Origin of the sequence: Burkholderia sp. Bp9099 (assembly GCF_003857805.1) — a bacterium.
GTDB lineage: Bacteria > Pseudomonadota > Gammaproteobacteria > Burkholderiales > Burkholderiaceae > Burkholderia.
This window is the reverse complement of the sequence record NZ_QTPU01000004.1, coordinates 1-225,135: the sequence shown is the minus strand read 5'-3', so window position 1 is coordinate 225,135 and position 225,135 is coordinate 1. Positions and strand designations below refer to the sequence as shown.

Annotated in this window: 203 protein-coding genes, 1 tRNA gene, 3 pseudogenes and 1 riboswitch (1 of these 208 only partly in view); of the genes and pseudogenes, 95 read left to right on the top strand and 112 right to left on the bottom strand. The window is 68.5% G+C overall.

Going from position 1 to position 225,135, the window contains the following annotated elements; all coding sequences use genetic code 11:
- A protein-coding gene (gene tcdA, locus DIE17_RS06135) for a tRNA cyclic N6-threonylcarbamoyladenosine(37) synthase TcdA (protein WP_044848556.1) crosses the window boundary here: on the bottom strand, nt 1-634 show its 5' portion. Its footprint begins 224 nt before the window's first position; 634 of the gene's 858 nt are visible here — the first part of the coding sequence; the start codon lies at nt 632-634; its stop codon lies off the left edge, out of view.
- Nucleotides 635-762: 128 nt separating this feature from the next.
- Between tcdA and pdxH the strand changes: the two genes are divergently transcribed.
- From pdxH to DIE17_RS06120, 3 genes are all read left to right on the top strand, one after another.
- Nucleotides 763-1,407 carry a pyridoxamine 5'-phosphate oxidase gene (pdxH, locus tag DIE17_RS06130; protein WP_124522989.1) on the top strand — a complete coding sequence of 215 codons (645 nt, stop codon included), beginning with the start codon at nt 763-765 and terminating at the stop codon, nt 1,405-1,407.
- A 130-nt stretch (nt 1,408-1,537) separates the two neighbouring features.
- The gene (locus DIE17_RS06125) at nt 1,538-2,758 is read left to right on the top strand and encodes a cyclopropane-fatty-acyl-phospholipid synthase family protein (protein WP_124522988.1); all 1,221 of its coding nucleotides are present in this window, start codon (nt 1,538-1,540) and stop codon (nt 2,756-2,758) included.
- Nucleotides 2,759-2,781: 23 nt separating this feature from the next.
- Nucleotides 2,782-4,107, top strand: a complete 1,326-nt coding sequence (locus tag DIE17_RS06120) for a DUF72 domain-containing protein (RefSeq protein WP_124522987.1) — start codon at nt 2,782-2,784, stop codon at nt 4,105-4,107.
- A gap of 45 nt (nt 4,108-4,152) precedes the next feature.
- On the opposite strand, the gene msrA is transcribed toward DIE17_RS06120, so the two are convergent.
- On the bottom strand, nt 4,153-4,713 hold the full coding sequence (gene msrA / locus DIE17_RS06115) for a peptide-methionine (S)-S-oxide reductase MsrA (RefSeq protein WP_044844456.1): 561 nt from the start codon (nt 4,711-4,713) through the stop codon (nt 4,153-4,155).
- 563 nt (nt 4,714-5,276) lie between these two features.
- On the opposite strand from msrA, the gene DIE17_RS06110 reads away from it, so the two are divergent.
- The 3 genes from DIE17_RS06110 to DIE17_RS06100 all read left to right on the top strand — a co-directional run bounded on the left by DIE17_RS06110 (nt 5,277) and on the right by DIE17_RS06100 (nt 8,183).
- Nucleotides 5,277-6,683, top strand: a complete 1,407-nt coding sequence (locus DIE17_RS06110) for a selenium-binding protein SBP56-related protein (protein ID WP_124486957.1) — start codon at nt 5,277-5,279, stop codon at nt 6,681-6,683.
- Complete coding sequence (locus tag DIE17_RS06105; protein WP_124522986.1) at nt 6,680-7,345, top strand: hypothetical protein; 666 nt, start codon at nt 6,680-6,682, stop codon at nt 7,343-7,345. Before DIE17_RS06110 ends, DIE17_RS06105 begins: the two co-directional genes overlap by 4 nt.
- A 328-nt stretch (nt 7,346-7,673) precedes the next feature.
- Nucleotides 7,674-8,183 carry a flavin reductase family protein gene (locus DIE17_RS06100; protein ID WP_044844459.1) on the top strand — a complete coding sequence of 170 codons (510 nt, stop codon included), beginning with the start codon at nt 7,674-7,676 and terminating at the stop codon, nt 8,181-8,183.
- Here DIE17_RS06100 and DIE17_RS06095 read toward each other — a convergent pair.
- Nucleotides 8,170-8,670, bottom strand: a complete 501-nt coding sequence (locus DIE17_RS06095) for an Lrp/AsnC family transcriptional regulator (protein ID WP_044844460.1) — start codon at nt 8,668-8,670, stop codon at nt 8,170-8,172. The genes DIE17_RS06100 and DIE17_RS06095 overlap by 14 nt on opposite strands.
- Nucleotides 8,671-8,800: 130 nt before the next feature.
- Between DIE17_RS06095 and kynB the strand changes: the two genes are divergently transcribed.
- The 6 genes from kynB (at nt 8,801) to DIE17_RS06065 (ending at nt 16,455) form a co-directional block, all read left to right on the top strand.
- Nucleotides 8,801-9,442, top strand: a complete 642-nt coding sequence (kynB, locus tag DIE17_RS06090; RefSeq protein WP_124522983.1) for an arylformamidase — start codon at nt 8,801-8,803, stop codon at nt 9,440-9,442.
- Between the two features lie 55 nt (nt 9,443-9,497).
- The gene (gene kynU / locus DIE17_RS06085) at nt 9,498-10,754 is read left to right on the top strand and encodes a kynureninase (RefSeq protein ID WP_409333442.1); all 1,257 of its coding nucleotides are present in this window, start codon (nt 9,498-9,500) and stop codon (nt 10,752-10,754) included.
- Nucleotides 10,755-10,846: 92 nt separating this feature from the next.
- Nucleotides 10,847-11,773, top strand: coding sequence for a tryptophan 2,3-dioxygenase (kynA, locus tag DIE17_RS06080; RefSeq protein WP_044844544.1), 927 nt, complete (start codon nt 10,847-10,849; stop codon nt 11,771-11,773).
- Between the two features lie 604 nt (nt 11,774-12,377).
- Nucleotides 12,378-13,772 carry a D-arabinitol 4-dehydrogenase gene (gene dalD / locus DIE17_RS06075; RefSeq protein ID WP_124522981.1) on the top strand — a complete coding sequence of 465 codons (1,395 nt, stop codon included), beginning with the start codon at nt 12,378-12,380 and terminating at the stop codon, nt 13,770-13,772.
- Between the two features lie 127 nt (nt 13,773-13,899).
- Nucleotides 13,900-15,381 (top strand): xylulokinase, encoded by a 1,482-nt coding sequence (gene xylB / locus DIE17_RS06070; RefSeq protein WP_124522979.1) that lies wholly within the window; start codon nt 13,900-13,902, stop codon nt 15,379-15,381.
- A gap of 117 nt (nt 15,382-15,498) precedes the next feature.
- On the top strand, nt 15,499-16,455 hold the full coding sequence (locus tag DIE17_RS06065) for a sugar-binding transcriptional regulator (protein WP_044844466.1): 957 nt from the start codon (nt 15,499-15,501) through the stop codon (nt 16,453-16,455).
- 13 nt (nt 16,456-16,468) lie between these two features.
- On the opposite strand, the gene DIE17_RS06060 is transcribed toward DIE17_RS06065, so the two are convergent.
- Nucleotides 16,469-17,707: an MFS transporter gene (locus DIE17_RS06060; RefSeq protein ID WP_124522977.1), complete on the bottom strand. Its 1,239-nt coding sequence runs from the start codon at nt 17,705-17,707 to the stop codon at nt 16,469-16,471.
- Nucleotides 17,704-18,906, bottom strand: coding sequence for a serine hydrolase (locus tag DIE17_RS06055; RefSeq protein ID WP_124522975.1), 1,203 nt, complete (start codon nt 18,904-18,906; stop codon nt 17,704-17,706). The genes DIE17_RS06060 and DIE17_RS06055 overlap by 4 nt, the downstream gene beginning before the upstream one ends.
- Nucleotides 18,907-19,019: 113 nt before the next feature.
- Between DIE17_RS06055 and DIE17_RS06050 the strand changes: the two genes are divergently transcribed.
- The gene (locus tag DIE17_RS06050) at nt 19,020-19,904 is read left to right on the top strand and encodes a LysR family transcriptional regulator (protein ID WP_124522973.1); all 885 of its coding nucleotides are present in this window, start codon (nt 19,020-19,022) and stop codon (nt 19,902-19,904) included.
- Between the two features lie 13 nt (nt 19,905-19,917).
- Here DIE17_RS06050 and DIE17_RS06045 read toward each other — a convergent pair whose 3' ends face one another.
- The 8 genes from DIE17_RS06045 to DIE17_RS06010 all read right to left on the bottom strand — a co-directional run bounded on the left by DIE17_RS06045 (nt 19,918) and on the right by DIE17_RS06010 (nt 28,273).
- Nucleotides 19,918-21,027 (bottom strand): ABC transporter ATP-binding protein, encoded by a 1,110-nt coding sequence (locus DIE17_RS06045; protein ID WP_124522971.1) that lies wholly within the window; start codon nt 21,025-21,027, stop codon nt 19,918-19,920.
- Nucleotides 21,028-21,089: 62 nt separating this feature from the next.
- Nucleotides 21,090-21,818, bottom strand: a complete 729-nt coding sequence (locus DIE17_RS06040; RefSeq protein WP_124522969.1) for an HAD family hydrolase — start codon at nt 21,816-21,818, stop codon at nt 21,090-21,092.
- Nucleotides 21,815-22,666: a carbohydrate ABC transporter permease gene (locus tag DIE17_RS06035; RefSeq protein WP_124486945.1), complete on the bottom strand. Its 852-nt coding sequence runs from the start codon at nt 22,664-22,666 to the stop codon at nt 21,815-21,817. Before DIE17_RS06035 ends, DIE17_RS06040 begins: the two co-directional genes overlap by 4 nt.
- Nucleotides 22,663-23,610 carry a carbohydrate ABC transporter permease gene (locus DIE17_RS06030; RefSeq protein ID WP_044844473.1) on the bottom strand — a complete coding sequence of 316 codons (948 nt, stop codon included), beginning with the start codon at nt 23,608-23,610 and terminating at the stop codon, nt 22,663-22,665. Before DIE17_RS06030 ends, DIE17_RS06035 begins: the two co-directional genes overlap by 4 nt.
- A 102-nt stretch (nt 23,611-23,712) precedes the next feature.
- The gene (locus DIE17_RS06025; protein ID WP_044844474.1) at nt 23,713-25,038 is read right to left on the bottom strand and encodes a sugar ABC transporter substrate-binding protein; all 1,326 of its coding nucleotides are present in this window, start codon (nt 25,036-25,038) and stop codon (nt 23,713-23,715) included.
- Nucleotides 25,039-25,127: 89 nt separating this feature from the next.
- Entirely contained in the window at nt 25,128-26,480 is a 1,353-nt protein-coding gene (locus tag DIE17_RS06020) for a D-tagatose-bisphosphate aldolase, class II, non-catalytic subunit (protein ID WP_124522967.1), read from the bottom strand.
- Nucleotides 26,468-27,424: a sugar kinase gene (locus DIE17_RS06015; protein ID WP_185500338.1), complete on the bottom strand. Its 957-nt coding sequence runs from the start codon at nt 27,422-27,424 to the stop codon at nt 26,468-26,470. The genes DIE17_RS06020 and DIE17_RS06015 overlap by 13 nt, the downstream gene beginning before the upstream one ends.
- A 72-nt stretch (nt 27,425-27,496) precedes the next feature.
- Nucleotides 27,497-28,273 (bottom strand): L-iditol 2-dehydrogenase, encoded by a 777-nt coding sequence (locus DIE17_RS06010; protein ID WP_124486942.1) that lies wholly within the window; start codon nt 28,271-28,273, stop codon nt 27,497-27,499.
- Between the two features lie 328 nt (nt 28,274-28,601).
- On the opposite strand from DIE17_RS06010, the gene DIE17_RS06005 reads away from it, so the two are divergent.
- The 5 genes from DIE17_RS06005 (at nt 28,602) to DIE17_RS05985 (ending at nt 32,185) form a co-directional block, all read left to right on the top strand.
- Nucleotides 28,602-29,063 carry a Fur family transcriptional regulator gene (locus DIE17_RS06005; protein ID WP_014896195.1) on the top strand — a complete coding sequence of 154 codons (462 nt, stop codon included), beginning with the start codon at nt 28,602-28,604 and terminating at the stop codon, nt 29,061-29,063.
- Between the two features lie 48 nt (nt 29,064-29,111).
- Nucleotides 29,112-30,026: a metal ABC transporter solute-binding protein, Zn/Mn family gene (locus DIE17_RS06000; protein WP_044844477.1), complete on the top strand. Its 915-nt coding sequence runs from the start codon at nt 29,112-29,114 to the stop codon at nt 30,024-30,026.
- Nucleotides 30,027-30,039: 13 nt separating this feature from the next.
- On the top strand, nt 30,040-30,933 hold the full coding sequence (locus DIE17_RS05995; RefSeq protein WP_124522963.1) for an ABC transporter ATP-binding protein: 894 nt from the start codon (nt 30,040-30,042) through the stop codon (nt 30,931-30,933).
- On the top strand, nt 30,926-31,711 hold the full coding sequence (locus DIE17_RS05990) for a metal ABC transporter permease (RefSeq protein WP_044844479.1): 786 nt from the start codon (nt 30,926-30,928) through the stop codon (nt 31,709-31,711). The genes DIE17_RS05995 and DIE17_RS05990 overlap by 8 nt, the downstream gene beginning before the upstream one ends.
- Before the next feature lie 195 nt (nt 31,712-31,906).
- Nucleotides 31,907-32,185 carry a hypothetical protein gene (locus DIE17_RS05985; protein ID WP_124523138.1) on the top strand — a complete coding sequence of 93 codons (279 nt, stop codon included), beginning with the start codon at nt 31,907-31,909 and terminating at the stop codon, nt 32,183-32,185.
- A 28-nt stretch (nt 32,186-32,213) separates the two neighbouring features.
- Here the strand turns inward: DIE17_RS05985 and fghA are convergent, their stop codons facing one another.
- From fghA to DIE17_RS05970, 3 genes are read right to left on the bottom strand one after another with little or no spacing between them, the layout of a single operon-like run.
- Nucleotides 32,214-33,062, bottom strand: coding sequence for an S-formylglutathione hydrolase (gene fghA, locus DIE17_RS05980; protein WP_124522959.1), 849 nt, complete (start codon nt 33,060-33,062; stop codon nt 32,214-32,216).
- Between the two features lie 15 nt (nt 33,063-33,077).
- Nucleotides 33,078-33,299 carry a hypothetical protein gene (locus tag DIE17_RS38395; RefSeq protein WP_185500333.1) on the bottom strand — a complete coding sequence of 74 codons (222 nt, stop codon included), beginning with the start codon at nt 33,297-33,299 and terminating at the stop codon, nt 33,078-33,080.
- 20 nt (nt 33,300-33,319) lie between these two features.
- Nucleotides 33,320-34,771: a xylulokinase gene (locus tag DIE17_RS05970; RefSeq protein ID WP_124522957.1), complete on the bottom strand. Its 1,452-nt coding sequence runs from the start codon at nt 34,769-34,771 to the stop codon at nt 33,320-33,322.
- Between the two features lie 449 nt (nt 34,772-35,220).
- On the opposite strand from DIE17_RS05970, the gene DIE17_RS05965 reads away from it, so the two are divergent.
- On the top strand, nt 35,221-36,597 hold the full coding sequence (locus DIE17_RS05965) for a nucleobase:cation symporter-2 family protein (RefSeq protein WP_185500334.1): 1,377 nt from the start codon (nt 35,221-35,223) through the stop codon (nt 36,595-36,597).
- A 258-nt stretch (nt 36,598-36,855) separates the two neighbouring features.
- Here the strand turns inward: DIE17_RS05965 and DIE17_RS05960 are convergent, their stop codons facing one another.
- From DIE17_RS05960 to DIE17_RS05950, 3 genes are read right to left on the bottom strand one after another with little or no spacing between them, the layout of a single operon-like run.
- Nucleotides 36,856-38,379, bottom strand: coding sequence for an efflux transporter outer membrane subunit (locus DIE17_RS05960; protein WP_044844485.1), 1,524 nt, complete (start codon nt 38,377-38,379; stop codon nt 36,856-36,858).
- Nucleotides 38,379-41,579 (bottom strand): efflux RND transporter permease BpeB, encoded by a 3,201-nt coding sequence (gene bpeB / locus DIE17_RS05955; protein WP_044844486.1) that lies wholly within the window; start codon nt 41,577-41,579, stop codon nt 38,379-38,381. Before bpeB ends, DIE17_RS05960 begins: the two co-directional genes overlap by 1 nt.
- Nucleotides 41,580-41,594: 15 nt before the next feature.
- Nucleotides 41,595-42,872 (bottom strand): efflux RND transporter periplasmic adaptor subunit, encoded by a 1,278-nt coding sequence (locus DIE17_RS05950; RefSeq protein WP_124486935.1) that lies wholly within the window; start codon nt 42,870-42,872, stop codon nt 41,595-41,597.
- A gap of 398 nt (nt 42,873-43,270) precedes the next feature.
- Here DIE17_RS05950 and DIE17_RS05945 point away from each other — a divergent pair, with 398 nt between their 5' ends.
- A complete protein-coding gene (locus DIE17_RS05945; RefSeq protein WP_124486934.1) occupies nt 43,271-43,912 on the top strand; it encodes a TetR family transcriptional regulator in 642 nt (213 codons plus the stop codon).
- A 5-nt stretch (nt 43,913-43,917) separates the two neighbouring features.
- Here DIE17_RS05945 and DIE17_RS05940 read toward each other — a convergent pair whose 3' ends face one another.
- Entirely contained in the window at nt 43,918-44,571 is a 654-nt protein-coding gene (locus DIE17_RS05940) for a cysteine hydrolase family protein (protein WP_124920755.1), read from the bottom strand.
- A 152-nt stretch (nt 44,572-44,723) separates the two neighbouring features.
- On the opposite strand from DIE17_RS05940, the gene DIE17_RS05935 reads away from it, so the two are divergent.
- Nucleotides 44,724-45,725, top strand: a complete 1,002-nt coding sequence (locus tag DIE17_RS05935) for a helix-turn-helix domain-containing protein (protein WP_124521101.1) — start codon at nt 44,724-44,726, stop codon at nt 45,723-45,725.
- A 73-nt stretch (nt 45,726-45,798) separates the two neighbouring features.
- On the opposite strand, the gene DIE17_RS05930 is transcribed toward DIE17_RS05935, so the two are convergent.
- The 6 genes from DIE17_RS05930 to DIE17_RS05905 all read right to left on the bottom strand — a co-directional run bounded on the left by DIE17_RS05930 (nt 45,799) and on the right by DIE17_RS05905 (nt 51,184).
- Nucleotides 45,799-46,509: a CoxG family protein gene (locus DIE17_RS05930; protein ID WP_124521099.1), complete on the bottom strand. Its 711-nt coding sequence runs from the start codon at nt 46,507-46,509 to the stop codon at nt 45,799-45,801.
- 28 nt (nt 46,510-46,537) lie between these two features.
- Entirely contained in the window at nt 46,538-46,897 is a 360-nt protein-coding gene (locus tag DIE17_RS05925; protein ID WP_044844491.1) for a DUF427 domain-containing protein, read from the bottom strand.
- Nucleotides 46,898-47,035: 138 nt separating this feature from the next.
- Nucleotides 47,036-47,473, bottom strand: coding sequence for a carboxypeptidase-like regulatory domain-containing protein (locus tag DIE17_RS05920; protein ID WP_124521097.1), 438 nt, complete (start codon nt 47,471-47,473; stop codon nt 47,036-47,038).
- Between the two features lie 93 nt (nt 47,474-47,566).
- On the bottom strand, nt 47,567-49,051 hold the full coding sequence (locus DIE17_RS05915; protein WP_044844493.1) for a DegQ family serine endoprotease: 1,485 nt from the start codon (nt 49,049-49,051) through the stop codon (nt 47,567-47,569).
- Between the two features lie 120 nt (nt 49,052-49,171).
- Nucleotides 49,172-50,518 carry an ATP-binding protein gene (locus tag DIE17_RS05910; RefSeq protein ID WP_124486929.1) on the bottom strand — a complete coding sequence of 449 codons (1,347 nt, stop codon included), beginning with the start codon at nt 50,516-50,518 and terminating at the stop codon, nt 49,172-49,174.
- 3 nt (nt 50,519-50,521) lie between these two features.
- Entirely contained in the window at nt 50,522-51,184 is a 663-nt protein-coding gene (locus DIE17_RS05905; protein ID WP_044844495.1) for a response regulator, read from the bottom strand.
- Nucleotides 51,185-51,367: 183 nt separating this feature from the next.
- Here DIE17_RS05905 and dacB point away from each other — a divergent pair, with 183 nt between their 5' ends.
- From dacB to DIE17_RS05890, 3 genes are all read left to right on the top strand, one after another.
- A complete protein-coding gene (gene dacB / locus DIE17_RS05900) occupies nt 51,368-52,903 on the top strand; it encodes a D-alanyl-D-alanine carboxypeptidase/D-alanyl-D-alanine-endopeptidase (protein ID WP_124486928.1) in 1,536 nt (511 codons plus the stop codon).
- Between the two features lie 441 nt (nt 52,904-53,344).
- Entirely contained in the window at nt 53,345-54,259 is a 915-nt protein-coding gene (locus DIE17_RS05895; RefSeq protein WP_124521095.1) for a sterol desaturase family protein, read from the top strand.
- 95 nt (nt 54,260-54,354) lie between these two features.
- Nucleotides 54,355-55,500 carry an SGNH/GDSL hydrolase family protein gene (locus tag DIE17_RS05890; protein WP_124486926.1) on the top strand — a complete coding sequence of 382 codons (1,146 nt, stop codon included), beginning with the start codon at nt 54,355-54,357 and terminating at the stop codon, nt 55,498-55,500.
- Nucleotides 55,501-55,591: 91 nt separating this feature from the next.
- Here the strand turns inward: DIE17_RS05890 and DIE17_RS05885 are convergent, their stop codons facing one another.
- The 6 genes from DIE17_RS05885 to pyk all read right to left on the bottom strand — a co-directional run bounded on the left by DIE17_RS05885 (nt 55,592) and on the right by pyk (nt 62,388).
- Entirely contained in the window at nt 55,592-56,620 is a 1,029-nt protein-coding gene (locus DIE17_RS05885) for an L-threonylcarbamoyladenylate synthase (RefSeq protein ID WP_044844499.1), read from the bottom strand.
- Between the two features lie 11 nt (nt 56,621-56,631).
- A complete protein-coding gene (locus DIE17_RS05880; protein WP_044844500.1) occupies nt 56,632-57,825 on the bottom strand; it encodes a 5-(carboxyamino)imidazole ribonucleotide synthase in 1,194 nt (397 codons plus the stop codon).
- 88 nt (nt 57,826-57,913) lie between these two features.
- Nucleotides 57,914-58,435, bottom strand: a complete 522-nt coding sequence (gene purE / locus DIE17_RS05875) for a 5-(carboxyamino)imidazole ribonucleotide mutase (protein ID WP_044844501.1) — start codon at nt 58,433-58,435, stop codon at nt 57,914-57,916.
- A gap of 17 nt (nt 58,436-58,452) precedes the next feature.
- Nucleotides 58,453-59,343, bottom strand: a complete 891-nt coding sequence (locus tag DIE17_RS05870; protein ID WP_124521093.1) for a phosphoribosylaminoimidazolesuccinocarboxamide synthase — start codon at nt 59,341-59,343, stop codon at nt 58,453-58,455.
- Nucleotides 59,344-59,574: 231 nt separating this feature from the next.
- Nucleotides 59,575-60,639, bottom strand: a complete 1,065-nt coding sequence (gene fba / locus DIE17_RS05865; protein WP_044844503.1) for a class II fructose-bisphosphate aldolase — start codon at nt 60,637-60,639, stop codon at nt 59,575-59,577.
- A gap of 312 nt (nt 60,640-60,951) precedes the next feature.
- A complete protein-coding gene (gene pyk, locus DIE17_RS05860; RefSeq protein WP_044844504.1) occupies nt 60,952-62,388 on the bottom strand; it encodes a pyruvate kinase in 1,437 nt (478 codons plus the stop codon).
- Here pyk and DIE17_RS37855 point away from each other — a divergent pair.
- Complete coding sequence (locus DIE17_RS37855) at nt 62,387-62,515, top strand: hypothetical protein (protein ID WP_257773798.1); 129 nt, start codon at nt 62,387-62,389, stop codon at nt 62,513-62,515. The genes pyk and DIE17_RS37855 overlap by 2 nt on opposite strands.
- A gap of 157 nt (nt 62,516-62,672) precedes the next feature.
- Here the strand turns inward: DIE17_RS37855 and DIE17_RS05855 are convergent, their stop codons facing one another.
- The 3 genes from DIE17_RS05855 to DIE17_RS05845 form a co-directional block, all read right to left on the bottom strand.
- On the bottom strand, nt 62,673-63,869 hold the full coding sequence (locus DIE17_RS05855; RefSeq protein WP_124521091.1) for a phosphoglycerate kinase: 1,197 nt from the start codon (nt 63,867-63,869) through the stop codon (nt 62,673-62,675).
- Nucleotides 63,870-64,148: 279 nt separating this feature from the next.
- The gene (locus DIE17_RS05850) at nt 64,149-64,472 is read right to left on the bottom strand and encodes an AzlD domain-containing protein (RefSeq protein WP_124486924.1); all 324 of its coding nucleotides are present in this window, start codon (nt 64,470-64,472) and stop codon (nt 64,149-64,151) included.
- Entirely contained in the window at nt 64,469-65,224 is a 756-nt protein-coding gene (locus DIE17_RS05845; protein WP_124486923.1) for an AzlC family ABC transporter permease, read from the bottom strand. The genes DIE17_RS05850 and DIE17_RS05845 overlap by 4 nt, the downstream gene beginning before the upstream one ends.
- Nucleotides 65,225-65,431: 207 nt before the next feature.
- On the opposite strand from DIE17_RS05845, the gene DIE17_RS05840 reads away from it, so the two are divergent.
- From DIE17_RS05840 to DIE17_RS05815, 6 genes are all read left to right on the top strand, one after another.
- On the top strand, nt 65,432-66,355 hold the full coding sequence (locus DIE17_RS05840; RefSeq protein ID WP_047898927.1) for a branched-chain amino acid transaminase: 924 nt from the start codon (nt 65,432-65,434) through the stop codon (nt 66,353-66,355).
- 50 nt (nt 66,356-66,405) lie between these two features.
- Nucleotides 66,406-66,600 (top strand): zinc-finger domain-containing protein, encoded by a 195-nt coding sequence (locus DIE17_RS05835; protein WP_006749970.1) that lies wholly within the window; start codon nt 66,406-66,408, stop codon nt 66,598-66,600.
- Nucleotides 66,601-66,741: 141 nt separating this feature from the next.
- Nucleotides 66,742-67,779, top strand: coding sequence for a lipopolysaccharide heptosyltransferase II (waaF, locus tag DIE17_RS05830; RefSeq protein WP_044844509.1), 1,038 nt, complete (start codon nt 66,742-66,744; stop codon nt 67,777-67,779).
- Between the two features lie 115 nt (nt 67,780-67,894).
- Entirely contained in the window at nt 67,895-68,341 is a 447-nt protein-coding gene (locus DIE17_RS05825) for a nuclear transport factor 2 family protein (protein WP_006749968.1), read from the top strand.
- 33 nt (nt 68,342-68,374) lie between these two features.
- Nucleotides 68,375-69,412, top strand: coding sequence for a hydrolase (locus DIE17_RS05820; protein WP_044844510.1), 1,038 nt, complete (start codon nt 68,375-68,377; stop codon nt 69,410-69,412).
- Nucleotides 69,405-70,010: a DUF2946 family protein gene (locus DIE17_RS05815; RefSeq protein WP_044844511.1), complete on the top strand. Its 606-nt coding sequence runs from the start codon at nt 69,405-69,407 to the stop codon at nt 70,008-70,010. The genes DIE17_RS05820 and DIE17_RS05815 overlap by 8 nt, the downstream gene beginning before the upstream one ends.
- Before the next feature lie 30 nt (nt 70,011-70,040).
- Here the strand turns inward: DIE17_RS05815 and DIE17_RS05810 are convergent, their stop codons facing one another.
- On the bottom strand, nt 70,041-71,735 hold the full coding sequence (locus DIE17_RS05810; protein WP_124521089.1) for a M48 family metalloprotease: 1,695 nt from the start codon (nt 71,733-71,735) through the stop codon (nt 70,041-70,043).
- 275 nt (nt 71,736-72,010) lie between these two features.
- Between DIE17_RS05810 and moaC the strand changes: the two genes are divergently transcribed.
- The 4 genes from moaC (at nt 72,011) to DIE17_RS05790 (ending at nt 77,492) form a co-directional block, all read left to right on the top strand.
- A complete protein-coding gene (gene moaC / locus DIE17_RS05805) occupies nt 72,011-72,499 on the top strand; it encodes a cyclic pyranopterin monophosphate synthase MoaC (RefSeq protein WP_044844513.1) in 489 nt (162 codons plus the stop codon).
- 215 nt (nt 72,500-72,714) lie between these two features.
- Complete coding sequence (locus tag DIE17_RS05800; RefSeq protein ID WP_124521087.1) at nt 72,715-75,402, top strand: type VI secretion system Vgr family protein; 2,688 nt, start codon at nt 72,715-72,717, stop codon at nt 75,400-75,402.
- On the top strand, nt 75,395-76,264 hold the full coding sequence (locus DIE17_RS05795) for a hypothetical protein (RefSeq protein WP_124521085.1): 870 nt from the start codon (nt 75,395-75,397) through the stop codon (nt 76,262-76,264). Before DIE17_RS05800 ends, DIE17_RS05795 begins: the two co-directional genes overlap by 8 nt.
- Before the next feature lie 79 nt (nt 76,265-76,343).
- On the top strand, nt 76,344-77,492 hold the full coding sequence (locus DIE17_RS05790; RefSeq protein WP_124521107.1) for a glycosyl hydrolase: 1,149 nt from the start codon (nt 76,344-76,346) through the stop codon (nt 77,490-77,492).
- Between the two features lie 82 nt (nt 77,493-77,574).
- On the opposite strand, the gene DIE17_RS05785 is transcribed toward DIE17_RS05790, so the two are convergent.
- The 9 genes from DIE17_RS05785 to recA form a co-directional block, all read right to left on the bottom strand.
- Nucleotides 77,575-77,925: a TonB family protein gene (locus DIE17_RS05785; RefSeq protein ID WP_124487000.1), complete on the bottom strand. Its 351-nt coding sequence runs from the start codon at nt 77,923-77,925 to the stop codon at nt 77,575-77,577.
- A gap of 416 nt (nt 77,926-78,341) precedes the next feature.
- Complete coding sequence (locus DIE17_RS05780; protein WP_124521083.1) at nt 78,342-80,120, bottom strand: PglL family O-oligosaccharyltransferase; 1,779 nt, start codon at nt 80,118-80,120, stop codon at nt 78,342-78,344.
- A 171-nt stretch (nt 80,121-80,291) separates the two neighbouring features.
- Nucleotides 80,292-80,888 (bottom strand): pilin, encoded by a 597-nt coding sequence (locus DIE17_RS05775; protein ID WP_124521081.1) that lies wholly within the window; start codon nt 80,886-80,888, stop codon nt 80,292-80,294.
- A 97-nt stretch (nt 80,889-80,985) separates the two neighbouring features.
- Nucleotides 80,986-81,690, bottom strand: coding sequence for a TerC family protein (locus DIE17_RS05770; protein WP_044844520.1), 705 nt, complete (start codon nt 81,688-81,690; stop codon nt 80,986-80,988).
- Nucleotides 81,691-81,856: 166 nt separating this feature from the next.
- Complete coding sequence (sucD, locus tag DIE17_RS05765; RefSeq protein ID WP_006477916.1) at nt 81,857-82,738, bottom strand: succinate--CoA ligase subunit alpha; 882 nt, start codon at nt 82,736-82,738, stop codon at nt 81,857-81,859.
- 68 nt (nt 82,739-82,806) lie between these two features.
- The gene (gene sucC, locus DIE17_RS05760) at nt 82,807-83,973 is read right to left on the bottom strand and encodes an ADP-forming succinate--CoA ligase subunit beta (RefSeq protein ID WP_006755512.1); all 1,167 of its coding nucleotides are present in this window, start codon (nt 83,971-83,973) and stop codon (nt 82,807-82,809) included.
- A 68-nt stretch (nt 83,974-84,041) separates the two neighbouring features.
- Nucleotides 84,042-84,650 (bottom strand): DUF2889 domain-containing protein, encoded by a 609-nt coding sequence (locus tag DIE17_RS05755; protein ID WP_044844521.1) that lies wholly within the window; start codon nt 84,648-84,650, stop codon nt 84,042-84,044.
- Between the two features lie 146 nt (nt 84,651-84,796).
- The gene (gene recX, locus DIE17_RS05750; protein WP_124521079.1) at nt 84,797-85,666 is read right to left on the bottom strand and encodes a recombination regulator RecX; all 870 of its coding nucleotides are present in this window, start codon (nt 85,664-85,666) and stop codon (nt 84,797-84,799) included.
- Nucleotides 85,666-86,736: a recombinase RecA gene (recA, locus tag DIE17_RS05745; RefSeq protein ID WP_044844523.1), complete on the bottom strand. Its 1,071-nt coding sequence runs from the start codon at nt 86,734-86,736 to the stop codon at nt 85,666-85,668. Before recA ends, recX begins: the two co-directional genes overlap by 1 nt.
- A 190-nt stretch (nt 86,737-86,926) precedes the next feature.
- Here recA and DIE17_RS05740 point away from each other — a divergent pair, with 190 nt between their 5' ends.
- The 5 genes from DIE17_RS05740 (at nt 86,927) to DIE17_RS05720 (ending at nt 92,452) form a co-directional block, all read left to right on the top strand.
- Nucleotides 86,927-87,655 carry a response regulator transcription factor gene (locus DIE17_RS05740; protein ID WP_124486916.1) on the top strand — a complete coding sequence of 243 codons (729 nt, stop codon included), beginning with the start codon at nt 86,927-86,929 and terminating at the stop codon, nt 87,653-87,655.
- Between the two features lie 17 nt (nt 87,656-87,672).
- The gene (locus DIE17_RS05735; protein WP_124486915.1) at nt 87,673-89,226 is read left to right on the top strand and encodes a sensor histidine kinase; all 1,554 of its coding nucleotides are present in this window, start codon (nt 87,673-87,675) and stop codon (nt 89,224-89,226) included.
- Between the two features lie 238 nt (nt 89,227-89,464).
- Nucleotides 89,465-91,123: an MFS transporter gene (locus tag DIE17_RS05730; RefSeq protein WP_124486914.1), complete on the top strand. Its 1,659-nt coding sequence runs from the start codon at nt 89,465-89,467 to the stop codon at nt 91,121-91,123.
- 124 nt (nt 91,124-91,247) lie between these two features.
- Nucleotides 91,248-91,324: transfer RNA gene (locus tag DIE17_RS05725), tRNA-Met, on the top strand.
- Between the two features lie 417 nt (nt 91,325-91,741).
- Entirely contained in the window at nt 91,742-92,452 is a 711-nt protein-coding gene (locus tag DIE17_RS05720) for a hypothetical protein (RefSeq protein WP_124522792.1), read from the top strand.
- Between the two features lie 110 nt (nt 92,453-92,562).
- Here DIE17_RS05720 and DIE17_RS05715 read toward each other — a convergent pair whose 3' ends face one another.
- Together DIE17_RS05715 and DIE17_RS05710 are read right to left on the bottom strand one after the other, a co-directional pair.
- Nucleotides 92,563-93,537, bottom strand: a complete 975-nt coding sequence (locus DIE17_RS05715; RefSeq protein ID WP_044844527.1) for a LysR family transcriptional regulator — start codon at nt 93,535-93,537, stop codon at nt 92,563-92,565.
- 197 nt (nt 93,538-93,734) lie between these two features.
- Complete coding sequence (locus tag DIE17_RS05710) at nt 93,735-94,703, bottom strand: GlxA family transcriptional regulator (RefSeq protein ID WP_124521075.1); 969 nt, start codon at nt 94,701-94,703, stop codon at nt 93,735-93,737.
- 116 nt (nt 94,704-94,819) lie between these two features.
- Between DIE17_RS05710 and DIE17_RS05705 the strand changes: the two genes are divergently transcribed.
- Both DIE17_RS05705 and DIE17_RS05700 read left to right on the top strand, forming a co-directional pair.
- Nucleotides 94,820-95,503: a DJ-1/PfpI family protein gene (locus tag DIE17_RS05705; protein ID WP_124521073.1), complete on the top strand. Its 684-nt coding sequence runs from the start codon at nt 94,820-94,822 to the stop codon at nt 95,501-95,503.
- A gap of 82 nt (nt 95,504-95,585) precedes the next feature.
- Nucleotides 95,586-95,897: a cupin gene (locus tag DIE17_RS05700; protein WP_124486910.1), complete on the top strand. Its 312-nt coding sequence runs from the start codon at nt 95,586-95,588 to the stop codon at nt 95,895-95,897.
- 43 nt (nt 95,898-95,940) lie between these two features.
- Here DIE17_RS05700 and DIE17_RS05695 read toward each other — a convergent pair whose 3' ends face one another.
- The 4 genes from DIE17_RS05695 to DIE17_RS05680 form a co-directional block, all read right to left on the bottom strand.
- Nucleotides 95,941-96,225, bottom strand: coding sequence for a PAAR domain-containing protein (locus tag DIE17_RS05695; protein WP_044844531.1), 285 nt, complete (start codon nt 96,223-96,225; stop codon nt 95,941-95,943).
- A gap of 127 nt (nt 96,226-96,352) precedes the next feature.
- The gene (locus tag DIE17_RS05690) at nt 96,353-97,555 is read right to left on the bottom strand and encodes a porin (RefSeq protein ID WP_124521071.1); all 1,203 of its coding nucleotides are present in this window, start codon (nt 97,553-97,555) and stop codon (nt 96,353-96,355) included.
- A 114-nt stretch (nt 97,556-97,669) separates the two neighbouring features.
- Nucleotides 97,670-99,142, bottom strand: coding sequence for an amidase (locus DIE17_RS05685; protein ID WP_124920754.1), 1,473 nt, complete (start codon nt 99,140-99,142; stop codon nt 97,670-97,672).
- Between the two features lie 28 nt (nt 99,143-99,170).
- On the bottom strand, nt 99,171-100,487 hold the full coding sequence (locus tag DIE17_RS05680; RefSeq protein WP_124486907.1) for an MFS transporter: 1,317 nt from the start codon (nt 100,485-100,487) through the stop codon (nt 99,171-99,173).
- A gap of 199 nt (nt 100,488-100,686) precedes the next feature.
- Between DIE17_RS05680 and DIE17_RS05675 the strand changes: the two genes are divergently transcribed.
- Together DIE17_RS05675 and DIE17_RS05670 are read left to right on the top strand one after the other, a co-directional pair.
- Nucleotides 100,687-101,604 carry a LysR substrate-binding domain-containing protein gene (locus DIE17_RS05675; RefSeq protein ID WP_044844534.1) on the top strand — a complete coding sequence of 306 codons (918 nt, stop codon included), beginning with the start codon at nt 100,687-100,689 and terminating at the stop codon, nt 101,602-101,604.
- A pseudogene (locus tag DIE17_RS05670) lies at nt 101,603-101,923 on the top strand (LysR substrate-binding domain-containing protein); the annotation flags it as partial. The gene DIE17_RS05675 and the pseudogene DIE17_RS05670, both read left to right, overlap by 2 nt.
- A gap of 225 nt (nt 101,924-102,148) precedes the next feature.
- On the opposite strand, the gene DIE17_RS05665 reads toward DIE17_RS05670, so the two are convergent.
- Nucleotides 102,149-102,541 (bottom strand): MAPEG family protein, encoded by a 393-nt coding sequence (locus tag DIE17_RS05665; RefSeq protein WP_124521067.1) that lies wholly within the window; start codon nt 102,539-102,541, stop codon nt 102,149-102,151.
- A gap of 420 nt (nt 102,542-102,961) precedes the next feature.
- Here DIE17_RS05665 and DIE17_RS05660 point away from each other — a divergent pair, with 420 nt between their 5' ends.
- Complete coding sequence (locus DIE17_RS05660; protein WP_124521066.1) at nt 102,962-106,060, top strand: transglycosylase domain-containing protein; 3,099 nt, start codon at nt 102,962-102,964, stop codon at nt 106,058-106,060.
- 34 nt (nt 106,061-106,094) lie between these two features.
- Here the strand turns inward: DIE17_RS05660 and DIE17_RS05655 are convergent, their stop codons facing one another.
- A complete protein-coding gene (locus DIE17_RS05655; RefSeq protein ID WP_124486903.1) occupies nt 106,095-106,442 on the bottom strand; it encodes a GFA family protein in 348 nt (115 codons plus the stop codon).
- A 152-nt stretch (nt 106,443-106,594) separates the two neighbouring features.
- Here DIE17_RS05655 and DIE17_RS05650 point away from each other — a divergent pair, with 152 nt between their 5' ends.
- Nucleotides 106,595-106,840, top strand: coding sequence for a DUF1272 domain-containing protein (locus tag DIE17_RS05650; RefSeq protein WP_124486902.1), 246 nt, complete (start codon nt 106,595-106,597; stop codon nt 106,838-106,840).
- Between the two features lie 27 nt (nt 106,841-106,867).
- Here DIE17_RS05650 and DIE17_RS05645 read toward each other — a convergent pair whose 3' ends face one another.
- Complete coding sequence (locus DIE17_RS05645) at nt 106,868-107,587, bottom strand: FadR/GntR family transcriptional regulator (protein WP_260426203.1); 720 nt, start codon at nt 107,585-107,587, stop codon at nt 106,868-106,870.
- 119 nt (nt 107,588-107,706) lie between these two features.
- Here DIE17_RS05645 and dgoD point away from each other — a divergent pair, with 119 nt between their 5' ends.
- Nucleotides 107,707-108,855, top strand: a complete 1,149-nt coding sequence (gene dgoD / locus DIE17_RS05640; protein WP_044844540.1) for a galactonate dehydratase — start codon at nt 107,707-107,709, stop codon at nt 108,853-108,855.
- A 139-nt stretch (nt 108,856-108,994) separates the two neighbouring features.
- Here dgoD and DIE17_RS05635 read toward each other — a convergent pair whose 3' ends face one another.
- Nucleotides 108,995-109,927 carry a CopD family protein gene (locus DIE17_RS05635; RefSeq protein ID WP_124486900.1) on the bottom strand — a complete coding sequence of 311 codons (933 nt, stop codon included), beginning with the start codon at nt 109,925-109,927 and terminating at the stop codon, nt 108,995-108,997.
- A 377-nt stretch (nt 109,928-110,304) separates the two neighbouring features.
- Here DIE17_RS05635 and DIE17_RS05630 point away from each other — a divergent pair, with 377 nt between their 5' ends.
- The 3 genes and pseudogenes from DIE17_RS05630 (at nt 110,305) to DIE17_RS05620 (ending at nt 113,910) form a co-directional block, all read left to right on the top strand.
- Nucleotides 110,305-111,069 (top strand): c-type cytochrome, encoded by a 765-nt coding sequence (locus DIE17_RS05630; RefSeq protein ID WP_044844542.1) that lies wholly within the window; start codon nt 110,305-110,307, stop codon nt 111,067-111,069.
- Between the two features lie 19 nt (nt 111,070-111,088).
- Nucleotides 111,089-112,381: pseudogene (locus DIE17_RS05625) on the top strand (c-type cytochrome); the annotation flags it as partial.
- A gap of 74 nt (nt 112,382-112,455) precedes the next feature.
- Nucleotides 112,456-113,910, top strand: a complete 1,455-nt coding sequence (locus DIE17_RS05620) for a DEAD/DEAH box helicase (protein ID WP_124521065.1) — start codon at nt 112,456-112,458, stop codon at nt 113,908-113,910.
- Here the strand turns inward: DIE17_RS05620 and DIE17_RS05615 are convergent.
- From DIE17_RS05615 to DIE17_RS05605, 3 genes are all read right to left on the bottom strand, one after another.
- A complete protein-coding gene (locus DIE17_RS05615; RefSeq protein WP_044846780.1) occupies nt 113,904-114,413 on the bottom strand; it encodes a hypothetical protein in 510 nt (169 codons plus the stop codon). The two genes, DIE17_RS05620 and DIE17_RS05615, sit on opposite strands and share 7 nt — an antisense overlap.
- 68 nt (nt 114,414-114,481) lie before the next feature.
- Nucleotides 114,482-115,309: a ferritin-like domain-containing protein gene (locus DIE17_RS05610; RefSeq protein WP_044846781.1), complete on the bottom strand. Its 828-nt coding sequence runs from the start codon at nt 115,307-115,309 to the stop codon at nt 114,482-114,484.
- A 314-nt stretch (nt 115,310-115,623) separates the two neighbouring features.
- A complete protein-coding gene (locus DIE17_RS05605) occupies nt 115,624-117,264 on the bottom strand; it encodes a gamma-glutamyltransferase family protein (RefSeq protein ID WP_124521063.1) in 1,641 nt (546 codons plus the stop codon).
- Between the two features lie 223 nt (nt 117,265-117,487).
- Here DIE17_RS05605 and DIE17_RS05600 point away from each other — a divergent pair, with 223 nt between their 5' ends.
- Together DIE17_RS05600 and DIE17_RS05595 are read left to right on the top strand one after the other, a co-directional pair.
- The gene (locus DIE17_RS05600; protein WP_044846783.1) at nt 117,488-118,267 is read left to right on the top strand and encodes a DeoR/GlpR family DNA-binding transcription regulator; all 780 of its coding nucleotides are present in this window, start codon (nt 117,488-117,490) and stop codon (nt 118,265-118,267) included.
- A gap of 315 nt (nt 118,268-118,582) precedes the next feature.
- Nucleotides 118,583-118,780: a hypothetical protein gene (locus DIE17_RS05595; RefSeq protein ID WP_044846784.1), complete on the top strand. Its 198-nt coding sequence runs from the start codon at nt 118,583-118,585 to the stop codon at nt 118,778-118,780.
- Between the two features lie 91 nt (nt 118,781-118,871).
- On the opposite strand, the gene DIE17_RS05590 is transcribed toward DIE17_RS05595, so the two are convergent.
- Complete coding sequence (locus DIE17_RS05590) at nt 118,872-119,240, bottom strand: hypothetical protein (protein ID WP_185500335.1); 369 nt, start codon at nt 119,238-119,240, stop codon at nt 118,872-118,874.
- A gap of 162 nt (nt 119,241-119,402) precedes the next feature.
- On the opposite strand from DIE17_RS05590, the gene glpD reads away from it, so the two are divergent.
- The 4 genes from glpD to DIE17_RS05570 all read left to right on the top strand — a co-directional run bounded on the left by glpD (nt 119,403) and on the right by DIE17_RS05570 (nt 124,378).
- Complete coding sequence (gene glpD, locus DIE17_RS05585) at nt 119,403-120,926, top strand: glycerol-3-phosphate dehydrogenase (RefSeq protein ID WP_124486896.1); 1,524 nt, start codon at nt 119,403-119,405, stop codon at nt 120,924-120,926.
- A 105-nt stretch (nt 120,927-121,031) separates the two neighbouring features.
- Complete coding sequence (gene glpK / locus DIE17_RS05580) at nt 121,032-122,534, top strand: glycerol kinase GlpK (RefSeq protein WP_124486895.1); 1,503 nt, start codon at nt 121,032-121,034, stop codon at nt 122,532-122,534.
- 96 nt (nt 122,535-122,630) lie between these two features.
- Nucleotides 122,631-123,347 (top strand): MIP/aquaporin family protein, encoded by a 717-nt coding sequence (locus DIE17_RS05575; RefSeq protein WP_044846788.1) that lies wholly within the window; start codon nt 122,631-122,633, stop codon nt 123,345-123,347.
- 344 nt (nt 123,348-123,691) lie between these two features.
- Entirely contained in the window at nt 123,692-124,378 is a 687-nt protein-coding gene (locus DIE17_RS05570; RefSeq protein WP_124488633.1) for an HAD family phosphatase, read from the top strand.
- Between the two features lie 91 nt (nt 124,379-124,469).
- On the opposite strand, the gene ribB is transcribed toward DIE17_RS05570, so the two are convergent.
- The 3 genes from ribB to DIE17_RS05555 form a co-directional block, all read right to left on the bottom strand.
- Complete coding sequence (ribB, locus tag DIE17_RS05565; RefSeq protein ID WP_124488632.1) at nt 124,470-125,180, bottom strand: 3,4-dihydroxy-2-butanone-4-phosphate synthase; 711 nt, start codon at nt 125,178-125,180, stop codon at nt 124,470-124,472.
- 118 nt (nt 125,181-125,298) lie between these two features.
- A riboswitch (FMN riboswitch) is annotated at nt 125,299-125,447 on the bottom strand.
- A gap of 189 nt (nt 125,448-125,636) precedes the next feature.
- Nucleotides 125,637-126,320 (bottom strand): helix-turn-helix domain-containing protein, encoded by a 684-nt coding sequence (locus DIE17_RS05560; RefSeq protein ID WP_044846799.1) that lies wholly within the window; start codon nt 126,318-126,320, stop codon nt 125,637-125,639.
- 217 nt (nt 126,321-126,537) lie between these two features.
- The gene (locus DIE17_RS05555) at nt 126,538-127,713 is read right to left on the bottom strand and encodes an MFS transporter (RefSeq protein WP_124488631.1); all 1,176 of its coding nucleotides are present in this window, start codon (nt 127,711-127,713) and stop codon (nt 126,538-126,540) included.
- A gap of 147 nt (nt 127,714-127,860) precedes the next feature.
- Here DIE17_RS05555 and DIE17_RS05550 point away from each other — a divergent pair, with 147 nt between their 5' ends.
- The 8 genes from DIE17_RS05550 to lnt all read left to right on the top strand — a co-directional run bounded on the left by DIE17_RS05550 (nt 127,861) and on the right by lnt (nt 136,241).
- A complete protein-coding gene (locus tag DIE17_RS05550; RefSeq protein WP_044846801.1) occupies nt 127,861-128,793 on the top strand; it encodes a LysR family transcriptional regulator in 933 nt (310 codons plus the stop codon).
- 273 nt (nt 128,794-129,066) lie between these two features.
- A complete protein-coding gene (gene miaB / locus DIE17_RS05545) occupies nt 129,067-130,440 on the top strand; it encodes a tRNA (N6-isopentenyl adenosine(37)-C2)-methylthiotransferase MiaB (RefSeq protein WP_124521061.1) in 1,374 nt (457 codons plus the stop codon).
- A gap of 33 nt (nt 130,441-130,473) precedes the next feature.
- A complete protein-coding gene (locus DIE17_RS05540; protein WP_124488629.1) occupies nt 130,474-131,520 on the top strand; it encodes a PhoH family protein in 1,047 nt (348 codons plus the stop codon).
- 152 nt (nt 131,521-131,672) lie between these two features.
- Complete coding sequence (ybeY, locus tag DIE17_RS05535; RefSeq protein WP_124521059.1) at nt 131,673-132,458, top strand: rRNA maturation RNase YbeY; 786 nt, start codon at nt 131,673-131,675, stop codon at nt 132,456-132,458.
- Between the two features lie 14 nt (nt 132,459-132,472).
- Complete coding sequence (locus DIE17_RS05530; RefSeq protein WP_124488627.1) at nt 132,473-133,105, top strand: gamma-glutamylcyclotransferase; 633 nt, start codon at nt 132,473-132,475, stop codon at nt 133,103-133,105.
- 67 nt (nt 133,106-133,172) lie between these two features.
- The gene (locus tag DIE17_RS37285) at nt 133,173-133,322 is read left to right on the top strand and encodes a hypothetical protein (protein ID WP_185500336.1); all 150 of its coding nucleotides are present in this window, start codon (nt 133,173-133,175) and stop codon (nt 133,320-133,322) included.
- Nucleotides 133,323-133,609: 287 nt separating this feature from the next.
- Entirely contained in the window at nt 133,610-134,497 is an 888-nt protein-coding gene (locus DIE17_RS05525) for an HlyC/CorC family transporter (protein ID WP_044846806.1), read from the top strand.
- A 52-nt stretch (nt 134,498-134,549) separates the two neighbouring features.
- A complete protein-coding gene (lnt, locus tag DIE17_RS05520) occupies nt 134,550-136,241 on the top strand; it encodes an apolipoprotein N-acyltransferase (protein ID WP_124521058.1) in 1,692 nt (563 codons plus the stop codon).
- A 165-nt stretch (nt 136,242-136,406) separates the two neighbouring features.
- Here lnt and DIE17_RS05515 read toward each other — a convergent pair whose 3' ends face one another.
- Nucleotides 136,407-138,044, bottom strand: a complete 1,638-nt coding sequence (locus tag DIE17_RS05515; protein WP_124521057.1) for a tetratricopeptide repeat protein — start codon at nt 138,042-138,044, stop codon at nt 136,407-136,409.
- A gap of 344 nt (nt 138,045-138,388) precedes the next feature.
- On the opposite strand from DIE17_RS05515, the gene glyQ reads away from it, so the two are divergent.
- The 5 genes from glyQ to DIE17_RS05490 are packed head-to-tail and all read left to right on the top strand — an operon-like array spanning nt 138,389 to nt 143,852.
- Complete coding sequence (gene glyQ, locus DIE17_RS05510) at nt 138,389-139,393, top strand: glycine--tRNA ligase subunit alpha (protein WP_080294533.1); 1,005 nt, start codon at nt 138,389-138,391, stop codon at nt 139,391-139,393.
- A gap of 22 nt (nt 139,394-139,415) precedes the next feature.
- Nucleotides 139,416-141,515: a glycine--tRNA ligase subunit beta gene (gene glyS / locus DIE17_RS05505; protein ID WP_124521056.1), complete on the top strand. Its 2,100-nt coding sequence runs from the start codon at nt 139,416-139,418 to the stop codon at nt 141,513-141,515.
- Between the two features lie 10 nt (nt 141,516-141,525).
- Nucleotides 141,526-142,089 (top strand): D-glycero-beta-D-manno-heptose 1,7-bisphosphate 7-phosphatase, encoded by a 564-nt coding sequence (gene gmhB, locus DIE17_RS05500; protein WP_124488623.1) that lies wholly within the window; start codon nt 141,526-141,528, stop codon nt 142,087-142,089.
- Between the two features lie 43 nt (nt 142,090-142,132).
- The gene (locus DIE17_RS05495; RefSeq protein ID WP_044846811.1) at nt 142,133-142,897 is read left to right on the top strand and encodes a lysophospholipid acyltransferase family protein; all 765 of its coding nucleotides are present in this window, start codon (nt 142,133-142,135) and stop codon (nt 142,895-142,897) included.
- 46 nt (nt 142,898-142,943) lie between these two features.
- Entirely contained in the window at nt 142,944-143,852 is a 909-nt protein-coding gene (locus DIE17_RS05490) for a M48 family metallopeptidase (RefSeq protein WP_124488622.1), read from the top strand.
- A gap of 100 nt (nt 143,853-143,952) precedes the next feature.
- Here DIE17_RS05490 and gloA read toward each other — a convergent pair whose 3' ends face one another.
- The gene (gene gloA / locus DIE17_RS05485; RefSeq protein WP_044846812.1) at nt 143,953-144,342 is read right to left on the bottom strand and encodes a lactoylglutathione lyase; all 390 of its coding nucleotides are present in this window, start codon (nt 144,340-144,342) and stop codon (nt 143,953-143,955) included.
- Between the two features lie 384 nt (nt 144,343-144,726).
- Between gloA and DIE17_RS05480 the strand changes: the two genes are divergently transcribed.
- On the top strand, nt 144,727-145,662 hold the full coding sequence (locus DIE17_RS05480) for a DMT family transporter (RefSeq protein ID WP_124521055.1): 936 nt from the start codon (nt 144,727-144,729) through the stop codon (nt 145,660-145,662).
- 116 nt (nt 145,663-145,778) lie between these two features.
- On the opposite strand, the gene rsmA is transcribed toward DIE17_RS05480, so the two are convergent.
- The 4 genes from rsmA to DIE17_RS05460 are packed head-to-tail and all read right to left on the bottom strand — an operon-like array spanning nt 145,779 to nt 151,430.
- A complete protein-coding gene (rsmA, locus tag DIE17_RS05475; RefSeq protein WP_124521054.1) occupies nt 145,779-146,609 on the bottom strand; it encodes a 16S rRNA (adenine(1518)-N(6)/adenine(1519)-N(6))-dimethyltransferase RsmA in 831 nt (276 codons plus the stop codon).
- A 49-nt stretch (nt 146,610-146,658) separates the two neighbouring features.
- The gene (pdxA, locus tag DIE17_RS05470; protein ID WP_124521053.1) at nt 146,659-147,648 is read right to left on the bottom strand and encodes a 4-hydroxythreonine-4-phosphate dehydrogenase PdxA; all 990 of its coding nucleotides are present in this window, start codon (nt 147,646-147,648) and stop codon (nt 146,659-146,661) included.
- An 11-nt stretch (nt 147,649-147,659) separates the two neighbouring features.
- Nucleotides 147,660-149,018: a peptidylprolyl isomerase gene (locus DIE17_RS05465; protein WP_124488618.1), complete on the bottom strand. Its 1,359-nt coding sequence runs from the start codon at nt 149,016-149,018 to the stop codon at nt 147,660-147,662.
- Nucleotides 149,019-149,069: 51 nt separating this feature from the next.
- The gene (locus DIE17_RS05460; RefSeq protein WP_124521052.1) at nt 149,070-151,430 is read right to left on the bottom strand and encodes an LPS-assembly protein LptD; all 2,361 of its coding nucleotides are present in this window, start codon (nt 151,428-151,430) and stop codon (nt 149,070-149,072) included.
- Nucleotides 151,431-151,653: 223 nt separating this feature from the next.
- On the opposite strand from DIE17_RS05460, the gene DIE17_RS05455 reads away from it, so the two are divergent.
- Nucleotides 151,654-152,703, top strand: coding sequence for an aminoglycoside phosphotransferase family protein (locus DIE17_RS05455; protein ID WP_124521051.1), 1,050 nt, complete (start codon nt 151,654-151,656; stop codon nt 152,701-152,703).
- Between the two features lie 31 nt (nt 152,704-152,734).
- Nucleotides 152,735-153,457, top strand: coding sequence for an N-acetylmuramate alpha-1-phosphate uridylyltransferase MurU (gene murU, locus DIE17_RS05450; RefSeq protein ID WP_124488615.1), 723 nt, complete (start codon nt 152,735-152,737; stop codon nt 153,455-153,457).
- A 48-nt stretch (nt 153,458-153,505) separates the two neighbouring features.
- On the opposite strand, the gene DIE17_RS05445 is transcribed toward murU, so the two are convergent.
- A complete protein-coding gene (locus DIE17_RS05445) occupies nt 153,506-155,377 on the bottom strand; it encodes an ABC transporter ATP-binding protein/permease (protein ID WP_124521050.1) in 1,872 nt (623 codons plus the stop codon).
- A gap of 175 nt (nt 155,378-155,552) precedes the next feature.
- On the opposite strand from DIE17_RS05445, the gene DIE17_RS05435 reads away from it, so the two are divergent.
- Nucleotides 155,553-155,948, top strand: coding sequence for an acyl-CoA thioesterase (locus DIE17_RS05435; RefSeq protein ID WP_027789162.1), 396 nt, complete (start codon nt 155,553-155,555; stop codon nt 155,946-155,948).
- A 40-nt stretch (nt 155,949-155,988) separates the two neighbouring features.
- Here DIE17_RS05435 and DIE17_RS05430 read toward each other — a convergent pair whose 3' ends face one another.
- Complete coding sequence (locus DIE17_RS05430) at nt 155,989-156,471, bottom strand: nitrate reductase associated protein (protein ID WP_044846821.1); 483 nt, start codon at nt 156,469-156,471, stop codon at nt 155,989-155,991.
- Nucleotides 156,472-156,585: 114 nt separating this feature from the next.
- Here DIE17_RS05430 and fdhD point away from each other — a divergent pair, with 114 nt between their 5' ends.
- On the top strand, nt 156,586-157,416 hold the full coding sequence (gene fdhD / locus DIE17_RS05425; protein ID WP_124521049.1) for a formate dehydrogenase accessory sulfurtransferase FdhD: 831 nt from the start codon (nt 156,586-156,588) through the stop codon (nt 157,414-157,416).
- On the opposite strand, the gene DIE17_RS05420 is transcribed toward fdhD, so the two are convergent.
- From DIE17_RS05420 to DIE17_RS05310, 23 genes are all read right to left on the bottom strand, one after another.
- On the bottom strand, nt 157,401-158,576 hold the full coding sequence (locus tag DIE17_RS05420) for a fatty acid desaturase (RefSeq protein ID WP_124521103.1): 1,176 nt from the start codon (nt 158,574-158,576) through the stop codon (nt 157,401-157,403). The genes fdhD and DIE17_RS05420 overlap by 16 nt on opposite strands.
- Before the next feature lie 96 nt (nt 158,577-158,672).
- Complete coding sequence (cyoD, locus tag DIE17_RS05415; RefSeq protein ID WP_124521048.1) at nt 158,673-159,005, bottom strand: cytochrome o ubiquinol oxidase subunit IV; 333 nt, start codon at nt 159,003-159,005, stop codon at nt 158,673-158,675.
- Nucleotides 159,006-159,617, bottom strand: coding sequence for a cytochrome o ubiquinol oxidase subunit III (gene cyoC, locus DIE17_RS05410; RefSeq protein ID WP_124521047.1), 612 nt, complete (start codon nt 159,615-159,617; stop codon nt 159,006-159,008).
- Entirely contained in the window at nt 159,617-161,629 is a 2,013-nt protein-coding gene (gene cyoB / locus DIE17_RS05405) for a cytochrome o ubiquinol oxidase subunit I (RefSeq protein ID WP_124488610.1), read from the bottom strand. Before cyoB ends, cyoC begins: the two co-directional genes overlap by 1 nt.
- A gap of 3 nt (nt 161,630-161,632) precedes the next feature.
- Nucleotides 161,633-162,523 (bottom strand): ubiquinol oxidase subunit II, encoded by an 891-nt coding sequence (gene cyoA, locus DIE17_RS05400; protein ID WP_044846826.1) that lies wholly within the window; start codon nt 162,521-162,523, stop codon nt 161,633-161,635.
- A gap of 621 nt (nt 162,524-163,144) precedes the next feature.
- On the bottom strand, nt 163,145-163,912 hold the full coding sequence (locus tag DIE17_RS05395) for an enoyl-CoA hydratase (RefSeq protein WP_044846827.1): 768 nt from the start codon (nt 163,910-163,912) through the stop codon (nt 163,145-163,147).
- A 90-nt stretch (nt 163,913-164,002) separates the two neighbouring features.
- Nucleotides 164,003-165,202 (bottom strand): acetyl-CoA C-acyltransferase, encoded by a 1,200-nt coding sequence (locus tag DIE17_RS05390; RefSeq protein WP_044846828.1) that lies wholly within the window; start codon nt 165,200-165,202, stop codon nt 164,003-164,005.
- Between the two features lie 25 nt (nt 165,203-165,227).
- Complete coding sequence (locus tag DIE17_RS05385; RefSeq protein WP_124521044.1) at nt 165,228-167,663, bottom strand: 3-hydroxyacyl-CoA dehydrogenase/enoyl-CoA hydratase family protein; 2,436 nt, start codon at nt 167,661-167,663, stop codon at nt 165,228-165,230.
- A gap of 113 nt (nt 167,664-167,776) precedes the next feature.
- Complete coding sequence (locus DIE17_RS05380) at nt 167,777-169,564, bottom strand: acyl-CoA dehydrogenase C-terminal domain-containing protein (protein WP_044846830.1); 1,788 nt, start codon at nt 169,562-169,564, stop codon at nt 167,777-167,779.
- Between the two features lie 57 nt (nt 169,565-169,621).
- Nucleotides 169,622-170,221: a TetR/AcrR family transcriptional regulator gene (locus DIE17_RS05375; RefSeq protein ID WP_006751498.1), complete on the bottom strand. Its 600-nt coding sequence runs from the start codon at nt 170,219-170,221 to the stop codon at nt 169,622-169,624.
- A gap of 200 nt (nt 170,222-170,421) precedes the next feature.
- Nucleotides 170,422-171,696: a cardiolipin synthase ClsB gene (gene clsB, locus DIE17_RS05370; protein ID WP_044846831.1), complete on the bottom strand. Its 1,275-nt coding sequence runs from the start codon at nt 171,694-171,696 to the stop codon at nt 170,422-170,424.
- Nucleotides 171,693-172,187, bottom strand: a complete 495-nt coding sequence (gene nudB / locus DIE17_RS05365; protein ID WP_044846843.1) for a dihydroneopterin triphosphate diphosphatase — start codon at nt 172,185-172,187, stop codon at nt 171,693-171,695. Before nudB ends, clsB begins: the two co-directional genes overlap by 4 nt.
- Nucleotides 172,188-172,342: 155 nt before the next feature.
- The gene (gene aspS, locus DIE17_RS05360; protein ID WP_044846832.1) at nt 172,343-174,145 is read right to left on the bottom strand and encodes an aspartate--tRNA ligase; all 1,803 of its coding nucleotides are present in this window, start codon (nt 174,143-174,145) and stop codon (nt 172,343-172,345) included.
- A gap of 67 nt (nt 174,146-174,212) precedes the next feature.
- Nucleotides 174,213-174,863 (bottom strand): DUF502 domain-containing protein, encoded by a 651-nt coding sequence (locus DIE17_RS05355; protein ID WP_027785397.1) that lies wholly within the window; start codon nt 174,861-174,863, stop codon nt 174,213-174,215.
- Nucleotides 174,864-174,924: 61 nt separating this feature from the next.
- The gene (locus tag DIE17_RS05350) at nt 174,925-175,269 is read right to left on the bottom strand and encodes an FmdB family zinc ribbon protein (protein WP_124488605.1); all 345 of its coding nucleotides are present in this window, start codon (nt 175,267-175,269) and stop codon (nt 174,925-174,927) included.
- Nucleotides 175,270-175,364: 95 nt separating this feature from the next.
- Nucleotides 175,365-175,991: an SAM-dependent methyltransferase gene (locus DIE17_RS05345; RefSeq protein ID WP_124521042.1), complete on the bottom strand. Its 627-nt coding sequence runs from the start codon at nt 175,989-175,991 to the stop codon at nt 175,365-175,367.
- Between the two features lie 17 nt (nt 175,992-176,008).
- Nucleotides 176,009-177,586 (bottom strand): ubiquinone biosynthesis regulatory protein kinase UbiB, encoded by a 1,578-nt coding sequence (gene ubiB / locus DIE17_RS05340; protein WP_044846835.1) that lies wholly within the window; start codon nt 177,584-177,586, stop codon nt 176,009-176,011.
- A gap of 12 nt (nt 177,587-177,598) precedes the next feature.
- Nucleotides 177,599-178,225, bottom strand: coding sequence for an SCP2 domain-containing protein (locus tag DIE17_RS05335; RefSeq protein WP_044846836.1), 627 nt, complete (start codon nt 178,223-178,225; stop codon nt 177,599-177,601).
- Nucleotides 178,226-178,388: 163 nt separating this feature from the next.
- Nucleotides 178,389-179,423, bottom strand: coding sequence for a Tim44 domain-containing protein (locus DIE17_RS05330; protein ID WP_124521040.1), 1,035 nt, complete (start codon nt 179,421-179,423; stop codon nt 178,389-178,391).
- A gap of 41 nt (nt 179,424-179,464) precedes the next feature.
- Nucleotides 179,465-180,196 (bottom strand): bifunctional demethylmenaquinone methyltransferase/2-methoxy-6-polyprenyl-1,4-benzoquinol methylase UbiE, encoded by a 732-nt coding sequence (gene ubiE, locus DIE17_RS05325; RefSeq protein WP_044846838.1) that lies wholly within the window; start codon nt 180,194-180,196, stop codon nt 179,465-179,467.
- A 52-nt stretch (nt 180,197-180,248) separates the two neighbouring features.
- The gene (locus DIE17_RS05320; protein WP_124488601.1) at nt 180,249-180,662 is read right to left on the bottom strand and encodes a gamma-butyrobetaine hydroxylase-like domain-containing protein; all 414 of its coding nucleotides are present in this window, start codon (nt 180,660-180,662) and stop codon (nt 180,249-180,251) included.
- Nucleotides 180,659-181,102 carry an HIT family protein gene (locus DIE17_RS05315; protein WP_044846840.1) on the bottom strand — a complete coding sequence of 148 codons (444 nt, stop codon included), beginning with the start codon at nt 181,100-181,102 and terminating at the stop codon, nt 180,659-180,661. The genes DIE17_RS05320 and DIE17_RS05315 overlap by 4 nt, the downstream gene beginning before the upstream one ends.
- Before the next feature lie 85 nt (nt 181,103-181,187).
- Nucleotides 181,188-185,213 carry a DUF3683 domain-containing protein gene (locus DIE17_RS05310; RefSeq protein ID WP_124521038.1) on the bottom strand — a complete coding sequence of 1,342 codons (4,026 nt, stop codon included), beginning with the start codon at nt 185,211-185,213 and terminating at the stop codon, nt 181,188-181,190.
- Here DIE17_RS05310 and DIE17_RS38390 point away from each other — a divergent pair.
- From DIE17_RS38390 to queF, 3 genes and pseudogenes are all read left to right on the top strand, one after another.
- Nucleotides 185,199-185,648: pseudogene (locus tag DIE17_RS38390) on the top strand (hypothetical protein). The gene DIE17_RS05310 and the pseudogene DIE17_RS38390 sit on opposite strands and share 15 nt — an antisense overlap.
- Before the next feature lie 140 nt (nt 185,649-185,788).
- Nucleotides 185,789-187,312, top strand: a complete 1,524-nt coding sequence (gene ilvA / locus DIE17_RS05300) for a threonine ammonia-lyase, biosynthetic (protein ID WP_044848605.1) — start codon at nt 185,789-185,791, stop codon at nt 187,310-187,312.
- A 12-nt stretch (nt 187,313-187,324) separates the two neighbouring features.
- The gene (queF, locus tag DIE17_RS05295) at nt 187,325-188,155 is read left to right on the top strand and encodes an NADPH-dependent 7-cyano-7-deazaguanine reductase QueF (RefSeq protein ID WP_044848604.1); all 831 of its coding nucleotides are present in this window, start codon (nt 187,325-187,327) and stop codon (nt 188,153-188,155) included.
- Between the two features lie 331 nt (nt 188,156-188,486).
- On the opposite strand, the gene DIE17_RS05290 is transcribed toward queF, so the two are convergent.
- The 5 genes from DIE17_RS05290 to DIE17_RS05270 form a co-directional block, all read right to left on the bottom strand.
- A complete protein-coding gene (locus DIE17_RS05290) occupies nt 188,487-188,840 on the bottom strand; it encodes a DUF1493 family protein (RefSeq protein ID WP_124488599.1) in 354 nt (117 codons plus the stop codon).
- On the bottom strand, nt 188,840-189,274 hold the full coding sequence (locus DIE17_RS05285; protein WP_124521037.1) for an STM2901 family protein: 435 nt from the start codon (nt 189,272-189,274) through the stop codon (nt 188,840-188,842). The genes DIE17_RS05290 and DIE17_RS05285 overlap by 1 nt, the downstream gene beginning before the upstream one ends.
- A gap of 353 nt (nt 189,275-189,627) precedes the next feature.
- The gene (locus DIE17_RS05280) at nt 189,628-190,014 is read right to left on the bottom strand and encodes a RidA family protein (protein ID WP_006477830.1); all 387 of its coding nucleotides are present in this window, start codon (nt 190,012-190,014) and stop codon (nt 189,628-189,630) included.
- 123 nt (nt 190,015-190,137) lie between these two features.
- Nucleotides 190,138-191,619: an amidohydrolase family protein gene (locus tag DIE17_RS05275; protein WP_124521035.1), complete on the bottom strand. Its 1,482-nt coding sequence runs from the start codon at nt 191,617-191,619 to the stop codon at nt 190,138-190,140.
- 2 nt (nt 191,620-191,621) lie between these two features.
- Nucleotides 191,622-192,551: a MurR/RpiR family transcriptional regulator gene (locus DIE17_RS05270; protein WP_124521034.1), complete on the bottom strand. Its 930-nt coding sequence runs from the start codon at nt 192,549-192,551 to the stop codon at nt 191,622-191,624.
- Between the two features lie 119 nt (nt 192,552-192,670).
- Between DIE17_RS05270 and DIE17_RS05265 the strand changes: the two genes are divergently transcribed.
- Together DIE17_RS05265 and DIE17_RS05260 are read left to right on the top strand one after the other, a co-directional pair.
- Nucleotides 192,671-193,951, top strand: a complete 1,281-nt coding sequence (locus tag DIE17_RS05265; protein WP_124521032.1) for an amino acid deaminase — start codon at nt 192,671-192,673, stop codon at nt 193,949-193,951.
- A gap of 178 nt (nt 193,952-194,129) precedes the next feature.
- Nucleotides 194,130-194,711 carry a DJ-1/PfpI family protein gene (locus DIE17_RS05260; protein WP_044848600.1) on the top strand — a complete coding sequence of 194 codons (582 nt, stop codon included), beginning with the start codon at nt 194,130-194,132 and terminating at the stop codon, nt 194,709-194,711.
- Nucleotides 194,712-194,831: 120 nt separating this feature from the next.
- On the opposite strand, the gene DIE17_RS05255 is transcribed toward DIE17_RS05260, so the two are convergent.
- Together DIE17_RS05255 and DIE17_RS05250 are read right to left on the bottom strand one after the other, a co-directional pair.
- Nucleotides 194,832-195,278, bottom strand: coding sequence for a MarR family winged helix-turn-helix transcriptional regulator (locus tag DIE17_RS05255; protein ID WP_124521030.1), 447 nt, complete (start codon nt 195,276-195,278; stop codon nt 194,832-194,834).
- Nucleotides 195,279-195,312: 34 nt separating this feature from the next.
- A complete protein-coding gene (locus DIE17_RS05250; RefSeq protein ID WP_124521029.1) occupies nt 195,313-196,908 on the bottom strand; it encodes an MDR family MFS transporter in 1,596 nt (531 codons plus the stop codon).
- A 110-nt stretch (nt 196,909-197,018) separates the two neighbouring features.
- Here DIE17_RS05250 and DIE17_RS05245 point away from each other — a divergent pair, with 110 nt between their 5' ends.
- Nucleotides 197,019-197,861, top strand: a complete 843-nt coding sequence (locus DIE17_RS05245) for an EcsC family protein (RefSeq protein ID WP_044848597.1) — start codon at nt 197,019-197,021, stop codon at nt 197,859-197,861.
- On the opposite strand, the gene DIE17_RS05240 is transcribed toward DIE17_RS05245, so the two are convergent.
- The 5 genes from DIE17_RS05240 to DIE17_RS05220 all read right to left on the bottom strand — a co-directional run bounded on the left by DIE17_RS05240 (nt 197,831) and on the right by DIE17_RS05220 (nt 203,317).
- Complete coding sequence (locus tag DIE17_RS05240; protein WP_124521028.1) at nt 197,831-198,793, bottom strand: alpha/beta hydrolase; 963 nt, start codon at nt 198,791-198,793, stop codon at nt 197,831-197,833. The genes DIE17_RS05245 and DIE17_RS05240 overlap by 31 nt on opposite strands.
- 130 nt (nt 198,794-198,923) lie before the next feature.
- Nucleotides 198,924-199,358, bottom strand: coding sequence for a CHRD domain-containing protein (locus tag DIE17_RS05235; RefSeq protein ID WP_124521027.1), 435 nt, complete (start codon nt 199,356-199,358; stop codon nt 198,924-198,926).
- 361 nt (nt 199,359-199,719) lie between these two features.
- Entirely contained in the window at nt 199,720-200,493 is a 774-nt protein-coding gene (locus DIE17_RS05230; RefSeq protein ID WP_124521025.1) for a class II aldolase/adducin family protein, read from the bottom strand.
- Between the two features lie 247 nt (nt 200,494-200,740).
- Nucleotides 200,741-202,366, bottom strand: a complete 1,626-nt coding sequence (locus DIE17_RS05225) for a phospholipase D family protein (RefSeq protein ID WP_124488591.1) — start codon at nt 202,364-202,366, stop codon at nt 200,741-200,743.
- Between the two features lie 234 nt (nt 202,367-202,600).
- Entirely contained in the window at nt 202,601-203,317 is a 717-nt protein-coding gene (locus DIE17_RS05220; protein ID WP_124488590.1) for a FadR/GntR family transcriptional regulator, read from the bottom strand.
- 134 nt (nt 203,318-203,451) lie between these two features.
- On the opposite strand from DIE17_RS05220, the gene DIE17_RS05215 reads away from it, so the two are divergent.
- From DIE17_RS05215 to DIE17_RS05200, 4 genes are read left to right on the top strand one after another with little or no spacing between them, the layout of a single operon-like run.
- A complete protein-coding gene (locus DIE17_RS05215) occupies nt 203,452-204,252 on the top strand; it encodes a (Fe-S)-binding protein (RefSeq protein ID WP_124521024.1) in 801 nt (266 codons plus the stop codon).
- The gene (locus DIE17_RS05210; RefSeq protein WP_124521023.1) at nt 204,249-204,962 is read left to right on the top strand and encodes an LUD domain-containing protein; all 714 of its coding nucleotides are present in this window, start codon (nt 204,249-204,251) and stop codon (nt 204,960-204,962) included. Before DIE17_RS05215 ends, DIE17_RS05210 begins: the two co-directional genes overlap by 4 nt.
- Entirely contained in the window at nt 204,959-206,404 is a 1,446-nt protein-coding gene (locus DIE17_RS05205; RefSeq protein ID WP_124522775.1) for a LutB/LldF family L-lactate oxidation iron-sulfur protein, read from the top strand. Before DIE17_RS05210 ends, DIE17_RS05205 begins: the two co-directional genes overlap by 4 nt.
- Before the next feature lie 51 nt (nt 206,405-206,455).
- A complete protein-coding gene (locus tag DIE17_RS05200) occupies nt 206,456-208,156 on the top strand; it encodes a lactate permease LctP family transporter (RefSeq protein ID WP_124522774.1) in 1,701 nt (566 codons plus the stop codon).
- Between the two features lie 125 nt (nt 208,157-208,281).
- On the opposite strand, the gene DIE17_RS05195 is transcribed toward DIE17_RS05200, so the two are convergent.
- The 5 genes from DIE17_RS05195 to DIE17_RS05175 all read right to left on the bottom strand — a co-directional run bounded on the left by DIE17_RS05195 (nt 208,282) and on the right by DIE17_RS05175 (nt 212,620).
- Nucleotides 208,282-209,043: a M48 family metalloprotease gene (locus DIE17_RS05195; protein ID WP_124521017.1), complete on the bottom strand. Its 762-nt coding sequence runs from the start codon at nt 209,041-209,043 to the stop codon at nt 208,282-208,284.
- Nucleotides 209,044-209,193: 150 nt separating this feature from the next.
- Nucleotides 209,194-210,000: a glycosyltransferase family 2 protein gene (locus DIE17_RS05190; protein ID WP_124488585.1), complete on the bottom strand. Its 807-nt coding sequence runs from the start codon at nt 209,998-210,000 to the stop codon at nt 209,194-209,196.
- Nucleotides 210,001-210,125: 125 nt separating this feature from the next.
- Entirely contained in the window at nt 210,126-211,406 is a 1,281-nt protein-coding gene (locus tag DIE17_RS05185; protein WP_124521016.1) for an endoribonuclease L-PSP, read from the bottom strand.
- Nucleotides 211,407-211,503: 97 nt separating this feature from the next.
- Entirely contained in the window at nt 211,504-212,220 is a 717-nt protein-coding gene (gene fabG / locus DIE17_RS05180; RefSeq protein ID WP_124488583.1) for a 3-oxoacyl-ACP reductase FabG, read from the bottom strand.
- 115 nt (nt 212,221-212,335) lie between these two features.
- Complete coding sequence (locus tag DIE17_RS05175) at nt 212,336-212,620, bottom strand: phosphopantetheine-binding protein (RefSeq protein WP_014896047.1); 285 nt, start codon at nt 212,618-212,620, stop codon at nt 212,336-212,338.
- A gap of 565 nt (nt 212,621-213,185) precedes the next feature.
- On the opposite strand from DIE17_RS05175, the gene DIE17_RS05170 reads away from it, so the two are divergent.
- From DIE17_RS05170 to DIE17_RS05125, 10 genes are all read left to right on the top strand, one after another.
- Nucleotides 213,186-213,830 carry a hypothetical protein gene (locus tag DIE17_RS05170; protein WP_124521015.1) on the top strand — a complete coding sequence of 215 codons (645 nt, stop codon included), beginning with the start codon at nt 213,186-213,188 and terminating at the stop codon, nt 213,828-213,830.
- Nucleotides 213,831-213,895: 65 nt separating this feature from the next.
- Nucleotides 213,896-215,665 (top strand): AMP-binding protein, encoded by a 1,770-nt coding sequence (locus tag DIE17_RS05165; RefSeq protein WP_124521014.1) that lies wholly within the window; start codon nt 213,896-213,898, stop codon nt 215,663-215,665.
- Nucleotides 215,662-216,636 (top strand): acyl-CoA synthetase, encoded by a 975-nt coding sequence (locus DIE17_RS05160; RefSeq protein ID WP_124488580.1) that lies wholly within the window; start codon nt 215,662-215,664, stop codon nt 216,634-216,636. The genes DIE17_RS05165 and DIE17_RS05160 overlap by 4 nt, the downstream gene beginning before the upstream one ends.
- Complete coding sequence (locus DIE17_RS05155; RefSeq protein ID WP_124488579.1) at nt 216,633-217,289, top strand: outer membrane lipoprotein carrier protein LolA; 657 nt, start codon at nt 216,633-216,635, stop codon at nt 217,287-217,289. Before DIE17_RS05160 ends, DIE17_RS05155 begins: the two co-directional genes overlap by 4 nt.
- Nucleotides 217,289-219,772, top strand: a complete 2,484-nt coding sequence (locus tag DIE17_RS05150; protein WP_124521013.1) for an MMPL family transporter — start codon at nt 217,289-217,291, stop codon at nt 219,770-219,772. The genes DIE17_RS05155 and DIE17_RS05150 overlap by 1 nt, the downstream gene beginning before the upstream one ends.
- Entirely contained in the window at nt 219,769-220,662 is an 894-nt protein-coding gene (locus tag DIE17_RS05145; protein WP_124488577.1) for a polysaccharide deacetylase family protein, read from the top strand. Before DIE17_RS05150 ends, DIE17_RS05145 begins: the two co-directional genes overlap by 4 nt.
- A gap of 63 nt (nt 220,663-220,725) precedes the next feature.
- The gene (locus tag DIE17_RS05140) at nt 220,726-221,949 is read left to right on the top strand and encodes a beta-ketoacyl-[acyl-carrier-protein] synthase family protein (protein WP_124488576.1); all 1,224 of its coding nucleotides are present in this window, start codon (nt 220,726-220,728) and stop codon (nt 221,947-221,949) included.
- Complete coding sequence (locus DIE17_RS05135; RefSeq protein ID WP_124521012.1) at nt 221,946-222,764, top strand: beta-ketoacyl synthase chain length factor; 819 nt, start codon at nt 221,946-221,948, stop codon at nt 222,762-222,764. Before DIE17_RS05140 ends, DIE17_RS05135 begins: the two co-directional genes overlap by 4 nt.
- Nucleotides 222,761-223,297: a hotdog family protein gene (locus DIE17_RS05130; protein WP_124521011.1), complete on the top strand. Its 537-nt coding sequence runs from the start codon at nt 222,761-222,763 to the stop codon at nt 223,295-223,297. The genes DIE17_RS05135 and DIE17_RS05130 overlap by 4 nt, the downstream gene beginning before the upstream one ends.
- Nucleotides 223,294-223,611, top strand: coding sequence for a hypothetical protein (locus DIE17_RS05125; protein ID WP_124488573.1), 318 nt, complete (start codon nt 223,294-223,296; stop codon nt 223,609-223,611). Before DIE17_RS05130 ends, DIE17_RS05125 begins: the two co-directional genes overlap by 4 nt.
- 80 nt (nt 223,612-223,691) lie before the next feature.
- Here DIE17_RS05125 and DIE17_RS05120 read toward each other — a convergent pair whose 3' ends face one another.
- Together DIE17_RS05120 and phbB are read right to left on the bottom strand one after the other, a co-directional pair.
- Nucleotides 223,692-223,892, bottom strand: coding sequence for a hypothetical protein (locus DIE17_RS05120; RefSeq protein WP_044847444.1), 201 nt, complete (start codon nt 223,890-223,892; stop codon nt 223,692-223,694).
- 198 nt (nt 223,893-224,090) lie between these two features.
- Complete coding sequence (phbB, locus tag DIE17_RS05115; RefSeq protein WP_124488572.1) at nt 224,091-224,834, bottom strand: acetoacetyl-CoA reductase; 744 nt, start codon at nt 224,832-224,834, stop codon at nt 224,091-224,093.
- 55 nt (nt 224,835-224,889) lie between these two features.
- On the opposite strand from phbB, the gene DIE17_RS38300 reads away from it, so the two are divergent.
- Nucleotides 224,890-225,135: hypothetical protein (locus DIE17_RS38300; RefSeq protein WP_260426898.1), on the top strand; the 246-nt coding region annotated here is incomplete at its 3' end.

Below are 225,135 nucleotides of genomic sequence, written 5' to 3'. Positions count from 1 at the left end.
GCCCGCGCGGAAAGCCGTGCTGCTTGCGCAGCTGCGCACGCACCTTCGAGAGCAGCGGATCCTGGATCGTCAGCGCGAGATCGTCGATGCGGATGCGCGTCGGGTCGAGCTGCCCGCCTGCGCCGCCGACCGTGACGAGCGGCTGCCCTTTCGCGACGCACCACGCGATCAGCGCGACCTTCGTGCGCACGCTGTCGATCGCGTCGATCACGTAGTCGAAGCCGCCGCCGAGCAGCGCGTCGAAGTTGTCGGGTTCCGCGAAATCCTCGATCCGGTTCACGCGGCACGCGGGATCGATCAGCGCGATCCGCTCGGCCATCGCGTCGACCTTCGGCTTGCCGTAATTGCCGTCGAGCGCGTGGATCTGCCGGTTCGTATTGCTTTCGGCGACGTTGTCGAGATCGATCAGCGTCAGCGTGCCGATCGCGCTGCGCGCGAGCGCCTCGGCCGTCCACGACCCGACGCCGCCGATGCCGATCACGGCCACGTGCGCGCCCTCGAACGCGGCGAGCGCCGGGGCGCCGTACAGCCGCGCGATGCCGCCGAAGCGGCGCTCGCGATCCACGTCAAGCTGGATTGTCGGGGTCGGGGTAAGATCAGAGGAACTGAGCGGGGCGGTGTCGGCAGCGGACATGGCAGCAAGGAAAACGTAAGTCGAGCAGCCCTCTATTTTGCCTGAACTCCCCGCCGGCACGCGCCACTGTGCACGCACGATTCTCGCGCGTTAGCTATACTGGCCCCAGATTGAAGCGTTCGCATAACATGACGACTCTCGCCGATCTCCGCATCAACTATTCGCGTGCTTCGCTCGACGAAGCCGATGCCGCCCCCGACCCCTTCGCCCAGTTCGATCGCTGGTTCAAGGAGGCGCTCGCCGCCAAGCTCCCCGAGCCCAACACGATGACGCTCGCCACCGTCGGCGACGACGGCCGGCCGTCGGCACGCATCGTGCTCATCAAGGCTGTCGACGAACGCGGGTTCGTCTTCTTTACCAATTACGGAAGCCGCAAGGGGCGCGACCTCGCCGCCCATCCGTACGCGGCACTGCTGTTCTACTGGATCGAACTCGAGCGCCAGGTGCGCATCGAGGGCCGGATCGAAAAGACCAGCGCCGACGAAAGCGACCGCTATTTCGCGTCGCGCCCGCTCGGCTCGCGCATCGGTGCGTGGGCGTCCGAGCAGAGCGCCGTGATCGACAGCCGCGCGACGCTCGAAGCGCGCGAGAAGGACGTGGCCGAACGCTACGGCGAGAACCCGCCGCGCCCGCCGCACTGGGGCGGCTATCGCGTCGTGCCCGACGCGATCGAGTTCTGGCAGGGCCGCCCGTCGCGGCTGCACGACCGCCTGCTCTATACGCGCGACGCCGCTGCGGCGTCGGGCTGGACGATCTCGCGCCTGTCGCCGTAAGCCGAACCGCGGCCGCGGTGCCGCTTGCCGGTCGTGTCTCGTGTTGCATCCGGGCGCCCGCCTCGCAGGAGGCGGGCGCCGGTCAAGATACTTGGCTGTATTCGATCCAACGAACAAACGGAGAATCCAAATGTTCTGGGAAAAGAAGCTGGCACAGTGGGCGGACGAAGTACGGGCGAAAGCGAACATACCGGCGCGCCTCGTGCTGTGGAACGGCGATCAACTCGATTTCGGCACCTTCAGCGCACCGCAGGTCACGCTGAAGGTCAACAGCGCGTCGGCGCTGCCGCTCTTGCTCGAACCGAGCCTCGACAATCTCGGCGAGGCGTACGTGAAGGGCAAGATCGACATCGAAGGCCGGCTGTCGGACATCATCAACATCAGCTATTCGCTCGCGCGCAGCACGGTCACCAGCGCGAGCAAGCTCGCGCGCGTGAAGCGCTACTTCAATCACACGAAGAACACCGACCGGAAGGCGATCCAGTATCACTACGACGTCTCGAACGAGTTCTACCAGCTGTGGCTCGACGAGAACATGGTGTACTCGTGCGCGTACTTCGAGAACGGCGACGAGGATCTCGCGACCGCGCAGATCAAGAAGATCGACCACATCCTGACCAAGATCCAGCTGGAGCCCGGCCAGCGCCTGCTCGACATCGGCTGCGGCTGGGGCGCGCTCGTGCTGCGCGCCGCGCAGAAGTTCGGCGCGACGTGCCTGGGCGTGACGCTGTCGCAGAACCAGTTCGATCTCGCGACCGCGCGCGTGAAGGCCGCCGGGCTCGAGGACAAGATCGAGATCCGCCTGCAGGACTACCGCGAGATCGACGGGCAGTTCGACCGCATCACGAGCGTCGGGATGTTCGAGCACGTCGGCCGCAAGAACCTGCCGCTCTATTTCTCACGCGTGCACGACCTGCTGACCGACGACGGCATCGCGATGAACCACGGGATCACGTCGACCGACGCGGAAAGCGGCGAAACGGCGCTCGGCGGCGGCGAATTCATCGACCGCTACGTGTTCCCGGACGGCGAGCTGCCGCACATCAGCCTCGCGCTCGAAGCGGCGCAGCGCGGCGGGCTCGAGGCGATTGACGTCGAAAGCCTGCGGCGGCACTATGCGCGCACGCTCGACATCTGGACCGAGAACTTCGAGGCGAAGGCGGACCAGGCGCGCGCGCTCGTCGACGACGAGAAATTCCGCATCTGGCGCGTGTACCTCGCCGGTTGCGCGTATGCGTTCGAACACGACGACGTGTCGATCTTCCAGATCGTGTGCCGCAAGGCCGGACGCAGCGCGAAAACGCTGCCGTGGTCGCGGCGCTACATGTACGAACACTCGCTGCCGCGCTAGGCGGCACTTCACGCTGGGCATGCATGGGTGACGGCAGGACGCGGCGCAACACGCCGCCGCAACGACAGCAGCGCGACGAACCGGACGGATCGCACGCCGACGGGCAGTTCGACCTGTTCGGCGGCGCGGCGCCCGACGACGCGCGCGCGGCCGCGCCCGCGGATGGCGACAGCGCTGCAGGTGCCGGCGCACGCGTGACGCCGGACGAACACGACACTGCGCGGCCGGCAAAGTCGCCTGCGCGCGCCGGCCGTGCATCGCCCCGTCCTTCCGCCGACCAGGAACCGGCGGAACCGCCCCCTGCCTCCGGCCTGCTGTGGGACGAACCGTCTCCACCGGCCGCGCCGCCGAAGAAAAGCCGGCGCCGGCGCGGCGTGCCGCCCGCCCCGGTTTCCGCGGAAGTCGCCGCCGCCGCGGCCGCGCTGCCGCCCAATGTGCGGCTCGGCACGTCGTCGTGGTATTTCCCCGGCTGGGACGGCATCGTCTACGACGGCGATTTCGCGCAGACGAAGCTGTCGCGCGAAGGGCTCGAGGCGTACGGCGCGCATCCGCTGCTGAAGAGCGTGAGCCTCGACCGCTCGTTCTACGGGCCGCTGTCGGTGGCCGATTATCTGCGCTACGCGCAACAGGTGCCGGACGACTTCCGCTTCGTCGTGAAGGCGCCGGCGTCCGTCACCGATGCGGTCGTGCGCGGCAGGCGCGGCGAGCCGTCGGGCCCGAACCCGACCTTCCTCGACGCGCAGCTCGCGACCCGGGAATTCGTGCAGCCGTGCCTCGAAGGGCTCGGCCGGAAGGCCGGCGTGCTGGTGTTCCAGTTCTCGCCGATGCCCGATCAACTGCTCGCCGAGCCGGCCGCGCTGATCGACCGGCTGTCGGCATTCTTCGCGGCATTGCCGCCGCTGCCGCCGGACGCCGACGGCACGCGCTACGCGATCGAGATCCGCGACGCGAGCCTGCTCACGCCGCGCTTCATCCGCGCGCTCGCGGCGCTCGGCGTGCGCTACTGCGTCGGCCTGCACGCGCGGATGCCCGACCCGCTGCGCCAGGCGGCCGCGCTCGCGCTGCTCGACGGCGATGCGCCGGGCCCGCTGATCGTGCGCTGGAGCCTGCACGGCGGCTTCAAGTACGAACAGGCGAAAGCGAAGTACGAGCCGTTCGACAAGCTCGTCGACGAGGACCCGGCCACGCGCGCGGCGCTCGCCGAGCTGGCCGCGCGCTACGCGCTGGCCGGACAGCCGGTGATCATCACGATCAACAACAAGGCGGAAGGCTCCGCGCCGCTGTCGTGCCTCGCGCTCGCGCGCGAGATCGCCGCCGCGTGCGCGCACTGGCGCAGCGAGGCGGCGTAGGGGTCGCGGCGCGGGTGCCCGCGCCGCTTGCGGCTGACGCGCCGATTACGCGCCGCGCTGCGACTTCAGCCGGTGCGAGAACTTCTGGCGGAATTTCGCGAGCTTCGGCCCGATCACGACCGAGCAGTAGCCCTGCCCCGGATTGCGTGCGTAATAGTTCTGATGATAGTCCTCGGCCGGCCAGTAGTTGCCGTCGAGCGGCACGACCTGCGTGACGATCGGCTGCCCGAACACCTGCTCGCGCTCCAGTTCGCGGATCACGTCGAGCGCGACGTCGCGCTGCGCGTCGGAATGCGTGAACACGACCGACCGGTATTGCGTGCCGACGTCGTTGCCCTGCCGGTTCAGCTGGGTCGGATCGTGCGTCGCGAAGAAGATCTCGAGGATCTCGCGATAACCGATGCGCGCCGGATCGAACGTCACGTTCACGACCTCGGCGTGACCGGTGTCGCCGTCGCAGACGTCGCGATAGCCGGGATTGCGCGTATGGCCGCCCGCATAGCCCGACTGGACGGCCGTCACGCCGTCGACGTCGAGAAACACGGCCTCCGTGCACCAGAAGCACCCGCCGCCCACAGTCGCGGTTTCAAGCATCTCGTTCACCATGAAATCAGTACCTCGTTGAAGACGGCGGCCGGCACGCAGGCACGCGCCGGCGCCGCCGGTCCTTATCGTCGCTGCCCGGTTGCCCGGCGCGCAGCGGCAGCGTTCAAGTATCTCACTCGCGCGCGAATCCGGCAGAACCGCATGCGCGCCGCGCGCCACCGGCTGCGCGTTTCTCGACTACACTTAGGCACGCTTCGCCGCGACGGCACACCGTCCGGCTGCACGCAGCGTCCGATGCATGCCCGCCCTGATGCCAACAACATCTGCCGGAACATCGATATGCACGCCTCAGCAGAAATCGCCCGCATGACGGGCCCGGCCGCCGGTGCCCCGCGCGCCGTCGCCTTCACCGCACCCTCGCGTCACCGTACGCCCGTTGCGCCGCCTGCGCGACGATCCGGCGCGCCGCGTTTCCCCGCTTTCCCGACCTGATGCACCGCACCGCGCGTCCTGCAATCGCGCGCCACCGCCTGTGCATTCCCGTCACGCAACCTGTTCGACCCGCACGCCCGCAGTGAACGGCCGTGCGCCCGTGATCCGATACAACCGAGAGAGGCACCACGATGAGCATGCGGCCTGACCCGACCTTTCACGCTTCGCCGGAACTTGCGATGCAGGCGCCGGCGGAGGAATTTGCCTATACGTTGTTGCTGAGCCCCGATTTTTCCAGGCCCGACGCGCTCGCCGTGATCGACGTGAAACCCGGCTCGGCGACCTACGGCAAGATCGTGCACACGGTGACGATGCCGAACACCGGCGACGAATTCCACCACTTCGGCTGGAATGCGTGCTCGTCGTCGCTGTCGCCGCTGACCGGTCACGCGTTTCTCGAGCGCCGCTTCCTGATCATCCCGGGCCTGCGCTCGTCGCGGATCTACGTGATCGACACGAAGCCGCACCCGACGCAGGCGCGTATCCACAAGATCATCGAGCCCGGCGAGGTGTTCGCGAAGACCGGCTATTCGCGGCCGCATACGGTTCATTGCGGCCCCGAGGGCATCTACGTGAGCACGCTCGGCGGCGCGGGCCCGGACGGCACCGACGGCGCGCCCGGCATCTTCATCATGGACTGCGAGACCTTCGACGTGCTCGGCCGCTGGGAAATCGACCGCGGCCCGCAGGACAAGCATTACGACTTCTGGTGGAACCTGCCGCGCGACTACATGGTGTCGAGCGAATGGGCGCTGCCGCCGCAATTCGAGAACGGCATCGTGCCGGAAGACCTGCTCGCGAACCGCTACGGCCACCGGCTGCATTTCTGGGACCTGCGCGCGCGGCGCAACGTGCAGACGATCGATCTCGGCGCGCAGCACCAGATGGCGCTCGAAGTGCGGCCCGCGCACGATCCGGTGCGCGAATACGGGTTCGTCGGCGTCGTGGTCGACACGACCAATCTCGAAGGATCGATCTGGACCTGGTGGCGCGAGGACGGCCAGTTCCATGTGGAGAAGACCGCGACGATTCCGCCCGAGCCGGCCGCCGCCGACGAACTGCCGCCGCTGCTCCAGGGATTCGGCGCGGTGCCGCCGCTCGTGACCGACATCGACCTGTCGCTCGACGACCGTTTCCTGTACGTATCGTGCTGGGGCACGGGCGAGATGCGTCAGTACGACGTGTCGGATCCGCGTCACCCGGTGCTCGCCGGGTCGGTGCGCATCGGCGGGATCGTGCGCCGCGCGCCGCACTCGAACGGCCGCGCGTTCGCCGGCGGCCCGCAGATGGTGGAAATCAGCCGCGACGGCCGGCGCGTGTACTGGACCAACTCGCTCTACTCGACGTGGGACGACCAGTTCTATCCGGACGGCGTGCCGGCCGCGCAGGTGCTCGCGCATGCGGGGCCGGACGGCGGGCTGACGCTCGCCGACGACTACTGGGTCGAGTTCCCCGACGGCTATCGCGCGCACCAGATCCGGCTGGAAGGCGGCGACTGCTCGACCGACTCGTTCTGCTATCCGTCGGTCAAGCGTTGAGCGCCGGCCTCTCCGCGCCGCTCGCGCTGTGGGCGGCCGTGCTCGCGAGCGGCGTCTATCACGGGCTCAATCCGGCGATGGGCTGGCCGCTCGCGGTGTCGAACGCGTTGATGACGCGCCGCGACGGCGCGCTCGTCGCGGCGCTCGGCTATCTCGCGCTCGGCCATGCGCTCGCGGTATTCATGGTGATGCTGCCGTTCGGGCTGCTCGCCGCGCTGCTTGCATGGCAGTCGGCGATCCGGATCGGCGCGAGCGCGCTCGTGATCGGCTTCGGCGCGGTGCTGCTGATCCGGCGGCGTCACCCGCGTGCGCTCGCGCGGATTCCGCCCGCGCGGCTCGGGCTGTGGTCGTTCGCGGTCGCGCTCGCGCACGGCGCCGGGCTGATGCTGGTGCCGATCTATCTGGGGCTTTGCGGGCTCGACACGGACGCCGGCGATCGCGCGGCGGCCACGCTCGTCGACGCGCATCTCGGGATGGCGCTCGTCGTCGCGGCCGTGCACGCGGCCGCGATGATCGGCACGGGCGGCGTGCTCGCGTGGCTCGTGTACCGCTATCTCGGGCTGAAGTTCGTCGCGCGGAGCTGGTTCAACCTCGATGCGGTGTGGGCGTCGAGCCTGATCCTGACGGGTGCGCTGTCGCTCGGGCTGGCGGCGGCGCGGTAGCGCACGCGCGATGGCTGCCGCGGCGGTCGCGCGTGATGCAGGGCGTGGCGGATGGCCTGCCGCATGGGCGGGCCACCGACCGCGCGCGATAAAACACGCCAGAAACGCCTCGGCGGGCCCGATCGCGGCGCCGCGCGACTGTGTTCGCTACCTCACGCTGGCCCCGCAATGCACCGTCCGCACGGGCCCGGCGGTCGCGATTCCGCTAAAATCGCGCCATGCGCACCACTTCCCGACCGACCGCCCTGGCCTTGCCGCCTTTCGTCCGCCGCGCCTCCCGCACCCGCCGCGCGCCGCGCCTGTCCGTTTCGATCCGGATGGCCGCCCGATGAAGCATGCCACCCCGCCCGATTTCGACTCGGCCGCCTTTCGCCAGGCGCTCGGCCAGTTCGCGACCGGCGTCACGGTCATCACGACGCGTGCGCCGTCCGGGCAGTTGATCGGCATCACCGCGAGTTCGTTCAACTCGGTGTCGCTCGATCCGCCGCTCGTGCTGTGGAGCCTCGCGCACAAATCGGCGTCGACGCCGGTGTTCCGCAGCAACAGCCATTACGTGGTGAACGTGCTCGCGGCGTCGCAGCTCGACCTGTGCAAGCGCTTCTCGACCTACAAGGGCGACCGCTTCGAAGGGATCGCGCACGCGGCCGGCAACTCGGGCATGCCGGTGCTCGACGGTGCGCTCGCGTGGTTCGAATGCCACAACCGCAGCCGCTACGACGAAGGCGACCATGTGATCTTCGTCGGCGAAGTGGAACGCTGCGGCGTGCGTGCCGTGTCGGATGCCGCTCCGCCGCTCGTGTTCCACGGCGGCGGCTTCCACGGCCTCACACCGCTTTGATCGCCCCCATGCGCGCCAGCCCGACCGGCGCGCCCGCTTCGTCCTTCAGCGTCTGCAGCACGATGTTCGAACGGATGTCCATCACGCCCGGCGCCTTGTAGAGCCGGTTCAGCACGAAATCCGAATAGTGCTTGAGGTTGTGCGCGAGCACGCGCAGCAGGTAGTGGCTCTCGCCCGTCACGACGAACGCGCCGACCACCTCCGGCCATTCGCGCAGCGCCTCCGCGAAGCGCTCGTGCCATTGATTCTCTTCGTTGCGCATCGACACCTGCACGAACGCCTCGAGCTCGAAGCCGAGCTTCTCGCGGCTCAGGCACGCGCGATAGTGCTCGATCACGCCCTGCTCCTCGAGCAGGCGCATCCGGCGCAGACAGGCGGATGGCGAAAGCGAGATGCGTTCCGCCAGATCGAGATTGCTGATTCTGCCCTCTTCCTGCAGGACCGCCAGAATCCGGCAGTCGGTGGCATCGAGCGTGATCGCGTGCATTTTTGGTCCCCGTTTTCCCTCTGAGTCGAATTATCTGCCAATCGGGCGGATTGTCCATGTTTATTTCGCAAGCACTTTCTGCGAGTGTCCACCTATCATTCGAAGCATCGATTCACCGACTCGTCATGCCATGGACACACTCTGGGACATCTCGCCGCCCGTCAGCCCCGCCACCCCCGTGTGGCCGGGCGACACGCCGGTTTCCGTCGAACGCGTATGGCGGATGGAGGCCGGCTCGCCGGTCAACGTCGCGCGCCTGACGCTGTCGCCGCATACCGGCGCGCACTGCGACGCGCCGCTTCACTACGACGCCGACGGCGCGCCGATCGGCGCGGTGCCGCTCGACACCTATCTCGGCCCGTGCCGCGTGATCCACTGCATCGGCGCATCGCCGGTCGTGCGTCCGGCCGACCTCGAGGCCGCGCTCGCCGGCGTGCCGCCGCGCGTGCTGCTGCGCACCTATGCGCGCGCCAGCGTCGCGCAATGGGACAGCAGCTTCTGCGCGGTCGCGCCCGAGACCGTCGACCTGCTCGCCGCGCACGGCGTCAAGCTGATCGGCATCGATACGCCGTCGCTCGACCCGCAGGACTCGAAGACCATGGATGCGCATCACCGCGTGCGCGCGCACCGGATGGCGATCCTCGAAGGGATCGTGCTCGACGACGTGCCGCCCGGCGACTACGAGCTGATCGCGCTGCCGCTGAAATTCGCGACGCTCGACGCGAGCCCCGTGCGTGCGGTGCTGCGCGCGCTGCCCGGCCGGTCCTCCTGATTCATCCAACCATCGACCCGCGAACCACTCGTCCGCGAACTACTGACCCGACATCATGATCATCAAGACCCGTGAAGACGCGCTCGCCCTCGACCGCGACGACCCGCTCGCCGCGCTGCGCGACCAGTTCGCGCTGCCCGACGGCGTGATCTATCTCGACGGCAACTCGCTCGGCGCGCAGCCGCGCGCATCGGCCGCCCGCGCGCAACAGGTGATCGGCGCCGAATGGGGCGAAGGCCTGATCCGCAGCTGGAACACCGCCGGCTGGTTCGCGCTGCCGCGCCGCCTCGGCGACAAGCTCGCGACGCTGATCGGCGGCGCGCCCGGCGAAACCGTCGTGACCGACACCATCTCGATCAACCTGTTCAAGCTGCTGTCGGCGATGCTGCGCCACCAGGCCGAACGCGCGCCGGAGCGCCGCGTGATCGTGTCGGAGCGCTCGAACTTCCCGACCGACCTGTACATCGCGCAAGGGCTGATCGAACAGCTCGGCGGCGACTACGAGCTGCGCCTGATCGACGATCCGGCGGACCTGCCCGACGCGCTCGGCGCGGACACGGCCGTCGCGATGATCACGCACGTGAACTACCGCACCGGCTACATGCACGACATGCCGGCCGTCACGCAGCTCGTGCACGATGCGGGCGCGCTGATGCTGTGGGATCTCGCGCATTCGGCCGGCGCGGTGCCGGTCGACCTGAACGGCGCGCACGCGGACGGCGCGGTCGGCTGCACGTACAAGTACCTGAACGGCGGCCCCGGTTCGCCGGCCTTCGTGTGGGTGCCGCGGCGTCATCTCGCTCACTTCTCGCAGCCGCTGTCGGGCTGGTGGGGCCACCGCGCACCGTTCGCGATGCAGCCGGGCTTCGCGCCCGATCCGGGCATCGCGCGCTTCCTGTGCGGCACGCAGCCGATCGTGTCGATGTCGATGGTCGAATGCGGGCTCGACGTGTTCCTGCAGACCGACATGCACGCGATCCGCCGCAAGTCGCTCGCGCTGACCGACGCGTTCATCGCGCTCGTCGAAACGCGCTGCGCGGGCCTGTCGCTGAAGCTCGTCACGCCGCGCGCGCATCACCAGCGCGGCTCGCAGGCGAGCTTCGAGCATCCGCACGGCTACGAGGTGATGCAGGCGCTGATCGCGCGCGGCGTGATCGGCGACTACCGCGAGCCTTACGTGCTGCGCTTCGGTTTCACGCCGCTCTATACGCGCTTCGTCGACGTGTGGGATGCCGTCGAGACGCTGCGCGACATCCTCGCCACCGACGCGTGGAAGGCGCCCGAGTTCGCCGAGCGCGGCGCGGTGACCTGACCGCTTCCAGCCCGGCGCGCGCCGCCGCGACGTGCGGATTGCGCGCCGCGCCCCGTCATTCAAATCTGGAGAAAGTCGTGAATTCTGGTCATATTCAGCCACCCGGCGACGACGCGCCGGCGGGCTGCCCGTTCTCGGGCGCACGCGCGGCCCAACCGGCTCATGAAGCGCCGCACGTGCCTGGCGAAGCCACCGCTCAAGCCGGCTGGCACGATGCGCAGCTCGATTTCTCGAAGTCGATGAGCTACGGCGACTACCTGTCGCTGAACGCGATCCTCGACGCGCAGCATCCGCTGTCGCCCGATCACAACGAGATGCTGTTCATCATCCAGCATCAGACGAGCGAGCTGTGGATGAAGCTCGCGCTGTTCGAGCTGCGCGGCGCGCTCGACGCGGTGCGCGGCGACGCGCTGCCGCCCGCGTTCAAGATGCTCGCGCGCGTGTCGCGGATCCTCGAGCAACTCGTGCAGGCGTGGAACGTGCTGTCGACGATGACGCCGTCCGAGTATTCGGCGATGCGGCCGTATCTCGGCCAGTCGTCGGGCTTCCAGTCGTACCAGTACCGGCAGCTCGAATTCCTGCTCGGCAACAAGAACGTGCAGATGCTGCAGCCGCATGCGCACCGGCCCGACATCCTCGAACAGGTGCGCGCGACGCTCGAGGCGCCGTCGTTCTACGACGAAGTCGTGCGCCTGCTCGCGCGGCGCGGTTTCCCGATCGCGCCCGAACGGCTCGAGCGCGACTGGACGCAGCCGATGCGTCACGACGAAACGGTCGAGGCCGCGTGGCTCGAGGTCTATCGTCACCCGCAGCAGCACTGGGAGCTCTACGAGATGGCCGAGGAACTCGTCGATCTCGAGGATGCGTTCCGCCAGTGGCGCTTCCGTCACGTGACGACCGTCGAGCGCATCATCGGCTTCAAGCAGGGCACCGGCGGCACGAGCGGCGCGCCGTATCTGCGCAAGATGCTCGACGTCGTGCTGTTCCCCGAGCTCTGGCACGTGCGCACCACGCTGTAACGCACGCCTCGCGCCCGCGCGTCACGACGACGTGCGGGCCGGCGCCTCCCCTTCGCGCGGCAACGCGCGTTCGTGTGCACGCCGCGGAATGTGCCGCCGCAGCCGGCGCCGCCGGCTCGCGCAAGGGCCGGGCACGCACGGGATCGGCCTCGCGCCGTCCGCGTGCGGGATCCGATGCCGACGCGGTCGCCGCGTTTCCGACGGGCCGACGGGCCGACATATCGACGTGCCGACGAGCCGACGAGCCGACGAGCCACCGGGACGATCGCCGGCATATCGCCATATCGTTGCGGCGCCGCACCATCCGCTACTCACGCTCACCGTGTTCCGACGCGTCACGGCACCCTGCCGGGGCGGCCAGCACGCTCGCTGCCCGACGAACTCGTCGCATCGATGCGCGACGGACGCTGACGCCTTCCGCCTTCCGCCTTCCGCCTTCCGCCTTCCGCCCCCGCTTCCGCCCCGCCCACGCGCCGCCGCAGCGCACCATCGAAATGCCGCGCCCGCGCCTTGACTTTCGCTCGCCCGAATACGATCATTCGCTCACATAAAGAGCAAATGATCGTATTCGACAGGAAAGACTGGCACGAACAGGAGACACCGGATGAGCGAATCGCCCTCCGCCCACGCGCCCGTGCTGCTGCACATCGGCGCAGGCTCGTTCCACCGCGCGCACCAGGCGTGGTATCTGCACCGCGTGAACGCGGCCGTGCCGGCCGACGAACGCTGGTCGCTGACCGTCGGCAACATCCGCGACGACATGCGCGCGACGATGGACGCGCTCGCCGCGCAGCACGGCGCCTACACGCTCGAAACCGTCACGCCGCAGGGCGAGCGCGCGTACGAGACGGTCCGCGCGATCTCGCGCGTGCTGCCGTGGTCGATCGATCTCGCCGCGCTGATCGACGCCGGCGCCGACCCGGCGTGCCGGATCGTGTCGTTCACCGTCACCGAAGGCGGCTACTACCTCAACGAACACAACCGGCTCGACCTCGCGAACGCCGATCTCGCGGCCGACCTGCAGGGCGCGCGCACGACGCTGTACGGCGCGCTCGCGGCGCTGCTCGCCGAACGCGCGAAACGCGGCGCGGGCCCGCTCACACTGCAGAGCTGCGACAACCTGCGCAACAACGGCGCGCGCTTTCGCGCGGGCATGCGTGAATTCCTCGAGCGGCGCGGCGAGACCGATCTGCTCGCGTGGTTCGATGCGAACGTCGCGACACCGAGCGCGATGGTCGACCGCATCACGCCGCGCCCGACCGCCGACGTGCGCGAACGGGTGCGCGCGGCAACCGGCGTCGACGACGCGTGTCCGGTGATGGGCGAGTCGTTCATCCAGTGGGTGATCGAGGACCGCTTCGCGGCGGGCCGGCCGCGCTGGGAGCTGGCCGGCGCGGAACTGGTCGACGACGTGCATCCGTACGAGGAAGCGAAGATCCGCATCCTCAACGCGACGCACAGCTGCATCGCGTGGGCCGGCACGCTCGCGGGCCACACGTACATCCACGAAGGCACGCACGACGCGGCGATCCGCCGCTTCGCGCACGACTACGTGACGCAGGACGTGATCCCGTGTCTCAGCCCGAGCCCGCTCGACCTCGAACGCTACCGCGACGTCGTGCTCGAACGGTTCGGCAATCCGTACGTGCTGGACACGAACCAGCGCGTCGCGGCCGACGGCTTCTCGAAGATTCCCGGCTTCATCGCGCCGACGCTCGCCGAATCGCTCGCTCGCGGCGCGGCGCCGGTCGCCACCGCGGTGCTGCCGGCGCTGTTCCTGCGCTTTCTCGAACGCTGGGCGCGCGGCTTGCTGCCGTATGCGTACCAGGACGGCGTGATGGACGACGGCGCCGCGCGGGCGATCGTCGAGGCCGACGACCCGGTCGTCGCGTTGTGCGCGAGCCGCGCGCTGTGGGGCTCGCTCGCCGGCAACGCGGCGTTGTTCGACGCGCTGCGCGCCGGGCTCGCACGCGTCGACGCATGGCTCGCGCAGCGCTGACGCATGGCGGCCCGCGGCCTCGCAGCCGGCCGCCCGCGAGCGGCCGCGCATCCGGGCGAACCTGCGTTGGCAGGCGCGCGCGCGTGCGGCTAAAGTAGCGGCTCCTCACTGACGGAACGGATCGCTCATGTATCTCGGCATCGACCTCGGCACCTCGGAAGTGAAGGTGCTGCTGCTTGCTCCGGACGGCACCGTGGTCGGCACCGCCGGCACGCCGTTCAGCGTGTCGCGGCCGCACCCGCGCTGGGCGGAACAGCATCCGGACGACTGGTGGCAAGGCACGCTCGCCGCGCTCGCGGCGCTGCGCGAACGGCATCCGCAGGCCTTCGCGCAGGTGCGCGGGATCGGCCTGTCGGGCCAGATGCACGGCGCGGTGCTGCTCGGCCGCGACGACCGCGTGCTGCGCCCCGCGATCCTGTGGAACGACATGCGCAGCGCCGACGAATGCGCGCTGCTCACCGAACGCGCGCCCGATCTCCACGCGCTGGCCGGCAACCTCGCGATGCCCGGCTTCACCGCGCCGAAACTGCTGTGGGTCGCGAAGCACGAACCCGACGTGTTTGCCGCAACGGCCTGCGTGCTGATGCCGAAGGACTACCTGCGCTTCCGGCTCACCGGCGCGAAGGTGTCCGATCCGTCCGACGCGGCCGGCACGTTGTGGCTCGACGTCGCGCGCCGCGACTGGTCCGACGCGCTGCTCGCCGCGTGCGACATGACGCGCGACCAGATGCCGCGCATCGTCGAAGGCAACGCGCCGTCCGGCACGCTGCGCGCCGACGTCGCGCGCGAACTCGGGCTGTCGGAGGCCGTCGTGGTGGCGGGCGGCGGCGGCGACAACGCGACGAGCGCGCTCGGCATCGGCGCGATCCACGCGGGCGACGGCTTCGTGTCGCTCGGCACGTCGGGCGTGCTGAGCGTGGTCGGCGACCGCTTCATGCCGAATCCGGCGTCGGCCGTGCATGCGTTCTGCCACGCGATTCCCGATCGCTGGCAACTGATGAGCGTCGTGCTGTCGGCCGCGAGTTGCCTGCGCTGGGTCTGCAAGCTGACGGGCACCGACGAGCCGGCGCTGCTCGCCGAAATCGCGGCGCTCGACGCGGACGCACTCGCGACGGCGCCGCTGTTCCTGCCCTACCTGTCCGGCGAACGCACGCCGCACAACGATCCGTATGCGCAGGGCGTGTTCTTCGGGATGACGCATGCGACCGAGCGCGCGCATCTCGGCTACGCGGTGCTCGAAGGCGTGACGCTCGGCCTCGCGGACGGCCTCGACGCGCTGCACGCGGCCGGCGTCGAAACCGACCGGCTGTCGCTGATCGGCGGCGGCGCGCGCAGCGCGTTCTGGGCGCAGCTGATCGCCGACGCGCTGGACGTGCGCACCTGCCAGCACGGCGGCGGCGAAACGGGTGCGGCACTCGGCGCCGCGCGGCTGGGCTGGCTCGCCGTCGGCGGCGATCCGCAAGTCGTGCTGACCAAGCCGCCGGTGCGCGCCGAATACGTGCCCGACGCCGCGCGTCATGCGCTGCTGCGCGAGCGCCTCGACGCGTTCCGCGCGCTGTATCGCCACGTGCGCCCGCTTTACGAACCGTCGCGCGCGCGGCTCGCGTAGGCGGCGACGCAGGGCGGCCGTCGGCCGCACGCCGCGCATGCGTTACAGTGGATGCCATTGCGCCGCCCGACGGCCGGTCCGCGGGCGGCCCCCCCAGATCCGAACCGAACCGCTATCTTGTCCAAGTCCTCAGAAAAACTCGATCTCGCCACGCGTGCCGCGTGGCTCTACTACGTCGCGGGCGACACGCAGAACGAAATCGCCGAGAAGCTGCAGGTGTCGCGCCCGGTCGCGCAGCGCCTCGTCGCGTTCGCGGTCGAGAAGAACCTGATCCGCGTGCGCGTCGATCACCAGCTCGCCGACTGCCTCGAGCTCGGCGCGCAGCTGTCGAAACGCTACGGGCTCACGATGTGCGAAGTCGTGCCCGTCGATGCCGATGCGGCCGAAGCGATCGACCGCAAGCTCGCGGTCGCCGGCGCGCAGGTGATGGAGCGCTACCTGAACGAGACGCGCCCGATGGTGATCGCCGTCAGCAGCGGCCGGACGCTGAAGGCGGCGGTCGCGCAGATCGCGCAGATCGAGCGGCCGCAGCACCGGCTCGTGTCGATGGTCGGCGCGATCGCGGCCGACGGCTCGTCGAACCGCTACGACGTCGCGCAGTACATCTCCGAGAAGACCGGCGGCAAGCACTTCCTGCTGCCCGCGCCGCTGTTCGCCGACAGCGACGCCGAGCGCGCGCAATGGTGCAATCACCGGCTGTACCGGATCGTCGACGCGCTGTCGGCGCAGGCCGACGTCGCGTTCGTCGGGATCGGCAACATCGGCCCGCACTGCCCGCTCTACGAGGACGGCTTCATCACCGAACAGGAACGCGACGAGATGACCGCGCTCGGCGCGGTGGCCGAACTGCTCGGCGTGCCGATCGATGCGCAGGGCCGGCTCGTCGACGTGTCGACGAGCGCGCGCGTGACGAGCGTCGCGCTCGACGCGCCGCCGAAGCGCCCGACGATCGCGTTCGCGGGCGGCCCGAAGAAGCGCGACGCGGTGATCGCCGCGCTGCGCGGCGGCTGGCTGTCGGGGCTCGTCACCGACGAAACCTGCGCACGCGCGGCGCTCGACGCGAAGGCGGCCTGACGCCGCCGCACGCTCACGCGGCCGCGCGCGGCGCCGGAAACGCATGCCGGCGCGCGCACCATGCGCCGAGCCACGCCGCCGCCAGCAGCGCGACCAGCACCCACGGAATCGCGCCCGCGCCCGTCGCGCCGAGCAGCATCCCGCCCGCGATGCCGCCGCCCGCGATCGCGAGGTTCCACACCGTCACGAGCATCGACTGCGCGACGTCGGCCGCATCGCCCGCCGCGTTCGCGGTGGCCGTCTGGAACAGCGTCGGCGCGCCGCCGAACGCGAGCCCCCACAGCGCGACACCCGCATAAACGATCGTCATCCCGGACCCGGCACCGAGCATCGCCGCCGCAAGCGCGAACAGCGCGATGCTCGCGAGCGTCAGCCGCCGCTGCGCGGCGCCGATCCATGCGCCCGTCAGCGCGATGCCGACCAGCGACGCGATACCGAACACGAACAGCACCGCATCGACCTGCGCGCCCATCCGCACGCCGGCAAGGAACGGCGCGACGTACGTGTACAGCATGTTGTGCGCGAGCACATAGGCGAACATCACGACCAGCACCGGCCGCACGCCGGGCAGTGCGATCACGCCGAGCACCGGCTCGCGGGCGCCGGCGGGCTGCCCCGGATAGTCGGGCACGCGCAGCCGGATCCAGCCGATCAGCGCGAGCGCCGCGACCGTGATGCCCGCGAACGCGATGCGCCAGCCGAACATCGCGCCGAGCGCGGTGCCGGCCGGGATGCCGATCGACATCGCGACCGGCGCGCCGAGCATCGCGACCGCGATCGCCCGGCCGCGCAGCGATGCGTCGACCATCCGGCTCGCATAGCCGGCCAGGAGCGCCCACAACAGCCCGGCCGACATGCCCGCGACGAAGCGCGCGGCGAGCGTGAGCGCGTAATACGGCGACGCTGCCGTCAACGCATTCGACACGACGAACCCCGCAAGCGCCGCGAGCAGCAGCCGGCGCCTGCGCATCGCGCGCGTCGCGGCGACGAGCGGGATCGCCGCGACGATCGAGCCGAGCGCGTAGACGGTCACGAGCTGGCCGATCAACGCCTCGGTCACGCGCAGGTCGATGCTCATCAACGGGAGCAAGCCGGCCGGCAACGCTTCGGTGAGGATCGTGATGAACCCGGCGGTGGCGAGCGCCAGCAGGTTCGCGACCGGCAGGCGTTCGCGCACCGGTGCGGACAGACCGGACGCCGGGTCGGCGACGCGGTCGGAAGCGCGGTCGGGAACGGATACGCACCCGCTCATGCCGCGCTCCGGTCGTCGACGCCATACACCGCGTCGCGCACGTCGGTGACGACACGCCCGTGCATCCCTTCGTACAACGTATTGGTCAGCGCGACGACCGTCAGCCCGGCCGCGCGGTCGACGAACCACGCATGCCCGTACGCACCGCCCCAGCGCCACGTGCCGACCGACTCCGGCGACTGCGCGGCCGCCGGATCGCGCAGCACCGAAAAACCGAGCCCGAAACCGAATCCCGGCGCGTCCGGCAGGTCGTGCGCGCCCGGCTGCACGCGCGCCATCTCGTCGATCCAGCGGCGCGCGAGCCAGCCGTCGCGGCCGGTGCGCAACGCATCGAGCAGCGTCATGCAGTCCAGCGCGGTGCCCACCATTCCCGCGCCGCCCGACGGCCACGCGGCCGCGTCGAACGCGCGCGCCGGCGCGAAGCGGATGCCGACCGTGCCGTCGTACACCGGCGCGAGATCGTCGTCGGCCATCCGGCGCGGCGCGCCCGGCGTGCTGACGTACGGCGTCGCGAAGCGCGCGGCGTCATTCGAGTAGAACGCGGTGTCGGTCATCCCGAGCGGCGTCGTGACGAGCGCGGCCACGGCTTCGGCGAGCGGCCGGCCGTCGACCGCCTCGATCAGCGCGCCGACCACGTCGGTCGCGAGCGAGTAGTCCCACGACGTGCCGGGCGCGAACCGCAGCGGCACGCCGGCGATGCGCCGCACGTTCTCCGCGAGCGACAGGTCCGCGCGGTCCATCCCGTCGGACACGCCGGCACGCGCATACGGGCCGTCGGCGTCGGCTTCGAGGAAGCGGTAGCCGAGCCCGGCCGTATGCGACAGCAGATGACGCAACGTGATGTCGGCCGGCGTGCCGTCGGGCAGCGTCGGCCGGAACGCGGGCAACCAGCGCGCGACCGGCTCGTCGAGCCCGATGCGCCCCGCCGCGACCAGCCGCATCGCGGCGGCCGTCACGATCGGCTTCGACACCGATGCGAGCCGGAACAGCGTGTCCTCCCGCATCGGCGAGCCGGCCTCGCGATCGGCCAGACCGGCCGCGCGCGCATAGCGAAGTTGGCCGTGGCGGGCGACCAGCACGACCGCGCCGACCACGCGCGCATCGGCCAGCGCGCGATCGAGCGCGGCGTCGAGGCGCTCGGGCAGCGCGGCGTCGGCATCCGGTTCGGCGCGGTGGGCGGTGACAGGCAGGGATGACATGGCGTGACCTCGAACAGTGAAGGAACGCCCATCGTAGGGAGCCGGCGCGAGAAGAAAAACCGGGTTAGAGTTCCGGACACTCCGGACATCGATGTCCGCAATCGAGAACCAGCATGGAAAATCTTGGCGGCTTCGTCGTGTTCGTCCAGGTCGCGGAAACGCGCAGTTTCGTCGCGGCCGGCCGCGCGCTCGGGCTGTCGGCGTCGGCGATCGGCAAGCGCATCGCGCGGCTCGAGGCGCGGCTGAACGTAAGGCTCTTTCACCGCAGCACGCGCAGCATCACGCTGACCGCGGAAGGCACGCGCTTCCTGGAACGGTGCCGACGCGTGATCGCCGAGATCGACGCGGCCGAGCAGGAACTGACGCACAGCGCCGAAGCGCCGCGCGGGCGCCTGCGCGTGAGCCTGCCGACGATCGGCACGCTGCTGCTGCCGCTGCTCGCCGATTTCATGGCCGCATATCCGGAGATCGAACTCGACATCGATTTCAGCGACCGCCTCGTCGACGTCGTCGAGGAAGGCTTCGACGCGGTGCTGCGCACCGGCCAGCCGACGGATTCGCGGCTGTCGTCGCGGCTGCTCCGCCATTTCCGCCAGCACCTCGTCGCGTCGCCCGACTACCTCGCGCGGCACGGCACGCCGCGCACGCCGGCCGATCTCGCGCAGCATCGCTGCCTGCACTACCGCTTTCCGAGCAGCGGCAAGCTCGAGACTTGGCCGCTGCGCGTGCCGCATGCGAGTACGCCGCCCGAGGTGCCGGTCGCGATGGTCAGCAACAGCGCGGAAGCGCGCCTGTGCTTCACGCTGCGCGGGCTCGGCATCGCGTGCCTGCCCGAGTTCTTCGTGCGCGACGCGCTCGACGACGGCACGTTGTGCGCGGTGCTCGACGAACACGTCGCGAGCTGCACGCCGATCTACGTCCTGTGGCCGTCAGGCCGCCATCCGACGCCGAAACTGCGTGCCTTCGTCGATTACATGGCCGACCACCTGCGGCTCTGACCGGCGCGCGCCCTCACGCCGCCTTCGCGTGCGCGCTCAAGCGCCGGAACGCCTGGCCTTGCTCGTCGAACAGGTGGCAGTGCTCGGCCTGCGCATGCACGTGCAGCGCCTCGCCGGTGCGGTACATGTCGAGCGGCGGAATCCGCGCGATCAGCCCGTCCGGCGCGACCGCCGACTCCGCATACAGGTACGCGGCATCGCCGAGCGATTCGACGGCCATCGTCCGCGCGGCCACGCCGGTCTCCGCCTGCCCCACCATCAGATGCTCGGGCCGCACGCCGACGGTCACCGCCGCGCCGCGCAGCAGCCCGGCCGCCTCGACCGCGACGCGCTGCGTCTCGCCGCTGCCGAAGCGCACCAGCACGCCGGCCGCGTCGACCGACTCGACGGTGCCTTTCAGGAAGTTCATCTTCGGCGAGCCGATGAAGCCCGCGACGAACTGGTTGGCCGGCGCGTGGTACAGCGCGTTCGGCGTGCCGACCTGCTGCACCGCGCCGCCCGACAGCACGACGATCTTGTCGGCGAGCGTCATCGCCTCGACCTGGTCGTGCGTCACGTAGATCATCGTGGTCTTCAGCTCGTCGTGCAGCCGCGCGAATTCCAGCCGCATCTTCACGCGCAGCGCCGCGTCGAGGTTCGACAACGGCTCGTCGAACAGGAACACCTTCGGCTTGCGCGTGATCGCGCGGCCGATCGCGACGCGCTGCCGCTGGCCGCCCGACAGCTGCTTCGGCTTGCGGTCGAGCAGGTGGTCGATGTGCAGGATCTTCGCGGCCTGCTTCACCGCCTGGTCGATCTCGGGCTTCTTCGCGCCGGCGAGCTTCAGGCCGAACGCCATGTTGTCGTACAGCGTCATGTGCGGGTACAGCGCATACGACTGGAACACCATCGCGATGCCGCGCTTGGCGCTCGGCACGTCGTTGACCTTCGCGCCGTCGATCAGCAGCTCGCCGCTCGAGATGTCCTCGAGCCCGGCGATCATCCGCATCAGCGTGGATTTGCCGCAGCCGCTCGGCCCGACGAACACGACGAATTCGCCGTCGGCGATGTCGAGGTTCACGTTGCGCAGCACTTCGGTGTCGTCGTAGCGCTTCGCGATGTTGCGCAGGAGCACGCTTGCCATGGTCTGTCTCCGTTCGTTCGTGATGCGCCGCGTTGAAGGCGGCGCGCATTCGTTCCTGGTTGCTAGCCCGGCAGCACCGCGCCAGTCGCCTGCCAGCGCGCGACGTAGCCGGGCAGCTCGTGCATGTCGTCGAATACGTGACGCGCGCCGATCCCGCGCAACGCGTCGATCTGCGCGGCCGACGCATGCCCGCCGCCGACGAAGCCGAGCACGGTCATGCCGGCCGCGGCGGCCGCGGTGATGCCGGTCACGCTGTCCTCGACGACGAGGCACTGCGCGGGCACCGCGCCGAGCGCACGCGCGGCCGCGAGATACACGTCGGGCGCCGGCTTCGGCCTCGCCACGGCGTCCGCGCAGAACAGCCGGTCGCCGAAGAAGCGCGCGAGGCCGGTGCGCGCGAGCGCCGCCTCGACGTACGCGCGGTAGCTGTTGCTCGCGCACGCGGTCGTCAGGTTGAGCGCCGCGAGGGCCTTGTCGATGCCGTCGACCATCGGCGCGTTGACGGCCGCCGCCTCGACCGCGCGGCGGATCGCGTCGACGTCGCCGGCCGACAGCGTGCGGCCGACGGCCTCGCCCGCGCCGGCCAGCACGCGCTCGATGCGCAGCCCGAGCAGCGGCATCACCGCCGGCCGCGCGTCGACACCCGGCCAGCGCGCATCGAGCTCGCGCACGATCACGTCGGCGGCGACGGCCTCGCTGTCGATCAGCACGCCGTCGCAGTCGCAGATCAGCACGTTCATCCCGTGACCGAACGCGCGTTCGCCGGCCGCACCTTCGCCGGTAGCGCTCATTTGACCGCCCCGAACGTGAGCCCGCGCACGAGCTGCTTCTGCGACAGCCAGCCGACGATCAGGATCGGCGCGACCGCGAGCAGGGAAGCCGCGGACAGCTTCGCCCAGAACAGCCCCTCGGGGCTCGAGTACGACGCGATGAACACGGTCAGCGGCGCGGCGTTCGAGCTCGACAGGTTGATGCTCCAGAACGCCTCGTTCCACGACAGGATCACGAGCAGCAGCGCGGTGGACGCGAGCCCCGGCAGCGCCATCGGCATCAGCAGGTAGACGATCTCCTGCCACGTCGACGCGCCGTCGATGCGCCCCGCTTCGAGGATGTCCTTCGGGATCTCGTTGAAGTACGTGAAGGTCATCCACACCGCGATCGGCAGGTTGATCAGCGTGTACACGATCACGAGGCCCGACACGGTATCGAGCAGCCCCGCGTTCTTCCACAGCAGGTAGATCGGCACGAGCACGCCGACCGACGGCATCATCTTGGTCGACAGCATCCACAGCAGCACCTTCTGCGTGCGGTGGTTCGGGAAGAACGCCATCGCGTAGGCCGCCGGCACCGCGAGCAGCAGCGAGATCACCGTGACGCCGGCCGAGATCAGCACCGAGTTCCACGCGAACGAGAAGTAGTTGCTGCGCGCGAACACCTCGCGGAAGCTGTCGAGCGTCGGCATGAAGAACAGCGTCGACGCATACGCCTGCTGCTCGGTCTTGAACGCGGTGATCGCCATCCAGAAGATCGGGAAGAACAGCAGCAGCGCGAGCAGCCACGCGAGCGCACCGGGCAGCGCGCGCCGCACGAGGTCGAATGCAGCCGGCGCGCGCCGGCCTTCCAAAGTCAGGTCGCTCATTTCTCGTACTCCCCCTTCAGGTTGCGCGCGAGCATCCGCACCAGGAAGAACGACACGACGTTCGCGACCACGACGGCGATGATCCCCCCCGCGGATGCGAGGCCGACGTCGAACTGCTGCAGGCCGAGCGCATAGATCAGGTACGACAGGTTGGTCGTCGCATCGCCCGGGCCGCCGCCCGTCGTCGTGTAGATCTCCGCGAAGATCGACAGCAGGAAGATCGTCTCCATCATCACGACCACGGCGATCGCGCGCTTCAGGTGCGGCAGCGTGATGTAGAAAAACATCGCGATCGGGCCCGCGCCGTCGATGCGCGCGGCTTCCTTCTGCTCCTGGTCGAGCGACTGGATCGCGGTGAACAGGATCAGGAACGCGAACGGCAGCCACTGCCACGCGACGATGATGATCACGGCGGTGAGCGGGTAATCGGCGAACCAGTCGATCGGCGTCATCCCGAGCGCGCGCATCGCGTTCGCGACGAGCCCGTACACCGGATGCAGGATCATGTTCTTCCAGATCAGCGCGGCGACCGTCGGCATCACGAAGAACGGCGCGATCGCGAGCAGGCGGGCCACGCCCTGCCCGTAGAACTTGCGGTCGAACAGCACGGCCATCAGCACGCCGCCGACCACGGTGATCGCGAGCACCGCGCCGATCAGCACGAGCGTGTGCCAGATCGCGGGCAGGAACGACGGATCGGTCGCGAGGAAGCGGTAGTTGTCGATCCCGGCGAAGCCCTTCACGTCCGGGTTCAGCAGGTTGTAGCGCGAGAACGAATACCAGATCGTCATCGCGAGCGGGATCGACATCCACAGCAGCAGCACCGCGACGGACGGCGACACGAGCCAGCTGGCGCCGCCGCGCGCGCGGCGCGGCGCGCCCGGCGGCGACGATGCATCGCCGACCGGCGACGCGTGGCTCAGGGGAAGACGCAAATGACGCATGATCGGAGTCCCTCCGGTTGAGACGCGGGCACGAACGGGCGGCCCGCCTTTCTGCATCGGCGACGCGCACCGTGCGCGGCGGCGCGCACGGTGCCAGCCGCGTTACTTCTTGTAGCCGGCCTGCCGGACCGCGCGGTCGGCCGCCGCCTGCCCGGCGGCGAGCGCCTGGTCGACCGTCATCTGGCCGGCCACCGCACCCGCGATCGCCTGCCCGACCACCGTGCCGAACGACTGGAATTCAGGAATCCCGACGTACTGCACGCCCGTGTACGGCACCTTCTTCAGCGACGGATCGTTCGGGTCGGCCGTCTCGATCGCCTTCAGCACGAAGTCCGAGAACGGCGCGGCGGCCTTGTACTCGGCGCGCTGGTAGGTCGACGTGCGGGTGCCCGGCGGCACCGACGCCCAGCCTTCGTCCTTGCCGACCATCTCGATGTACTGCTTCGACGTCGCCCACGCGATGAACTTGCGCGCGGCGTCCTGCTGCTTCGACGTCTTCGGCACGGCCAGCGCCCACGCCCACAGCCAGTGCGAGCCCTTCGGCGTGGCGGCGACCGGCGCGGCGGCGAAGCCGATCCGGTCGGCGACCTGCGACTGCTGTTTGTTATAGAGCATCCCGGCCGCGACCGTCGCGTCGATCCACATCGCGCACTTGCCCGACGCGGTCAGGGTCAGGTTCTCGTTGAAGCCGTTCGAGCTCGCTCCCGGCGGGCCGTCCTTCTTCAGCAGGTTCACGTAGAAGCCGATCGCCTTCTTCCATTCCGGCGACGTGAGCTGCGCGTTCCAGTTCTCGTCGAACCAGCGCCCGCCGAACGTGTTCACGACCGTCGACACGTACGCCATGTTCTCGCCCCAGCCGGCCTTGCCGCGCAGGCAGATCCCGTAGGTGCCCTTCGCCTTGTCGGTGAGCTTGTCCGCGAACTCGGCGATCTGGTCGTAGGTCGGCTGGTCGGGCATCTTGAGCCCCTTCGCAGCGAACAGGTCCTTGCGGTAGAACGTCATCGAGCTCTCGACGTAGAACGGCAGCGCATACAGCTGGCCGTTGTACGACAGGCTGTCGCGTGCGGTCTTCACGATGTCGTTCAGGTCGTAGTCGGCGGGCAGCCCCGTGATCGGCGCGAGCCAGCCGCGCTTGCCCCACTGCGGCGTCTCGTAGGTGCCGATCGCCATCACGTCGAACTGGCCGCTGCCGGTCGTGATGTCGGTGGTCGCGCGCTGGCGCAGCACGTTCTCCTCGAGGATCACCCAGTTCAGCTTGATATCCGGGTTCGCCTTCTCGAACGCCGGCGACAGCTTCTTCAACTCGATCATGTCCGGGTTGTTCAGCGTCGCGATCGTCAGCGTGCCGGCGGACGCCGCGCACGCGGCCGTCGCGAGCGCGGCCCCGGCGAAGCAGCGTACGGCGGCATCGAGCATCTTTCGTTGCATGGCATGTCTCCTGTGATTGTTCGAACTGTCGTCGGTGTTGCGTATTGCGTATTGCGTGTGTCGCGTTGCTGCACTTCCTTCGCGGCCCGTCACGCCGGCCGCTGCATCCCGCACGCGCGCGCATAGTGCGCGATCACGTCGCGTATCCGGTGGCGCACCCAGGCGCGCGGCTCCTTCGCGAGGCCACCCGCGCGGCACGCCGCGTACACGTCCGGCAGCCACTGCGCGACGAGCGTTTCGGGCACCGGTTGCCGCGCGAGGTTGTCGAACAACTGCTCGACCGCCGCCGCGACGGCCGGCTGCAGCCAGTAGTAGCGGATCCGGTCGCTGTAGCTGAACTGGCGCGCGAGCCGCTGCTCGGTCTCGTCGCCGCGGTAGTACGGCGCCCAGTGCTCGGGCTGCGCGCGCATCGCGGCATCGACCACGTCGCGCAACCGCGAGCGCTGCGCGCCGTCGCCGATCAGCGCGTCCTCGATGAAGGTGAGCGCGAACAGCGCCTCGCGCAGCGCGAAGGTCAGCGCGGGGCCAACCTTCAGCACCGCGAAGTGGTCGCGCACGAGCGCGGCGAGCGCGCCTTCGGTCTGGTAGTCGGTCGAATGCGCTTCGAACACGAGGCGCGGCGTGCGCAGGATGCTTGCACCGAGCGATGCGGCCTTCGCGCTGTCGTAGTCGAGCACGTGGCGATCGTCGAAATCGACGCCCGGCTGCGCGACGATCGCGACCACGCGCGTCCATGCGTCGTCGAGCCCGGCCGCCGCGAATGCGCTGCGATGCGCGTCGAGCGTCGCCGCGATGCTGTCGCTGCGCGTGACCGCGATCCGCGCGATCGCATCGCCGGCTGCGTCGCCGGCCACTTCGCCGCCCGGCGTCGGCACCTCGGTGCCGATCACGTAGACGGGCGCGACGCCGGCGCGCGCCGCCGCGTCTTCGGCCGCGCGGCACAGCCCGGCCGCGCGCGCGGCGATCGTCCGGTCGTCGAGCCGCGCCGGATCGTCCGCACACGCCATGCTCGCATCGAGATGGATCTTCTCGAACCCGGCTTCGACATACGCGGCGACCATCGCGGCCGCTTCGCGCATCGCGTCGGCCGCGCGGCGGTGCCGCCACGGGTTCGGTCCCAGATGATCGCCGCCGAGCACCAGCGCCGACGGCGCGAGCCCGCAGCGCTGCGCGATCGCATCGACGTCGCGCCGGAAATCGGCGGGCGTCATGCCCGTATAGCCGCCGAGATGGTTCACCTGGTTGCAGGTCGCCTCGATCAGGAGCGGCGAGCCGTCCGCGCGCGCGGCCTCGCACGCGGCCTCCAGCACGAGCCGGTGCGCGCTGCAGACCGAATAGATGCCGCGCTGCGCCTGCGCGCGGTTCGCGTCGAAGATCATTCGCAGCACGGCGCCGGCGTGCGCGCTGCGCGGGCGTTCGGCAGTGGAAGTCAGGCCGGGCATGCGACACCTCGTTCGGTCAGGAAGCGGTCGATCTCGGCCGCGCTGCTGTTGCCCTCCATCGGGCCGCGCCGCGTGACCGCGATCGCGCCGGCCGCGTTCGCGCGGCGCAGTGCGACGTCGATCGGCAGGCCGGTGACGAGACTCGCGACCAGCGTGCCGCCGAAGCAGTCGCCGGCGCCGGTCGGGTCGCGTTCGTCGACGGGATAAGCCGGCGCGTCAACGCGGCTCGCGCGGTCGAACGCCACGCTGCCGGCCGCGCCGCGCTTGAGCACGACGCGTTCGAGCAGCGGATGCGTCGCGAGCAGCCCGGCGATCGCGCGCTCGGCCGGCTGCGGCCCGCAGAAGAACGGCAGGTCGGCCTCGCTCGGCAGGAACAGGTGGCACGCGGCGAGCAGCGTGTCGAGCGCCGCGCGCATCGGGCGGAAGCTCAGCATCTCGGGCCGCACGTTCGGGTCGAACGACACCTTCGCGCCGGCGCGCGCCGCCTCGATCACGCCGCGCTGGACCGCCGCGATCGCCGATTCGCTCGTCAGCGACGAGCCCATCACGTGGAAGTAGCGGCAGCCGTCGAACATCGCGGTGTCGACGTCGGATGCGTCGACGCACGCGGCCGCGCTGGTCGACAGGCTGAACACGAAGCTGCGCGAACCGTCGTCGCGATACGCGACGAACGCGGTGCCGGTCGGACGTGCGACGCGGCGGATGCGCGCGACGTCGACGCCATCGCGCTCGAGCCGCGCGACGATCGCGTCGCCGAACGCGTCGCGGCCGACGCAGCCCGCATACGCGACGCGCACGCCGAGCCGCGCGGCCTGGTCGGCGAAGATCGCCGGCGCGCCGCTCGGGAACGGGCCCGCGAACAGGCCCGGCACGTCGAAGCCCTGGCCGCGCTCGGCGGCGACGAATTCGGCCAGCAGTTCGCCGGCAACCACGATCTCCGCCATCATGCGTGTCCTCGTGCGGCGGCGGCCGCGCGCGGCACGAACGCCAGGGGTAAGCGTGCGAGCGGCGCCACTTCAGCTCATCCAGTTGCCGCCGTCGACGTTCAGCGTCTGGGCGGTGATGTAGTCGGCGTCGGCCGACGCGAGGAACAGCGCGGCGCCCGTCAGGTCGCCCGGCACGCCCATCCGCCCGAGCGGCACGGCAACGCCGACGAGCCGCTTCTTCTCGCCGAGCGGCCGGTTCTCGTAGCGCGCGAACAACGCATCGACCTGCTCCCACATCGGCGTGTCGACCACGCCCGGCGCGATGCCGTTCACGTTGATCCGGTGCGGTGCGAGCGCGAGCGCGGCCGACTGCGTATAGCTGATTACCGCGGCCTTGGTCGCGCAGTAGTGCGAAACGAGTGCCTCGCCGCGACGCCCCGCCTGCGACGACATGTTGACGATCTTGCCGCCGCGGCCCTGCTCGACCATCCGCTGCGCGACCGCCTGCATCAGGAAGAACAGCCCTTTCACGTTGACCGCGAACAGCCGGTCGAACACGTCCCAGGATTCGTCGAGGAGCGGGCGCATGTCGAACAGCGCCGCGTTGTTGAACAGGATGTCGACGCCGCCGAAGCGCTCGACCGCGGTCGCGACGATGCGCGCGATGTCGTCGCGGCGCGTGACGTCCGCGGTAACGGCCACCGCCCGGCCGGGATTTTGCTCGATCAGCCGCGCGAGCGAGCCGCTCGGCGGCTTCACGTCGACCAGCACGCAGCGCGCGCCCTCGTCCAGATAGCGTTGCGCGACCGCTTCGCCGATGCCGCTTGCCGCGCCCGTCAGGATCGCGACCTTGTCTGCCAGTCTCACTGGTTGTCTCCGGTTCGTTCTGCTGCACGAAGGCCGCGAGGTGAGCGAACGCTCGCCGGCCGATCAATTGCTCTGTTGTTGATCGAATGATCGGATACGCGATTCATGCTGTCAAGGCGACACGGCGGCTTTCGATGATGCGCTGCGGCACGGCCGCGCCGTGCGCCGGCCGGCGACCCGCGCCCGGCAAGGCGCGGCGGGCTGGGTGCGGCGCGGCTGAAACGGCGCTGAAGGGGACAGAGCGCGTGCATCGGCAGGAATTCGGGCTGCACGGCATGGAGATACGTTATATCATCGCGATACTTCGTTTCATTGCCTGCTTCACGCCATGGCCACCTCATCGCCCATCGACGCCCGGCTGTCCCGGGCCGACGCATTCGCCGCCGAGCACGGGCTCGCGTGGACGCCGCTGCGCCGCCAGGTCTACGAACGCGTGCTGGCCGCGCAGCGCCCGATCGGCGCGTACGACCTGCTCGCCGAGCTCGAGCCCCAACGCGGCCGCGTGCCGCCCACGACCGTCTATCGCGCGCTGGATTTCCTCGTCGAGCACGGCTTCATCCACCGGATCGAATCGAAGAACGCGTTCTTCGCGTGCTGCGAGATCGGCGTGCCGCACGAAGGCCAGTTCCTGATCTGCGATTCGTGCGGCGAGACCGTCGAGATCCCGGGCAGCGACCTCGCGAAACAGTTGTCCGCGAGCGAGCCCGCGCACGGGTTCGAAGTCCACCACCAGGTCGTCGAGCTGAACGGCCTGTGCGGGCACTGCAAGGGCAAGCCCGCGCAACGCTGACACCGCACCGCGCGGCGCACGGCGCCGCCCCTTCCAACGAGGAGTTCCATGTCCATTGCCCTGAAGCGCGCGCCGCGGCGCGCCCTGCCGCTTGCCCGCCTGCTGGCCGCTGCTGCTGCCGCGCTGTCGATCGCGGCGCCCGCGTTCGCGCAGGCCGCGACCGTCAACGTGGTCGCCGCCGAGAATTTCTATGGCGACGTCGCGTCGCAGATCGGCGGCCGCCATGTCGCGGTAACCAGCATCCTCAGCAGTCCCGACCAGGATCCGCACCTGTTCGAAGCGAGCCCGAAGACCGCGCGCGCGCTGCAGCACGCGCAGGTCGTGATCTACAACGGCGCGAACTACGACCCGTGGATGGCCAAGCTGCTGTCCGCATCGAAGCAGGCGAAGCGCGCGACGATCGTCGTCGCGGATCTCGTCGGCAAGAAGGCCGGCGACAACCCGCACCTGTGGTACGACCCGGCGACCATGCCGGCCGCGGCGCGCGCGATCGCGGCCGAGCTCGGCCGGGCCGACCCGGCGAACAAGGCCGACTACGACGCGAACCTGCAGAAGTTCGTCGCGTCGCTGAAGCCGATCGACGACAAGGTCGCCGCGCTGCGCGCGCAGTACAAGGGCGTGCCGGTGACGGCCACCGAGCCGGTGTTCGGCTACATGTCGGATGCGATCGGCCTCGACATGCGCAACCAGCGCTTCCAGCTCGCGACGATGAACGACACCGAAGCCAGCGCGCAGGACGTCGCCGCGTTCGAGAACGACCTGCGCAAGAAGCAGGTGCGCGTGCTGATCTACAACAGCCAGGCCGAAGCGCCGATGACCAAGCGCCTGCTGAAGGTCGCGCGCGACGGCGGCGTGCCGAGCGTCAGCGTCACCGAGACGCAACCGGCCGGCAAGACCTTCCAGCAATGGATGGCCGGCCAGCTCGACGCGCTCGCGGCCGCGCTTTCCGCCAGCAAGAAATGATTCACGCTACGACATGACCGCCACTCCCCACGCACTCGCACTCGATCGCGTCACGCTCGAACTGGGCGGACGCACGATCCTGCGCAACGTGAGCTTCTCGATCGAACCCGGCGAATTCGTCGGCGTGCTCGGGCCGAACGGCGCGGGCAAGACGACGCTGATGCGCGCGGTGCTCGGCCTCGTGCCCGTCACGGGTGGCACGCTGTCGGTCGGCGGCGTGCCGGTCGTGCGCGGCAACGCGTCGATCGGCTACATGCCGCAGATCAGAAGCGGCCTCGCGAATCGCCGGATGCGCGGCTACGACTTCGTCGCGATGGCCGCCGACGGCCACCGCTGGGGGCTGCCGCACACGAACGCCGCGACGCGGCGCGACGTCGACCGCGTGCTCGACCTCGTCGGCGGCCCGACGCTCGCGCGCCGGCCGCTGTCGGAACTGTCGGGCGGCGAGCGGCAGCGCCTGCTGCTCGCGCAGTGCCTGCTCGGCAGCCCGAAGCTGCTGCTGCTCGACGAGCCGCTGATCAGCCTCGACCCGAACCACCAGCGCGGCGTCGTCGAACTCGTGCGCAACGTCCAGCGCGAGCTCGGCATCACCGTGCTGTTTTCCGCGCACGAACTGAATCCGCTGCTGAACGCGCTCGACCGCGTGCTGTATCTCGGCAACGGCGTCGCGGCGCTCGGCACCGTCGACGAGGTGATCACGAAACCCGTGCTGTCGCGCCTGTACGGCTCGCCGATCGACGTGATGCGCGTGAACGGCAGGATCTTCGTGATGTCGGGCGACGTCGAAATCGAGAAGCACGATCACGAACACGAGGACGACGACGGCCACTCGCACGGCGGCGGCGGTCACGATCACGGTCACCACCACCACGGACACGCTCATCCCGGGCATTCGCACGATGTTTGAATACGACTTCATGATCAACGCGTTCGCCGCGTCGGGGATCGTCGCGGTGCTCGCGGGCATCGTCGGCTACTTCCTGGTGCTGCGCGGACAAACCTTCGCCGGCCACGCGCTGTCGCACGTCGGCTTCACCGGCGCGACCGGCGCGGTGCTGCTCGGCATCTCGCCGATCTGGGGGATGGTCGGCTTCACGCTCGCGGCCGGGATCGGGATGGGCGCGCTCGGCGAACGGCTCGCCGGCCGCGACGTCGCGATCGGCGTGATCCTGTCGGGCGCGCTCGGCTTCGGGCTGCTGTTCCTGCATTTCTACACGTCGTTCGCGACGCAGGTCACCGCGCTGCTGTTCGGCAACGTGCTCGCGGTCAGCCACGATACGCTCGCGGTGCTGGCAGGCATCGGCGCGGTGAGCCTCGTCGCGCTCGCGCTGATCGCGCGGCCGCTGCTGTTCGCGTCGCTGCAGCCCGAACTGGCCGAAGCCAAGGGCGTGTCGCTGCGCACGGTGTCGATGCTGTTCCTCGCGGTGTGCGCGCTCGCGGTGGCCGCGGCGACGCAGATCGTCGGCGTGCTGCTCGTGTTCACGCTGCTGGTCGGGCCGGCCGCGGCCGCGCAGAACGTGTCGACGCGGCTGTCGACCGGCGTGCTGCTCGCCGCGCTGTTCGCGCTGTTCGAAGCGTGGGCCGGGATCGCGCTCGCGTATCACACCGACTGGCCGACGAGTTTCTGGATCACCGCGCTGTCCGCGCTCGTGTATGGGGCGAGCCTGTTGCGGCGACGCACATGACGTTCAGCGGGCGCTCGACAGGGTGCGCAATCGCGCATGTCGGCACGCCCCCAAAGGCGTGCAGGGAATCAGCAGGGTATGCGTGACCATCGAATCGACGATCGATTACGCGCGACTGAGAAACTTGCTGATCGCGCAGAAGCCGGTTCCGATCCCCGGCTCCTCCGTGCGTGCGTACGGCACGATTACAGTCAAATGAAGCGAGTCGCGTACCGAGCCGCGGTGACCGCTTGGGTACTCGTGGCATCCGTGTCGCTTGCACGGCTGTGCCTCACTCACGAGTCGTTCGCACTGCCGATACCCGAGCGCGCGTGGGCTTGGCTCGTCACGCATGTTCCCGGATTCTGGGACGGCGAGTCGGGCGATGATCTCGTCATCGTCGTGCATTTGCTGATAGCGCTTGCGGTCGTGATACCGGTGACCTGGCTCGCCTTGCGCACGCTGCGAAAGTGGAAGCGCCGCGCCACTCGCTGATGGCGGATGGCGCGGCCGGTTTATCGCACTAACGTGCCAGCACCCGCGCATGATGCGCGACGTGATCGGCGATGAACGTCGAGATGAAGTAGTAACCGTGGTCGTAGCCCGCATGGCGGCGCAGCGTCAGCGGCTGGCCGGCTTTCGCGCACGCGGCTTCGAACACGTCGGGGTTCAGCTGGTTCGCGAGGAACTGGTCGGCGAGGCCCTGGTCGACGAGAATGCCGTCCGCGAACTTCGGCGCATCCGCGCGCGCGACGAGCTCGCTTGCGTCGTGCTGTTTCCACGCTTCGCGGTCGGCACCCAGATAACCCGAGAACGCCTTCTCGCCCCACGGGCAGCGCGTCGGCGCGGCGATCGGCGCGAACGCCGACACCGACCGGTACAGGTCGGGGTGACGCAGCGCGAGCGTCAGCGCGCCGTGCCCGCCCATCGAGTGGCCGAAGATTCCGAGCCGCGCGCCGTCGATCGGCAGCTCGGCCGCGACGAGTTCGCGCAGCTCGCCCGTCACGTACGACTCCATCCGGTAATGCGTCGACCACGGTGCTTGCGTCGCGTCGACATAGAAACCCGCGCCGACGCCGAAATCCCACGCCTCCGACTCGCCCGGCACACCCGCGCCGCGCGGGCTCGTGTCGGGCATCACGAGCGCGAGGCCGTGCTGCGCCGCGTACTGCTGCGCGCCGCCCTTGATCGCGAACGTCTCCTCGGTGCAGGTGAGCCCCGCGAGATAGAACAGCGCCGGCACGCGGCCGTGCGCCGCCTGCGGCGGCAGGTACACCGAGAACTTCATCGGCAGGCCGATCGCCTTCGAATCGTGGCGATAGAAGCGTTGCTCGCCACCGTGGCAAGCATGCGAAGAAACGAGTTCGAGCATGGGGTTCCCTTCCGTTCAATACAGCACGATCGGGCGAATCGATTCGCCCTTCTTCATCGGGTCGACGCCGTCGTCGAGCATCTCGCGCGGCAGCGCATGCGTGATCAGGTCGAGCCGTACCGCGCGACACGGCGAAGCCGTATCGTGTCCGGCATGATCTCCGATCCCGCTGCCCGTCGCGCGCGGGAAACGGTCGTCGGCTTGCCGCGAGGCGTCACCGCTGTCGCAACAGGACAATCCAGGACAAGTGCCCGAGTTTAAACGCCGCTCGTGAACCACGCATCCGTTCGCGCATACAGATCGATGAAACGCGCATGACGGGCGGCCAGCGCGCGATCGTCGCGCGGCGCGGCGACGGGTGACGCAGCCGGCGCCAGCGTGCGCAGCGCGTCGTCGCGCCAGTGTCCGATCGCGACGCCGGCGAGCAGCGCGGCACCGCGCGTCGCGGCGTTCGGGCAATCGACCGCGTCCAGCGACGCGCCGAGCGCATCCGCGAGCAACTGGCGCCAGCGCGGATCGACCGAGCCGCCGCCGGCGAGGCGCAGCGTCGTCACCGGATCGGCCGGGTTCGCCGCGCGGATCGCATCGAGCCCCGCGCGCAGCGCGAACGCGACACCTTCGAATGCGGCGCGCATCATCGCGCCGCGCGTGTCGCCGAGCCCGAGCCCGAGCCAGCCGCCGCGCGCATCGGGATTCATCCACGGCGAGCGCTCGCCCGTCAGGTACGGCAGGAAGCACAGCCGCTCGGACGCCGGCTGCGCGAACGCGTCGTCGTACGCATCCGCCCAGCCCGGATAGCCGAGCCAGCCGCGCACGGCTTCGAGCGCGAGCCCGACGTTCTGCATCGCGGCCATCGTGTAATAACCATCGCCGGCTGCCGCGCGATAGCGGTGCAGCCCACGCCGCGCGGGCGGCAGCGCATCCGCGAGCACGACGATCTGGCCGCCGCTGCCGGTGGTCAGCAGCGCGTCGCCGGCCGCGACGAGCCCGCTGCCGAGCGCCGCGCACGCGGTATCGGCCGCCCCCGTCGCCAGCGGCACGCCGGCCGGCAGCCCGAGTGCCGCCGCGGCCTTCGCATCGAGCACGCCGCAGCGCGCGCCCGACGCCCGCACCGGCGCGAATCGGTCGAGCGGCAGGCCCAGCGACTCGATCAGCGCCGTATCCCATGCGCCGTCCGGCGTCGCGAGCGCGGTCGCGCACGCGTCGCTCGGATCGGCCACGACCTCGCCGCCCAGCGCCACGCGCAGCCAGTCCTTCGGCTGCACGGCCCAGCGTGCGGCCCGCAGCGCCTGCGGTTCGTGTGCGGCCAGCCAGCGCAACAGCGGCCCCGCCATGCCGGGCGCGACGGGATTCGGTGCGACGGGCAAACCGGCGGCGGGCCAATCCGCCGCGTCCGCTTCGCGCACCGCGCGCGTATCGGGCCACAACAGCGCGGGCCGCACCGGCTGCCCGGCCGCGTCGATCAGCACGACGCCATGCATCTGGCCGGAGAAGCCGATCGCGGCGACCTGCGCGCGCTCGCCGGCCGGCAGCCGCGCGGCGGCCCGCACGAGCGCCTGCCACCAGACGTCGGGCGCGATTTCGGCCCAGCCGGGCTGCGGCGACGACAACGCATAGGGTTCGCTCGCCACCGCGCGCTCGATGCCATCGGCATCGAGCGTGACGAGTTTGACGGAGCCGGTGCCGAGGTCGATTCCGAGCAGGCGCATGACGGGATGGCGTAGTCGAGTGGACGGATATCGATGATAGCGGGATCGCGCCATGCGCCCCGATTTTTGCGACGCTTTCGGCCGCGCGGCGACGCGAAAACACGGTCGTGAACGACCGGCTTCGCCGGGCCGCACCTTGCCCGCCAAAACAGCCGCCCGCGGGTTAACCCGGCGCGATCTTGCTCCGGTCGTTTTTGCCACTATGCCGCGGTCGCGATACACACCATAAAGCGGCCGATATTTGACACGGGGGTCCGCGCTATTTTGTAGGGCTATAAAACCGGGGAACCTCACTCCAGCGGCAGTTTCCCGATGATCGACACCCTGTTTCATGCCGACCAGGCATATCGAACCAGCAAAGAACGGAATAGAACCCAGCGCTCTTGTTGCGATGTGGCATTCCGCATAACTTCGTACCACCCCGAAAACAAGATCATGGAGTGAGACAGATGCAATCGAACACGGTCCATCCGTGCGATGAGGTGCTGCCGACCGGCAAGCTTGTAACGCTTGGTCTCCAGCACGTCCTCGTCATGTACGCCGGCGCCGTCGCCGTGCCGCTTATCGTCGGCGGCGCGCTGAAGCTGCCGAAAGACCAGATCGCGTTCCTGATCAGCGCCGATCTGTTTTCGTGCGGCATCGCCACGCTGATCCAGACGCTCGGCCTGTGGATCTTCGGGATCCGCCTGCCCGTCATCATGGGCTGCACGTTCGCGGCCGTCGGCCCGATGATCGCGATCGGCACCAACCCCGGCCTCGGCATTCTCGACGTCTTCGGCTCGACCATCGCGGCCGGCATCATCGGCATCGTGCTCGCGCCGATGATCGGCAAGCTGTTGCGGTTCTTCCCGCCGGTCGTGGTCGGCACCGTGATCGCGGTGATCGGGCTGTCGCTGATGGAAGTCGGGATCAACTGGGCAGCCGGCGGCGTCGGCAACCCCGAATACGGCAGCCCCGTCTACCTCGGCCTGTCGCTGCTCGTGCTCACGCTGATCCTGCTGATCAACAAGTACGGCCGCGGCTTCCTCGCGAACATCTCGGTGCTGCTCGGCATCGTCGCCGGCTTCGTGATCGCGTTCGCGATCGGCCGCGTGAATACCGACGGCGTCGCGCACGCACCGTGGGTCGGCTTCGTGATGCCGTTCCACTTCGGCCTGCCGCACTTCGACCCGCTGTCGATCGCGACGATGGTCACGGTGATGTTCGTCACGTTCATCGAATCGACCGGCATGTTCCTCGCGGTCGGCGACATGGTCGATCGTCCGGTCAACCAGGACCGCCTCGTGCGCGGCCTGCGCGTCGACGGCCTCGGCACGCTGATCGGCGGCATCTTCAACTCGTTCCCGCATACGTCGTTCTCGCAGAACGTCGGCCTGATCGGCGTGACGGGCGTGAAGAGCCGGTTCGTCTGCGCGACGGGCGGCGTGATCCTGGTGCTGCTCGGCCTGTTCCCGAAGATGGCGCAGGTCGTCGCGTCGGTGCCGCCGTTCGTGCTCGGCGGCGCGGGCATCGTGATGTTCGGGATGGTGGCCGCGAACGGCATCAAGGTGCTGTCGAAGGTCGACTTCGTGAACAACTCGCACAACCTGTTCATCGTCGCCGTGAGCGTCGGCATGGGCCTCGTGCCGGTCGTGTCGCCGCACTTCTTCTCGAAGCTGCCGCCGGCGCTCGCGCCGATCCTGCATAGCGGCATCCTGCTCGCGTCGGCCACCGCCGTGATCCTGAACGTCGTGTTCAACGGCGTGAAAGGCGAGAAAGACGCGCGTTGCGAGATCCGCCGCGCAGGGCACGACTTCGACGGACGCCCGGCCGACGTGCATCACTGATCGGTCCGACCCGGACGCGCCGAAGGACGGCGCGATACGGAAAAGGAAAAACGCCACGGCTTGCCGTGGCGTTTTGCTTTGCGGCGAGTGATTGAGCGACGATAGCGGAGGTGCCGGTGATGACGATCCGCGGTCGCGGCCAACCGAACCGGCCGCACAAAAAAAACGCCACGGACCTTCGTCCGTGGCGTTGTCGCATCCCGGGGACCGCGACTTCGGCGAACCGGCGCGGTCGCCCGCTCCTGCCCGCCGTCGCGCTTACCCGTTCGTCGCTGCCGCCGACGCAGCAGCCGGAGCAGCCGCCTTGTCGTAGTCGACCGTCTCGTCCGGTGCGCGCGGCGTCTCGCCCGCGTGCTGGATCCAGCCGCCGCCCAGTGCGCGGTACAGCGTGACGAGGTTCGTCCAGCGTGCCAGGCGCGCGCTGATCAGCGACTGCTGCGCCGAGTACAGGTCGGTCTGCGCGGTCAGCACCGACAGGTAGCTGTCGACACCGTTCTTGTAGCGCAGGTCCGACAGGTCGAAGCGACGCTGCTGCGCGTGCTCGTTGCGCTCGAGCGCGGCGATCTGCTGGTCGTACGTGCCGCGTGCGGCCAGCCCGTCCGACACTTCGCGGAACGCCGACTGGATCGCCTTCTCGTAGTTGGCGATCTCGATGCGCTTCTGCACGTTCGCGAGGTTCAGGTTCGCGATGTTCTGCCCGCCTTCGAAGATCGGCATCGTGATCTGCGGCGCGAACGACCACGCCGCGGTGCCGGCCTTGAACAGGCCGCCGAGCGTCGGGCTGCCGGTACCGAACGCGCCCGTCAGCGAGATGCGCGGGAAGAACGCCGCACGCGCCGCGCCGATGTTCGCGTTCGCGGCCAGCAGCGTCTGCTCGGCCTGCATCACGTCCGGACGACGCGTCAGCAGGTCGGACGGCAGACCGGCCGGCACGTCCGTCAGCAGGTTTTGCGCGTCGAGCGGCATGCCCGCCGGCAGATCGTCCGGCAGCGGCTCGCCGATCAGCAGCACCAGCGCGTTCAGCGCCTGCGCACGCGCGCGCGCCTGCGCCTGCTGGTTCGCGAGCGCCGTCTCGACGACCGTCTGCGCCTGACGCAGCTCGAGCTCGGAGCCCGTGCCGTTGTCGAACTGCAGCTTGGTCAGGTCGTAGGACGCCTGGGCCGACTTCAGCGTGTTTTCCGTGACCTGCAGCAGGTCGTCGGTCGACAGCAGCGTCAGGTACTGATCCGCCACCTGCGACACCAGCGAGATCTCGGCAGCCTGCCGTGCGTACGACGTCGACAGGTACTGCGCGAGCGCCTGGTCCTTCAGGCTCTGCACGCGACCGAACAGGTCGAGTTCCCACGACGCGGAAACGCCGACGTTGTAGGCCCGCGAGATATACGGCGCACCCGTCTGCGACAGGCCCTGCGGTACGCGCTGGATGCTGCCCGTGCCCGTGCCGTCGAGCGTCGGGAACAGGCCCGCGCGCGTGATCTGGTACTGCGCGCGCGCCGCCTCGATGTTCAGCACCGACACGCGCAGGTCGCGGTTGTTCTTCAGCGCGATCTCGATCAGCCGCTGCAGGCGCGGATCGACGAAGAATTCGCGCCAGCCGATGGCGGTCGCCGCCTGGCCGTTCGCGCTGCGCGCGCCGGCAGCGCCCGGCTGCGTCGCATAGACGCCGCCGGCCGGGTACGCCTGCGCGACGGGCGCGTCGGGCCGCGTGTAGTGCGGCGCCATCGTGCAGCCCGTGGCCAGCAGCGCGACCGCGATTGCAGTCAAAGCGTGTTTTTGCATCATCACTGTCCCTTGTTGCCTTCGTCGCCGTTGCCCGGCTTCTCTTCGTGGTGCGAGTGCTCCTGAGCCAGACGCAGCGCCTGGTCGACGTCTTCCTTCTCGCCGCTGAAGATCGCGCGGATCTTCACGAAGAACATCGGGATCATGAAGATCGCGAGGAACGTCGCCGTGATCATCCCGCCGATCACGCCGGTACCGATCGCGTGCTGGCTCGCCGAACCCGCGCCGTTGCTGATCGCGAGCGGCATCACGCCGAGAATGAACGCGAGCGACGTCATCAGGATCGGACGCAGCCGCAGGCGCGCGGCTTCCAGCGCGGCCTCGATCGGCCCCATCTTCTCGGTCATCTGCAGTTCGCGCGCGAATTCGACGATCAGGATCGCGTTCTTCGCGGACAAGCCCACCGTGGTCAGCAGGCCGACCTGGAAGAACACGTCGTTCTCGAGGCCGCGCATCGTCGCCGCGAGCAGTGCGCCGACCACGCCGAGCGGCACCACCATGATCACCGAGAACGGGATCGACCAGCTTTCATACAGTGCCGCGAGACACAGGAACACGACGAGGATCGAGATCGCGTACAGGATCGGCGCCTGCGAGCCGGACTGGATTTCCTGGAACGACAGGCCGGTCCACGAATAGCCGATACCGACCGGCAGCTTCTTCGCGAGCCCTTCCATCGCGGTCATCGCCTGACCGGTCGACTTGCCCGGTGCGGCCTGACCCTGGATTTCCATCGCCGACACGCCGTTGTAACGCTCGAGCTTCGGCGAACCGTACGTCCAGTGACCGGTCGCGAACGCGCTGAACGGCACCATCCCGCCCGACCCGTTGCGCACGTACCAGATGTTCATGTCCTCCGGCGTCATCCGGAACGGCGCATCCGACTGCACGTACACCTTCTTGATCCGGCCGTCGGTGTCGAGGAAGTTGTTCACGTACTTCGACGCCCACGCGATCGAGAACGTCTGGTCGATCGCATCCGCCGTCACGCCGAGCGCATTCGCCTTCTCGCGATCGATGTCGACCTTGTACTGCGGCGTATCGTTCAGCCCGTTCGGACGCACGCCCTGCAGCGTCGGATCCTTCGAGGCCATCCCGAGCAGCTGGTTACGTGCGGCCATCAGCGCGTCGTGGCCGAGACCGGCGTTGTCCGTCAGCTCGAAGTCGAAGCCGGCGGCGGTCCCGAGTTCCGGAATCGACGGCGGGTTGAACGGGATCACGATCGCGTCCTTGTAGCCCGAATAGCGCCCGAACATCCGGCCGATCAGCGCCTGGACCTTCTGGTTCGCGTGCTGGCGCTGCGAGTAGTCCTTCAGGCGCACGAACACGAGACCCGAGTTCTGGCCGCGGCCGGCGAAGCTGAAGCCGTTGACCGTGAACGCCGATTCGACGATTTCCTTCTCGTCCTTCAGCAGGTAGTCGGAAATGTTCGCGAGCGTCTTCGCGGTCGTTTCCTGCGTCGAGCCCGACGGCGTCTGCACGATCACGAACATCAGGCCCTGGTCTTCATCGGGCAGGAACGACTTCGGCAGGCGCACGAACAGCAGGCCGACCGCGACGATCACGACCAGGTAGATGATCAGCCAGCGGCCCGAGCGCTTGATCACGTGGTGCACGCCGACGTGGTACTTGTCGCGGCTGTTGTTGAACGTGCGGTTGAACCAGCCGAAGAAGCCCTTCTTCTCTTCGTGATGGCCCTGCGGGATCGGCTTGAGGATCGTCGCGCACAGGGCCGGCGTCAGAATCAACGCGACCAGCACCGACAGCACCATCGCCGACACGATCGTCAGCGAGAACTGACGATAGATCGCACCGACCGACCCGCCGGAGAACGCGACCGGCACGAACACCGCCGACAGCACGAGCGCGACGCCGACGAGTGCGCCGGTGATCTGGCCCATCGCCTTGCGGGTCGCCTCCTTCGGCGACAGCCCCTCTTCCGCCATCACGCGCTCGACGTTCTCCACCACCACGATCGCATCGTCCACCAGCAGGCCGATCGCGAGCACGAGGCCGAACATCGACAACGTGTTGATCGAGAAGCCCACCAGCGACATGATCGCGAACGTGCCGAGCAGCACGACCGGCACCGCGATCGTCGGGATGATCGTCGCCCGCAGGTTCTGCAGGAACAGATACATCACGAGGAACACGAGCACGATACCTTCGAGCAGCGTCTTGACCACTTCCTCGATCGACAGCTTCACGAACGGGGTCGTGTCGTACGGATACTTCACGACGAGGCCGTGCGGGAAGAACGGTGCGAGCTCGTCGATCTTCGCGCGCACGGCCTTCGCGGTCGCGAGCGCGTTCGCGTTGGTCGCGAGCTGGATACCGAGTGCCGCGGTCGGCTGACCGTTGTACTTCGTGTCGAAGTTGTAGTTTTCGCCGCCGAGGCCGATTTGCGCGACGTCCTTCAAGCGCACCTGCGAGCCGTCCTGGTTGACCTTCAGCAGGATGTTGCCGAACTGCTCGGGCGTCTGCAGCAGCGTCGATTCGGTGATCGTCGCCTGCAGCACGGTGCCCGGCTTGGCCGGCGTGCCGCCGATCTGGCCGCCCGCGATCTGCACGTTCTGCGCGGTGATCGCGCTCGTCACGTCGACCGGCGTGAGGCCGTAGTTCGTCAGGCGGGTCGGGTCGAGCCAGATCCGCATCGCGTACTGCGAGCCGAACAGCGTGACGGTACCGACGCCGTTCAACCGGCTGATCGGATCCTTCACGTGCGACGCCACGAAGTTCGCGAGGTCGTACTTGTTCATGCTGCCGTCTTCGGAGTTGAAGGCGAGCACCAGCAGGAAGCTGCTGCTCGACTTCGTCACCGACAGACCGAGCTGCTGCACGACCTGCGGCAGAACCGGCGTCGCGAGCGACAGCTTGTTCTGCACCTGGACCTGCGCGATGTCGGCGTTGGTGCCCGGCGCGAACGTCAGCGTGATCGTGGCGTTGCCCGAGTCGTCACTCGTCGACGACATGTACAGGAAGTTGTCGAGACCGCTCATCTGCTGCTCGATCACCTGCGTCACCGTGTCTTCCACCGTCTTCGCGGAAGCGCCCGGGTAGTTCGCGGTGATCTGGATCGATGGCGGCGCGATCGTCGGATACTGCGCGATCGGCAGCGTGAAGATCGCCGCAACCCCGGCCAGCATCAGGATGATGGCGATCACCCACGCGAAGATCGGGCGATCGATAAAAAACTTTGCCATGAAACAGGCTCCCTGTTATTGCGCGCTCGAAGCAGCGGCGGCGCTCGCCGGCGCTGCGCCCGATGCGGCGGCGCCGGACGCGGCGGCGGCGCCGGAACCGGCGGCAGCCGGCGCGGCGGTGGCAGCGGCGACACCCGATGCGGCACCGGCCGCCGGTGCGAGTTGTGCCTCCACCGACTTCACGGTCGCGCCCGGACGCACCTTCTCGCCCCCCTGCACGATCACGTGGTCGCCCGCCTGCAGACCGCCTTCGACGATCCAGTCCTGGCCGCGCATGCCCGCCGTCTTCAGCGGACGCGGCTCGACCTTGTTGCTCGCGTTCACCACCATCGCGATCGCCTGGCCCTTCTGGTCATGCGTGACGCCGATCTGCGGCACCAGGAACGCGTTCTCGTTCACGCCTTCCTCGATCCGTGCGCGCACGAACATCCCCGGCAGCAGCACGCGGCCCGGGTTCGGGAAGACCGCGCGGATCGTCACCGAGCCGGTGGCCTGGTCGACCGTCACGTCGGAGAACTGCAGCTTGCCGGCTTCGGAGTACGTCTTGCCGTCTTCCAGGATCAGCGACACCTTCGCCGCGCCCGGGCCGCTCGTCTTCAGGCGGCCGCTCTGCACGTCCTGGCGCAGCTTCAGCCCGTCGAGGCTCGACTGCGTCAGGTCGACATAGACCGGATCGAGCTGCTGCACCGTCGACATCAGCGTCGCCTGGCTCGCCTGCACGTACGCGCCCGGCGTCACCTGCGAAATGCCGACGCGGCCGGTGATCGGCGAGACCACATCCGTGTAGCCGAGATTGATCTGCGCGGTGTCGACCGCCGCCTTGCCGGCCGCGACGTCCGCCGCGGCCTGCCCTTGGGTGGCCACCGCGTTGTCGTAGTCCTGCTTGCTGACCGCGTTCGCGGCCACCAGCACCTTGTAGCGCGCGACCAGCGCGTTCTGCGTGACGAGGTTCGCCTGCGCCTTCGCGAGCGTCGCCTTCGCGCTGTTCAATGCAGCGAGGTACGGCGCCGGATCGATCTTGTACAGACGTTGGCCGGCCTTGACGTCGGTGCCTTCGGTGAATTCACGGCGCAGCACGATGCCGTCGACCCGCGCGCGGACCTGCGCAACGAGGAATGCGCTGGTACGGCCCGGCAGTTCGCTGTAGACCGGCACGGCTTGCGGCTGGACGGTGACGACGCCGACTTCCGGCGTTTGCGGCGGCGGTGCCGATTCTTTTTTTCCGCATGCAGCCAGGAAAACCGCGGCTGCCGCGACAGTGATCAAGCGGTATGGAACCCGTTCGACGCGCATGGAGCGACCTCTGTGTGTAACCAATGGAATGAGTGCGGCGCACGGACGGAGCGCCACACGGATGCGCCTCGCGGCGCAGATCGAACACCTGAATTACTGGACTACTGGATACAGCAAGTCGGCACGAGACCTCCATGCCGACGAGATGCCGCGAACTGCGGACTGGTACTTTGGCGGGAATCAGCAGAGTGGGATATTAACTGATTGCCACTTTGGTCATTCGATCGTAGGGTGGTATTGTATATACATTCACGAATGTATGTAAAAAGCCCGCTCGTCCGTCGCCAACCGCCAAGTCTTACGAATTATTACCAGTCGCAAGCATAGCCCGTCCGCACAGCCGCGACGAGGGTTACGGACCCTATATTCACCTACGATCGATCCATTCAGGCCTGCACATGGTCAGACGCACCAAGGAGGAGGCGCTCGAGACGCGCAACCGCATTCTCGACGCCGCCGAACACGTGTTCTTCGAGAAGGGCGTGTCGCACACGTCGCTCGCGGACATCGCCCATCACGCCGGCGTGACGCGCGGCGCGATCTACTGGCATTTCGCGAACAAGAGCGAGCTGTTCGACGCGATGTTCGACCGCGTGTTCCTGCCGATCGACGAACTCAAGCGGATGCCGCTCGATGCGCCCGGCGGCAATCCGCTGGAGAAGATCCGCAAGATCCTGATCTGGTGCCTGCTCGGCGTGCAGCGCGACTCGCAGTTGCGGCGCGTGTTCAGCATCCTGTTCATGAAGTGCGAGTACGTCGCGGACATGGAGCCGCTGCTGCAGCGCAACCGCGCGGGGATGAGCGAGGCGCTGCACGCGATCGATGCCGATCTCGCGGGCGCCGTGCGGCTCAAGCTGCTGCCCGAGCGGCTCGACACGTGGCGCGCGACGCTGATGCTGCACACGCTCGTCAGCGGTTTCGTGCGCGACATGCTGATGCTGCCCGACGAGATCGACGCCGAGCAGCATGCGGAACAGCTAGTCGACGGCTGCTTCGACATGATGCGTTACAGCCCGGCGATGCTGAAGACGGGCGACTGACCGGCTCAGGCCGCCTTCGCGCGTTGCGCGCGGGCCCGCCGGTTCGACGCGGCCACCGAATCGCGCGTCGGCATCGCCGCGCCGCCGAGTCCCGCGATCCATGCGTCGGTCGACATCACGGCCGCGAAATTCGACTGGAACACCACCGTGTACGCGCGGTGAATCTCTTCGGCGCTCGCCGCGCCCGCTTCGTTCGCGTACGGCAACGCGCCGGTCGTGTCCGCCAGGTATTCGACGGCGAGCCCCGCGTGGGCCGCGTGATAGACCGTCGACGCATTGCAGTTGTGCGTCATGTAGCCGGCGACCGCGAGCGTATCGATGCCGTGCGCGTCGAGCCACGCGGCGAGATCGGTGCCGGCGAACGAACTGGCCTGCGCCTTCACGACGAGGTGCGCATACGGCCGGTCGGCGACGACCGGATGCAGCGCGACACCGTCGGTGCCCGGTGCGAAGATCGGCGCGCCCGCCGGCGCGACGTGCTGGACGACGATCACCGGCACGCCGGCCGCGTGCGCGGCGTCGATCGCGCGGCCGATGTTCGCCAGCGACGCGTCGACGGGCGGATATTCGATCGGCAGGTTGCCGGTCACGTATTCGTTCTGGACATCGATCACGATCAGGGCACGGCGGGAAGCGGAAGACGATACGGCGTTCGACATGGCAGGCTCCGGGTTCGGCCGCGCCGCCCCGCTCCGGAACGGGGCGGACAGCAGCGCGATGCGATGCATTGTCGGATTGCATCGCGCCGGCGGACAGTGGCCCGATAGCCATTCTTCGATAGAATCGGGCCATCGCCACCCCGGAGCCCGTCATGCGCGCCGCTGCGTCGTCCGTTGCCCCCGCCTCGACCGTCGTCGCCGTGATCGCGTACGACGGCATCAGCCCGTTCCACCTGTCGGTGCCGTCCGTCGTGTTCGGCAAGGAGCGCGATGCGGCCGCGATGCCCGCGTTCGAGTGCCGCGTGTGCTCGGCCGAGCGCGGCCCGCTGTCGACGACGGGCGGCTTCACGATCACCGCGCCTTACGGGCTCGACGCGCTCGACGACGCGGACATCGTGATCGTGCCGGCATGGCGCGATCCCGACGAAGCGCCGCCGGACGTGCTGGTCGATGCGGTACGCGCGGCCGCCGCGCGCGGCGCGCAGGTGGTCGGCCTGTGCCTCGGCGCGTACGTGCTCGCCGCGGCCGGGCTGCTCGACGGGCGCCCGGCCACGACACACTGGGCGTGGGCCGACGACTTCGCGCAGCGCTTTCCGCGCGTGAAGCTCGACCCCGACGTGCTGTACGTCGACGACGGCAACCTGATGACGTCGGCCGGCACGGCCGCGGGGCTCGACTGCTGCCTGCACGTCGTGCGGCGGCGCTTCGGCTCGGACGCCGCGAACCGGATCGCGCGGCGTCTCGTGATCCCGCCGCACCGCCAGGGCGGCCAGGCGCAATACGTGCCGCAGCCGGTCGCCGCGCATCCGCGCGACGCGCGCCTCGCGGGCCTGCTCGACTGGGTGCGCGCGCATCTCGACGTCGCGCACAGTGTGGATTCGCTCGCAGAACGCGTGCTGATGAGCCGGCGCACCTTCACGCGCCACTTCCGCCAGGCGACGGGCACGACCGTCACCGCGTGGCTGCAGGCCGAGCGGCTCACGCGCGCGCAGCATCTGCTGGAAACCACCGGACAATCGATCGACGCGATCGCGCAAGCGGCCGGCTACGGCTCGAGCGTGTCGCTGCGCCAGCATTTCGCGGGCGCGCTCGGCACGTCGCCGTCGGCATATCGGCGGGAATTTCGCGGCGCCGGGCCCGACGCCCGACGCTAGCGGCGGCCGCACCGCCGACGAACGGCCGGCGACCGGCCGGACAATGAGACAGCGCGGCGGCGCGCGCAGGCGCTCAGGTGCCGTTGATCCAGCGCGCCGCGTACAGCAGCAGCGCCACGAACACGACGATCGCGGCCCACGCCCAGACGGGCAGCGGACCCGATTCGCGATGATGCACGGCGCTCGCGGCGCGGCCGCCGAGCGCCCCGCCGAGGTGCGGCGGCAGCGGACGCTTCGCCGCGGCCATCAGCGACGCCGGCCGCAGGAACACATGCTGGCGACGCTGCGGGCTCGAGCGCGCGCGGTTCGGCACGAGACCGTGCTTCGCCTGCACGACCGCGCAGAATTCGCGGAAGAAATCGTCCGTCCACTCGTGCAGCGCGTTCTCGATCTGCCGCGCCGGCAGCTCGGCGAGCGGCCCGCTCGCCGTCGCCCACACCACGTATTCGATGCACGTCTCGGCCGTGTCGTCATCGTCCGGCCGCAGCACGAGCTCGACCTGCCCGCGCAGCGCGCCGAGGCCGTCGGCCCGCGCCTTGAAGTTGAGCACGCGGCGCGGCTGCCCTTCCGCGTCGCCCTGCTCGCTCGCCGAATGCGCACGCACGTCGTAGCGCGCGCGCAGCGGGCCGAGCGGCACCGTGATGGTCAGCGCGAACTCGCCGCGCGCGAGCTTCACGAACGATTCGCAATGATCGAAGCTCGCCCGCAGCAGCGCGAGATCCTCGAGCGCCGCCCGCACGACGGCCGGCGCGAGCGGTACGCGTAACGTGTCGTTCAGTTCCATGATGCCTCCCCGATGAACACGCGCCGCATCAGGACGTCTCGACGAGACTGTCGACCCGTGCGACGTCGAAGGCGACGTAGTGCGCAAGCGCGGACGCGGTCGCCCCCGGTTCCTCGTAACTCCATGCGGCGTTCTCGATCACGCCGTCTTCGGTCTGCAGGTCGAAATACACGGCCCGGCCCCTCAGCGGACAGTCCGTCGTGACGCTCGACTTCACGAGCCGGTGCATGTTCACGTCGCCGCGCGGCAGGTAATGGATATCCGGCAGGCCCGTTTCGCGCACGGTCAGCGCGCCGTGCGAATCGGCATACGTGATGCCGCGATGGATCACGCGCACGCGATGGCGGTTCGGCACGATTTCGAGGCGAGGGTCGGCGGCATCGGACATCGTTTCTCCTCCGGGCGGCGGTCCCGGCGCGCAAGCCGCGGGCCGGAAACGAAAAAGCCACGGCACAAGTGCCGTGGCCTTCATTATGGGCGAAACTGGGCCCGATTGCGCGGCCCGGCCGGGCCTGCGCGCGACGCGCTACTGCGCACTCCACTGAAACGCGACCTTCGCGCCGCCCTTCGCGCCGACCGTGACCGCGCGCGATTCGTCGCTGCCCTGGTACGACGCGTGCACGGTGTAGCGCCCCGGCGGCAGCTTCACGAGCATGTACGGCCCGCGCGCGTCCGTCGCCAGCAGCTCGGTGCCCTTGCCGTCGACGATCCGCACATGGACGTCGGCCAGGTATTCGCCGCCCTTGCCGGTGAACCGCAGCGCCAGCGGCCACGCCGCCTCGTTGCTCTCGAATGCCGTCGATTGATCCTTGCCGATGCCGCCCGACACGTAGCTGACATCGCCCTGCTGGCTCGCCGCGGGCAAGCCGTCCGATTGCGCGTACGCGCCGGGCACGGCGGCGGCGAAGCCGGCGGCCAGCGCCGCCGCGACGGCAAATCGGGACACGTTGCGTAGATATTGCATGGCTCCCTCCTTTCGGGTCGGAACACAGCACCACGGGCCGAACGCCGGCGACGCCCGTCGGGGCCGGCCAGGCCGGCCCGCAACGGCCGCCGGTCAGCTCAGGTCGACCGGCACGAAGATCTGTGCATTATCCCGCTGGATCAGGAGAGCAAGACTGTTGCCTGCTCCCTTGACCGCGTCGCGCAACTGCTCGGGGCTCGTGACCGGGCGGCCGTTGACCGCGAGGATCACGTCGCCGGGCTGGATGCCCGCGCTGGCTGCCGGCCCACCGGCCTGCTGCACGATCAGCCCGTGCGACAGGTTGGCGGCACTGCGCTCCTGCGGCGTGAGCGGACGCACCGCGACGCCGAGGCGCCCCTGCTCGACGGGGCCGCCGTCGTTCGATGCCAGCTTCGCGTCGGTCATCGCGCCGAGCGTCACGCTGATCGACTTCGTCGACTTGTCGCGCCACACCTGCAGGTCGGCCTTCGAGCCCGGCTTCAGGTTCGCGATCTGCGCGGGCAGCGACGTGGAGTCGGCCACCGGCGAGCCGTTGACCGCGAGGATCACGTCGCCCGGCTGCAGGCCGGCCTTCGCGGCCGGGCCATTCGGGTCGACCGAGCTGACGAGCGCGCCGTCCGGCTTCTGCAGTCCGAACGAGCTCGCGAGCGTCTGGTTCAGCCCCTGCACGGCGACGCCGAGGCGACCGCGGCTCACGTGGCCGGTCTTCACGAGCTCGTCCTTGACCTTGATCGCCTCGTTGATCGGGATCGCGAACGACAGGCCCTGGAAGCCGCCCGTCTGCGAGTAGATCATCGAGTTGATGCCGATCACCTCGCCCTGCAGGTTGAACAGCGGGCCGCCCGAGTTGCCGGGGTTCACCGGCACGTCGGTCTGGATGAACGGCGTGTAGTTCTCGTCGGGCAGCGCGCGCGATTTCGCGCTGATGATGCCGGACGTGACCGTGTTGTCGAAGCCGTACGGCGAACCGATCGCGACGACCCACTGGCCGACCTTGCTCTGTGCCGGGTCACCGATCTTCACGGTCGGCAGGCCGCTCGCGTCGATCTTCAGCACCGCCACGTCGGACTGCTTGTCGGCGCCGACGACCTTCGCCTTGTACTCGCGCTTGTCGGTCAGCTTGACCGTAACGACGTTCGCGCCGTCGATCACGTGCGCATTGGTGAGGATGTACCCGTCCGAGCTGACGATGAATCCCGACCCGAGGCTCGCGCTCGGCTGGTCGTCCGGCTGCGTGTCGCCGCCCATGCCCGGCACCTGGCCGTAGAAGTGCTTGAAGAACTGGTAGAACGGATCGCTCGGATCCATCGGCAGCTGCGGCTGCGGCACGCGCCGCGACACCTGCTTCACGACGTGCTTTGCGCTGATGTTCACGACCGCCGGGCCGTAGGTTTCGACCAGCCCGGAGAAATCGGGAATGCCGGTCTTCGCCGCGGCCTCGGCCGGCATCAGCGCGGCGGCCTGCGCGGGCGTGATGATCTGCGGATCGGCGCGGCGGGTGCCCGCGACATAACCGGCGGACAGGGCGGCCGCCACGGCGACCGCGACGGCGCCGCGCGCAAGGAATCGGGTGTTCATCGTAGGACCTCCTCGTTGTTAGGACGCAGCGTAACGACGCTGACTTAAAGGAGGCTTAATCGACCTTAAGCGGGGCTTAGGCCGCCGCTACCGCGCGGCGCCCGCGCGGTGTGCCGTTCGTCATACGGATTCGGACGCCTGCGGCGCCGGCTGCGGCAGCTCGGCATCGCGGAACACGACGCTCACGAGCAGGCCGCCCGCGGCCGCGTCGCCGAGCGTCACGGTCGCGCCCTGCTGAGCCGCCACGCGCTTGACGATCGCGAGCCCCAGCCCGCTGCCCGACACGTCGGCCCGCGCCCGCGCGGAGCTGTCGCGGTAGAAGCGGTCGAACACGCGCTCGCGCTCTTCGGCCGGGATGCCGGGGCCGCTGTCGCCGATCTGCACGCACGCGCGGCCGGCCGCGTCGCGCGTCAGCGACACGTCGATGCGGCCGCCGTCCGGCGTGTACTTCACCGCGTTGTCGAGCAGGTTGCCGAACATCACGCGCAGCGCGCCGACGTCCGCGACGACGGTCGCCGCGCGCGTCTCCTCGAAGCCGAGATCGATGCTGTGCCGTTGCGCGAGTGGTGCATGCGCGGCCACGCATTCGACCAGCAGCGCCTGCAGGTCGACCGGCTCGCGCATCGTCGCGCCGTCCGGTTCGGCGCGCGCCAGCGCGAGCAGTTGCTCGGCGAGGCGCGTCGCGCGCGTGACGCCGTCCTGCAGATCGGCGAGCGCCTCGCGGCGCGAAGCGTCGTCCTTCGCGCGCGCGACGAGCTGCGCCTGGATCTGCACGGCCGCGAGCGGCGTGCGCAGCTCGTGCGCGGCATCGGCGACGAAGGCCTTCTGCGTGTCGAGCGCGGCCGCGAGCCGCGCGAGCAGCCCGTTCAGCGCGCGCACAAGCGGCTGCACCTCGAGCGGCAGGCGCGCATCGGGCAACGGATCGAGCGCTTCCGGCCGGCGCGCCTCGACCGCGCGCGTGAGGCGCTCGAGCGGCGCGAGCCCTTGCCCGACGATCATCCAGACCGCCGCGCCGAGAAACGGCAGCAGCACGATCAGCGGCCACAGCGTGCGCAGCGCGACGTTCGCCGCGAGCCGGTTGCGCACCGACAGCGGCTGCGCGAGCTGCACGACGTTGTCGCCGACGATCGCGCCGTACACGCGCCATTCGCCGCGATCGGTGCGCTCGGTCGAGAAGCCGAGTTCCGCGCGCGGCGCGATCGGCGCGCGCGGATGCGAGAAGTACATCAGCACGCCGTTGCGGTTCCAGATCTGGATCACGATGCCTTCGTCGCCGTTGGTGCGCGAACCGAACACCTGCGAAAACGGCTCGGACGGCAGCGCCGCGGCGATTTCCTGCAGCTGGTAGTCGAACAGCTCGTTCGCTTCGGCGAGCGCCTGCCGGTAGATCAGCCAGCCCGCGGCGCCCACGCCCGCGACGACGATCGCGAGCAGCCAGATCAGTAGTTGATGACGAATCGACCGCACGCGTCAGCTTTCCTTGACGACCATGTAGCCGAGCCCGCGCACGTTGCGGATCAGGTCCGAGCCGAGCTTCTTGCGCAGCGCGTGGATGTAGACCTCGACCGTGTTGCTGCCGATCTCCTCGCCCCAGCCGTACATCTTTTCCTCGAGCTGGCTTTTCGACAGCACCGCGCCGGGCCGCGCGAGCAGCGCCTCGAGCAGCGCGAACTCGCGCGCGGACAGCGCGACGGGCGCGCCGTCGAGCGTCACCTGGTGCGACGCGGGGTCGAGCGTCAGCGCGCCGTGGCGGATCAGCGACTCGCTGCGCCCCGCCTGGCGGCGGATCAGCGCGCGCATCCGCGCGCCCAGTTCGTCGAGGTCGAACGGCTTGACGAGGTAGTCGTCGGCGCCCGCGTCGAGCCCCTTCACGCGATCGGCCACCGCATCGCGCGCGGTGACGATCAGCACCGGCAGCGACTGCCCGCGCGCGCGCAGCGTGCGCAGCACGTCGATGCCGTCGCGCTTCGGCAGGCCGAGGTCGAGCAGCAGCAGGTCGTACGTCTCGCCGCCGAGCGCCGTGAGCGCGGCGTCGCCGTCCTGCACCCAGTCGACCGCGAAGCCGTCGGCGCGCAACGCCTTGCGTACGCCCTCGGCGATCATTCGATCGTCTTCAACAAGCAGAATCCGCATCGGAACCGGAACCCATCTGACGAGTAAGACATGGCGACCATTGTAGCGCCGCGAATCGGGTGCGCCGCCTGCAATGCAACAGAAAGGCGGATTGCAAGGGGCGTGTGCGCACTTGTCTCTACAATGTGCGCTCCGGCGCCGCGCGCGCCCTGCCCGAGCCCGATGCTTTTCCCGTATTCGCCCATGCCGATTTCCGATTTTTCCGCCCGGTTCGCCCCCCGCGCCCGCCCCTTCCTGCGGGCGGCCGCCGTCGTCGCCACCTGCACGGCCCTTGCGTTCGCACCGTCCGCGCAGGCCCGCAAGAAGTCCCACAAGGAAGCGCGCAAGACCGCCGTGGTGTCGCCCGCCGCGCGGGCGGCCGGCCTGCCGGCGTCCGTGCTCGTCGCACTGCAGCGGGCGAAGGTGCCGGCCTCGGCGATGAGCGTCGTCGTCGAGCGCGTCGGCGATCCCGAGCCGCTGATCGCGTGGAACGCGAGCCGGCCGATGATGCCGGCGTCGACGATGAAGCTCGTCACGACCTTCTCGGGGCTGTCGATCCTCGGCCCCGACTTCCGCTGGCGCACCACCGCGTACGCGGACGGCCCGGTCGATCCGGACGGCACGCTGCAGGGCAACCTCTACATCAAGGGCACCGGCGATCCGAAGCTCGTACCGGAGGAACTGATCGACCTCGTCGACAAGATCCGCAAGGCGGGCATCAAGCGCGTGGCCGGCGGCCTCGTGCTCGACAAGAGCTATTTCGCCGCGTCGACACGCGACCTGCCGTCGTTCGACGACGACGTGAGCGCGCCGTACAACGTCGGCCCCGATCCGCTGTTGTATGCGTTCAAGGCCGTGTCGTTCACGGTGACGCCGGGCGACGACGGCAAGATCGCCGTCGACGTGCTGCCGCCGCTCGCGAACCTGTCGATCGACAACCAGCTGGTCGAAGGCACCGGGTCGTGCGGCGCGGCGGCCGCGGCCGCGCGTCCGACGTTGTCGGCGGGCGGCGGCGGCATAATGACCGCCTCGTTCGCCGGCGACTATCCGCTGCGCTGCGGCGCGCACACCACGAACCTCGCGATCCTCGATCACACGACGTTCTTCGCACGCGGCTTCCTCGCGCTGTGGCAGCAGGACGGCGGCACGATCGCGGGCCCCGTCAGCGAAGGCAAGGTGCCAACCACCGCACGGCCGCTCGCGGTCCATCACAGCCCCGTGCTCGGCAGCATCGTCTACGACATCAACAAGTTCAGCAACAACGTGATGGCGCGCAACCTGTTCCTGACGATCGGCGCGGTCGCCGGCAAGCCGCCCGCGACGCCCGAGCAGTCGAGTCGCGCGATTCGCGCGTTCCTGCAGAAGAGCGGGATCGCGATGCCCGACCTCGACCTCGAGAACGGCTCGGGCCTGTCGCGCGAAGAACACGTGAGCGCGCAGTCGCTCGCCGCGCTGCTGCAGGCGGCGAACGCGAGCCCCGTCGCGCAGGCGTTCATCGATTCGCTGCCGATCGCCGGCATCGACGGCACGATGAAGAACCGTCTCACCAACGCCGGCGTGCTCGGCAACGCGCACATCAAGACCGGCACGCTGCGCGACGTGCGCGCGATCGCGGGCTACGTCGCGGGCGCCGACGGGCAGAGCTACATCGTCGTCAGCTTCATCAACGACGATCGCGCCGAAGGCGCGCGTGCCGCGCACGACACGCTGCTCGAATGGATCTACGCGGGCGCGCACTGACGACGCACGCGCCGCGAAGCGGCGCACGCATGCCGCGCTGCCGGCTTGCGTCGATCGCGGGCGGCGCCACATGTCGGGGCGCCCCGCACCCCGGGCGTTCTCGCCGCGCGGTTTGAAACGGTCCCGGCCGCCGGCGCGCCGCGCAGCGCCCGCCAGCCGTGCCCATGAAACGGGGCCGCACCGCGCGGCCCCGTTCCGCATGGCTTCCGTAGAAACCCTGTCCTCAAGAAAACGCCGGGCCGCCCCCAGGTTTTCCGCCCCGCACGACGCCCCCTCGGCGGCCTGGCGCGAAGCGACCGGTTTGGGCCGCTCAGAGGGAACCCTCTACGCTGCCCCCTCGCCTAGCGCGTGCCGATTGCGTAGGCTGTTGGCCTGACCGATATCTACAACGGGCCATACGCCCGGCCTCACGGCTTGCAGGGGAAAGGAGGAGACACGTCCATGCGATTCGACGTCGAATTGCTTCTGCTCGCGCTGGCGCCCGTCTTCCTGCTCTGCATCGCGTGGGAGGCCTGGCACCTCGCCCGCACGCGCGCGCAGGATCATCTCTATGCGTGGGGCGACACGCTGTGCAATGCGGCGCTCGCGCTGATGCACCAGGCCGCCGACAAGCTCGCGTGGCTGTTCGTGATCCCCGTTTATGCGTACTGCTACGCACATTTCCGGCTGTTCACGTGGCACGACGGCTGGCTGTCGTTCGCCGTGCTGTTCGTCGGCCAGGATCTCCTCTACTACGGGTTCCATCGCGCGAGCCATCGCGTGCGCTGGCTGTGGGCCGCGCACGTCGTGCACCACTCGTCCGAGCGGATGAATTTCTCGACCGCGTTCCGGCAGAGCCTGATGTATCCCGTCGCGGGCATGTGGGCGTTCTGGCTGCCGCTCGCGTTCCTCGGCTTTCCGCCGCAGCAGATCGTCGGCGTCGTGCTGATCAACCTCGCGTTCCAGTTCTTCGTGCATACGCAGGCGATCGGCAAGCTCGGCTGGCTCGAATACGTGCTCAACACGCCGTCGATCCATCGCGCGCACCATGCACGCAACCCGCGCTACATCGACCGCAATTACGCAGGTGTGCTCGTGATCTGGGATCGCCTGTTCGGCAGCTACGTCGAGGAGTCGCCCGACGATCCGCCGCAATTCGGAATCGTCGAGCCGCTCGGCTCGAACAACCCGCTCGTCGCGACGTTTCACGAGTGGGTGTCGATGGCGGCCGACGCGTTGCGCGTCCATGGATGGCGCAACAAGCTGCGCGCGATTTTCGGCCCGCCCGAATGGGCGAGCGCTTATCATGCGCAGATCGCCGAGGCCGCAAACCACGATCCGCGCACCACGCCGCTCGCGGCCGTGCGCGACCAATAATCCGCTTCAGCCAACGGCCGCCGCGCAGCCAGTACCGGAGGAGACGCGCGGCAGATGCACAATACATCAGGCCATATCTACGAGGAGATCCATCGATGCAGTCACGACAACACACTCCGTCGCGCAACCGCCAACGCCTGCTGCGCACCGCGCAAGTCGCGATCGCGGGCGCCGCGCTCGCCTTGCTCGCCGCATGCGGCGGCGGTGACGACAACAACAGCAGCAGCGCGTCGAACACGCCGCCGTCCGGCGTGAAGATGCAGATCGTATCGTTCGGCGACAGCCTGTCGGACGCCGGCACCTACTCGCAGATCAAGCTCGGCTTCGGCGGCGGCCGCTTCACGACCAACCCCGGCCAGGTGTGGACCCAGGATGTCGCGCAGTACTACGGCGACACGCTGCAGCCCGCGAACCAGGGCGGCTTCGGCATTCCGCTGCAGGCGACGGGCGGCCTCGGCTATGCACAGGGCGGCTCGCGCGTGACGCTGCAGCCGGGCATCGGCCACGCGGACGCGAGCGTGCCGAACGCCGACTACGCGCAGGCGACCACGACGCCGATCGCCGATCAGGTCAAGCAGTACCTGACGCAGCACGGCAGCTTCAACGCCGGCCAGATCGTGCTGGTCAACGGCGGCGCGAACGACATCTTCTACCAGGCGCAGGTCGCGCAGGCGCAAGGCAACACGCCGGCCGCGCAACTCGCGGCGGCGCAGGCGATCGGCCTGGCCGCGCAGCAGCTCGGCGGGATCGTCCAGCAGATCGTCGCGGCGGGCGCGGCGCACGTGTACGTGTCGAACGTGCCGGACATCGGCGGCACGCCGCTCGCGCTGCAGGGCGGCGCGCAGACGCAGGCCGCGTTCACGCAACTGTCGGGGCTGTTCAACCAGACGCTCGCCGGCACGCTGGCTGCGCTGAAGGTCGACACGACGAAGGTCGCGTTGCTCGACACGTTCACGTGGCAGGACGGCATCGCGGCCAACTACCAGGCGAACGGCTTCAGCGTGTCGAACACCGACACCGCGTGCAACCTGAAGGCGATGGTCGCGGCCGCGACGCAGTACGGCGTCGCGAACGCGACCGCATTCGGCTCGTCGCTGTTCTGCTCGCCGCAGACCTACACGGTCCCGAACGCGGACCAGACCTACATGTTCGCCGACACGGTCCACCCGACGACGCGCCTGCACGCGCTGTTCGCACAGTTCGTGGAGAAGCAGATCGCGGCTTCGGGCGTCGGCAAATAAGCCGCCCGCCACGCGCGCAAACAATAACGCCCGACCGGTTCGCCGGTCGGGCGTTGTTTCATTCCGGAGCGGACGGCGTCGGAAAGCCGCGTCAGTCGCGCGCTTCGAACGCCGCGGCCGCACGACCGAGACGATCGTTGACCGCGATCCACTCGACGGTCTCGGGCAGCTTCTCGACGAGAATGCGGGCGACCTGCGCACGATCGAGCGCGCGCAGCATCCCGTACAGATCGCGCGCATATGCCTGCGGATCTTCCGGCGCCGCGACGAAATGCACGCCGTCGGCCTGCGCCCAGCGTCCCGCGCGCGACGCGCGCGCGACGAGCGCGACGCGTTCGCCGTCGGTCTGCGCGGCCGCGAGCAGCGGCTCGAGCGCGTCGAACGGCAGCAGCGCGAGCGGCGTGCGCGGCGCGTAATGCGCCTTCAGCGTGCCGGACGCGCGCGGCGCGGTCGCATCGCTGCCGTCGGGCAGGCGCGGCGCGCGGCCGAGCACGTCGGCGATCTGCTGCGGCGTCACGTGGCCCGGGCGCAGCAGCGCCGGAAAACCGCGCGACAGGTCGAGGATCGTCGATTCGATGCCGACTTCCGACGGACCGCCGTCGAGCACGTGCACGGTGTCGCCGAATTCTTCGCGCACATGTTGAGCGGTGGTCGGGCTCACGTGGCCGAAGCGGTTCGCGGACGGCGCGGCGACGCCGCCGTGGCCGCCGCGCCGCGCGCTGAATGCGGCCAGCAGCGCCTGCGCGACCGGATGCGACGGACAGCGCAGGCCGACCGAATCCTGGCCGCCGCTCACGGCATCCGGAATGCGCGCATGACGCTTCAGGATCAGCGTCAGCGGGCCCGGCCAGAATGCATCGATCAGCGCCTGCGCATCGGCCGGCAGGTCGTCGGCCCAGTAGCCCGGGTCGCCGCCGGGCGGCAGATGCACGATCACCGGATGGTTCGCCGGCCGCCCTTTCGCCGCATAGATGCGCGCGACGGCCTCGGGATTCGCCGCGTCGCCGCCGAGCCCGTACACGGTTTCGGTCGGGAATGCGACGAGTTGCCCCGCGTCGAGCAGCGCGGCAGCCGCGTCGATCTGCGCGGGCGTCACGGTGTTCGGGAGATCGATGGACATCGGCCGGTGCCTCAGTCGAGCGGCACGCGCAGCAGCTGCGCGCACGCGGTGGCCGCGGCAACCGCGTCGTCGCGCGTCTCGGCCGTGAAGTTCACATGACCCATCTTGCGGCCGACGCGCGCTTCTTCCTTGCCGTACAGGTGCAGGTGCGCGGCCGGCATCGCGGCGACCGTGTCCCACGGCGGCGTGACTGCCTCGGCCGCACCGTTCGGAAACCACACGTCGCCGAGGATGTTCAGCATCGCGGCGGGCGAATGCTGGCGCGGGTTGCCGAGCGGCATGCGCGTCATCGCGCGCACCTGCTGCTCGAACTGGCTCGTTGCGCACGCATCGACCGTGTAGTGGCCGGAGTTGTGCGGGCGCGGCGCCATTTCGTTCGCGACGAACGAGCCGTCTTCCAGCACGAAGAATTCGACGCACAGCACGCCGACGTAGCCGAGCGTATCGGCGATCCGCACGGCTGCCTGCTGCGCCTCCTCGACGCGCGCGGCATCGGCGGCCGGCGCCGGCACGACCGTCAGCGCGAGGATGCCATTGTGATGCACGTTCTGCGCGAGCGGGAACGCGGCCGAGCGGCCGTCCGCGCCGCGCGCGATCAGCGCGGACACTTCGTATTTCAGCGGCAGGCGCTTCTCGAGCACGCACGGCACGCCGCCGAGCGACGCATGCGCGTCGCGCGCTTCCCGCGCGGTGCTCACGCGCACCTGGCCCTTGCCGTCGTAGCCGAGGCGCGCCGTCTTCAGGATGCCCGGCAGCACCGCGTCGAGCGCGGCATCGTCGAGCGCGGCGAGCGCCGCCGCCGATTCGATCACGACGTGCGGCGCGACCGGCACGCCCGACGCCTCGATGAAACGCTTCTCCGCGATCCGGTCCTGTGCGACCGCGACGCAGCGGCCGGCCGGCGCGACGAACGTCGTGCGTGCGAGGAAATCGAGGCTCGCGGCCGGCACGTTCTCGAATTCCGTCGACACGGCATCGCACAGTTCGGCCAGTTCGGCGAGCGCGGCTTCGTCGTCGTAGGCCGCGCGCAGGTGACGGTCGGCGACCGCGCCGGCGGGGCTCGTCGGATCGGGATCGAGCACGGCGACGCGATAGCCCATCGACTGGGCGGCAAAGCAGAACATGCGGCCGAGCTGGCCGCCGCCGACCATGCCCAGCCACGCGCCGGGCAGGATCGGGGAAACGGAATCAGGAGTTGCGGTCATGTCAGTGGTCGGTCGCAGCGGGCAACGCCCGCCGCAGTGGGGAGGATCAGGCGGCCGCTGGCATCGCAGTGCGGCCGCCGGTGCGCCGTCACGCGAGCGGCGGCAGCACCATCGCGTGCGCGGCTTCGTTCTGGCGCACGCGGAACGCGGCGAGCCGGTTCGCGTAGTCGACCGAGTTGCCGGACAGGATCGACACCGCGAACAGCGCGGCATTCGCGGCGCCGGCCTCGCCGATCGCGAACGTCGCGACCGGCACGCCCTTCGGCATCTGCACGATCGAGTGCAGCGAATCGACGCCCTTCAGGTACTTGCTCGCGACCGGCACGCCGAGCACCGGCACCGTGGTTTTCGCGGCCAGCATGCCGGGCAGGTGCGCGGCACCACCGGCGCCCGCGATGATCGCGCGCAGCCCGCGCTCGCGCGCCTTCTCCGCGTAGTCGAACATCTCGTCGGGCATCCGGTGCGCGGACACGACCTTCGCTTCGTACGGCACGCCGAATTCCTGCAGGATCGCGACCGCGTTCTTCATCACGTCCCAGTCGGAACTCGAACCCATCAGCACGCCGACGAGCGGCGCGCTGTGCGTGTGGGCAGTCTGGACTTCACTCATTTCGTGCGTTCCTTCGTTCAGGCGAGCGGCTGGCCGGTGATGCGCTCGAGCGCTTCCTGGTACTTCGCGGCCGTCTTCTCGACGACGTCGGCCGGCAATGCCGGTGCCGGCGCGGTCTTGCCCCACGGCTGCGCCTCGAGCCAGTCGCGCACGAACTGCTTGTCGAACGACGGCGGGTTGGTGCCGACCTGGTACTGGTCGGCCGGCCAGAAGCGCGACGAATCGGCCGTCAGCACTTCGTCCATCAGGTACAGCTTGCCGTGGTTGTCGAGGCCGAATTCGAACTTCGTGTCGGCGATGATGATGCCGCGCGTCGCCGCGTAGTCAGCTGCTTCCTTGTACAGACGGATCGAGATGTCGCGGATCGTCGCGGCCAGCTCGGTGCCGATGCGGCGCTCGGTTTCCTCGAACGTGATGTTCTCGTCGTGCTCGCCGAGCTCGGCCTTCGCGGCCGGCGTGAAGATCGGCTCGGGCAGCTTCTGCGCGTTCTGCAGGCCTTCCGGCAGCTTGACGCCGCACACGGCGCCCGACGCCTGGTATTCCTTCCAGCCGCTGCCGGCCAGGTAGCCGCGCACGACCGCCTCGATCATGATCGGCTCGAGGCGCTTGACGACCACGGCGCGGCCCTTGACCTGCTCGACCTCGTCGGCCGCGACGACCGCTTCCGGCGTGTCGCCCGTCAGGTGGTTCGGCACGATGTGCGCGAGCTTGTCGAACCAGAAGTTCGCCATCTGGTTCAGCACGCGGCCCTTGTTCGGAATCGGCTCGCCCATGATCACGTCGAATGCCGACAGGCGATCGGTCGTGACGATCAGGAGCTTGTCGTTGCCGACCGCGTAGTTGTCGCGGACCTTGCCGCGACCGAGGAGCGGCAGCGAGCGGAGCGTGGATTCGTAAAGGGTAGACATCGTCTTTTCGCAGATAAGGAGCCAAACAAAAAGGGAAACGCCGTTCCCCGCGGCAGGCGGGAACGGCGGTCTTGCAATGCGTCGGCGAACCGCCGGGAGATCACGCCCGTCGGTTGCCGGCCGGCCCTTGTTCGGCCGGACGGAACGGCTGCCGGAGCCGGATCCGATCCGGCCCCAAGGCAGTCAGCCCCGGCCCGGCGCGAAACCGGGCGGGGCAATCGTACTACAGTCTCAGCGCACGACCTGCGCGAGCGCGCCGGACTTGTACTGTTCGGCGATCTTGTCGAGCGACACCGGCTTGATCTTCGCGGCCTGGCCTTCGCAGCCGAACGCGAGGTAGCGGTCGACGCAGACCTGCTTCGCCGCTTCGCGCGCGGGCTTCAGGTAGTCGCGCGGATCGAACTTGCCCGGGTTCTCGAACAGGTAGCGGCGGATCGCGCCGGTGATCGCGAGACGCAGGTCGGTGTCGATGTTGATCTTGCGCACGCCGTGCTTGATGCCTTCCTGGATTTCCTCGACCGGCACGCCGTAGGTTTCCTTCATGTCGCCGCCGAATTCGCGGATCTCGGCCAGCAGTTCCTGCGGCACCGACGACGAACCGTGCATCACGAGGTGCGTGTTCGGGATGCGTGCGTGGATTTCCTTGATGCGCTGGATCGACAGGATGTCGCCCGTCGGCTTCTTCGAGAACTTGTACGCGCCGTGCGAGGTACCGATCGCGATCGCGAGCGCGTCGCACTGCGTGAGCTTCACGAAGTCGGCGGCCTGCTCCGGATCGGTCAGCAGCTGCTCGCGGGTCATCGTGCCTTCCGCGCCGTGGCCGTCTTCCTTGTCGCCCTTCATCGTCTCGAGCGAGCCGAGCACGCCGAGTTCGGCTTCGACCGTCACGCCGATCGAGTGCGCCATCTCGACGACCTTGCGCGACACGTCGACGTTGTATTCGTACGAGGCGACCGTCTTGCCGTCGGCTTCGAGCGAACCGTCCATCATCACGCTGGTGAAACCGCTGCGGATCGCGGCCGTACAGACCGCCGGCGACTGGCCGTGATCCTGGTGCATCACGACCGGGATGTGCGGATACGACTCGACCGCCGCTTCGATCAGGTGGCGCAGGAACGGCTCGCCCGCGTACTTACGCGCACCGGCCGATGCCTGCATGATCACGGGCGCGCCGACCTGGTCCGCTGCCGCCATGATCGCCTGGACCTGCTCCAGGTTGTTCACGTTGAAGGCCGGCAGGCCGTAACCGTGCTCTGCCGCGTGGTCCAGCAATTGACGCATTGATACGAGAGGCATTGTGGAACTCCTTGGAATGAAAACCGGTGCGCCCTGACGCCGGCGCGGCGCTCGCTCCCCGTCGAATCCGGGGCGGCACAGCGCGGCTGAGCGTCGAATAGCCGCATTTTATCGCGAAGCGCCTCCGATTCCGACCGCCCGGTGGCGCGTACTCGCATTTTGTTACCTTCGCACGGCACAATGCGGCCAAAAAACAGAAAAAAAGCCGCGCGGGGCATCGAACCCCACGCGGCTTTCGTCGAATAAACGGTGCCCGATCAGTTCGGGCGGCCGTCGGACCGGTCGACGGACCGGCCCGGTGCACGCCGGCGCTCAATAATGTTCGCCGACCCGCACGATCTTCAGCGTGTTGGTGCCGCCCGCCTGCCCCATCGGCTCGCCGACGGTCAGCACGACCATGTCGCCGTGCTGCACGTAGCCCTGCTTGACGACGATCTCGAGCGCCGCCTGCAGCGCCGAGTCGCGGTCGCTGTTGAAGTCGACGTGCAGCGGCGTCACGTTACGGTACAGCGCCATCGTGCGCTCGCTGCCGACGCGCGGCGTCAGCGCGAAGATCGGCACGTGCGTGTAGTGACGCGACATCCACAGCGCGGTCGCGCCCGATTCGGTCAGCGCGACGATCGCCTTGGCACCCAGGTGATAGGCGGTAAACAACGCGCCCATCGCGATCGACTGGTCGATCCGCGTGAACGTGCGGTCGAGGAAATCCTTGTCGAGTTCGACGTGCTCCGACTTTTCCGCCTCGACGCACACGGCCGCCATCGTCTCGATCGTGACGACCGGGTACTTGCCGGCGGCCGTCTCGGCCGACAGCATCACCGCGTCGGTGCCGTCGAGCACCGCGTTCGCGACGTCCGACACTTCCGCGCGGGTCGGCACGGGCGCGTGGATCATCGATTCCATCATCTGCGTCGCGGTGATCACGAGCTTGTTCGACTCGCGCGCCATCCGGATCATGCGCTTCTGCAGCGCCGGCACGGCCGCGTTGCCGACTTCCACCGCGAGGTCGCCGCGCGCGACCATGATGCCGTCGGACGCGTCGAGGATGCTCTGCAGCGCCGGAATCGCTTCCGCGCGCTCGATCTTCGCGATCATCTTCGGCTTGATGCCGTACGGCGCGCCCGCGATGTTCGCGAGCTGGCGCGCCATTTCCATGTCGGTCGCGTTCTTCGGGAACGACACCGCGACGAGATCCGCGCCGAGCGACATCGCCGTGCGGATGTCTTCCATGTCCTTCGCGGTCAGCGCGGGCGCCGACAGGCCGCCGCCCTGGCGGTTGATCCCCTTGTTGTTCGACAGCTCGCCGCCCACCTTGACGATCGTGTGAATCTCGTCGCCGAGCACGCGCTCGACGGTCAGCACGATCAGGCCGTCGTTCAGCAGCAGCAGGTCGCCCGGCTTCAGGTCGCGCGGCAGCTCCTTGTAGTCGAGGCCGACCCGCTCGTCGTTGCCGAGCTCGCAGCCCGCGTCGAGGATGAAGGCCTGACCCGGCACGAGCGTCGTCTTGCCGTTCTCGAACTTGCCAACGCGGATCTTCGGGCCCTGGAGGTCGGCCATGATCGCGATCTCGCGGCCGACCCTGCGGGCGGCCTCGCGCACCATCTCGGCGCGCTGGCGGTGATCGTCGGCCGTGCCGTGCGAAAAATTGAGCCGCACGACGTCGAGGCCCGCCTGCATCATCTGCAGCAGAATCTCCGGCGAACTGGAAGCCGGGCCGATCGTGGCGACTATCTTGGTGGCGCGCTGCATGAAACTCCTCATCTGGATCAAGGTGGATGCGCTGGGTGAAACGCTGCGAGAGCCGGAATCGGCGAGCCCAGCGGCGGCCGTTCCGGGGGGCGTGCCGGTGCTTGCGCCCGGCATCGCTTTGTTCTGAATCTCGTGGTGCTGCATGGCCGCGTCGCCGGCGGCCGCCGGTGCGCGCGGGGTGGAGTTCGCCCGCGCGGGCGCGCGTTTGCGCTTGCCCGCGCCGGCCGGCTGCTCCGCTTTCGCGGAGCGCGCGGCCTTCGTCACCCCTGCGCGCGCCACCACGCTCAGGCCGCCCGCGTTTCGAGCACTTCCACGGCCGGCAGCTTCTTCCCCTCGAGGAACTCGAGGAAGGCGCCGCCGCCCGTCGAGATGTAGCTGACCTGGTCGTGGATGCCGTACTTCGCGATGGCCGCGAGCGTGTCGCCGCCGCCCGCGATCGAGAACGCGGACGATTTGGCGATCGCTTCGGCGAGCGTCTTGGTGCCGTTGCCGAACTGGTCGAACTCGAACACGCCGACCGGGCCGTTCCACACGATCGTGCCGGCCTTCTCGAGCTGGCTGGCGAGCGCGCGGGCCGTATCCGGGCCGATGTCGAGGATCATGTCGTCCGCTTCGATGTCGGCGACCTGCTTCACCGTGGCTGCTGCCGTCGGCGAGAATTCCTTGGCGGTGACGACGTCGCTCGGGATCGGCACCGACGCGCCGCGCTCGCGCGCCTCGTCGATGATCGCCTTCGCCTCGGCGACGAGATCGGCTTCCGCGAGCGACTTGCCGATCGACAGGCCGGCCGCAAGCATGAACGTGTTCGCGATGCCGCCGCCGACGATCAGCTGGTCGACCTTGCCGGCCAGCGACTTGAGAATGGTCAGCTTGGTCGACACCTTGGAACCGGCGACGATCGCGACCAGCGGACGCGCCGGGTTGCCGAGCGCCTTGCCGAGCGCGTCGAGTTCGGCGGCCAGCAGCGGGCCCGCGCATGCGACGGGCGCGTACTTCGCGATCCCGTGGGTGGTCGCTTCCGCGCGGTGCGCGGTGCCGAACGCGTCGTTCACGTACACGTCGCAGAGCTTCGCCATCTTCTGGGCGAGCTCGTCCGAATTCTTCTTCTCGCCCTTGTTCACGCGGCAGTTCTCGAGCAGCACGACCTGGCCCGGCGCGACGTTCACGCCGTTCTCGACCCAGTTCGAGACGAGCGGCACGTCGCGGCCGAGCAGTTCGGCGAGTCGCTTCGCGACCGGCGCGAGCGAGTCTTCCGGCTTGAATTCGCCTTCGGTCGGACGACCGAGGTGCGACGTGACCATCACGGCCGCGCCGGCGTCGAGCGCGGCCTGGATGGCCGGCACGGACGCGCGCACGCGCGTGTCTTCGGTGATGTTGCCTTGATCGTCCTGCGGGACGTTCAGGTCGGCGCGGATGAACACCCGCTTGCCGGCGAGCTGGCCGGCGGCGATCAGGTCGGTAAGACGCTTGACTTGGCTCATGTTGAACAGATTGAAGTAGTGGATGGGGAAAGGGGGTTCACGCTGGACGTGCGCGGGCTGCCGCGAAAGGGCGCCGGATGCGGCCGTGGCTGGCGGTTCGCATGACGCGCACGGGTAAAAAATCTCGAACGGGCATTCTAGCCGATCCATCCGGCAGACTGACCCGTGCGGCGGCGAATTCCGCCTATTTGGGATCGCGCGTGGCCATCGACACATTGCCGCAACGCAGCAATGCGCGCGCGCCAGCGGCCGGCCCCGGCCGGCCGGCGCGGCGATTCGTCAGAAGATCAGGCGCAGCACGGTGAAGACGAGCATCCCGATGACGATCGTACCGAGCATGCTGCGCCGCCACAAGAACCAGCCGAGGCCGGCGAGCGCCGCGTAGAACGGGTGATTGGACAGCGCGAACGACAGCCCGGCCGGCGTTTCGAGCACGTCGGGCAGCACGACCGCGACGAGCGCGGCGGCCGGCGCGTAGCGCAGCGCGCGCTGGGCGCGCTCGGGCAGCACGGTGCGTTCGCCGCCGAGCAGGAACAGCGCGCGCGTGACGGCCGTGACGACCGTCATCCCGACGATGACGATCCAGATCTCGGTCGCGCTCATTCGATCTCCTTCTCGTGCACGGTTTCGGTACGGATGCGCCGCCAGTCGGCCCGTTCGACGAAGAAATCGGCCATGCTGCCCGCCGCGAGCGCGGCCAGCACCGCGATCGGCAGCGCGAGCCGGTACGGCAGGTCGAACGCGACGAGCGACACGATGCCGGCGACCGCGACGGCCGCGAGCGTCGAGCGGTTCGCGACCGCCGACACCATGATCGGGATCAGCGCGAGCGTGCCGGCCAGCTCCAGCCCCCAGCTCGCGGGAACGAAGCTCGCGAGCAGGATGCCGGCGAGCGACGACGCCTGCCACGACGCCCAGCTCGCGAGCGCCATCCCCCAGAAATACGCCTCCTTGCCCGGCACGTGGCCGTTCGCGAAGCCCTGTTTCTGGAACAGCAGGTAGATCACGTCGCCGTTGAAATAGCCGATCGCGAGGCGCCGCCACAGCGGCAGGTAGGAAAAATGGGGAGCAAGCCCGGCGCTGAAGATCACGAAGCGCAGGTTGACCATCGTGGCCGTGAGCAGGATCGTCCAGATCGGCAGCTTCGCGACGAGGAGCGGCAGCACCGCGAGCTGCGACGAGCCCGCGTAGACGAAGATCGACATCGCGCTCGCCTGCCCGAGCGTCATCACCGACTTGCTCATCGCGACGCCGGTGACGAGCCCCCAGGACAGGATCGCCATCAGGGTCGGGGAATAGTCACGCGCGCCCTGGATCAGCGCGAAGCGGTCGGTGGCGGACAATCGAGCGAGCATGGGAAAGCGGGCCGCAGCGGGCGGTTCGTCCGGGCTCCGGCGTCTCCCGCCGGCACGGCCCGTCGTCATTGGAATCGGTGCCGGACGATTATAGCCCCGGCCCTCGGCCGACCGACCGGCTCGACGCCAAATGACGCTAAAATATGCGTCTTTCCGGCTCAACGCTGCACACAACCCGCAGCACCTCACCGCTTCCAGGAGAATCCTATGTCAATGGCCGACCGCGACGGCAAGATCTGGATGGACGGCAAGCTGATCGACTGGCGCGACGCCAAGATCCACGTCCTGACCCATACGCTGCACTACGGCATGGGCGTCTTCGAGGGCGTGCGTGCGTACAAGACGGCCGACGGCAGCACCGCGATCTTCCGTCTGCGCGAGCACACCAAACGTCTGCTGAATTCGGCGAAGATCTTCCAGATGGACGTGCCGTTCGACCGGGAAACGCTCGAAGCCGCGCAGCTCGAAGTCGTGCGCGAGAACAAGCTCGAGTCGTGCTACCTGCGCCCGATCATCTGGGTCGGCTCGGAAAAGCTCGGCGTGTCGGCGAAGGGCAACACGATCCACGTCGCGATCGCCGCATGGCCGTGGGGCGCGTACCTCGGCGAGGAAGGCCTCGCGAAGGGCATCCGCGTGAAGACGTCGTCGTTCACGCGCCACCACGTGAACGTGTCGATGGTGCGCGCGAAGGCGTCGGGCTGGTACGTGAACTCGATCCTCGCGAACCAGGAAGCGACCGCCGACGGCTACGACGAAGCGCTGCTGCTCGACGTCGACGGCTACGTGTCGGAAGGCTCCGGCGAGAACTTCTTCCTGGTGAACAACGGCAAGCTGTACACGCCCGACCTGTCGTCGTGCCTCGACGGCATCACGCGCGACACGGTCATCACGCTCGCGAAGGACGCCGGCATCGAGGTGATCGAGAAGCGCATCACGCGCGACGAGGTCTACACGGCCGACGAGGCGTTCTTCACGGGCACGGCCGCCGAAGTCACGCCGATCCGCGAACTCGACAACCGCACGATCGGCAGCGGCGCGCGCGGCCCGGTCACGGAAAAGCTCCAGTCGGCGTTTTTCGATATCGTGTCGGGCAAGAACGCGAAGTACGCGCACTGGCTGACGAAGGTCTGAGTGCGCTGCGCCACCGACCGCCCCACAAAAGAGTGATAAGAGAAAGTCTCATGAGCGAAATCAAGGAAATGCCGCTGGTCGAGCTGACGGCCAAGGATCTCCCCGCCTACTGCCCGAACCCGGCCATGGCGCGCTGGAGCGCGCACCCGCGCGTGTTCATCGACGTCTCGCACGGCGAGGCGCGCTGCCCGTACTGCGGCACGCGCTACAAGCTGCGCGACGGCGAGGTGGTCAAGGGCCACTGAGCCCCGGCCGGCCGGGCCCGCGGGCCCGCCGCACGCAAGGCGGCGCAGCCGGAATCCCGGCGCGCCGCCCTTTTCCTGTTCTGACAACCCGAACGCGGTGCCTGTGCGCCGTGCTTCATTACGACATCGGAAGTCGACCTGATGCGTCGAGCGCTGGTTATCGCACCGAACTGGATCGGTGACGCATTGATGGCGCAGCCGCTTTTTGCGCTGCTGAAGAAGCTCCATCCCCGCATCGCGATCGATGCCGTCGCGCCCACCTGGGTCGCGCCCGTGCTCGAGCGGATGCCCGAGATCCACGATGTCTACGCGACCGACCTCGCGCACGGCAAGCTGCAGCTGCTGCGCCGCTGGCAGCTCGCGAGCGACCTGCGCGACGTCGGCTACGACGCGGCGTACGTGCTGCCGAATTCGCTGAAGTCCGCGGTGATCCCGTGGCTCGCGAACATCCCGCTGCGGATCGGCTACACGGGCGAGCATCGCTACGGCCTGCTGAACGTGCGGCACGCGAACCCGGACAAATCGGCCGAGCGAGCGCCGATGACGACCCACTACGCGGCGCTCGCGTATGCGCCGGGCGCGAAGCTGCCCGAGTCGATGAAGACGCTGCCCGCGCCGCGCCTCGACGCCGACCTGAACGAGACGGCGCGCGTGTCCGCGCGTTTCAATCTCGATACGCGCAAGCCGCTCGTCGTGTTCTGCCCGGGCGCGGAATACGGCCCGGCCAAGCGCTGGCCGCCCGAACATTTCGCGACGCTCGCGACGATCGTCCACCAGTCGTTCCCGTACACGCAGATCGTCGCACTCGGCTCGCAGAAGGACGCCGCCGCCGCGCAGGCGATCGCCGACCACGCGCCGAACGTGCGCAACCTGTGCGGGCAGACGTCGCTGTCCGAGGCATGTGCGCTGATCGCGCGCGCGAACGCGGTCGTGACCAACGATTCGGGGCTGATGCACGTCGCGGCCGCGTTGCGCCGGCCGCTCGTCGCGCTGTACGGATCGACCGATCCGCGCCACACTCCTCCGCTGTCTGACCTGGCGAAGGTACAATGGCTGCATCTCGAATGCAGTCCCTGCTTCGAACGCGAGTGCCCGCTCGGCCATCTGAAGTGCCTGCGCGAACTCGGTCCCGAGCAGGTATTCGGCGATTTGCGCGGCATGCTCGTCGGGCAGCGCTGACCCTGGCCGGCAGCGTCGCACGACGCGCCGGGCAATCCGATTCACCGGTGTACGGCGGCTCCATCCGGGCCGCCGTGCTGAATACGGCGCGCGACGCGCGCGAGAGATAACCCCGATGCCACGTTTTGCCCGCCTTTTCGAAGCCGCTGCCGATACGCTGAACGCCTACTACCAGGCCGTCGCCGATGCCAATCTCGACGCGCTGCTGGGGTTGTGGATCGACGAGGACTTCGCCAGCTGCGTCTGGGCCGACGGCGAGCATCTGCACGGCCTCGACCAGATCCGCAGCGGGCTGGCCAACCGGCTCGCGACGCGCCCCGTGACGATCGAACCGCTCGACATCCGCGTATACGACAGCCTCGGCACCGTCGTCTACACGATCGCCGAAGCGCATCAGCAGGCCGACCTGACGGCCGAACCCGACATGGTTTTCGCCACGTACGTGATGATTCACGAACGCGGCGAGTGGCGCATCGCGCATATTCACGCGAGCCCGATTCCCGAACAAGCGGCCGGACAATTCGCCGCGAAGATCCGTCACGGGCAGGGTCCGCTGCACTGACGAAGAACGAAGCAACGCATTAGCGGGGCGATCATGAGTACGGCTTCTCCGCCCACCTCGCCGCTGACAGGGGCCCCGGCCCCCGACGACGATTCACTGCGCTATCGCGCACCGCGCTGGCTGCCGAACAGCCATGCCCAAACCATCGTGCCCGCGCTGTTCGCACGGCGTCCGGCGGTCGCGTACCGACGCGAGCGATGGGAAACCCCCGACCACGACTTCATCGATCTCGACTGGGTCGCGCATCTCGACAGTGCCGCGCCGCCGCCCGACGCGCCGCTGTTCGTGCTGTTCCACGGCCTCGAAGGCAGTTCCGGCTCGCACTACGCGCTGGCAATGATGGCCGCCGCGCGCGCGAAGGGCTGGCACGCCGTCGTCCCGCACTTTCGCAGCTGCAGCGGCGAACTCAACCGGCAGCCGCGCTTCTACCATCTCGCCGACAGCGCCGAGGTCGACTGGATCCTGCGCCGGCTCGCCGCGCGGCATCGCGGGCCGATCGTCGCGGCCGGCGTGTCGCTCGGCGGCAACGTGCTGCTGCGCTGGCTCGGCGAGCACCGCAGCGACACGTCGATCGTGCACGCGGCCGCCGCGATCTCGACGCCGATCGACGTGCACGCGGGCGGCCGCGCGCTGTCGCAGGGCTTCGCGATGGTCTATACGCGCAGCTTCCTGAAGACGCTGAAACGCAAGGCGCTCGCGAAGCTCGACCAGTATCCGGGGCTGTTCGACCGCGACGCGATGCTGCGGGCCGTGACGATGCGCGACTTCGACGAAGTCGTGACCGCACCGCTGCACGGCTTCGCCGACGCCGACGACTACTGGACCCAGGCCACGACGCGCCCGCTGCTGCCCGCGATCGACGTGCCCACCCTGATCCTCAACGCCCGCAACGATCCGTTCCTGCCCGAATCCGCGCTGCCGAGTGCCGCCGACGTGTCGCCGGCCGTCGAGCTCGACCAGCCGGCGGACGGCGGCCATGCGGGATTCATGACCGGGCCGTTCCCCGGCCGCCTCGACTGGCTGTCGGCGCGGGTGTTCGGCTATTGCTCGAAATTCGTCGACCATGGATGACATCGTCAGGCAGGCCCTCGCCAAGTGGCCGAACGTGCCGCACTGCACCGGCTGGCTGCTGCTCGACCGGCGCGGCGAATGGCGGCTGCGCGACGACGCCGCGCAGGCCGCCGGCGAGCTCGGCTCGCCGGTCCGGCATGCGGCGCTGAACGCGTTCATCGGGCGCAACTACGAATGCGATGCGCACGGCCAGTGGTTCTTCCAGAACGGGCCGCAACGCGTGTATGTCGAGCTCGCCTATACGCCGTGGGTCGTGCGCCTGGCCGAGCGCGACGGGCAGCTCACGCTGGCCGACCAGACCGGCGCGCCGTTCGAGCCGGACGCCGCGTGGCTCGACGATGCGGGCGGCGTGCTGTTGCGCGCGCCCGGCACGCCGCCGCGCATCGCGGCGTTGCACGACCACGACCTCGGCCTGTTCGCCGATCACGCGGACTTCGACGCGACGCCGCCCGTGCTGCGCTGGCGCGACGGGCGCACGCTGCCGCTCGGCAGTCTCGCCCGTGCCGACGTGCCGGCGACGTTCGGCTTCGTCGCGAGTCCCGCGCAGCGGGCGCACGATACGTCGGGCGCGCCGAACGGCGGCAGCACCGGAAGCTGAAGCGCAAGCGCCCTGCCCGTCTGACGGCCGTCATCCGCGGCCGTTCTTCTCGTCCTCGCGCTCCTCCTTGTAGCGCGCCTCGAATTCCAGCAGCCGCGCGCCGATGATCGACTGGTCGTAGAACGACACGTCCTTCGCGTCGCGCGCCTCCTTCAGCTGGCGAATCGCCGACGGCCACGCGCCGTCGAGCGCCAGCTTCTCCGCGAGCGCGCGGCGCCGCGCGAGCACGTCGCCACGGCCGTCGCTCGCCTTCGCGAGGTAATCCCACCAGTCCGGCTGCTCGGGGTCCGCCTGCGCCTGGTTGCGCGCGAGCGCCTGTGCGTCGGCGAAGCGGCGTTCGGCGATCAGCGCCTGCAGGTGCGCGACGATCGCCGCATGCGACGCCGGCCAGCGCCGCTGCGCGAGCGCCGCGAGCCGCACCGCGTCGTCGGTCCGTCCCGCGCGGCGGGCGATGTCGGCCGCAAGCACGTCGAGGCTCGGCGAACTCGTCGCCGGATCGTCCGCGCGCCGCTCGCGCGCGTCGAACGCGGCGCGCGCCGACGCGAGCGCCTTGTCGGCCGCATCGTACTGGCCGAGCAGCGTGTTCGCGAGCGCGATCCCGTACGCGTTCGCCGCGACGTTCGGTGCCGTCCGATCGTCGAGCTCGAGCTGCATCCGGCGCACCTCGGCCGCGATGTCGTTCGGCGCGCGGTTCTGCAGAATGCGCAACCGCGCGCGCACGAAGCCATATTCGGCCGACTGGTGCGGCTGCCGATACGGCGCGCGGCGTGCGCGATCCTCCATGTCGGCGATCCGCTCGCCCGTCAGCGGGTGCGTGCGCGCATAGGCCGGCACGCCCGCGTCGCCCATCGACGTGCGCTCGAGCCGTTCGAAGAAGCCCGGCATCCCGTACGGGTCGTAGCCGGCACCGGCGAGCAGCTGGAACCCGACGCGGTCGGCTTCGCGCTCGGCCGACCGCGAGAAGCGCAGCTGATTGTCGACCGCATAGGCCTGCCCGCCCATCGCGATCGCGCTGCCGAGATCGCCGCTGCGCGCGAGCACGCCTGCCAGCACGCCGAGCAGCATCGTCGCGAGCGCCGTGTAGCCGGTCTTCTCGTTCGCGCCGATCATCCGCGCGATGTGCCGCTGCAGCACGTGGCCCATCTCGTGGCCGACCACCGATGCGAGTTCGGATTCCGTCTGCGTCGTGACGACCAGCCCGCTGTTGATGCCGATGAAGCCGCCCGGCATCGAGAACGCGTTGATCTGCGGATCGCGCACCGGGAACAGTTCGAAGTCCGGCATGTAGCCGCCGATGTAGCGCGCCGCCGCAGCCGCCGCGAGCCGCTTCGCGATCGCGTTCAGGTAATCGCGTGCGAGCCAGTCGTCGAGATAGTCCGGATCGCGCCGCACCTCGCGCATCACGCGCTCGCCGAGACGGCGTTCGGCCTGCGGCGTGAGCGAACCGCCGGAGCCGTCGCCGAGGTCGGGCAGCTCCAGCGTGCGCAGCGGCGCGCGCAGGCTCGCGCCGGGCGCGGACGCGCCGTCGGCGCCGGCAAACCGGCTTTCCGCGCCGCCGTAGGTGCCGAACACGCCGGTCGCGATGCCCGACGGCACCGTGGAGATCGACGGCGAGGCGCCGGTCGCCGGCTCGAGCGGCAGCGCGGAGGTGCGCTGTGCATGGCCGCTCGGCGGCAGCGCGAGCGCCGCCGAAAGCAGCACGGCAAGCAACTGTTTGACACGCATGGCAGGATGAAAGCGACGCCGCACCGCGCGCCGGGCGCGCATTGCGGCGTGTGGTCTGAATATTCGGGTCATTGTACCGGCGACATCGCAACTGTCCCGTGCGGCAAGTGCGCCATCTGCGCGCCCGGTGCCGCGAAGGCCACTGCTATGATAGGCGCCCGTTGAAACGTTGGATCGGATCGGGGTGCAGAGAGGGATTCGGCGCCCCAGCCGGTCACGAAGCAGGATCGGGTGACGTGCTCGCGCGTGCGCACGCCGTTCCACTGGAGCAAGACATGTCAGGACTGACCCATTTCGACGCCGCCGGCCACGCACACATGGTCGACGTCGGCGGCAAGCAGGAAACGCAACGCATCGCGATCGCGCGCGGCACGATCCGGATGCTGCCGGCGACCTTCGCGCTGATCCGCGACGGCAAGGCGAAGAAAGGCGACGTGCTCGGCGTCGCGCGGATCGCCGCGATCCAGGGCGCGAAGCGCACCGCCGACCTCATTCCGCTGTGTCACCCGCTCGCGCTGACGCGCGTGGCCGTCGACTTCGAACTCGACGATGCGCTGCCGGGCGTGCACTGCGTCGCGCAGGTCGAGACGTTCGGGCGGACCGGCGTCGAGATGGAAGCGCTGACGGCCGTGCAGGTCGGGTTGCTCACCGTGTACGACATGTGCAAGGCGGTGGATCGCGGGATGGTGATCACCGAGGTGAGCGTGCGGGAAAAGCGCGGCGGGAAGTCGGGGGACTGGAAGGCGGAGGATGTCGCGGGCTGAGCGGCCCGGGCCTGGTCGATCCGGCCTGAACCACCCACGCCCGACCATTGCCCGACCGGGTGACGTGCACGCCCTGCCCCGTCAGGCCGACGCGCCGACCGCATTTGAAATGTCGTTGAAAGGCAAATTCGAGATAGCTGACGTTTATCTCATACAATTGGCGGATTCCGCACGGGAGAGCGTGCGACCCAGCACAAAAAAAGCGAGCACGGGTGATGAATTCGCAAGCATTGAGAAACGCACGGCTGGCCGGGCCGATCCAGGACGAACGACTCGTCCAGCTAGAGACGCCGCTCGGCCCTGACGTCCTGCTGCCCCATCGCGTCAAGGGACGCTCCCGGCTCGGGCGTCATTTCGAGTTCACCGTCGACGCCGTGTCGGTGTCCGACGACATCGAGCTCAAGAAGCTGATCGCGCAGCCCGTCACGCTGCGAATCCAGCAGGCCGACAAGTCGTACGCGCCGCACCACGGGTACGTGCACGCTGCCCGCCGGCTCGGGTCGGACAGCGGCCTCACGCACTACCAGATCGTCTTCGCGTCGTTCCTGCACTTCCTGAAGTTCCGCCGCGACCAGCGCATCTGGCAGGACAAACCCGCCGACGAGATCATCGCCGACGTCCTGAACCAGCACCCGCAAGCCAGGGGCTGCTTCGAATTCAGGCTCTACCAGCCGCTGCCGTCCCGCTCGTTCTGCATGCAATACGAGGACGACTGGAACTTCGTGCACCGCCTGCTGGAATCGGAAGGCCTGTACGGTTTCTGGGAGCAGGCGCAAGACGGCAAGTCGCACACGCTCGTCGTCGTCGACCGGATCGACGCGCTGCCCGCGCTGTCGCCGCCGACCGTGCGCTTTCATCACGCCGGCGCACGCGACGAGGCCGACACGCTCGTCCAGTTCTCCGGCACGCGCACGCTGCGCAGCGTCGAGCGTACGACGCGCACGTTCGACTACAAGCAGCCGCCCACCGCGTCGAATCCGAAGGCGACTCATTTGCCGACGATCGCGAACCAGGGCGACCTGCCGCAGCAGCTCGAAGTCTACGAATACACCGGTGCCTACACGTACCCCGAACAGTCTCGCGGCGACCATCTGTCGAAGCTCTGGATGGAGCAGCAGGAGTCGCTTGCGAAGCGTTTTCACGGCATCGGCGGCGTCCGGCGCATGGATGCGGGACGCACGTTCGAGCTCGCCGATCACCCCGAACACGACAAGGACGACGCGGGCCAGCGCCGCTTCGCGGTGATCGAGACGGCCTGGCTGATCGCCAACAACCTGCCCGTCGCCGACCGACAGGCCGGGTTCCCGCACAGCCTGCAGGCCGACATCGGCGAGCTCGTGCGGGCCGGCGGTGCGGACCTGTCGTACGTCCGGCATCCGGACGGCAGCGAGGGTATTTTCCAGGTCAGCATCGAGGCGCAGCGCACGACGGTGCCGTTCCGCAGCCCATTCGAGCACGCGAAACCGCCGATGCATCTGCAATCCGCGATCGTCGTCGCACCGCAGGGCGAAGAAGTCCACACCGACGCGCTCAACCGGGTCAAGGTCCGATTCCATTGGGATCGCCTGAACGACGGCGACGAGAAGGCGTCGTGCTGGCTGCGTGCCACGGCATCGGATTCCGGAAACGGCTATGGCGCCGTTCATCCGCATCGCAGCGGCGAGGAAGTGCTGGTCGACTTCCTCGGCGGCGACTGCGATCGTCCGATCATCGTCGGCAAGGTCTACAACGGTGCGACGAGCCCGCAATGGCACAGCAACGGCATCCTGTCCGGTTACCGGTCGAAGGAATATGCGGGTGCCGGCTACAACCAGCTGGTGCTCGACGACGCGACGTCGCAGAACCGCGTACACCTGTACAGCAGCCAGGCCAACACGCACCTGCACCTGGGCTACCTGATCGACCACACGGGCAACGATCGCGGCGGCTATCTCGGCAGCGGCTTCGACCTGCGCTCGGATGCATACGGCGCGGTGCGCGCGAACCGCGGGCTGTACGTCACGACGCACCCGAAGCAGCCGGCAAGCCAGCCGCTCGACGTGAAGGAAACGCAACAGCAGCTCGTCCGCGCGGAAGGCCTGATGGAAACGATGTCGGAGGTCAGCGCGCAGCATCAGGGGGAGTCGCTCGACCCCGGCCACACGGCGCTGAAGCAGTTCAGCGACGCGACGCAGAACAGCGTGAGCGGCAGCACCGCGGGCGGCAGGACCGCCGGCGGCGGCACCGGCACGGCCAACGCGTTCAAGGAGCCCGTGATGCTGTTCGGCAGCCCGGCCGGCATCGCGCTGTCGACGCAGCAGTCCGTGCAGTTCGCCGCGGACCGGCACGTCAACCTCGTCAGCGGACAAAGCACACACGTCGCGGCCGGCAAGTCGCTGATCGCGAGCGTCCTCGACCGGATCAGCCTGTTCGCGCAAAACGCAGGCATGAAGCTGTTCGCCGGCAAGGGCAAGGTGGAAATCCAGGCGCAGGCGGACAACATCGAACTGACCGCGCAGAAGGCGCTGAAACTGGTGGCGGCCACGCAGTCGATCGAAGGCGCGGCAGCGAAAGAAATCCTGCTGACTTCCGGCGGCGCCTACATCCGCATCGCGGACGGCAACATCGAGGTGCACGCGCCCGGCAAGATCGACATCAAGGGTGCGCAGCACCTGTTCAACGGCCCCACGCACCTGTCGCAAACCATGCCGACGCTGCCGAACTCGAGCGGCAACTACGACCAGGCGTTCATCGCGCACTGGGCCGGCACCGACATTCCGGTCGCGAATACGCGATACCAGATGTTCTCGAACGGCACGCTGATCTCGGAAGGCGTCACCAACGCGGCAGGCGAGACCGGGCTCACGCAGAGCCACGTGCCGCACGACGTCGTCGTCAAGTTCTTGGGGAAATCGAATGGCTGACGTGCAACAGAAGGACAACGTGCTGGGTACCGGCGCGGGGATGCTGACGCCGACGGGGTACAAGGATCGGCCGAAGGTGGCGATCAATATCTGCGACAAGCATGTGACGCCGGCACCGAAATGGATCGTCGGCACATGTCCGTTCTACTATCGGCCACTTCACGGGGCCTATATGGAGACGGTCGAGAAGGTCAGCATGTCGAGCATCTGGTCGACCATCAAGGGTTTCGCGCTGTCGTGGGATCCGTGGACCGACTCGAACGTGGCGCACCGACTCCTGCACCGGCGCGAGGAACTGATCAAGATAGACAGCACGAATTCCGACTGGTCTCGTCACGGCAACTTCATGATGCGTCACGTCGGATGCGGACATAAGCCGCCGGATTACTACATCAGCTACGGCTACTACTATTGCTCCGACTATGGCAAGAATCTTTACCCTCGACTCAGCCCCCAGGGAAAAGCGTGGTTGAACAAAGCGCGAAAACTGCTTCAGGTCAACATGGAAGACGGCCTGAATCAAAACATGGTGGGCAACACGATCCAGATGGCCAGCCCGACGCCAGGAAACGGTAGCGTCGATATGACGTGGCCACAGTTCGAGTTGGAAATGGACACCGAAAAGTTCAAGGAATTCGCATTCAAGACGCACCCGATGGCCTACCTCGACGGCGGCTTGGCGGATCTGCCGATCATGGATCTCGTCAGGATCGGAATGCGCCCGAACATTCAGGAATGGGGCGACGGAAGAACGTGGGGACAGGCGCGCGACTCGGCCATCCCCGTTCTGAGGAACAAGGCCGAGGAATGGGACGTCGATGATCCGGTCGGCAAGGCACTCGGAAGACTGCTGGTGAAGTGACATGCGAAAAAGCAAACGATGGCTTTTGATCGCGGGATGCGTTCTTGTTCTGCCGATCGCTATTTACGGATATACGGAAATGACTTCAGGGTGGGAAACGGTATCGACCGAATTCATGCGCAACGACAAGCCGTACGGCGCAGGCGCATTTCGCGTACAGCGCAACGACTTCATGTCGTTGAAGGTTGCAAGACCGGAACTCACGTTCAAGCCGGAAAGCGAGCAGAAGAACCCGGACGTCGCGGAGTTCGCCGAACCGTGGATGGACGATTCAAACGAGCGGCTGAACCGGTCCACCGTCAGTTTCCTGCGCGGCACGCTGGGCGGCAGCGTCGTGCGCCACTTCCAGCAACCGGGCCAGACCGCGTCATGGTGGTACTCGCCCGACTGGCGGGTCCTGTACGTCAGTACCGGCTGGATGGACTACAAGGCACCTCGCCCCGACGACGGCGCGGTCCTCCAGACTACGAGGCTTTGGAAATCGAGCGACGGCGGCCAGCACTGGTCCCAACTCCAATGGCCTGCGGATCACAACATCAGCCGATTGCTGTTCATCGATGCCCAGCGTGGTTACGCGATCGGCTGGGGACCGCGCGTCTGGCGAACGACAGACGGCGGCCAATCGTGGCAGGAAATCAAGGCGCCTCCGGGCGCAATCATCCCAGGCAAGCCGCGCAGATCATTCGATGGAGTCGCCCTCGGCCCGGACGGTACATTGCGCGTCGCCTATCTGGCCAACGAGCCCGGTTATCCGCAACCGACCAGCGTCGTCAGCAGGCTCGACCGGGATCAGCCGGACTTCGCCCATGAAGCCGAGCTACCCGGCCACGTCGTCGGCCTCGAAGCACCGCCAGCACCGTATCGAGACTACCCGCTGTATGTGCTGTCACGCGCGGCCAATGCATCCGGCAACAACCGCGATACAGGAGGCATTTCGACCTGGACCAGCGAGCATCCTGATCGCATCCGGCAGTTGCACACGTTCGAGGACCGCTTGACGCTCAACGGGCTGAGTGTCGGGCGCAACGGCGTTCTGCTTGTTCACGCAACCGATCCAAACACCGCAAACGGCGGCGGCTCGCCCATCGACGTGACCATCAGCAGCACCGATGGCGGCAAGACCTGGCAGCAAACCACCGACAAGGCCTCGCAGGGCGGCTACTTCGACCCGGAAACGAATACGCTCTATTCGGTGTTCGCCTACACCCTGCGGAAGCGACAATTCTGATTGCCAACTGACGCGCTTGCCGCGGGCCACGTCCGCAGAATCGGACAGTGCCCGCGGCACGACCGGCCGCGTCGCCCGCCCATCACTCGCCGCGACGCGGCTCGAACACGAACGGTTGCGTGAGCAGGAACGGATTCGCGGTGGCGCCGGTCTGCGCGCAGGTCGCATGCGTCATCGCGTCGACGGCCGCGCGGTCTGCCGCGGCATTGCGGCTGCTGGTCGTCACGGTGACGTTCTGGGCTTCGCCCGAGGTCGTCATCAGCGCGCGCACGAGCACGGTGACGGGACGCGTGAGCGGCTTCGCGCCATCCGGGTAGACGGCGCGCGGAATGCGGCAGGTCAGCTTGCTTTCCTGCGACGACGACAGCATCGCGCAGCCGGAAAGCAGCACGGCGACGGCAGGCAGGATCAGGATGGTCGAGCGAAGAGCCATGGTCGAATATCGTTCTTGAGTACTGTTGCGGACGATTGCCGCGCCGGCCGACATCGTCCGGCCGCATCGCGTGCATCGCCCCGCGCCGCGGCCATCGGACCGGCGCCCCGTTGCGGCCGCACGACCGATGGTTGCCCGGTCGCGATCCTGCTTCGCGGGTTCCCGGAGATCCGGGGGCAGCGTTCGTGCCGGCAACCCGCTCCGGGCGGCCATGCACGCGAACGCTTTCGCGCATTGTGCACGCGCCGCCTCGCGCGTGGCGGCGATTTGACAATGGTTGACGCGAATCGCGCCGTATCCGGCCGGCATCCATTCTTCGCGGGAAGCAATCGCCGCACCGTCCCGGGCCGCCATCGCTCCCCTGCTCCACCGCAATCCGACCGACGCCGGGATTCCCCGCCCGGCGCCGCGCGGCGTCACTCCGAATCGTCGTCCGAGTCGTCGTCGTCCGCGTCGGCCGGGACTTCTCCGTACTTCGCGACCACCGCCGCCTTGAACGCCTTCAGCGCCGGCTGCTGGTCGCACAGCTTGTACAGCAACCCAAGCTGCTGCGGCCAATCCTTCAACTCCTTCGCGAACACATGCAGGCGCGCAACCGTATCGAACGCGTCGGCGTCGCGGCCGGCCAGCGCCTGCAGCGCCGCATAGCGGCGCAGCACCGTCTCGCCGGGCAGCAGCGCGATCGCGCGCTCGTGCGCGATGAGCTTGAGCGGCAGGTTGTCCGGCGAAATCGTCAGCAGCGTGGCCGCGCCGTAATCGCCCCACGCGCCGAACAGCAGCGACGGCGCGTCGCGGTACTGCGCGGCCGGTTCGCTGCCGTAGTACAGCACTTCCGCGCGCTGGTAGTCGCGCAGCACGGGCACTGCCGCCAGCACGCCGCCGACCGACAGCACCGCGAACAACCCGAACGCCGCGCGGCCCGGCAGGATACGCAGCGGCTTCACGTCGAGCAGGCCGATCACGAACATCGCCGGCAGCAGGAAGAACATGTATTGCTGCGGATATTCGACGAGCGCATGCATCAGCAGGATGCCGATCAGCGCGAGGCCGAACACGCGCGTGCTCGACTGCGGCGCGCGCACCGCGCGCACGAACCATGTGACGAGCGCGACGACGAGCACGCCGAGGCCGACGAGGCCTGACTTCGCGAGCAGGTCGATGAAGATGTCGTGCGAGTTGTTCGCGATCTCGACACCGCCGAGCGTACGCACGAGCGCGAACTGATGCGACGGGAATTCGCCCCAGCCGACGCCGAGCAACGGATGCTCGCGGAACATCGCAAGCCCGTACTTCCACAGCGCGAGGCGCGGCGCGATCTGCCCCGCGTCGCGCATCCTGTCGGCCGCCGACTCGGCGAGCCCCAGGTGGAAGTGCACGTTGGCCCAGCGCACCGCGACGTTCACCGCGACGAAGATCACCGCGAGCGCGACCGGCATCAGCCATGCGCGGCGGTTGCCCGGCGCGCGGCGCGACTCGAGCCATGCCATCCAGAAACCCGCGACGACCAGCACCGCGACCTGCAGCCACGGGCCGCGCGACACCGTCAGCGCGAGCCCGACCGACAGCGCGATCGACAGCGCGAGCCACGCCCATGCCGCGAGCCGGCGCGTCTGCGCCAGATACAGCGCGCCCGCGAGCGCGAACGCGATGTAGGTCGCCAGGTGGTTCGCCTGCGCCATGTTGCCGTACGGGCGGCGATCGACCGCGATGTTGTACACGACGACGAACGGCGACACCGCGGACTCGAGATGGAACAGCTGAACGATCTGGCTCGCGACCGCGAACACCCCGCCGACGAGCAGCGCGCCGGACATCATTCGCGCGACGGCTTCGGCGAGCCCCTCGCGCGCGAGCGTGTAGCCGGCCTGCATCGCGACCAGCGCGGCGGCCAGATAGCCGACCGCCAGCCAGTTCATCGACGGCACCTTCAGCGGCATCAGCGCGACCTGCGCGATCAGCACCGCCGCGAACCCGAGCGGCGCGACGAACGCGGCCGGCGCGGCGAACGGCTCGGCCGGGCGGCCCGTGCGCGCGAGCAGGACGACGGAGAGCCCCACCAGCAGATACAGCACCAGCGCGGCAAATTCTGAATAGAAGGTTGGAATCGGATACGTGTGATTCGTGATCGAGTACGGCACGATCAGGGCGACAGCCAGCGCAACGAGCGGCAACGAACGGGAAAAAGTAGAAGGCATGAGCGAACCGGATGTCAGCAACCGGCGCACTATACAAAACTTTCCCCGCTCTGTGCGGGCCCGTCGCACCGTCACCCGACGCGGCGCGACCGGTGCGACCGGCGCAACCCGCCGGCACGGCGGGCGCCGTGCCGTGCACGCGGCCCCGCACTGGCCGGCATGCCCCCGCCCCTACGCGCGGCATTCCGCCGGCGCATATTTCGCGGGCAACGTCGCGGCCTCCGCCGGTAGCGGGCCCGCTCCCGGCGCCGGGAGCGACGACGCAGCCTTGCCGGCGGCAAAGCACTCCCATGCGATCGCCCCGGCCTGCATCGTGCCCTTTTTCAGCGGTACGCGCGCGGTCGGCGTATCGGCCTTGTCCGGCGCGGACGGCACGAGGACGAGCGTATTCGCGCCGGCCGCGGCGACGCGGGCGGTAAACGCCACCGTGATCTGGCCCGTGTCGCCGTCGATGACGACGGATTCGACGTTGCGGGTGGCGGCCGGCGGGCTGTAGCCGCCGTCGAGGCCCGCGCCGCTCGCGGCATTGTCGGCGACCGCGAGCCGCGCGGACGACGCGAGCGCGAGCCCCTCGCCGACGCGCGAGCGCGCGAGGTAATCCTGGTACGCGGGAATCGCGTAGGCCGCGATCACGCCGACGATCGCGAGCACGATCATCAGTTCAATCAGCGTGAAGCCGGCCGGCCGCCAGCGCGGCGCCGACCGGCGCGCGCGCCGCAGATCGGCGGCGATGCGACGGAACAGGGAAACGGAAAAGGCTTCGAACATGACTGGCTCCGGAAACGAAAAACGCCTGCCGGATCAGGCAGGCGTTTCGATCGTAGCCAGCGGGCCGCGGCCCCGGCAGTCGGCCGGACGGCCAACGTCAATGCGCGCGCGGGACGCCGCGGCGGCGCCGGAGCGCGTAACCCGCGGTGACGACGAACAGCGCGCCGGCGATGCTCGCGCCGTAGATCGCGGCCTGCGTATCGAGTACCGGCCAGCGGTCGCCGACCGGGTCGTGCACCATCAGCCCGCCGGCGATCCAGCCCAGCAGCCCGGCGCCCAGCGCGACGACGACCGGAAAGCGGTCGAGCAGCTTCAGCACCAGCGTGCTGCCCCACACGATGATCGGCACGCTGACGACGAGCCCGAAGATCACCAGCGCCAGCCGGTGCGACGGATCGGCCTGCTCGGCCGCGCCGGCGATCGCGATCACGTTGTCGAGGCTCATCACGGCGTCGGCGATCACGATCGTCTTCACCGCGTCCCACAGCCGGTCGGCCGGCTTCACGTTGTCGTGCGCATCGGCGTCCGGCGCCATCAGCTTGACGCCGATCCACAGCAGCAGCAGGCCGCCGCCGAACTTCAGGAACGGCACGTCGAGCAGCACGACCGCGAATGCGATCAGCGCGACCCGCAGCAGGATCGCGCCGGCCGTGCCCCACACGACGCCGCGCAGCCGCTGGTTGGCGGGCAGGTTGCGGCATGCGAGCGCGATCACGACCGCGTTGTCGCCGCCGAGGAGAATGTCGATGATGACGATCTGAAACACCGCGCCCCAGTGGAGCGACGTCAGGAATTCAAGCATGAGCAGTATCGGGTGATCGGGTGCGGGGCAACGGCTGTCGAACAGGCGGCCCGGGTCAATGCCGGAACATGCATCGCGCAGCCCCGGGGCTTACAAATTCATTGCGCGAGCATAACAAAAAACGCCGGCGAAGCCGGCGTTTTTTGCAGGATGAACCACGCGGAAATTACAGCGCCTTCTTCAGCAGGCGACCCATTTCCGACGGGTTGCGCGTGACGGTGATGCCGCACGCTTCCATGATTTCCAGCTTCGCTTCGGCCGTATCCGCACCGCCCGAGATCAGCGCGCCGGCGTGGCCCATGCGCTTGCCCGGAGGCGCCGTGACGCCAGCGATGAAGCCGACGACCGGCTTCTTCATGTTGTCCTTGATCCACTCGGCGGCATTGGCTTCGTCCGGACCGCCAATTTCGCCGATCATCACGACCGCATCCGTATCCGGATCGTCGTTGAACATCTTCATCACGTCGATGTGCTTCAGACCGTTGATCGGGTCGCCGCCGATACCGACTGCCGACGACTGGCCGAGGCCCAGTGCCGTCAGCTGCGCAACCGCTTCATACGTCAGCGTGCCCGAACGCGACACGACGCCGATGCGGCCCTTGCGGTGGATGTGACCCGGCATGATGCCGATCTTCAGTTCGTCCGGCGTGATCGTGCCCGGGCAGTTCGGCCCGAGCAGCAGCGTCTTGCGGCCTTCGCGACGCATGCGGTCCTTCACTTCGATCATGTCGCGAACCGGAATGCCTTCCGTGATGCAGATCGCGAGATCGAGGTCGGCTTCGACCGCTTCCCAGATCGCAGCAGCAGCACCTGCCGGCGGAACGTAGATGACCGACACGGTCGCGCCGGTTTCGGCCTTCGCTTCCTTGACGCTCGCGTAGATCGGAATGCCTTCGAAATCTTCGCCGGCCTTCTTCGGGTTCACGCCCGCGACGAATGCTTCGCGGCCGTTTGCGTATTCACGGCAGGCGCGCGTGTGGAATTGACCGGTCTTGCCGGTAATGCCCTGCGTGATGACCTTCGTGTCCTTGTTGATCAGAATCGACATGTATTTTGACCTCTGTTCGATTGGCGTCGCGTGCAAACCGCGCCGCCATACCTATTCATTGAGCGCGCTTACTTGCCTGCGGCAGCCGCGACAACCTTCTGCGCAGCCTCTTCCATGCTGTCAGCCGAGATGATCGGCAGGCCCGAATCGGCCAGCATCTTCTTGCCGAGGTCTTCGTTCGTGCCCTTCATGCGCACGACGAGCGGCACGTTCAGGTTCACGGCCTTCGAACCGGCGATCACGCCTTCCGCGATCACGTCGCAGCGCATGATGCCGCCGAAGATGTTCACGAGGATCGCCTTCAGGTCCGGGTTCTTCAGCATCAGCTTGAACGCTTCCGTGACCTTCTCGGTCGTCGCGCCACCGCCGACGTCCAGGAAGTTCGCCGGCTCGCCGCCGAACAGCTTGATCGTGTCCATCGTCGCCATCGCGAGGCCTGCGCCGTTCACGAGGCAGCCGATGTTGCCGTCGAGCGAGATGTACGCGAGGTCGAACTTCGACGCTTCGATTTCAGCCGGATCTTCTTCGTCCAGGTCGCGGTACGCGACGATTTCCGGGTGACGGAACAGCGCGTTCGAGTCGAAGTTGAACTTCGCGTCGAGTGCGATGACCTTGCCGTCGCCGGAGACGTTCAGCGGGTTGATTTCAGCCAGCGATGCGTCGGTTTCCCAGAATGCCTTGTACAGGCCTTGCAGGATCGCGCGTGCTTGCGGAATCGAAGCGGCCGGCACGCCGATCTTCGCGGCCAGGTCGTCGGCTTGCGCGTCGAGCAGGCCCGTCGACGGCTCGACGATGACCTTGTGGATCAGTTCCGGGTGCTTTTCGGCAACTTCCTCGATGTCCATGCCGCCTTCGCTCGAACCCATCAGCACGATCTTCTGCGAGATGCGGTCGACGACGAGGCTGACATACAGTTCCTGCTTGATGTCGGCGCCTTCTTCGATCATCAGGCGGTTGACCTTCTGGCCTTCCGGACCGGTCTGGTGCGTGACGAGCTGCATGCCGAGGATCTGGTTCGCGTATTCGCGGACCTGCTCGATCGACTTCGCCACCTTCACGCCGCCGCCCTTGCCACGGCCACCCGCGTGAATCTGAGCCTTCACGACCCATACCGGGCCGCCGAGCTCTTCTGCCACCTTGACGGCCTCGTCAACCGAGAACGCCGGCTTGCCGCGCGGTACCGCGACTCCGAATTTCCGCAGGATTTCCTTACCCTGGTACTCGTGAATCTTCATGCGTGATTCCCTTCAGTCTGAGAGTTGGATGAAATGTCGCTTAAGACGCTTCTTCGAATGATTTCCGTTCATTCCTTCGTGCTGCCCTCACCGGGCAGATCCGGCCGAAGCGGGCCGTACCACCGCGGGTAGTACTGCCGCACGACCTCGCCGTCGAACCGCAATGCCCGGCAGCGGCCGAGCTGGAAAGGCGGCTCGACGTGCTCGCCGTCATGGTCCGGCCCTTCGCCGCCCTCTTCGCGCACGTTCCACACGTCACCGGCGAACGCCTGGATCGCTGCCGTCGGCAGCACGGCGCACAGTTCGGTCAGATGGGAACAGCCCGCGACGCCGGCGAGCAGCCGGTTCGCGTTGCGGCGGAAATTGCGGAAGAGGTTGAGCCCGATGAGGGCCCGATAGGCGGGAGGGGCGGATTGACAGTGACCGGGATAGGGAACCCACTCCGAAGACGCTTCGGCGTCGACGACATTGAGGTCACGATCGATGGTCACGCGCAGCCAGAGTTCGTGGATCGGCAGGCCCTGGGGCCGGATGCCCGACGCAAGCGCGACATCGCGCGGCTTGTGGTCGGTCAGGCAGGCTTCGATGTCCCACAAGCCGTCGTCGCGCTCGTAGGCTTCCGCTCGGATTGCGCGTCGATGTCGCAACTGACGGGGCACGGGCTCGGATAGCGGCATGCTGGAGGTTGAGGCCGAAGAGGAAAACCCGTGGATTTTAGCATATTGGGTATTTGAGGCATCCGGCCGCGACGGCGGGTATTCCCGCCTGTCCGGAAACGGTTGCATTGCAGCAAAATCGCGCGCAGCGCGCGCGACCGAAGCGGTCAGTCGTCGATCGGGAAATCGTCGCCGACCTTCAGCAACTTCACGATGGTCGCGCTCGAAAAGCCGCGCGCGGCAAGGAAGCGCGCCTGCTTCGCGCGCTCGGCGGGCGTTTGCGGCAGTGCACCGAATTTCTTGCGCCAGACGGCCTGCGCGCGGGTCCACTCGGTCTCGCGCAACTGCGCATTCACTTCCTCGACGAGGTTGTCGCCGACCGCATGGCGCTTCAGTTCGCTGACGATGCGTGCGACGCCGACGCGCGATGCGCGGCGATGCACGAGGCTCTCGGCAAAGCGTGCATCGGACAGCCAGCCTTCCTGTTCCAGCGCATCGAGCACCGGCTCGACCGATTCGTCCTCGCCGACGTACGGCGCGAGCTTGCGCGCGAGTTCGGCGCGGCTGTATTCGCGCCGTGACAGATAGCCGAGTGCGCGGCCCTTCAGCGAACGTGGCGGTTTCGACGACTTGCGCCCGGTGGCGCCGGCCTCGTCGCCGGAAGCAGCGCTGCCTGAACCGCCGGCCGCACGGCGTGTGCGACTCGGATGCTGGCTGCTGCGCGTATACACATCTTCCTTGACCGACGCCGCCGCATCGGCTGCGCGCTCGCCCGGGAAGCCGACACCGGACACGCGACGGCGCGACCGGTCGTGCGCGTCGAACGATTCGTCGTCGTCGAACGGATCGACCGGTGCGGTGATCTCAAACGAAACGAGGGCATCGTCGGATGCCCTCGTCGCGGTGCGGTGCGCGGACTGACTGCCCGCGCCCCGCCGGTCGGCACCCGAGGATGCGGCTCGCCGGCCGGAGCGGCCCGCCGTGTCGGGCGCGTCGCTCGGGTCCGGTTCGCCAGCGTGACCTCGGCGCCCGACCATCACTCTTCTTCGTCCATCGCCTCGGCTTCGTCGACTACGCCATCGGGCATCGCGGCAACGCCGAGCGACTCGCGAATGCGGTTTTCGATCTCGCGGGCGATTTCCGGGTTCTCGCGCAGGAATTCACGCGCGTTGTCCTTGCCTTGGCCGATCTTCTCGCCGTTGTAGCTGTACCAGGCGCCGGCCTTGTCGACGATCTTCGCCTGCACGCCGAGATCGATGATCTCGCCCTGGCGCGAAATGCCTTCGCCGTACAGGATGTCGAAGATCGCTTCGCGGAACGGCGGCGACACCTTGTTCTTGACGACCTTAACGCGGGTTTCGTTGCCGATCACCTCGTCGTTCTTCTTGATCGAGCCGATCCGGCGGATATCCAGACGCACCGACGAGTAGAACTTCAGCGCGTTGCCGCCCGTCGTGGTTTCCGGGTTGCCGAACATCACGCCGATCTTCATCCGGATCTGGTTGATGAAGATCACGAGGCAGTTCGTGCGCTTGATCGTGCCGGTCAGCTTGCGCAGCGCCTGCGACATCAGGCGAGCCTGCAGGCCCGGCAGCGAATCGCCCATCTCGCCTTCGATTTCCGCCTTCGGCACGAGCGCCGCGACCGAGTCGATGACGATCATGTCGATCGAGCCCGAGCGCACCAGCGCGTCGGTGATTTCGAGCGCCTGCTCGCCGGTGTCCGGCTGCGAGATCAGCAGCTCCGGCACGTTCACGCCGAGCTTCGCTGCATATTGGACGTCGAGCGCGTGCTCGGCGTCGATGAACGCTGCGGTGCCGCCCAGCTTCTGCAGCTCGGCGATGACCTGCAGCGTGAGCGTGGTTTTACCCGACGATTCCGGACCGTAGATCTCGACCACCCGGCCGCGCGGCAGACCGCCGACGCCGAGCGCGATATCGAGACCCAGCGAGCCCGTGGAGACGACCTGGATGTCTTCGGCCGCTTCGCCGTCGCCCATCCGCATGATCGACCCTTTGCCGAACTGCTTCTCGATCTGCGCGAGTGCGGCCGCCAGCGCCTTGCTCTTCTCGGCGGTCATCCCGGAGCCCTTCTTGCTATCTTCCATGAATCGTCCTTTGCTATGATGAGCAGCGTCTGTCAGAGGCGCGCCCGCTTTCAAGCGCTGCCCACGAATGCAGACACTGTATAAAAAAACAGTGTTTTATGCAAGCCCGCAATGCAGGCTGCGTTGTACACGGATAACTTCGGAGACAGCCGCGCCGGCGCGCACGCCCCGCCGGCCATCGGTCAGCAACATGCGAATTCTCATCGCCGAAGACGACAGCATACTCGCGGACGGCCTCACCCGATCACTCCGCCAATCGGGCTATGCGGTCGACCACGTGAAGAACGGCATCGAGGCCGATACCGCGCTGTCGATGCAGTCCTTCGACCTGCTGATCCTCGATCTCGGGCTGCCCAAGATGTCCGGGCTCGACGTGCTGAAGCGCCTGCGCGCGCGCAATTCCAACCTCCCCGTGCTGATCCTGACCGCCGCCGACAGCGTCGACGAGCGCGTGAAGGGGCTCGACCTCGGCGCGGACGACTACATGGCCAAGCCGTTCGCGCTCAACGAGCTCGAGGCGCGCGTGCGCGCGCTGACCCGGCGCGGCGCGGGCGGCGGCCCGACCGTCGTGCGCCACGGCTCGCTCGCGTTCGACCAGGTCGGCCGCATCGCGTATGCGAACGAACGCGTGCTCGATCTGTCCGCGCGCGAGCTCGGGCTGCTCGAGGTGCTGCTGCAGCGCATCGGCCGGCTCGTGTCGAAGGAGCAGCTCGTCGACCATCTGTGCGAATGGGGCGAGGAAGTCAGCAACAACGCGATCGAAGTGTACGTGCACCGGCTGCGCAAGAAGATCGAGCCGAGCGGCGTGCGGATTTCCACCGTGCGCGGCCTCGGCTACTGCCTCGAGAAAGTCGCGCCCGCGGCGCCAGCCGACCCGGCCGCGCCCCAGCCCGCGGCGGCCGGCACGCCGCTGCGCTGAACCCGGCCGTCGCCGCGATGGCCACGCCGGCCCATTCCCGCCATCCGACCGGCGAGCCATCGTCCGCCGCCGACGCCGTGCGCGACGCACGCTACGAGAACCCGTTCGCGCCGCCCGACGAAACCGATACGCCCGAGGCCGCACGCCCGCGCTCGCTGTTCGGCGAAATCCTCGACTGGATGCTCGCGCCGCTCCTGCTGCTGTGGCCGATGAGCATCGCCGTTACCTATCTCGTCGCGAAAACGATCGCGAACGGCCCGTTCGACCGCGCGCTCGAGACCAACGCGTACGTGCTCGCGCGGCAGATCCATCCGGTCAACGGCGTCGCCGAGCTGACGCTGCCGCAGCAGACGCGCGACTTCCTGCGCGCGGACAACGTCGACAGCGTTTACTTCCAGGTGCTCGGCACGCGCGGCGAGCTGGTCGCGGGCGAGGCCGACATGCCGCTGCCGCGCGACGAGGACCGCCCGCCGCCGGGCGTCGTCGTGTTCCGCGACGACCTGCTGCGCGGCAACGACGTGCGCGTCGCGTATACGACCGTCGCGCTGCCGGAGTCGAGCAGCACGCAGCCCGTGCTCGTGCAGGTCGGCGAGACGCTCGACAAGCGCAACGCGCTCGCGAACGACATCATCAAGGGCGTGATCCTGCCGCAATTCGTGATCCTGCCGCTCGCGATCCTGCTCGTGTGGTTCGGGCTGTCGCGCGGGCTCGCGCCGCTCAACGCGCTGCAGGCGCACATCCGCGCGCGGCGGCCCGACGACCTGTCGCCCGTCGAGGCGCAGCGCGCGCCGCCCGAGATCGAGCCGCTCGTCACGTCGTTCAACGACCTGCTCGCGCGCCTCGAACAGAACATGGCGCTGCAGAAGCGCTTCATCGCCGACGCCGCGCACCAGATGAAGACGCCGCTCGCGGGGCTGCGCACGCAGGCCGAGTTCGCGTTGCGCCATCCCGTGCCGCCCGACGTCCAACGTTCGCTCGAGCAGATCGCGACGAGCTCCGAGCAGGCCGCCCGGCTCGTCACGCAGTTGCTCGCGCTCGCGCGCGCCGAGAACCGCGCGAGCGGGCTGACCTTCGAGCCGGTCGAGATCGGGGCGCTCGCGCGCCGCACGGTGCGCGACTGGGTGCAGGCCGCGCTCGCGAAGCGCATGGACCTCGGCTACGAAGGCCCGGAGGACGACACGCCGCTCGACGTCGACGGCAATCCCGTGATGCTGCGCGAGATGCTCGGCAACCTGGTCGACAACGCGATCCGCTACACGCCCGAAGGCGGCCGCATCACGGTGCGCGTGCGGGCCGAGCCTGCGGCGCGGCGCGTGCATCTCGAAGTGGAGGATACGGGCCCCGGCATCCCGGCCGGCGAACGCGAGCGCGTGGTCGAGCGCTTCTACCGGATCCTCGGCCGCGAAGGCGACGGCAGCGGCCTCGGGCTCGCGATCGTGCGCGAGATCGCCGCGCAGCACGGCGGCACGCTGACGCTCGACGATCACGTCTATCAGAGCGCACCGCGCCTCGCTGGCACGCTCGTGCGCGTCAGCCTGCCGTTGTCGGACACCGCCGCGGATCGATCCTGATACGGGCGGATCCGAACCGCATACCGCCGCATACGCGCTGCGATCGCATCGAAACCGGCGTTTTACCGCCCTGCCGCGACACGATCGGGGCACGAAACGGCCGATTCGGCGCGGGTTAACGTGCAGTCGTTTTGCGCCCGCGAGTCAGTGCGCCGTAAGTTTCCGTGCCAATAATCGTCGACAGGCCCGCCCACCCAAGGCGGCCACACATCTATATCAAGGGACTTGGAGACGATTCATGGCAACGTTAGGCGGGCAAATTTCGCACTCGCCGATGACGGGCGAAGAGAAGAAGGTGATCTTCGCGTCGTCGCTCGGCACCGTGTTCGAGTGGTACGACTTTTACCTGGCCGGCTCACTCGCGGCCTACATCAGCAAGAGCTTCTTCTCCGGAGTCAATCCGACCGCGGCATTCATCTTCACGCTGCTCGGCTTCGCGGCCGGGTTCGCCGTGCGTCCGTTCGGCGCGATCGTGTTCGGCCGGCTCGGCGACCTCGTCGGCCGCAAGCACACGTTCCTCGTGACGATCGTGATCATGGGCATCTCGACCTTCGTGGTCGGCTTCCTGCCCGGCTACGCATCGATCGGCATCGCGGCGCCCGTGATCTTCATCGCGATGCGGCTGCTGCAGGGCCTCGCGCTCGGCGGCGAGTACGGCGGCGCGGCGACCTACGTCGCCGAGCATGCGCCGGCGAACCGCCGCGGCTTCTACACCGCGTGGATCCAGACGACCGCGACGCTCGGCCTGTTCCTGTCGCTGCTCGTGATCCTCGGCGTGCGCACCTTCATCGGCGAGGAAGCGTTCGGCAGCTGGGGCTGGCGCGTGCCGTTCGTCGCATCGATCGCGCTGCTCGCGGTGTCGGTGTGGATCCGGCTGCAGCTGAACGAATCGCCGGTGTTCCTGCGCATCAAGGCGGAAGGCAAGACGTCGAAGGCGCCGCTGACCGAAGCGTTCGGCCAGTGGAAGAACCTGAAGCTCGTGATCCTCGCGCTCGTCGGCCTGACCGCCGGCCAGGCCGTCGTGTGGTACACGGGCCAGTTCTACGCGCTGTTCTTCCTCACGCAGACGCTGAAGGTCGACGGCGCCAGCGCGAACATCCTGATCGCGATCGCCCTCCTGATCGGCACGCCGTTCTTCCTGTTCTTCGGCTCGCTGTCGGACAAGATCGGCCGCAAGCCGATCATCCTCGCGGGCTGCCTGATCGCGGCGCTCACCTACTTCCCGCTGTTCAAGGCGCTTACGCACTACGCGAACCCGCAACTCGAACTCGCGACGCAGAAGGCGCCGATCACGGTCCTCGCCGATCCGGCCGCCTGCTCGTTCCAGTTCAACCCGGTGGGCACGTCGAAGTTCACGAACTCGTGCGACATCGCGAAGAGCGCGCTCGCGAAGGCCGGCCTGAACTACGAGAACGTCGCGGCACCGGCTGGCACGACCGCGCAGATCAAGGTCGGCGATACGGTGATCCCCGCGTATGACGGCAAGGCGGCCGACGCGAAGGCGCAAGGCGCGGCGTTCGACAAGACGCTCGCGTCGACGCTGAAGGCGGCCGGCTACCCGGCCAAGGCCGACCCGGCGCAGCTCAACTGGCCGATGACGATCGTGATCCTGACGATCCTCGTGATCTACGTGACGATGGTCTACGGCCCGATCGCGGCGATGCTGGTCGAGATGTTCCCGACGCGGATCCGCTATACGTCGATGTCGCTGCCGTATCACATCGGCAACGGCTGGTTCGGCGGCTTCCTGCCGGCGACCGCATTCGCGATCGTCGCGGCGAAGGGCAACATCTACTCGGGGCTCTGGTATCCGATCGTGATCGCGCTGGCCACGTTCGTGATCGGTGTGCTGTTCGTCAAGGAGACGAAGGACTCCAATATCTACGCGCAGGATTGAGGTCGGGTAGCGGGCGGCCACCGCGCCCGCTACACTGCCCGAACGGGCCGCCGGCAACTTTTTTCAGGGAAGATGAAAAAAGGTGTTGACAGCCCGGCGGCACATCAGCATAATTCAAGTCTTCGGCGAATTAGCTCAGTCGGTTAGAGCGACGGAATCATAATCCGCAGGTCCGGGGTTCGAGTCCCTGATTCGCCACCAAATGCGAAAAGCCGCTGTTCCGCAAGGATCAGCGGCTTTTTTCATTGCTCCGCGATCCGCGCGCGGCATCCATCGCCCTCCAGCCGACCACGCGGCGCCACGCACGCGACATCCAGCATCCGGTTCGCCCGAGTCGCGCATAGGCACGAGCGACCTCCGTCCTCCTCCTGCCAACCGAAATCCAGCGCCATTCATCACGCCGGGCCCATCCGTTCGGCCTCGCGAATCATCGTCGTCGACTACGTGCGTTACAGTGCGGTTCGAACGCCGAGCACCGACGGGCTCGCGGCCATCCCGATTTGATTCGAACCGAGGCAATCGGATCCGGTCGGCAACACAGATAACAACAATCCCATGACTGAACACAACGAATCGAAGCACGACCAGTCCGTTCGACGTACGCGAAAACCGTGGCTGGTGGCGGGCGTCGCGATCGCGGTCGCCGCATTTTTCGGCGCGCGCTTCATGACGACGCGAGACGATCTGGACAAGCGCACGATCGACGACATCCTGAAAGTCGCGCTCGCGGACAAGAACACCGCGCCAACGGACGCCTGCGTCGGCCTGGCCGGCGCCGAACTACCCGCGGACGTGAACGCGAAGGAATTGCTGAGAGTCGACGGTGTGGTGAGAAAGGACGTGCAGGCGTTGATCAACCGTGGCCTGATTACCGTGAAATTCAACGCGGGCCGGGGCAAGCCGACGATCAGAAATCCGGACTACGAGCCGCATGACACGAATGTCCCGCTGAGCCATATCGAGCTCACGCCGGCCGGCAAGGCGTTCTATCGGTACAGGGAATTCGAGAGCAAGGACGCGTCCGCTCCCGGCGGGAGTGTCCTGTACATGATCAATTTGTTCTGCGCGCACGTGACCTACGGCGGCGTCGAGAAATTCATCGAGCCGATGAAGAATCCGTTCGACGACAATCCGCACCTGGTTTCGTGGGTCAACTTCCTGTGGAAACCGGATCAGCATGCCACGCCGTGGCTGGCAGACCCGGACCTCATGGACTCCCTGTCGTTCTACCCCGAAAAGGATGGCTGGGCGCACAAGGGGATTCTCATCGAACGGGACGACAACGGACACTGGGCGCTCGGCGACAATCCGTACGCGATCCGCTGGTAGACGCACCATTGCGCGGCACGGCTCACCAGCCTAACGACCGATGAAGACGAGACGAGGCGTTCACGACCTCACTCATCTTCATCGTCAACGCCCGGCAGCGTACCGCCGCCCTAAGCGACCACCGCCCCGCGCTGGGCGTCGGGCACCTCCGCCCGCACCTTCCCCCGCCAGTTCTCCCCGCCCTCCAGCGCCGGCGTCGACTCGAACAGCTCCGCGATCCAGTCCGCGAACACGCGAACCTTCTGCGACAGATGCCGGTTGTGCGGATACACGATCGAGATCGGCTTGGGCTTCGGATTGCAATCGGGCAGCACCTCGACCAGCGTGCCGTCGCGCAGGTTCGGCAGCACCATGAACAGCGTCGGCTGGATCATCCCGAACCCTTCGACCCCGCACGTCACGTACGCATCCGAATCGTTCACGGTGACACTGCCGTTCATCCGCACCTCGACCGGCTTGCCCTCGATCATGAACACCCACGGAATCGCCCGCGCGCCGTGGCTCGCGCGGAAATTCACCGCATGATGGTCTGCCAGGTCGGCGATCTCCTGCGGCTCGCCGTGACGCGCGAGATAGTCGGGCGACGCGCAGGTCACGCGCTTGAGCATGCCGATCCGCCGCGCGACCATCGACGAATCTTCTAGCGGCCCGACCCGGATCATGCAGTCGATACCCTCCTCGACCGGATCCACGTAGCGGTCCGCCAGGCCGAGGTCGAGCGTGATGTCCGGATAGCGCTGCCGGAAGATCGACAGCGCCGGCAGCACGACGCGCCGCCCGAGCGAACTCGGCATGTGGACGCGCAGCACGCCGCTCGGCTTGCGGTTGCCGGTCTGGAAACTCGCGTCGGCTTCCGCGATCTCCGAGATGATCTTCACGCAGTGCTCGTAATACGCGGCGCCCTCCGGCGTCAGCGACAGCCGGCGCGTCGTCCGGTGCATCAGGCGCACGCCGAGCAGCGCCTCGAGATTCTGGATGATGGTCGTGACCGACGCGCGCGGCATCGCGAGCGTGTCGGCCGCGCGCGTGAAGCTGTTCGCGTCGACCACGCGGGTGAAAACTTCCATTGCCTGGATGCGGTCCATGCTGCGCCCCCTTCGAATCGCCAACGGAACAGAATAGAGCGCGCAACGCGCGCGGCACAAGCCCCCGCCCATTGTTCTCCTCGCCCGAATAGTCGCAGCGTTTCGGACTCGAAAGTGATCGCGATTCGCGCAGTTCCGAACGTCGACGGCTCCGTCCCCGGTTGCCACGCGCGGCATGCTCGCCGCGCACCGGCACGTTATCGCACGAACCGCTCGCGATAGCCCTGCGGCGACACGCCGAGCACGCGCACGAAACTGCGCCGCAGCGTCTCTTCCGAACCGAAGCCGCACCGCGTGGCGATCCGTTTGACGGGCCACGCGGTTTCGCCGAGCAAGCGCTGCGCGGCCTCGACGCGAATCTGTTCGACCGCGCGCGCGGGCGTGCGGCCGGTCCCCGCGCGGTAGTGCCGCACGAAGCTGCGTTCGCTCATGCTGACGCGCTCGGCGAGCGCCGGCACCGACAGGTCGGCCGTCAGGTGCTCGGCGATCCACGCATGCAGTTCGCCGAAACGGTCGTCGGTGCGCTGCATCGACAGCATCGCGCTGAACTGCGCCTGCCCGCCCGGCCGCTTCAGGAACACGACGAGTTCGCGCGCGACATCGAGCGCGATCGCCCGCCCGAGATCCTCCTCGACCAGCGCGAGCGCGAGATCGATGCCGGCCGTCACGCCGGCCGACGTCCACAGCGCGCCTTCGCGGATGAAGATCGGATCGGGCTCGACGCGCACGTTCGGATAGCGCGCGGCGAATTCGTCGCAGCGCGCCCAGTGCGTGACCGCGCGCCGCCCGTCGAGCAGGCCGGCCTCGGCGAGCAGGAACGCACCGGTGCAGACCGACGCGACACGTCGTGCGCGCTGCGCCTGCTGCCGGACCCAGCGCACCGTGCGCGCATCGCGCGACGCGGCCTGCACGCCCTTGCCGCCGGCCACGATCACCGTGTCGGGCCGCCCGGCCGAGCGCAGCGAATCGGCCATCACGACGAGCCCCGACGACGTCTCGACCGGCCCCGCCTCGGCGGCCACGACGCGCGGCGCATACGGCGCGGGCCGGCCGCACCCCTGCGCGAGTTCGTTGACGGAGGCGAACACCTGTAGCGGCCCGGTCACGTCGAGCAACTGCGCACGGGGGAACGCGAGGATCAGGATCGAGCGCGGAGCGGCTGGCATGGCGATTGGCTGAAAACGTGGGCGATCTGGCAATTTCGCCAAACACTACGCGCCTAGAATCGATCTGTCCATCGTGCGCCGGCCGCGGCGCCGCCCCTTCCCTTCGGAGTGTTCGCATGACCCTGCATATCGGCTTTCTCGTGTTTCCGGGTGTCCAGCAACTCGATCTCACCGGCCCGCACGACGTGCTCGCATCGCTGCCCGACGCGGCGGTTCATCTGGTCTGGAAATCGCGCGACACCGTCGCGTCGAGCAGCGGCCTCGCGCTCGCGCCGACCTGCACGTTCGACGACTGCCCGCCGCTCGACGTCATGTGCGTGCCCGGCGGAATCGGGATCAACGAGCTGCTGCTCGATGCCGAAACGATCGCGTTCGTGCAGCAGCGCGCGGCCGCCGCGCGCTACGTGACGTCGGTCTGCACGGGCGCGCTGCTGCTCGGCGTGGCCGGCCTGCTGCGCGGCCGCCGCGCGACGACGCACTGGGCGTTTCATGCGCTGCTCGCGCCGCTCGGTGCGGTGCCCGTGCGCGAACGCGTGGTGCGCGACGGCAACCTGATCACCGGCGGCGGCGTGACGGCCGGCATCGACTTCGCGTTGACGATCACCGCCGAACTGGTCGGCGACGAAGAGGCGCAGGCGATCCAGCTCGCGCTCGAATATGCGCCCGCGCCGCCGTTCGATGCAGGCTCGCCGGATACCGCGCCGGCATCGGTCCTGAAGCGCGTGACCGAGCGTTCGGCTGCGGGGCTCGAGAAGCGGAAGCAGACGATCGACGCGGCCTTGCGCGCGATGTCGCGCTGATCCCCGGTACACGGAAACCGGCGCGCGGACGTGCAGCCTGCCCGCGCTCCGCAGCCTTCACATTCACGGACCGGACCTACCGATGAACATCATCCGCAGCACCGCGTTCACCGCACAGCGCGCATGGGGCGCGCTGGACATCGCGAACCTGAACGGCATCACGGTCCGCCTGCACTGGACCGATCAGCCGTACCGGTGGCACGTGAACGACGGCGAGGAAGTCTTTGCGGTGCTCGACGGCCGCGTCGAGATGCGTTACCGCGAAGCAGGCATCGAGCACGCGACGGTGCTCGAAACGGGAGACGTCTTTCATGCGACGGTCGGCACCGAACACGTCGCGCATCCGCTCGGAGAAGCGCGCATTCTGGTGATCGAGACCGCAGGCAGCGTCTGACGACGGGCGGCGCGCCGCGCGCGTCGCACGGAGTCGACGGGCATCAGCCCGAGATGGTGCCCGTCCCCTGCGACGGGATCAGCTTCGGCTGCGGCGCGCACAGGCACTGGCACAGGTCGTGTTCGAGCGCGACGACCTTGCCCATCACGGTCATCGTCCGCTCGCCGCCATCGGAGACGATCACCCCCTGGGTCTTGCACGCGGCGCAGAACACCGGCGCGCCGAGATAGGCAAGCTCGCGGCCGTCGAACGACGAATTGGCGATCCCGTCGAGCACGACGCCGCCGTGATCGGTCGTGTCGCCCTTCAGAATGAATTTGCGGCTCATGGTTCGGCTCTCCCTCGGAAACGCCGCGCAGCGCGGCGTCGGGCCGCGTGCGGGCAGTCGGTATCCGCCCGTCGGTCGCGGGCGTTTCGCGAGGATATCACCGCGCAGCCGCTCGCCGTCTCCCTGATCAGAACTTGTGGCGCATGCCGATCCGCGCCTGGAACTGCCGGTCGTTCGCGGAGGCGCCGGGGCCGTTGATCGCCGCGACCGCCGCATGCCCGGTCGAGTCGGTGCCCGACGCACGCTGGAACACGGCGCTCACGTAGACGTCGGTGCGCTTCGACAGGAAATAGTCGAGCCCCGCGGCAACCTGGTGATACGTCGCGCCGTCGCGGCCGTCCACGCCGCCGCCGCGCGTGTAGTCGTACGCCACGCCGCCGAACAGGTAAGGCGTGAACTGATAGCGCACGCTCGCCTCGGCGTCGTTGAACACCGCGTTGCCGGACACGCCACCCGGATTCGGGCCGGACGACAGATCGCCGAGCTGGCGAAACGACGTGTTCGTGTACATCGCACCGAGCGTCACCGCGCCGATCGCATAGGTGCCGCCGAGCGCCACGACCTGCAACGTGCGCGCCGACGCATAGCCCGAATACACCGGCGACAGCATGTTGTTGCCCGGCACGCCGCCCACGGTCGGCGCGGGGCTGCCGGTCGTGCCGAAGAACGACACGTTCGGGTTGCGCGCATTCAGGTAGCCGGCCGCCACCGCGAGCGGCCCGCGCGTGTAGCCGGCCGTGGCCGACCACACCTGGTTGCGCGTCGTCGCGCCCGCCACGCCGCCGACCCCGTACATCGCGGCGACGCGCAACCCGCCGTAGTCGTTGCTGGTGAACTTGATCGCGTTGTTGGTCGAGTTCGCGTTGTTCACGTTGTCGAGGTCGCCGGGGTGCGCGACCATGTAGCCGCCGAACAGCGCAGCGGCCTCGAGCGGGCCGAGGAAGTCGACGTTGGTGTCGTACTGCCGCCCGAGCGTGACGGTGCCGAGCGGTCCCGACAGCCCGACGAACGCCTTCTTGCCGAAGATCAGCCCGCCCTGCCCGAGCTTGCCGGTGCTCGGATCGAACCCGTTCTCGAGCGTGAATACGGCCTTCAGCCCGCCGCCGAGATCCTCGCTGCCACGCAGCCCCCAGCGGCTCGCCTGCTGCACGCCGCCGAGCATCCGCAGCGCGGGCTTGCCGCTTGCCACGCCGTTCGCGCCGGTCACCGCGACGTTGCTCGAGTAAGTCAGCCCTTCATCGATAATGCCGTACAGCGTGACGCTGCTCTGTGCGTGCGCCGCACCCGCGATCAGCGCGACGCCCGCGCCTGCCAACAGCCGTTGTTTCATCGAGAGATCTCCATTGCGCGGGTCGAATGGCCAAACGCTGGCGTGCGCGCCCCCCGCAGGCGCGCGGCCTGCCGGCACGGACCGGAACGGTCCGCTATCAGCCGGGAAAAGTGGTCAGCGCAGCGCGTCGGCGACGACGGGCGGCAGCGTCCGGCGACTGCCGGCCGCGACTTCGTACGCATGGCCGAACTGGAGCACGCCCCAGTCGTCGCGGTAGCGGCCGACGATCTGCATGCCGATCGGCAAGCCGGTCGCGGAGAAACCGCACGGCACGGACAGGATCGGCGCCTCGGTCGACGACAGCAGCCAGCACACGCGCATCCAGTCGATGTAGGTCGTGTTCGCGATACCGCGCACATCGGCGGGCACGCGCAGCGCGGCGTCGAACGGCATCACCTGCGTCGTCGGCAGCAGGTAGAACGCATAGCGCTGCATGAACGCACGCATCCGGTCGAACAGCCGTGTCTTGCGCACGAACATGCGGCCGAGATCCGCGGCCGAGAGCGACCGATGCAGCCGGTATTCGTCGAGGAGTTCGGGCTTCAGCGCGGCACGCTGCCGTTCGTCGAAGCCGTCGACCAGCGTGCCGATCATCCAGGCACGCTCGATGCGGAATACTTCTTCGGCTTCCGAAAGATCGGGATCGTCGAATTCGACTTCGCAGCCGAGCGACGCAAACACGCGCGCCTGCGCATCGACGGCGCGCCGGATCTCCGGATCGACCGGCACGCCGGGCAAGCCGCGCGACATCGCGATGCGCGTGCCGCGGAAATCGCGTTCGAGCGGCTGCGCGAAGCGCGCGCCCGGCTCCGCGATTTCATTCGCGGTTTCGCCGCTCGGCCCGGCGATCGCGGACAGCAGCAGCGCGGTGTCGGCGACGTCGCGCGCCATCGGCCCGTCGACGCCGAGCGTCGCCCAGCCGTTCAGGTCCGGCGCGCGCGGCACGCGGCCCGGCGACGGCCGCAGCCCGACCACGCTGTTCCACGCGGCCGGGTTGCGCAGCGAGCCGCCCATGTCGCTGCCGCACGCGAGCGGATTCATCCCGCAGGCGAGCGCCGCGGCAGCGCCGCCGCTGCTGCCGCCCGCGGAACGCGTCAGGTCCCACGGGTTGCGGGTCGCGCCGAACACCGCGTTGAACGTATGCGAGCCGGCGCCTAACTCCGGCGTGTTCGACTTGCCGATCATCAGCGCGCCGGCACTCGCGCAGCGGCGCACGATCAGCGCGTCGTGCTGCGGCACGTGATCGGCGAACAGCGGCGAGCCGAAGGTCGTGCGCACGCCGCGCGTCGCGGTCAGGTCCTTCTGCGACACCGGCAGCCCGTGCAGCGGCCCCAACCATTCGCCGCGCGCCCAGCGTGCGTCGATCTTGCGTGCGCGGGCACGCAGCGCATCGGGATCGACGACAGTGACGAGCGCGTTCACGCGCGGGTTGACCGTCGCGATGCGCGCGAGATGCGCATCGAGCAGGTCGCACGCGCTGATCTGCCGCGCCTTCAGCAGATCGAGCATGGTGCGTGCGGGCAGGTCGCACAGGTCGCCGGCGGCAACGTCGGCCGGCGACGACGAAAACGAAACGGTGGTGGTCATGGGGCGAATGGAAGAAAAGGAAGATCGGTCAGTCATCCTGAGCGCTTCGATCGGACGCAAACGCGAGCGCGACGAGCGACAGCACGCCGCAGACGATCACGTACCACGCCGGCGCGGCCGGATTGCCGGTTGCCCCGATCAGCCAGGTGACGATGAACTGCGCGAAGCCGCCGAAGATCGACACGCCGCCCGCATACGCGATCGACAGCGCGGTCGCCCGCGTGCTCTTCGGAAACAGTTCCGCGAGGATCACGCCGTTCGCGCCGGCATTGATCGAGTGCAGCGCGGCGAGCAGCATCACGACCGCGTACATCGTCGCGATCGACGGCACCGCGCGGATCAGCCAGAAGCCCGGCAGGATCAGCACGGTCAGCGCCACGCGCGTCCACAGTGCGACGCGCTTGCTGCCGGTGCGGTCCGACAGCCGTCCGCCGATCGGCGCGGCGACGAACATCACCGCACCGGACAGGATTCCGCACCACAGCGCGGTATCCATCGGCAGGTGCAGCACGCGGATCGCGTACGTCGACATGTAATAGAGGACGATGAAGTGCGCCGCGGTGCCGCCGACCACGAGGCCGAGCGCGGTCAGCACGGCGCCGCCGTCGCGCCGCAGCACGGTGCCGAGTACCGCGGACGAGCGCCGCGCGGCCGCGGCCGGCGCGTGCTGCTCGATCGCATTGAAGCGCGCGCGCAGATACAGGCCGACCGGCGCGATCAGCACGCCGGCGAGGAACGGCACGCGCCAGCCCCACGATTCGAGCGCGGCGGGGGCGAGGAAATGCGACAGCAGGAAGCCGACGAACGAGCCGGCCAGCGCCGCGGCGCCCTGGCTCGCGAACTGCCAGCTCGTGTAGTAGCCGCGCTCGCCGGGCGGCGCGCGTTCGGCGAGCAGCGACGTCGACACGCCGACCTCGCCGCCGGCCGAAAAGCCCTGCAGCAGCCTGGCGAGCACGACCAGCACGGGCGCCGCGATGCCGATCTGCGCATAGGTCGGCAGAATGCCGATCATCCCGGTGCCGAGCGCCATCGTGACGAGCGTGAGGTTCATCGCCGGCACGCGGCCGAAGCGGTCGGCCACGAGCCCGATCACGACGCCGCCGACCGGCCGCGCGATGAAGCCGACGCCGAACGTCGCGACCGACATCAGCAATTGCTGCTGCGCGGACGCGGCCGGAAAGAACAGTTTGCCGAGCAGCACCGCGAAAAAGCTGAACACGGTGAGATCGAAGAATTCGAGGCCGTTGCCGATCGTGATCGCGACGATCAGCTGGCGATTGGACGGGGATGCGGCAACGTCGCCGACATGCCCGCCGAACATGCTGTCCGCTCGGGGCGCCTTCATGAAGATGAGTCTCCGTACTGGTTATGCGGGTCTGGTGCGCGGCCCGTTCGACGGCCTGCGCATGCAGTCTAGGCATTCAAAATACGCAGCCCGGAGCGACATTTTCCGATCGTGATAACGCCCGGTTATCGCGTGCTTTTCGCGCGCCGCCGCGGTGTAGGATGCGAAGGTCGCCACTGCCGCCGCGCCCTGCCACGCCGTGAAACACCACCAGCTCCGGGCGCTTGCCGCCATCGCCGAACACGGCAGCCTGCGCGCCGCCGCGCGCGCGATCCACCTGTCGCAGCCCGCGCTCACGAAGGCGATCCGCGAACTCGAGCAGGACCTCGGCGTGCCGCTCGTCACGCGCAACGCGCGCGGCGCGCAGCTCACGCGCTTCGGGCAGGCCGTCTATGCGCGTGCGCGCCTGATCCTCGCGGAGATGCAGCACGCGCGCGACGACGTGATCCAGCTTTCAGGCGGCAAGGAAGGCGCGCTCGCGTGCGCGCTGACGCCGCTGATGTCGCTCGGTTTCCTGCCGGCCGCGCTCGACGCGTTTCGGCAGCGGATGCCGACGATCCGCCTCGACGTGCGCGAAGGCTTTCTCGACACGGCGCTGCCGCGCCTGCGCGACGGCTCGCTCGACTTCGTGATCGCGATCGTCGATGCGACGCGGCTGTCACCCGAATTCACGTTCCGGCCGCTGCTCGAATCGGAGCTGATCCTGATGACGCGCGCGAGCAATCCGCTGCGCCACTGCACGTCGCTCGCGCAGCTGCAGGATGCGCAGTGGGTGCTGAACACGTCGCCGGAAAGCATCGGCCGGCTGCTGCAGAACGTGTTCGTCGCGCACGGCTACCGGGCGCCGCAGCCGATCGTCGAATGCACCTCGTTCAGCGCGGCGTTCTCGCTGTCGGTGCACACCGACACCGTGTCGTGCGTGCCGAAGCATTTCATGGAAGTCGACTGGATCCGGGAGCGGATGGTCACGATCGACGTGAAGGAGACGATTCCGACCGTGTCGGCCGGCGTGCTGACGCGCCGCGACGCGCTCAACACGGTCGCGTGCGACTACCTGATCCACTGCTTCGTCGAGGCCGTGCGGCGGCACGATCCCGCGAAGCTTCTGTGGCGATAGCGACGCCGGTCATCTGTACCTCGCCCAGATCCGGCACGTAATCGAGGAAATCGACCGCGTCGAGGAAACGATCGCGTCGATGCACCACGAGCCCAACAACATCGGGCTGATCCGCAACTGGGCGCTCGCCGGCATGGGCATCGCGGTGCTGCCGGACTTCCTCGCCGCACCGGATCTCGCCGCCGGCCGGCTGCGCGAACTGCTCGCCGACTATCGGCTCGAGGAACTCGAGATGAACGTCGTATACCCGAGCCGGCGCCATTTTCCTCGCAACGCGCGGCTTTTCATCGATCACCTGATCGATCATTTCGTCAGGTGAATGAAAGGCTGTAATCACGCGCCATTTTTACCAACGCCGGCGTCGCCGTACGACCAGCGCCTCGGTTATTCGATGCTTCCCGCATTCCAGCAGCAGCTGCTCGCGCGCGGCTTCGTCATCGGCAAGCAGGTGCGCGATTCGGGCGTGCGACCAGCTGATCCACTGCTTCGTCGAGGCCGTGCGGCGGCACGATCCCGCGAAGCTGCCATGGCGACAGCGACCTGCTCAGACGAACAGCGCGACGCATAGCGCGGCGCCGCACAGATACGTGCCGAGCGCGCCGATGAAACGCAGGGGATTCGGCCTCGCCATGGTCGGCCATGCGAGCAATCCGATCACGAGCAGGCAGCGGCACACGGTTGCCGCGACGATCAACGAGACGATCGCGCGCGATGGGTCGTGTGCGCCGAAATAGAGAAACAGCACCGCGAGAAACGGTGCGTATTCGGCCGTGTTGCCATGCGCGCGCACGATCTTGTGCAATCCGTCGGTCGGATCGGACGCACACCCGGAATTGGTGGTACGCCGGAAGCGCGTGACGGACACGACCAGGCCGAGCCCGAACAGCATCAACCCCAGGATCGCCGTGCAAACGAGCGCGACGGGATGAATCGACATGGCACCCCCGGCGAAAACGGACATGCGCCGCATATCCGGCGATCGTACCTGCGGCCCGTGCATCCGGCTATCTCGGAAATTCGTAGCTTCGTCGCGCATCGCGCCATGACTTCGGCAATACGATCGGACCCGATTTGTCGCGATTTCGCAATGCACAAGGCCGGTGCGTAAAACGATCGGCGCGATCGGCACGGCCCCCCTCGTCGCCGTTGACACACGCGGGCACGCGAGCGGAACGCGCAAACGTTACGTCACGGCGACACGCGCCACCCGACCACCGGCCGGTTCCCGCATGTCACAGGCATGCGCGTTGCGCCGACGCATCTCGGTAGTGAACCACCCTTGGCAGCCCGCTGCGGAGGACTACACTAATCCTTAATGGGGTGCGGCCGGAGCCTGCGCCTTCAGGGAGACGCCGCTATGAATCGGCCGCTGAATCGCATCCTGCCGCGCGTGACCGGGAGTGCATCGGTCTGGACGTGGATCAAGTGGTCCTTGCTCGCCGCACTGGTGATCGCGGTGGCGATCATCGCCCGGCTCGTGATGACCGAGTTCGAGACGTCGCGCCTGCAGGCGCGCTACCTGTCCGAGCTCACCCGCGACATCGGCTATACCGTCGAGGCGGGCGCGAGCGATCACATCCGCTTCCCCGTCAACGGGCCGTACGACCAGCGCCTCGGCTATTCGCTGCTTCCCGCGTTCCAGCAACATCTGCTCGCGCGCGGCTTCGTCATCGGCAAGCAGGCGCGCGATTCGGAACGGATGCTGTCGCTCGCCGATCGCGGCCTGTTCCTGCCTTACGAAGAGAAAGACCAGGCCGGGCTGATGCTGTTCGACTCGACCGGCTCGCCGCTGTTCGCGACCGTGTTCCCGCAACGCGTGTACGCCGACTTCGACACGGTGCCGCGCGTCGTCGCCGATTCGCTGCTGTTCATCGAGGATCGCTACCTGCTCGACGCGAACCAGCCGAACCGCAACCCGGCGATCGACTGGGGCCGCTTCGGCCGCGCGCTCGCCGACCAGGCGCTGCACGTCGTCAACCGTCATCAGGCACGCCCGGGCGGCAGCACGCTCGCGACGCAAATCGAGAAGTTCCGCCATTCGCCGGACGGCCGCACCGCGACGCCGCCGGAGAAGCTGCGGCAGATCGCGTCCGCGTCGATCCTCGCATACATGAACGGCCCGCAGACGATGCTCGCGCGCCGCGCGATCGTCGTGCGCTACCTGAACTCGGTACCGCTCGCCGCGCGGCCGCACGTGGGAGAAATCACCGGCATCGGCGACGGTCTCGCCGCGTGGTACGGCCGCGACTTCAACGACGTGAACCGCATCCTGTCCGCGCCGACGACCGGCGACAACGTCGACGAACAGGGCAAGACGTTCCGCGAAGTGCTGTCGCTGATCATCGCGCAGCGCGCGCCGTCGTACTTCCTGAATCGCGGCTATCCGGCGCTGCAGAAGCTGACCGACAGCTATCTGCGGCTCCTGTCGAACGGCGGCGTGATCTCGCCCGCGCTGCGCGATGCGGCGCTTGCCGCGCAGATCGAACGCAGCGCGCCGCCGACCGCCGCGCACGTGCAGTCGTTCGTGTCGCGCAAGGCCGTGTCGTCCGCGCGCGCGTCGCTGCTGTCGGCACTCGGGATCAGCGACCTGTACCAGCTCGACCAGCTCGACCTGGAAGCCACCAGCACGCTCGACAACGGCGTGCAGCAGGCGGTCGCCGAACGGCTCGCGAAGGCGTCGACCCGCGACGGCGCGCAGGCCGCCGGCCTGTACGGCTTCGAGATGCTCGCGCCGAAGGACGACCCGTCGCACCTCACGTACAGCTTCACGCTGTACGAGCATCGCAACGGCGCGAACATGCTGCGCGTGCAGACCGACAGCGTGAACCAGCCGTTCGACGTGAACCGCGGCGGCCGCATCAACCTCGGCTCGACCGCGAAGCTGCGCACGCTGATCACCTACCTGCAGATCGTCTCCGACCTGCATGCGCGCTACGGCAACCTGTCGAACGCGCAACTCGCGAAAGTGAAGCCCGACCCGCTCGACGGGCTGTCGCACTGGGCGCTCGACTACCTGTCGCATACGCGCGACCGCTCGCTGCAGGCGATGCTCGACGCGTCGGTCGAACGCAAGTACTCGGCGAGCCCCGACGTGTTCTACACGGGCGGCGGCGCGCAGGTGTTCTCGAACTTCGAGAAATCGGACAACGGCCGCATCCTGACGCTGCATACGGCGTTCGAGCACTCCGTCAACCTCGTGTTCGTGCGGCTGATGCGCGACATCGTCCATTACGAGATGCTGCAGGCGGCCGGCCCGTCGTCGTCGTGGCTCGACGATCCGGCGCAGCGCAAGCATTACCTCGAGCAGTTCGTCGACGGCGAAAGCCAGGTCTACGTGAAGCGCTACTACACGCGCTATGCGGGCAAGGCGCCCGACGATGCGCTCGCGCTGCTGCTGCAGACCGTGCGCAAGTCGCCGCCGAAGATCGCGACGGTGCTGCGCAGCGTCGCGCCGAACGAATCGCTCGCGTGGTTCGATGCGCAGATGCGCGCGCAGCTGAAAGGCACGCCGGCCGCGACGCTGTCGGACGACGATCTCGCCGCGCTCTACGCGAAATACGCGATCGACCGCTTCAACCTCAACGATCGCGGCTATATCGCGAGCGTCCACCCACTCGCGCTGTGGACGCTCAACTACCTGCGCGCCCACCCGAACGCGTCGCTCGCCGAGGTCCGGCGCGACAGCCGCGATGCGCGCTTCTACACGTACTCGTGGCTGTACAAGACGCGCTACCACGCGACCCAGGACCGGCGCATCCGCCGCATGGTCGAGCTGCGCGCGTATGCGGAAATCACGAAGGCGTGGCGCGCACTCGGCTACCCGTTCGAGGAAGTCACGCCGTCCTACGCGGCCGCGATCGGCGCATCGGGCGACCAGCCCGACGCGCTCGCGAAACTGATCGGCCTGATCGCGACCGGCGGCCGAAAGGCGCCGACCGAGACGATCACGCGCCTCGACTTCGCGAAGGGCACGCCGTACGAAACGCGCTTCGTGCGCGCGGCCGCGCAGCCGCAGCCGATGCTGTCGCCGGAGATCGTCAACGTGGCGCGCACGCTGCTGCGCGACGTCGTGCTGAACGGCACGGCGCGGCGCCTGTCGGGCGGCTTCACGCTGCCCGACGGCAAGACGCTGCAGGTCTACGGCAAGACCGGGACGGGCGACCAGCGCTTCAATGTCTACGCGCGCGGCGCGCGGCTGATCGAGTCGCGCAAGGTCAATCGCAGCGGCACGTTCGTGTTCGTGCTCGGCGACCGCTTCTTCGGCGTGCTGACGGCGACCGCGCACGAGCCTTACGCGGCGCGCTACGACTTCACGAGCGCGATGGCCGTGCAGTTGCTGAAGTCGATGGCGCCGGCGCTCGCGCCGCTGATCGAACGCCCGGCCGCGGCCGGCACGCGCACGACGGGCCCCGCGCCGCAGGCGGAAACGCCGGCGCCGCAGGTCGAGCCGTCCTGACGGCGGCCCGCGCGCTCATGCAACGACGCGCCGCTCAGTGCGAGCGGCCGTCGTAGTGCGTGACGGGCAGCGCATCGAGATCGACATCCTCGAGGCATCGCACGTTGATCGCGGCCATCGCGGTGCCGTCCGGATGGGTCCCCTCGGCGAACGTGTGGATCCCGCAGCGCTTGCAGAAGCGATGGCGGATCACGTGCTTGTTGAACAGGTAGGTGGCGAGATTGTCGTCGGGCGTGAGGAGTGTCATGTGATCGCGCGGCACGAACCACATCAGCGCGCCCTTGCGCCGGCAGATCGAGCAGTTGCAGGCCATCACGCCCTGCAGGTCGCCTTCCGCCTCGAACTTCACGTCGCCGCAATGACAGCTTCCGTGATAAAGCATGGTCGTCTCCCGGGGCGGCCCGTGCGCGTCGGCGGTATCCGGGCGGACACCGTTGGCCAGGCCAGTCCAAACGCGTACAGTAGCGCTCGCATGCGCCGCACGCAACGTCCGGCGGCGCCCGTCCCGACCCTCTCCGACCAAGGAAAATCGTCATGCTCGAACTGCGCCCCGGCTGCGAATGCTGCGACAAGGACCTGCCGCCCGATTCGGCGGAGGCGCGCATCTGTACGTTCGAATGCACCTTCTGCGCGACCTGCGCCGACGACGTGCTGAAGGGCCGCTGCCCGAACTGCGGCGGCGACCTGGTCGCGCGTCCGCGGCGGCCGGCGAGCCTGCTCGCGAAGTACCCGCCATCGACGGAGCGCATCGTCAAGCCGGGCGGCTGCGCGAACGCCTGACGGCGCCGCACCGCCCGTCCCTTTCCGTCACGCCATCTCGATCCGCGCGCGCGTCACCGCGAGCAGCGACGCCATCGCGCGGCGCGCGCCGTCCTCGTCGCGCACGCGGATCGCATCGCTGACGGCAACGTGCTCGGCGAGCGATGCATTGTAGACGTGCGCCCGGCGCGCGTTCAGATGCAATTGCGCTTCCAGCGTGCGGTCGATCAGCGCGCCGAGCGGCACCAGCAGTTCGTTGCCACCGGCCTCCAGCACGCTCAGGTGAAAACGCAGGTCCGCACGCACCCACTCGTCGACGTTGCGCGCGGCGGCCATCGCGCGCGCCGCACCATCGATCGCATCGAACGCTTCGGGCGTATGCGTGCGAGCAGCCAGCGCGGCCGCATGCGGCTCGATCATCTCGCGCATTTCCTGCAGCTTCAGCGCGAACGCGAGCGGCGGCGCGACGCGCGCGTACCAGTCGAGCAGGTCGGCGTCGAGCAGGTTCCATGCGCGGCGCGGCCGCACGCGCGTGCCGACCTTCGGCCGCGATTCGACCAGTCCCTTCGACGTCAGCGTGCGCAGCGCCTCGCGCAGCACCGTGCGGCTCACCCCGAACATCGCCATCAGGTCCGGCTCGCGCGGCAGCAGCGACTCGGGCGGATAGTCGCCCCGCAGGATCGCCGTCGCCAGCCGGAAGGCCGTCTGTCCATGCAGGTCGCGTTGAATGATCGTTCTCCGGTGATGGGCAACGCCGCGGCTGCCCACTATCTGCACAATAGTGCTATTAATACTATTTTTTAACGCGCTACGCTAGGATCGTCGTCACGTACTCGACCGGCGCCGCGTCCGCACGTCCGCGCCGGTCCACCCTGGAGACAAGCGACATGAAAATCACCCGCCTCGAAACCTTCGTCGTCCCGCCGCGCTGGCTGTTCCTCAAGATCGAGACCGACGAGGGCATCGTCGGCTGGGGCGAGCCGATCGTCGAGGGCCGCGCACACACGGTCGAGGCCGCGGTGCAGGAACTCGCCGACTACCTGGTCGGCCGCGACCCGCTGCTGATCGAGGATCACTGGCAGGTGATGTACCGCGCCGGCTTCTACCGCGGCGGCCCGATCACGATGAGCGCGATCGCGGGCGTCGACCAGGCGTTGTGGGACATCAAGGGCAAGCATCACGGCGTGCCCGTGCATGCACTGCTCGGCGGCCAGGTGCGCGAGCGCATCAAGGTGTATTCGTGGATCGGCGGCGACCGGCCGAGCGACGTCGCGAACAATGCACGCGCAGTGGTCGAGCGCGGCTTCAAGGCGGTGAAGATGAACGGCTCCGAAGAGCTGCAGATCGTCGACACCTACGACAAGGTCGAGCAGGTGATCGCGAACGTCGCGGCGGTGCGCGACGCGGTCGGCCCGCACGTCGGGATCGGCGTCGACTTCCACGGCCGCGTGCACAAGCCGATGGCGAAGGTGCTCGCGAAGGAGCTCGATCCGTACAAGCTGATGTTCATCGAGGAGCCGGTGCTGTCGGAGAACGCCGAGGCGCTGCGCGACATCGTCAACCAGACCAACACGCCGATCGCGCTCGGCGAGCGGCTCTACTCGCGCTGGGACTTCAAGCACATCCTCGCGGGCGGCTACGTCGACATCATCCAGCCCGACGCGTCGCACGCGGGCGGCATCACCGAGTGCCGCAAGATCGCGACGCTCGCGGAAAGCTACGACGTCGCGCTCGCGCTGCACTGCCCGCTCGGCCCGATCGCGCTGGCCGCATGCCTGCAGCTCGACGCGGTCAGCTACAACGCGTTCATCCAGGAACAGAGCCTCGGCATCCACTACAACCAGGGCAACGACCTGCTCGACTACCTGCGCAACCCCGAGGTGTTCCGCTACGAGGACGGCTTCGTCGCGATCCCGCAGGGCCCGGGGCTCGGCATCGACGTCAACGAGGAGAAGGTGCGCGAGATGGCGAAGACGGGCCACCGCTGGCGCAACCCGGTGTGGCGCCACGCGGACGGCAGCGTCGCCGAGTGGTGATGCCGAGGTGAGATGAGACGCGTTGCGCGGCGGGCATGCCGCGCATCGGCTTCGAGACGGCCGCCCGGCAGGCGGCCGTTCTTGCATCCGCAGCACGCGGCGCGCGGGCACCCGGCCCTGCGCCGCGCCGAGCCGGCCGTCAGCCGAGCGCCGCGAACCCCGGCACGCAGGACGCCAGCACGGCGGCCGCGACGAACACGCCGATCATCGTCAGCGCCTCGAGATGCAGGATGTTGCGGAACGTGTGCGCATCCTCGGTCGACGCGGTACGGCGCAGGCGCGGCAGCGCGGAGAAGCGGTTCAACCCGCCGAGCACGAGCGCGAGCGCGACGAGCAACAGCTTGAGCAGCAGCACGCGCCCCCACGTGCTGCCGTCGAGCGGCGCGAGCGCGCCGCCGAGCCCGCGCAGTGCATTGAGCACGCCCGTGCCGAGCACGAAGACGACCGCGATCACCGACGTACGCGACAGGTGCTGGCCGATCCGGATCAGCGCGCCGCGCGCGACCGACGAGCCGAGCACCGGCAGCACCGCGAGCCCGCCCGCGAGCACGAGGCCGCCCCACACCGCGGTGGCGAGCAGGTGCAGCGTCTGCACGCCGACCGCCGCGGACAGCAGGCCGGTATCGGCCGCATGGCCGAGCGACGCCTTGCCGCCCGCGACCACGATCACCGCGAGCCACAGCACCGCGTGCGCGACCGGGCCGTCCGGCTTCGCGAGCGCGACGATCGCGAGCGCCACGGCGCCGGCGAACGCGACGCTCCACGCGAAGCCCGCGTGGGTCTGCGCGAGCATGACGGGAATCGCGGCGAACGCACCGCCGAGCCCCGCGCCGCTCATCGCCGCGGCTTCGTACACGAGCCAGCCGAGATCGGCGAGCACGAGCGCGAGCGCCGCCGCGACCAGCGAATGTTGCGCGCGCAGCCATGCGGGATGCGACGGCGCGACGACCGGCCGCGCGCCGTCCTTGCCGAGCCACGCCTTGAGCAGCGCCGAGCCGACCGCCATCGCGAACGTCGCGTCCATCAATGCCGCCAGCGCGACCTGCCCGATCCACAAGCTGTCTATCCTCATCGCGCGCACCCTCCCGGGAACGGCCGGCCGGCGGCGCGGCGGCAAGTGGAACGACAGCGGGAAGACGGCAACGGCACGGTAAGGAACGTCATCGATGAATCCGGAAACGGGAGAAATGACTGGATCTGCGGCGGAGGCGGCGCCGCGCGACCCGCGAGTGTACGGTCTTCGATGGTCAAAGCGCACGCCGGTTCACACGATGCGTGCAGATAGCGCGTCAAATTGTCGCAAGTCGTAAACAGGCAGGAACCGATGACCTTTTGCCAAATAGCCGTCATTACCCATCGATGATAGAATGCCGCGTCGCAGCAGCCCGGCTGTCCTGCCGTCCATGCGCCGAGCCGATCGTAGCCCGGACAGGTCCCCGACGAATAAACATGGAGTCTCGTGTGTCTTCAAGACGCCTCTTCCGTCCGTTGCTTGCCGTTCTCCTGATCGGTGGCGCGGGCCTTATGAGCGCTGCCCAAGCGCAGACCAAGCCCACGGAGCAAGCGCACGCCCAGCAGGCGCCGCTCAAGGCACCCGATACGATGGCCGAGCGTGTGCGCGGCTGTACCGCATGTCACGGCGTTCACGGCCAGGGCACGGACAACGACTATTTCCCGCGTCTTGCCGGCAAGCCGGCGGAGTACCTGTACAACCAGCTCGTCAACTTCCGTGATGGCCGGCGCAAGTACCCGCCGATGAACTATCTGCTGACCTACCTGAACGACGATTACCTGAAGGAAATCGCCGAGCACTTCTCGGCCGAACGTCCGCCGTACCCGACGCCGGCCAAGCCGACGCTGCCGGCTGCCACGCTCGCGCGCGGCAAGCAGCTCGTCACGCAAGGCGATCCGTCGCGCAAGCTGCCGGCCTGCGTGGCCTGCCACGGCGCAGGGCTGACCGGCATGCAGCCGGCGATCCCGGGCCTCGTCGGCCTGCACGCCGATTATCTGAGCGCACAGCTCGGCGCATGGCGCTCGGGCAACCGCCACGCGAAGGCACCGGATTGCATGCACGACATCGCCGCGAAGCTTTCCGACGAAGACGTGACGGCCGTGACCGCATGGCTCGCCGCGCAACCGGCGCCCGCCAACCCCGTGCCGGCACCGGCGCGTTCGATGAAGACTCCGCTCGCCTGCGGCAGCGAACCGCAATAAGGCAAGGGAGACAGACACAATGAAACGCAAGTCCCTGTTTGCACTCTCGGCTGTCGCGATCGTCGCGGCCGCCGCCCTCGTGCCGGTCCTGTGGCCGGGCAACGACACGCTGCACGGCGCTGCCGCCGTCGCGGCCACGCCGGCCGACCAGGCCGCGCTGATCAAGAAGGGCGAATACCTCGCGCGCGTCGGCGACTGTATCGCGTGCCACACCGTGCGCGGCGGCAAGTCGTTCGCGGGCGGCCTGCCGATGGCGACGCCGTTCGGCACGATGTACACGCCGAACATCACGCCGGACGACAAGGACGGCATCGGCAAGTGGACGTCGGACGACTTCTACCGCGCGATGCACACCGGCCGTTCGAAGGACGGCAGCCTGCTCTACCCGGGCTTCCCGTTCGCGAGCTACACGAAGGTCACGCGCGCCGACTCGGACGCGATCTACGCGTACCTGCGTTCGGTCCCGCCGGTCTCGGTGCCGAGCCGTCCGCACGAACTGAAGTTCCCGTTCAACAACCGCAACCTGCTGATCGGCTGGCGCACGCTGTTCTTCAAGGAAGGCGAGTACAAGCCGGATCCGACCAAGTCGGTCGAATGGAACCGCGGCGCGTACCTCGTCGAAGGCCTCGGCCACTGCTCGATGTGCCACACGTCGATCAACATGATGGGCGGCCCGGTGAACTCGGCAGCCTTCGCGGGCGGCCTGATCCCGCTGCAGAACTGGTATGCGCCGTCGCTGACGAACGACAAGGAACTCGGCCTCGGCGACTGGCACGTGCAGGAGCTGTCGGACCTGCTGCAGGCCGGCGTGTCGAACAAGGGCGCGGTGTTCGGCCCGATGGCCGACGTCGTGCACAACAGCCTGCAGTACATGAGCGACGAAGATACGCGCGCGATGTCGACGTACCTGAAGTCGATCCCGCAGAAGGCTGAAGCGCCGAAGAACATGCAGTACGAGCCGTCGAAGCAGTTCGGCAACACGCTGTTCGACCAGGGCAAGAAGATCTACGCGGACAACTGCGCGACCTGCCACGCCGAAACCGGCGCGGGCAAGCCGCCGGCGTATCCGCCGCTCGCGGGCAACCATTCGATCGTGATGGAATCGGCGGTCAACCCGATCCGCATGGTGCTGAATGGCGGCTATCCGCCGAGCACGTTCAAGAATCCGCGTCCGTACGGGATGCCGCCGTTCGCACAGTCGCTGTCGAACCAGGAAGTCGCGGCAGTCGTCACGTATATCCGGATGTCGTGGGGCAACAACGGTACGCCGATCTCGCCGCAACAGGTGAGCGACCTGCGTTCCGCGCCCCTTTGCTTTTTTGCGACGCCGTTCCCCGCGCTGGCCGCGCGAGGCGTCGCCGATCATAAAACTCAAGAGTGGTATCTATGTCTTTCGAATCTCTCGGCCTGGCCGAACCGCTTGTCAAGGCGGTCAACGAGCTCGGCTACACGTCGCCGACGCCCATCCAGCAGCAGGCGATCCCTGCCGTCCTCGGCGGCGGCGACCTGCTCGCCGGCGCACAGACCGGCACCGGCAAGACCGCCGGCTTCACATTGCCGATCCTGCAGCGCCTGCATACGTTCTACGCCGAGCATCGCGGCGCGAAGCGCGCGGTGCGCGCGCTGATCCTCACGCCGACGCGCGAACTCGCCGCCCAGGTCGAGGAAAGCGTGCGCGCGTACAGCAAGTACCTGAAGCTGCGCTCGACCGTGATGTTCGGCGGCGTCAGCATCAATCCGCAGATCGATGCGCTCAAGCGCGGCGTCGACATCGTCGTCGCGACGCCGGGGCGTCTGCTCGATCACATGCAGCAGAAGACGATCGACCTGTCGGATCTCGACATCCTCGTGCTCGACGAAGCCGACCGGATGCTCGACATGGGCTTCATCCACGACATCAAGCGCGTGCTCGCGAAGCTGCCGCCGCAGCGCCAGAACCTGCTGTTCTCGGCGACCTTCTCCGACGAGATCAAGTCGCTCGCCGACAACCTGCTCGATTCGCCGGCGCTGATCGAAGTCGCGCGCCGCAACACCACCGCGGAAAGCGTCGCGCAGAAGATCCACCCGGTCGACCGCGATCGCAAGCGCGAGCTGCTCACGCACCTGATCCGCGAACACAACTGGTTCCAGGTGCTCGTGTTCACGCGCACCAAGCACGGCGCGAACCGGCTCGCCGAGCAGCTGACGAAGGACGGTATCAGCGCGATGGCGATCCACGGCAACAAGAGCCAGTCGGCCCGCACGCGCGCGCTCGCGGAATTCAAGAACAGCACGCTGCAGGTGCTGGTCGCGACCGACATCGCCGCGCGCGGGATCGACATCGACCAGTTGCCGCACGTCGTCAACTTCGACCTGCCGAACGTGCCGGAAGATTACGTGCACCGGATCGGCCGCACGGGCCGTGCAGGCGCGACCGGCGAAGCCGTGTCGCTCGTGTGTGTCGACGAGAAGCAGCTGCTGCGCGACATCGAGCGGCTGATCAAGCGCGAGATTCCGCAGGAAGTGATCGCGGGCTTCGAACCCGATCCGACCGCGAAGCCGGAGCCGATCCAGCAACGCCGCGGCCAGCAGCCGCGCGGCGGCAACGGCGGCGGCGGTGGTGGCGGTGCCGGCAATCGCCAGCCGCGTGCAGGCGGCTCGGGCCAGCCGGCCGCGAAGCGCGACGGCAATGCACAGCCGAAGGCCGCGAAGGCGGCCAAGCCGCGCGCGGCCGGCGGTGCGAGCGGCAACGCCGGCGGCGGCGGCCGCCCGTCAGGCGGCAACGGCGCGCGTCCCGCGAACGGCAACGCCGCGCACGCGAACCGCAACCGTTCGTCGCGCAGCGGCCAGCGCGGTCACTGAAGCCGCGCGGCCGCGCGCCGCAGGTGCTCGACCTGGCGCTGCCAGCGCGCGAGCACCTCGGCGCGCGCCTCCCCTTCCAGCGCAAACGTGACGCCGGTCGCGAGACGCGCATAGCCGACCCGCTGCGCATCGCCGTGCGCGATCGTCGCAGCGAATCCGGCAAGGCCCCCGAAGTCCCCTTCGAGCGGCTCGATCCTCAGTTGTGCCTGAAAGAATGCGCCGTCCGCGACGAGCGTCAACGCGGCCGCGCGCCGTTGCGTCAGCGCACGCGCCGCGCGCGATTGCGGCCAGAGCGCGAGCAGCAGCGTATGCGCGTCGCGCGCGTGGATCTCGCCGACGCTGAGCAGCGTCGTGCGCAGCTGGCCGTCGTCGGTCGCGACGATCAGCGATGCGGCGAAGTCGGCATGGCGTTCGAGCGCGGTGCCGTCGAACAGTGCAACGACGGCCGGCGGCCACGCGTCGAACGTCCATTGTTCGAGCGCGTGGCGATGGGAATCGGTCATGATGGCGGCCCCGGTGAAAAGCAGATGATGATCGCGCAGCATACGCGCGCCGGACCGCGCGGTGACGATCAGCGCATGAACACGTGCCGCGTGATCTTCGTCAGCGGATAGTGGACGCTCGGCTGGATCTTCGCGGGCAGGTCGAGCGGCTTGAGCAGCATCTTCACGCACATGTCGGCCGACAGGTTGCGCCGCACGAGCGAGCTGATGCGCGCGGCACGCTCGCGGTTGTATTGACTGTCGCCGACGCGATCCGGGTAGCGGACTGCGAACACGTGGCGCAGCGCGATCTCGGAATCCTCGTTCTTGATTTCCATCACGCGGCGCATCAGCGCGCCGAGCACCGCGAGACGGCCGTTGCCTTCGAGCTTGTTGTACTTCTTGAAGAACTTGAAGAAGTGCTTGTAGTGACGCACTTCGTCCGAGCGGATGTTGTCGGTGATTTCCTTCAGCACCGGCTCGTCCGAGCATTCGTTGATCGCGCGATAGAGCGTGGCCGTGCCCGTCTCGACGACGCAGCGCGCGACCATCTCGAGCGCGCGGGTCTTCTCGAACGCGTCGACCGAGCAGGTCTTCGAATACTCGGCGAAGAAATTCGCGAACGCGGTGTCCCAGTCGAACTCCGGCCACACGTGCGCGATATACGCCTTCAGCGCGCGCCCGTGCTGCAGTTCCTCGTGCTCCCACGCATTGTTGAGCCACGCGGACACTTCCGGATCGTCGTTGAAGAACTCGCTCAGGTTGCTCGTGTAGAGATCCGAGCCGCTTTCGATGAACGACGACGCGCACAGCAACAGCAGCAGATCCTCGTTCGCGGCGGCGCGCTGACGATCGATCCGGTTCAGGTCGATGTCCTCGATACGCCACGGCATGACATGCGTCGTTTCAGTAGGCATGGTGATGCGCTCCCAGTCGTCGCGCGGCAGGCCGGCCCCTCTCTTCGCACAGGCCCGGCGTGCCCGCAGGCGACGTTTTGCTTGCATTTATTAGTGGATTGGTCCGGCCGAACCATGCTGGCATCTTAGCCGGACTTTTATGTTCGTGCTTCAAAGCACTGACCATGCCCGCCGCGCGCAGTTCCGCCGCGCATGTTGCGGATCGTTAGATGAGTTGTTCGAACCGGTTGCGCGCGCGCGACGGCATGCGCTGCATCCAGGCAAAACGGGCGGCCATCCGGCCGCCCGTCGGGCACAACGCTGGAAGCGTTCCGTCAGAAACCGGCCGCAAGACCGTCGCGGCGGCTGTCGCTCGCGGCCACGTAGCCGCGGTCGGGATCGTCGCGATCGAGACGCCACACGAACTGCCCCGAACCGAAATCCATGTAAGGATCGTCGATCGACTTGATCGTATGGCCGCGCGCGGCGAGCCCGTCGACCGTCTCGCGCTTCATCGTCGACTCGACGTCGAGCGTGAAGTCGCGATTGACCTTCCAGCGCGGCGCGTCGCAGGCGGCCTGCGGCTGCTGTCCGTAGCCGAGCATGCGCACGACGGTCTGCAGGTGGCCCTGCGGCTGCATGTCGCCGCCCATCACGCCGAAGCTCATCACGGCCTCGCTGCGGCCGTCGACTTCCTCGGTGACGAACGCGGGGATGATCGTATGGAACGGCCGCTTGCCGCCCGCGACGACGTTCGGCGACGCCGGGTCCATCGAGAAGCCGTGCCCGCGGTTCTGCAAGGCAATGCCGGTACCGGGCACGACGAGTCCCGAACCGAAACCCATATAGTTCGACTGAATGAAGCTCACCATCATCCCGCGCTCGTCCGCCGCGGACAGGTAGATCGTGCCGCCCGACTGCGGGCGGCCGGCAGCGAAGTGCGTCGCGCGCGCGCGATCGATCAGCTTCGCGCGTTCCGCGAGATACACATCGTCGAGCATCTGCGCGGGCGTCACGTCCATCGCGCGCGGATCGGCGACGTAGCGATAGACGTCCGCGAACGCGAGCTTCATCGCCTCGATCTGCAGGTGCTGCGAGTCGACCGAATCGACCGGCCATTCGCTCAGGCCCGCCCGCTCGGCGATCCCGAGCGCGATCAGCGCGGCGATGCCCTGCCCGTTCGGCGGGATCTCGTGAATCGTATGACGGCCGAAGCGCTTGCCGATCGGCTCGACCCATTCCGGCCGGTACGCGCGCAGGTCGGCTTCGGTCAGCGCGCCGCCGCCTTCGCGCGCGAACGCCGCGAGCTGCGCGGCGAGCGCGCCTTCGTAGAACGCGCGCGGGCCGTCGTTCGCGAGCGTGCGCAGCGTCTGCGCGTGGCCCGGCAGGCATATGCGCTCGCCGACGTGCGGCGCGCGCCCGCGCGGCATGAAGGTGTCGGCGAAACCCGGCAGTCCCTGCAGTTCGGGCACCGCGGCCGCCCATTTGTGCGCGACGATCGGCGACACCGCATAGCCGCGCTCGGCGATCTCGATCGCCGGCTCGAGCAGATCCGCGAACGGCAGCGAGCCGAACTTCGCATGCAGCGCTTCCCAGCCCGCGATCACGCCCGGCACCGTGACGGTGTCCCAGCCGCGCGTCGGCTTGTTCGCGATGCCGTGCGCGTCCTCGCCGTGGCGCTTGCGGAAATAGTCGGGACTCCATGCGGCCGGCGCGACGCCCGACGCATTCAGCCCGGACAGCCGCGCGCCGTCCCACACGAGCGCGAACGCATCGCCGCCGAGCCCGCACGACACGGGCTCGACCACCGTGATCGCGGCCGCGGCGGCCAGCGCCGCATCGACGGCATTGCCACCTTTCCACAGCATCCGCAGCCCGGCCTGCGCGGCGAGCGGGTGCGACGTCGACACGACGTTGCGCGCGAATACCGGGATGCGGGTCGTCGGATACGGGTTGTGCCAGTTGAAGCGAGTCATCGGTTCCACCTCGTCGAAAGCTGAATGAACGCGCCGGACGCACGACCGGCATGCGCGGACAGTCCGCCATTGCAGCGCGATCCGCGCGATCGCACAAATTCATTTGTCACATGAATCCATGTACTTTCCGCATGAATTCCGGGCGGTGATGCGCCGCAGGCCGGTCGAACGCCCTTCCCGCCCTTACAATACCCGCTCCGCCTCACGATCCGACCGCCGAGCCATGACCCGAGATCCCCGCCTCACCCTCAACGCGCGCCAGCAGGAACTGCTCGAATGGGTGCAGCGCGACGGCTTCGTGACCGTCGACGATCTCGCCGCGCACTTCGCGGTCACGCCGCAGACGATCCGCCGCGACGTGAACTGGCTCGCCGACCTGAACCTGCTGCGCCGCTACCACGGCGGCGCGAGCCTGCCGACCAGCTCGGAAAACGTGTCGTACACCGCGCGCCAGCGGATGTTCCATGACGAGAAGCGGCGCATCGCGGCGCTCGCCGCGTCGCACATCCCCGACCAGGCGTCGCTGTTCATCAATCTCGGCACCACGACCGAGGAAGTTGCGCGCGCACTGAATCGTCATCACGGGCTGCACGTGATCACGAACAACCTGAACGTCGCGTCGATGATGAGCGGCTATCCCGACTGCGAGGTGCTGATCACGGGCGGCATCGTGCGGCCGTGGGACAAGGGCATCGTCGGCGAGCTCGCGATCGACTTCATCCGCCAGTTCAAGGTCGACTACGCGATCATCGGCACGTCGGCGATCGAGGCCGACGGCACGCTGCGCGACTTCGACACGCGCGAGGTGCGCGTGGCCGAGGCGATCATGCAGCATGCGCGCACGGTCTACCTCGTCGCCGATCATTCGAAGGTCGGCCGTCCGGCGCTGGTGCGCCAGGGCCACCTGAGCCAGGTTCATGCACTCTTCACCGACAAGCCACTGCCGCCGGAGATGGCCGACGCGGTGGCGAACGCGGGCACCCAGGTGTACGTCGCGGAATGACCCCGCGGAATGACCCGCGCGATGCTGCACCGCACCTGAAACTTCAAGTGAAATCAAGAAGTTGGCGCGCCCGCTGAACCGCTAGCGGTTTGCGTGCCTGTCAAACTGAAAATTAACGGGGCACGATTTGTCGTTGCCCGCGCGCTCGACTAGACTCCAGTTCCCCGGCCCGTTCGCGCGATCCGCCCGTGCCAAGGCGTGTGCGAATCCGAAGGCCGGCGAATACAGCTTTCCCCCCAAGCCATACCCCGCCGGGTATCGCGCAGCGGCGTTTGCGCCGGCTGCGCGGGCAAACCGATTGCCATGGAGAGAACGATGCTGAGTCCGCATGAATTCGCCACGCTACTGCTTGTGAAGGATGCCCCCGATCACGGGGACATGGATCGCGATGAACTCGACGCGCTGCTCGAACAGCAGCTCGTGCGGCTGGAAGGGCTGGGATCGGGACGCAAATACTGCGTGACCGAAACCGGCGACGCCGCGTTGCGATCCATCAAATGCCGCTATTCCTGAAGTCCCGCTGTTCCTGACTTGAGCGCGCCGGCCGGATTTCCGGCCGCGCCGCTTTTCCCGCGCTTTTCCCGCCTCCCGCAGCGTTCCGGCGTCAGCCGCCGCGCAGCGTCGGATCGACCGCGGCCCGCCAGCTGACGGCCTGCGCGCGCGCGCCGTTGAAATACGCGACCCATCCGGCGCGCCCCGCCGCGTCGGGCGCCGCATAGTGCGCCGAAAGTTCGTTTACGAACGCGCAATAGTTCGCCTGCGTCAGCCCGCGATACCGTTTCGCCACATACGCGTCGTACAGCGTCGAATAGACCGGCTGCGCGTCCGCGCCCCAGTCGCGCGCGGTGCCGCCGCACGACGTCTGCAGGTCGACGAACGACGGCGCCCGCCAGTTGCCGGCAAGCGGCGGCGTGCCGGCGCTGCACCCCGCCAGGACGACGGCGCACGCGCCGACCCACATCCCAATACGCATGATTCACCTCGCGAAACGGTCGATTGCGCCAGTATCGTCCGGGATCGCGCCACGCGCTACTGGCCCCGCTTTTTCGAACTTTACTTTTTCGATTTCGTTCGTTAAATTTCGAATTCGAACATTTCATGTTCGTCCATTTCCATCAGACGATAAGGACAGCAGGTGACCCAACCGAATCGCTACGATCTGCTCGTCGTCGGCGGCGGCATCAACGGCGCCGGCATCGCGCGCGATGCGGCCGGCCGCGGCCTGTCGGTCCTGCTCTGCGAGCAGGACGACCTCGCGTCGCACACGTCGTCGTCCAGCACGAAGCTGATTCACGGCGGCCTGCGCTACCTCGAATACAACGAATTCGGACTCGTCCGCAAAGCGCTGCAGGAGCGTGAGACGCTGCTGCGCGCGGCGCCGCACATCATGTGGCCGCTGCGCTTCGTGATGCCGCACATGCCGAACCTGCGGCCGGCCTGGCTGATCCGCATCGGCCTGTTCCTCTACGATCACCTCGCGAAGCGCGAACTGCTGCCCGGCTCCCGCGGCATCGACATGCGCCGCCACGCGGCCGGCGCGCCGCTGATCGACTCGATCAAGCGCGGCTTCGTGTATTCGGACGGCTGGGTCGACGACGCGCGCCTCGTCGTGCTGAACGCGCTCGATGCGAAGGAGCGCGGCGCCGAGATCCTCACGCGCACGAAACTCGTGTCGGCGGAACGCCACGGCGACGAATGGGAAGCGCGGCTGCGGCACGCGGACGGCTCGATCCGCGTCGTGCGCGCGCGCGCGGTCGCGAACGCGGCCGGCCCGTGGGTCGGCGAAGTGCTGCACGGCGCGCTCGGTCGCGGCGCGCAGCACAGCGTGCGGCTCGTGAAGGGCAGCCACATCATCACGCGGCGCCTGTTCGATCACGACCACGCATACATCTTCCAGAACCCGGACAAGCGGATCATCTTCGCGATTCCGTACGAGCACGACTTCACGCTGATCGGCACGACCGACGTCGAATACACGAACGATCCCGCGAAGGTCGCGATCGATCGCGACGAGACGCAGTATCTGTGCGACTCGATCAACCGCTACTTCAAGCGCAAGATCTCGCCGGCCGACGTGCACTGGACCTATTCGGGCGTGCGCCCGCTGCTGGAAGACGAAAACGCGGCGAACGCGTCGGCCGTCACGCGCGACTATCGCCTCGAGATGGACGACGGCGCCGGCGCGCCGCTGCTGTCGGTGTTCGGCGGCAAGATCACGACGTTCCGCAAGCTCGCGGAGGAAGCCGCCGACCTGCTGTGTCGCGCGCTCGGCCGCGACGCGAAGACCTGGACGGCCGGCGCGCCGCTGCCGGGCGGCGACATCGCGAACGCGAAGTTCGACGTGTTCGCCGACGCATTCGCGAAACGCCATCCGTGGCTGCCCGCCGCGCTTGCGCGCCGCTATGCGCGCGCGTACGGCACGCGCGCGGAACGCGTGGTGGACGGCGCGACGTCGCTCGCCGACCTCGGCGCCGAGATCGCCCCGGGCATCCACGATGCCGAACTGCGCTACCTGCGCGACGTCGAATGGGCGACCTGCGCGCAGGACGTGCTGTGGCGCCGCTCGAAGCTCGGCCTGCACGTGGCGCCGGGCACGCTCGACGCGGTGACGGCCGCGGTCGATGCGTGGTTCGCCGCCGCGCACGCGCCGCACGCGTGATCCGTTTGCAGTTGCAGTTGCCTGACCGACGTTGATTCACCGACGCGCCGCGTAACATGCGGCGCGCATCACAACTACGCCAATCCACGGATGGAGATGAGAGACATGCAGGATCAGTACATCCTCGCGCTTGACCAGGGCACGACGAGCTCCCGCGCAATGCTGTTCGATCGCCAGGGCAACATCGTATCGATCGCCCAGAAGGAATTCGAACAGATCTACCCGCAACCCGGCTGGGTCGAGCACGACCCGCAGGAAATCTGGTCGACGCAGGCGGGTGTCGCCGCCGAAGCCGTCACGCGCACCGGCCTGAACGGCACGTCGATCGCCGCGATCGGCATCACCAATCAGCGCGAGACGACGATCGTCTGGGATCGCGAGACGGGCCAGCCCGTCTACAACGCGATCGTGTGGCAGGACCGCCGCACCGCCGACTTCTGCGATTCGCTGAAAGCACAGGGCCTCGAGGCGAAGGTGCGCGCGAAGACCGGTCTGCCGATCGACTCGTACTTCTCCGCGACCAAGATCCGCTGGATCCTCGACAACGTGCCGGGCGCGCGCGACAAGGCGCGCCAGGGCAAGCTCGCGTTCGGCACCGTCGACAGCTGGCTCGTGTGGAACTTCACGAAGCACGAGCTGCACGTGACCGACGTGACGAACGCGTCGCGCACGATGCTGTTCAACATCCACACGCGCGAGTGGGACAGCGAGCTGCTCGAGCTGCTCGACATCCCGCGCAGCATGCTGCCGGAAGTGAAGGCGTCGTCGGAAATCTACGGCCATACGAAAACCACGGTGTTCGCGTCGAAGATCCCGCTCGCGGGGATCGCCGGCGACCAGCACGCGGCGCTGTTCGGCCAGATGTGCACGACGTCGGGCATGGTGAAGAACACCTACGGCACCGGCTGCTTCCTGATGATGAACACCGGCGACAAGCCGATCGAGTCGAAGAACAACCTCGTCACGACGATCGCGTGGCAGATCGGCGACGACGTGCAGTACGCGCTCGAAGGCAGCATCTTCATCGCGGGCGCGGTCGTGCAGTGGCTGCGCGACGGTGTCGGCATCATCAAGACGGCCGCCGAAATCGAAGCGCTCGCCGCGAGCGTGCCGCATACCGACGGCGTCTATCTCGTGCCGGCGTTCGCGGGCCTCGGCGCGCCGCACTGGAACGCACGGGCGCGCGGTTCGGTGTTCGGCGTCACGCGCGGCACGACGTCCGCGCACCTCGCGCGCGCGGCGCTCGACGCGATCGCGTACCAGTCGCTCGACGTGCTGGCCGCGATGGAAGCCGACTCGGGCATCAGCATCGGCGAGCTGCGCGTCGACGGCGGCGCGAGCGCGAACGACCTGCTGATGCAGTTCCAGGCCGACCTGCTCGGCGTCGACGCGGTGCGCCCGCAGATCACCGAGACGACCGCGCTCGGCGCAGCCTACCTCGCGGGCCTCGCGATCGGCTACTGGAAGAACCTCGACGAAGTGCGCAGCCAGTGGCAGCTCGATCGCCGCTTCTCGCCGTCGATGCCGAAGGAGCAGGTCGAGCGCTGCATGGCTGGCTGGCAACGCGCGGTGCGCGCCGCGAAGGCGTGGGCCGACGACGTGCAGTAAGCACCGCGGCAGAAATCACAAGAACTCCGAACGAAATACAACAACACCGGCGGACCGCGCAACGCGCGAGTCCGCCGCGACCTACGAGAGACAAACATGTCACCTTATATTGCAGAATTCATCGGCACCGCCATTCTCGTGCTGCTCGGCAACGGCGCGGTCGCCAACGTGCTGCTGGCGAAGACCAAGGGCAAGGGCGCGGACCTGATCGTGATCGTGATGGGCTGGGCGATGGCCGTGTTCGTCGCCGTCTACGTGACCGCATCGTTCAGCGGCGCGCACCTGAACCCGATCGTCACGATCAGCCTCGCGCTCGCGGGCAAGTTCGCGTGGTCGAAGGTCGGCGGCTACATCCTCGCGCAGATGCTCGGCGGGATGGCGGGCGCCTTGCTCGTGTGGCTCGCGTATCGCCAGCACTTCGCGAAGGAAGTCGATGCGGACCTGAAGCTCGCGGTGTTCTGCACGGCGCCCGCGATCCGCAGCACCACGCACAATGTGCTGACCGAAGCGATCTGCACGTTCGTGCTGATCCTCGGCGTGCTGTATCTCGCGTCGCCGCAGGTCGGCCTCGGCGCGCTCGACGCGCTGCCGGTCGGCCTGCTCGTGCTCGGCATCGGCATCTCGCTCGGCGGGCCGACCGGTTATGCGATGAGCCCGGCGCGCGACCTGTCGCCGCGCCTGATGCATGCGCTGCTGCCGATCCCCGGCAAGCGCGACAGCGACTGGCGCTATGCGTGGGTGCCGGTGATCGGCCCGCTGCTCGGCGGCGCCGCGGCGGCCGGCCTGTATCTGCGCCTGCACGCGATGGCCTGAGCACGCCGTCATTCGACCTCGAGCCTGCGCGCGGCACGGCCTGCCGCGCGCTTCCGGCCACTCACTTCGTCGCGCGATCGTCGCTTCGCCGGCACCGCGAATCGCCCGTGGCCGATACCGGACGACTTCGACGCCGGGACCACGCTTCGCGACACGCAAGGGCTCGCGGGTCGGAACGGTGATCGACGACGAGTCCGCCGCGCTCGCGCCGCCCGCGCCGCGACGACGCCTCCGTCAACGAGGTGCGTCATCGTGACCGGGCACTCGCGCCGCACGGCGCAGCCGCGAAAGCACGTATCATGGCGGCATGATCGGCGTCGCCGACACCCCGCTTCTTCACCATCATGCTCGATCACCTTATCTGCGACTGCGACGGCGTGCTCGTCGACAGCGAAGTCATTGCCGACCGCGTGCTGCTCGAAACGCTGTCCGCCACCTTCCCGCACCTCGATTTCGAAGCCGCCGCGAAGTCCGCGTTCGGCCAGCAGACGTCGCGCTTTCTCGCGGGGCTCGAAGCGCATTTCGGCATCCGGATGCCGGACAACTTCATCGAGACCGTCGAGCGCAACATCGAAACCGGTCTCGCGCAATCGCTCGCGCCGATCACCGGCGTGCGCGACGCGTTGCTGAAGGTCGGCCTGCCGGCCGCGGTGGTGTCGAACAGCCGGCTCGTGCGCGTGCGCAGTTCGCTGAAGCGCGCGTCGCTCACCGAAATCTTCGGCGAGCGCGTGTTCAGCTCCGAGCAGGTCGCGCGGCCGAAGCCCTACCCCGACGTGTACCTGCATGCGGCGCGCACGCTTGGCGTCGCGCCGGCGCGCTGCATCGTCGTCGAGGACAGCGTGTCGGGCCTGAACGCCGCGCGCGCGGCGGGCATGAAGACGATCGCGTTCGTCGGCGCGAGCCACATCCCCGACAACTACGCGGACGCGCTGCGCGCGATGGGCATCACGCGGATCATGCGCAGGATGGATGAACTGCCGGCGCTCGTCGCGGCCGGCCTGCGCGGCGAATTCGGCGACGTGCAGTCCTGACCGACCGCCGCGCCGGAGCGACATCACCGGCGTGCGGCTCGCTGCGCACGCCGTACCCGCGGGCGCCACGGTGCGCCCGCCATGCCGGCCCTCAGGCCGGCTCGCAGCAGCGCTCGCGCGCGGCCGCCAGCGCTTCGCGGAATTCGACGAGCTCCGCGATCGTCAGCATCGGCAGCCCGTGCTGCTGCGCGAAACGCTCGACGTCGTCGCCGCGCGTCATCGTGCCGTCGGGATTCATCAGCTCGCACAGCACGCCCGCCGGCTTCAGCCCCGCGAGGATCGACAGGTCGACCGTCCCTTCGGTGTGGCCGCGGCGCGCCAGCACGCCGCCCGGTTGCGCGCGCAACGGAAACACGTGGCCGGGGCGCACGATGTCGTACGGCTTCGCATCGTCGGCGATCGCCGCGCGGATCGTCGTCACGCGGTCGGCCGCGGACACGCCGGTATGCACGCCTTCGCGCGCCTCGATCGACACGGTGAACGCGGTGCCGTTGCGGCTCTCGTTGGTCTGCACCATCGGCGGCAGCTCGAGCGCGCGGACCTTGTCGTCGGTCAGGCACAGGCACACGATGCCGCTGCACTCTCGGATCAGGAGCGCCATCGTCTCGGGCGTGATGCGTTCGGCGGCGACGATCAGGTCGGCCTCGTTTTCCCGGTCGTGATCGTCCTGCAACACGACCGCGCGGCCCGCGCGCAACGCGTCGAGTGCGGCGGCGATGCGCGGCGGCACCGGTTCGGAATCCAGCAACGGGAGATCGGCAAAGGCGTCGGCAGGTGCCGACGAAACGGACTTGAAGGACATGTGAAACGCTCCTCGCGATTACGATTTGGGCGAAAAACGTTTCAGGGCATTGCAAACAGACAGAACGACAACCCGCTTCGCACAGACGGCAAAGCGGCCCTGACGGACATGACTATCTGCACATCTTCTCTCATCCGGACTATGACCGTCGGCTCTGGCATTCGACCAGATCTGCTGACCCCGCGCAAATGCGCGGGCGCTCGCGGGCTCGCCGGCTTTCGCCAGCCTACCGCCGGTGGGGAATTTCGCCCCGCCCTGAAGACGCACTGATTACCGGCCACGGGGATCTCCCCGTGGAACGGCCGGCCAAGCATACATCAGCTGCGCGCACCGCGCAGCGAACCACACCTAAAACCTTACTGACGACGCCGTCTAACGGCATCGTCCGAACGGCCGACACCGGGCCTGCGCGCGTCCCGATGGAACCGGCGCCGGCCCGGCGACCCGCCCGCGCGCTCAGCCGGCCGCGTGCGCGGCGTCGGGCACGAGCCAGCGCGGCGGCACCTCGGGGCTCACCGTCACGCGGAACGCGCGCGCCTCGCTGTCGCCGGGATTGCGCAGGCTGTACGGCTGGTCGGCGTCGAACACGATTGCGTCGCCGGTCGCGAGCAACTGGCGGCGATCGTGCACGCTGACTTCGAGCGTGCCCTCGCTGACGACCAGGTTGACCGTCGTGCCGGGCGCGCGGCGCGTGCCGGGCTCCGTGTGCAGCGGCGCGATCCGCAGCTCGTGGAACTCTGCCGCGGCCGGTTCACCTTCAGGATACAGCGCACGCGCCGAGAAGCGGCCGTTCGAGCTGACGACGCGCGCCGCGCGCTCGGCCGCCAGGTGCTCGAAGCCGTTCACCGCGTGACGGCGCAGGAATGCGGCGACCGATACCTTGAGCGCCGCGGCGATCTTGCAGAGCACCTTGATCGACGGCACGCTGCGCGCGGATTCGATCTGCGCGAGCATCGCGCGCGACACGCCGGACAGCCGCGCGAGCGCATCGAGCGACAGCTGCCGCTCGGCGCGCAGGCGCGCGAGGTTCACGCCGACGACCTGCTCGAGGACGTCGAGCGACGCGGACGTCCGCGCGTCGACGGCATTGCCGGATTCGAAGGAAGACACGTCGCGCACCAGCGCAAGGGGTGAAGACATAGCATGGCCTCCGGGCCGCCGCGCGGCCCTGCGAATGGGGTAAGCCTGAATCGGAATCGGGTTGCGCCACGAACGGCGCGTATCGAGACGCTATCACCCGGCCCCGACCCGGCAAACGAAGTTATCTTCACACCGTTATCAGCATCGCGGAGGAATGCGTTTCTCGCGAACCTTTTCCTGTCGCCATAGCGCCGGTGCACCGCCGCCCGATGCACCATCAATGCGCGGCCGGTGCGGCGCCGCGCGCCGGCGCGCGCGCATCGAGCCGCATCGCGAGCCACGTGACGACGAGCGCCGCGAACGTCACCGCGACGGCGACCCACGGCAGCGCGTCGAGCGCGAAGCCGTGCCCCAGCGCGAGGCCGCCGAGCCACGCGCCGGCGGCATTACCGACGTTGAACGCGCCGATGTTCAGCGTCGACGCGAGATGCGGCGCGCTCGCGGCCTTCTCGACGACGCGCGCCTGCAGCGGCGGCACCGTCGCGAACGCGGCGATTCCCCATACGAACACGGTCACCGCGGCCGCGACCGGCAGGTGGCTCGTCTTCGCGAACACGGCCATCACGGCCATCAGCGCGACCAGGATCGCGATCAGCGACGGCATCAGCGCGCGATCGGCGAGCTTGCCGCCGAGCGTGTTGCCAACCGTCAGCCCCGCGCCGAACAGCACGAGGATCAACGCGACCGCGCGCGGCGAATAGCCGGTGACGGTTTCGAGGATCGGCGCGATATACGTGAACACGACGAACACGCCGCCGAAGCCGAGCACGGTCATCAGCAGCGCGAGCCAGACCTGCGGCTCCTTCAGCACGCGCACTTCGTGGCCGAGGCCGACGGGCCCGCTGTCGTGGCGGTTCGGCACCAGCAGCGCGACGCCGCCGAGCGACAGCACGCCGAGCGCGGCGACGATCCAGAACGACGCGCGCCAGCCGAGCAGCTGGCCGACGAACGTGCCGAACGGCACGCCGAGCACGTTCGACAGCGTGAGGCCCGTGAACATCAGCGCGATCGCGCTCGCGCGCTTGTCGGCCGGCACGAGCGACGCGGCGACCACGGCGCCGATCCCGAAGAACGAGCCGTGCGCGAACGACGTGACGACGCGCGCGACCATCAGCATCGCGTAGCCGGACGCGGTCGCGCACAGCACGTTGCCGACGATGAAGATCGCCATCAGCAGCTGCAGCGCGGCCTTGCGCGGCATGCGGCTCGTCAGCACCGCGAGCAGCGGCGCGCCGGCCGCGACGCCGAGCGCGTAGCCGGTGACCAGCAGCCCGGCCGACGGCAGCGACACGGCGAGGTCGTGCGCGACTTCGGGCAACAGGCCCATGATGATGAATTCGGTGGTGCCGATGGCGAAGGCGCTGATCGCGAGCGCCAGGAGCGGAATGGGCATGACGTTCTCCGAAAGGGCGGCGGACGCGGCGCCCGGTCGGTGCCGCACCGCACAAAAGGCGGGATCTGCGCGCATTGTCCCGAATACGCCTATCTTTGATAATTGGCGTGGCATTTGAACCATTTTCAAAAATTTCTGGGAAATCCGATGGATCGACTGGGCGACATCCGGCTGTTCGTCGAGGCGGCCGAACTGGGCAGCCTGTCCGCGGCCGGGCGCAAGCTGAACCTCACGCCGGCCGCCGCGAGCGCGCGCCTTGCGAAGCTCGAGGCGAAGGTCGCGACGCGGCTGTTCGAGCGCTCCACGCGGCAGCTGCGGCTCACCGACGAAGGCCGGCTCTACCTGAACTGCTGCCGGCAGGCGCTGCAGGCGCTCGACGACGCGCACGCGCTGCTGCAGGAAGGCCGCAACGTGGTGGCCGGCAAGGTGCGGCTGTCGTCGACGTCCGATTTCGGCCGCAACCAGCTGCTCGACTGGCTCGACGAATTCACCACGCTGCACCCGGGCGTCACGTTCTCGCTGACGGCGTCCGATTCGGCGTCGAACCTGTGGCAGGACGAGATCGACCTCGCAATCCGCTTCGCCGCCCCGCCCGACGGCGCGCTGATCGCGCGCCGGCTCGCCGCGAACCGGCGCGTGCTGTGCGCGGCGCCGTCGTTCGTCGAGCGCCACGGCGTGCCGGCCGACCCGCACGATCTGGCCCGCTTTCCCTGCAACGTGATCACGATCGCGTCGGGCCCGATGAACACGTGGCGCTTCACGCGCGGCGACGAGGTGCAGACCCACACGGTGCCGGTATCGACCGCGTTCGAGACCAACGATGGCGGCTTGACCCGCGAATGGACGCTGCGCGGCCACGGCATCGCGCTGAAGTCGCTGTGGGACATCGCCGACGACGTGCGCGCCGGCCGGCTGCGCGTGCTGCTGCCCGACTGGCGGCACCAGGACGCGCCGCTGCACGCGATCTATCACAGCAAGCGCTACATGGCGCCGCGCGTGCGCGTGCTGCTCGACTTCCTCGCCGAACGCTTCGCGCGCGAGGAAGCGGCGCTGGACGACCTGCTGAACGCGTGCCGCTGACGGCTGCCGCGCCGTCATATCAGGGTCGGAATGCAACGAAAGGCGTCGCGCGGCCGCAACCCGCCGCCCGCCCGGCACGGCGCGTAAAGCTATAATGGAAGGCTTTCCCGACGGCTTTTCACGCGTTCACGCGTTGCGCGAGAGGCTCGCCCGACGCGCGCTGCGCGCCCCGGTCCGCCACGCGGCACCGGCACGCGCCGCTGCATCGCAGCAGCCGTCCCGATTCACCCTTGACGACGCCCCCAGGTCAACCACTGCGAACGGCGAATCCCCATGACCAAGAAAGTTTACGTAAAGACCTTCGGCTGCCAGATGAACGAGTACGACTCGGACAAGATGGTGGACGTGCTCAATGCGGCCGAAGGCCTCGAAAAGACCGATACCCCGGAAGACGCGGACATCATCCTGTTCAACACGTGCTCGGTGCGTGAGAAGGCGCAGGAAAAGGTGTTCTCCGATCTCGGCCGCGTGCGCGAGCTGAAGGAAGCGAAGCCGGGCCTGCTGATCGGCGTCGGCGGCTGCGTCGCCAGCCAGGAAGGCGCGTCGATCGTGTCGCGCGCGCCGTACGTCGACCTCGTGTTCGGCCCGCAAACCCTGCACCGCCTGCCGCAGATGATCGACGCGCGCCGTGCGAGCGGCCGCGCGCAGGTCGACATCACGTTCCCCGAGATCGAGAAGTTCGACCACCTGCCGCCCGCGCGCGTCGAGGGGCCGAGCGCGTTCGTGTCGATCATGGAAGGCTGCTCGAAGTACTGCAGCTACTGCGTCGTGCCGTACACGCGCGGCGATGAAGTGTCGCGCCCGCTCGACGACGTGCTGACCGAAGTGGCCGGCCTCGCCGACCAGGGCGTGCGCGAAGTCACGCTGCTCGGCCAGAACGTGAACGCCTACCGCGGCGCGCTGGCGGCCGGCTCGTCCGAAATCGCCGATTTCGCGACGCTGATCGAATACGTCGCCGACATCCCCGGCATCGAACGGATCCGCTACACGACGTCTCATCCGAAGGAATTCACGCAGCGCCTGATCGACACCTACGCGAAGGTGCCGAAGCTCGTGAGCCACCTGCACCTGCCGGTCCAGCACGGCTCCGACCGCATCCTGATGGCGATGAAGCGCGGCTACACGGTGCTCGAATACAAGTCGGTGATCCGCAAGCTGCGCGCGATCCGCCCGGACCTGTCGCTGTCGACCGACATGATCGTCGGCTTCCCCGGCGAGACCGAAGAGGATTTCGACAAGATGATGGCGCTCGTGCACGAGATGAGCTACGACACCAGCTTCTCGTTCATCTACAGCCCGCGCCCCGGCACGCCGGCCGCGAACCTGCACGACGACACGCCGCGCGAGGTCAAGCTCAAACGCCTGCAACATCTGCAGGCGACCATCGAGGAAAACGTCGCGCGCATCAGCCAGTCGATGGTCGGGAAGGTCGAGCGGATCCTCGTCGAGGGCCCGTCGCGCAAGGACCCGAACGAACTGTCGGGCCGCACCGAGAACAACCGGGTCGTGAATTTCCCGGCGCCGCTCGCGTCGCACCCGCGCCTGATCGGCCAGATGATCGACGTGAAGATCAACCATGCGTACCCGCACTCGCTGCGCGGCGAGCTGCTGCTCGTGAGCGACGACGCGAGCGCGGCCACCCACTGACCGACTGACGTTCCACAGGAGCCCGACGCTACTTTGAAGACCGTCCAAGCACTGGAATTCACCGCGCCGCGCGACGACAACGCGCGCCTCGCCAACCTCTGCGGCCCGCTCGACGAGAACCTGCGGCAGATCGAACAGGCGCTCGACGTCACGCTCGCGCGGCGCGGCCACCGGATCACGATCCGCGGCCGCGGCGCGAAGCTCGCGCTCGCGGCGCTCGAGAACTTCTACAACCGCGCGCGCGATCCGCTGTCGGTCGACGATATCCAGCTCGCGCTGGTCGAAGTGCGCCACACGTCCGGCAACGGCCGCCAGGACACGCTCGACGTGCGCTTTCGCGGCGATCCGGACCATCCGTTCGACGAGCCCGTCGCGCAGCTCGACGCGGAAATGCCGGACGAAGAACCCGCGCCGAAGCTCTACACGCGGCGCGCCGACCTGCGCGGCCGCACGCCCGCGCAGCGCGAATACCTGAAGCAGATCCTGCAGCACGACGTGACGTTCGGCATCGGGCCGGCCGGCACCGGCAAGACCTACCTCGCGGTCGCGTGCGCGGTCGATGCGCTCGAGCGCGACCAGGTCAAGCGGATCGTGCTGACGCGCCCGGCCGTCGAGGCCGGCGAGCGGCTCGGCTTCCTGCCGGGCGATCTCGCGCAGAAGGTCGACCCGTACCTGCGGCCGCTGTACGACGCGCTGTACGACCTGCTCGGCTTCGACAAGACCGCGAAGATGTTCGAGCGCCAGATGATCGAGATCGCGCCGCTCGCCTACATGCGCGGCCGCACGCTGAACCACGCGTTCATCATCCTCGACGAGGCGCAGAACACGACGCCCGAGCAGATGAAGATGTTCCTCACGCGGATCGGTTTCGGCTCGAAGGCCGTCGTCACCGGCGACACGAGCCAGGTCGACCTGCCGCGCGGGCACAAGAGCGGCCTCGTCGAGGCGCAGCAGGTGCTCGGCGGCGTGCGCGGCATCGCGCTCACGCGCTTCACGAGCGCCGACGTCGTGCGCCATCCGCTCGTCGCGCGCATCGTCGAGGCGTACGACGACTTCCACGCGCAGCACAAGGACGCGTAGGAAGCCGGCTGCGCCAGCGCGCCGCACCGGCCGACGGCCCGGCCCGCCCGACGGCGCGCCGGGCATTTTTTCGCCCGCGCGCGGCCGGTTCGAATTCGGGAGCGATCGGCCGTTTGGTGTATCCTCAACGCGTTCCAATCGCCGCACCCGTCATGAAATCTTCCCGTTCTCGCAAGTCCGGGCGCGACCAGTCCGCCGCGCCCGATTCCCCGCGTCTTTCGCTGTTCGATGCGAAGGGCAAGGCCCGGACCGTCAACGCGCAAGGGCTTCGAATCGACTTCCCGGACGGCCGCAGCCTGATGTTCGACCTGTCGGGCAGCTCGGGCGAGGCAGCCGTCGCGATCGTCGCGCAGCACAACGATCCGGCGATGCGCGCGAAGCTCGCGCTGCAGCCCGAGCACTACGACAGCGTGACGCTGCACGTGGGTGCCGAACCCGCGCCGCGCGACGAGGAAATCGCGGAAATGGCGGACGAGCTGCGCGAGCTGGAGCTCGACCTGTCCGTGCAGTACGGTGACGAGATCACCGCCGACATCCGCAAGACGCTGCCGAAACGCAAGCTGATCGCCGAATGGCTCGAGCCGGCGCTGTTCGCGAACGCGCAGCTCACCGTGCGCTTCGTCGGCAACGAAGAAGGCCAAACGCTGAACGCCGGCTACCGCCACAAGGACTACCCGACCAACGTGCTGACCTTCGCGTACGACCCGGCGCCCGACGGCACCGTGATCGGCGACCTCGTGCTGTGCTGCCCGGTCGTCGAGAAGGAAGCGCACGAACAGGGCAAGCCGCTCATCGCCCATTACGCGCACCTGCTGGTGCACGGCGCGCTGCACGCGCAGGGCTACGATCACGAGACGAGCGACGAGGACGCCGCCGAAATGGAAGCGCTTGAAGTCGACATCCTCGCGAAGCTGGGCTTCCCGAACCCGTACCAGTAAAAGCCGTCCGCACCATGCACCACGCCGCGATGCTGCCGCCCGCCTACCCGCCGTCGATCGGCGAGGGACGGCTGCTGACGGAAGACGAACTCGCGGCGTCGCTCGCGCACACGATGCGCGACTGGGACGGCCGGCAGGATCTCTGGCTGTTCGGCTATGGCTCGCTGATCTGGAACCCCGGGCTGCCGACCATCGCCGCCGTGCGCGGCAAGGTGCACGGCTACCATCGCGGGCTCTACCTGTGGTCGCGCGTGAACCGCGGCACGCCCGAACGTCCGGGCCTCGTGCTCGCGCTCGATCGCGGCGGCTCGTGCTCGGGCATCGCGTTCCGGCTCGCGGGCCCGACTGCGCAGCCGCATCTCGAGACGTTGTGGAAACGCGAAATGCCGATGGGGTCGTACCGGCCCGCGTGGCTGCCGTGCACGCTCGAGACCGGCGAACGCGTGAACGCGCTGGCATTCGTGATGCGCCGCGACGTGCCCACCTACACCGGCAAGCTGACCGACCCCGTCGTGAAGGAAGTGTTCAGCTGCGCGGCCGGCCGCTACGGCACGACGCTCGACTACGTGAGCCGCACCGTGGACGCGCTGCGCGCGAGCGGCATCCCCGACCGCGCGCTGGAAGGGCTGCTCGCGCGATGCCGGTGATGCCCGACCGGCCGGCTTGCGCCACACCGGCCGCCGCCCCCGTGCGTTCGAAGGAGAATCCGCGCCGATGAACCCGTCACGCAGATCGCGCGTCATGCTGGCCGCGCTGCTCGTCGCCACGAGCGTCGCACTGTCCGGCTGCGGCATGTTCGGTTGCGGCGGCGCCGCGACCAACGGCGCGGCCGCCGGCGGCTGTTCCGCCGGCATGCGCTTCTGAGGGTCCGAGCGCCCGCCCGGCGCGCCCTGCACGCGACGAAATGCCGCCGACGCCGACCGGCCGGCCGGTCGCCTCCGCTTTTTTTGCCGCCGTGCCCCGCCGCCCCTTTCTGAGATAGGATGGATACACAGGACGGCGTCGCGCCCGGCGCGGCCGTTCCCGAGCGGGGCTCGCGCGCGCCGCCTGCCCCTGGCCGGACGGCCGGTGTGACACGGCCGCGCCATGCCCTTGGTGTATCCTTGCCTACTCCGTGACCGCGCGCCCCGGCATGACCCGGGCGCACCACCATGAACGATTCGTATCCCAGTCGTAAGCTCACCGACAAACCGCAAGAAAAGCGCTCGCTGCTCGAGCGCCTGACCGACTTCATCTCGCCCGAGCCGGAATCCCGGTCCGAGCTGCTGGAAATCCTCCAGGACGCCCACGAACGCAACCTGATCGACGCCGATTCGCTGTCGATGATCGAAGGCGTGTTCCAGGTGTCCGACCTGTGCGCGCGCGACATCATGGTGCCGCGCGCGCAGATGGACGCGATCAACATCGCCGACAAGCCTGAAGACTTCATCCCGTTCGTCCTCGAGAAGGCGCACTCGCGCTACCCCGTGTACGAGGAGAACCGCGACAACGTGATCGGCGTGCTGCTCGCGAAGGACCTGCTGCGCTTCTACGCCGAAGAGGAATTCGACGTGCGCGGGATGCTGCGCCCCGCCGTGTTCATTCCCGAATCGAAGCGCCTGAACGTGCTGCTGCACGACTTCCGCGTGAACCGCAACCACCTCGCGATCGTCGTCGACGAATACGGCGGCGTCGCGGGCCTGATCACGATCGAGGACGTGCTCGAACAGATCGTCGGCGACATCGAGGACGAATACGACTTCGACGAGGAAGCCGGCAACATCATCTCGGGGCCCGACGGCCGCTTCCGCGTGCGCGCGCTCACCGAGATCGAACAGTTCAACGAGGCGTTCGGCACCGACTTCCCCGACGACGAGGTCGACACGATCGGCGGGCTGATCACCCATCATTTCGGCCGCGTGCCGCACCGCGGCGAGAAGCTGCAGCTCGGCAACCTCGTGTTCGAGATCCAGCGCGGCGATGCGCGCCAGGTCCACGTGCTGCTGGTGCGCCGCAACCCCCTCGCGAGCCGCCGCGCCGAAACCTCGCACGAGGACTGACCGTCTCGCGCCGGTCGCGTCTCCTTCAACCGCTCGCCCTCTTTTGCTTCACATGGACGATCCGATCCCGTCCCGCCCGGCTGGCGGTCTTCTCGCGCCGGCGCCCGGCCGCACGCTGCCGCGCTGGCACTATCCGGCCGCGCTGCTCGCCGGCGCGGCCAATACGCTCAGCTTCGCACCGACCCCGCACGGCGGCTGGCTGCAACTCGTCGTATTCGTCTGGTTTTTCGCGCAGCTGACGCGCACGTCGAGCTGGCGCGGCGCCGCGCTCACCGGCGGCGCGTTCGGCTTCGGCAACTTCATCAGCGGCATCTGGTGGCTCTACATCAGCATGCACGTGTACGGCGAGATGGCCGCACCGCTCGCGGGCGGCGCGCTGGTGCTGTTCTCGCTCTACCTGTCGCTGTACCCGGCGTTCTCGGCGGGGCTCTGGTCGTTCTGCGCAGGCCATGCATGGCATCGCCGCGAACCCGATCCGCGGCCGTTCTCGCCGACCTGGCACGGCGCGTTTGCGTTCGCGAGCGCCTGGGCGCTCGGCGAATGGCTGCGCGGCACCGTATTCACCGGCTTCCCGTGGCTCGCGAGCGGCTATCCGCAGGTCGACGGTCCGTTCGCGGGCTTCGCGCCGGTCGTCGGCGTGTACGGCATCGCCTGGGTGCTCGCGCTGTTCGCCGCGCTGGTCGTGCAGGCGCTCGTCGCCGCGCGCCGGGCGCCCGCATCCGAAAACAGCGCCGCCGGCAACGCGCGCGTGCGCATCGCCGCGCCGGCCGGCATCGCCGTCGCGCTCGTCGCGGCCGGCATCGCGCTGTCGCAGGCCGCGTGGACCGTGCCCGCGAACGCGCCGCTCACGGTGCGGCTGCTGCAGGGCAACGTGAAGCAGGACATCAAGTTCGAGCAGGAAGGCATCGACGCGGCGATCAAGATGTACACGCAGATGATCGTCGAGAAACCGGCCGACCTGATCGTCACGCCGGAGACCGCGATCGCGGTGATGATCCAGGAGCTGCCCGAACCGTTCGCCGTCGCGATCCGCAAGTTCAGCGACACGACCGGCTCGGCCGTGCTGTTCGGCGCGGTCGGCGCATCGGTCACGCCGGACGGCCACTACGTCGACTACACGAACAGCCTGTACGGCGTGACGCCGCACTCGCGCGACATCTATCACTACGACAAGCACCATCTCGTGCCCTTCGGCGAGTTCATCCCGTGGGGCTTCCGGTGGTTCGTCGACCTGATGAAGATGCCGCTCGGCGACTTCGCGCGCGGCGCGCCGGTGCAGAAGCCGTTCCTCGTGCACAACCAGCCGGTGATGGCCGACATCTGCTACGAGGACTTGTTCGGCGAGGAAATCGCCGCGACGATCCGCGACAATCCGCAGCCGCCCGGCGTGCTCGTCAACGTGACGAACCTCGCGTGGTTCGGCGACACGATCGCACTCGACCAGCACCTGCAGATCGCGCGGATGCGCGCGCTCGAAACGGGCCGGCCGATGCTGCGCTCGACCAATACCGGGATGACCGCCGCGATCGACGCGCGCGGCCGCGTGCTCGGCCAGCTCAAGCCGTTTACGATCGGCTCGCTCGATGTGCGGATCGAAGGCACGAGCGGCTTCACGCCGTACGTGACGAGCGGCAACAACATCGTGCTCGCGGTGTCGCTGGTGCTGCTCGCGTTCGGCTTCACGTTCGGGCCGGGCCTGCGTCGCCGCAACGGCGCGAAGGCCGGCGGAGACCGGAACGCCTGACGCATCGGGCGGCCGGCGCGCGCGGCGCGGCGCGGCCGCCGCCGTCGATGCGGCATGCGGACCGCCCCGCCCGCCGACGTTCGGCGCACGAGGCCGAGTCCGCACGACACCCCGGCAAGCCGCGCGCAGGAAGCAACGACGCGCGACGTCGCGCCGGCCAGCCGTTCAGGCCGGCCGCTGCGCGGCCGCGGCCAGGCCGCGCAGATCCCGCCCGAGCGCTTCCAGCACCGGCGCCCATGCGCCGAACGTCGGCTGCCGGTACAGCGTCGCGGTCGGATACCACGGGCTGTCGGTGCGTTCGAGCAGCCAGGGCCAGTGCGGATTCACGTCGAGCAGCACCCAGGTGCGTGCGCCGAGCGCGCCCGACAGGTGCGCGACCGATGTGCACACCGTGATCACCAGATCCAGCGCGCCGATGAACGCGGCCGTATCGTCGAAACTCTCGAGTTCGGCGGTGAAGTCCTCGATCGCGAAACCGGCCGCGCGCGCCGCGGCGACATCCGCGTCCGCGCCCGGCTGCAGCGAGTAAAACGCGACGCCGTCGACACCGCGCAACGCATCGGCATAACGCTCGAGCCCGACGCGCCGCAACGGATTGCGCTGGTGCCCCGCGCTGCCCGTCCATACGAGCCCGACCTTCAGCTGGCCGTCGCCCGCGAGCCGCGCTCGCCATGCGTCGCGCGCGCGCGGATCGGCATGCAGGTACGGCACCGCCGCGCCGAGCGTCGACGTCTCCATCCCGAGCATCAACGGCAGGCCGATCAGCGGCACTTCGTAGTCGAACGCCGGCAGCGCGTCGACGCCGCCGCCCGCGCTGAACGCATCCGCGTGCGCGCCGAGGCTGCGCCGCATCAGCGTGCCCACCTGCGGAAACGTGTTCCACGCGAGCCGGCCGCCCTCGCGGTGCACGCGCTCGGCGAGCGGCGCGACGAAGCGCGCGAACTGCAGCACGTCGCCGAGCCCCTGCTCGCCCCAGACGAGCAGCGTCTTGCCCGCGAGCGGCTCGCCCTGCCAGCGCGGGCCGGGCAGCACCGGCCGGCGGCCGCGCAGCTCGCCGGCGCCGTCCCAGCGCGCCTCGTGGCCGCGCCAGCCGGCCGCGTAGTTGCCGCGCACGAGCTGGATGATCGCGAGGTTGAAACGGAACGACGCGTCATCGGGCGCCAGCTCGCACGCGCGCGCCGCATGGCGCTCGGCGTCGTCCCAGCGTTGCGCCTCCTTCATCGCCATCGCGATGTTGTTCTGCGCGAGCGCATTGTCGGGCGCGATCTCCGCGAGCCGCGCCGCGCACGCGAGCGCGCCGTCGAGGTCCTGCGTCGCGAGCCGCGCGACGACCAGGTTGGTCCACACCTGCACGTCGTGCGGGTCGGCCGCCACGGCCGCGTCGAGCAGCGCGATTTCTTCGTTGCGGTCGCCGCCCGACAGCCGCAGCGCGATCGCCAGGTTGTTGCGCAGCGACGGCCAGCCCGGATCGAGCGCATAGGCGGCGCGGTACGACGCGACGGCGTCGGCGTGACGGCCGAGCATCTGCAGCGCATAGCCATGATTGAAACTCGCGCCGGCGCCCGGATGCACGCGCAGCGCGCATTCGGCCAGCGCGAGCGCGTCGGCGCCACGCTGCCGTGCGACGAGCGCCGCGGTAAGCTGCGCGAGCGCGGCCATGTCGACGGCGTGCAGATGGCCGGCGGCGGCGAGCCAGAGCGCATGCGCGTCGCGCTCGCCGCGCGCGTGCGCGTCGGCGGCCTGCCCGAGCAGCGCAAGCAGCGGCGGCATCAGCGGAATGAGGAGGTCGTTCGAATCGTCCATGCGGTCCGGAGTGGGCAATCGGTCGCGCGGCAGGCGTCGCGCGCGCCGCAATACGCGCATCTTAACGCCCGCGCAAAGCGGCGCGGCAGGCGGAGCGAGCAGCGCATCGCGACACCGCGCGCGAGCGCACCGCGCGCATCGACGACCCACGCACAGGCCGCGCACGGCTCGCCCGAAACACCGCCGACGCCCCCTTCGTCCGCGTTCCGGCCGCATCCGGCCGCCGATCCGGTAAAATTGCACGTTTCAGCACACTAACAAGCCGCGCCGCCGCGCGAGCCGACCCTCCGGGCCCCGCCCGGAGCGCCGCCCGCAACGGAGCGCCAGCGCCACGAAGGCTCTTCATGCTTACGTTTCAGCAAATCATCCTGACGCTGCAGTCCTACTGGGACAAGCAGGGTTGCGCCCTGCTCCAGCCCATCGACATGGAAGTCGGCGCGGGCACGTCGCACGTCCACACGTTCCTGCGCGCGGTCGGCCCGGAGCCATGGCGCGCCGCCTACGTGCAGCCGTCGCGCCGCCCGAAGGACGGCCGCTACGGCGAGAACCCGAACCGCCTGCAGCATTACTACCAGTACCAGGTCGTGCTCAAGCCGGCGCCGGAAAACATCCTCGATCTCTACCTCGGCTCGCTGGAAGCGCTCGGCTTCGACCTGAAGCAGAACGACGTGCGCTTCGTGGAAGACGACTGGGAGAACCCGACGCTCGGCGCGTGGGGCCTCGGCTGGGAAGTGTGGCTGAACGGCATGGAAGTCACGCAGTTCACGTATTTCCAGCAGGTCGGCGGCCTCGACTGCAAGCCGGTGCTCGGCGAGATCACGTACGGCCTCGAGCGCCTCGCGATGTACCTGCAGAAGGTCGAGAACGTGTACGACCTCGTGTGGACCGAATGGGAAGAGCAAGGCCCGAACGGCCCCGAGCTGCGCCGCCTGTCGTACGGCGACGTCTACCACCAGAACGAGGTCGAGCAGTCGACCTACAACTTCGAGCACGCGAACGTCGACCTGCTGTTCACGTTCTTCAACAGCTACGAAGCGGAAGCGAAGAAGATGATCGACGCGCAGCTCGCGCTGCCCGCGTACGAGCTCGTGCTGAAGGCCGGCCACACGTTCAACCTGCTCGACGCGCGCGGCGCGATCTCGGTCACGGAACGCGCGGCGTACATCGGCCGCATCCGCGCGCTGTCGCGTCTCGTCGCGCAGGCTTACTACGACTCGCGCGAGAAGCTCGGCTTCCCGATGCTCGGCAACCCGCCGGGCGTGCCGGGCCTCACCACCGACGCCCAGGACGCCGCCCAGCCGGCATGGGCGCCGCCGCTCAAGGTCGAACGCAAGATCGATCAGGACTGACGAGACGAGATTCAATCCACACATGACGCACAATCATCCCGCCCCCCTGCTCGTCGAACTGCTGACCGAAGAGCTGCCGCCGAAGGCCCTCGCACGCCTCGGCGACGCATTCGCCGAAGGCCTCGCGCAACGCCTCGCGGCGCGCGACCTCATCGAAGGCGAACTCGTGTTCGAACGCTACGCCACGCCGCGCCGCCTCGCGGTCGTCGTGCAGAACGTGCGCGCCGTCGCGCCTGAAAAGCAGGTCCGCGAAAAGGTCCTGCCGGTGTCCGTCGCGCTCGACGCGGAAGGCCGGCCGACCGCCCCGCTCGCGAAGAAGCTCGCGGCGCTCGGCCATCCGAACCTGTCGATCGCCGATCTCGAGCGCGCGCAGGACGGCAAGGCCGAAGCGTTCTTCGTCAACTACTCGGCGGCCGGCGCGACACTCGCCGACGGGCTGCAGGCCGCGCTCGACGAAACGCTCGAGAAGCTGCCGATCCCGAAGGTCATGACCTACCAGCGCCCGGACGGCTCCGACGTGAAGTTCGTGCGTCCGGTGCACCGCCTGACCGTGCTGCACGACGACCGCATCGTGCCCGTCACCGCGTTCGGCGTCGATGCCGGCGACACCACGCTCGGCCACCGCTTCCTGTCCGACGGCCTCGTCGCGATCCAGCATGCGCGCGCGTATGCCGACACGCTGCGCGACAAGGGCCGCGTGATCGCGCACTTCGCCGATCGCCGCGAAACGATCCGCACGCAGCTGAACGAGCACGCGAACGGCGACACGGTCGTGATGCCCGAGTCGCTGCTCGACGAAGTGACGTCGCTGGTCGAATGGCCGGTCGTCTATCCGTGCCGCTTCGAGGACGAATTCCTGCAGGTTCCGCAGGAATGCCTGATCCTCACGATGCAGACGAACCAGAAGTACTTCGCGCTCACCGACGTCGCCGGCAAGCTGCGCTCGCGCTTCCTGATCGTGTCGAACATCGAGACGAAGACGCCGGGCGAGATCATCGAAGGCAACGAGCGCGTCGTGCGCCCGCGCCTCGCCGACGCGAAGTTCTTCTTCGAGCAGGACAAGAAGAAGCCGCTCGCGGACCGCGTGCCGCTGCTCGCGAACGTCGTCTATCACAACAAGCTCGGCTCGGCGCTCGCACGCGTCGAGCGCCTCGAGGCGCTCGCCGGCGAGATCGCGCCCGCGATCGGTGCCGACGCCGCGCACGCGAAGCGCGCCGCGCGCCTCGCGAAGGCCGACCTGCTGACCGACATGGTCGGCGAGTTCCCGGAACTGCAGGGCACGATGGGCACGTACTACGCGCGCCACGACGGTGAGCCCGACGACGTCGCGCTCGCCTGCGCCGAGCATTACCAGCCGCGCTTCTCCGGCGACGCGCTGCCGACCACGCCGGTGTCCACCGCCGTCGCGCTGGCCGACAAGCTCGAGACGATCGTCGGCATCTGGGGCATCGGCCTCGCGCCGACCGGCGAGAAGGATCCGTTCGCGCTGCGCCGTCACGCGCTCGGCGTGCTGCGCCTGCTGCTCGAGAAACAGCTGCCGCTCGATCTCGTGTCGCTGCTGCGCACGGCCCATGCGCGCTTCGAAGGCGTGCCGGGCGTCGCCGAATCGACCGACGCGATCTTCGCGTTCTTCATCGACCGCCTGCGCGGCCTGTTGCGCGAGCGCGGCTACACGGCCGGCGAAGTCGACGCGGTGCTGAGCCTGAACCCGACGCGTGTCGACGATCTCGTCGCGCGCCTCGACGCGGTGCGCGAATTCACGCGCCTCGCGGAAGCCGAAGCGCTCGCGGCCGCGAACAAGCGGATCTCGAACATCCTGAAGAAGTCGGAAGGCGGCGCGAACGGCACGGTGCAGCCGACGCTGCTCGTCGAGGCCGCCGAGAAGGCGCTGCACGAGCAGCTCGCAGCCGTGACGCCGCACGTGCAGTCGCAGCTCGAGGCGCGTGCGTACACGGGCGCGCTGTCGGCGCTCGCCGCGCTGCGCGCGCCGGTCGACACGTTCTTCAACGACGTGATGGTCAACGCCGAGGATCCCGCGCTGCGCGCGAACCGTCTCGCGCTGCTGTCGGCGCTGCATCAGCAGATGAACTGCGTCGCCGACATCTCGAAGCTCGCCGCGTAAAGGCCGAACGATGCCGACCAGCCCCAACCGCAAGCTCGTCGTCCTCGATCGGGACGGCGTGATCAACGTCGATTCGGACGCGTTCATCAAGACGCCCGACGAGTGGATCGCGCTGCCCGGCAGCCTCGAGGCGATCGCACGACTCAACCACGCCGGCTATCGCGTGGTCGTCGCGACCAACCAGTCCGGCATCGGTCGCGGGCTGTTCGACATGGCCACGCTCAACGCGATGCATCTGAAGATGCATCGCGCGGCGGCCGCGGTCGGCGCGCGCATCGACGCGGTGTTCTTCTGCCCGCATACGTCGGAAGACCACTGCGACTGCCGCAAGCCGAAACCCGGCATGATGCAGATGATCGCCGAGCGCTTCGAGATCGATCCCGGTCACACGCCGGCCGTCGGCGATTCGCTGCGCGACCTGCAGGCCGGCGTCGCGGTCGGCTTCCGGCCGCACCTCGTGCTGACCGGCAAGGGCAAGAAGACGCTCGCCGCGGGCAACCTGCCGGACGGCACGCAGGTCCATGACGACCTGCGCGCGTTCGCACTCGACTTCCTTTCACACGAACACGAGTGATGCGGCCGCCGCGCGCATCCTCCCTACTGTCAGACCCACGCCGATGCGCTTCGTCCGCTCCCTGCTGCTGCTGATCTATTTCATCCTGTACACGGTGCCGTACGCCACCGCGTGCTTCATCGCCTTTCCGTTCATGCGCCCCGACGCGCGCTACTGGATGGCGGCCGGCTGGTGCAAGTCGACGCTGTGGGTCGTGCGCTGGCTGAACGGCATCCGCTACCGGATCGAAGGCTACGAGAACCTGCCCGACGGCCCGGCCGTGCTGCTGTCGAAGCACCAGTCCGCGTGGGAGACGCTCGCGTTTCCGGCGCTGATGCCGAAGCCGCTCTGCTACGTGTTCAAGCGCGAGCTGCTGTACGTGCCGTTCTTCGGCTGGGCGCTCGGGCTGCTGCACATGGTCAACATCAACCGCAAGGAAGGCAAGAATGCCTTCGTGTCGGTGATCCGCCAGGGCAAGAAGCGCCTGTCGGAAGGCGCGTGGATGATCATGTTCCCGGAAGGCACGCGCACGCCGGTCGGCAAGCAGGGCAAGTACAAGACGGGCGGCGCGCGCTTCGCGATCGAAACCGGCGCGCCGGTCGTGCCGATCGCGCACAATGCAGGTCGGGTGTGGCCGCGCAATTCGTTCACGAAGTTCCCGGGCGTCGTCACCGTGTCGATCGGCAAGCCGATTCCGGTCGAAGGCAAGACGCCCGACGTATTGAACTCGCAGGTCGAAGCATGGATCGAAGCGGAAATGCGCCGCATCGATCCCGATGCGTATCGCCAGCCGGGCAATGCCGGCACGCGCGATGCCGCACGCGTCTGAATCACCCGGATTGCAGCCGTTGCGTACGACGAAACGAAGCGAACTGATGAAAAAGCGTCCGCGGCCACGGCCTGCCATCGTGGCACTCGATCATCGCCAGATGGACCTGCCGCTCTTCGACGGGCCGGCAGCATCGCCGCCACCGTCGGCGCCCGCCGCGCTGCCGTCGCCGCCTGAAGCGGCTGCAGCGCCCGCAGTCCCCGCGGCGCCGCTCGATCCGGGTCCCGCACCCGATCGCTCCCGCGTCCGCACGTTCGCACTCGACAGCCGCGTGCTCGAATATCGGTTGAAGCGCTCCGCGCGCCGCACGATCGGCTTCACGATCGACGGCAGCGGGCTGTCGATCACTGCGCCGCGCTGGGTCACGCTCGCCGACATCGAAGCGGCGATCGCCGAGAAGCAGCGCTGGATCTTCGCGAAGCTCGCGGAGTGGAAAACCCGCACCGAGCAGCGCGCGCTGCCGCAGATCGACTGGCGCGACGGCGCGCAACTCCCTTATCTCGGCAAGACGATCACGATCGCGCTCGGCGCGGGCGCCGTCGCATTCGACGCCGATGCGCAACGGCTGTCGCTGCCGCTGCCCGTGCAAGCCGACATGCAGCAGATCAAGGATCGCGTGCAGGGCTGGCTGCAGGGCGAAGCGAAGCGGATCTTCGGCGAACGCCTGGCGGTCTACGCGGAACGGCTCGGCGTCACGTATTCGATGTATGCGCTGTCGTCGGCGGCGACGCGCTGGGGCAGCTGCTCGAGCGACGGCAAGATCCGGCTGAACTGGCGGCTGATCCACTTCCCGATGTCGATCGTCGACTACGTCGTCGCGCACGAGCTGTCGCACCTGCGCGAGATGAACCACAGTCCGGCCTTCTGGCAGACCGTCGAATCGATCTTCCCGGAATTCCGCGAAGCGCGGCACACGCTCAAGCATCACCCGCCCGAACTGCTGCCGGCGCTTTGACGCGATCGGCCGCACCAAAATACAAACGGGCGATGCGGATTCCTCCACATCGCCCGTTTTTCCTGCCCGCGACGCACATCGTGCGCCGCGCGCCCGGCGCTCAGTGCGCCTTCTTCTGAATGAACTCGATCTTGTAGCCGTCCGGATCCTCGACGAACGCGATCACGGTCGTGCCGTGCTTCATCGGGCCGGCTTCGCGGGTCACCTTGCCGCCTTGCGCCTTGATCTTGTCGCAGGCCGCGTAGGCATCGTCGACTTCCACCGCCAGATGGCCGAAGCCGTTGCCGAGATCGTAGGACGGCGTATCCCAGTTGTGGGTCAGCTCGAGCACGGTGCCCGCGCTTTCCGCTTCGTAGCCGACGAACGCGAGCGTGAACTTGCCTTCCGGATAATCCTCGCGACGCAGCAGCTTCATGCCGAGCAATTCGGTGTAGAACTTGATCGAGCGGTCGAGATCGCCGACTCGCAGCATCGTATGCAGCAAACGCATGTGTTGTACTCCTGTGGGGACTTTCCAGAAGCGGAAATTCTACCGGAGTCGGGTCAATCCCGCCGCCGGCGCCCCGTGCGCCACCGGCCGATACCCAAGCATCCGCACGGCGAGCGCGAAGCCCGTGCGGCGGTGGAGATCACCGCGCCCGACGGCCCCGGCAAGTCCATCGATCGGGTAACATCCTCCCACTTCGCACCAAAAACGGGCATGCCGCCCGCAGCCAGAACGCGACCACCGCCTCATTCCAGCCACACAGCCTGCCGTGAGAAATCGCCGATTCGCGCGCGCCGGACGCGCCGTCCGTCCGCCGCTGACCATGTCCTTGCCCAAGTCTCTGCTCATGCCCCAGCCTGCTTCCCGCCGCATCGGCGAGGTCCGCCGATGACCGCGCTCGCCGGCACGCCCGTGCGACGCGCGCTCGACATGCGCGCGGTCGGCGTGATGCTGCTGCTGTGCGCGATCTGGGGCCTCCAGCAGGTCGCGATCAAGAGCACCAACGCGGCGATCCCGCCGATGTTCCAGGCCGGGCTGCGCTCGGTGATCGCCGCGCTCCTGCTGTGGGGCTGGGCACGCTCGCGCGGCACGCCGCTGTTCCGCGCGGACGGCACGCTCGGCGCGGGCATCGCGGCCGGTGCGCTGTTCGCCGGCGAGTTCATCTGCGTGTTCTTCGGGCTCACGCTGACGAGCGCGTCGCACATGGCGATCTTCCTGTACACGGCACCGTGCTTCACGGCGCTCGGCCTGCACCTGTTCGCGCCGGGCGAACGGCTGCAGCGCGTCCAGTGGGCCGGCGTCGGCCTCGCGTTCGCCGGCATCGCGCTCGCGTTCGCGGACGGCTTCCTGACGCCGCGCGCGCCCGGCGCATCGGTGCTGGCCGGGCTCGCCGGCGACGCGCTCGGGATCCTCGGCGGCGCGATGTGGGCCGCGACGACGGTCGTCGTGCGTTCGACGTCGCTCGCGCGCGCCAGCGCGAGCAAGACGCTGTTCTACCAGCTCGCGGTGTCGGCCGTCGTGCTGATCGCGCTCGCCGCGCTGCTCGGCCAGACGTCGTTCGCGCGGGTCACGCCGATCGCGCTCGCGAGCCTCGCGTACCAGTCGGTGATCGTCGCGTTCGTCAGCTACCTGTCGTGGTTCTGGCTGCTGACGCGCTACAGCGCGTCGCGGCTATCGGTGTTCACGTTCCTGTCGCCGCTGTTCGGCGTCGCGTTCGGCGTGCTGCTGCTCGGCGAATCGGTCGGCTGGCGCTTCATGTCGGCGGCCGCGCTGGTGCTGACCGGGATCGCGCTCGTCAACGCGCCGCCGCGCCGGCGCGCGTAGCGCGATGCGGACGCGGTCCGGCAGCGACGAACGCCGTGCGAAAAAAAAGCTGCCCGCTCAGGGCAGCCTCGTCGATCGCGCTCGGGGCAGGCGCCAGGTGCGACGCCCGCGTGCCGCTACTCCGCGGCCTTGCGCGCCGCTGCAAGCGCCTGCGCGACGCCGACATATTCGGCCACGCTGACATCCTCCGCGCGTCGCGCGAGATCGAAGCCGAGCGCGTCGAAATCGATCGTCTCGCGGTAGTCGCCGAGCGTATTGCGCAGCATCTTGCGGCGCTGCGAGAACGCGGCGGTGACGACTTCGCCGAGCAGCACGGGATCGACGTCCGGCAGTTCGTGCGGCTCGTACGGAATCATCCGGACGATCGCCGAATCGACCTTCGGCGGCGGCTGGAACGATTCCGGCGGCACGTCGAGCATCTTCTCCATCACATAGCGGTACTGCAGCATCACCGACAGTCGCGAGAACGCCTTCGTGCCCGGCTCCGCGACCATCCGTTCGACGACTTCGTTCTGCAGCATGAAATGCTGATCGATGACCGCGTCGGCGAACGTCATCAGGTGAAACAGCAGCGGGCTGGAAATGTTGTACGGCAGGTTGCCGACGATCCGCAGCGACGGCTTGTCGCCGGGTGCCGCGAGCGAGCGGAAGTCGAACGCGAGCGCGTCGCCCGGGTGCAGCTCCAGCAGCGCGCCGAAGCGCTGCTGCAGGCGCCCGATCAGGTCGCGGTCGAGCTCGACCGCATGCAGCGGCGACTCGGGCGTCGCGAGACGCGCGATCAGCGGCTCGGTCAGCGCGCCGAGGCCGGGGCCGATCTCGACCATCCGCTGGCCGCGCGCGGGGCCGATCGTCGCGACGATCGAGTCGATCACGCCGTGATCGACGAGGAAGTTCTGCCCGAAGCGCTTGCGCGCGAAGTGGCCTTGGTGCTGTCTGCTGTTCGACATCGACTGAGAAAAACGAAAAATACGACGAATGAGGTCAGGCTCGTGCGTGTCAGGCCGCGCGGCGATGGCGCGCCATCGTGACGGCCGTGTCGAGCGCGGCGACCATGCTGCCCGGATCCGCGCGGCCCGTGCCGGCCAGATCCAGCGCCGTGCCGTGATCGACCGACGTGCGGATGATCGGCAGCCCGAGCGTGACGTTGATGCCCTCGCCGAAGGTCGCATACTTCAGCACGGGCAAGCCCTGATCGTGGAACATCGCGAGCACGCAATCGGCGCCCTCGAGATGGCGCGGCTGGAACAGCGTGTCGGCCGGATACGGGCCGCGCGCGTCGATGCCCTGCGCTTGCGCGCGTGCGAGCGCCGGCGAGATCACGTCGATCTCCTCGCGCCCGAGATAGCCGTTCTCGCCCGCGTGCGGGTTCAGCCCCGTCACGAGGATGCGCGGCGCCGCAAGACCGAAGTCGCGCCGCAGGTCGCGATCGACGATCGCCAGCGTCTCGACGAGCCCGTCGATCGTCAGCGCGGCCGACACGTCCTTCAGCGGCAGGTGCGTGGTCGCGAGCGCGACGCGCAGCGGCCGCTCGCCCGTGCCTGCCAGCATCATCACGACGCGCGGCGTGTGCGTGCGTTCCGCAAGGTATTCGGTATGGCCGGTAAACGGCACGCCGGCATCGTTGATCGTGCTCTTCTGCAGCGGTGCGGTGACGATCGCGTCGAACCGGCCCGCCACCGCGCCGTCGATCGCGGCATCGAGCAGCCCGAGCACGTAGCGGCCGTTGGCCGCGTCGAGCTTGCCCGCCTGCGCGGGCACGGCGAGCGGATGATGCTCGACCGACACCGGCCCACCGCCGGCGAGCACCGCCCGGTCGGCACCGACGGCCGCCGCGCGTGCGTCGAGCAGCGCGGCATCGCCGAGCACGGTGAAATGCGCACCGGGCCAGCGCCGCGCGGCATCCTGCAACGCCTGCACGGTCAGCTCCGGGCCGACACCCGCGGGTTCGCCGGTCGTGATCGCGATCTGCAGCGCGGATGCCGTCATGCGAAGCTCGCTCAGTTCGCCGGGCCGACGCCGCCGATCTTGTACTGCACGTACGACGAATCGCGCAGTTCACGCAGCCAGTCGGCGTACGCCTGCTCGGCCTTGCGCTGGCCGATCGCCTGGCGCGCGATATCCATCTGCTGCTGCACCGAGCCTTCCGCCTCGCGGCGCTCGACCACCTGGATCAGGTGGTAGCCGTACTCGGTGCGAATCGGCTGGCTGATCTGGCCGGCCTGCAGGTTGTTCATCGCGCGCTCGAATTCCGGCACGGTCTCGCCCGGGCTGATCCAGCCGAGATCGCCGCCCTGCGACGCCGAACCGTCCTGCGAGTAGGTGCGCGCGAACTTCTCGAAATCGCCGCCGGCCTCGACCTGCTTGCGGATGTCCTGCAGTTGCTGGCGTGCCTGGCCTTCCGACTTGCCTTCGCCGACGCGCAACAGGATGTGGCGCACGTGCGTCTGGACGATCTTCGGTGCCGCGGCGGTCGCGCCCTGGCTCTGGCGGCGGTCGACGAGACGCACGATCTCGAAGCCGTCCGGCACGCGGATCAGCGTCGGATTGACCTGGCCGGGGCGGAGCTTCGACGCGGCTTCGACGACGTCGGCCGGCAGCGCGGACGGCGCCTTGAAGCCGAGGTCGCCGCCCTTCTTCGCGTCGTTCGCTTCCGAGTTGTTCTTCGCGAGCTTCTCGAAATCGGCGCCCGACGTGGCCTGCTGCAGCAGCGCGTCGGCCTTCTTCTGCGCGGCTTCGATGTCGGCTTGCGGCGCGTTGGTCGGCGCCTTGATGAAGATGTGCTGGAAGCGCAGGTCCTGCTGCTGCGATGCGCTCGGCCCGCGCTGGCTCGCGATGTAGTTCGCGACCTCGGCATCCGACACGGTGATCTTGCCGTCGACCTCGCGCTCGCGCAGCTTCGACAGCATCAGCTCGGTGCGGGCGTCGCTCGTGAACACGCTCCAGGGCACGCCTTGCGCGACGATGCGCGCGCGGTACTGCTCGAGCGTCATCCCGTTCGCCTGCGCGAGGCGCTGCAGCGTGGACTGCACGGTGGCATCGTCGATGCGGATCCCGTCGTCCTTGGCCTTCTGCACCTGGATGCGTTCGAGCACCATCTGGTTCAGCACCTGCGCGCGCAGCTGGTCGGCCGGCGGCACGGGCGCGTTCTGCTGCTGCAGCCGGCGCGAGATCAGGCCGACGCGCTGGTCGAGTTCGCGACCCGTGATCACGTCGTTGTTGACGACCGCGACGACTTCGTCGGCAAGCTGCGCGCCATGCGAACCAAGCGCCTGCGCCGCGGCCGGCGCAGCGGCGAGCAGCGCGGCGGCGGCGGCGAGGCTGGACACGACTGCCGCGAAACGAAGGGTTTTCTTCATTGCCACTGATACTCCATTGAAATCGTGCTGACCGGTGCAGACAAGCCGGCGTTACTCGTAGTTGCTGAAGCGGGACATCGGCGGCGGCGCGGACGGCAGCGGCGTATAGCCCGGCACCCCGGCGCGGAATGCGGCCACGAGACCGTTGTCGACGCTCGACAGCCCCTTCAACGTCAGCTGCATCATGAAGCGCGTCGACGAATTCTGCTGCCCCGACGTGTTCACGCCGTTCGCGTACCGCTGGACCCCGACTCCGAGCGCCCAGCAATCCGCGTCGTATTGTAAGCCGAGCAGACCGTCGACGACCCGGTCGGCGGCCAGGTCGTAGTTGAAGCGGCCGATCGCATACAGGCGGCGCGTGAGCGGCCACTGCGCGGACACCAGGAACTGGTTGATCGGCTGGTTGTCGAGCGTCGTGTTCGCACGCGTGTAGCGGTAGCCGACGTTGATCACGCGGCGCTCGCCCGGGCTGAAACCGAAACCGATGCTCGACTTCACGAGCTGGTTGTTGTTCTGGTTGTACTGGAACGCCGTCTCCGACATGAAGCCTGAGCCGAGTTTCAGCGCGGCGCCGACGATCAGGTCGGAGTGGCGCGCCAGCACGGCGCTCTGGCCGGAGTTCAGCGTCACGCGCTGGTCGGCGAAATAGTACTGCTGCGCGACCACGAAGCGCGCGCGCTCGTCACCGGTGCGCGGATCGATGAAGCGCGACGTCAGGCCGGCCGTGATCCGGTTCGCATCGGCGATCCGGTCGTTGCCGACGAACGTGTTCGGCTGGTAGATCTCCGCGAGGCCGAAGTCCGATTCCGCGGTGTCGAACAGCGGCGCGTTCGACTGGTCGCGATACGGCGTGTACACGTAGTACAGGCGCGGCTCGAGGGTCTGGATGAAGTCCTGGCCGAACAGGCGCACCGAGCGGTCGAAGATCAGGCCCGAGTCGAAGCTCACGGTCGGGATCGACTCGGTGAAGTGCTTCGGGCTGTTCGGCGTGCTCGACGACAGGTGGTTCAGGTCGTACGACGCGAAGTGGTACTGGACCTTCGGCACGGCGAAGTAGCCGGGGCCGTACACACCGTACGCGATATACGGGTTGAAGACGATCCGGTCGCCTTCGGTCATGTCGGCGGTCGTGATGCGGAACCGCGAATAGTCGGCTTCCGCGCCGAAGTCGAAGCCGCCGACGTTGTACTTCGTGTACTTCACGTTCAACTGCGGCTCGCGGCTGTACGGCGCGATCGACGGCGGCAGCGTCTGCCAGTGCTGGTAGCGCGCGAGCACCGACCACGGGCCGTTGTTGTACGTGAGGCCGGCTTCCTGCTGGTACAGCGTCTGCGTCCCGTTGATGAACTGGTTCATCGACCCAAGGTCTTCGGGATACGTGTTGTCCGAGACCTTGTTGTAGTAGACGTAGCCGCCGAAACCGCCGCCGAAGTTCTGCTGGTGCTGCCAGTAGATCGCGTAGCGGTTGCGGTGCGCGAGCCGGTCATCCGGCAGGTAATTGGCCGTAAACGTGCCCGAATACGACGGCGACAGGTAGCGGAACGTCGCTTCGGTCTGCACGCCGCGCCGCGAGATGATGCGCGGCGTGATCGTCAGGTCGCGGTTCGGCGCGATGTTGAAGTAGTACGGCAGCGACAGCTCGAACCCGTTGTTCGAGTTCATCGAGAACGTCGGCGGCAAGAGGCCGCTGCGCCGCTCGCCCGACAGCGGGAACGTCATCCACGGGCTCGCGAAGATCGGCACGCCCTGGAAGAACAGCACGCCGTTGCGCGCGGTGCCTTCGTCGGCGCCGGTATCGAAGTCGAAGCGGCTGCCCTTGATGTACCACGCGGGGTTCGTCGCGCACTGGCACGCGGTGTAGGTGCCGTTGACGAACACCGAGCGCTCGCTGTCGAGCAGGTCGACGCGCTCCGCGCTGCCGGAGCCGCCCGTCACGTTGAAGTGGTACTTCGGCGCCGTCATGAAGCCCTGGTTCGCCTCGACCTTCAGATGCGCCTCGGGGCCCGCGAACGACGTGCCGCCGTTGACCACCTTGACCTGGCCGTACGCGTCGGCCATGTCGGTATCCTGATCGTAGTGGAGCGCGTCGGCCTTCACGACCGCGTCGCCGCGGCGCAGCTCGGCCGAGCCCTTCGCGGCGAGGTCCTGATCGGCCGTGCCGCTCGTATGGTCGGCAATCACGAAGGTGGCCGGCTTCGCGCCGTCCTTCAGCGGATGATCCTCGAGCTGCGGGGCGAGACGCAGGTCCCACGGCGAGTCGAGCGGCTGCGGCTGCGCGGCCGCGCCCGACAGCTGCGCGTGCGACACGGCCGGCACGAGGCCGGGCACGGCCAGGAGCGCGAGCGCGAGCCGCCGTTTGCGCGGCGCCCCGTCACCGGGGAAGACATTCGGGAATAGCGGTTTGGGCGGCATCTATCGTTTGGCGAATCGCCCCTTGTCAACCGCAGCTGCACGGCACATTCGCGCGCGGCGGGCCGCACCGTCGCACCGCGACTGCGGCTGAGCGCAAACCGGGGAGGCGATCGGGCGGACGGCGCGACAGGCGGCGGGCCTGCACGGCGGAAGCTGACGCGGGGCGCGTCAAAAAAGTCGTGGGGTATTATATGGCAAGACGTTCCCCCCTCCGCCGAGTTTCATGACGCCCCCATCCGCCGCATCCCAGCCCGACGCCCGCCTCGAAGCCCTGACCGCGTGGCTGCGCCCGCTCGCCGAGCGCTTCGCCCTCGACCTGACGACCCTCGCGCCCGCGTCGTCGGACGCCAGTTTCCGCCGCTATTTCCGTGTCGCGTCGGCCACGAGCCCCGGCGGCACGCTGGTCGCGGTCGACGCGCCGCCGCCCGAGAAGTGCCGCGAATTCGTCCAGGTCGCGCAGCTGCTCGCCGCGGCCGGCAACCACGTGCCGGACGTGCTGGCCCACGATTTCGACGCCGGCTTCATGCTCGTGACCGACCTCGGCCGCACGTCGTACATCTCGGTGCTCGATCCGGCCGACCCGGTCGCCGCCCGCCCGCTGATGCGCGATGCGCTCGACGCGCTGATCCGCTTCCAGCTGAGCTCGAAGCCGGACGTGCTGCCGCCGTTCGACGAGGCGTTCCTGCGCCGCGAGATGGAGCTGCTGCCCGAGTGGTTCGTCGGCCGCCATCTCGGCAAGCCGGTCACCGACGCGATGCGCGGCACGCTCGACCGTACCTTCGCGCTGCTGGTCGCGAGCGCCCATGCGCAGCCGCAGGGCTTCATGCTGCGCGATTTCATGCCGCGCAACCTGATGGTGTGCGCGCCGAACCCGGGCGTGCTCGACTTCCAGGACGCCGTGTACGGGCCGCTGACGTACGACGTCGTGTCGCTGTTGCGCGACGCGTTCATCAGCTGGGACGAGGAGTTCGAGCTCGACTGCTTCGCGTACTACTGGGAAAAGGCGAAGAAGGCCGGCCTGCCGGTCGATCCGGACTTCGGCGAGTTCTACCGCCAGCTCGAATGGATGGGGCTGCAGCGCCACATCAAGATCCTGGGGCTGTTCGCGCGCATCAACTACCGCGACGGCAAGCCGCACTACCTGAACGACCTGCCGCGCTTCCTGAATTACGCGCGCAAGGTCGCGCTGCGCTACCGCCCGCTCGTGCCGTTCGCGAAGCTGCTCGACGAACTCGAGGGTAAGGGCGCGGCCGACGTCGGCTATACGTTCTGACCGCCCTCACCGTCCTTCCCCTCAGCCGAACATGAGCACTACCCTGACCACGGCGATGATCTTCGCCGCCGGCCGCGGCGACCGGATGCGCCCGCTGACCGATACCCGCCCGAAACCGCTGCTCGAAGCCGGCGGCAAGCCGCTGATCGTCTGGCAGATCGAGGCGCTCGCGCGTGCGGGCATCGAGACGATCGTGATCAACCACGCGTGGCTCGGCGAACAGCTCGAGGCAACGCTCGGCGACGGTTCGCGCTGGGGCGTGCGGCTCGCGTACTCGGCCGAAGGCGACGCGCTGGAAACCGCCGGCGGGATCGCGCAGGCGCTGCCGCTCATCGAGCGCGATGGCCGGCCGACGGTGTTCGCGGCGGTCGCGGGCGACGTGTACTGCGCGTTCGACTACCGGACGCTCGCGCCGCGCGCCGCGCAGATGGCCGCGCTCGATGCGCCCGCGATGCATCTCGTGATGGTGCCGAACCCGCCGTTCCATCCGGACGGCGATTTCGTGCTCCGCGACGACGGCCGGCTGGCGCTCGCCGGCGCGCCGCGCGTCACGTTCGGCAGCATCGGCGTGTACGACACGCGGATGTTCCGCGACATCGTGCCCGGCACGCACCGGCCGCTCACGCCCTACTTCAAGGCGACCATCGAGGCCGGCCGCGCGAGCGGCGAATTGTATGAAGGAATCTGGGAGAACGTCGGCACGCCCGCCCAGCTCGGCGAACTCGACGCGCGGCTGCGCGCCGCCGCGGGCTGATCGTTTCGCGGCTGACCGCGCCCGGGCCACCCGGCGCGGCAGCCACGCTCACGCGGCCTCGGCCGCTTCCCCGCCCGCCGCCGCGCGCTGCTGCTGCAGCGCCCACATCTGCGCATACAGCCCGTCCGCGCGCACGAGTTCGTCGTGCGTGCCGCGCTCGACGATCCGCCCGTGGTCCATCACGAGAATCTGCTGCGCGTGCACGACCGTCGACAGCCGGTGCGCGATCACGAGCGTCGTGCGATGCCGCGCGATCTGGTCGAGCTCGTGCTGGATCGCGCGCTCCGAGCGCGAATCGAGCGCCGACGTCGCCTCGTCGAACAGCAGCACCGGCGGATCCTTCAGCAGCGTGCGCGCGATCGCGACGCGCTGCTTCTCGCCGCCCGACAGTTTCAGCCCGCGCTCGCCGACCGGCGTGTCATAGCCCTTCGGCAAGGTCTCGATGAAGTCGTGGATGTGCGCGGCGCGCGCGGCCGCGATCACTTCGTCGCGGCTCGCGGTCGGCCGGCCGTACGCGATGTTGTAGTAGATCGAGTCGTTGAACAGCACGGTGTCCTGCGGCACGATCCCGATCGACGCGCGCAGCGAGTCCTGCGTGACGTCGCGAATGTCCTGGCCGTCGATCCGGATCGCGCCGCCCGCCTGCCGGTCGAGATCGTAGAAGCGGAACAGCAGCCGCGACAGCGTCGACTTGCCGGACCCGCTGTGGCCGACCACCGCGGTCGTCGTGCCCGCGTCGATCGTAAACGTCACGTCGTGCAGGATCTGCCGCGACGCTTCGTACGAGAAGTTCACGTGCTCGAAGCGCACCTGCGCGCCGCCCACCGCAAGCGGCCTCGCGTCGGGCGCATCCGCGACTTCCTTCGCGGCCGACAGCAACCCGAACATCCGGTCCATGTCGGTGAGGCTCTGCTTCAGCTCGCGATACACGACGCCGAGAAAATTCAGCGGAATGTAGAGCTGCAGCATGAACGTGTTGATCAGCACGAGATCGCCGAGCGTCAGCTTGCCGGCCAGCACGCCCTGCGTCGCGCGCCACAGGATGAACACGAGCCCGGTGCCGATGATCGCCTGCTGGCCGAAGTTCAGCACCGACAACGAGTTCTGCGAACGGATCGCGGCCTTGCGGTAACGCTTCAGGTTCTCGTCGTAGCGCTGCGCCTCCCACTCCTCGTTGCCGAAGTACTTCACCGTCTCGTAGTTGATCAGCGAATCGATCGCCCGCGAGTTCGCGCGCGAATCGAGCTCGTTCATCGTGCGGCGAAAGTGCGTGCGCCAGTTGGTGACCTTCACGGTGAACACGATGTACGTGACCAGCGCCGCGAACGTCACGTACGCGTAATACGCCTCGTACTTGACCACGAAGAAGCCGAGCACGAGCCCGACCTCGACGAGCGTCGGCAGGATGCTGTACAGCGAATAGGAAATCAGTTGCTGGATGCCGCGCGTGCCGCGCTCGATGTCGCGCGACATGCCGCCCGTCTGGCGTTCGAGATGGAAGCGCAGCGACAGCCCGTGCAGATGCCGGAACACCTGCAGCGCGAGCTGGCGCACCGCGCTCTCGGTGACCTTCGAGAACAGGATCTCGCGCAGCTCGGTGAACAGCGACGTCGACAGCCGCACGAGCGCATAGGCGATGACCAGCAAACCGACGCCGCCCGCGAGCACGATGCCGGCCGACTGCTCCGCGCGGCCGAGCGCGGTGAGCTGCTGCACGGCGGACAGGTGATCGACGATGCGCTTCATCACGACCGGCACGCCGAGGTTCGCGACCTTCGCGCCGATCAGGCAGCCGAGCGCGAGCGCGACGCGCCATTTGTAGGTAGCGAGGTACGGCAGCAGCGACCGGATGGTCTGCCAGTCGTTGCGGGGCCCGGTCGGAGCCGGCGCGGGCTCGCCGGAAGCGGAATATCGGCGCATGGGGATCAGGATCGGCGGCGGTGCCGCACGCGTGCCGCGGCGGCCGACTCGCCCGCTTTCTCGTACAATTTGCGAACGTTGTATTGTCGCAGAAGCCGCTACGCGCCGCTGCCGGCGCCCTCGCCGGCCGGCCTGCGCGCGGCGGCGCATTTATTACAGGATGAAAGCCTCCGCCATGACCGATTCGACCCTCGAACTCCCGCAAAAGCAGCCCGCGCTGCGCGTCGTCCCGCAACCGCACGACGCGAACGTCCACGGCGACGTGTTCGGCGGCTGGATCATGTCGCAGGTCGACATCGCCGGCTCGATCCCCGCGAGCCAGCGCGCGAACGGCCGCGTCGCGACGGTCGCGGTCAATTCGTTCGTATTCAAGCAGCCGGTGTTCGTCGGCGACCTGCTGAGCTTCTACGCGACCATCATGCGCACCGGCAACACGTCGATCACGGTCGACGTCGAGGTGTACGCGCAGCGCATGCGCCTGATGGGCGAAATCGTGAAGGTCACCGAAGCGACTCTCACCTACGTCGCGACCGGCCCCGACCGCAAGCCGCGTCAGCTGCCGCCGCTGTAACGACGCATGCGCGCCGCGCGGCGGCGCCGCATCCGGCCCGTCAGTGCGTGGCCGTCAGCCCGAACTCCCGCATCGCGGGCACGAAGTCGTGATTGAGCTTCGGCTTGCGCGACAGCTTCACCAGCACGTAGCGCTGGAACGGCGCGAGCCGCTGCCACTGCGCGAGCGCGGGCGCCGGCAGCCCGGCCAGCGCGCTCTGCTGCACGAGCGCGTCCGGCACCGAGTCGGTCGCGCGCCAGCTCGGCTGCTCGTCCGGCTGAAACCACGACGGTTCGAGGTCGGCATGCGTGCGCAGCATTTCGAACAGCGCGTGATCGAAATTGGGCTCGATCGCGGTGTCGTCGTCGGCCGGAAAGCGCGCGAGCAGCTTGCGGTCCTCGAGCGGCAGCAGTTGCCACTGCTCCAGCGAAATCCGCAGACCGAAACGGTCGAGATTGAAACGCACGATCATCGGGATGTACGTGAGGTTTTCCGACGAATCGTGTTCGAAATTGAATAGCAGCGGAGCGTCGCTGAGTCCCATGGTCGTTACCTGAGTGGCGGATGCCGGCGCGGCCGGCCTGCCTGAGGTATTTTAGAACCTCTGCGCGCGAGCGGCGGACCCGATCGCCGCCGCCCCTGCCTCGAATCAACGGGAGTGCTCGTGAATCCGACCGAAACAGAAGAGCCGCGCGGCGCGATCGAGCTGTCCGTGCGCCGCACGCGCGGCGGCGCCGTCGAAACCGCGCACGACTACGTCGGCCAGGAATGGCCGGTCGCGCTGGTCTTCAACGGCATCTCGCACGCGGTGATGATGTGCACGCCGCGCGACCTCGAGGCGTTCGCGGTCGGCTTCGCGATCTCGGAAGGGATCGTCGAGCGCGGCAGCGACATCAAGGACATCGACGTGATCCTGCACGCCGACGCGCGGCTGCCGCACGCGGAGGTGCATCTGGAAGTCGTCCAGCAGGCGTTCGCCGCGCTGAAGGACCGGCGCCGCGCGCTCGCGGGGCGTACCGGCTGCGGCGTGTGCGGGATCGAAAGCATCGACCTGCTCGACCTCGCGCCCGAACGGGTACCCGACACCGGTTTTCTCACGCGCCTCGCGCCCGACGCGCTCGCGCGCGCGGCCCACGGGCTGCCGGCGCACCAGGCGCTCACTCAGCTCACCGGCGGCCTGCACGCGGCCGCGTGGTGCGACGCAACAGGCGCGATCCGGATGGCGTTCGAGGACGTCGGCCGCCACAACGCGCTCGACAAGCTGATCGGCGCGCTCGTGCTGGCGCGCGCCGACGCGACCGACGGCTTCGTGTTCCTGTCGAGCCGCGCGAGCTACGAGCTCGTGCGCAAGTCGGCGCGGGTCGGCATTCCGATGGTCGCGACGATCTCCGCGCCGTCGTCGCTCGCGATCGAGATCGCGAAGGCGGCCGGCCTGCGGCTCGTCAGCTTCTGCCGCGAAACCGGCCACGTCGATTACGGCACCGCCTGAGCGGTCGCAGCGGGCGCGTTGCCCGCGGCTTCGGGAACCGCCCCCTGCCGCGCGCCCGCCGCGGCCGGCGCGCGCACCTCGGGCGCCGCCTCGCTCGTCACGTTTCCGCGATAGTCGGTCCAGAGCTTGCGGTCGGTGTCATAGAGCTTGCAGCGGCGGGCCGTGTCGAAGTACCAGCGCCAGCCGAAGCGCTGCACGACGATCCGCCCGGGCAGCATGTCCTCCAGCTTCGCCTGCGCCGGCTTGAGCCGGTACAGCGGCACGCTCATGTCGACGTGATGCGCCGTGTGCTCCATGATGTGGTGCAGCAGGCCGCCGATACCGAACGGAAACGTCAGGTGCAGCGTGGTCGACACGAACGGTGCGGCATTGGACCATTCGGCACGGTTCGCGTGCCATGCGATGCGCGGGTCGGTATGGTGGACATACACGACGAAGCCGATCATCGAGCACCAGAACAGGAACGGCACGAGCACGCCGGTCGCGAGCAGCAGCGCGACGGATTGCTGCGTCTCGATCGCCACCCCGACGACGGCGGCGATCCACACGGCCGCGAAGCCCGTCACCAGCAGGCAGTCGCGCCGGAATACCGGCCGCGACGCACCGATATAGCCCCGGGTCGGGAAATACATCCGCAGCCACCAGATCTCGACGAGATAGTAGAGGCCCGGCGCCCATCCGCTCCGGTAGATGCGATCCAGCCACCGCCGCGCCGGCGACAGCGCGGCGAATTCCGCCGGCGTATGCGGCGCCCACACGAAATCGAAGCCCTTCAGGTTCGTATAGCCGTGATGCACGACGTTGTGCCCGACTTCCCACAGGCTGTAAGGCGTCAGCGACGGCAGGAAGGCGATGCGGCCGAGCCAGCGGTTCAGCCGGCGGTCGGGCGTCAGGCTCTGATGGCACGCATCGTGCCCGATGATGAACAGTCGCCCGGTGATGAACCCGGCGGCCATCCCGCAGGCGATCTTGCCGACCGTCGACGGAATCAGCAGCGCGCCGGCGAACGCCGCGAACAGCAACAGGTAGTCGAGCACGAGCAGCAGGATCGGGCGCACGATCTCGCGCGTGGCGAACGGCACGAGCCATGCGCGGATGACCTTGCGGTGCGGGATCGGCTCGTCGGCGCGAACCGGTGTCTGGGAATCGTTGTTGACCATGATGCAGAAAGGCATGCGATTCGCACGCCCGAAAGAAAAGGAGCCGTGCGGCACGCACGGCGCAGCGGGGACGGGACGAACCGCGCCCCGGGCCGGTTATCGCGACATCATGTTCATGCTGACGTTGTGCATCACCCACAGCGTCCCGACGATCAGGATCAGCGCGGTCAGCACCGTATAGCTGAACGCCATCACGTTCCAGCGCTGGCTGGACGACGCGTTCATGTGCAGGAAGCAGACGAGATGCACGACGATCTGCACGAATGCGAGCCCCGCGAGCGCGATGATCGCCGCCTTCGGCGCCAGCATGCCGCCCATCACGAGGCCGAACGACGCGGCCGTCAGCAGCATCGACAGCACGAAACCGACGAGGTAGCCGCCGGCCGTGCCGTGCGCGTCATCGTGGTGGATGAGTTCCGAATGGGCCATTTAGAGCACGCTCGCGAGATAGACGAAGGAGAACACGCAGATCCAGACGATGTCGAGGAAGTGCCAGAAGAGGCTCAGGCAGGTGAGGCGCCGGAAGTCGCGCTCCGTCATGCCGGGGCCGCGGGCGATCTGCACGACGAGCACGACCATCCACAACAGGCCGACCGCCACGTGCAGCCCGTGCGTGCCGACGAGCGCGAAGAACGCCGACAGGAATGCGCTGCGCTGCGGGCCCGCGCCCTGGGCGATCAGGTGCGAGAACTCGCGCAGTTCCATCGCGAGGAACGCGGCGCCCAGCACGAATGTCACCGCGAGCCACACGAACACCGCGCCGCGCCGGCGCCGCTGTGCGCCGAGCATCGCGAACCCGTACGTGATGCTCGACAGCAGCAGCGCCGCCGTCTCGAGCGCGACGCCCGGAATGTCGAACAGGTCCTTCGCGGTCGGACCGCCCGCGAACTGGTTGCCGAGTACCGCGAACGTCGCGAACAGCGACGCGAAGATCACGCAGTCGGTCATCAGGTACAGCCAGAAGCCGAACACCGAATGCGACGGCGGATGGTGGTGCGCGGCCGGATGACGGGCGGCGCCCGCGAGAGATTGATACGACATCAGTTCGTCTCCAGTTCGACTTCCGGCGCCGGCGTGCCGATCCGCACACCCGCGCGTTGTTCCTCGATCTTGCGGACGGTATCCGCCGGAATGTAATAGCCGTCGTTGTCCTGTGCGCTGTACAGCACCACCGTCGCGACGATGCCGACGAGCGCGGCGATCGCGAGCCACCAGATGTGCCAGACGAGCGCGAAGCCGAGCAGCAGGCTGAAGATGCCGACGAAGAAGCCCGCGCTCGTGTTCGACGGCATGTGGATGTCTTCGTACCTGACGTTCTTGCCGAGGCCGAGCCCGAGGCCCTTCGCCTTGCGATAAGCCAGTTCGTCGAGTTCGTGCACGTTCGGGAGCACCGCGAAGTTGTAGACGGCGGGCGGCGACGACGTCGCCCACTCGAGCGTGCGGCCGTTCCACGGGTCGCCCGTCGCGTCGCGATACTGCGGCTGGTTGCGATTGCGCCAGCCGACCCACACCGATGCGACCTGGCACAGTACGCCGATCGCGATCAGCGCGACGCCGAACGCGGCGGCGACCAGCCACGGATGCCAAGCCGGGTTGTCGTAGTGGTTCAGGCGGCGCGTCATGCCCATGAAGCCGAGCACGTACAGCGGCACGAACGACGCGTAGAAGCCGAGGAACCAGCACCAGAACGCGCGCTTGCCGAACTTCTCGTCGAGCCGGAAGCCGAACACCTTCGGGAACCAGTAGTGAACGCCCGCGAAGTAGCCGAACACGACGCCGCCGATGATCGCGTTGTGGAAGTGCGCGATCAGGAACAGGCTGTTGTGCAGCACGAAATCCGCGCCCGGAATCGCCATCATCACGCCGGTCATCCCGCCGAGCGTGAACGTGACCATGAAACCGATCGTCCACAGCACCGGCGCCGTGAATTCGATGCGGCCGCGATACATCGTGAACAGCCAGTTGAAGATCTTCACGCCGGTCGGGATCGCGATGACCATCGTCATGATCCCGAAAAACGCGTTGACGTCGGCCCCCGAGCCCATCGTGAAGAAGTGATGCAGCCACACGAGGAACGCGAGCACCATGATCACGCACGATGCATAGACCATCGTCCGGTAGCCGAACAGCGGCTTCTTCGCGAACGTCGCAATGACTTCCGAATAGATGCCGAACGCGGGCAGCACGAGGATGTATACCTCCGGATGCCCCCACGCCCAGATCAGGTTCAGGTACAGCATCGCGTTGCCGCCGGCTTCGTTGGTGAAGAAATGCATGTCGAGGTAGCGATCGAGGCCGAGCAGCGCGAGCGCGACGGTCAGGATCGGGAACGTCGCCATGATCAGCACGTTCGAGCAGAGCGCGGTCCACGTGAACACCGGCATCTTCATCAGCGTCATGCCCGGCGCGCGCATCTTGATGATCGTCACGAAGAAGTTGATCGACGTGATCAGCGTCCCGACGCCCGAGATCTGCAGCGCCCACAGGTAGTAGTCGACCCCGACGCCCGGGCTGAACTGCAGTTCCGACAGCGGCGGATACGCGAGCCAGCCCGTCTGCGCGAATTCGCCGATCACGAGCGAAACGTTCATCAGGATCGCGGCGACCGCCGTCATCCAGAAGGAGAGCGAGTTCAGGAACGGGAACGCGACGTCGCGCGCGCCGATCTGCAGCGGCACGATCAGGTTGAAGAACGCGACCAGCAGCGCCATCGCCATGAAGAAGATCATGATCACGCCGTGCGCGGTGAAGACCTGGTCATAGTGATGCGGCGGCAGGTAGCCGGGGCCGTTGTACGCGAGCGCGAGCTGCAGGCGCATCATCACGGCGTCCGCGAAGCCGCGCAGCAGCATCAGCACCGCGACGACCAGGTACATCACGCCGATCTTCTTGTGATCGACGGACGTCAGCCATTCGCTCCACAGCCATTTCCACCGGCCCGCGACCGTCAGCGCGGCGACGATGCCCAGCACGACGAGCCCCATGAAGGCGCTCGCCCCCATGATGATGGGCTGATCGAACGGGATCGCCGAAAGAGTCAGTTTTCCGAACATGCGTTACCCCTTCGTCGTGCAGGCGGCGTCCTTCGGGTCGAGGACGTGGCCGTTGTTGTATTTCGCGATGATGTTGTGGAACAGCTTCGGGTCGACCGACGAGAAATAGCGCACGGGCGCCTTCTCGCCCGGCTGCGCGACCGTGCCGTACGCGGTCATGTCGAGCCGGTCGGACGACGCCTTCACCTTCCGCACCCACGCATCGAACTGCTCGCGCGGCTCGGCGAGCGTGCGGAACTTCATGTCGGAGAAGCCGCGGCCGCTGTAGTTGGCGGACACGCCTGCGTAGTCGCCCGCCTCGTCGGCGATCAGGTGCAGGCGCGTCTGCATGCCGGCCATCGCATAGACCTGGCTGCCAAGCTGCGGGATGAAGAACGAGTTCATCACCGAGTCGGACGTGATGCGGAAATTCACCGGCGTGCCGACCGGAATCGCGAGCTGGTTCACCGACGCGATGCCGAGTTCCGGATAGATGAACAGCCACTTCCAGTCGAGCGCGACGACCTCGACATTGATCGGCTTGACCGACGATTCGATCGGCTTGTACGGGTCGAGCTCGTGCGTCGTCCGCCACGTGAGCACGCCGAGGAACAGGATGATCAGCGTCGGCACCGTCCAGATCACGACCTCGATCGCGGTCGAATGCGACCAGTTCGGCGCGTAGGCGGCGTTGCGGTTCGATGCGCGGTAGCGCCATGCGAACCACAGCGTGAGCAGGATCACCGGAATGACGACGATCAGCATCGCCCACGTCGCTGTCGCGATCAGCGATTTTTCCGCGACGCCCACCGCGCCCTTCGGATCGAGCACGTGAAGGTCGCTGCATCCGGCGAGTCCAGCCAGCAGCCCGATGACGGGTGCCGCACGCGCCCCGCCGGTGATTCGTCCGATCATTGTTCGTTCGCCTGATTGTCGTTGAGAAGAACCGCTGGCCGCACGCCGCCATCGCGCGACGCATCCGGCCGCGGCGACCTGTGCGCGAACTGTACGGAAAATTGCCGCAGTGCAACTTGACGGGGGACAAGGTTTGCCGAGGTGAGTCGGAACTGCCCGGAGGGGTGGGCGCTGGGGCTAGGCTAGGCTAGGCTAGGCTAGGCTAGGCTAGGCTGGGCTGGGCTGGGCTGGGCTGGGCTGAGGCTGAGGCTGAGGCTGAGGCTGAGGCTGGGGCTGAGGGCTGGCGATGGCCTGCGGCAAAACGGTCACCGGACCTTCCCTCAAGCGTCGCGGATAGCAGGCACTAACGGGACGGAAAGCATGACGGCGCTGCGCCGCAACATGAGGGGCGCCGGCGCGAATTGCGAGGCTGTCTCGGCGGCGGAACTGCAGCGGATGCGGGGAACGAGGAACACCACGCGAATGCATGGCGATTCAGAATCGAGCCGACCCGCCGATTGATGCGTCGGCCACGAGGACCAAACGCACGCCACGCGACGAGCGACGAGCGGCGCACAGACGCAAGCGTTGTCGCGCCAGACGGCCAAGGCGTCCGGCGCAGCGAAGCGTCTGCGCCCCGTATCAGTCGAACTGACGGAAATCCGGCTTGCGCTTCTCGAAGAACGCCGTCATCGCCTCGCGCGCTTCCGGCGCACGCAGCATCGCGGAGAAATGGCCGGCTTCCTCGCTCATCCGCGCGGCCACGGCCACCCCGCCCGTCTCCTTCAGCAGCGCCTTCGTCACGCGCAGCGACGACGCCGGCAGTGCCGCGAGCTTCGCGGCCTGCTTCGCCGCGAATGCGTCGAGTTCGGCGGCCGGCAGCACGCGATTGACGATGCCGATGCGATGCGCTTCCAGCGCGTCGAACGCTTCTCCGAGCAGCAGCTTTTCAGCGGCGACCTGATGGCCGGCCAGCCGCGGCAGCAGCACGCTCGATGCGGCTTCCGGGCACAGCCCGAGCTGCGCGAACGGCAGCGAGAACGTCGCGGTGTCGGCCGCGTAGACGAGATCGCAGTGCAGCAGCATCGTCACGCCGACGCCGACCGCGACGCCCGGCACCGCGGCCACGATCGGCTTGGTCGCGCCGCTGATCCGCGCGAGGAACTGGAATACCGAAGCGTTTTCGTCCTTCGGCGGCGTCTTCAGGAAATCCTCGAGATCGTTCCCCGCGCTGAAGTTGCCGTCGCTGCCGCGCAGCAGGATCACGCGGATCGCCTTGTCTTCCTGCGCGTCGGCGAGCGCATCGGCCATCGTCTGGTACATCGCCGCCGTCAGCGCGTTCTTCTTCGCCGGGCGCGCGATCGTGATCGTCAGCACGCCGTCGGCGCGTTCCACTTGAATTTCGGCCACAACCGTCTCCTTTGACTTTCCTCTTCCGGAATGAAAAACGGTGCGCAAGCTCGTGGCTCGCGCACCGTGATCGCTACTGTCCCGCTCCGCTTACAGGCGTTCGATGATGCCCGCCGCACCCATGCCGGTGCCGACGCACATCGTGACCATCCCGTACTTCAGGTTGCGGCGGCGCAGGCCGTGCACGACGGTCGCCGCGCGGATCGCGCCGGTCGCGCCGAGCGGATGGCCGAGCGCGATCGCGCCGCCGACCGGGTTGACCTTCGACGGGTCGAGGCCGAGATCGCGGATCACCGCCAGCGACTGCGCGGCGAATGCCTCATTCAGCTCGATCCAGTCGAGATCGTCCTGCTTCAGGCCGGCGGCCTTCAGCGCGGCCGGAATCGCTTCCTTCGGCCCGATGCCCATGATTTCCGGCGGCACGCCGCGCACCGCGAAGCTCACGAAGCGCGCGAGCGGCGTCAGGTTGAATTCCTTCAGCACCTTCTCCGACACGACGAGCAGCGCGCCCGCGCCGTCCGACGTCTGCGAGCTGTTGCCGGCCGTGACCGAGCCCTTGTTCGCGAACACCGTGCGCAGCTTCGCGAGGCCTTCGAGCGTCGTATCCGCGCGCGGACCTTCGTCCAGCTTGATCTCGCGCGTCTTCACGTCGATTTCACCGGTCGCGAGGTTCGGGAAACGCTCGGTGATCGTGTACGCGGCGATTTCGTCGCCGAACTCGCCGGCCTGCTGCGCGGCGAGCGCCTTGCGGTGCGATTCGACCGAGAACGCGTCCTGGTCTTCGCGGCTCACCTTCCACTGCTCGGCGACGCGCTCGGCGGTCAGGCCCATCCCGTACGCAATGCCGAAATCCTCGCTGCGATCGAAGATATGCGGCGACATCGACGGCTTGTTGCCCATCATCGGCACCATGCTCATCGATTCGCAGCCGCCCGCGAAGATCGCGTCCGATTCGCCGACGCGGATGCGGTCCGCCGCCATCGCAAGCGCCGTGATGCCCGACGCGCAGAAGCGGTTGACCGTCACGCCGCCGACCGTCTGCGGCAGGCCGGCGAGCAGCGCGCCCATGCGGGCGACGTTCAGGCCCTGCTCGGCTTCCGGGATCGCGCAGCCGATGATCGCGTCCTCGATCACTTTCGTGTCGAGGCCGGGCACCTGCGCGACTGCCGACTTGATCGCGTGAACCAGCAGCTCGTCGGGGCGCGTGTTCTTGAAGACACCGCGCGGGGCCTTGCCGATCGGGGTGCGGCTGGCGGCGACGATGTATGCGTCTTGCAGTTGTTTGCTCATTTCAGACTCCTTGTCGTCTGCTCGCTCAGTTACGCACCGGCTTGCCGGTCTGCAACATGCCCATGATCCGTTCCTGCGTCTTCTGCGTGCCGAGCAGCTCGACGAACGCGCGGCGCTCGAGCGCGAGCAGCCACTCTTCGTCGACGAGGCTGCCGGCTTCGACGTCGCCGCCACACACGGCTTCGGCGATGCGGCTCGCGATCAGGTAGTCGTGGTCGCTGATGAAGCGGCCGTCACGCATGTTGACGAGCGATGCCTTGATCGTCGCGATCGCCGAGCGGCCTGCGACCGGCACCTCCTTCGCGCGCAGCGGCGCGCGGTAGCCGACGGCGGCCAGCGCACGCGCTTCCTTCTTCGCGGTGTCGAGCAGTTCGAACACGTTGAAGACGATCGTGTCGGACGGCTTCAGGTAGCCCATCGCACGCGCATCGTGCGCCGACGACGACACCTTCGCCATCGCCGCGTTCTCGAACGACTTCGTGACGAACTTCAGGATGTCGGTGGTCGCGTTCGCGGCCGTGGCCGCCTCCGCCGCGCGCAGCGCCGCTTCCTTCAAGCCGCCGCCCGCCGGCACGAGGCCGACGCCCACTTCGACGAGACCGATGTAGCTCTCGACGTGCACGACGCGCTTCGCGCTGTGCAGCATCAGCTCGCAGCCGCCGCCGAGCGCGATGCCCGATACGGCCGCGACGACCGGCACGTTCGCGTACTTCACGCGCAGCATGCCTTCCTGGAACTTCTTCACGAACGGCTCGATACCCTTCGCGCCGCCCATCATGAACGCGGGCATCGCCTCTTCGAGGTTCGCGCCGGCCGAGAACGGGCCGCCCGGCGTGCCGAGCTTCAGCGACGTCGGCTGCCAGATCACCACGCCCTTGTAATCCTTCTCCGCGAGTTCGATCGCCTGCACGAGGCCGTCGATCACGCTCGGTCCGATCGTGTTCATCTTCGACTTGAACGACACGATCACGACGTCGTCCTCGCCTGCGCGATCATCGACCCACGCGCGCACCGCGTCGGTTTCGAACAGCGTCTTGCCGTACGTCTTCGGATCTGCGCCGGCTTCGCCGACGAGCGGCGCGCGGAACACCTGCTTGCCGTAGACGGCCAGGTCCGAGCGCGGCACGAAGCGCTTCGACGCCGGTGCCCACGAGCCTTCGGCCGTGTGCACACCGCCCTGCTCGGCGACCGGGCCTTCGAGCACCCACGACGGCAGCGGCACGTTCGCGAGCGCCTTGCCGGCCGCGATGTCTTCCTGCACCCACTCGGCGACCTGCTTCCAGCCGGCGGCCTGCCAGCCTTCGAACGGGCCTTCGTTCCAGCCGAAGCCCCAGCGGATCGCGAGGTCGACGTCGCGCGCGTTGTCGGCGATCGACTCGAGATGCACGCCGATGTAGTGGAACACGTCGCGGAAGATCGACCACAGGAACTGCGCATGCGGATGGTCCGTCTCGCGCAGCAGCTTCAGGCGTTCCGCCGGCGGGCGCTTCAGGATGCGGCCGACGGTTTCGTCCGCCTTCGCGCCCGAATCCACGTAGGTGCCCGTCTTCGCGTCGAGCACCTTGATCGCCTTGCCTTCCTTCTTGTAGAAACCGCCGCCCGTCTTCTGGCCGAGCGCGCCCTGCTTCACCAGTTCGGCGAGCACGGCAGGGGTCTGGTAGACCGGGAAGAACGGATCGTCGGCGAGGTTGTCCTGCATCGTCTTGATCACGTGCGCCATCGTGTCGAGGCCGACCACGTCCGCGGTGCGGAACGTCGCCGACTTCGCGCGGCCGAGCCGGCTGCCCGTCAGGTCGTCGACCTCGTCGAAACGCAGGCCGAACTTCGCGGCCTCGGTGATCACCGCGAGGATCGAGAAGATGCCGACGCGGTTCGCGATGAAGTTCGGCGTGTCCTTCGCGCGCACGACGCCCTTGCCGACGACGCTCGTCAGGAAGGTTTCGAGCTGGTCGAGGATCTCCGGGCGCGTGTGCGCGGTCGGGATCAGCTCGACGAGGTGCATGTAGCGCGGCGGGTTGAAGAAGTGCACGCCGCAGAAGCGCGACTTCAGCTCGTCCGAGAATCCTTCGGACAGCTTGGTGATCGACAGGCCCGACGTGTTGGTCGCGAAGATCGCGTTCGGTGCGATGTGCGGCGCGACCTTCTTGTACAGGTCGTGCTTCCAGTCCATCCGCTCGGCGATCGCTTCGATCACGACGTCGCACTCGGCGAGTTTCGCGATGTCGTCCTCGTAGTTCGCGGCTTCGAGGTATTTCGCGTCGTCCTTCACGCCGAACGGCGCGGGTGACAGCTTCTTCAGGTTCTCGATCGCCTTCAGCGCGATCGCGTTTTTCGGGCCTTCCTTGGCCGGCAGGTCGAACAGCAGCACCGGCACGCGCGCGTTGACGAGGTGCGCGGCGATCTGCGCGCCCATCACGCCGGCGCCCAGCACGGCGACCTTGCGAATCAGGAAATTGCTCACGGGATGTCTCCGGATAGTGTCGTGCAGCGGGGGTTGTGAGGGCTGCACGGCGAAGTGAGTACCAGGAACCGTTGCGTTCGGGCGGTGCGCGGCGCGCACCGCCCGGACTCGCGTCAGAACAGCGATTCGTCGACTTCCATCAGCGTCTTCGAACCGGCGCGCGCGGCGCGGATCGTCGCGGCCGTTTCGGGCAGCAGACGCGCGAAATAGAAGCGGGCCGTCGCGAGCTTCGACTTGTAGAACGGGTCGCCCGACGCTTCCTTGTCGAGCGCGAGACGCGCCATGCGCGCCCAGAAGTACGAGAACACCAGGTGGCCGACGGTGCGCAGGTACGGCACGGCGGCGGCGCCGACTTCGTCCGGGTTCTGCATCGCCTTCATGCCGATTTCCATCGTCAGCTTCTGCACCTTGTCGCCGATGTCGGCGAGCGGGTTGATGAACTCGGCCATCTCCGGCTTCACGCCTTCGGCTTCCGCGAATTCGGTGACGAGCTTGCCGAACTTCTTCAGCTTCGCGCCCATGTCGCCGAGCACCTTGCGGCCCAGCAGGTCGAGCGACTGGATCGAGTTCGTGCCTTCGTAGATCATGTTGATCCGCGCGTCGCGCACGTACTGCTCCATGCCCCACTCGGAGATGAAGCCGTGGCCGCCGTAGATCTGCATCGCGTGGTTGGTCGACTCGAACGCGTTGTCGGTCAGGAACGCCTTGATGATCGGCGTGAGCAGCGCGACGAGGTCGGCCGCTTCCTTGCGCACCGCTTCGTCACCGTGCGACAGCTCCTTGTCGATCTGCAGCGCGGACCAGTACGTGAACGCGCGCGCGCCTTCCGCGTAGGCCTTCTGCGTGAGCAGCATGCGGCGCACGTCCGGGTGCACGATGATCGGATCGGCCGGCTTGTCCGGTGCCTTCGGGCCCGTCAGCGAGCGCATCTGCAGGCGTTCCTTCGCGTACGTCAGCGAGTTCTGGTACGCGACTTCCGTGAGGCCCAGGCCCTGCATGCCCACGCCCAGACGCGCGGCGTTCATCATCACGAACATCGCGTTCAAGCCCTTGTTCGGCTCGCCGACCATCCAGCCCTTCGCGTTGTCGAGGTTCATCACGCACGTCGAGTTGCCGTGGATGCCCATCTTGTGTTCGATCGAGCCGCACTTGATGCCGTTGCGCTCGCCCGGCTCGCCCGCGGCGTCCGGAATGAACTTCGGCACGATGAACAGCGAGATCCCCTTCGTGCCTTGCGGCGCGTCCGGCAGGCGCGCGAGCACGAGGTGGACGATGTTCTTCGACATGTCGTGCTCGCCGCTCGAGATGAAGATCTTCGTGCCGCTGATCGAGTACGAGCCGTCGCCGTTCGGTTCGGCCTTGGTGCGCAGGATGCCGAGGTCGGTGCCGCAGTGCGGCTCGGTCAGGCACATCGTGCCCGTCCATTCGCCCGACACGAGCTTCGGCAGATACTGTTTCTGGAGTTCCGGCGCGCCGTGCGCGTGCAGGCATTCGTACGCGCCGTGCGACAGGCCCGGATACATCGTCCATGCCTGGTTCGCCGAGTTCAGCATTTCGTAGAGCGCGTTGTTCACGAACGCGGGCAGGCCCTGGCCGCCGTAGTCCGGATCGCAGCCGAGCGCCGGCCAGCCGGCCTCGACGTACTGCCGATACGCTTCCTTGAAGCCGGTCGGGGTCTTCACGACGCCGTCGCCTTCATACGTGCAGCCTTCGCGGTCGCCGACCTGGTTCAGCGGGAACAGTACCTCGGAGCAGAACTTGCCCGCCTCCTCGAGGACCTGGTTGATCGTGTCGGCGTCGAGGTCCGCATGCCGCGGCATTTGCTTGACCTCGGCCTCGACATTCAGAAGCTCGTGCAACACGAATTGCATGTCGCGCAGCGGCGCGGCGTACTGTCCCATGACTCTCTCCAAAGGTGGGCAAACGGCTCGAGCTCCTGGCGGGCGGATCACGCGCCGCTAACGGCTCTCGCTCTGATACGAAACGATCGTCTTTTCCAGCGCGGCCCACGTGAGGCGCACGGCATCCGGCGAATGCAGGAACCGTGCGTCGTGATGCAGGCCGAGCGTGAAGCTGTACAGCTCGAAGAGCATCAGGTCCGGATCGGTATCCGCACGCAGATGGCCTTCTTCCTTCGCCTGCGAAATGGCACGCAGCATCGCGGCACGCCAGGCCGTCACGCTCGCGATCAACTGCTCGCGTACCGGGCTGTCAGGCCGGTCGTCGTACTCGACCGCACCGCTGATGTAGATGCATCCGGTCGTCACCTCCTGGATGCGCTTCTCCGTCCAGCGGGCCAGCATCGCCCGAAGGCGCGGCAAGCCTCGCGGCTCGCGCAGGCTCGGAAAGAACACCTCGTTCTCGAAACGATGGTGATACTCGCGGACGACCTCGACCTGCAGGTCCTCGCGCGATCCGAAGTGCGCGAACACACCGCTCTTGCTCATCTGCATGCGCTCGGCCAGCAGGCCGATCGTCAGCCCCTCCAGCCCGTCACGGCTGGCGAGGTCCAAAGCAGCTTCGAGTATCGCGGCACGCGTCTGTTCGCCTTTTCGCATAGCTATTTCTGTAACCGTTCGGGGGTTCGAATAAAATCGAACGGCCGTACTATTATTGAGTGCGGCCGCTCGCGAAAACAAGGAAATTATTAGAAACCGGTGTCTAACCGAGCCGCTATTTTGCGCGATTCCGGCGGGACCGGAGCGGCTTTTCCGCACGAACGTGCGGACAGATTTATGGGGCGGATGCTGAATCCGTGTCAGTCGTAACCGCCGACCGTCAGCGCCTTCATCACGAGGCGGTACGTGTTGTATGCGAGCCAGTTCAGCATACGCTCGATGCGCGGCCGTGCGGCGTACCGGGCGGCATCGATTTCGCGGCCTTCGGAGAAGGCGGCCGCGATCGCGTCGCGCAGCTGGTTCGTGACCGCATCGTAGCGCACCAGCACGACGTTCGCCTCATTGTTCAGCATCAGGCTCAGCGCGTCCAGGTTCGACGAGCCGACGGTCGCCCAGTTGTCGTCGATCACGGCCACCTTGCCGTGCAGCATCGTCTTGTCGTATTCCGCCACGCGCACGCCCGCGCGCAGCAGCGCGTGATACAGGAACGGCACGGCCGTATCGAGCGCCGCGAATTCCTTGCGGCCGATCAGGATCCGCACGTCGACGCCGCGACGTGCCGCGCCGGTCAGCGCGCGGCGCAGCTTGCGGCCCGGCATGAAGTACGGATTCGCGAGCAGGATCCGCTGGCGCGCCTGGCCAATCGCGGCGAGATACGCCTTCTCGATCGCGCGGCGGTTCACGACGTTGTCGCGCGCGACGAACGCGACGCTCGGCTCGGTCACGACCCGCAGCGCACCGGCCTTGATCCAGCGGTGGCTGCGCATCCAGCGCCGGAACATGTCCGGAAACGCCTCGCCGCCGTGCAGCCCCGCCGCGTACTGCGCGTACGGCTTGTGGCCGAACTGGATCCGGTGCCACTGCAGCTCGAACGCGGCGCGCACGTCCGACACCGCCGGCCCCGCCATCTCGACCGCGAAATCCCAGCGCGGAAACGGCAGCGTTGCGCTGCCCTGCGTGAAGTCGTCGACGATGTTGATGCCGCCGCAGAACGCGACCGCATGATCGATCACCGCGAGCTTGCGGTGCGTGCGCGAGAAGCCGAAGCGGCCGAACAGGTAGCGGTTGTAGATGCAATGCTCGACGCCGGCCTCGGCCCACGTGTCGAACAGCGGCAGGCGCGCGGTGCCGATGCCGTCGGTGATCACGCGCACGCGCACGCCGCGCTGCGCCGCGCGGATCAGCGCATCCGACACCGGCCGGCCGGCCGCATCGTCGCAGAAGATGTAGGTTTCGAGCATCACCTGCTCGCGCGCCGCATCGATCCGTTCGATCAGCGCGAGGAAGAATTCGTTGCCGGTCTCGCAGAGCCGTACCGTGTTGCCGGCCGTGAACGCGAGCCGCGACGCGGAGCCGCGCTCCTGCAGGAACATCTGCCGCAATTGCGCGAAGCGCTTGCGGGTTTCCGCATTCATGCGGACGAGCCGTGCGGTGCCCGCGCGAGCGACACGCGCACGGGCAATTGCAGGATCGCCTCGGCATTCGACGGCGAGAAGCAGCGCGCGGCCGCTTCGCGGAACGGCAGCCACGCGTAGTCGACGTGCTCGCGCGGCGACAGCGTCACGTCGACGCGATGCGGCACGCACAGGCCGAACCAGTGCTCGACGTTGCGCGTGACGCCCGGAGCATAGCGATGCAGGTATTGCGGATAGATCGCGTATTCGATCCGGTGGTGCCAGTCGACCAGCGCGGTGGCCGGCACGTCGTGCGACCCGACCGCGATGCCGGTTTCCTCGGCGACTTCGCGTGCGGCCGTGAGCGCGAGCGGCTCGTCGGGCGCGTCCTTCGACCCGGTCACCGATTGCCAGAAATCGGGCTGGTCGGCACGCTTGATCACCAGCACGTCGAGTTCGGGCGTGTAGATCACGACGAGAACGGATTCGGGGATTTTCGGCGGCTTCGTCATCTTGGTTTCATGCGGCACAGGGCCGTGCGTCCGGCCTGTGCCCGAACGTGCGGCAAGTGCTGCGACTGTACCGCAAAAAGCGAAAAAGGCGCACCAGGCGCCTTCTTCGTTGGGCGTCGTGCGCGCGTCGCCGCGCACACGATCGTTGACAAGCGTTACGCCTTCGGCTGTTCCGGCTGACGCAGACGGATGTGCAGTTCGCGCAGCTGACGCTCGTCGACCGGGCTCGGCGCCTGCGTGAGCAGATCCTGCGCACGCTGCGTCTTCGGGAACGCGATCACGTCGCGGATCGAGTCGGCACCGGCCATCATCGTGACGATGCGGTCGAGACCGAACGCGATACCGCCGTGCGGCGGCGCGCCGTACTGCAGCGCGTCGAGCAGGAAGCCGAACTTCAGTTGCGCTTCTTCCGCGCCGATCTTCAGCGCGCGAAACACCTTGCTCTGCACTTCCTCGCGGTGGATACGCACCGAGCCGCCGCCGATTTCCCAGCCGTTCAGCACCATGTCGTAGGCCTTCGCGAGGCAACGGCCCGGGTCGGTCTCGAGGTACTCGAGGTGTTCGTCCTTCGGGCTGGTGAACGGGTGGTGTGCCGCGACGTAGCGCGCGTCTTCGTCGTCGTATTCGAACATCGGGAAGTCGACGACCCACAGCGGCTTCCAGCCGGCCTGGACGAGGCCGTTCGCCTTGCCGAATTCCGAGTGGCCGATCTTCAGGCGCAGCGCGCCGAGGCTGTCGTTGACGACCTTCGCGCGGTCGGCCGCGAAGAAGATGATGTCGCCGTCTTCAGCGCCGGTGCGCTCGAGGATCGCCGCGATCGAGGCGTCGTGCAGGTTCTTGACGATCGGGCTTTGCAGGCCGTCGCGGCCCTTCGCCTTTTCGTTGACCTTGATCCACGCGAGGCCCTTCGCGCCGTAGATGCGCACGAATTCCGTGTAGCCGTCGATGTCGCCGCGCGACAGCTCGCCGCCCTTCGGCACGCGCAGCGCCGCGACACGGCCGTCCTTCGCGTTGGCCGGCGTGCTGAACACCTTGAAGTCGACGTCCTTCATCGCGTCGGTCAGCTCGGTGAATTCGAGCTGCACGCGCAGGTCCGGCTTGTCCGAACCGAAGCGCGCCATCGCTTCCGAGTACGGCATCACCGGGAATTTCGCGTCGAGTTCGACGTCGATCGTCGTCTTGAAGATGTGACGGATCATGTCTTCGAACAGGTCACGGATTTCCTGCTCGCCGAGGAACGACGTTTCGCAGTCGATCTGCGTGAATTCCGGCTGACGATCGGCGCGGAGGTCTTCGTCGCGGAAGCACTTGGTGATCTGGTAGTAACGGTCGAAGTTCGCGACCATCAGCAGCTGCTTGAACAGCTGCGGCGACTGCGGCAGCGCGAAGAACTGGCCCGCGTTCACGCGCGACGGCACGAGGTAGTCGCGCGCGCCTTCCGGCGTGCTCTTCGTCAGCATCGGCGTTTCGATGTCGATGAAGCCCTGCTCGTCGAGGTACTTGCGCGCTTCGATCGCGACACGGTAGCGCAGGCGCAGGTTGTGCTGCATCTGCGGACGGCGCAGGTCGAGCACGCGGTGCGTGAGGCGCGTCGTTTCCGACAGGTTGTCGTCGTCGAGCTGGAACGGCGGCGTGACCGACGCGTTCAGCACGATCAGCTCGTGGCACAGCACTTCGATCTTGCCGCTCTTCAGGCCGGCGTTGACCGTGCCTTCCGGACGGTTGCGCACGAGACCCTTGATCTGCACGCAGAACTCGTTGCGCACGCCTTCGGCGGTCGCGAACATTTCCGCGCGATCGGGGTCGCACACCACCTGCACGAGGCCTTCACGATCGCGCAGGTCGATGAAGATCACACCGCCGTGATCGCGGCGGCGCTGCACCCAGCCGCACAGCGACACGGTTTGGCCCAGCAGGTGTTCGGTCACGAGACCGCAGTATTCAGTACGCATCGACATGATGTTTGCTTTCGTTCGGTTTGATCAACGGGCGCCGCAACGCGCGGCCCGGGCGATGATTCTTTACTTACAGCGGCGGCTCGACGGGACGGCGGGCGGGCGCCGGAGCCGGCGCCGAAGGCGCCACGACGCCCATCGAGACGATGTACTTGAGCGCGGCATCGACCGACATGTCGAGTTCGATGACTTCGCTCTTCGGCAGCATCAGGAAGAAGCCCGACGTCGGGTTCGGCGTCGTGGGCACGTACACGCTCACGTACTCTTCCGTCAGATGGTTGACCACGTCGCCGCCGGGCGCGCCGGTCAGAAACGCGATCGTATACGAGCCGCGGCGCGGGTATTCGATCAGGAGCGCCTTGCGGAACGCATTGCCGCTGCTCGACAGCAGCGTGTCCGACACCTGCTTGACGCTCGTGTAGATCGGCCCGACGACCGGGATGTGACGCACGACCGCGTTCCACCACGTGACGAGCTTCTGGCCGATGAAGTTCTGCGTCGCCAGCCCGACGACGAAGATGAACGCGAGCGTCAGCACCGCGCCGATCCCCGGCAGATGGAAGCCGAGCATCCGCTCCGGCTGCCACGATTCGGGCAGGAGCAGCAGCGTCTGATCCATCGTACCGATGATGAGGCCGAGCACCCACAGCGTGATCGCGAGCGGGACGAGAACCAGCAGGCCGGTCAGAAACACCGTTTTCAGGGTCGTCTTTTTCATCATCTGCCGTCAATGAACCGCGCCGGAAGCGCGGGTTGGTCGCGACCCGGCCGGGCCGCGACGGTCAACTGCCGGCGGCGGGCGCTGCGGCCGGGGCCGGCGCGGCGCTCGTCGTCGTACTTTCGGAACCCGACGCAGCGGGCGCGGCTGCCGCCGCCGCCGCGGCGGCCGGCGCTGCCGTGCCCGTGTCGCCGGACGCCGTCGCCGGCGCGCTGGTGCCGCCCGAGCCACCGCGGAAATCGGTGACATACCAGCCGGAGCCCTTCAGCTGGAAGCCGGCGGCGGTAACCTGCTTGCGAAAAGCATCCTTCCCGCATTCGGGGCACTGCGACAGCGGCGCGTCGCTCATCTTCTGGAGCACGTCCTTCGCGAAACCGCACGCTTCGCATCGATAGGCGTAGATCGGCATGATATTTTTCCCGCAGAAACTGGAAACGGCTTGCAAAACCTTGAATTATATCCGAAACCCCGGCGCACTCCGGCAACGGCCGCGACGCGCGGGCTTCAGCGACGGCGCCATGTGAGCCAGCGCTCGTTTCCGTCGAACACGGCCAGCGAATCGGTCACCGGCAGATCATCGATCAGCTCGAAGTGCGGCGCGAGCAGCGCATCGAGTTCGGCCCGCTCGATGCCGAACGGCGGCCCCTTCGGTTTCTTCGTCACGAAGAAATACCCGGCCAGCAGCGCACCGGCGGGCAGCAGTTCGGCCATCCGCGTCGCGTAACGGGCGCGCAGGCTCGGCGGCAGCGCGCACAGGAACGCGCGCTCGTACACCCACTGCACGTCGAACGGCGGCCGGTACGTGAAGAAATCGGCCTGCTCGACGACGTCCGCGTGCGCGCCGAGCTGCGCCTTCGCGGCCGCCACCGCCTGCGCGGCGAAATCGATCGCGCGCACGGGCCAACCGGCCTGCGCGAGCCAGCCGGCCTCCTGCGCACTGCCGCAGCCGGGGATCAGCACCGCGCACGGCGCGCGCCGCTGCGCAAACGCGCGAAACCCGTCCGGCACGCCGCCGAATTCCCACGGTGTCACGCCGCGTGCGAAACGCTCGTCCCAGAACGCGGCATTGCCGGGGTCGCGCGTCGCGAAATCGGCGGCGCTCGGCGCGGACGGTTGTTTCGGTTCGGACATCGCTCCGTCCCCTGCGGTCACGCGCCGTACGCGAGCGCGAGCAGCACGCGCGCGACGAGCGCCCCGACGCCGACGGCAAGACCGAAGATCAGCAATGCCTGCATCAGCCGGTTGGTCCGTTTCTGCTCGATGAGGATCTGGCGCATCAGGTCCTCGCTCGCCGCGCGCGGCGCATCGTGGCGCGCCGCCATCGCGTGGTGGATCAGCCGCGGCAGTTGCGGCAGCGTCTTGCTCCACTGGGGCGCCTCGACCTTGAAGCGCTCGTACCAGCCGCGCAGGCCGATCTGCTCGGTCATCCAGCGCTCGAGATACGGCTTCGCGGTCTTCCACAGGTCGAGTTCGGGATCGAGCGAACGGCCGAGCCCTTCGACGTTCAGCATCGTCTTCTGCAGCAGCACGAGCTGCGGCTGGATCTCGACGTTGAAGCGGCGCGACGTCGAGAACAGGCGCATCAGCACCTGGCCGAGCGAGATGTCCTTCAGCGCGCGGTCGAAATACGGCTCGCACACCGCGCGGATCGCGCTCTCGAGTTCCTCGACGCGCGTCTCGGGCGGCACCCAGCCCGATTCGAGGTGCAGCGTCGCGACGCGGTGGTAATCGCGCTTGAAGAACGCGAGGAAGTTCTGCGCGAGGTAGTTCTTGTCGAAATCCGACAACGCGCCGACGATCCCGAAATCGAGCGCGATATAGCGGCCGAACGTGTTCGGATCGAGGCTCACCTGGATGTTGCCCGGGTGCATGTCCGCGTGAAAGAAACCGTCGCGGAACACCTGCGTGAAGAAGATCTCGACGCCTTCGCGCGCGAGCTTCTTGATGTCGACGCCGGCCGCGCGCAGCGTCTCGACCTGGCTGATCGGCACGCCGGTCATGCGCTCCATCACGAGCACCTGCGACGTCGAGAAATCCCAGAACATCTCGGGCACGAGCAGCAAGTCGAGGCCCGCGAAGTTGCGGCGCAGCTGGCTGCCGTTCGCGGCCTCGCGCATCAGGTCGAGCTCGTCGTGCAGGTACTTGTCGAATTCGGCGACGACTTCGCGCGGCTTCAGGCGCCGGCCATCGGCCCACATGCGCTCCGTCCACGTCGCGATGTCGCGCATCAGCGCGAGGTCGGAATCGATCACCGGCAGCATGTTCGGGCGCAGCACCTTGACCGCGACGGCCTTGCCCGCGTGCACGCCCTGCTTCAGCTTCGCGAAATGCACCTGCGCGATCGACGCGCTCGCGACCGGCTCGCGCTCGAATTCGTCGAACAGCTCGTCGACCGGCGCGCCGAGCGACTTCTCGATGATCGCGATCGCCACCGCGGAATCGAACGGCGGCACCTGGTCCTGCAGCTTCGCGAGTTCGTTCGCGAAATCGACCGACAGCAGGTCGCGGCGCGTCGACAGCACCTGGCCGAACTTCACGAAGATCGGGCCGAGGCTTTCGAGCGCGTGACGCAGCCGTACGGCGGGCGGATCGGAAAAGCGGCGGCCGATCGTCGTGATCCGCAGCAGCAGCTTCACGCGCCGGTCGTCGATCCGGGACAGCATCACTTCGTCGAGGCCAAAGCGGATGACGGTGTAGACAATCTTGATGAAACGGAAAATGCGCATGCCCTGCGGCCCTCAGTGCGCGCCGCGCGGGCCGGAGCCCGTGCGCGCGCCGATTTTTTGTTCGAGTCGCTCGACCCGCTTTTCGACCCGCGCGAGCGCATCGCGCGCCCGCGCCAGTTCGGCGTCGAAGCCGCCGAGCACCGTGCGTCGGACGACTTGCGGGTTCTCGTCGAGCAAGTACTCGGCGACGGAATCGAGCACGTTGCGGCCGGTGCGGCGCGCGCGCGCGCCGGCGTCGCGCACGACCGTCGCGATCCGGTACGCCGCCGCGTCGCCGACCAGCTTCGCGAGATCTTCCTCAGGTTCCCAGCGCAGGTGCTCGGCCAGCTTCGCGATCTGGGTCGCGAACTCGGCGTCGCCCTCGATCTTCACGTGCTTCATCACGGCCGCCTGGCCGCCCTGCAGGAATGCGGCGACCGTGTCGCCCGCGAGCGCGATCGACACGTCGACGTGTTGCGCATCATGCGCTTCCACCGCGGACAGGTAGCCGTCGGGCTGCACGAGCAGCGTGAGCGTGACGGGCGGCACGTCGAGCCGGGCGGTCTTGCCCGCGTAGGGGATCAGGCGATCGCGCGCCCACGATTCGCGCGCGAGCAGGTGATTGACAGCAGCAGCAAAAGGCTTGGCGGCAAAGGTCATCGGGCTGGGAAAGAAAAAACCCGCGCAGGCCGGGCGCCCACGCGGGTTTCTATTGTAACGTCGGATCGTCGGCAGCCCGCGGCCAACCGCACACCCGGGCGGCAAGCGGTCGCAGTGCGGCGGCCGTCGCCCGGGCAGCCGGCAAGCCGGCCGCCGGTCACGCTCAGTGCGCGTTGATCTGCTGGATACCCGCGAGCAGCCAGCCCTGGCCGCCCGACTTCGACAGGTTCCACACCTCGTCGAACGGCGCCGCCGACGCATTCGCCGATTCGCGGATCAGCCCGTGGAAGCGCACGCTCGCCGACTGCTCGATGCCGCGATCCTCGATCGCGACCAGTTCCGCGTCGAGCTGCACGACATCGGTCTGGTTCGCCTCGTTGCCGCGCGAATCGAGGTCGATCTTGATCTCGGCGAACATTTCCGGCGTCGTGAACTCGCGGATGTCGGCCAGGTTGCCCTGGTCCCACGCCGCCTGCAGGCGCACGAAGTAGACCTTCGCGCTGCGCAGGAACGCTTCGGTGTCGAAGCCGGCCGGCACCTGCAGCGGTGCGGCCGCCATCGCGCCCGCCGCGCCCGCGGCCGCTGCGCCGCCGCCGAACACGCCCTGCGCTTCGTTCGCATAGCTGCTGCCGCTGCCGGCATAGTTGCTGCCGGTGCTGCCTTGCTGGAACGACGGGCTCTGCGAGTAGCCGCCCGACGACGAGGCCGAGCCGCCCACCGAGTACGCCGGTTCCTGCGGGCGGCGACGGTTCATGAACTTGCGGATCAGCCAGATGCCGACCATCGCCAGCAGCGCGATCACGATGACGTTCGCCATCATGCTCGCGAACGCGCCGCCGAGGCCGAAGTGCGACAGCAGTGCCGCGATGCCGAGGCCGGCCGCGAGACCTGCGATCGGCCCGAGCCAGCGCGAGCGGTTCGGCTGCGCGGCCGGTGCCGGTGCGGCCGGGTTCGCGCGCTGCGCCTGCGCCGGCGCGGCCTGCTGCATCGGCTGCTGCGCGGGCGGCGTGGCCTGGCGCTGCGTGACGGTGGAACTCTGGCGGCCGATGCTGCGCCCGCCGCCCATACGTCTGGCTTCGGCGTCGAGCGATGCGAACGTGCCGGCCGTGAGCAGGCCGACCATCAGCAGCGTGCCGACCCGTCGAGCCCACGGCTTCGACGGCTTGCTACGGTTGAACAACGAACGCGATTCGGACATCAGCTTCTCCAGATGTAAGGCGAATGTATGGGAAGAACCCCTTAGTACTTGGTTCCTAGGTGTAAAGCTACCACGCCACCTGACAAATTGTAATATTTGACGGCGTCGAGGCCCGCTTGTTCCATCATCGTCTTCAGCGTGTCCTGATCGGGGTGCATCCGGATAGATTCAGCAAGATACCGATAACTTTCAGCATCTTTCGCGAACTTGTCGCCAAGCCACGGTAATACTTTGAAAGAATACAGATCGTACGCTTTTTTCAGCGGATCCCAGACTTTCGAGAATTCCAGCACCATCACGCGGCCGCCCGGCTTCGCGACGCGGCGCATCTCGGCCAGCGCCGCATCCTTGTGCGTCATGTTGCGCAGCCCGAACGCGACCGTGACCACATCGAAGTAGTTGTCCGGAAAGGGGATTTTCTCGGCGTCGCACAGCAGCGACGGCGTCACGATGCCCTTGTCGAGCAGCCGGTCGCGGCCCACGCGCAGCATCGATTCGTTGATGTCGGTGTGCCAGACCTCGCCGGTCGGCCCGGCCGCCTTCGCGAACGCCTTGGTCAGGTCGCCGGTGCCGGCCGCGATATCGAGCACCTTGAAGCCGGGGCGCACGTTCGCCTGCGCGATCGTGAACGCCTTCCACGCGCGGTGCATGCCGGCCGACATCAGGTCGTTCATCAGATCGTAGTTGCTCGCGACCGAATGGAACACGCCCGCCACTTTCTTCGCTTTTTCGGTTTCCTCGACGCTTTCGAAGCCGAAGTGGGTTTTGCTCATCGCGTTGATCCTCAGTAAATGGCAAGACGGCGCCGAGCGGGCGCCGTCGATTTCAGTGGCAGTGGCCGTGCGGCGCGGGGGCCGCCGGCATCGGCGCGTCGCGCTCGACGCCCGCCGCCTGCAGTTTGTCGAAATAGTCGCGCCACAGCGCGTCCTGCTGCGTCGCCAGTTCGTACAGCAGATCCCACGAGTAGATGCCGGTCGAATGACCGTCGGAGAACGTCGGCTGCAGCGCGTAGTTGCCCACGCCCTCGAGCGCGGTGATCGTCACCTCGCGCTTGCCGGTCTGCAGCGTCTCCTGGCCCGGCCCGTGGCCGCGCACCTCGGCCGACGGCGAATAGACGCGCATCAGCTCGAACGGAATCCGGTAATTTTCGCCGTTCGGGTACTGCAATTCGAGCACGCGCGACACCGCGTGCACGACGACGCCGGACGGAATCGGCGTCGTGGAAGTCAAACCGCTCATGGCTGCCTCGAATCGGTCATGCGTTGAATTTCCTCGCGCACCGCATTGTGCAGCAGCGAGGCCTGCGCCGCGCGCGTGCGCAGCAGCGCCTCGGACACGCTGCGCTGGCGCGGCGCCCAGACGGGCTGCGGAAAATGGGCGTCGTTGGAGAAGCGCGGGATCACGTGCCAGTGCACGTGCGGCACCATGTTGCCGAGGCTCGCGAGATTCACCTTGTTCGGCTGCATCACGCGGCGCACGGCGCGCTCCACCGCATACACCACGCGCATCAGATGTGCCCGCTCGGGCTCGCCGAGATCGGAAAACTCGGCCACGTGCGTGCCCCAGATCACCCGGCAGAAGCCAGGGTAATCGTGCTCGCCCGTCGCGAGCACGACGCGCAGCGCATCGTCCTGCCAGAGCACCTCGCCGCCGTCTTCACGGCAAAACACGCATTCCATCGTCGCTCCCATGTGGACGGGCGCCGGCGCATCTGCGCCGGCGCCCGCTCATTCCTGGCCCGCCCGGGCGGTCGTCATGCCCGCATTAGACCAGCACGCGCTCGATCCCGCCATTGTTCGCGTGTGCGACATAGTCGGCCATCCAGTTCTCGCCGAGCACCTGGCGCGCGATCTCGACCACGATGTAGTCGGCCTCGAGGTTCGCATCCTCGTTGTAGCGCGACAGGCCCTGCAGGCACGACGGGCAGCTCGTCAGGATCTTCACGTCCGGGCCGTTCGCGCTCGCGGCGGCCGGCGCCGGCGCGTTGCCGGCCACGACCGGGATGCTGCGCAGCTTCGCGGCGCCCTTGCGGATTTCCTCTTCCTTGCGGAAGCGGACCTGGGTGGAGATGTCCGGACGCGTGACCGCCAGCGTGCCCGATTCACCGCAGCAGCGCTCGTTCTTCTCGATCTTGTAGCCGTCCTTCTCCGCGCCCATCAGCTCGTTGACGAGCTTCACCGGGTCCATCGTCTTGATCGGCGTGTGGCACGGGTCGTGATACATGTAGCGCGTGCCCGTCACGCCGTCGAGCTTCATCCCCTTCTCGAGCAGGAACTCGTGGATGTCGATGATCCGGCAGCCCGGGAAGATCTTGTCGAATTCGTAGCCTGCGAGCTGGTCGTAGCAGGTGCCGCACGACACGACCACCGTCTTGATGTCGAGGTAGTTCAGCGTGTTCGCGACCCGGTGGAACAGCACGCGGTTGTCGGTGACGATCTTCTCGGCCTTGTCGTACTGGCCCGAGCCGCGCTGCGGATAACCGCAGCACAGGTAGCCCGGCGGCAGCACGGTCTGCACGCCCGCTTCCCACAGCATCGCCTGCGTCGCGAGGCCGACCTGCGAGAACAGGCGCTCGGAGCCGCAGCCCGGGAAGTAGAACACCGCTTCCGAATCGACGGTCGTCGACTTCGGGTTGCGGATGATCGGCACGATCTTGTTGTCCTCGATGTCGAGCAGCGCGCGCGCCGTCTTCTTCGGCAGGTTGCCCGGCATCTTCTTGTTGACGAAGTGGATCACCTGCTCGACCACGGGCGGCTTGCCGACCGTCGCCGGCGGGTGCTGCGTCTGCTTCGTCACGACCTTCTTCAGCATGTCGTTCGCGAAGCGCTGCACCTTGTAGCCGACGCCCATCATCACGCCGCGCGCGGCGTTGATCGTCTGCGGATTGGTCGCGTTCAGGAAGAACATGCCCGCCGCATTGCCGGCGTTGAACTTCTTCTTGCCCATCTTGCGCAACAGGTTGCGCATGTTCATCGTGACGTCGCCGAAGTCGATCTTCACCGGGCACGGCGTCGCGCACTTGTGGCACACCGTGCAGTGGTCGGCCACGTCGTTGAACTCGTCCCAGTGCTTGATCGACACGCCGCGGCGCGTCTGCTCCTCGTACAGGAACGCCTCGACCAGCAGCGAGGTCGCGAGGATCTTGTTGCGCGGGCTGTACAGCAGGTTCGCGCGCGGCACGTGGGTCGCGCACACCGGCTTGCACTTGCCGCAGCGCAGGCAGTCCTTCACCGAATCGGCGATCGCGCCGATGTCGGACTGCTGCATGATCAGCGACTCGTAGCCCATCAGCCCGAAGCTGGGCGTGTACGCGTTGCGCAGGTCGGCGCCGTCGAGCAGCTTGCCCTTGTTGAAGCGGCCGTTCGGGTCGACGCGCTGCTTGTACGCGCGGAATTCGGCGATCTCGTCGTCGGTCAGGAACTCGAGCTTCGTGATGCCGATCCCGTGTTCGCCGGAGATCACGCCGTCGAGCGAACGTGCGAGCGTCATGATGCGTGCGACCGCCGCGTGCGCGTCCTGCAGCATCTCGTAGTTGTCGGAGTTGACCGGGATATTGGTGTGGACGTTGCCGTCGCCCGCGTGCATGTGCAGCGCGACGAACACGCGACCGCGCAGCACCTGCTTGTGGATCGCCTGCGCTTCGTCGAGGATCTGCTTGAACGCGCCGCCGTTGAAGATCGCGCGCAGTTCCGCGCGAATCTCCTGCTTCCACGAGATGCGGACCGTGCGGTCCTGCGTGACGTGGAACACGGTCGCGCCCGGCTGCTCGTCCGCGCGATCGGCAAACTTCTCGGCAAGCGCCTCGTAGCCGAGCTGCACCAGGTAGTGCTGCGCCTCGCGCAACGGCTGGTCGAGCCGGTCGCGCACGAATTCCCAGCGCGCACGCACGCGCTTGAGCAACTCCAGCGCCTGCTGCACGCGATCCTCGAGCAGTTCGGCGCTCGGGATCTCGTTCGCGTCGTCGGTCTTGCCGAGCGGCAGGTTGCCGGCGCGGAAGAACGCTTCGAGCGCATCGACCAGCTGCAGCTTGTTCTTCAGCGACAGCTCGATGTTGATCCGCTCGATGCCGTCGGTGTACTCACCCATCCGGTTCAGCGGAATCACGACGTCTTCGTTGATCTTGAACGCGTTGGTGTGCTTCGCGATCGCGGCCGTGCGGCTGCGGTCGAGCCAGAAGCGCTTGCGCGCCTCCGCGCTGATCGCGACGAAGCCTTCGCCGCTCTTGCCGTTCGCCATCCGGATCACTTCGGACGTCGCGTGCGCGACCGCGTCGGCGTCATCGCCGACGATGTCGCCGATCAGCACCATCTTGGGGAATGCGTTGCGCTTGCTCTTGGTCGCATAGCCGACCGCGCGCAGGTAGCGCTCGTCGAGGTGCTCGAGGCCCGCGAGGATCGCGCCGCCCTGCTTCGACGTCTCGAACAGGTAGTCCTTGATCTCGACGATGCTCGGGATCGCCTCGCGCGCCTGGCCGAAGAATTCGAGACAGACGGTGCGCGTGTGCGCGGGCATCTTGTGCAGCACCCAGCGCGCGGACGTGATCAGCCCGTCGCAGCCTTCCTTCTGCACGCCCGGCAGGCCGGCGAGGAACTTGTCGGTCACGTCCTTGCCGAGGCCTTCCTTGCGGAACCGGCGGCCTTCGATCTCGAGCATCTCGGTCTTCAGCAGTTTCTCGCCCGGCGCATACGCGCCGTCGAACCACTTCAGCTCGAACCGCGCGACCGCGATGTCGTGGATCTTGCCCTGGTTGTGCTCGTGGCGCGTGACTTCGAGCCAGTTGCCGTCCGGGTCGACCATCCGCCACCAGGCCAGGTTGTCGAGCGCGGTGCCCCACAGCACGGCCTTCTTGCCGCCGGCGTTCATCGCGACGTTGCCGCCGATGCACGATGCGTCGAGCGAGGTCGGGTCGACCGCGAACACGTAGCCGGCCGCCTCCGCCGCTTCCGTCACGCGGCGCGTGACGACGCCCGCGCCGGAGAAGATCGTCGGCACCTTGTGCGCGACGCCCGGCAGTTCGGTGAGTTCGACCGCGCCGAGCTGTTCGAGCTTCTCGGTGTTGATTACCGCGGAGAACGGCGTGAGCGGCACCGCGCCGCCCGTGTAGCCGGTGCCGCCGCCACGCGGGATCACGGTCAGGCCAAGCTCGAAGCAGGCCTTGATCAGGCCCGCGATCTCGGCTTCGGTATCGGGGGTCAGCACGACGAACGGGTATTCGACGCGCCAGTCGGTCGCGTCGGTCACGTGCGACACGCGCGACAGCCCGTCGAAACGGATGTTGTCCTTCTGCGTGCAGCGGCCGAGCGCCTTGGTCGCGCGGCGGCGCAGGTCGGCCATCTTGTCGAATTCGTCGGCGAACTCGTCGACCGCGCGCTGCGCGGCGGCCTCGAGCATCTCGACGCGCTCGGCGCGTTCACGGCCCGCGTCGTCGTGGTGCGCGCTCAGGTCGGCGCGGCGGCGCTTGCCGATCTCGGTCAGGCGGTGGTTCAGCGCCTCGATCAGCAGCGCGCGGCGCTTCGGGTTGTCGAGCAGGTCGTCCTGCAGGTACGGGTTGCGGCGCACGACCCAGATATCGCCGAGCACCTCATACAGCATCCGTGCCGAGCGGCCCGTGCGGCGTTCGGCGCGCAGTTCGTCGAGCACCGACCACGCCTCCGCGCCGAGCAGGCGGATCACGATCTCGCGGTCGGAGAAGGACGTGTAGTTGTAGGGAATCTCGCGCAGACGGGGCGCGGGGTCGGCGGCGACGGCGGCGGCCGCGCCATGCGGATCGAAAACTTGTGGTGCGTTCATGTTCGGACGACTCGGAGGGCCGATACACCGTGCAGGGGCGTCGGCAAGCGCGTGGGCGCAATCTTGGGGAAATCTGTTCTGTTGCCAGGCGTGCGACTAACTCGCATGGGGCCGGAACGGGACTGAACTCACCGTTCCCGACGGGTGGGGCCTGGCGGCACTCGGAGCCATCAGCACGATCGCGCGCGGCGCGCATGCCGCTCCGCCGCGGGGCTGGCTGCGCGCGGCGTCGGCTTCAACGGGGCGATCCGAGGGTGCCTCTGCATCTTCCGATCCTTGATTCAAAACGGAATTCTAACCCATGATCGGGCCACGCGTGACACGCCGGACAGGTCGTGGGGCTATCGCCGCAAGCCGCGCCGGGCTTGGCTCGGCACGTTTTCGCGCCGGAATTCGCCGTCCGTCCGGTCGGTAACCATGCGGTTAAACCGGTAAAAGGGGACGCCTCATGCGGCCAACACGCCCGCCGGCGCGGTTCCGCGACCGTGCGCCCGGCATGCCGCTTGCGTGCGGACCGACCCTTGGCGCTATCATTGATCTTTTACCGTCTGCTTCCGCACTGCACGCGAGCGCCCATGGCATCCCACGATTACCTGAAGAAAATCCTCACCGCGCGCGTCTACGACGTCGCGCTCGAGACGGAACTCGAACCCGCCCGCAACCTGTCGGCCCGGCTGCACAACCCTGTTTACCTGAAGCGCGAGGACAACCAGCCGGTGTTCTCGTTCAAGCTGCGCGGCGCGTACAACAAGATGGCGCACATTCCGGCCGACGCGCTCGCGCGCGGCGTGATCACGGCATCGGCCGGCAATCATGCGCAGGGCGTCGCGTTCTCGGCGGCCCGGATGGGCGTGAAGGCCGTGATCGTCGTGCCGGTCACGACGCCGCAGGTGAAAGTCGATGCGGTACGCGCGCACGGCGGCCCGAGCGTCGAGGTGATCCAGGCGGGCGAGTCGTACAGCGATGCATACGCGCACGCGGTCAAGGTGCAGGCGGAGCGCGACCTCACGTTCGTCCACCCGTTCGACGATCCGTACGTGATCGCCGGCCAGGGCACGATCGCGATGGAAATCCTGCGTCAGCACCAGGGTCCGATTCACGCGATCTTCGTGCCGATCGGCGGCGGCGGGCTCGCGTCCGGCGTGGCGGCCTACGTCAAGGCGGTGCGGCCGGAGATCAAGGTGTTCGGCGTGCAGGCCGAGGATTCGTGCGCGATGGCGCAGTCGCTGCAGAAGGGCGAGCGCGTCGAACTGAGCGAGGTCGGCCTGTTCGCGGACGGCACGGCGGTAAAGCTCGTCGGCGAGGAAACCTTCCGGCTGTGCCGCGAATTCCTCGACGGCGTGCTGACGGTCGACACCGACGCGCTGTGTGCGGCGATCAAGGACGTGTTCCAGGACACGCGCAGCGTGCTCGAGCCGTCCGGCGCGCTCGCGGTCGCCGGCGCGAAACAGTATGCGGAACGCGAAGGCATCGAGAACCAGACGCTCGTCGCGGTCACGTCCGGCGCGAACATGAACTTCGACCGGATGCGCTTCGTCGCCGAACGCGCGGAAGTGGGCGAGGCGCGCGAAGCCGTGTTCGCCGTCACGATCCCCGAGGAGCGCGGCAGCTTCAAGCGCTTCTGCTCGCTCGTCGGCGATCGCAACGTGACCGAGTTCAATTACCGGATCGCCGATGCGCAGTCCGCGCACATTTTCGTCGGCGTGCAGATCAAGCGGCGCGGCGAGTCGGAGGAGATCGCCGCGAACTTCGAGTCGCACGGCTTCAAGACCGTCGACCTCACGCACGACGAGCTGTCGAAGGAGCATATCCGCTACATGGTGGGCGGCCGCTCGCCGCTCGCGCTCGAAGAGCGCCTGTTCCGCTTCGAATTCCCGGAACGGCCGGGCGCGCTGATGAAGTTCCTGTCGTCGATGGCGCCGGACTGGAACATCAGCCTGTTCCACTACCGCAACCAGGGCGCGGACTACAGCTCGATCCTCGTCGGGCTGCAGGTGCCGCAGGCCGATCGCGCCGAGTTCGAACGCTTCCTCGCGGCGCTCGGCTATCCGTATGTCGAAGAGAGCGCCAATCCCGCGTACCGCCTCTTCCTGTCGTAAAGGCTTCGTGCAATGAATCCCGAACATTCCCCGCTCGGCAAGGCGACCGTCTACGCAGCGCAGTACGACGCGTCGCTGCTGTTCCCGATCCCGCGCGCCGGGGCGCGCGAGCAGCTCGGCATCACGTCGGCGCTGCCGTTCTTCGGCACCGACATCTGGAACGCGTACGAACTGTCGTGGCTCAACGCGCGCGGCAAGCCGCAGCTCGCGGTCGCGACGTTCTACGTGCCGGCCGAATCGCCGAACATCGTCGAATCGAAGTCGTTCAAGCTGTACCTCGGCTCGTTCGCGCAATCGAAGTTCGACTCGCTCGACGCGGTGCGCGACGTGCTGAAGCGCGACGTGTCGGCCGCGTGCGGCGCGAGCGTGTCGGTGCAGCTGGTGTCGCCGCACGATTTCGGCAAGCTCGAGATGGAGGAGCTCGACGGGCTGTCGCTCGATCGGCTCGACCTCGACACCGACGTGTACGAACCCGATCCGTCGCTGCTGTCGGCCGCCGACGCCGAGGACGAAGCGCCGGTCGAGGAAACGCTCGTGTCCGACCTGCTGCGTTCGAACTGCCCGGTCACCGGCCAGCCAGACTGGGGCAGCGTGCAGATTCACTACGTCGGGCCGCAGATCGATCATGCAGGGCTGCTGCGCTACATCATCTCGTTCCGCAATCACACGGGCTTTCACGAGCAGTGCGTCGAGCGGATCTTCCTCGACATCCTGCATGCGTGCAAACCGGTGAAGCTCGCGGTGTATGCGCGCTACACGCGGCGCGGCGGGCTCGACATCAATCCGTTCCGCACGAATTACAACCAGCCGATGCCGGACAACGCGCGGACGGCGCGGCAGTGAATCGGTGAATGAGTGGCGTTGGCGGGCATTCGCGGCCCGCCAACATCGCCTGCTTGCGGGACAAGCACCTCTCTAATTCGGTGCGAACACGTCGGCTCGGCAACCACGCGCCGTTCCTCACGATTTCGACCGCCCCTGGCCCGACAATGGGTACTGCCGCGCGGGGCGCCCCCTTATCGAACAGCGTGCCCGCAAACGCACCGTGACTCAGCAACGGCGCCCACATCAGAATTGCGATCCGAATCACCATTGCACCCTCGCCGCCTCCCACAACACGATCCTGATCCCCGTTCTTTGAAATCCGGTCCGACACGCGTGGAGACCCGGCCTTTCACTGCATTGCGGCCAATCGCGCAGCGTTCCATTTTCTTTCTACGGCTGCACGATGCAGCATCGCGAGCGTAATCGATTCCCGCTTGAAGTCGTGGGGCTTTCGTCGCACCCACCGCTGGAATAGCGAATAGAGCAACCCCTCGCCTTCCATCAAAAAATACCGGTGGAAATCGAAATCGCCGGTGTCGACGGCAAATCGCTCAAAAAAATGCCCCATGAAGTCGTTGGCTTCGTCACCGGTCTGCCCAAGGTCTTCCCAGAGCCGAGTGCCGGCGGAGAGCGGCTTCGATGGACCGAGCCCGACCTCTGACCTGACAAAGGCTTCGATCTCGTCCCAACGCACGTTTTCCATCAGAACACCTTATCCTCAGGTTTGACGAGGCTGTTGTACCTTGAGACCGTGCCATGAACGATCCCGAACACGTCGCGCGCCAGCAGCGCCCAACCCACGCCCGGAACGGCGCGCCCGACGAATACGCTGAGCTTCCGGGTCAGGATGATCCGAAATGACTTGATGCTTTGAAGCGTGACGGTTGGCAAAACCTTCCTGTTCAGCTGGTAGCGAAAAATCGAACGCGCCATCACGGATGCGACGGACGTTCCTTTCGTCGCACCGCCGAATTTTTGCCGCGTCGGCAAAACGGGCCAGCCAGCTAGAATCAGGACCACTGCTTCGACATCGTCGATCCCGATCCGTGCGCACGTCTCTTCCACGGCAACGAAAAAGAAAAGTTCGGCGGGCGTGAGATCCGAATGAACGCCATAGCGGTATGTAGTGCTCGTCATGATTCGATTTCACGAAATCGTTGATTGGAATGACGACCATACCCAGCGATCCACCCAATTTGCTCTATCGAGATTCATCGACGCCGCTGGCGTATTGCGCGTCCATTACCGGAGCCGCCCGCCAGACGCGGCATATCGAGTCACGCTCGAGTCACAAGGATTTCATTCAGAGTGCAAAAATTCGGCGCTACTCAGGTCGCTCATGATTGCGTTCCCCACCGAATTATTGCGCTTGCCAGAAGACAAGTGCTCCCGATACCAACCGCCCGCGACACTTCTATTCCGCCAAAACGCAACGAGGCCGGCGCATGTTACTGCGCCGGCCCTGTGACACGACAATTCGCCCGCCCGCGTTACTTCACCGGCGGCTTGTAAGCGATGCAATCGACCTCGACCTTGCAATCGATGACCATGCTCGACTGCACGCACGCGCGTGCCGGCGGATGCTCGCCGAAGTACGACACGAACACCTTGTTGAACGACGCGAAATCGCGTGCGTCGTCGAGCCACACGCCGCAGCGCACGACGTGCTCGAGGCCGTAGCCGGCTTCCTTCAGGATCGCGATCACGTTCTCGATCGTCTGCTTCGACTGCGTGACGATCCCGCCTTCGACGACCTCGCCGTTCACCATCGGCGTCTGGCCCGACACGTACAGCCAGCCGTCGGCCTCGACCGCGCGTGCAAACGGCATCACCTGCCCGCCGGTACCCTTCGCTTCGCCCACGCCATATCGCTTCATCGTTTCACTCCTGGTTGGTCGACCGGCCTCGGCGCGCAAGCGCCGGCGCCGGTCCCATGCAACACACGGTTGCGGATGCGCGCGCCGGCATGGCGCACGCGGCAAATCGGATCAGAACCGCGTTCAGAACGCGGCGTCGGCACTCGCCGCCACGCGCTCGCCGCGCGCGACGAAACCGCCGGCGCGCTCGCCGGTCGGCTGGCCGTTCTCGTAGGTCAGCACGCCGTTCACCCACACCGCGTCGATCCCGTGCGCGGGCTGTTGCGGCTTCTCGAACGTCGCGGCGTCGATCACGCGCGCCGGATCGAACAGCACGAGATCCGCGTGGTAGCCGACGTGCACTTCGCCGCGCCGCGCGATCCCGTAGCGGCGCGCGGACAGCGACGTCATCTTGCGGATCGCCTCCTCGAGCGGCAGCAGGTTCGTGTCGCGCACGTAATGGCCGAGCACGCGCGGGAACGCGCCCCACAGCCGCGGATGCGGCAGCGGATCGTTCGGCAGGCCATCCGAGCCGACCATCGTCGCCGGATGCGACAGGATGCGGCGCACGTCGTCCTCGGACATGTTGTGGTACACGGCGCCGGCCGGGCGGATCCGCTGCGCGGCCTCCTGCTCGGTCACGCCCCAGTCGGCCGCGATCGCCTTCAGCAGCTTGCCGGCGACTTCCGGATGCGGCTCCGACCACGTGATCGTGATGTCGATGTCGCCCGTCACCTGCTTCAGGTCGAGCGTCGACGAACTGCGGCTGTACGGATAGCAGTCGCAGCCGACCGGCTGGTAGCGGCGCGCGCCTTCGAGCGACGCGAGCACCTCGGTGCTGCGCCCCCAGTTCGACGGGCCTGCGCACTTCAGGTGCGAGATCACGACCGGCACCTGCGCGTGACGGCCGACGCGGTACGCCTCGTCCATCGCGTCGAGGATCGCGTCGAATTCGGTGCGCATGTGCGTCGTGTAGAGCGCGCCCGCGTTCGCGAGCGGCTCGGCGAGCGCCATCACTTCCTCGGCCGGCGCCGCGAACGCGGAGCCGTACGCAAGGCCCGACGACAGACCGAGCGCGCCGTTCGCGAGCGCTTCCTCGAGTTGCGTGCGCATCCCGGCGATCTCGCCGTCGGTCGCCGCGCGGTCGAGGCGGTCCATCTGGTTGTTGCGCAGCGCGGTGTGCCCGACGAGCGCCGCGACGTTCACGGCCGGACGCGCGTCGTTCACCGCCGCGACGTACTCAGCGAAGGTCGGATAGCGGAACGCGTCGCGATCGCCGAGCAGGTTCATCGGGTCGGGCGGATCGCCCGCGAGCGTCACCGGCGACGCGCTGATCCCGCAGTTGCCGACGATCACGGTCGTCACGCCCTGCGAGATCTTCGGCAGCATCTGCGGCGCGCGGATCACGTGCGTGTCGTCGTGCGTGTGGACGTCGACGAAGCCCGGCGCGAGCGCGCGGCCGTTCGCATCGACGACGGTCTCGGCGAGCCAGTTCGACAGGTTGCCGATCGCCGCGATCACGCCGTTGCGGATCGCGACGTCGCGCGTGACGGGCGGTGCGCCCGTGCCGTCGTACAGCTGCGCGCCGACGATCAGCGTATCGGCGGCTTCGGGATGCGAATGCATGGTCAGTCTCCTACCGGTTGACGGTCTCCGCCGCCGCGGTGCGCATCGAGCGCATGCTTGATGCGGCGCAGCGATTCTCGGCCCGCATCGCCGAGCCGCAGCGCGACTCCGGTGACGAGCACGTCGATCGCCATCATCATCGCGTAGCGCGATGTCGAAGGCTTGTAGATGAAATCGGTTTCGAACGCGACGACCGGGATCAGGTGGTCGGCGAGCTTCGCGAGCGGCGAAGCCGGCGCGGTGATCGCGATCAGCTTCGCGCCGTAGCGCTTCGCGAGGCGGCAGCTCTCGAGCAGCTCGGGCACGCGCCCGCTCACCGACAGCGCGACGACCACGGTGTCGCGCGACAGCGTCGCCGATACCATCCGCTGCAGCAGGCTGTCCTGGTAGCTCGCGACCGGCCGCCCGAAGCGCACGAGCCGGAAGCGCAGTTCGTCGGCGAGCGCGGTCGAGCCGCCGCCCTGCCCGTACACGTAGACCATCTTCGCGCCGGCGAGCAGATCGGCCGCGGCATCGAACGACGTGTTGCGCAGCAGCTGGTGGTTGTGCGCGAGCGCGACGCGGATCTCGTCGTAGACGACCGATGCCGGGCTCGCGTCCGCTTCCGCAGGCTCGCCGGACGGCACGAGAAAGCGCTGGCCGACCGCCGCCGCCTGCGCGACGAGCACCTTCAGTTCGCGCACGTCGCGGCAGCCGACGGCCTTCGCGAACCGCGTGACCGTCGCGACGCTGACCTCCGCGTCGCGCGCGAGCGCGCCGATGCTCGCATGCGCGGCGCGCGCGAGATCGGCGAGGATGAATGCCGCGACCTTGCGTTCGGCCTCGCGCAGCTCGGGCGCGCATTCGGCGATCCGCGCGACGATGTCGAGGACCGGCTGGGCAACCGGTTGCTCGGCGGTGAACGGAACGGACGGAGTGGCGGACGAATTCATCTGCTGAAAAGGGTGTGGCGCTTTATGTTACTAAATAACATCACCGCGCCGATGCTACTTTCTGTACCATCTGCATGTCAACTTCAATGCAATGCATAGTGATGATGGAGCGGGATGACATGAAAGTTACAAACTATCAGGAACCGACAATCAATCCGTTGGGCAAGGGCCTCGGCAACCTGCCGAGCGCGAGCGTGCCGCTCGACGACGCAGGCCGCCTCGAGTGGAACCTGCTCGCGGAAGACGTCAGCCTGCCGGCAGCGGTGCTGTACGAGGATCGCATCGAACACAATCTGAACTGGATGCAGGCGTTCGTCCAGCAGTACGGCGCGCAGTTCGCGCCGCACGGCAAGACGACGATGGCGCCGCAACTGTTTCGCCGCCAGCTCGCCGCCGGCGCCTGGGGCATCACGCTCGCGACCGCGCACCAGACGCAGGCCGCGTATCACGGCGGCGTGCGCCGCGTGCTGCTCGCGAACCAGCTGGTCGGCCGCCAGAACATGACGATCATCGCGGGGCTACTGTCCGATCCCGACTTCGAGTTCTTCTGCCTCGTCGATTCGGCCGACAGCGTCGACCAGCTCGGCCGCTTCTTCGGCGAAGCGAAGAAAACGCTGAACGTGCTGATCGAGCTCGGCGTGCCGGGCGGCCGCGCGGGCGTGCGCGACGCCGCGCAGCGCACCGCCGTGCTCGACGCGATCGCGCGCTATCCGGACACGCTGAAGCTGGCCGGCATCGAACTCTACGAAGGCGTGCTGAAGGAGGAAGGCGAGATCCGCGCGTTCCTGCAGGACGCGGTCGCGTTCACGCGCGAGCTGGCCGAAGCCGGCCGCTTCGCGCGCACGCCGGCGATCCTGTCGGGTGCCGGGTCGGCGTGGTACGACGTGGTCGCGGAGGAATTCGCGAAGGCGTCCGATGACGGTTTCGCGGAAGTCGTGCTGCGTCCGGGCTGCTACCTGACGCACGACGTCGGCATCTACAAGAAGGCGCAGACCGACGTGTTCGCGCGCAACCCGATCGCCCGCAGGATGGGCGAAGGGCTGCTGCCGGCGCTGCAGCTGTGGGCGTACGTGCAATCGGTGCCGGAAGCCGACCGCGCGATCATCGCGCTCGGCAAGCGCGACGCGGCGTTCGACGCGGGCCTGCCCGAGCCGGCGCGCCACTTCCGCCCGGGTCGCGACAGCGCGCCGCGCGACGTCGCCGCGAGCGAAGGCTGGGCCGTCACCGGGATGATGGACCAGCACGCGTACCTGCAGATCCCGCCGGGCGCGGACGTGAAGGTCGGCGACATGGTCGCGTTCGATATCTCGCATCCGTGCCTGACGTTCGACAAGTGGCGCCAGCTGCTCGTGCTCGATCCGCAGTTCCGCGTGACTGAAGTCGTCGAAACCTTCTTCTGACGCCTGGCGCGCCATCGCGCCGCCTCGCCGCCCCACCGCCGCGCGGGGCGGCCGTCACGCGCGCTTCAATCTGCCGGAGTACACTGCGCTTTCGTCCTCGGGGCTGCTTCGCCGCCGCAGCGCATGCCTGCCGCGCCCGGCGCGAACGGCCCCTCAACGCTGTTCAATGGAGAAAGCCATGGCCGCGAAGAAGATCCTGTTCCTGACCGGTGATTTCGCCGAAGACTACGAAACGATGGTGCCGTTCCAGGCGCTGCAGGCCGTCGGCCATCACGTCGATGCAGTCTGCCCGGGCAAGCGCGCGGGCGACAAGGTCAAGACCGCGATCCACGATTTCGAGGGCGACCAGACCTACACCGAGAAGCCCGGCCACAACTTCACGCTGAACGCGACGTTCGACGACGTCGATGCGGCGGGCTACGACGCGCTCGCGATCGCGGGCGGCCGCGCGCCGGAATACCTGCGTCTCGATGCGAAGGTGATCGCGCTGGTGCGCGCGTTCGCCGAAGCCGGCAAGCCGATCGCCGCGATCTGCCATGCGGCGCAGCTGCTCGCGGCCGCCGACGTGATCCGCGGCAAGCGCATCTCGGCCTACCCGGCCTGCGCGCCCGAAGTGAAGCTCGCGGGCGGCGAATATGCGGACATCCCGGTCGACGCGGCCGTGACCGACGCGCCGTTCGTCACCGCGCCCGCGTGGCCCGCGCATCCGGCATGGCTCGCGCAGTTCCTCGCGCTGCTCGGCACGCGCATCGAGCTGTGAACGAAGTGGAATGAATTGAAGTGAAATGCCGGCCGGCGGCGGGTTCGTGCAGCCCGCATGCCGCGCCGATCAAGACCGGCCGACGGGGCGCATCCCGTCGCGCCGCTTCCGCCCCGCCCTTCAGTGCGATGCCGGCGTCGAGCCGACATCCGCAATCCGCGACTCCAGCATCGCCAGCGCGCCCGACAAGGCGGTCAGCACGTCGTCCGGCAGTTGCGCCATCGTCTGGTCGAGGAACGCCTTGCGGCGCGGCAGGCACGCGTCGAACGCGGCGCGGCCCTCGGCGGTCAGCGTGACGTTGGTCACGCGGTTGTCGCGCGCATCGGACGCGCGCTCGATCCAGCCGAGCGCGTCGAGCGACTTCAACTGGCGCGTGAGCGCGCCCGGATCGATGCGCAGCACCTCGACGAGCTTCTTCTGCGACGAATGCCCGTCCATCGTGTGCAGCGCGACCATGATGCGCCAGCGCGGCATCGGCTGCCCGACGTGCGTTTCGAACGCGGTCATGAACGCGCGATACGTGCGTCCGAATTGCTGCAAGATCGCGACGCGGTCCTGTTCTTCCATGCGCTGATGCCTACTCGTTCAATCGGTGAATCGTTCAATCGGCCGCGACATGCGGCTCGATCTTGTGCCGCAGCGCGATCGGCGGCACGCGGCGGGACTGCCACACCGACACCACGGCGACGACGGCCGCCATCGCGACCCCCAGGTGAATCGCGCCGACCAGCGATTCGCGGGCCGTTTCCAGCAGCAGCGCGCCATTATGCCCGGCGCGGGTCAGCTCCGCGACCAGACCGCCTTGCGCGGCACGGTCGATCAGGATCTGCGGATCGGCGAGCTGCGCGTGCCACTGCAGCGCGTGCTCGCCCGACAGCGCGTCGCGCACGCCGCTCGAATACATCTGGTTGACCAGCGTGCCCGTGAGCGCGGTGCCGATCATCCCGCCGACCATCCGCAGCGACTGCAGCAGCGCGGTCGCGATGCCGAGGTGCTCGCGGCCGGCCGTCTGCTGCGCGAACACGGTGAGGTTCGGCAGCACGAAGCCGAGGCCGATGCCGCCCGCGACCATCAGCGCCATCAGCATCCAGGTCGGCGTCGTGTGCGTCGACACGACGATGCCCGCGCACGCGATCGCGAACAGCACGAAACCGACGTGCAGCATTGCGTTCGGATTGCGGATGCGCGTGACGACGCGGCCGTTCATGATGCTGCCGATCGTGATGAACACGACGAGCGGCGTGATCACGAGCCCCGCCGCCTTCGGCGACATCCCGAAGCCGCCCTGGAACAGCAGCGGCGCGTAGAACAAGAGCGAGAACATCGAGAAGCCAGCCAGGATCGCGAGCACGAACAGCGCCGACAGCGCGCGGTTGCCGAACATGTCGAACGGCAGAATCGGCTGCGCGCAGCGCTTTTCCCAATGCCACAAGCCGATGCCGGCGCCGACCGCGACGACCAGCAGCAGCGAGGCCCAGCTCATCACGCCGTACTTCGGCAGCCATTCGACGAACAGCTGCAGCGCACCGAGCGAGACCGCGATCAGCAGCGCGCCGGGCCAGTCGAGCCGCATCTTGCGGTCGTGCTCGACGTGCCGCAGGTGCGGCAGGTAGCGCCACACGAAGAACAGCGACAGCAGGCCGACCGGCAGGTTGACGTAGAACACCGAGCGCCAGCCGAACGACTGGGTCAGGATCCCGCCGAGCGACGGCCCGACCGCGTTCGCGATGCCGAACGCGGAGCTCATCAGCACCTGCCAGCGCAACCGCACGACGGAATCGGGGAACAAATCGGGAATGCACGCGAACGCGGTACCGACCAGCATCCCGCCGCCGATCCCCTGCAGGCCGCGGGCGAGCACCAGGAACAACATGTCGTTGGCCATCCCGCACAGCACCGACGCGCCGGTGAACACGACGATCGACGCGATCACGAACCACTTGCGGCCGTAGTAGTCGCCGAGGCGGCCGAAGATCGGCACGGTGATCACGGAACTGAGCAGGTACGAGGTCGCGACCCACGCGTACAGGTCGAAACCCCTCAACTCGGCGACGATGGTCGGCAACGCGGTGCCGACGACCGTCTGGTCGAGCGCGACGAGCATGGTGACGAACGAGATGCCGATCATCGCCAGCAGCGATTCGCGGAACGGCAGGACTTGCCCGCTCGAATGGTGGGCGGCAGTATGGACAGCCATTTTTTGTTGATGCAACTTTTGATGAGTCAAACAATCTCAAAATTCTAGCACGGCGGAGTAATCTAGGCCGGCGAAGGTGGGGGGCCCGTTCCCCACCGCCAAGGAGAAAGATGGAACCGATTTCGATCACGCCTGCCGCGACGCTGTCGCCGGAAGACCAGGATGCGTTGCGACGCGCGAAACAGGTGCTGGAAAGCCCGTCGCTGACGATGAAGCTGACCGGCGTGCTGGGCGCGCCGGTCGAGAAGATGATCGCGCGGCTGCCGGACTTCGCGACCGGCAAGATCAACGACGCGACGCAGCTTGCGCTGCGCAAGTGCCTGAACATCGCGCTGCGCACGCTCGGCAAGCCGCAGACGCCCGATGCCGAGCCGGACAAGCCGAGCAACCTGCTGCACAAGCTCGCGGTCGCGACGACCGGCGCGGCGGGCGGCGCGTTCGGCTTCCTCGCGCTGCCGGTCGAGCTGCCGGTCACGACCACGCTGATCTTCCGCTCGGTATGCGACATCGCGCGCAGCGAGGGCGAGGACCTGGGCTCGGTGGACACGCAGCTGCAGTGCCTGGCCGTGCTCGGCATGGGCGGCAACCCGGACAAGCGGGAAGAGGACGCCGATCTCGGCTATTTCGTGCTGCGCGGCGCGCTCGCGCAGGCGATTTCGAAGGCGTCGTCGGACATCACGACGAAAGGGATCGCCGCGCACAGCTCGGCGGCGGTATTCAAGCTCGTGCAGACGGTGGCATCACGCTTCTCGGTGCAGGTCACCGAGCAGATGGCCGCGAAGTCGATCCCGGCGATCGGCGCGGTGCTCGGCGCGACCGTCAACACGCTGTTCATCGACCACTTCCAGCAGATGGCGCACGGCCATTTCACCGTGCGCCGGCTCGAGCGCAAGTACGGCTCGGTGGCCGTGCAGGCCGCGTATCAGGCGATCGACGGCTCGCCCGCGCGCTGAACCGCCCGCTCGACCGCGACGCGGCGCAGGAACGCGGCCGCCCGGTCGAGCGCGGCGCGCGACTCCGGCACCATCGGCGTGTACAGCTGCCACACGTGCGGCATGTCGGGCCACACCTCGATCTCCACCGGCACGCCGGCCGCTTTCGCGCTGTCGGCGACGCGGCGCGCGTCGTCGAGCAGCACCTCGGTGCTGCCGGCCTGGATGAAGAGCGGCGGCAGCCCGGTGAAGTCCGCATAGAGCGGCGACGCGTACGGATGCGTCGCCGATGCGTCGCCCAGATACAGCTGCGCCGCCTTCGGCAGCGCCGCGGCCTCGAACATCGGGTCGAGGCCGTCGTTGCTGCGCATCGTCGCGCCGGTGCCGGCCAGGTCGGTCCAGGGCGAGAACAGGATCGCGCCGGCCGGCAACGGTTCGCCGCGATCGCGCAGCGCGACGAGCGTCGCGAGCGCGAGGCCGCCGCCCGCGGAATCGCCGCCGAACACGATCGACTCGGGCGGCGTGCCGAGCGCGAGCAATTGCCGGTACGCGGCCAGCGCGTCGTCGAGCGCGGCCGGGAAGCGGCTCTCGGGTGCGAGCCGGTAATCGAGCGAGAACGAGCGCACGCCCGCGCGCTTGGTGAGGCCGAACACGAGCGGCCGATGGGTTTTCGTCGAACAGAAGTAGTAGCCGCCGCCGTGGAAGTACAGCAGCGTGCGGCCGGGCCCGCGCGCGCCGAGCGCATCGGTGCGTTCGAGCCATTCGCCCCGCAGCGGCGCGTCGCCGGGACGGTAACATTCGCGCAGCCGGTAGCCCGACGGCGCGCGACGCGGCACGACCGTTCTGAGGTCGGTGAAGCGCCGCGCGCGGGCGGGATCGAGCACCGGGCGCGTGGTCTCGGGACGAAACTGCCGGCGCAGCAGCCAGCACGCGAACTTGCTTTGCCAACTCATCGAACCTACTCCGTCATCGCAGTGTCACGATGGTACGTGCGATCGTTGCCGCGCCGCTCGACGGGAGCCTCTACATCAAACGCCAGCCTCGGTTTGCCGGCCTCGGTTTGCCGGCCTAGGTTCGCCGGCCTCAGTTCGCCGGCATCACCTGGCCGCGGATCTCGCCGGCCGGATGCTCCTTCGTGTGCACGTTGAAGTACCACTTGCCGCCCATCAGGTCGGTCACCTGCGCGTCGGTGAGCGCCTTCGATCCCTTGATCGGGCTCGCGAGCTCGTCCTTCGGGATCGGCACCTGCACGCCGGCGTTCTGGCCGACCGGCGCGGGCCCGTGGAAGTGCGCGGCGGTCGCCGGCCCCGTGAGGTGTTCGTAAGTCACCGTCCACTGCAGCAGGTGGCTGGCCGTGTCGTAGGTCGCATCGACGGCGCCGGCGCCCTTGGTCGCGGTGGGCGGCACTTCGCTCGACGGCTGCAGGTTGGCGGACAGGCGCACCGTTTCGGCAGCGGCGCTGCCGGCGGCCAGCACGCCCGCGAGCAACGCCACCTGGAGCAAACGCAGCTTCGGCATGAATTCTCCTTGTACGACGTGGTACGCCACCCGGCCGGGGGACGCTCCATGATGGTAGTCGATCGCCGCCGATCCGGCAGCCCGCGCGTCGCGCGCCAGCCTGACGGAACCTGGAAGAGACCTTTGCAGCACGCGCCCTGAATCTGCGCGCGGCCTTTCGCTACACTTCGTCTCACAGTTGCTTGTTTCCTTCGTCCGAAGGAGTCTGCGAGTATTCACGCGGCCATCCGGCCGCGTTTTTTTTTGCGCGTGCCGCACGGCATACGGGCATCGTCCGGCACCTTCCGCTGCGCTCACCATCAAGCGTCGCGAATCGATTTCGCCGCGGCGGTCTAGCCCGGCATCGCGCCGGCACCGCGCCTCACGCGCGATAGCCGGGATCGATGCGATCGACGATGCGCTGCAACGCGTCGAACGCGTCCTGCCCCGCACCGTGCTTCGGATCGAAATTCAGCGAATCGCGCACGCAGCCCTCCAGCACCGGCGGCGCGATCGGCAGTGCATCGCCGATCGCATGGGTCGCGACCTGCACCTCGCACGCGCGATTGAGCAGCCACATCAACGAGAAGGTCTGCGCGAGCGTCGCGCCGATCGTCACGGGCCCGTGGTTGCGCAGCAGCAGCACGGGCCGCCCGCCGGCGCTCTCGACGATGCGCCGCCCTTCCTCGAGATGCACGGTGATGCCCTCGAAATCGTGATACGCGATCTTCCCGTACAGCTGCGCCGAATAGAAGTTCGAGAACGACAGCCCGTCGCGCGAGCAGCACACGGCCATCGTCGGCGTCGTATGCACGTGCATCACGCAGTGCGCGTCGGGCAGCGCCGCATGGATCGCGCTGTGGAAGGTGAAGCCGGCCGGATTGATCGGCCAGTCGGAATGGCCGATCACGTTGCCGTCGAGGTCGATCTTCACGAGGTTCGACGCGCACACCTCGCGGTAATGGAGCCCGAACGGATTGATCAGGAAATGACCGTCCTCGCCCGGCACGCGCAGCGAGATATGGTTGTAGATCAGCTCGGTCCAGCCGAGATGGTCGAAGATCCGGTAGGCGGCCGCGAGCTGCACGCGCGCCTGCCACTCGATTTCGGAAAAACGGGCGGGACGCGTGAACGGCTGGTTGGGTACACGTTGCATGGGGCACTCCGGTTGCGGGCTTGCGCGGCCGCGCGGGCGGCGCGCGTATCGTCCCTCGTCTCCTGGCGGCGCACGCGGCGTGCTTGGCGCACATGGCGCGTGCGGCGCGTCGTTCGGCACCGCTTCCGCCCGCATTGCGCGAGCCGTCCGGCGGCACCCTTCACGATACGCATATCGTTGCGCGCACAACCATATCACCATTCCCCGCGCACCGGTATCGCGGGTTTGGCCCGAGCCGTTCCGGCCCTTACAACTGGTCGTCGACCGGCAGCAGCATGAAAAGGCCGGTCATCACGTTGCGCAGCAGCCCGGCATGCGGATCGACGTGATAGAGGGTCGACTGGCCGCCGTCGACGCCCGTCCATTCGAGTGCCGGCGGCCCGCCGTCCATTTGCTTCACGAGCGTGACGCGATAGCTTTCATCAGGCTGCGTCACCCGTGCGAAGATCTCCGCGGCCTGCTGCGCGAGCACCGGGCTGTGGATCACGAGCGCGAGCTCGGTGTTGAGGTGCGCCGAGCGCGGGTCGAGATTCAGCGAGCCGATCACCAGGATGTGCCGGTCGATCACGTACGCCTTCGCGTGCAGGCTCGCACGCGAGCGCGAGCCGAACAGCCGCGCGGACTGCTGGCCCGGCTGTGCCTTGAACTCGTACAGCTCGACGCCGCGCTCAAGCAACGGCACGCGGTACGGCGCGTAGCCGGCCTGCACCGCGACCGCGTCGGTCGCCGCGAGCGAATTCGTCACGATCGCGACGCGCACGCCGCGCCCGACCGTGTCGCCGAGGATCTTCACGCCGGCATCGTGCGGCACGAAGTACGGCGAAAACGCGAGGAATTCCTTCTGCGCGCCGCGCATCAGTTCGACGAGGCGCTGCATCGGCGGGCTCACGTATGCATCGGTCGGCTGCGCGACCTTGGTCGGCGCATCGACCTTGAATTCGGCCGGCGCCCACACGAGCGCGAGCTGGTCGCGCGCGATCTGCTGCGCGAGCGGTGTCGCGTTCAGCGGCTTCGCGTTGTACGGGTCGGCATTCTTGCGCCAGTGGTCGCGCAGCTCGTCGCGCATCGCGTCGAGATCCTTCGGAGCGAACGTCTGATGATTCAGCACGCGCAACGGATAGCTGCTCGCGCTCGCCCAGTAGCCGTCGAAGCTCTTCGAGACATCGTTCGTCACGGGGCCCGCGGCGAGCACGTCGAGATCGCGAAACTGCAACGTCGGGCTCGCACTGAAGTATTCGTCGCCGAGATTGCGGCCGCCGACGATCGCGAGCTGGTTGTCCGCGATCATCGCCTTGTTGTGCATCCGCCGCGTGAAGCTGTCGATCCGCGTGAAGTAGTTGGCCGTGCGCTCGACCATCCCGTATTGCGACGCGCCGAACGGATTGAACACGCGAATCTCGATGTTCGTGTGCGTGTTCAGCGCGGCCATGACGCGATCGATGTCGTGGAAGTTCAGGTCGTCGACCAGCATCCGCACGCGCACGCCGCGATCGGCCGCATACAGCGCCGCGCCCAGCAGCAGCTTGCCGGTCGTGTCCTCGGTCGCGATGTAGTACTGCATGTCGAGCGTCTTCGTCGCCGCGCGTGCGAGCGCGATGCGCATCTGCAGCGCGGTCGCGCCGTCGGGCAGCAGCCGGAAGCCCGACTGCCCCGGATGCGCGGCTTCCGGCGCGGCCAGCGCAGCGCGCAACGGCGTCGCGGTATCGGTCGGCAACGCGTGCGAGACGGGACGATCGAGCGTGGTGGCGGGCGGATGCGTCGCGCAGGCGGTGGCCAGCGACAGCAGCGCGCACACGGCGAGCGCGCAGGCCGGGCGGCCGACGGCGCGCAACGACAATGCGGCCGGCGCGCACCGGATCAAGGACGTGAGCACGGAAACTCCCTCGACAGGCGGATCAACGGGTCCGCAATCGCCGCGGCGCGCGGCTGACGGGCGGGTTCAATCGATTCTAGGGGGCGCCCGATGAACCGGTCAATCGTGCGCCCGGCGCATGCGGCGCCGAGCCGCCACGCATGCCGCGCGCGGCCGCGGCCCTGAACCGCGGCCGGCGGGCGTCCTCGGATTCGACCGCCAGGCGGACCCGCCGCGCCCATGGTCCAACCAATCTCACGGCGCGTCGTCGCTTCGCTCGAAGTGGCTGCGCACGTAGTCGATATGGGTCTGCATCGCCGTGCGCGCCTCCTCGGGCCGGTGCGCGCAGATCGCGTCGCAGACCACCCGGTGCTGCTGCAGCAGCAACTCCGATGCCTGCTCGTCGTGCGTGGTCATCCCCGCGACGTTGATCGAGATGTGCTCGCGCAGCATCCCGAGCACGCTCGTGTGCAGGTGCAGGAACATCGTGTTGTGCGACGCGAGCGCGATCGCCTCGTGCAGCTTCGCGTCGGCCGACGCCTCGAGGGCCGCGTCGTCGTTCGCGTGCGCGGTCTCGAGCTCGCGCAGCAGCGCGCGGATCCGGCGCCGGTCGTGCGCGTCGGCGCGCAGCGCGGCGAAATACGCGGTCGCGCCTTCAAGCACGCGGCGAAACTCGAGTATGTCGTCGCGCAGCGCCGGATGGTCGGCAACCAGCTGCCCCCACGGCGACGCGATGCCCGCGCGCAACTGGTCCGTCACGTAGACGCCCGCGCCGCGCCGGCTCTGCAGCAGCCCGCGCGCGACGAGCCGCTGGGTCGCCTCGCGCACCGTATTGCGCGCGACGCCGTACTGCTGCGCGAGCACGCGCTCGGCCGGCAGCCGCGCGCCGGCCGGCCACGTGCCGTCGAGCAGCGCCGTCTCGATCTTGCGCATCACCACTTCGGTCCGGCCCCGTGCCGTCATCGCCGCCATCGCCGTCTCCCCATCCGGAATACCCGTCACGCCGATTGGCCCAACCAATTTGAGCTGCGGCGCCGTCGCGGGAATTATGCAGCGAAATCGTCGTCCCGCATTCGCATGCCGGGCCGGCACCCCTGGAGCGAGACATGAACGAAAGGCACTACCCCGCCGCCGCCCCCGCGCACGTCTATCTGTTCGCGACCTGCCTGGTCGACCTGTTCGTCCCCGAAGCCGGGCTCGACGCGGTCCGCCTGCTGGAACGCGAAGGCCTGACCGTCCACTATCCGCGCGGCCAGAGCTGCTGCGGGCAGCCGGCCTACAGCAGCGGCAATCCCGACGAAGCGCGCCGCGTCGCGGCCGCGCAGCTCGACCTGTTCGCCGAGCCGTGGCCCGTGATCGTGCCGTCCGGCTCGTGCGCGGGCATGATCCGGCACCATTGGCCCGCCCTGTTCGCCGACGATCCCGTGCACGGCCCGAAGGCACGCGCGATCGCGGAGCGCACCTACGAACTCGCCGAATTCCTCGTCCATGTGCTCGACGTGCGGCTCGACGCCGTCACCGCCAACGCCGGCCCGGACGAGCGCGTCGTGCTGCACACGTCGTGCGCGGCCCGCCGCGAGATGGGCACGCGCGTGCACGGCGTCGCGCTCGTCGACGCGCTGCCGGGCGTCACGCGCATCGAACATGAACGCGAATCGGAATGCTGCGGGTTCGGCGGCACGTTCTCGCTGAAGCATCCCGACATCTCCGGCGCGATGGTGCGCGACAAGGTCGCATCGGCCTGCGCGACGGGCTGCGACCGGCTCGTGTCGGCGGACTGCGGCTGCCTGCTGAACATCGGCCACGCTGCGGCCAAGGCCGGCGCGGCGCTGCCCGTCGAGCATCTCGCGAGCTTCCTGTGGCGCCGCACGACCGGTGCCGGCTCGCTGCGCGGAGACACGCAATGAGCGCGCGCGACGCCATCCTCGCGCGCCTGCGCGCCGCCGCCCCCGGCGTCGCCGTGAACGCCGCGCCCGCGCTCGATGCGCGCATCGACATGCATTACGCGGCGCGGCGCGCGGCAGTCGCGCCCGATCCTCGCGCGCTCGCGCAGACGATGCAGGCCGCGCTCGCCGCGTCGCACGCCGAAGTCTGGTGCGCCACCGCCGACGCATGGCCCGCGCAGCTTGCCGCGCGCCTGGCCGAGGCCGGCGTGCGCCGCCTGCTGCTCGACCCGGCCCGCGCCGAATCGGCGGCCCTCGCGCAGGCGCTGCCCGACGCGGTCGCGCCGGTGCCGTTCGACCGGCCGATCGACGCATGGAAAGCCGAGCTGTTCGACACGATCGACGCGGGCTTCACGGTTGCGCGCTCGGGCATCGCGGCGACCGGCACGGTCGTGCTCGCGCCCGATGCCGGCACGCCGCGCACGGTGTCGCTGGTGCCGCCGCTGCACGTCGCGCTCGTGCATGCGAACACGCTGCACGCGGACCTTCACGCGGCCGCGCACGCGGAGCGCTGGCACGCCGGCATGCCGACCAACGTCGTGCTGGTGTCGGGCCCGTCGAAGACCTCCGACATCCAGCAGACCCTCGCGTATGGCGCACACGGCCCGCGCAAGCTCTGGGTCGTGATCGTCACCGAACCGACCGCAACCGCCTGCCAGGACCTGCCGCGATGAGCGACCAACCGCTGCAATTCGTCGCCCCGGGCGACTTCAAGGCCCGCGCGCGCGCCGCGCTCGACGATCCCGCGCTGCGCCGCAGCTTCCGCGGCGCGATGGATTTCTTGCAAGGCAAGCGCGCGACCCAGTTCCCCGACGACACCGAGCTGCAGCAGCTGCGCGATCTCGGCGAAGCGGTGCGCCAGCACGCGCTCGCGCAACTGCCCGCGCTGCTCGAGCGGCTGGAGGCGAAGCTCACCGCGGCCGGCGTGCACGTGCACTGGGCCGAGACGGCCGCCGACGCGAACGCGATCGTGCTCGGCATCGCGCAGGCGAAGAAGGCGCGCCGCGTGATCAAGGGCAAGTCGATGGCGAGCGAGGAAATCGAGCTGAACCATTACCTCGCGGATCACGGCGTCGACTGCATCGAGTCCGACATGGGCGAGTTCATCGTGCAGCTCGCGGGCGAAAAGCCGTCGCACATCGTGATGCCGGCGATCCACAAGACGCGCGGCGACATCGCCGAGCTGTTCGAGGAACACATCCCGGGCACGCGTTACACGGAGGACGTCGACGAGCTGATCCAGACCGGCCGGCGTGCGCTGCGCCGCGCGTTCGCGGAAGCCGACATCGGCCTGTCCGGCGTGAACTTCGCGGCGGCCGACACGGGCACGCTGTGGCTCGTCGAGAACGAGGGCAACGGCCGGCTGTCGACCACCGTGCCCGACACGCACGTCGCGATCATGGGGATCGAGAAGGTCGTCGAGAAACTCGAGCACATCGTGCCGCTGTCGAGCCTGCTCACGCGCTCGGCCACCGGCCAGGCGATCACGACCTACTTCAACCTGATCTCGGGCCCGCGCCGCGACGGCGAACGCGACGGCCCGCGCGAGCTGCATCTCGTGCTGCTCGACAACGGCCGCACGCAGGCCTACGCCGACGAGCAGCTGCGCGCGACGCTGCAATGCATCCGCTGCGGCGCGTGCATGAACCACTGCCCCGTCTATACGCGGATCGGCGGCCACGCATACGGCACGACCTACCCGGGCCCGATCGGCAAGATCATCTCGCCGCACCTGCTCGGCCTCGACGCGACGGCCGACCTGCCGACCGCATCGACGCTGTGCGGCGCGTGCGGCGAGGTGTGCCCGGTCCGGATTCCGATCCCGCAATTGCTGGTGCGGCTGCGTACCGAGGCGAACCGCAAGCCCGACGAACCCGTCGCGCATCCGCTGCGCGGCCAGGGCGCGAACTACAACCGCGCGGAAGACCTCGTGTGGCGCTTCTGGTCCGGCGCGTTTGCGCATCCGCGCGCGTATCGCGCGTTCCGCTGGAGCGCGACGCGGCTGCGCGCGCTGACGCCCGCGAAGCAGATGGGCTGGACCCAACATCGCACGCCGCTCGAGCCGGCGCCGCGCAGCCTGTCCGACCTGCTGCGCGCACGCGGCCAACCCGAATAGACCACCCCGCTTTCAAACCCGTACCGATAGAAATCCATGGAGGAGACAACCATGCCGGTTTGGCATCAGATCTACACCCCGCTCGGCAGCCTCGGGCTGTCGGCGTTCGTCGCCGCGATCCCGATCATCTTCTTTTTCGTCGCGCTCGCCGCACTGCGGATGAAGGGGCACGTCGCCGCCGCGATCACGCTGCTGCTGGCGCTCGGCGTCGCGATCCTCGCGTATGGCATGCCCGTGCCGCAGGCGCTCGCCGCAGCCGGCTTCGGCTTCGCGTACGGCCTGTGGCCGATCGCGTGGATCATCGTCGCGGCGGTGTTCCTGTACAAGATCGTCGTGAAGACCGGCCAGTTCGAGATCATCCGCGCGTCGGTGCTGTCGATCACCGACGACCAGCGGCTGCAGATGCTGCTGATCGGCTTCTCGTTCGGCGCGTTCCTCGAAGGCGCCGCCGGCTTCGGCGCGCCCGTCGCGATCACGGCCGCGCTGCTCGTCGGCCTCGGCTTCAAGCCGCTGCACGCGGCAGGATTGTGTCTGATTGCAAACACCGCGCCGGTCGCGTTCGGCGCGATGGGCATCCCGATCATCGTCGCCGGACAGGTGACCGGCATCGACGCGTTCCACATCGGCGCGATGGCCGGCCGCCAGCTGCCGCTGCTGTCGCTCGCGGTGCCGTTCTGGCTCGTGTTCATGATGGACGGGCTGCGCGGCGTACGGCAGACCTGGCCGGCCGCGCTCGTCGCCGGCGGCAGCTTCGCGATCACGCAGTACTTCACGTCGAACCATATCGGGCCCGAGCTGCCGGACATCACGTCGTCGCTCGTCAGCCTCGTCTCGCTCGCCGCGTTCCTGAAGGTCTGGCAACCGGGCAGCGCGAAGCAGACGGCCGGCGGCCTCGTCGCGTCGGGCGGCGGCGCGGCGCTCGCGGGGTTCGGTGCGGGCGGCAACGGTGCGGGCGCGAGCCGCCAGGCGTCGCCGTACTCGCTCGCGCAGACCGTGCGCGCGTGGTCGCCGTTCCTGATCCTGACGGCCGTCGTCACCGTGTGGAGCATCGCGCCGTTCAAGGCGCTGTTCGCCGCGCACGGCGCGCTCGCGTCGACCGTCCTCAAGTTCCACGTGGCCGGGCTCGACCAGCTCGTCGTGAAGACCGCGCCGATCGCCGCGACGCCGAAGGCGCTCGACGCGGTGCTGAAGCTCGACCTCGTGTCGGCGGTGGGCAGCGCGATCCTCGTGACCGCGCTGATCTCGATGGCGCTGCTGCGGATGAAACCGCGCGACGCGCTCGTCACGTTCGGCGAAACGCTGAAGGAGCTCACGCGCCCGATCCTGTCGATCGGCCTCGTGCTCGCGTTCGCGTTCGTCGCGAACTACTCGGGGATGTCGTCGACGCTCGCGCTGATGCTCGCCGCGACCGGCGCCGCGTTTCCGTTCTTCTCGCCGTTCCTCGGCTGGCTCGGCGTGTTCCTGACCGGCTCGGATACGTCGTCGAACGCGCTGTTCTGCTCGCTGCAGCAAGCGACCGCGCACCAGCTCGGCGTGCCCGAGACGCTCGCGGTCGCCGCGAACACGACGGGCGGCGTGACCGCGAAGATGATCTCGCCGCAATCGATCGCGGTGGCATGCGCGGCAACGGGGCTGGTCGGCAAGGAATCGGAGCTGTTCCGCTTCACCGTGCGCCACAGCCTGCTGTTCGCGGTGATCGTCGGCCTGATCACGCTCGTGCAGGCGTACGTGCTGCCGGGGATGGTGCCGTAAGCACGCGGCGCGGCCGCTTTCCGGCCGCTTTCCGCTTCCCCGGAAAACAAAAACCCCACGCCCGCAAGAGCGTGGGGTTTCGTTCATCCCGGGCGCCGGACGAGGCCGGCGCCATCCGGCGGCGCTCAGCTGCCCTTCGCGATGCGATCCTGGATGTGCTGCGCACGGCTCGTCGACGACGGGTGCGAGCTCATCATCGAGCTCTTGCCGCCATCGAGCTGCGCGAGCTTCTGGAACGCGGTGACGAGACCCTTCTGGTTCATGTTCTTCTGCTTCATCAGGTCGAACGAGTAGTCGTCGGCCGCGCTTTCCTGCGTCTGCGAGAACTGCGCGTTGATGAACTTCTCGGTGATGTCGCCGAGCTGCGAGCTCGTCAGGGCCGCGACGCCCGGCGATGCCGCGCCGGCCGCGGTGCGTGCCGCGCTGACCGCGTAGGCAGTCTGCATCGCCTTCTTCGAGTGACCCAGCGCGACGTGGCCCATTTCATGGCCGATCACGCCGCGCAGCTCGTCGTCGTTCATCATGTCCATCAGGCCGCTGTACACGCGCACGCAGCCGTTGCCCATCGCCCACGCGTTGACGTCCTTGGTCATGTAGACCTTGTAGTTGATCTTCTGGCCGTTCAGCGTCATGTCGCCGAAGCCCTTCATCACCTTCGTCAGGCGCTTCGCGTACGCGCTGTTCGGCGCGGCGATCTTCGATTCGGCGTCGCTCGCCTTGCACGAGTCGTTCGACAGTGCCGCGATGTCGCTGTCCGACAGCGTCGCCGCCTTGACCAGGTTGGTCCCCGCCGACGTGAGGCTGTTCGCGTCGAGATTCTGCACGCCACCGCATGCGCTCAACAGGAAAACCATGCCGCACGCGGCCGCCGCTTTCTTGATATGCATCCCGGATCCCTCGGTAGTTGTATTTGGGAGCGGCGATTTTGCATAATCCGGCAGAAAATTACCAGATGTTTACATCGAATGACAGCTTGATTACTGACAAATACGGAATGAACGGCGCGATTGCTCAGCCGATTGATGACAATCGGACCGTCAATCGCCGCGGCCGGACGACCGGCCGAACGCGGAACGCGACCGGCGCGTCAGCCGCCGCGCGACCAGCATCGGCAGCCGCACCAGGAAACCGGCGAACAGCCGCAGGTGCATCCACGCGAGCAACGCGTTGTCGCGGCCGTAGTGGAAATGCGACACGCCGCCCTCGTGCGCGCCGAAGTAACGCACCGGCGCTTCGATGCGGATCGGCCGCACCCCGGCCCAGCACAGCCGCACGGCGGCTTCCGGATCGAAGTCGAAGCCGCGCATCCACGGCTGGCGATGCATGATCGCGGCGAGCGGCGCGACGGGGTACACGCGAAAGCCGTACAGCGAATCGCCGATCCCGGCCCACAGAGTCTCGAGGTCGGCCCATCCGTTCGACAGCCGCCGGCCCTGCACGCGCAGCTGCGGCGCGCTCGCGTCGAACTTCGGCAGGCCCAGCACCATCGCATCCGGCGCCCCCTGCGACGCGGCCATGAATTCGGGAATCAGATCGGCCGGATGCTGGCCGTCGGAATCCATCGTCAGCACGTGCGTGAAGCCGCTCGCGGCCGCCGCGTCGAGCCCGGCCAGCACCGCGGCGCCCTTGCCGCGGTTCGCCGGCAGCACGATCACGCGCAGCCCGGGGTCGCGCTCGGCCATCGCCTGCAGGCGCTCGGCGCTGCCGTCGGTGCTGCCGTCGACGACGACCCACACCGGATTCCACTGCGCGCGGGCGTTGCGCACGGTCGTGTCGACCTTGACGCCCGGGTTGTAGCTCGGAATCAGTACGAGATGGGTGGACGAGGCCTGCAGCGTGGACATGGGAACGGCCGATTGCGAAGACGAGGATCCTGACAAAAGTTTATGACCTGCAGGCGACTGCCGACAGGCTTCGTCGACGCCGCCCGCGTGCGGCGACGGTTCGCGCAGCGACAGGCCCGCGCGCTTCACGACAGGTGCTCCAGAGGATGGCCGGCGCTCGCCTCGATCTCGACCAGCAGATCGTCGCGGCACACGTCCGCGTGGACGAACAGCGGCCGCACGCCGGGGCCGGCCGCATCGCGCAACGTGCGTTCGATCGCGGCGAGCGCCGCGGCATCGCCGGCGTCGCGCACGTAGACGCGGTAGCTCAGGTCGGCAAGCGTGAACGGGCCGTGCCCCTGCCGCGCGGCCTGCTCGAGCACGGCGGCCAGGTTCGCGAGCGTCTCGCGCGTTTGCGCGACGACGTCGCCGTGATGCACGGTGCGATGCCCGACGATGCTGGCGGTGCCCGACACGAACAGCAGCGGCGCGGCAGCGTCGCCCGGCCATGCGGCCGCGCGCGCGAACGTCGGCGCACGCGGGCCGTACTCCGCCGGGTAGTGATACGCGCTGACCTGGCGCGGGTTCTCGACCGGATCGGCCGGCGCACGGCTCGCGATGAAATGGATCGCGAGCGGCGCGGCCGGCGGCATGTCACCCGCGACCGGCACGACGGAACCGAGCGCGCAGGCGGCCGGCACGCCGCCCGTCAGCGCGCGGCGGCACGCGTCGAACGCGCGCTGCCTGCCGATATTGAACTGACGATAGCGTTCGATCCCGAACTGCTGCGCGTTGATCGCAGGCACGGTGTTCCAGATCCGCAGCGGATGCGGGATGCCGAGCGTATCGAGTACGTCGAACAGCGCGCGGTACGCGTCGTACGTCGTGCGCTCGAGCGGCGTGCCGCCGTCGCGATCCGCATCGGCCGATTCCTGAGCTTCATGCGCTGCCTGCGCTTCCTGCACGACGATGCTGCCGAACACGAGCCCCGCCGTTGCGCTGTAGCGGTACTGCAGCGCGCCGCGTCGCTCGCTGCGCAGGTCGCGCGCGTCGCACTGCCAGATTTCGCAGACCGCACCGGCGCGTGCATGGCTGCCGGCATCGAGCAGCGCCATCTGCACCGGTGCGAGCGGGAGGTCGGGCGCGGCGGCGGCGAGCATGCGCGCCATCGCATCGGCCGGCGACCCGGCCGCGCCGATGCAGACCGCGCCCAGCGCACCGGGAAACACGCGGCCGAATGCGTCGCCCCGCTGCTGCGCATCGTGCAGCAGCGCAGCCAGCCGTGCCTGATCGATCTGGACGAGCCGCAACGCACGATTGCCGCCGTTCGCGGTGGACGTGGCCGCCATGGGTCCGCGTGCGACCGCGCTGGTGGCGGACGACGGGGAACACGCTCGCCGTTCGGCGTCGACAGGGTGCACTGACACTTCGATTTCCTCACTATGCGGCGCGGGCTCGCGGCATCGTGGCCACGCGCCGCGTTGCGCGCCGTTGCTTCGCGTCAAGCCGACGCGGCGCGCGTCGTCATGCGAGGCCGCCGTTGACGGACAGCACTTGCCCCGTCACATAGGCGGCCGCATCGGATACCAGATACGCGACCATCGCCGCGACTTCGTCGGGCCGGCCGGCGCGCTGCGCGGGCACGAGCTGCTTGATCCGTTCGGCGGGAAACGCATGTTCCGCCATCGGCGACTCGATGATGCCGGGCGCGACCGCGTTCACGGTAATGCCGCGCGACGCGAGTTCCAGCGACAGCGACTTCGTCGCGCCGATCAGCCCCGCCTTCGCGGCCGCGTAGTTGACCTGTCCGCGGTTGCCGGTCACGCCGGCGACCGACGCGATGTTGACGATCCGGCCGCGCCGCGTGCGGATCATCGGCAGCAGGAGCGGTTGCGTCACGTTGAAAAAACCGTTGAGCGTCACGTCGATCACGCTGTGCCATTGCTGGCGCGACATGCCGGCCATCGGCGCGTCGTCGTGAATGCCCGCGTTGTTGACGAGGATCTGCACCGGCGCGTCGTCGACGAACGGTGCGAGCGCGGCGAGCGTCGCATCCGCGTCGGTCACGTCGAATGCGATCGCATGCGCGATGCCGCCGGCCGCGACGATCTGCTGCGCGACGGCTTGCGCCTGCGCGAGATTCCGGTTCGCGTGTACCCAGACTTCGTGGCCGGCCTGCGCGAGCGTCGTGCAAATCGCCTGCCCGAGTGCGCCGCTGCCGCCCGTTACGAGCGCCCGCATCGAATTGCTCCGTTCATCGCGTTCCTCCTCGATCGACGCGGCGGCGGTGCATCCAGCCACCGCCGCCGCGTCCCGTCATCCCCTGCGTGCCGCGTCGCGCCCGCGCGCGCCTTCGTCACTTCGTGCGATGCGCGGCGACGTACGCGGCAAGCGCGCCGAGCGTCGCGAAGATCTTCTGGTTGTCCGGATTGTCCGAGCGCAGCTCGAAGCCGTACTTCTTCGAGATCAGCAGCGCGATTTCCAGGATGTCGATGGAGTCGAGCCCGAAGCCCTCGCCGTACAGCGGGGTCCCGGCCGTCACCGTTTCGAGCGGGACGTCTTCGAGATTCAGTTCGCCGATGATCAGCGTGGCGAGCTCTTGTTCCAGTGCGTTCATCATGCTTGCGGGCAGGCGGCCCATGGCAGCGGGAGGCGCCCGGAAAACGGCAGCCGTCGTGCACGCCCGGCGCGGTGCGAGGCGCGCGAATCTCCGTCCCTCCGGCGTCTGCCGGCTTCCCCGCCTGCGTTATTGGGGATCGTTTGTAAAAGTTACGCGGATTCTAGACGATGGGTATCGGCACGTATACGGGGAATGGTTACAGACTGAAGGGCCCCCGCCACGGCCGGTTTCGGGACCCGATCGCAGCAGACGCTTGAGCCGCTTCGGATGGAAATGGATCGTCGCCGCAAAAGCTTCAGTGCGCTGCCATACATTCGGTTACAAAACCCGGCTGCACCTGCCTCGAACCGCCGCGCCGCGGCCCTAAAATGTGCGTGCACGACAGCCGGCCCGGACTAGCGTCCCGGCCGCCATTCATATGATGTTTGACGGCCCGACGCACGCGTCCGGCCCCGATCCGCCCGATGTTTCCAGCAACCATGCCGCGCCCGTCCGCTCCCCTCGCTCCGGTTTGTCCGTCCGTTTGCCGCCGTGCCGCGGCAGCCGGCGGCAACGCGCACCCGCGCCGCGCGCCCGGAGCGCCGCGATGAGCACGCCGCTCGGCATCGTACGCGGCGCCGGCGCGGTCGCCGCGGTGGCGGCGTACCAGATCGGCGCGCACTACGCGGCCGCGACGCCCGGCGCGCACGGCTTCGGCCTCGCGATGGCGCTCGTGCCGCCGCTGCTGCTCGCGCTCGGCGCGGCACTGCGCTCGCCGCGGCGCGCCTGGCTCGTGCCGGCGTGGCTGCTGGCCGCCGTCGCGCTGTGGGCCGTGCGCATCCCGCTCGCGCGCCATTTCGAATGGGGCCTGTATCTGGAGCACGCGAGCTTCAACCTCGCGATGGCGCTGCTGTTCGGCCGCACCCTCGCGGCCGGCCAGGTGCCGCTGTGCACGCGCTTCGCGACGCTGATCCACGGCACGATCACGCCGGCCGTCGCGCGCTACACGCGGCACATCACGCTCGCATGGACGCTGTTCTTCGTCGCGATCGCCGCCGTGTCGACGCTGCTGTTCGCGACCGCGCCGATCGTCGCGTGGTCGACATTCGCGAATTACCTGTCGCTGCCGCTCGTCGCCGTGATGTTCGCCGCCGAGCATGCGTGCCGGCGCTTCGCGCTGCCGCACGACGCGCGGCCGCGGATGGTCGACGCGGTGCGCGCGTACCGCGCGTCGACGCAGCCGTCACGATGAATTCATGGCCGTCGCGGCGCCGCATCGCGGCCGCGCCGGTGACCGCCTTTCGCTTTGACCGATTTATGCCGACTCACCCGCTGGTATTCCATTCCTCGCCGGACCAGACGATCGCCTGGCGCGACGGCACGCCCGTCACCGTCCGCACGTTCGTCGCCGATGTCGCGCGCGTGGCCGCCGCACTGCCCGCCGGCCGCCACGTGTTCAACGTGTGCCGCGACCGCTACCGCTTCGCGGTCAGCCTGTGCGCGGCGCTCGTCACCGGCAGGATCAGCCTGCTGCCGTCGACGCACACGCCCGAGATGGTGCGCCAGCTCGCGTCGTTCGCACCCGACGCGTTCTGCCTGCACGACGCGCCGGACTGCACGATCGACCTGCCGCGCTTCGCGTATCCGGACGCCGCACCCGGCGAACTCCCCGACGACGCACCGTGCGTGGTGCCGCAGATCGACGCGTCGCGGATCATGGCGTACGTGTTCACGTCCGGCTCGACCGGCGCGCCGGTGCCGCACCGCAAGACCTGGGGCTTCCTGGTCGGCTGCGTGCGCGCGGCGGCCGAGCGCCTCGGCCTGCTCGACGGCCGCGCGGCCACGCTGATCGGCACCGTGCCCGCGCAGCACATGTACGGCTTCGAATCGACGGTGCTGCTCGCGCTGATCGGCGGCCTCGCGTTCAGCAACCGTCAGCCGTTCTACCCGGTCGACATTCGCGACGAACTCGCCGCGATCCCGCAGCCGCGCGTGCTCGTCACGTCGCCGATCCACCTGCGCGCGCTGCTGTCGGCCGGCCATGCGCTGCCGCCGGCCGCGCTCGTGCTGTCGGCCACCGCGCCGCTGTCGGAAAAACTCGCGTACGAAGCCGAGGCCGCGCTCGAGGCGCCGCTCGTCGAAATCTACGGCAGCACCGAAACCGGCCAGATCGCGACGCGCCGCACGTCGCAGGGCGCCGCGTGGCAACCGTTCCCGGACATCCGGCTCGACGCGCGCGCGGCGCACGACGCGTCGGACCACGATGCCGCGGGCGACGACAGCGGCCCGACCGTGTGGGTGTCGGGCGGACACGTCGAAACCCCGGTGCCGATGGGCGATGCGCTCGAGCTGCTCGGCGACGGCCGGTTCCTGCTGCACGGCCGCAAGGCGGACCTCGTCAACATCGCCGGCAAGCGCACGTCGCTCGCCTACCTGAACCATCAGCTGAACGCGATTGCCGACGTCGTCGACGGCGTGTTCTTCATGCCGGACGACATCGCGCCGGCCGACGCCGATGCGACCCGCGAACCGGTCACGCGCCTCGTCGCGCTCGTGGTCGCGCCGACGCTCGCCGCGGCCGACCTGCAGCGCGCGCTGCGCGAACGGATCGATCCGGCGTTCATGCCGCGCCCGCTCGTGTTCGTCGACGCATTGCCGCGCAACGAAACGGGCAAGCTGCCGCGCGACGTGGTCGCCGCGCTCGTCGCACGGCACACGCGCGCCGCCGGGGCCGACGTGCGCGAGCGCGCCGCGACGGCCGCGCCCGATGCGCCGCTCGCGTTCACGATTCCCGCCGATCATCCGGCGCTGCCCGGTCATTTCCCCGGTCGTCCGATCGTGCCGGCCGTCGTGCTGCTCGATCACGCGATCGCCGCACTCGGCGCATCGCTGAATCGCCCGCTCGATACGTGGCGGCTGGCTTCCGCGAAATTCCTGAGCCCGGTCGCGCCCGGCGAGGCGCTCGATCTCGCGTTCGATGCAGCGGCCGGCGGCGCGATCCGCTTCACGCTGCGCGCGGGTGCGCGCGACGTCGCGACCGGCGTGCTGTCCGCGCCGCCGGCCGCGCAGGACGGCGCGCAGCGATGAAGCGCACCGCATGGGCCGAGCGCCAGGAACGCAGCAACGCCGGGTTGCTGCGCGTGATGACCTGGATCTCGCTGCGTTTCGGCCGTCGGCCATCGCGCATCGTGCTGCATGCCGTCGCGACTTATTTCGTGCTGTTCTCGCCGGTCGCGTGCGCCGCGTCGCGCGACTACCTGCGCCGCGTGCTCGGCCGTCCCGCGCGCTGGCGCGACGTGTACCGGCACGTGTTCACGTTCGCGGCGACGATCCACGACCGCATCTACCTGATGAACGGCCGCTTCGACCTGTTCGACATCCGGCTGCACGGCGAAACACGGGTCGACGCCGCGCTCGCCGGCGGGCGCGGCGCATTCCTGATGGGCGCGCACCTCGGCAGCTTCGAAGTCGTGCGCGCGATCGGCCGCACGCGCCCGGACCTGCGCGTCGTCGTCACGATGTTCGAAGAGAACGCGCGCAAGATCAATGCGACGCTCGCCGCCGTCAACCCGGCCGCGAAGCCGGAAGTGATTCCGCTCGGGCAGGTCGACTCGATGCTGAAGGTGCGCGAACGCCTCGACGCGAACTGCATGGTCGGGATGCTCGCCGACCGCACGCTGCTCGACGACGCGACCGCGTCGCTGCGGTGGCTGCCGCTGCTCGGCGCGCCGGCGGCATTCCCGCTCGGGCCGCTGTACATGGCCGCGATGCTGCGGCGTCCGGTGCTGTTCATGACGGGCCTCTATCGCGACGGCAATCGCTACGATGTGCACTTCGAGACGCTCGCCGATTTTTCCGACGTGCGCCGCGACACGCGCGCGGCGGCCGTCGACGCGGCGCTCGCGCGCTACGTCATGCTGCTCGACCAGTACTGTCGCGCGGCGCCGTACAACTGGTTCAACTATTTCGATTTCTGGCAGACCGGCACGGCCGCCGCGCGCCGCGACGCGGCGCACGCGTGCGCCGGCCTGTCCGCCACGAGGGATTCCGACGCATGACCGCCGTTCGCCGCTTTCCGCCGATGTTGCTACCGATGCTCCCGCTGCCGCACCCGCGCGCGCTGCGCCGCGCCGCACGCAGGTTCGCCGTCACGGCCGCCGTCGCGCTCGCCCTGCCCGCGCACGCGGCCGACACCGGTTCGGCATGGACCCTCGACCGGCTGATGTCGACACTCGCGCAGCACAAGTCGGGGCGCGCGACGTTCACCGAGACGAAGACGCTGTCGATCACCACGCAGCCGCTCGAATCGTCGGGCGAGCTCGTGTTCGTCGCACCCGACCATCTCGAGAAGCACACGCTGAACCCGAAGCCCGAACATCTCGTGGTCGACGGCGACATGCTCACCGTCGAGCGCAACAACCGCAAGTACACGCTCGCGCTCGCGCGCTATCCGGAGCTCGGCGCGTTCATCGACAGCATCCGCGCGACGCTCGCCGGCAACCGCTATGCGCTCGAGCAGGTCTACAAGGTCGCGCTCGCCGGTCGCGGCGACGACTGGACGCTGACGCTCACGCCGCTCGACTCGCGGATGCTGAAGGTCGTCAGCACGATCACGCTCGAAGGCTCGCGCGACGTGTTGCGCAGCGTCGCGATCCGGCAGGCCGACGGCGACCGTTCGACGATGCGCCTGCAACCCGTCCCGGCGAACTGATGGACGATCGCACCCGGCCGCCCGCCCCCGTCACGCACCGCCTGCCCGCGTGGCGGCAACGCGCGGTGCTCGTGTGGCTGCTCGCGCTCGTCGCATGCGGGATCGCGATCGCCCGCGCGAACTTCACGGCCGACCTGTCCGCGTTCCTGCCGCGCGCACCGAGCGCGGGGCAGCGCGTGCTCGTCGATCAACTGCGCGACGGCATCGTGTCGCGGCTGATCCTCGTCGCGATCGACGGCGGCGATGCGGCCACGCGTGCCGCGCTGTCGCGGCGCGTCGCCGGCACGCTGCGCGCCGACCGGCAATTCTCCTCGATCAACAACGGCGAAGCCGTCGACGACACACACGACCGGCAGTTCGTGTTCGACCATCGCTACCTGCTGAGCCCGGCCGTCGCGCCGCAGCGCTTCAGCGCGGACGGCCTGCACCAGGCGCTCGGCGACAGCCTCGACCTGTTGAGTTCGTCGGCGGGGCTCGTCGCGAAGGCACTGCTGCCGCGCGACCCGACCGGCGAAGTGACGGCGCTCGTCAATCAGCTCGACAGCGGCGCGCAGCCCGCCAGCCGCGACGGCGTATGGGCGTCGCGCGACGGCACGCGCGCGGTGCTCGTCGTGCAGACGGCCGCGCCCGGCTCCGACACCGATGCGCAGGCACGCGCGATCGACGCGGTGCGCCGCGCGTTCTCCGCCGCGACGCAGGCGCTGCCGAACCCGGCCGCGTACACGCTCGCGATGACCGGCCCAGGCGTGTTCTCGGTCGACACGCGCGACACGATCCGGCACGACGTCGAGCGGCTGTCGACGGCGAGCGTCGTGCTGATCGTCGCGCTGCTGCTGACGCTGTACCGCTCGCCGCGCACGCTCGCGCTGGGGCTGCTGCCGGTGCTGACGGGCATCGCCGCCGGCATCGCGGCGGTCGGCATCGCGTTCGGCACGGTCCACGGGCTGACGCTCGGCTTCGGCACGACGCTGATCGGCGAAGCCGTCGACTATTCGATCTACCTGTTCGTGCAATCGGCGCAGGCCGGCTCGCGCGGCACCGCACGGCCCGCCGACGCGACGCGGGCATGGATCGCCGCTTATTGGCCGACGATCCGGCTCGGCGTGCTGACGTCCGTGTGCGGCTTCGCGTCGATGCTGTTCTCCGGTTTTCCGGGCCTCGTGCAGCTCGGGCTCTACTCGATCGCCGGGCTGACGGCCGCCGCGCTCGTCACGCGCTTCGTGCTGCCGCACCTGCGCGGCGAGCACGTCGCAATTCGCGACGTGTCGCGCGTCGGCGCGGTGCTCGCGCGCGCGGCCGCTGCCGCGCCGCGGCTGCGCTGGCCGCTCGCCGCGCTCGTGCTCGCCGCGTGCGCGACGCTCATGCTGCATCGCGACGGCCTGTGGAGCCGCGAGCTTGCGGCACTGAGCCCCGTGCCCGCTGGCGCGCAGGCACTCGACGCACGCCTGCGCGCCGATCTCGGCGCGCCGGACGTGCGCTATCTCGTCGTGATTTCCGCGCCGACCGAACAGGCCGCGCTCGAACGCGCGGAACGGGTCGCCGCGCAATTGCAGCCGCTCGTCGAGCGCGGCGCGCTCGCGGGCTTCGAAAGTCCCGCGCGCTACCTGCCGAGCGACGCCGCGCAGCGCGCGCGCCAGGCGAGCCTGCCGGACGCCGACACGCTTGCCGCACGCATGCGCGCGGCCGTCGCGAACCAGCCGATCCCGGTCAGGCCCGAGCTGTTCGCTCCGTTCATCGCCGATGTCGAGGCCGCACGCCACGCGCCGCTGCTCACGCGCGCGGACCTGCGCGGCACGTCGATGGCGCTCGCCGTCGACGCGCTGCTGACCGAGCGCGCGGGCCGCTGGCGCGCGATGCTGCCGCTGCGCGCGCCGGACGTCGCACGCACCGGTCCGGCGGCTCCGGCGCTCGATGCCGCGCCGATTCGCGCGGCCGTCGCGCGCGCCGGCGTGCCCGACGCGCTGTTCGTCGACATGAAGGCCGAGGCCGACCGCCTGTACGTGAACTACGTGCACGAGGACATCCGGCTGTCGCTCGCGGGTTTCGCGGCGATCGCCGTGCTGCTGCTGATCGCGCTGCGCTCGCCGCGCCGCGTCGTACGCGCGCTCGCGCCGCTGGTCGCGGCCGTGCTGGTGGTGACGGCCGGCTTCGCGCTCGCCGGCGTGCCGCTGACGATCCTGCACCTCGTCGGGATGCTGCTGATCGTCGCGGTCGGCTCGAACTATGCGCTGTTCTTCTGCAAGCGCGACGACGCGCAACCGGTCACGCCGCACACGCTCGTGTCGCTGCTGATCGCGAACCTCGCGACGGTCGCCGGCTTCGGCCTGCTCGCGCTGTCGCGGGTGCCGCTGCTCGAAACCTTCGGGCTGACCGTCGGCCCCGGTGCGATGCTCGCGCTCGCGTTCGCCGCGATTCTCGCGCCGCGCGCGGCGGCGGTGGCCGCTGGCAGCCCTCATCGTGAGCCGACAGGAGGTCGCGCATGAACGCGCCGTCGTCCGTTCCGCCTCGCCAGCCCGGCGATGCGCGCCGCTGGAAACCGACGCCGCTGATCGCGGGCACGGCCGCGCTGCACGCGGGCGCGCTCGCGGCCGTCGTCGCGCAACCGGCCGCATGGCCGTGGGCCGCCGGTGGCGTGGTCGCGTCGCATCTCGCACTGACCGCCGCCGGCCTGTGGCCGCGCAGCGCGCTGCTCGGGCCGAATTGGACGCGCCTGCCGGCCGGCGCCGGCCGCCGGATCGCGCTGACGATCGACGACGGCCCGGACCCCGACGTCACGCCGCGCGTGCTCGACCTGCTCGATCGCCACGACGCGCGCGCGACGTTCTTCTGCATCGGCGATCTCGCGCGCCGCCATCCGCAGTGGATCGAAGCGATCGTCGCGCGCGGCCACGCGGTCGAGAACCACAGCCAGCGGCACCGGCATACGTTCTCGCTGTCGGGGCCCGCCGCGCTGCGCCGTGAAATCGCGGCCGCGCAGCAGACGCTGACCGAGATCGCCGGCACGCGCCCGCGCTTCTTCCGCGCGCCGGCCGGCCTGCGCAATCCGTTTCTCGAGCCGGTGCTGTGCGAGTTCGGCCTGCAGCTCGCCAGCTGGACGCGCCGTGGCTTCGACACCCGCGCGCGCGATGCGGATACCGTCACGCACCGCCTGCTGAACGGCCTGGCTGCGCGCGACATCCTGCTCGTGCACGACGGCCACGCGGCGCGCGACGCGCGTGGCGAACCAGTGGTGCTCGACGTGCTGCCCGCGCTGCTGCACGCGGCCGCCGATGCGCAGTTGCACTGGACCACGCTGCGCGCCGCGCTCGCGCCCGAACCGTCCGATCCGCCCGCCGGGCCGGGCATCCCAGCCGCCCCGTTTGATAAAATCTGACCACGCCCGGCGCGCCCGCCAGCCCCGCTGCGGCGCCCGTTCCGGCCACCGGATACGACCCTCGTGAAACCTCTCCTGCTCTCGCACTTCACCGCCACCAGCTGCATCGGCCGCGGCCTCGACGCGACCGTCGACGCGCTGCGCCACGCACGCGGCGGGCTCACGCCGTGCGACTTCGAACGCGCCGATCTCGACACCTGGATCGGCGCCGTGGACGGCGTCGATGCGCAGCCCGTGCGCGCGGATCTCGCCGACTTCGACTGCCGCAACAACCGCCTCGCGCAACTCTGCCTCGTCCAGGACGGCTTCGACGCGCGCGTCGCGGCGGCCGTGGCGCGCCACGGCGCCGCGCGCGTCGGCGTGTTCGTCGGCACGAGCACGTCCGGCATCCTCGAGACCGAGCGCGCGTACGAGCAGCGCGATCCGGCCAGCGGAGCCCTGCCCGCCGGATTCCGCTACACGCACACGCACAACCCGTATTCGCCGGCTGCGTTCGTGCGCGCGTATTTCGCGCTGCGCGGGCCGGCGATGGCGATCTCGTCGGCGTGCTCGTCCGGCGCGAAGGTGTTCGGCTCCGCGCGCCGGATGATCGAAGCGGGGCTGATCGATGCGGCCGTCGTCGGCGGCGTCGATTCGCTGTGCCTGACGACGCTGTACGGCTTCAATTCGCTCGAACTGCTGTCGCGCCGGCCGTGCCGCCCGTTCGACGTCGCGCGCGACGGCATCTCGATCGGCGAAGCGGCTGCGTTCGCGCTGCTCGAACGCGTGCCCGACGCGCCCGCCACGCTCGACGGCGACGCGATCCTGCTGCTCGGCATCGGCGAATCGAGCGATGCGCATCACATGTCGTCGCCGCATCCGGAAGGGCTCGGCGCGCGCATCGCGATCGAACAGGCGCTCGCGTCGGCCGGCCTCGCTGCAAGCGACATCGACTACGTGAACCTGCACGGCACCGCGACGCCCAGCAACGATGCCGCCGAAAGCCGCGCGGTGGGCGCGCTGCTCGCGCGCACGCCGTGCAGTTCGACGAAGGGCGCGACCGGTCACACGCTCGGGGCGGCCGGCGCCCTCGAAGCGGTCGTCGCCGCGCTGGCGCTGCGCGAACAGTTCGTGCCGGCCGGCGTCAACACGACGCAACCCGACCCGGCGCTGGCCGCCGACTACGTGCTCGCGAGCCGCGATGCGCGCGTGCGTGCGGTCCTGTCGAATTCGTTCGGCTTCGGCGGCACGAACTGCAGCCTGATCCTCGGCCGCGCCGGGCATGCGAGCCGCCGGGAGCCGACATGACCGTCACCGCCTTCATCGAAAGTGTCGGCCTCGTCGGGCCGGGACTGAACGACTGGCCGCACGCGGCCGACGTGCTCGCGGGCCGCGCGGCCTATGCGAGCGCGCGCACCGTGCTGCCGCCGCCTGCCGGCCTGCCGCCGGCGGAACGCCGCCGCACCGGCCCCGTCGTGCGCGTCGCGCTCGCGGTCGGCCTCGAAGCGGCAGCCGCGAGCGGGCGCGATGCGGCCACGCTCGCGACCGTGTTCAGCGCGTCCGGCGGCGACGGCCAGAACTGCCACGCGATCTGCGAGACCCTCGCCGGCGACGATCGCCACCTGTCGCCCACGCGCTTTCACAACTCGGTGCACAACGCGCCGGCCGGCTACTGGAGCATCGCGACCCGCGCGATGGCGACGTCGAACGTGCTGTGCGCGCACGACGGCAGCTTCGCCGCGGGCCTGCTCGAAAGCGTGTGCCAGGTCATGGTCGATCGCGTGCCGAGCCTGCTGATCGCCTACGACACCGACTATCCGGAGCCGCTGCACGCGGTGCGGCCGATCGTCGACGCATTCGGCGTCGCGCTCGTGCTCGCGCCCGACGCGAGCGAACGCACGCTCGCGCGCATCGACGTGCGGCTCACCGACGCGCCGGCGACGACGCTCGCGAACCCCGAACTCGACGCGCTGCGCACCGGCAATCCGGCCGCGCGCGCGCTGCCGCTGCTCGACGCGCTCGCGGCGCGGCGCGCGGCGAGCGTCGTGCTCGACTATCTGGAAGATACGCGCGTGCAGGTCGATATCGCACTGCCGAATGCCGCGGCGGGGCACGCGCGATGACGACGCCCGTTTCGACGCCGATGCCTGCGCCGGCACCGGCCACGCTCGATCGCGCATGGATCGCCGTGCACATTCCGCACGACGGCGCGATGTGCTTGCTCGATCGGGTCGAATCGTGGGACGCCGCGCGCATCCGCTGCAGCGCGACGAGCCACCGCGCCCCGCACAACCCGCTGCGCTCGCGCGGCCGGCTCGCGTCGGTCTGCGGGATCGAATATGCGGCACAGGCGATGGCCGTGCACGGCGCGCTGCTCGGTGCGCAGCAGGCGCAGGCGGAACCCGCGCGGCCGCGCGCCGGCTATCTCGCGAGCGTGCGCAACGTCGACGCGTTCGTCGACCGGCTCGACACGTTCGAGCTGCCGCTGATCGTCGACGCCGAACGCATCGGCGGCGACGACCGCTCCGTGCTGTACGGCTTCACGCTGCGCTGCGGCGAGCGCGTGTTGCTCGGCGGCCGCGCCGCGGTGATGCTCGATGCATCGGCAACCGGCGTGCGCGTTGCGCCGCCCGCGGGCCGCGCGGACCCTAGATGAACCAGCCCCAAGGAAACCAGGCCGTGAAAGCACGTCAGTTCATTTGCACCGCGTTCGTTCTCGCGCTGATCAGCCCGATCGCGCACGCGGACATGTCGGAAGTGAAGCAGGACATCAAGCGCGATTCGAAGGAAGCCGCGCACAAGACCGGCGAGGCCGCGCGCAGTTTCGGCCACGCGACCGCGAGCGCCGCGAAGACGGTCGGCCACGGCATCGCGCACGCGTCGCGCGAAGGCTGGGATGCCACCAAGCGCACGACGAAGCGGATCTTCCACAAGAACGATTCAGGCGAAGGCGCGCGAAAGAGCGATTGAGTGCGAACGTCCCGCGCACCGCAGACGGATGCGCGGGACGCGGCACGACGCGTGAACGCGGCGGTGCCGCACCGCCGCCGTCAGCGCGCGCCGCCGCGCGTGCGACGCGCCGGCCCGCGCGCGAAGCACTTGCCGTACGCGACCAGCCAGCAATCGCGATGATCGAAGTTGCGCAGCAACCGCGCGCGGCGCCGCTCGAGCCAGTGAAGCGCGATCGCCATCGTCAGCGCGACGGCCAGTGCCGAGCCGCCGATCGCGAGTCCCATCCAGGTGTCACCCATGCCTCCTCCGGAATGCGAGGCCGGTGCGGCGTGCGTGCCGTGACGCGGTAGCCGGCACGCGGGCGCACCCGGCCCGCCGCATGCGCGGCGAACCTGCGTCCGTGTTCCGTCACCGCGCGCGTGCGCGCCGCCCCGGCGCTGGATACAGCGGGAGCACGGCCCGGACGCGCGCGCGAACGCCGCCCGGGCCGCCGCGCGTCAATGCATGTGCTGGCCGCCGTTGATCGCGATGTTGGAGCCCGTCACGAAACCGGCCTCTTCCGAGCACAGATAGGCGACCAGCGCCGCGACTTCCTCGGGTTTCCCGAGCCGTCCCGCCGGAATCTGCGGAAGGATCTTGGTATCGAGGATGTCCTGCGGGATCGCCGTCACCATCTTCGTCGCGAGGTAGCCCGGCGACACCGTATTCACCGTCACGCCCTTGCGCGCGGTCTCGAGCGCGAGCGATTTCGTGAAACCGTGCATGCCGGCCTTCGCGGCCGCGTAGTTGGTCTGGCCGACCGAGCCCTTCGAGCCGTTGACCGACGCGATGTTGACGATGCGTCCCCAGCCGCGCTCGACCATGCCGTCGCAGACCGGCTTCGTCATGTTGAACACGGAATCGAGGTTGGTGCGGATCACCGCATCCCAGTTGACCTTGTCGAGCTTGCGCAGCGTCATGTCGCGCGTGATGCCCGCGTTGTTCACCAGGATGTCGACCGGGCCGACGTCCCGGACGATTTTCTCGACGCATTGCTGGCACGAATCGTAATCGGCCACGTCCACCGGATACGCGTGGAATTCGCGACCGGCCGCGTGCATCTCGGTCAGCCAGCGATCGGCGCCGGTGTTGTTCGGCGAATACGTGACGACGACCTGGCAGCCCGCATCGTTCAACCGGATGCTGATCGCTTCGCCGAGACCACCCATCCCACCCGTCACAACTGCAATTCGCTTAGTCATCCTATGAGTTACCGACAAGAAAAGTAGTCAAAGGTGCGGGGCGACGGCATGGCACATGCTGCCGCCCCGCCGCTGCGATGCGCTGGCGCCCGCAGGGCGGACGTGGCGCGCACCGGAACATCACGCTTGTTGTTGGCAGCTTGTTGTGCGCGAAGTTTGCTGCATGTGTGTGCGGCGCTGGCCGGCGCCGCATGCGTGCACTATCGTCAGACTCTGCTCAACCGCGCTCGACCGCGAGCGCGACGCCCATCCCGCCGCCGATGCACAGCGACGCCAGCCCGCGCTTCGCATCGCGCTTGGC

What these genes read in the sequence shown, in the direction of transcription:
- DIE17_RS05605 (WP_124521063.1), bottom strand. Translation starts at nt 117,264, where the DNA reads ATGACTCGCTTCAACTGGCACAACCCGTATCCGACGACCCGCATCCCG.
- dgoD (WP_044844540.1), top strand. Translation starts at nt 107,707, where the DNA reads ATGAAAATCACCCGCCTCGAAACCTTCGTCGTCCCGCCGCGCTGGCTG.
- DIE17_RS05255 (WP_124521030.1), bottom strand. Translation starts at nt 195,278, where the DNA reads ATGGAAGAACAGGACCGCGTCGCGATCTTGCAGCAATTCGGACGCACG.
- DIE17_RS05655 (WP_124486903.1), bottom strand. Translation starts at nt 106,442, where the DNA reads ATGCTTTATCACGGAAGCTGTCATTGCGGCGACGTGAAGTTCGAGGCG.
- DIE17_RS05940 (WP_124920755.1), bottom strand. Translation starts at nt 44,571, where the DNA reads ATGTCGAACGCCGTATCGTCTTCCGCTTCCCGCCGTGCCCTGATCGTG.
- DIE17_RS05130 (WP_124521011.1), top strand. Translation starts at nt 222,761, where the DNA reads ATGACGACGCCCGTTTCGACGCCGATGCCTGCGCCGGCACCGGCCACG.
- cyoC (WP_124521047.1), bottom strand. Translation starts at nt 159,617, where the DNA reads ATGTCGTATCAATCTCTCGCGGGCGCCGCCCGTCATCCGGCCGCGCAC.
- moaC (WP_044844513.1), top strand. Translation starts at nt 72,011, where the DNA reads ATGTCAGGACTGACCCATTTCGACGCCGCCGGCCACGCACACATGGTC.
- glyS (WP_124521056.1), top strand. Translation starts at nt 139,416, where the DNA reads ATGACGCACAATCATCCCGCCCCCCTGCTCGTCGAACTGCTGACCGAA.
- DIE17_RS05460 (WP_124521052.1), bottom strand. Translation starts at nt 151,430, where the DNA reads ATGCCGCCCAAACCGCTATTCCCGAATGTCTTCCCCGGTGACGGGGCG.
- DIE17_RS05905 (WP_044844495.1), bottom strand. Translation starts at nt 51,184, where the DNA reads ATGCGGATTCTGCTTGTTGAAGACGATCGAATGATCGCCGAGGGCGTA.
- DIE17_RS05950 (WP_124486935.1), bottom strand. Translation starts at nt 42,872, where the DNA reads ATGCGCGTCGAACGGGTTCCATACCGCTTGATCACTGTCGCGGCAGCC.
- DIE17_RS05575 (WP_044846788.1), top strand. Translation starts at nt 122,631, where the DNA reads ATGTCACCTTATATTGCAGAATTCATCGGCACCGCCATTCTCGTGCTG.
- DIE17_RS05465 (WP_124488618.1), bottom strand. Translation starts at nt 149,018, where the DNA reads ATGAAGAAAACCCTTCGTTTCGCGGCAGTCGTGTCCAGCCTCGCCGCC.
- xylB (WP_124522979.1), top strand. Translation starts at nt 13,900, where the DNA reads ATGTATCTCGGCATCGACCTCGGCACCTCGGAAGTGAAGGTGCTGCTG.
- DIE17_RS05380 (WP_044846830.1), bottom strand. Translation starts at nt 169,564, where the DNA reads ATGGGACAGTACGCCGCGCCGCTGCGCGACATGCAATTCGTGTTGCAC.
- DIE17_RS06015 (WP_185500338.1), bottom strand. Translation starts at nt 27,424, where the DNA reads ATGGCGGAGATCGTGGTTGCCGGCGAACTGCTGGCCGAATTCGTCGCC.
- DIE17_RS05770 (WP_044844520.1), bottom strand. Translation starts at nt 81,690, where the DNA reads ATGCTTGAATTCCTGACGTCGCTCCACTGGGGCGCGGTGTTTCAGATC.
- DIE17_RS05350 (WP_124488605.1), bottom strand. Translation starts at nt 175,269, where the DNA reads ATGCCGATCTACGCCTATCGATGCGAAGCGTGCGGTTTCGCGAAGGAC.
- DIE17_RS05885 (WP_044844499.1), bottom strand. Translation starts at nt 56,620, where the DNA reads ATGTCCATCGATCTCCCGAACACCGTGACGCCCGCGCAGATCGACGCG.
- DIE17_RS05170 (WP_124521015.1), top strand. Translation starts at nt 213,186, where the DNA reads ATGAGCACGCCGCTCGGCATCGTACGCGGCGCCGGCGCGGTCGCCGCG.
- clsB (WP_044846831.1), bottom strand. Translation starts at nt 171,696, where the DNA reads ATGAATGCGGAAACCCGCAAGCGCTTCGCGCAATTGCGGCAGATGTTC.
- DIE17_RS05320 (WP_124488601.1), bottom strand. Translation starts at nt 180,662, where the DNA reads ATGAGCGGTTTGACTTCCACGACGCCGATTCCGTCCGGCGTCGTCGTG.
- purE (WP_044844501.1), bottom strand. Translation starts at nt 58,435, where the DNA reads ATGAGTGAAGTCCAGACTGCCCACACGCACAGCGCGCCGCTCGTCGGC.
- DIE17_RS05990 (WP_044844479.1), top strand. Translation starts at nt 30,926, where the DNA reads ATGTTTGAATACGACTTCATGATCAACGCGTTCGCCGCGTCGGGGATC.
- DIE17_RS05560 (WP_044846799.1), bottom strand. Translation starts at nt 126,320, where the DNA reads ATGTCTTCACCCCTTGCGCTGGTGCGCGACGTGTCTTCCTTCGAATCC.
- DIE17_RS05635 (WP_124486900.1), bottom strand. Translation starts at nt 109,927, where the DNA reads ATGAGGATAGACAGCTTGTGGATCGGGCAGGTCGCGCTGGCGGCATTG.
- DIE17_RS05870 (WP_124521093.1), bottom strand. Translation starts at nt 59,343, where the DNA reads ATGTCTACCCTTTACGAATCCACGCTCCGCTCGCTGCCGCTCCTCGGT.
- DIE17_RS05630 (WP_044844542.1), top strand. Translation starts at nt 110,305, where the DNA reads ATGGAGTCTCGTGTGTCTTCAAGACGCCTCTTCCGTCCGTTGCTTGCC.
- DIE17_RS05775 (WP_124521081.1), bottom strand. Translation starts at nt 80,888, where the DNA reads ATGTTCGAAGCCTTTTCCGTTTCCCTGTTCCGTCGCATCGCCGCCGAT.
- DIE17_RS06050 (WP_124522973.1), top strand. Translation starts at nt 19,020, where the DNA reads ATGGAAAATCTTGGCGGCTTCGTCGTGTTCGTCCAGGTCGCGGAAACG.
- queF (WP_044848604.1), top strand. Translation starts at nt 187,325, where the DNA reads ATGAATCCCGAACATTCCCCGCTCGGCAAGGCGACCGTCTACGCAGCG.
- DIE17_RS05160 (WP_124488580.1), top strand. Translation starts at nt 215,662, where the DNA reads ATGAAGCGCACCGCATGGGCCGAGCGCCAGGAACGCAGCAACGCCGGG.
- DIE17_RS05925 (WP_044844491.1), bottom strand. Translation starts at nt 46,897, where the DNA reads ATGTCCGATGCCGCCGACCCTCGCCTCGAAATCGTGCCGAACCGCCAT.
- dalD (WP_124522981.1), top strand. Translation starts at nt 12,378, where the DNA reads ATGAGCGAATCGCCCTCCGCCCACGCGCCCGTGCTGCTGCACATCGGC.
- DIE17_RS05595 (WP_044846784.1), top strand. Translation starts at nt 118,583, where the DNA reads ATGCTGAGTCCGCATGAATTCGCCACGCTACTGCTTGTGAAGGATGCC.
- DIE17_RS05895 (WP_124521095.1), top strand. Translation starts at nt 53,345, where the DNA reads ATGCGATTCGACGTCGAATTGCTTCTGCTCGCGCTGGCGCCCGTCTTC.
- DIE17_RS05310 (WP_124521038.1), bottom strand. Translation starts at nt 185,213, where the DNA reads ATGAACGCACCACAAGTTTTCGATCCGCATGGCGCGGCCGCCGCCGTC.
- sucC (WP_006755512.1), bottom strand. Translation starts at nt 83,973, where the DNA reads ATGAAGATTCACGAGTACCAGGGTAAGGAAATCCTGCGGAAATTCGGA.
- DIE17_RS05705 (WP_124521073.1), top strand. Translation starts at nt 94,820, where the DNA reads ATGACCCTGCATATCGGCTTTCTCGTGTTTCCGGGTGTCCAGCAACTC.
- DIE17_RS05430 (WP_044846821.1), bottom strand. Translation starts at nt 156,471, where the DNA reads ATGGGACTCAGCGACGCTCCGCTGCTATTCAATTTCGAACACGATTCG.
- DIE17_RS05715 (WP_044844527.1), bottom strand. Translation starts at nt 93,537, where the DNA reads ATGGACCGCATCCAGGCAATGGAAGTTTTCACCCGCGTGGTCGACGCG.
- DIE17_RS05945 (WP_124486934.1), top strand. Translation starts at nt 43,271, where the DNA reads ATGGTCAGACGCACCAAGGAGGAGGCGCTCGAGACGCGCAACCGCATT.
- DIE17_RS05125 (WP_124488573.1), top strand. Translation starts at nt 223,294, where the DNA reads ATGAACCAGCCCCAAGGAAACCAGGCCGTGAAAGCACGTCAGTTCATT.
- DIE17_RS05420 (WP_124521103.1), bottom strand. Translation starts at nt 158,576, where the DNA reads ATGGTCAACAACGATTCCCAGACACCGGTTCGCGCCGACGAGCCGATC.
- DIE17_RS05660 (WP_124521066.1), top strand. Translation starts at nt 102,962, where the DNA reads ATGAATCGGCCGCTGAATCGCATCCTGCCGCGCGTGACCGGGAGTGCA.
- DIE17_RS05260 (WP_044848600.1), top strand. Translation starts at nt 194,130, where the DNA reads ATGGCCGCGAAGAAGATCCTGTTCCTGACCGGTGATTTCGCCGAAGAC.
- ubiE (WP_044846838.1), bottom strand. Translation starts at nt 180,196, where the DNA reads ATGAGCAAAACCCACTTCGGCTTCGAAAGCGTCGAGGAAACCGAAAAA.
- DIE17_RS05355 (WP_027785397.1), bottom strand. Translation starts at nt 174,863, where the DNA reads ATGATGAAAAAGACGACCCTGAAAACGGTGTTTCTGACCGGCCTGCTG.
- DIE17_RS05810 (WP_124521089.1), bottom strand. Translation starts at nt 71,735, where the DNA reads ATGCGTGTCAAACAGTTGCTTGCCGTGCTGCTTTCGGCGGCGCTCGCG.
- DIE17_RS05680 (WP_124486907.1), bottom strand. Translation starts at nt 100,487, where the DNA reads ATGAAGGCGCCCCGAGCGGACAGCATGTTCGGCGGGCATGTCGGCGAC.
- DIE17_RS05915 (WP_044844493.1), bottom strand. Translation starts at nt 49,051, where the DNA reads ATGAACACCCGATTCCTTGCGCGCGGCGCCGTCGCGGTCGCCGTGGCG.
- DIE17_RS05845 (WP_124486923.1), bottom strand. Translation starts at nt 65,224, where the DNA reads ATGCTCGCTCGATTGTCCGCCACCGACCGCTTCGCGCTGATCCAGGGC.
- DIE17_RS05330 (WP_124521040.1), bottom strand. Translation starts at nt 179,423, where the DNA reads ATGTCCGAATCGCGTTCGTTGTTCAACCGTAGCAAGCCGTCGAAGCCG.
- sucD (WP_006477916.1), bottom strand. Translation starts at nt 82,738, where the DNA reads ATGTCGATTCTGATCAACAAGGACACGAAGGTCATCACGCAGGGCATT.
- DIE17_RS05615 (WP_044846780.1), bottom strand. Translation starts at nt 114,413, where the DNA reads ATGACCGATTCCCATCGCCACGCGCTCGAACAATGGACGTTCGACGCG.
- DIE17_RS05825 (WP_006749968.1), top strand. Translation starts at nt 67,895, where the DNA reads ATGCCACGTTTTGCCCGCCTTTTCGAAGCCGCTGCCGATACGCTGAAC.
- DIE17_RS06005 (WP_014896195.1), top strand. Translation starts at nt 28,602, where the DNA reads ATGGCCACCTCATCGCCCATCGACGCCCGGCTGTCCCGGGCCGACGCA.
- DIE17_RS05790 (WP_124521107.1), top strand. Translation starts at nt 76,344, where the DNA reads ATGACTTCAGGGTGGGAAACGGTATCGACCGAATTCATGCGCAACGAC.
- DIE17_RS05880 (WP_044844500.1), bottom strand. Translation starts at nt 57,825, where the DNA reads ATGACCGCAACTCCTGATTCCGTTTCCCCGATCCTGCCCGGCGCGTGG.
- DIE17_RS05270 (WP_124521034.1), bottom strand. Translation starts at nt 192,551, where the DNA reads ATGAATTCGTCCGCCACTCCGTCCGTTCCGTTCACCGCCGAGCAACCG.
- DIE17_RS05795 (WP_124521085.1), top strand. Translation starts at nt 75,395, where the DNA reads ATGGCTGACGTGCAACAGAAGGACAACGTGCTGGGTACCGGCGCGGGG.
- DIE17_RS05200 (WP_124522774.1), top strand. Translation starts at nt 206,456, where the DNA reads ATGCCGGTTTGGCATCAGATCTACACCCCGCTCGGCAGCCTCGGGCTG.
- DIE17_RS05855 (WP_124521091.1), bottom strand. Translation starts at nt 63,869, where the DNA reads ATGAGCCAAGTCAAGCGTCTTACCGACCTGATCGCCGCCGGCCAGCTC.
- gmhB (WP_124488623.1), top strand. Translation starts at nt 141,526, where the DNA reads ATGCCGACCAGCCCCAACCGCAAGCTCGTCGTCCTCGATCGGGACGGC.
- DIE17_RS05700 (WP_124486910.1), top strand. Translation starts at nt 95,586, where the DNA reads ATGAACATCATCCGCAGCACCGCGTTCACCGCACAGCGCGCATGGGGC.
- DIE17_RS05145 (WP_124488577.1), top strand. Translation starts at nt 219,769, where the DNA reads ATGAACGCGCCGTCGTCCGTTCCGCCTCGCCAGCCCGGCGATGCGCGC.
- DIE17_RS05280 (WP_006477830.1), bottom strand. Translation starts at nt 190,014, where the DNA reads ATGAAGCGATATGGCGTGGGCGAAGCGAAGGGTACCGGCGGGCAGGTG.
- DIE17_RS05695 (WP_044844531.1), bottom strand. Translation starts at nt 96,225, where the DNA reads ATGAGCCGCAAATTCATTCTGAAGGGCGACACGACCGATCACGGCGGC.
- kynB (WP_124522983.1), top strand. Translation starts at nt 8,801, where the DNA reads ATGGACACACTCTGGGACATCTCGCCGCCCGTCAGCCCCGCCACCCCC.
- DIE17_RS05800 (WP_124521087.1), top strand. Translation starts at nt 72,715, where the DNA reads ATGAATTCGCAAGCATTGAGAAACGCACGGCTGGCCGGGCCGATCCAG.
- DIE17_RS06040 (WP_124522969.1), bottom strand. Translation starts at nt 21,818, where the DNA reads ATGAGCGCTACCGGCGAAGGTGCGGCCGGCGAACGCGCGTTCGGTCAC.
- DIE17_RS05245 (WP_044848597.1), top strand. Translation starts at nt 197,019, where the DNA reads ATGGAACCGATTTCGATCACGCCTGCCGCGACGCTGTCGCCGGAAGAC.
- DIE17_RS06030 (WP_044844473.1), bottom strand. Translation starts at nt 23,610, where the DNA reads ATGCGTCATTTGCGTCTTCCCCTGAGCCACGCGTCGCCGGTCGGCGAT.
- DIE17_RS05135 (WP_124521012.1), top strand. Translation starts at nt 221,946, where the DNA reads ATGACCGTCACCGCCTTCATCGAAAGTGTCGGCCTCGTCGGGCCGGGA.
- DIE17_RS05985 (WP_124523138.1), top strand. Translation starts at nt 31,907, where the DNA reads ATGAAGCGAGTCGCGTACCGAGCCGCGGTGACCGCTTGGGTACTCGTG.
- DIE17_RS05455 (WP_124521051.1), top strand. Translation starts at nt 151,654, where the DNA reads ATGACGCCCCCATCCGCCGCATCCCAGCCCGACGCCCGCCTCGAAGCC.
- DIE17_RS05175 (WP_014896047.1), bottom strand. Translation starts at nt 212,620, where the DNA reads ATGGGCCGCCTGCCCGCAAGCATGATGAACGCACTGGAACAAGAGCTC.
- DIE17_RS05220 (WP_124488590.1), bottom strand. Translation starts at nt 203,317, where the DNA reads ATGGCGGCGATGACGGCACGGGGCCGGACCGAAGTGGTGATGCGCAAG.
- DIE17_RS06045 (WP_124522971.1), bottom strand. Translation starts at nt 21,027, where the DNA reads ATGGCAAGCGTGCTCCTGCGCAACATCGCGAAGCGCTACGACGACACC.
- rsmA (WP_124521054.1), bottom strand. Translation starts at nt 146,609, where the DNA reads ATGTCGAACAGCAGACAGCACCAAGGCCACTTCGCGCGCAAGCGCTTC.
- pdxA (WP_124521053.1), bottom strand. Translation starts at nt 147,648, where the DNA reads ATGACGGCATCCGCGCTGCAGATCGCGATCACGACCGGCGAACCCGCG.
- msrA (WP_044844456.1), bottom strand. Translation starts at nt 4,713, where the DNA reads ATGGTGAACGAGATGCTTGAAACCGCGACTGTGGGCGGCGGGTGCTTC.
- DIE17_RS05570 (WP_124488633.1), top strand. Translation starts at nt 123,692, where the DNA reads ATGCTCGATCACCTTATCTGCGACTGCGACGGCGTGCTCGTCGACAGC.
- DIE17_RS06060 (WP_124522977.1), bottom strand. Translation starts at nt 17,707, where the DNA reads ATGAGCGGGTGCGTATCCGTTCCCGACCGCGCTTCCGACCGCGTCGCC.
- ribB (WP_124488632.1), bottom strand. Translation starts at nt 125,180, where the DNA reads ATGTCCTTCAAGTCCGTTTCGTCGGCACCTGCCGACGCCTTTGCCGAT.
- DIE17_RS06025 (WP_044844474.1), bottom strand. Translation starts at nt 25,038, where the DNA reads ATGCAACGAAAGATGCTCGATGCCGCCGTACGCTGCTTCGCCGGGGCC.
- phbB (WP_124488572.1), bottom strand. Translation starts at nt 224,834, where the DNA reads ATGACTAAGCGAATTGCAGTTGTGACGGGTGGGATGGGTGGTCTCGGC.
- DIE17_RS05120 (WP_044847444.1), bottom strand. Translation starts at nt 223,892, where the DNA reads ATGGGTGACACCTGGATGGGACTCGCGATCGGCGGCTCGGCACTGGCC.
- DIE17_RS06095 (WP_044844460.1), bottom strand. Translation starts at nt 8,670, where the DNA reads ATGCACGCGATCACGCTCGATGCCACCGACTGCCGGATTCTGGCGGTC.
- DIE17_RS05275 (WP_124521035.1), bottom strand. Translation starts at nt 191,619, where the DNA reads ATGCATTCGCATCCCGAAGCCGCCGATACGCTGATCGTCGGCGCGCAG.
- miaB (WP_124521061.1), top strand. Translation starts at nt 129,067, where the DNA reads ATGACCAAGAAAGTTTACGTAAAGACCTTCGGCTGCCAGATGAACGAG.
- DIE17_RS05730 (WP_124486914.1), top strand. Translation starts at nt 89,465, where the DNA reads ATGGCAACGTTAGGCGGGCAAATTTCGCACTCGCCGATGACGGGCGAA.
- DIE17_RS06120 (WP_124522987.1), top strand. Translation starts at nt 2,782, where the DNA reads ATGGGTGACGGCAGGACGCGGCGCAACACGCCGCCGCAACGACAGCAG.
- DIE17_RS05480 (WP_124521055.1), top strand. Translation starts at nt 144,727, where the DNA reads ATGACCGCGCTCGCCGGCACGCCCGTGCGACGCGCGCTCGACATGCGC.
- DIE17_RS05195 (WP_124521017.1), bottom strand. Translation starts at nt 209,043, where the DNA reads ATGCATATCAAGAAAGCGGCGGCCGCGTGCGGCATGGTTTTCCTGTTG.
- DIE17_RS05780 (WP_124521083.1), bottom strand. Translation starts at nt 80,120, where the DNA reads ATGCCTTCTACTTTTTCCCGTTCGTTGCCGCTCGTTGCGCTGGCTGTC.
- cyoB (WP_124488610.1), bottom strand. Translation starts at nt 161,629, where the DNA reads ATGTTCGGAAAACTGACTCTTTCGGCGATCCCGTTCGATCAGCCCATC.
- fabG (WP_124488583.1), bottom strand. Translation starts at nt 212,220, where the DNA reads ATGCGGGCGCTCGTAACGGGCGGCAGCGGCGCACTCGGGCAGGCGATT.
- ubiB (WP_044846835.1), bottom strand. Translation starts at nt 177,586, where the DNA reads ATGCGCATTTTCCGTTTCATCAAGATTGTCTACACCGTCATCCGCTTT.
- DIE17_RS05490 (WP_124488622.1), top strand. Translation starts at nt 142,944, where the DNA reads ATGAAAAAGCGTCCGCGGCCACGGCCTGCCATCGTGGCACTCGATCAT.
- ilvA (WP_044848605.1), top strand. Translation starts at nt 185,789, where the DNA reads ATGGCATCCCACGATTACCTGAAGAAAATCCTCACCGCGCGCGTCTAC.
- DIE17_RS05620 (WP_124521065.1), top strand. Translation starts at nt 112,456, where the DNA reads ATGTCTTTCGAATCTCTCGGCCTGGCCGAACCGCTTGTCAAGGCGGTC.
- nudB (WP_044846843.1), bottom strand. Translation starts at nt 172,187, where the DNA reads ATGACGAAGCCGCCGAAAATCCCCGAATCCGTTCTCGTCGTGATCTAC.
- DIE17_RS06110 (WP_124486957.1), top strand. Translation starts at nt 5,277, where the DNA reads ATGAGCATGCGGCCTGACCCGACCTTTCACGCTTCGCCGGAACTTGCG.
- waaF (WP_044844509.1), top strand. Translation starts at nt 66,742, where the DNA reads ATGCGTCGAGCGCTGGTTATCGCACCGAACTGGATCGGTGACGCATTG.
- DIE17_RS06055 (WP_124522975.1), bottom strand. Translation starts at nt 18,906, where the DNA reads ATGTCATCCCTGCCTGTCACCGCCCACCGCGCCGAACCGGATGCCGAC.
- ybeY (WP_124521059.1), top strand. Translation starts at nt 131,673, where the DNA reads ATGAAATCTTCCCGTTCTCGCAAGTCCGGGCGCGACCAGTCCGCCGCG.
- DIE17_RS05345 (WP_124521042.1), bottom strand. Translation starts at nt 175,991, where the DNA reads ATGTCCGAACCGAAACAACCGTCCGCGCCGAGCGCCGCCGATTTCGCG.
- DIE17_RS05230 (WP_124521025.1), bottom strand. Translation starts at nt 200,493, where the DNA reads ATGCAACGTGTACCCAACCAGCCGTTCACGCGTCCCGCCCGTTTTTCC.
- DIE17_RS05960 (WP_044844485.1), bottom strand. Translation starts at nt 38,379, where the DNA reads ATGATGCAAAAACACGCTTTGACTGCAATCGCGGTCGCGCTGCTGGCC.
- DIE17_RS05150 (WP_124521013.1), top strand. Translation starts at nt 217,289, where the DNA reads ATGGACGATCGCACCCGGCCGCCCGCCCCCGTCACGCACCGCCTGCCC.
- DIE17_RS05290 (WP_124488599.1), bottom strand. Translation starts at nt 188,840, where the DNA reads ATGGAAAACGTGCGTTGGGACGAGATCGAAGCCTTTGTCAGGTCAGAG.
- DIE17_RS06000 (WP_044844477.1), top strand. Translation starts at nt 29,112, where the DNA reads ATGTCCATTGCCCTGAAGCGCGCGCCGCGGCGCGCCCTGCCGCTTGCC.
- DIE17_RS05375 (WP_006751498.1), bottom strand. Translation starts at nt 170,221, where the DNA reads ATGCGAAAAGGCGAACAGACGCGTGCCGCGATACTCGAAGCTGCTTTG.
- DIE17_RS05665 (WP_124521067.1), bottom strand. Translation starts at nt 102,541, where the DNA reads ATGTCGATTCATCCCGTCGCGCTCGTTTGCACGGCGATCCTGGGGTTG.
- murU (WP_124488615.1), top strand. Translation starts at nt 152,735, where the DNA reads ATGAGCACTACCCTGACCACGGCGATGATCTTCGCCGCCGGCCGCGGC.
- cyoD (WP_124521048.1), bottom strand. Translation starts at nt 159,005, where the DNA reads ATGGCCCATTCGGAACTCATCCACCACGATGACGCGCACGGCACGGCC.
- DIE17_RS05155 (WP_124488579.1), top strand. Translation starts at nt 216,633, where the DNA reads ATGACCGCCGTTCGCCGCTTTCCGCCGATGTTGCTACCGATGCTCCCG.
- DIE17_RS05935 (WP_124521101.1), top strand. Translation starts at nt 44,724, where the DNA reads ATGCGCGCCGCTGCGTCGTCCGTTGCCCCCGCCTCGACCGTCGTCGCC.
- recA (WP_044844523.1), bottom strand. Translation starts at nt 86,736, where the DNA reads ATGGAAGATAGCAAGAAGGGCTCCGGGATGACCGCCGAGAAGAGCAAG.
- glpK (WP_124486895.1), top strand. Translation starts at nt 121,032, where the DNA reads ATGCAGGATCAGTACATCCTCGCGCTTGACCAGGGCACGACGAGCTCC.
- DIE17_RS05970 (WP_124522957.1), bottom strand. Translation starts at nt 34,771, where the DNA reads ATGCGCCTGCTCGGAATCGACCTCGGCACCGGCTCCGTCAAACTCGTC.
- DIE17_RS05785 (WP_124487000.1), bottom strand. Translation starts at nt 77,925, where the DNA reads ATGGCTCTTCGCTCGACCATCCTGATCCTGCCTGCCGTCGCCGTGCTG.
- DIE17_RS05920 (WP_124521097.1), bottom strand. Translation starts at nt 47,473, where the DNA reads ATGCAATATCTACGCAACGTGTCCCGATTTGCCGTCGCGGCGGCGCTG.
- cyoA (WP_044846826.1), bottom strand. Translation starts at nt 162,523, where the DNA reads ATGATCGGACGAATCACCGGCGGGGCGCGTGCGGCACCCGTCATCGGG.
- DIE17_RS05610 (WP_044846781.1), bottom strand. Translation starts at nt 115,309, where the DNA reads ATGCCTACTGAAACGACGCATGTCATGCCGTGGCGTATCGAGGACATC.
- DIE17_RS05835 (WP_006749970.1), top strand. Translation starts at nt 66,406, where the DNA reads ATGAGCGAAATCAAGGAAATGCCGCTGGTCGAGCTGACGGCCAAGGAT.
- DIE17_RS05210 (WP_124521023.1), top strand. Translation starts at nt 204,249, where the DNA reads ATGAGCGCGCGCGACGCCATCCTCGCGCGCCTGCGCGCCGCCGCCCCC.
- DIE17_RS05205 (WP_124522775.1), top strand. Translation starts at nt 204,959, where the DNA reads ATGAGCGACCAACCGCTGCAATTCGTCGCCCCGGGCGACTTCAAGGCC.
- DIE17_RS05755 (WP_044844521.1), bottom strand. Translation starts at nt 84,650, where the DNA reads ATGCCGCTATCCGAGCCCGTGCCCCGTCAGTTGCGACATCGACGCGCA.
- DIE17_RS06100 (WP_044844459.1), top strand. Translation starts at nt 7,674, where the DNA reads ATGAAGCATGCCACCCCGCCCGATTTCGACTCGGCCGCCTTTCGCCAG.
- DIE17_RS05650 (WP_124486902.1), top strand. Translation starts at nt 106,595, where the DNA reads ATGCTCGAACTGCGCCCCGGCTGCGAATGCTGCGACAAGGACCTGCCG.
- DIE17_RS05530 (WP_124488627.1), top strand. Translation starts at nt 132,473, where the DNA reads ATGCACCACGCCGCGATGCTGCCGCCCGCCTACCCGCCGTCGATCGGC.
- DIE17_RS05820 (WP_044844510.1), top strand. Translation starts at nt 68,375, where the DNA reads ATGAGTACGGCTTCTCCGCCCACCTCGCCGCTGACAGGGGCCCCGGCC.
- DIE17_RS05190 (WP_124488585.1), bottom strand. Translation starts at nt 210,000, where the DNA reads ATGTCCACGCTGCAGGCCTCGTCCACCCATCTCGTACTGATTCCGAGC.
- DIE17_RS05735 (WP_124486915.1), top strand. Translation starts at nt 87,673, where the DNA reads ATGGCCACGCCGGCCCATTCCCGCCATCCGACCGGCGAGCCATCGTCC.
- DIE17_RS05265 (WP_124521032.1), top strand. Translation starts at nt 192,671, where the DNA reads ATGAAAGTTACAAACTATCAGGAACCGACAATCAATCCGTTGGGCAAG.
- fghA (WP_124522959.1), bottom strand. Translation starts at nt 33,062, where the DNA reads ATGCTCGAACTCGTTTCTTCGCATGCTTGCCACGGTGGCGAGCAACGC.
- lnt (WP_124521058.1), top strand. Translation starts at nt 134,550, where the DNA reads ATGGACGATCCGATCCCGTCCCGCCCGGCTGGCGGTCTTCTCGCGCCG.
- DIE17_RS05685 (WP_124920754.1), bottom strand. Translation starts at nt 99,142, where the DNA reads ATGACCACCACCGTTTCGTTTTCGTCGTCGCCGGCCGACGTTGCCGCC.
- fba (WP_044844503.1), bottom strand. Translation starts at nt 60,639, where the DNA reads ATGCCTCTCGTATCAATGCGTCAATTGCTGGACCACGCGGCAGAGCAC.
- DIE17_RS05235 (WP_124521027.1), bottom strand. Translation starts at nt 199,358, where the DNA reads ATGCCGAAGCTGCGTTTGCTCCAGGTGGCGTTGCTCGCGGGCGTGCTG.
- DIE17_RS05710 (WP_124521075.1), bottom strand. Translation starts at nt 94,703, where the DNA reads ATGCCAGCCGCTCCGCGCTCGATCCTGATCCTCGCGTTCCCCCGTGCG.
- DIE17_RS05495 (WP_044846811.1), top strand. Translation starts at nt 142,133, where the DNA reads ATGCGCTTCGTCCGCTCCCTGCTGCTGCTGATCTATTTCATCCTGTAC.
- DIE17_RS05515 (WP_124521057.1), bottom strand. Translation starts at nt 138,044, where the DNA reads ATGGACGATTCGAACGACCTCCTCATTCCGCTGATGCCGCCGCTGCTT.
- DIE17_RS05555 (WP_124488631.1), bottom strand. Translation starts at nt 127,713, where the DNA reads ATGCCCATTCCGCTCCTGGCGCTCGCGATCAGCGCCTTCGCCATCGGC.
- DIE17_RS05525 (WP_044846806.1), top strand. Translation starts at nt 133,610, where the DNA reads ATGAACGATTCGTATCCCAGTCGTAAGCTCACCGACAAACCGCAAGAA.
- DIE17_RS06125 (WP_124522988.1), top strand. Translation starts at nt 1,538, where the DNA reads ATGTTCTGGGAAAAGAAGCTGGCACAGTGGGCGGACGAAGTACGGGCG.
- DIE17_RS05550 (WP_044846801.1), top strand. Translation starts at nt 127,861, where the DNA reads ATGGATCGACTGGGCGACATCCGGCTGTTCGTCGAGGCGGCCGAACTG.
- DIE17_RS05215 (WP_124521024.1), top strand. Translation starts at nt 203,452, where the DNA reads ATGAACGAAAGGCACTACCCCGCCGCCGCCCCCGCGCACGTCTATCTG.
- DIE17_RS05690 (WP_124521071.1), bottom strand. Translation starts at nt 97,555, where the DNA reads ATGAAACAACGGCTGTTGGCAGGCGCGGGCGTCGCGCTGATCGCGGGT.
- DIE17_RS05995 (WP_124522963.1), top strand. Translation starts at nt 30,040, where the DNA reads ATGACCGCCACTCCCCACGCACTCGCACTCGATCGCGTCACGCTCGAA.
- DIE17_RS05240 (WP_124521028.1), bottom strand. Translation starts at nt 198,793, where the DNA reads ATGAGTTGGCAAAGCAAGTTCGCGTGCTGGCTGCTGCGCCGGCAGTTT.
- recX (WP_124521079.1), bottom strand. Translation starts at nt 85,666, where the DNA reads ATGGTCGGGCGCCGAGGTCACGCTGGCGAACCGGACCCGAGCGACGCG.
- DIE17_RS05890 (WP_124486926.1), top strand. Translation starts at nt 54,355, where the DNA reads ATGCAGTCACGACAACACACTCCGTCGCGCAACCGCCAACGCCTGCTG.
- glyQ (WP_080294533.1), top strand. Translation starts at nt 138,389, where the DNA reads ATGCTTACGTTTCAGCAAATCATCCTGACGCTGCAGTCCTACTGGGAC.
- DIE17_RS05165 (WP_124521014.1), top strand. Translation starts at nt 213,896, where the DNA reads ATGCCGACTCACCCGCTGGTATTCCATTCCTCGCCGGACCAGACGATC.
- DIE17_RS05740 (WP_124486916.1), top strand. Translation starts at nt 86,927, where the DNA reads ATGCGAATTCTCATCGCCGAAGACGACAGCATACTCGCGGACGGCCTC.
- DIE17_RS06020 (WP_124522967.1), bottom strand. Translation starts at nt 26,480, where the DNA reads ATGCCCGGCCTGACTTCCACTGCCGAACGCCCGCGCAGCGCGCACGCC.
- kynU (WP_409333442.1), top strand. Translation starts at nt 9,498, where the DNA reads ATGATCATCAAGACCCGTGAAGACGCGCTCGCCCTCGACCGCGACGAC.
- pyk (WP_044844504.1), bottom strand. Translation starts at nt 62,388, where the DNA reads ATGCAGCGCGCCACCAAGATAGTCGCCACGATCGGCCCGGCTTCCAGT.
- DIE17_RS05850 (WP_124486924.1), bottom strand. Translation starts at nt 64,472, where the DNA reads ATGAGCGCGACCGAGATCTGGATCGTCATCGTCGGGATGACGGTCGTC.
- DIE17_RS05840 (WP_047898927.1), top strand. Translation starts at nt 65,432, where the DNA reads ATGTCAATGGCCGACCGCGACGGCAAGATCTGGATGGACGGCAAGCTG.
- DIE17_RS05590 (WP_185500335.1), bottom strand. Translation starts at nt 119,240, where the DNA reads ATGCGTATTGGGATGTGGGTCGGCGCGTGCGCCGTCGTCCTGGCGGGG.
- DIE17_RS05815 (WP_044844511.1), top strand. Translation starts at nt 69,405, where the DNA reads ATGGATGACATCGTCAGGCAGGCCCTCGCCAAGTGGCCGAACGTGCCG.
- pdxH (WP_124522989.1), top strand. Translation starts at nt 763, where the DNA reads ATGACGACTCTCGCCGATCTCCGCATCAACTATTCGCGTGCTTCGCTC.
- DIE17_RS05600 (WP_044846783.1), top strand. Translation starts at nt 117,488, where the DNA reads ATGACCCGAGATCCCCGCCTCACCCTCAACGCGCGCCAGCAGGAACTG.
- DIE17_RS05250 (WP_124521029.1), bottom strand. Translation starts at nt 196,908, where the DNA reads ATGGCTGTCCATACTGCCGCCCACCATTCGAGCGGGCAAGTCCTGCCG.
- aspS (WP_044846832.1), bottom strand. Translation starts at nt 174,145, where the DNA reads ATGTCGATGCGTACTGAATACTGCGGTCTCGTGACCGAACACCTGCTG.
- DIE17_RS05335 (WP_044846836.1), bottom strand. Translation starts at nt 178,225, where the DNA reads ATGACCTTTGCCGCCAAGCCTTTTGCTGCTGCTGTCAATCACCTGCTC.
- DIE17_RS05315 (WP_044846840.1), bottom strand. Translation starts at nt 181,102, where the DNA reads ATGGAATGCGTGTTTTGCCGTGAAGACGGCGGCGAGGTGCTCTGGCAG.
- bpeB (WP_044844486.1), bottom strand. Translation starts at nt 41,579, where the DNA reads ATGGCAAAGTTTTTTATCGATCGCCCGATCTTCGCGTGGGTGATCGCC.
- DIE17_RS05285 (WP_124521037.1), bottom strand. Translation starts at nt 189,274, where the DNA reads ATGACGAGCACTACATACCGCTATGGCGTTCATTCGGATCTCACGCCC.
- DIE17_RS06035 (WP_124486945.1), bottom strand. Translation starts at nt 22,666, where the DNA reads ATGAGCGACCTGACTTTGGAAGGCCGGCGCGCGCCGGCTGCATTCGAC.
- DIE17_RS37285 (WP_185500336.1), top strand. Translation starts at nt 133,173, where the DNA reads ATGAACCCGTCACGCAGATCGCGCGTCATGCTGGCCGCGCTGCTCGTC.
- gloA (WP_044846812.1), bottom strand. Translation starts at nt 144,342, where the DNA reads ATGCGTTTGCTGCATACGATGCTGCGAGTCGGCGATCTCGACCGCTCG.
- DIE17_RS05930 (WP_124521099.1), bottom strand. Translation starts at nt 46,509, where the DNA reads ATGGAACTGAACGACACGTTACGCGTACCGCTCGCGCCGGCCGTCGTG.
- DIE17_RS37855 (WP_257773798.1), top strand. Translation starts at nt 62,387, where the DNA reads ATGAAACTCCTCATCTGGATCAAGGTGGATGCGCTGGGTGAAACGCTG.
- dacB (WP_124486928.1), top strand. Translation starts at nt 51,368, where the DNA reads ATGCCGATTTCCGATTTTTCCGCCCGGTTCGCCCCCCGCGCCCGCCCC.
- DIE17_RS05965 (WP_185500334.1), top strand. Translation starts at nt 35,221, where the DNA reads ATGCAATCGAACACGGTCCATCCGTGCGATGAGGTGCTGCCGACCGGC.
- DIE17_RS05390 (WP_044846828.1), bottom strand. Translation starts at nt 165,202, where the DNA reads ATGAGCAAACAACTGCAAGACGCATACATCGTCGCCGCCAGCCGCACC.
- DIE17_RS05435 (WP_027789162.1), top strand. Translation starts at nt 155,553, where the DNA reads ATGACCGATTCGACCCTCGAACTCCCGCAAAAGCAGCCCGCGCTGCGC.
- DIE17_RS05445 (WP_124521050.1), bottom strand. Translation starts at nt 155,377, where the DNA reads ATGCGCCGATATTCCGCTTCCGGCGAGCCCGCGCCGGCTCCGACCGGG.